We start from the raw sequence: 230,686 nt of genomic DNA on the forward strand, positions 1-230,686 counted from the left end.
TAACGCAATGCATCGCTTGGAACTAATAATACATCCTGAGCACGACCTAATATGATATGAACTTGAGCAGTCATATAAGTACGAAGCAAATTATCCTTATTATCAACATGCACAATTCCGTTATAATATATGGCAGATGATGATAAAAAATTAGAATCCATCATCATGCCAGGATTAATACTCACATCGGAACGTATCGATTCAGGTGCTGGATCAATCCTCTCTAACGTTCCTTCATAACGACGCCGTGGATTACCTAGAACTGTCAAATAAAGAGGTTGTCCAGCGCGAACTTTAAGAATATCTGCTTCTGAAATTTGTGCTGTAACTGTCATTTTTGAAAGATCTCCTAAAATAACAATCGTTGGCACCGACTGAACCGCATTCACATTCTGCCCTTCTTCCACAACCGTTGCTAAAACGGTTCCTGCTAAAGGAGCAGTGATGCGAGTGTACCCCAAATTAACCTCTGCGCTGTCTACATCAATTCGTGCTTGCGCAATCTGCTCTTGAAGCTGGGCAATTTGTGCTTCACGTATTTTTACTTGTGCTACAGCATCATCAAGATTAGCTCGTGAAATTGCACGTACCTCTATCATTTTTTTTTGACGTTCTAAATTTTTCTGCGCAAGCGCAAGGTAAGCCTTTTGCTCTGCCAAATTTGCATGATAGTAAGATAATGCGGCTTTTCTCCTTTTTAGATCATTTTCCTGATCTGTTGGATCAATTTCTGCCAAAAGATCCCCTTCCTTAACGACACTTCCAGGAAATACACGCATTGACACTACGCGCCCTGTCGCACGAGCTCCTACAGCAACTAATCGATAAGGACGGACAATACCATAAGCTAAAACACTTTCCTCAATATCACCGCGCTTCACTACCGCAGTCATATAATTCGGCATTGGTGACCAAAAAATAAGAGAACGCAGCCATAAAACAAAAATGACAAAAAATGTTCCAACTAAAAATAGAGCAAGTTTTTTACGTTTCATAATGAAATTTTTGACTACACCTTTTCCCATTGCCCCACCTTTATCTATGAACGGGTAACACCATCAACTACTTCTGGACGTGAAACATCAACCTCACCATTCCAACCACCACCTAACGCTTTCATGAGCGCAATATACTGCGTAATCATCGAAATACGACCATCACTCAGCGCCATCTGCGAAGAATAGTAGGATTGATTGGCATTTAATAACTCAAAAGAACTTATATTTCCATTTTTAAAAAGCTGCTGTGAAAGTTTCAATGAATGCAAATGAGATGCATGTGCTTCAACCAGTTTTTCTAAATGTTGGCGCTCTTTAATCAATCTCACAAGTGCATTTTCTACATCTTCTAAAGCTTCTAACACAGCAGATCGATAGACAATGAAAGCTTGATCACGCTGAGCACGAGCCACCTCAACAGACGCTATGATTTGACCTCCATTAAAAAATGGAAAACGAATACTAGGTCCCAAAGACCATCCAATTGTTGAATCTTTCCACAGTTGACCAATTCCTGTTGCTGCCGTTGAAATATTACCAGTCAAAGTAAGAGAAGGGTAGCGATCTGCCTCGCGCTGACCAATCCGCGCTGTTGCCTGTGCGTACTGACGCTCTGCCCGACGTAAATCTGGACGTGTTAATAAAATATCGGCTGGAATTCCAGCTGGGATAGGCCATTGTGGTTGTGGAATCTTTGCCGTCTTAGCATCTTTTTGTAAAAAATCCCGTAGAGCCATAGGTACTTGACCAGTTATAACAGAAAGACGATGAATGCTCACTGCCAAATTAGCTTCTATCTGCGATATATCCGCTTCTGTATTCATCATCTGCGCTTTCGCATTTGAGACATCAAGATCTGAAGCATCCCCAACCGCTAATTTAGCCTGCATCAACTCAAATGTTTTACGCTGTGATAAACCAATTTGTTGCGCAATAAGTAATTTTTGCTGCCAACCACGAACTTGAACATAATTTGTTGCCACATCCCCCAATAATGTCACCATTGTGGCACGCATATCTTCAATTGCTGCCTCAAAACCATAGTGCGCTGCTTCAACTGCACGCTTGTGCCCACCAAAAAAATCAATCTCCCAACTCGCATCAAAACCACTACGATATTGGGTAAAAGACGTATCCGCTTGCCCAGAACTTTGGATCCCTGAAACAGAGCTTGATAAGCTTGGAGAAAGAGAGCCTACAGTTTGCCCTAAAATGGCGCGGGCTTCACGAATTCGTGCTTTTGCAATGGCAACATTATTATTTCCAGAAATAGCGTAATTTATTAACGTATTTAAAGCGGAATCATTTAAGCTTTGCCACCATCTTGCAAGCTTTACTGGATGTCCTGATATATGTGAAGACTGTTGTCCCCAAACAGATGGAACATCAAAATATGTTTTACGATAATCAGGACCAACCAAACACCCAGACAGCACAAAAAAACATAAAAAATAACCATAAAACAAACTTTTTGAAGCGATACGTTCTAAATTTTTTATTTTCATCTACTTTCTCGTATATCTTCAAAATTAACCTATTATTAATGTCCACTTACCAAGCTCTTATTCCAAACTCAGTATGAAAAATCAAATACAGTTTTCATAAAAACGTAGATTAATAACAGCCTGTCCCCTGTACAGTACAAAAAACTGAAGGTCCGCAGCAAGAAAAACCAAATTTGGACAAAACCAAACATGATTAAATTGCCAATGTCAGCTAGAATCAATCATTAAATACTCAAACCTACCAAGTTCTTATTTCAAACATGGCAGAAAAAATCAAATATAGTTTGTATTTCCATAATAAAAAATCAAATTATTAATTTTAATAGAAATTAACCTGTTAAAATTTTATTTCTTAAACTCTTATCTCAAATTTCAAACCTAAAATGAAAAATCAAATACCGTTTGTACGGGAACATGATCTGAAGGACAATTCCACCCCCGTGCAGCACGAAAAATTGAAAGATCTGCAACGAAAGGTGCCAAATCTGCAGAAGACCAAACATGATCGAGCCGCCGACCACGATTAGTCAATTCCCAATCGCGCGCACGATAACTCCACCAAGTATAAAGCTTAACGGGAGGCGGATAGCGCATGCGCATCAAATCAACCCATCCGCCCTGACGGCATAAAACTTGCAAGCGCTCAGTCTCAATCGGTGTATGGCTCACAACACTCAATAACTGTTTATGAGACCAAACATCGTCTTCCAAAGGAGCAATATTTAAATCGCCAACCAAAATAGAAGATAAACCATCTCCTTGGTTTGCCCGAACAGAAGACATTTCTTCCAAAAAATCAAGCTTATGACGAAATTTTTCATTCACATCAGCATCAGGAATATCACCTCCAGCGGGAACATAAAAATTATGAATCCGTATGCCTTTGCCATAAAATTCAATAATTGCGGAAATGTAACGGCAATCCTCTTTTTGACAAAAAAAACGCTTTTCAACACTTTTAAGAGGAAATCGTGAAACAATTGCCACACCATTATAAGATTTTTGCCCGCTTAGTGCGATATATTTGTAGCCAGCTGCTTCAAAAGCCTCATATGGGAATAAAACATCTGGACATTTTGTCTCTTGTAGGCACAGAACATCTGCAGGGAATATATTCAAATACTGCAAAACTTGAGAGATCCGCAAGCGAATAGAATTAATATTCCAGACAGCAATCCGAAAAAGCATCTGTTTCATTTCTGAGAACGCGAGGCTAAACTATTCTTGTAGGGAAGTTTAAACATTCCATCGGCAAATCTAACCCCAGTCCGTATATCCATAACTTGAACAGTAGTTTCTAAATTCTGCTGATCAACAATTGTCCATTGCCGTAAAGTATAATTCTTAGAATCAAAGATCATTTTTATATGTCCTGAACCAAGGCTTTTATCGCGAAGAACAACTGTTACCGCTCCTGGATCTTCACGAAATGCCAAAAAACTCCCAGATGATAAATCGATTTTATCATCTAATAAAAGCTTCATTGGCGTTTGAAAAAGCCGTGAAAAACTCCAAGTATTCAGAGCACGATTATTAATACCCACGAATTTACCATCCGAAATGATTTGTAAAGGCACTTTTTTATAAGCAAAACGAATTTTCCCTGGACGCTCTAAATAAAACGTTCCCTCCATCATTTTTCCCTTTGGACTAAACTGAATAAAGTTACCTGTCATTGTTTTAACCGCTGCAAAATGATTAGCAACTTTCTGAGCCTGCACGATCTGATTAGATGATTGTGAAAAAGAAGGAAAAGTTAAAAAGACAATAATTCCTAAAAAAACAAATGCCCTCCTCCATAATAAAAAAAACGTTTTCATAAAAAATGCTCCAAAGCAGTACCTATTTACCTTAAATATTAAACAAAAAACGTATAAATATTTCCTTTAAGAGATATTATTTAAGAAATCCATAAGAGAACTTCTTTAAAAGGGATCTTCTCCATCCGGCACCAAAATTTCCCGTTTTCCTGCATGATTAGCGGGACCAATTATGCCCTCTTCTTCCATGCGTTCAATCAACGAAGCAGCACGATTATAACCGATCCCTAAACGACGTTGAATATAGGAGGTAGAAGCCTTGCGATCACGAAGAACGACAGCAACAGCTTTACTGTATGGATCATCTGCTGAAAGAGAATTTGAAGAGATATCAACATTGTTATCTGAGATCTCTTGCGTAATATTTTCTAAATAATCAGGACGATCCTGAGCTTTGAGATGCGCCACAACTTGCTCAACTTCGTCATCAGATACAAATGGCCCATGAACACGCTGAATACGCCCTCCCCCCATCATGAGGAGCATATCCCCCTGCCCTAACAACTGCTCAGCTCCTTGTTCACCAAGAATTGTTCGGCTATCAATTTTTGAACTTACAGAAAAAGAAATACGTGTAGGAAAATTGGCTTTAATCGTCCCCGTAATCACATCCACAGAAGGACGCTGCGTTGCCATGATTACATGGATACCAGCAGCACGCGCCATTTGTGCTAATCGCTGAACTGCTCCTTCAATATCTTTACCAGCAACCATCATTAAATCCGCCATTTCATCTATAATAACAACAATGTAAGGCATAGGATTTAAATCGAGTATTTCTGTTTCGTAAAGAGGCTCACCAGTCTCATGATCAAATCCAACTTGAACTGTTCGTGTCACTGCTTCTCCTTGATTTTTTGCATCCTTAAGACGCATATTAAATCCATCAATATTCCGAACACCAACCTTTGACATTTTGCTGTATCGCTCTTCCATTTCACGAACAGCCCATTTAAGCACAATCACCGCTTTTTTGGGATCCGTTACAACCGGTGTTAACAAATGCGGAATACCATCATAAACCGAAAGTTCAAGCATTTTAGGATCTACCATGATTAAACGACACTGATCAGGTGTCATGTGATAAAGAAGCGACAAAATCATTGTATTAATGGCAACAGACTTCCCAGATCCCGTTGTACCTGCTACCAAAAGATGCGGCATTTTTGCTAAATCTGCAACCACCGTTTCACCACCTATTGTCTTACCTAAAGCCAATCTAAGCTTCGCTTTACTCTCAACAAATTCCCTCGCCTGCAAAATTTCCCGTAAATAGACCATCTCACGCGTTGCATTAGGCAATTCTATCCCAATAACATTTCGTCCTGGAACCACAGCAACACGTGCTGATACTGCACGCATTGAACGCGCGATATCATCTGCAAGACCAATAATACGGGAAGACTTTATACCTGCAGCTGGCTCAAATTCATACAAAGTTACCACTGGTCCAGGGCGCGCATCAAGGATTTTCCCCTTAACCCCAAAATCCAACAAAACATTTTCAAGTTCATGAGAATTTGCCTTCAAGATTGCAGGAGAAAGCTTTGCATCACGCACAGCCGGTGAAGAAGCAGAAAGATAATCCAAATACGGCAAAAGAAAACCATTTTTCGAAGAAGCCATTCGGGATCTTAAAATGCGATTTCTGACAGAAGAAACCGGTGTATTGCTCTGTTTTTCCTCACATTTTATTTTTTCATCAAAGCAAACTGGATCAATCTGATCAAACGATTTTTTTTGTTTCTCAGACTGACATTTGAATGAAAAAAAACGAAAAAATCGTGCTTGTAAAAAATAAAGGAAATGTAAAATTGCCCCGAAAATCGGAACAAAAAAACCGTTCTGTACCTCATTTGTAGGATCCTCTGTATCTTCTAACACATCAAAAACAGGATCTACTCTTTCAAGCTTCTGAACATTCTTTATTTTTTCTTCTCTTTTCTGGCACCGCCACACCACGTTACCGGCAAAAACAGACAGAAAAAAAGCTAAGAGTACAAAAAAAATTCCCAACAATACATTCTGGAAAGAAGAGAGAGAAGAAGGAAAGGTCAGATAAACAGCCTTTAAAATTTTATCACCAAAAACACCGCCAAATCCTATCGGCAATGGCCAATAGGTGAAAGAGGCAAGAGGCGTCATGAGAGCAAACGCAACTAAAAAACAAATCGCCGACATTACCCACAAAAAAAGACGAAAAATTAAATTGTAGATATTTTTTTGCGCCAGCAAAAGAAATGACCAAAATAATGGTGGCAATAAAATACCAATACTTGCTAATCCGAAAAATTGCATAACAAAATCTGAAAAAATTGCACCAGGCTGCCCCATAAAATTTGTAATCTTATTCATGTTTGCATGAGTTAAAGACGGATCTGCAATATTCCAAGTTGCCAAAGAAAAAATACAAAAAATAATAAAGCCTAAAAGACCAAGACCAATAAAAACACCAACTTGACGCAAAAACATCTCAACGAGCCGTGAACCTTGGGAATTTGACTTTTCTAATAAATTATAAGAAGAAGAACTCTGGTGCATCTATTACTTCCAAAAACAAAAACCTTTATACTTTACACTTTAATGGATAAGGGATACTAGCATAATTTTAGCCGCTGTAACCATAGCAATTTCTTTTGATGACAAAAACTGTTCCCTTTAATTTTAATATTGTATAAAAAGTGATATTGAAGGAAAGTATCGATTGTATCCTAAAAGCTGATAACTGTACAAAAGTGGAAAGAAGCATTGTGTATTCTGATCCCAATAAAAATATAAAACCCCACAAGGACATAAAACACTGTGATCTCCTTATTGCCGGCGGTGCAATTGTTGGTTTAACGCTCGCTGTAGCACTTAAACAAGCAGCACCTAATTTGAATATCAATATTGTTGATGCAGCTTCTCAAGAAGATATCATTACCTCGAATGTACGAGCGTTAGCCCTTGCCGCTGCTTCCATCCGTATGTTTAAACAATTACAATGTTGGGAAAATGTAAAAACCCACGCCCAACCCATACATTCAATGATAATCACCGATGCATGCGCAAATGATCCAATAAAACCAACTTTTTTAACCTTTGAAGGAGGTATCACTCCTAACGAACCTTTTGCTGCTATGATTGAACATAAACCACTCATTAGTGCTTTAAGAAAACGAGCAAAAGATCTAGAAATCGCTTTCATTGACAACGTACGTGTTATTGACTTTTATCAACAAGATCAACATACAATTATCACTTTAAGCAATGAAGAAATTTGGCAAACAAAATTGTTAATTGCAGCTGATGGAACACACTCAAAATTACGTGAAAAAGCTGGTCTAAAAAAAATTTCTTATCCTTATAAACAAACAGCAATCATATGCAAAATTGAGCATGAAAAACCCCATTATGGCCAAGCAATACAGCATTTCTTACCTGCTGGGCCTTTCGCTATTCTCCCTCTCAAAGGAAATCAATCAGCTATTGTATGGAATGAACATCATAAAACCGCTCAATATTACCTAAAAGCTGATTCTTTTATTTTTGAAACAGAAATTGAAAAACGTGTTGGTCGCCAGCTTGGAAAGCTATCTTGGAACGGCGAACGTCAAGCATTTCCATTAACTCTATCCTTAACACGTCAGTGCGTCAAACCTCGTTTTGCTCTCGTTGGCGACGCTGCACACACAATCCATCCAATAGCAGGACAAGGTCTTAATTTGGGATTACGCGATAGTGCTGCTTTGGCAGAAGTTATTATCGAAACAATACGATTAGGTCTTGATATCGGATCCCTTATTGCTCTTGAACGCTATCAAAGTTGGAGACGTTTTGAAATTGTGCGAATGACTCTAAGCAATGATTGGCTCAATAAACTCTTTTCTAATGATAACCTTCTTTTGCGAATGCTTCGTGATGTCGGCCTTGGAATTGTCAATAAAACGCCAAAAATGAAAAAATATTTCATTCAGGAAGCTTCTGGACTTACTCCCAATGCTCCAAGACTTTTACGTGGATTCCCACTTTAAACAGAACAATAACCCTTTTTATTTAATTATTTAACCATTTTACAAAATTTTCCTTTTCAAAAAATAGCTCCCTAGAACAACAATTCTTAACTTTTTACTTCTTTCTTAACGCTAAAATTGCATCACTTTTTTACTCTGCCATTTTTCTAACAAAATTTCTCCATAATTTTTTGAAGGTAAGACATTCTGCTCCATAACGTTAGGACTTTAGTGCATCAAATTTTTAAAAATGACATTTCTTTAGCTCTTTTCTACTTCTGCGCTCATTAGCATTTTCAAATTTTAAGAATCCTGCTTCTGTACTAGGTTACTTCTAACTCTTCAAGAGAACAACCACTCTCTAACCATTCCTTAATCCACTTAGGTTTTCGCCCACGCCCGTTCCACAATTCCCATTGATTATTGGGATTCCTATAATGACGCTCCTTATTTACAAGATCAGCTATATCAATCCCATGCGCATGCGCAATCTCAAGAATCTTACGTCTTGCATTCTGCCTCTCTTTTACTTGCCTTTTTTTTAACTCCACATCAATTTGAGTACGCATCTTCTCTAGCTCATCAAGACTCATGCTTTTGAAATCATTCATCTAAATTACTCCCCTAGAAAAAAGAAATGTGTCTTGTCATATTTTAAACACAATTATAGACAATTCTTGCCTATTTATTATCGAAATTATAATTTTAATTAGTATATCACTCTCATGGAGATGTGCTCTGAACTGCGAGGAATTGTTTATGTGTATCTCAGTTGTCACTGCCATATCCTTTTTTAGGTTGATCGTTAAAATTAACGACCAGAGTATGAGATTCCTGTCGTGCTTTTGGGATTCTCATAAACAAGCAAACAAGAATAAGTACAAACCATCAATTTATAAACTATGGCAGTACCTTGTGGAGGGCAAGACTTCTGCACAGATCAATGAAACAATTCATTCTAGCAATAAGAAATTCCTTAGCATAAAACAAATCTCTCCTATATGTTATTCATATCTGAAAATAGTGGAAACAACAAAAAGCTATATTACGCAATTTAACTCAATAAACCAAGAAAAATGGTTATTATCTAGGTGTGTTTCTTCTTTTTACAATTTTTGTCATCACAATGTTGACTTGCGCGTCCTGAACTTTATCTCCCATGTTTGTGCATGTGGAGTTGGATATCTTATAGCCTGCATTAAAAATATTTCCAAAAGTTATGAAAACAACAATAATGATCAATATGTTGAACAAAATTGTCTTATCCTGCAAGTTTCTAACAATGCACCATGGTGCTACGCAAAAAGTTTGTCTCTGATCGACGTTTATGTCAGCAAAATTTTTCATCGTAGGGTGCGCTAATAATGACTATTTCAAACTTTATTACGCTTGCGAATACATGTGCGCCAGAAATTCATCCTACAACACTCTCAGCAATCGTAATGCAGGAGTCACGGGGAAATGTTCATGCAATAGGCATCAACGGAAAGAAAAAGTTATCGCGTCAGCCGTCTACACGCAAAGAAGCAATTGCAATTGCTGAACAACTTAAGCGTAACGGGTATAATTTTGACGTAGGTTTAGGGCAAATAAATGTCAAAAATCTTGCATGGCTTGGTATGTCTTTATCAGATCTTTTTGATCCCTGCAAAAATCTTAAAGCTATGCAAATAGTTCTAACTCACTGTTATGAACGTGCTACCTCGAAATACAGTCCTGAACAAAAAGCGTTACGAGCTGCGCTTAGTTGTTACAATACAGGAAATTTTGAACGTGGTTTTACAAATGCCTACGTACAGAAAGTTGTTTCACATGTTGGAGTAAAAGTTCCTGAACTCATTCCTATGAATGACAATTCTCAAGAATTTGAACAATTATCCACTACAACTCAAGAAAAAATGATTGTAGCAGATCCATCTGCTACTTCCAAAGATAAACCAATAGATGCATTTACAAAAACAGACGCATTTACACATAAGGCAAACAGTATTCGTGATGCTTTTACAACAGAGAATTCTTTTACAGTTAGGAAATATCGAGAGTAATAGCCGCCACGTTTCTGCATCATAATTATAATTTTGATGGAGTATAGTTATGAAAGGTAGATAAAAAAACATTAAGCCTCTAAATTAGTAAGATTGAACAGAATCTATTCTAATTGAGAGTTGAGATAATGAAAATGATCGAGCAAAACAGTATTGATATAGCATTTGATCAAAAAGCAGCACGTGAGATTACAGTCGTGATGCGTTCGGAACGAGAGTGGTATTTTACATTCGTTGCCGATAATCCAGTAACTGGAAAACCAAATAAGTATACACTTCTTACGCAGAGAGGAAAGTTAAGAACTTGGGCTGATCCAAAATACCTTTTTAAATTTCTTCGTAAAAGAGGTGTTGTTCATGGAAATTTTAATCTTAATCAGGACGAAAAAAATGAAATATTTAAAAACTCTTCAATCAAAAGTTAATGATAAGATCGCTATGGCTTCTGTAACTGCTGCTACATTTGTTATGACTCATCCAGCGTATGTTCAAGCCCAAAGTTTAAACAAAGCAACAGCAGCTATGGGTACAATAAAAACAGAAATTACTAAATTTGTTCCTATCGCAGCCACTGTAATACTTTTGTGCTTGGCAATTGGTTACGCAGGACGATTTATTGGGAAAGCTACATTTATACGGTGGGCAGTTGGTATCATCATTGCTGGTTCAGCAACAGAGATTACCACTATATTATTCCCTGGAAATGGTTAAAACAATTATAAACCTTCTTTGCAAATTGTTTTTTAATAAAGATGGAAACCTTTCCGGAATAAAGAAAATATCAATAATGGTATTGCTGATAAAATAAAAGGTGCTGTTTGTGATAACTTTAGTCTTGGCTAGGACAAATGACATGAAATATTTAAAACTTCTTCAATCAAAAATTAAGAATAAGGTAGTCGCCACTGCCACAATTGTCACTGCATTTCTTATAGCTCATCCTGCATGTTCTCAGGAGCGGACTTTAACCAAGGCTAAACAAGCTATGACTGCAATGCAGACAGAAGTTACTAAATTTGTCCCTGTCGTAGCTACTGTAATACTTTTGTGCTTAGCGATTGGCTACGCGGGACGATACATTGGAAAAACTACATTTATACGGTGGGCAGTTGGTATTACCATTGCTGGTTCAGCAGTAGAAATTACTAAGATATTGTATCCTCACTGATTGTTATAGGAGAATAATATGTTTATGGAGAATCTGGTAAAGATGAGGATAATAACATGAAATTGTTTTATATTCTGCAAATGAAAGCAAATAACAAGATGGGTGCAGCTTTTGCAGCAATGATTGTGTTTCTGGTAGCTAAGCCTGCTTATGCCCAAGAAGTGATAAAAAATATAAATGCTTTGATAGGTATACACTATATGCTCAGTACAGTTATTCCTATTATTTCTGCAATTATTTTTCTATTTTTGCTGATAATTTACATATTGCGCCTTATTGCAAAAGATACATTTAAACGTTGGGCGTTAAGTATCATCATTGCTGCTGCTGCATTCTACATTAGCAATGCATTACTTCACCTAAGCTAACAGGATATGTTTATGAAACCACAAAAACATGAAGAATTTCCTCTATTTAAAGGCGCAACTCGCGTTCCAACAATCTGGGGAGTACCGATGGTTCCACTCATAGTCATGGGTATAGGTGTAGCTAGCGTGGCTATGAGTATAAATATCTTTTTGTGGCTTCTTGCGCCGCCGTTGTGGTTTATCATGTCGCAGATTACCAAAAACGACGATAAAGCATTCCGTATCTGGTGGTTGTGGTTCGATACTAAATTCCGTAATCGTAATAAGAGCTTTTGGGGTGCATCAAGTTACAGTCCCTCTAACTATCGTAAAAGGAGATAAGCATGAACGCTGTTGAAAGCAGCAAATTGCTCGCATCAGAAACACCGGTAAGTCTGTTCATACCCTATTCGCACCACGTTACGGACACAATAATCTCCACCAAAAATGCAGAATACTTGTCAATCTGGAAACTCGATGGACGTTCGCATCAAAGTGCTTCAGAAGAGGACGTTTTTCAGTGGACTAAAGAACTGAACAATACTTTACGCGGTATTGCATCGGCTAATTTATCACTATGGACACATATTGTACGCCGTCGTGTGTATGAATATCCCACCTCAACATTTGACACAACGTTTTGTCATAAGCTTAACGAGAAGTACCAGCAAAGTTTTACTGGCTATAATCTCATGGTCAACGATCTGTATTTGACTGTCGTTTTCCAACCAGTACCTGATAAAATAATGTCATTTTTTTCTCAGCATGAGCGCGAAACGCTTGATCAAAAAAGGATGCGGCAAGAGTCGTGTATCAAAGCTTTAAATGACATTAATCGTACCCTGAATCAGTCTTTCAAACATTATGGTGCGGAACTTCTTGGCACCTACGAAAAAGATGGTCATGCATATTCTTCTGCTCTTGAATTTTTAGGAATGCTTGTCAATGGCGAATATCAACCTATGCCTATCTGCCGCGATCGTTTCGCTGATTATATGTCTATTAACAGACCTTTCTTTTCAAAGTGGGGAGCCATCGGGGAACTTCGTACAATAAATAAAACACGTCGATTTGGCATGATGGAAATTAGAGAATACGACTCAACGACCAGACCTGGCCAACTCAACATTCTTCTGGAAAGCGATTTTGAATTCGTGTTAACACAGAGTTTTTCTGTACTTTCACGACATGCTGCCAAAGATTATTTGCAACGACATCAGCGCAACCTTATTGACGCTCGCGATGTAGCAACGAGTCAGATTGAGCAAATTGATGAAGCACTTAATCAGCTTATGAGTGGACATTTTATCATGGGTGAACATCATTGTACGCTAACCATTTATGGCGATACAATCCAGCGAGTTCGCGACTATATGGCAAAAGCAAATGCTGCCCTGCTAGACGTTGCAGTTCTTCCTAAGCCTGTTGATCTCGCTTTAGAGGCTGGTTATTGGGCACAATTACCAGGAAATTGGAAATGGAGACCGCGCCCTGCCCCAATTACCTCACTCAATTTTTTATCATTCTCATCCTTCCATAATTTTATGTCAGGAAAACCAACAGGGAATCCATGGGGACCAGCTGTTACAATTCTTAAAACCACTAGTAAAACGCCGCTTTATTTCAATTTTCATGCTTCCAAACTTGAAGAGGATGCAACAGATAAACGGCTTCTCGGGAATACTGCAATTATCGGACAATCCGGCTCAGGTAAAACCGTACTACTTGGATTTTTGTTAGCACAAGCACAAAAATTTAAGCCTACAACCGTTGTATTTGATAAAGATCGTGGCATGGAAATTGTCGTTCGAGCAATGGGAGGAAAATATTTATCATTTAAAACAGGGAGACCAAGTGGTTTTAATCCGTTTCAGCTCCCACCGACACAAGAAAATCTGATTTTTCTTAAACAATTTGTAAAAAAATTAGCAGAAGCGGGTGGTGAAATTACACATCGTGACGAAGAAGAAATTAATCAAGCCATTAGCGCCGTTATGAGCGATAATATTGACAGATCATTACGTCGCTTATCGTTTCTGGTACAATTCTTACCAAATCCGCGTTCAAGTGATTACGACGCACACCCAACTGTTCACGCTCGTTTAATAAAGTGGTGCGAAGGTGGTGATTACGGGTGGCTATTCGATAATCTCAATGACGCACTTGATTTATCGACGCATCAAATTTACGGTTTTGATATTACTGAATTTCTAGATAATCCAGAGACTCGTACCCCAGTCATGATGTATTTGCTTTATCGCACAGAAGGAATGATTAGTGGACAGCGATTTATGTATATCTTTGACGAGTTTTGGAAATCATTGCAGGATCCATATTTCGAAGACTTGGCAAAAAATAAACAAAAAACTATCCGTAAACAAAATGGTATTTTTGTTTTTGCCACACAAGAACCAAGCGATGCGCTAGAAAGCAATATTGCTAAAACTCTGATTCAGCAATGCGCAACCTATATTTTTCTAGCTAATCCAAAAGCAAATTACGAAGACTATACGGAAGGTTTTAAATTAACAGATGCTGAATTTGAATTAATCAAAGGAATTGGTGAATTTAGTCGTCAATTTCTTATAAAACAGGGGGACCAATCAGCACTTGCAGAATTAAATTTAGGAAAATTCCAAATAACAATTGATGGAAAAGTTGTCGAACGGAATTTTAATGATGAACTGTTGGTGCTATCTGGCACACCCGACAATGCAGAGTTGGCCGAAGCTATTATCGCTGAGGTCGGCGACGATCCAGCAATGTGGTTGCCAGTTTTTTTACAACATGTAAAAGCTGATGATAGGAGAACAGCATGAAAAAGAAAATTATTTCAGTAACAATCGCAGTATTTTTAGGAACACCAAGTCTATCAATGGCTTTTAATTGGGGCGCTGGTGTCGCAGATTTGGGTAGGACAACCCCGAGTTCTAATTGGCTTTTTTGGAAACAGCCCCAAAATAAACAATCAAAACCAAAAGCTGCTAAGCCCTCTTTATCGCAAGATTATGCACAAATCTTGGAGTTGATGAGAAAACAGCTTGAAATGAGTGAAAAACAACTCAAAGAAACAGAAAAAACACATCAATCCATAACAAAAAACAAAGCGGTTAGCACTGCTCGAACAGACCACACCAGTTTTTTCTTAAAAAATCCGCAAGCGATTTATAATAAAGATAGGAATTCTGATGCGTCCAAATTATTCGAAAAAATTTTACAAGAAGAAGAAATTTCTGCTTCCACCAACGATGTACGTGAACATATAGATCGACGCAGCAGACATGCAGCAATTATTGATAAAGCTGTAAGTATGCAAGCTTTTCAAGATACAGAGAATCGCTTTGATCAGATTTCAAAACTGTTAAGCCAAGTTGATCAAACGCAAGATCTTAAAAGTATTGCTGAACTACAAGCTCGGATTAAAGCAACTCTGGCTATGATCCAAAACGAAACGGCAAAATTACAAATGGTTACACATTTACGCAGCGCGGAACAGGAGCTTATCAGCCAACAAAAACAAAGACGTAATATGAGAATACTAAACCACAAAAATAAGGAAATGCCAGCTATACGATCAATCCGGTAAAATATTAATGAAAATCATTGCTCATAGCATTTATCTTCTCCACTCAGAAATAAAAAGACGGCGCCTAACATTCAGCGCCGTCCTGGTCGCTAAATCTGAAATACAGAAAATTAAGCTACTTAAAACAATCTGAATAAGAGATTATTGTAGCAGACTGTATAAGAACAAATGAATGCATAAAATATGAGTAATCATCTGATGAAAATTCATTATAGAGGAATGCTATGAACTTTACAATGTTCACACAGTTGTTCAATAAAATTGAACAGCTAACAGATACATATGTTACAGATATTTCATCAGATGTAATCGCCGCAGCTACACCCATTGTATCAATCGGCATAACTATCACTTTCATCGTTTATGGATGGCTTATTATTCGTGGCGCAGTGGATATGCCTCTCACTGGTTTCATAAACCGATGCCTGCAAGTGAGCATCATTGCCTCAATTGCAATGACCACGGGGCTTTATCAAAAAGATATTGCCTATTTGATAACAACAATGCCTAATGATTTGTTGAGCACATTAGTAAGTAATCAACATAAAAATGTTCAATTGAATACCTTAGTTGATACGGTAGCTGGAAAGGGATTCGCGTGCGCAAGCTTAGCTTTCGAAGAGGCAGCTTTCTTAAATTCCGAAGGGATTCTTTATGGAATATTTGGAATTCTTATCCTACTTGCAACAAGCTTCCTAGCAGCTATTGGTGGTGCATTTATCCTATTAGCAAAAGTTGCAATTGTGCTTCTCGTCGGACTTGGGCCATTCTTCATCGTTGCTTTGCTCTGGCAACCAACTTATCGGTTTTTCGAGCAATGGATAGCCCAACTCATGAGCTATATAATTCTTATCGTGCTTCTTGCTACTGTATTTAGTCTGATGATGAAGATATTTGCAAATTATATGGAAGATCTAATTCAGATTTTTGATGGCAATCAAAATGTAAGTTACGCACTTGGTGGTGCCCTCATCCTGTCTATTATTTCAATTGTGCTTTTACTAAAACTGTCAAGCATTGCGAATGCTTTGGCAAAAGGTGTTACCTTTAGACACTTATGGAAGCTAAATGCCAATCGAAAGTAAATACTTTTGGAGAAAGCCTATGACCAAAGTAAAATAAATAACAGAATAGAAAATACTTTATTGCAACTGAAAAATCTCACGAAAGAAAACAAAATTAAAGACAATTACAGGATATATAATTTCTAATCAAAATTGCAATTATGATAAAAAAATGATAGACTGAGTCTGAAGTAGTATACTAAATGGAATTGATTGTTATTGGCTTGTATATTGGCTACAAAATTAGAACATTTTAATTTGATCAAATATTTGTTAATAAGGTGCTTTCTGCTAAAATTTAACAAAGCGCAATGTAAAAAAACTAAACCAGTAAAAGCCAAATTTATAGGGTAAGATAACTAGTCAGTTTATCGAAATTAACGTAAATTTGGTAATGTAAAATTACTAATCATTTTGTAATATATGAAAGCTAAAAGAGAGGTATCATGAAAAAATTGATTACTACAGTAGCAATGGCTGTGATAAGTGTAGTTCTTGCAAAACCAAGCTTAGCTTCAGAAGTTGAAAGCATCAAAGATATCGATTTTAGTCGTCTTGGTGGTGGTTACGGGACATACAGTGGTGAATATAGAAAACCTGATGATGAGACATATGAAGTACAGCTTGATGCAATTGAAAAACAGCTTGAAGAACTAAAAAAAATACGTGAAGCTATAACAGGTCATCAAACAGCTAATGGCGCTCAAACAGGACAAAAAAGTCTTTTTCTTAAAAATCCGCAATCTATATATGATGCCAATAGACAGAAGGAAATTGCTGATCGTATACCACAAATAGTCAAGCAACTTACAATGAAAGAGAATGAACTTCTTTCTTCTGTAAATAATGCACGCCAATCTATTAGCGCACGCAGTGAATATGCAACAATAATGAACAAAGCCATAAGCTTACAAGCTTTTGAAGAAACAAAGAATCGTTATGACGAGCTTTTAGAGTTGCTGGGAAAAATCAACCAAGTACAAGATCTAAAAGGATTTGCCGAGTTGCAAACACATATTAATGCCAGATTAGCTTTGATACAAAATGAAGCAACGAAACTACAAATGGTTGCGCATCAAAGTAACACCGAGCAAGCTCTTATCAACCGACTAACCTCCAATCGTAATATGCGAATTTTGAGCAAAAATAACCAAAAAATGCCTAATATACGATACGCTCGATAATGTTCTTATGAACTTTACTCATGTTACTGGTTTTGTCTCTTAGAAGAAATAAGAGCCAGTATATAATGTTCAGTGCCGTCCCCAAAATATGAAGGGATGCAAAAATATTTAACGTACCCAAAATCATCTGATGAAAATTCATTATAGAGGAATGCTATGAACTTTACAATGTTCACACAGTTGTTCAATAAAATTGAACAGCTAACAGATACATATGTTACAGATATTTCATCAGATGTAATCGCCGCAGCTACACCCATTGTATCAATCGGCATAACTATCACTTTCATCGTTTATGGATGGCTTATTATTCGTGGCGCAGTGGATATGCCTCTCACTGGTTTCATAAACCGATGCCTGCAAGTGAGCATCATTGCCTCAATTGCAATGACCACGGGGCTTTATCAAAAAGATATTGCCTATTTGATAACAACAATGCCTAATGATTTGTTGAGCACATTAGTAAGTAATCAACATAAAAATGTTCAATTGAATACCTTAGTTGATACGGTAGCTGGAAAGGGATTCGCGTGCGCAAGCTTAGCTTTCGAAGAGGCAGCTTTCTTAAATTCCGAAGGGATTCTTTATGGAATATTTGGAATTCTTATCCTACTTGCAACAAGCTTCCTAGCAGCTATTGGTGGTGCATTTATCCTATTAGCAAAAGTTGCAATTGTGCTTCTCGTCGGACTTGGGCCATTCTTCATCGTTGCTTTGCTCTGGCAACCAACTTATCGGTTTTTCGAGCAATGGATAGCCCAACTCATGAGCTATATAATTCTTATCGTGCTTCTTGCTACTGTATTTAGTCTGATGATGAAGATATTTGCAAATTATATGGAAGATCTAATTCAGATTTTTGATGGCAATCAAAATGTAAGTTACGCACTTGGTGGTGCCCTCATCCTGTCTATTATTTCAATTGTGCTTTTACTAAAACTGTCAAGCATTGCGAATGCTTTGGCAAAAGGTGTTACCTTTAGACACTTATGGAAGCTAAATGCCAATCGAAAGTAAATACTTTTGGAGAAAGCCTATGACCAAAGTAAAATAAATAACAGAATAGAAAATACTTTATTGCAACTGAAAAATCTCACGAAAGAAAACAAAATTAAAGACAATTACAGGATATATAATTTCTAATCAAAATTGCAATTATGATAAAAAAATGATAGACTGAATTGGATAACAGAATAAAGAGGAAGTTAAAGTGAAAACAACGATTGTCACAATTTTGATTACCAGCCTTTTATCAGCTTGCACAATCGCACCAAAACCGAAACAGCCAAGTAATTGGAACAGAGTGCCTATTAATAAAACAATCCCTGTCGAAATTTCGCGAGGAACAGTATGAAAAAAAAAGAAGCAAAACCAGTAAAAGCTCAACAACTTAACAGTTATTACGAAGAAAGCCGTGGTTTAGAACGTGAACTAATTGATGAATTTGTAAAGTCTCGCAAAACAGCATGGCGGGTAGCTGGTGCAGTTGGTATTTTTGGATTATTTGGCATGACGTGTGGAATAGTCGGTTTTTCTCAACCAGCTCCTACTCCTCTTATACTGCGTGTTGACAACACAACTGGAGCTGTTGATGTTATCTCAACGATGCGTGAGCATGAGACTAGCTATGGTGAAGTCGTAGATAGATACTGGCTCAACCAATATGTTCTTAATCGTGAATCCTACGACTACGACACCATACAGTTAAATTATGACACAACCGCACTTTTAAGCTCTCCAACGGTTCAACAAGAATTTTACAAAATTTATGATGGAGAAAACGCTCGCGATCAAGTGCTCTCTAATAAAGCACGTATCACCGTTAAAGTGCGCTCAATTCAACCAAATGGACGTGGTCAAGCAACTGTACGTTTTACAACACAACAGCACAACAATAACGGTACAGATGAACCAAAACAACACCAAATCGCTACGATTGGGTATACTTATGTTGGCGCACCAATGAAGTCATCTGATCGATTGCTTAACCCCCTCGGTTTCCAAGTCACAAGCTACCGTGCTGATTCGGAAATACTTTTAAATAATTGAGGAATTGATTATTATGAAGAAATTTGTGTTTGTTGCCTTACTGTCCTCGCTTTATACGATGCCTGTGCAAGCACTCAAAACCCCTTCCAACTCACAATATGATCATCGCATCCGCTATGTGACCTATAATAAAGATGATGTGGTTCAAATTGAAACCGTTCTTGGTGTAGCAACACATATTATCCTTGAAGAAGGAGAGCAATATGTTACCCATGCTTTTGGTGATTCTGAAGCTTATGCCTTTGCTCATAAAGGTCAGCACATCTTTATTAAACCAAAAGCGGAACTTGCTAACACTAATCTCATCGTAGTTACTGACCAGCGCAGTTACAAATTTCGACTACAATTTCGGGAAGATCGCGCTGGAGCTACTTATGAATTAGCTTTTCAATATCCAAATACAGACTCCCAAAAATTACAGGAACACAACGAACGTGCAGCTATTGAACGTGGATTTTATCGAGGAGTAGAAAAATATAATCTCAGTTATACCATGAGTGGAAACCAAGATATTGCTCCAATAAATGCTTGGGATGATGGACGTATTACCTACTTTAAATTTTCTGCCAATATGGATATGCCATCAATTTATGTAGTAGATACAGCAGGTAATGAAAGCTTAATACCTCGCACTGTCGTAGGCGATTCTAGTAATATTATAGCCGTTCACAAGGTCAATCCAAAGTGGATCATACGGCTTGGAAGGCGTGCTTTGGCTGTCTTCAATGAAAATTATGACCCAAATGGTATACCGAACACGACCAGAACAGTGTCCTCGGTGGTTCATCGTATCAATAAAGGAGAGAAATGATGTTCAGCAGTAAGAAAGGAGATGAAATTAACGCAAGTAAACAACAGAATGATGCTGAGCAAAAACATTTTGAAAGTGCTTATGGTAGCTCTGATCTAGGTTTGGAACGACGACCAACAATTCCGGGCGCACGAGCATTGTTAATAGTCGGACTCATTGCCATAGCAGCAGTGCCAATAGCACTGTCTTGGAGAGCTTTAAAAATGCGCAACACTGTTAATGTTGAAGAAACAAATCAACAACAGGCAGTACAGCAAATTATTCCAAGCTATGTGCCTCGAGTTAAAGAAGAGATTAAAATCACAGAGCAATTAGAACAATCAACAAATACAGAAGAACAATCACAGCCAATCCCGCCTTCTTGGGCTCATCTCCTTCAAACGACAATTCCTTCACAATTGATAAAAGATACAGAAGTATTAGCTCGTAAACGTATGCTGAGCTCAGGTCTTAACAACGGTGTAAGTAATGAAGGATCTGGAGGAAATTTAAAAAATAATACATATGTGGACGATAAAAATAGCGGTGTATTATTTGAAAAATTGCAACCTGTACGATTAGGACAATCACGCGCAGCTCAACTCCGTAATCGTGATCTCCTGATTACACAAGGAACACAAATGGACTGCATACTAGAAACAAAAATTATCACAACACAACCAGGAATGACAACATGTCATTTAACGCGTGATATTTATTCTACAAGTGGACGGGTTGTCTTGTTAGATCGCGGTTCTAAAATTGTTGGTTTCTATCAAAGCGGTTTACAACAGGGGCAAACACGTGTTTTTGTACAGTGGTCACGTGTCGAAACACCCTCTGGTGTTATCATAAATCTTGATTCTCCCGGAACTGGCCCACTCGGAGAAGCTGGTATTGGTGGTTGGGTTGATACGCATTTCTGGGAACGCTTCAGTGGTGCAATTATGATTAGCTTAATCGGTGACTTTGGAGAATGGTTAAGGGATAGAATGGGTCGTAATAGCAAAAATGATAAACAATCTAGAAGCAAACAAGATGCAGAATCGATTGCTTCAGAAGTTCTTCAAAATTCCATCAATATTCCACCAACATTATATAAAAATCAAGGTGAGCGTGTGAATATTTTTGTTGCTCGCGATCTGGATTTCAGCAATGTCTACAGCCTCGTCACACGTTAATAGGGTACATAAAGATCAAGCAGTTGCACAACTTCTGCAGCCACTTGATCGTTTCTTAGAAGATCCTCAAATAACTGAATTATCAATTTGCCGTCCCTGTGAAGTTTGGACAAAAAGTTTTGAAGGATGGAAGGTACATTCTGCACCAGAGTTAACACCCTCTTTTTTGCAGACACTCATCACAGCTATCATCGTTTATAATGGGATGGCACCTAAGAGTATAAATTATGTTCTATTACCTGGAGGACAACGTGGTACGATAATACAAGAGCCGGCAATCGTAGATGGTGCACTATCCTTTATGATTCGTAAGCATTCTCTCATGGTTAAAACGCTAGAGGAACTAAGCAATGAAGGCGCATTCAGTAACTTTACAGATGTGAGCTTTAATAAACCTTCAGAAAAAGAAGCAAATGATCTGTTACTGAAACAAGATTTTACACGATTAGAGCCATTCGAAGTTCAACTTCTGCAACTCAAACGTGATAGGGAAATTCTTGAGTTTTTAGAAAAATGTGTACTAAGTAAACGCAATATCATTATTGCAGGAAAAACAGGATCAGGAAAAACAACATTTGCACGCTCTTTAATAGAAAAAGTCCCCGTAGAAGAACGTATTATAACGATTGAGGATGTTCACGAACTTTTTTTACCTAATCATCCCAACCATGTGCATATGATTTATGGTGACAGTGCAGACCGTGTTTCAGCTGATGAATGTTTAGACGCGTGTATGCGTCAATCGCCTGACCGTATCTTCCTTGCTGAACTACGTGGAAATGAAGCTTGGGAATACCTTAACTCTCTAAATACAGGTCATCCTGGATCAATTACAACAACGCACGCTAACAGTGCCTTACAAACATTTGAACGATGTGCTACACTCATTAAAAAATCAGAAATTGGCCGCCAACTCGATTTAAACGTAATAAAAACAGTTCTCTACACAACAGTTGATGTGATATTATTCTTTAAAGATAGGAAACTTTCTGAAATCTTTTATGATCCAATTTTTTCTAAAGGAAGAGCAAATTGAGTTAATCTCTTTTTTTCATCAATGTCATAAGATTAACAGCACTCATAATAATCTTTTTCATTCAATTGAGTCTTTTTAAATAACGTATTCGTTTCATCTGTTTTTTGTAAAATCTTTAATATTCTTGTAATCTTATAATATAAATAACACGAAACAGAAAAAACGAATATCCCTGATGATAGAAGACAGAAACTAAGAGATTTAAAAACGACGTTCAACCATAAGTTTTTTAATTTCAGCAATTGCTTTGGCTGGATTCAAGCCTTTTGGACAAGTTTGTGCACAATTCATAATTGTATGACACCGATAAAGTCGGAAAGGATCTTCTAAGTTATCAAGACGCTCACCACACATTTCGTCACGTGAATCGGCAATCCAACGGTAAGCTTGAAGCAAAATAGCTGGTCCCAGATAACGATCACCGTTCCACCAATAACTCGGACATGATGTCTGACAACACGCACATAAAATACACTCGTAAAGACCATCAATTTTTTGGCGGTCAGAATAACTCTGCAGCCATTCTTTTGCAGGCTCAGGAGAAACAGTTTGTAACCAAGGCTCAATCATACGATGCTGAGCATAAAAATGCTTCAAATCAGGAACCAAATCTTTAACAACTGGCATAGAAGGAAGAGGATATACCTTAATTGGATACTTAACATCATCCATACCTTTGGTACAAGCAAGCGTATTAGTTCCATCAATATTCATCGCACATGAACCACAAATGCCCTCGCGACATGATCTGCGTAACGTCAAAGTTGGATCAATATGATTCTTGATAAATAAAAGTCCATCAAGAACCATTGGACCACAAGCTGTACGATCCACATAATAAGTATCAAGATGAGGATTCTCTTCATCATCAGGAGACCAACGATAAACGTGAAATTCTGTAAGCTGCGTAGAACCTTCAGGTCTAGGCCACACCTTCCCAGCTTTAACTTGAGAATTTTTTGGAAGCCTAATTTGTACCATGATTCGTTCTCCCCTTAATAAACACGCTTTTTAGGTGCAATGCGTTTCAAGTTGATACCGCCTTCTTCTTCAGAGGTCAAAGGGTCAATATGAACTGGCCTATATGACAATGTTACCTTACCATTTTTTGATAAATGCGAAATGGTATGACAACGCCAATTTTTATCATCACGCTCTGGATAATCTTCACGCGCATGAGCACCACGACTTTCTAAACGTGCTTCCGCAGAGTAAACGGTCATAATCGCATTCACCATCAAATTCTCAAGCTCTAATGTTTCAACTAAATCAGAATTCCATATCAACGAACGATCTGTTACTCTAATATCAGAAAGCTCACTCCAGATTTTACTCATTCGCTGACAGCCTTGTTGTAAAGAATCTGCTGTCCGAAATACAGCAGCATCTTCCTGCATAGTACGCTGCATCTTTTCGCGCAATACAGCTGTTGGAGTCTCCCCATTCGCAAATCGCAAGCGATCGAAACGCGCCATAATCTCATCAACAGCAACCTCGTTAATGGCCGGAATTTCCGCATCACGATCTATCACTTCGCCTGCTCGAATTGCAGCTGCACGCCCAAACACAACAAGATCAATTAACGAATTTGAACCCAATCGATTGGCACCATGAACAGAAGCACACCCCGCCTCACCTACTGCCATTAAACCTGGTTGAACACGATCAGGAGAGTCAGCTGTCGGATTCAAAACTTCTCCATAATAGTTGGTTGGAATACCACCCATATTATAATGAACTGTAGGAAGAATTGGGATAGGTTCTTTTGTCACATCAACACCCGCAAAAATCCGTGCAGACTCAGAAATACCTGGTAACCGCTCATACAATATCTCAGGATCAATATGGTTAAGAACTAGATTGATATGATCCTTCCTAGGACCAACACCACGCCCTTCACGAATTTCAAGAGTTATACAACGCGAAACCAAATCCCGTGAAGCCAAATCTTTAAAAGAAGGAGCATACCGCTCCATAAAACGCTCTCCTTCTGAATTAACCAAATATCCTCCTTCACCACGCGCTCCTTCTGTTATCAAACATCCAGAACCATAAATACCTGTAGGATGAAATTGAACAAACTCCATATCCTGAAGCGGTAATCCAGCACGCGCAATCATTCCACCACCGTCACCGGTACATGTGTGAGCAGATGTTGCAGAAAAATAAGCACGCCCATATCCACCGGTTGCAAGAACAACCATCTTAGCAGCGAAACGGTGTATTGTACCATCGTCAAGATTCCATGCTACAACACCCGTACACACTCCCTCAGTCATGATCAAATCAAGTGCAAAATATTCAATAAAAAACTGCGCATTATTTTTCAAACTTTGTCCATAAAGCGTATGCAGAATGGCATGTCCAGTACGATCCGCCGCTGCGCAGGTGCGTTGAACTGGAGGACCTTCTCCAAATTCTGTTGTATGCCCTCCAAAAGGTCGTTGATAGATTTTACCTTCTTGTGTACGTGAAAAAGGAACCCCATAATGTTCCAATTCATACACAGCCGCAGGCGCATTACGCACTAAATATTCCATTGCATCAGTATCGCCCAACCAATCAGACCCCTTCACCGTATCATACAAGTGCCATTGCCAATTGTCAGGTCCCATATTTGAAAGTGACGCTGCAATTCCACCCTGTGCGGCAACCGTATGTGATCGAGTTGGAAAAACTTTTGTAATACATGCCGTTTTCAACCCTTGCTCGGCCATACCAAGCGTTGCACGCAAACCAGCACCTCCAGCGCCAACAATAACAACATCAAACCTGTGATCCACATAACGATAAGGAGCATTTACTACTTTAGCGCCCAGAGACGATCCTATACCCACCATATCGTTCATCCCCCAAATGCAATCTTCAAAAGAGCAAAAATGATTGTACCACCTAAAGCAAAACAGAATAAGATATTCAATACTAAAAATAATATCCGCATGCCTTCATGATGAATATAATCTTCAATAACAACCTGCATTCCAAGTTTCATATGATAAAGAACTGAAACTGTTAGCAGTCCCATTAAAACGATAACGGCAGAATGTGAAAGCCGTGCCCGCACGACACTATAGTCCTTTCCAACAAGAGAAAGAATGAGTACAATGAAAAATATCAAAAGCGGCAAATTAATAAAGCCCGTTAAACGCTGTAGCCAAAAGTGTTCTGTTCCTTCATGAGCAGATCCAAACCCGCGCACTTTCCCAAGTTCTGTTCGAAAATCTTTTTTCATAGCTCTCTCTGCCCCCACTTAGATAATTTTATATCCAATAATCCAAATCATAAGAGTTATAATCAGAGAAATAAAAACCGTCACCCAAGCAGTCACTGTTGCCTTTTCTTTTGCTAAAAGGCGAGGTTTTATATCCCAAACGATGTGACGAACACCGCCAACCATATGATGAACCCCAGCAAGTGTGTAAAGAAACAAAATACAAAGCCCAGGCAAAGAGCCATAAATCCTATTAACCATTCTAAATGCTTCAGCTCCACAAGCAACAGAAATTAACCAAATAGCAAAGAAAACCATTCCAAAATAAAGCGCTACACCGGTAATACGATGCGCAATTGACATGGCCATGGTAATCGACCAACTATAAACACTCACATGGGGAGAACGAGGGCGTTCTTTTGTCCTAGTTATCTCTGTCATAAAATAATCCTGACCTAATTCTCATCGCAATTGCACCATGAGCGAAAAGACTCGCACAAAAAAACCAAACATATTGCCATTTTTAATTGCTTGGCATCTCAAGAATCAATACCGCAGGTCGGTTATCTCAAATAACGGATCAAGAGCCGTGCATAAAAAAACCGATCGTTTCTACGAACACAAGCTGTGAAACTCGCTTTATTTAGTACAATTTTATCTTCACGTCAAAGTCTTAACATCATTTATCAAACATAAACGCACATTTTTCTAAACTCATCCAGCCTTACTCTCAAACATCAGAGGATATCACATAATATATTCAATTTTACTTACTTTGAAAAAACAAATTTAGCTTTCTTAACATTGCTAAAATTTTCACATTTCTAATATCCAAACTGCTCTCAATTATAATAAATATTTAATGACACAAAAAAGCGGCACAAAAGCCGCTTTTTTAAACTCCAATTAGTATTGATTCTTATTCAACAGTCTTCCCTTCTGTCTCCACTATGACATCTGACGTATCCACCCCTCCAAAATTTTTTGCATCTTTCTTTCGGTGATCCCTTTTTTCAGTAATACGTGCAGCCTTACCTCTCAAATTACGAAGGTAGTAGAGCTTTGCACGACGAACCTTACCTCTGCGTACAAGCTCAACCCCTTCAATCAAAGGAGAATAAACTGGAAATACACGCTCAACACCTTCACCATAAGAGATCTTACGCACCGTAAAGGTTTCATTCAAACCACCACCTGAACGTGCAATACAAACCCCTTCATAAGCCTGAACACGCGTCCTAGTACCCTCAATCACACGCACCATAACACGAACTGTATCCCCAGCTTGAAATACCGGTAATTTGCGTTTTGCTTCAATTTTTGCACACTCTTCAGATTCAAGCTGCGCGATAATATTCATTTTCTTCATCCTTCATGTTCTTTATCGAACAGTCAGCGCGCTCAACTCTTGCCAAAAAAGCTTTTTCATATACAGAAAAGAAGTTCTTTGGGCTATGCCTTACACAGGAGCGAATACACCATCCCTTAAATTTTGGATCCACAGAAAACCTTTATATTAGGAATAATTCTCTAAGAAATGCGTTATACATTACATCATCTTGCAAAATGAATCAAGTTTTTCGACGATTTTTCTCGTAAAGAGCATATAAATCAGGACGGCGTTTACGGGTTAACAATTCAGACTGCTGTTGACGCCAATCAGCGATAGCTTTGTGGTGACCTGATGTTAACACTGACGGAATACTACGCCCTTCAAAAATAACAGGACGTGTATACTGAGGATACTCTAATAAATTGTTCTCAAAGCTTTCATTCTCTCCAGAAGCCTCATTACCCATAACCCCAGGCAAAAGACGCACAACAGCATCCAGAATAACAAACGCAGCCGTTTCTCCCCCTGAAAGGATATAATCACCAATGGATATCTCTTCCAATTCTCGTGCTTCTATTACCCGCTCATCAACTCCTTCAAAGCGTCCACAAACCAACGTTATTCCCGAACCAAATGCCAAAGAGCGAGCATAAGCCTGGGTAAAAGGCCGACCACGTGGGCTCATCAACAACCTAGGAGAATCATGTGGAAAACTATCAAGAGCAGCAGCCAACACATCTGCCCGCATCACCATACCAGCACCTCCACCAGCTGGCGTATCGTCAACACTGCGATTTCTATCCGAAGCAAAATGCCTAATGTGCACTGTATCTAGAGACCATATCTCTCTCTTTAAAGCTTGCCCAGCCAAAGAATATCCCAAAAGTCCAGGAAAAATTTCAGGATAAAGTGTCAACACTCGTACTTGAAATTTCATTTTTGCATTCCTTCACTTTTGTTTTTTTGATCTCATATTCATTACCCCTTCATCATTTTTCTCATCGCTTAAACCAGCTGCTGAAGGATCAACAACAAGAAAGCCAGAATTAATACAGATCTTTGGTACCGCTGCCTTGCTGAACGGAATAAATACAGTTTTTTGTGTATTTAAACGAACTTCAAGCAAATCACCAGCTCCGAAATTAAAAAAACCGCTAATCTCACCAAGGACTTGACCTACACAATCTTGCACACAAAGACCAATTAAATCTATTTGATAAAACTCATCCTCACCCAGATCATCAGCCAATTGATCACGCATTACATAAAGGTGAATCCCCTTTAATCTCTCAGCAATACTACGCTCTTCAACGCCTTTAAAACGAACAATCGCATTACCTTTTTGCACACGAAATGCTGCAATTTCATAAAAGCGTCCAATGTCATCATAAAGAATGCCGTAGGCCTTTAAACGTTGAGGTTCAGCACTAAATACCTTAACGGAAACTTCCCCTTTTACCCCATGAGCTAGGCCTATAGTAGCAATATGTACTTTATTTTTAAGCTTTTTTCTATTATGTTCTTTGTTGTGTCCCATATAAAATATTATCGCAAAAATGCTATTTTTTTTAAAATGAACCCTTAACTTTATAACTTCAATCTTGTTGCCATCTAAAATCTTCCCACAGAACCTTCTTTGGTAACAATAACAAATTAACAAAAGGAGAAATCTTATGGCGAACATTATGCTCTTTTACAAAGATATAACCCCAATCAACAAAGTTACCCATAAGAACCTAAAGTTTTCTCCTCCAAACGATATGTCTTTTGCCAAAGACACCCATTGGATTCCTTTAGCAAGTAGTGAATACGGCCAAGCAGCATTAGACTATCCAATCTTATTTATGTGCGCAGAAGACGAACAAAAGAAGAAACACTACACGTCCGTTGCTCTTGTAGGGCTTTCCAACGACGAAAATGATTATATCACCTCAAATAAAAGTTGGGAACGAAATACTTATGTTCCTGCTTTTGTACGCCGTTACCCCTTTGTTCTTGCCCAAATTCAAAGTGAAAAAGAACTTTCTGTTTGTTTTGATCCACAATCAGGAATGTTTAATGAGGTCGCAGGAACAGAACTCTTCAATTCAGATGGATCTATTTCACCATTTATGGAAGGATGTATCCATTTTCTTGAGAGCTTTAAAAACGCTATGGAAAAAACTACAGAGTTTATTAATGCTCTCGTAGAAATGGATCTTTTGAGCCAAAAATCAATTAATGTAAAAAATGAAAAAGGTCTTTCGGCACAACTAGAGCATTTTTGGATTATTGATGAAGAAAAATTAAATAAGCTATCCGCACATCAGCTCTCCAAGTTACATAAAAATGGTTTTCTGGGGTGGATTTTTGCACATATTATGTCCATGAATAACCTTTTAAAAATACTTGCTCTAAAAGGAGAAAAGCAGATCACAAATACAAGTCATGAAGAACAAACTCATTATGAAGGACAACCTCAAGAAAAAGATGGTTATTCTGACGAAAATACGTCTCAAGGAAAAGAAACACTTAATTAGGAATGCCTACAAAGAGCATAAATAGAAACGATAAAAACATTTCTCTTATCCCAGCAAGCCATGCTGTTTTAGCTGCAAGAGAAAACTGGCTGGACAGTCTTTCACAAACACGCCGCATGGCGGTATCAACGGTGGAAGCTTATGAGCGGGATACGAGACAGTTTTTATCGTTCCTTTGTCAACATCTCGGGCATCAATCTACCTTTTATGACCTTGCAAATTTGCGCGTAGCTGATTTACGTGCTTATCTGGCTTACCGTCGTACGCGCAGTATAAGTTCCCGTTCCTTAAGTAGAAGTGTGGCTGGTCTGCGCTCTTTTTTCAATTATTTATCCCACGAAGGGATCATCAGTGTCCCCGCAGCTAAACTGATTAGAGCTCCCAAACATCTAAAATCTCTGCCAAAGCCTTTGGCTATAAAATCAGCGCTTCGTATGGTAAAACAAGAAAATCAACAGGAAAATGAATCGTGGATTACTATTCGCAATGTTGCTATTTTGGTGCTCCTTTACGGATGTGGGATGCGCATATCTGAAGCCTTAGCGCTCACACCAGAACAATTTTCAGATCCAAATAAAAAAAGCTTATTCGTTATTGGAAAAGGTAAAAAGACACGCCTTATACCTCTCATTAGAATCGTTCATAAAGCTGTACAGAGTTATCTACAATGCTGTCCATATCCGTTAAAGGACAACAAACCAATGTTTCGAGGCGCCCGAGGTGGCATCCTGCAACCAGCAATTATTCAACGCGTTGTTCGAAACCTACGAGCTAATCTTGGGTTACCAGAAACTACCACCCCCCATACATTGCGACACTCCTTTGCCACCCATCTTTTGTCGCGTGGAGGGGATTTGCGTACTATTCAAGAGCTCCTTGGCCATACCTGTTTATCTACTACACAGATATATACCCAAGTTGACACGGATCGCTTATTAGAAATTTACCAAAAAGCACATCCACGTTCCTAAAAAATTTTAAAAAGACTCAATTTCAAGCGCTAAAGCATGAACACATGTCGCTAATTCTTCCTGTAAAACTTTATAAATCGCCCTATGAGCTTCCACTCGAGTCATACCTGAAAAAAAAGAAGATAAAACCTTTATTCGAAAATGTGTTTCTCCTTTACCATCAAAAGCATGTTCATCATGAGGATGCCCAGCATGAAGATGACTTTCATTAATCACCTCAAGCTTTTTCGGACAAAAAGCATCTTGGAGTTTTATTTGAATCATTGTTTGGACAGCAACAGACATTTCTTGCCACTTCATAAAATGAGCAGTACAATACCATTAAATTTAAGTATGAAAATAAATTTTTCAAAAGTCAATTCTTGTCAAACCGTTCGATTTTGCATAAACCAAGAACTATGGTAATAACATCTAAATTATTTGACTCAATTCGGATTAGCTCCAATAAAGGAAAACAGGCTGAATCGCAAGTACAGAAATGTCAATGGGAAGGCTGTGATAAAGCGGGAACACATAAAGCACCAGCTGGCCGAAATTACGAAGGAAAATATCTGTATTTTTGTATTGACCATGTGCGAGCCTATAACAAAAACTTCAATTACTTCTCGGGTCTGAGCGACAAAGACATAGCAAATTTCCAAAAGGACGCTCTCACTGGACATCGACCAACATGGCCTACGGATTTCAGTAACTGTGCATCGAAAAAAACAGCAACGCATTATGCTAAAATTCGCTCCGGAACAGCTGCTTATCAAAACCGTATGCGTGATCCATTTACTTTATTTACTCAACGCAACTCAACAAAAGCTTTTTCACGAAGATTAAAACCCTTAGAAGCAAAAGCTTTTGATACTTTGGGATTACAAGCAAATGCTTCAGCTGAAGATATTAAAATGAAATATAAGGAACTTGTAAAAAAACACCATCCTGATTCTAATGGTGGTAATCGCTCTTCAGAAGAACGTTTTCGTGACGTTCTACATGCTTATAATTTACTAAAAAAATCTGGTCTGTGCTAAAAAGTTGCATACCGTTTATGCCAATGTCTTTTCACAAAAATTACTCATGTTTTTTAGATATTGCAAGATTGTGTGACTTAAACTGCTATCTTTATACTAAATACTAAAGACTCTTTCATAGAACATTGCATAAGTGCTTTAACTCTTGTATCGTTTTCCAGTAAATGAAACATAAACCGCGTATTTCTTTCCATAAAAAACAATGACAAAAATCGACTTCACAATTAAAAATACGCCGGATATTACACTCTGCGCTCGCGATCTATTTAATATTGATACAAATTTTAAAATACCTGCTTTTAGTACAAAAAGCCCACATGTTCCTGATTTAGATCCTAATTATCTTTTCGATCAGCAAACAACTTTAGCGATTTTAGCAGGATTTGCATTTAATCGCCGTGTGATGGTCTCCGGTTATCACGGAACGGGTAAATCAACACATATCGAACAAATTGCTGCGCGCCTCAATTGGCCTTGTGTTCGAATTAATCTTGACAGTCACGTTAGTCGCATCGATTTAGTTGGAAAAGATGCTATCGTTTTGAAAGATGGACTACAAGTTACTGAGTTTAAAGAAGGTATTTTACCGTGGGCGTATCAAAATAATATTGCTCTTGTCTTTGATGAATATGACGCTGGACGACCTGATGTTATGTTCGTTATCCAACGCATCCTCGAAATTTCTGGGCGACTCAGTTTGCTCGATCAAAGCCGAGTTATCGCTCCTCATCCAGCATTTCGTCTTTTTGCCACTGCAAATACCATTGGTCTTGGTGATACAACAGGACTTTATCATGGTACACAACAAATCAATCAAGCTCAAATGGATCGTTGGTCAATCGTGACAATATTAAACTACTTACCCCATGATAAAGAAGTTGATATTGTTTGCTCAAAATCACAATCTTTTAAGACAACTGAAGAAAAAAAAATGATTTCACAAATGGTGCAAGTCGCCAATATGATACGCCAAGCTTTCATTAATGGAGATCTTTCAACGGTCATGAGTCCACGCACAGTAATTACTTGGGCAGAAAATACCACGATTTTTCAAAATATCGGCTTTGCTTTTCAAGTAACCTTTCTCAATAAATGTGATGAACTTGAGCGTGCCACTGTTGCAGAGTTTTATCAACGTGCCTTTGGACAAGAGCTTTCCGAATCACTCATTCATGGTATTTCACCTTAAGGAATTCATCAATCATGGCCACAAAAGATGGCAAAAATAACCAAAAAAGAAAAAATGATTTCCTTCTCAGCACCTTTAATGCTGAAGCTTTTAAAAGAGCCATTTCTACCTGTGTTCGTGCCATTTCTAGAACCCATAAGATTGAAGTTTTTTTTGGTCATAATAAACCATTACTGCACAAAACACATGCGTATTTACCAGAGCTTCTAAACCCCATAACGAGTAAAAACATTGCTGTTATCCGTGGATTAGGAGATTCTATGGCACTCCACAAAGCATGGCATGATAACCAAACTCACAAGCTATTTGCTCCCATAGAATCAGCAGCACGTACCGTCTTTGATACTCTTGAACAAACACGTGTTGAAGTAATTGGTACTTTGGCCATGGAAGGAATTGCTCAAAATATTGATGCAATGCTCGCTGATAAATATCAAAGAGCTCATTGTCAAAAAATTAATACACAAAGAGAAGCTCCTATCCAAGAAGCAATTGCGCTTTTACTACGCGAAAAAATAACGAATCGCCCCCCGCCAAAAGAAGCAGAATTTATCTTGGAATTATGGCGCCATCCAATTGAACAGAAAATTACCACAGAACTAAACGAACTCGTCCTTCATATTCACAATCAACATGCTTTCGCACGTATCTCTCGTCAAATACTTTTTGCACTAAAAATGACAACAAAGTTGGAAGAAGACAATGAAAATAACAAAAAATTATTAAACAAAAACAAGGTACAAAATCAAAATAAAGAAAAAAACAAAAATAAAGAACAAACACAAAATGAAGAACAAGAAACAAAAGAACAACAAAATGGTATGAAAGAGCAAAAAGAGGGAAAGGCGCAAACTTCTCAATTAAGCAACGATAACAAGATAAAAGGAGAAAATGAAAATTCTCTTTGTCAAAAAAAACGAAGCAAATTCAAACGCCTTCCGATTGTTTACGAGAAAGTAGAAAAATTAACTAATTATAAAATTTTCACCCGTCAATTTGACGAAGTTTTAGAAGCAACAGACTTTTGTTCTGAAAGTGAATTAAATCATTTACGCCATTCCCTTGATAAACAAATTAATCATATCCAAAACATTGTTGGGCGTTTAGCAAACCGTCTACAACGTCGCCTCATGGCACAACAAAATCGTGCGTGGACTTTTGATCTTGAGGAGGGATATCTAGACACAGCACGACTTTCACGACTCATTATTGATCCAACGCAACCCCTTTCTTTCAAAATGGAAAGTAATACTCAATTTCGTGATACCGTTGTTTCATTGCTCATTGATAATTCAGGATCAATGAGAGGACGACCAATTACTATTGCAGCAAGCTGTGCAGATATTTTGGCGCAAACTCTTGAACGTTGTGGAATTAAAGTTGAAATTTTAGGATTTACAACCAAAGCTTGGAAAGGTGGAAAAGCACGCGAAAAGTGGATAAACCAAAACAAACCCAATAATCCTGGACGCCTCAATGATTTGTGCCATATCATCTATAAGAGTGCTGATACCACATGGTATCGTGCGCGACGCAATCTAGGTTTAATGATGCAAGAAGGATTGTTGAAAGAAAATATCGATGGTGAAGCACTTATCTGGGCTCATCAACGTCTTTTATTAAGACGTGAACAACGTCGCATTCTCATGGTCATTTCCGATGGTGCACCTATTGACGATTCAACACTATCTGTTAATCCTAGCAATTATCTTGAAAAACATTTATGCGCCGTCATTCAAGAAATCCAAACAAAGTCACCTATAGAGCTCGTTGCCATTGGAATTGGCCATGACGTTACCCGCTATTACCAACACGCTGTCACAATTATGGATGCAGAAGAATTGGCTAACGCTATTACAGAACAACTAACTATACTTTTTAGCTATACAAAATCCAAATCCAAACGCAGAATTTAGGAACACAAACCCTGAGCGTGAGTACTGAAACACTAAAAATCTGCAAAATTCAAGCTTCAAAACATCCCAATCAGCAAACATACCTCACAAATATACTATCTTCTTGTCTTCTTCGCCTGTATACGAAAGCCTAAGCTACCAAGAATCGTCCCATAAGGAATTAGCATAAGCAAACTCATAACAATCTTTACTGAAAAGTCACCACAAGCAAGTGAAAACCAAATAGGAATTTTAAGATCAAAGAAACTCACACTATCCACGAGCGAACTGTCAGTATAACCCATTATCTGATCGATAAAAGAAAAAGAAATAGAAAAAGCAAGAGCAAAGAATAAAACTGTATCCAAAGCTGAACCAACCAACGCTGCCGCCAAAGGTGCCTTCCACCACGCCCTACGTCGCAATGGAGTAAAAACGATAATATCGAGAAGTTGTCCAAACAAAAAGGCCAAACTGGAAGCAACTGCAAGACGCGGTGTAGCCAGTATCCAAGAAACAAAAAAACCTGCGCAAAATCCAGCATAAACAACACAACGCGCCGCCGCTGGACCATAAAAGCGATTAGTCAAATCATTTATCAAAAAAGCTATTGGATAGGTAAAAGCTCCGTAAGTCAGTAGCTCATTTAAACCAAACCAATAGACGGGACACTGAACCAAGATATTTGAAATGGTCACAGCAAAACACATAGCAAAGCTAGAAAAAACAATATACTTTTTCTTCTGATATACAAACGAAAGGCTGTACACTGAGAACATATCTCCAACCTAGATAACAGAACCAATCAAATAAAACAACCAAGCTAAAGACAACACTCTCTAAGAATAGAAACAAACAACAAAAACTACCATCACAAAAAAATAATATCTATTCAGCTTTTTTTCTGATTATTTGACGCTTCAACAAACGCGCACGTCGTGACAATTCTTGATCATTTGCTTTCATCAAAAAGCCATCGAGACCACCACGATGCTCAACAGAGCGCAAAGCATTTGCAGAAATCCGCAAACGATAACTCTGCTGCAACACTTCTGAAATTAACGTCACATTGCAAAGATTTGGTAAAAAACGACGACGAGTCTTATTATTTGCATGGCTAACATTGTTGCCAAACTGAATCGTTTTCCCTGTCAATTCGCATGCCCGAGACATAAACTTCACCTTTAAACTCTAAAATATAATCCCAATCCCAAAATAGAATGCACACCGTACTCACACAACGCATCTTTTAACGGGCACCACCGAGAAATTCTGCTTCTAATAAGATGTCAGCAGCAAAAGGTCAAGTCTTTTATGAAGCTTTTTATATTCCTTATCGATTAATTAATCTTATCTTTTTCTGTAAAAAGCGTATAGAATGTTTTTTTTAGAGCTCACTATGCTAAACATTCATTATGTCTTGAAAGAGTTTTAACCGTGTGTAACGTGTATAAGATGAAATACCCTAAGGTGCAGACTGTCCTATGACACATACCCAAAATAAACATATTCGTTTCTCAACATTGCTTTTTGGTGCCTTGTGTATTTGTTTTTTTGTTATCTTTAGTGCATTAGGCATATGGCAAATACAGCGACTTAACTGGAAAAAAAGTCTTATTTCAAGTGTCAACCAGCGTATTCATTTGCCTCCAATTAAAGCCCCACCTCAAAGCCAGTGGCCACAATTAACATTCGAAAAAGATGAGTATCGACCTGTCGTTATCGCAGGAAAGTTCCTGACCGATAAAAATATTTTTATTACTGCTGTTACTCAAAACACTACGGGTTATTGGGTGTTGACCCCTCTGCAAACAGATGACAACGCACTAGTCTTTGTAAATCGTGGTTTTATTCCCATGGATGCACAACGTAGTTTCCAACACCAAGATCAGCCACACACAGACAACTCATCCTACAAAAATTCTATCACAAACACCGAGCAAACAATAGTTATAGGCCTATTACGTATGAGCGAAAAAAATGGATTTTTCCCACGCAAAAATGATCCTGATAACAACCTATGGTACACACGCGACCTTCCCGCTATGGCTAAAAAACTCAGACTATCCACGGTCGCTCCTTACTTTATTGACGCTGGAAAGGAAACAGCTCCGCAAAAAGCCTTTCCTATCACTGGTCTAACTGTCATTCATTGGCCAAACAATCACCTTACCTATGCTATTACGTGGTTTACCTTAGCAATCGGCGCTCTAAGCGCACTTTTCTTCGTATTGCGACAAAAAAGCTAAACAACAGAGACGATACCACCATAAAGACGTTGCCTCACATATTAAAAAATAACCCTAATGGCGAAAATGTCTCACGCCTGTAAAAATCATGGCCAAATCATGTGCATCAGCAGCAGCAATAACCTCTTCATCACGCACCGATCCACCTGGTTGAATAATTGCTGTTGCACCAGCTTCAACAGCCACTAATAAACCATCTGTAAAGGGAAAAAAAGCATCCGATGCAACTACCGATCCTTTAGTAAGAGATTCTAAACCTGCTTTTTGCGCACTATCTTCAGCCTTACGTACAGCAATCTTAGCTGAATCGATACGACTCATTTGCCCTGCACCAATCCCAACTGTCGCACAATTTTTTGCATACACAATCGCATTTGATTTTACATGTTTCACTACACGAAAAGCAAATTGCAAATCACGCATTTCATCTTGACTTGGAGAACGCTTTGTTACTACTCGTAAATCAAGATCATCAACAACCACATTATCACGCGACTGCACTAAAATCCCCCCTGTTATCGTCTTTGCAACAAGCCCTTCATAACGTGGATTAGGGACACTACCTGTAACCAGTAACCTGAGATTTTTTTTCTGTGCAATAATCTTTTGTGCAGCCATTGTAGCATCAGGAGCAATAATTACCTCCGTAAAGATTTTTACGATCTCCTTAGCGCATTCTTCATCAAGTGGCTGATTCAAAGCAACGATTCCACCAAATGCTGACACGCTATCACACATAAGAGCTTTTAAATAAGCTTCTTTCAAACTTCGCCCTTCTGCAACACCACAAGGATTAGCATGTTTAACAAGAGCAACGGCAGCAGTTCTCTTGGGATTAAATTCTGCTACAAGTTCAAATGCAGCATCTGTATCATTCATGTTATTGTAAGAAAGTGCCTTACCTTGCAAAAGTTTCGCTGTTGCAACACCAAAATGTTTATCACTATTGCGATAAAATGCCGCCTGTTGATGCGGATTTTCCCCATAGCGCATATCCATATCAATATGACCTGAAAAGCTTCTCCAAGCTGGTGTTTTAATTTTTAAGTCCTTTACGAACCAATCTGCTATCGCTGCATCATAAGCAGCCGTATGCGCATAAGCACGCATTGCCAACTGACGCCGCATCGCAAAGCTTAAACATCCATCGTTCTGCTTTAATTCAGCTAGAACCAAATCATAATCGTGAACCGCTGTTACAACACCAACATAAGCATGATTTTTCGCCGCTGCACGAATCATTGCTGGACCACCAATATCAATATTTTCAAGAATGGTTTGTTTATCAGCCCCAGATTGAGAAATTTCTTCAAAAGGATAAAGATTCACAACCAACAGATCAATTCCATCAATACCATATTTCTCCATAGAAGCGGCATGTTTAGGATCCTGTCTTACCCCCAATAAAGCACCATGAATCAGAGGATGGAGCGTTTTAACACGTCCATCCATTATTTCTGGAAAACATGTAACTTCAGCAACATCTTTCACAGGTAGACCAGCAGCTATTAATACCTTGGATGTTCCTCCTGTCGAAATTAACTCAATACCGCAAGCATGAAGTTCCTGTGCAAAATGAACTAAATTGGTTTTATCAGATACAGAAATAAGAGCACGATGAACACGATGAAAATCGGGTATAGGAAAATTCTTTACAGCAACACCCATAATAGGAATCCCAAAATAAAATAGTTAAAACTCAAGCAAAACAAATTTATGCATCTATAACACATACCCTTATTGAAATGCCAGAAGTGATAGAATTCATTTCTCTGCACTAACAAAGAATAACCCTATTTTTGTGCATATCATTTAAAATGAGGATATTATTGCGGTTTACGACGAATAAAACGCCAACGAACCTTTTCTTTTAATGCAGGACGAAAATATAAAACAATCTGTTGTGTGCGCTGCGGCCCTGTTAACCCAGTAAAATCAACCGAATCTTCAAGATAAATATCAGTATCAAGGGACATAAAATACCATACTTGTCCACTTTCAACAGCTAGGCGTATAGAGTTACCATCATAGCTGGCTTTAACCTGTGGATGAAGATGAAACCGAACAGCAACATTGTGTTGTTCATTTCGCCCTAATTTTTGTTCACTTAACTGCCTTTTATTTGACATAAAAAAGCGGTCAAACCCCTCTATCATTGCCCCACTTTTCGCTAAAACAAGACCACGCTCATAAATGAGATTAAACGGCCGCACATAACCATCATGACTAGCAATAAAGCCTATTTTCTCTGAATCGTCTATACGCCGCACTTTAACATCCGTAGGCCCCTCAAATAAAAAGGAAGAACCATCACTCTTTTTATTACAAAAAATCCCTACCGAACAATTATTAACTGTTGCCGTTGAATGTGCTGCAGTAACACGTCCAAAATTTCTATATTCTTTAGGATTATAAGAATTAACACCCGTATTAATAACAAAGCGGCTTCCCTGTGAAGACATTTCAAAAGACAAACAACCCGAACAAGCATGCTCTGCAGCAAAGAATGGTGGAAATTTCCCTGTGTCTGCAAGCACTGTAGTATGATTAGACTGTAAGCGTTGAAACCCTGAATAACGCGCATAACTGAAAGGACTCCCCATTGTTTCGTCACGTTCTAAAAGTGCCGCTAAGCGTTCAGGTTCAATAGATCCAACTCCATTAAAATGTGCTAATGTTTTATCTTCATGCAAAAAAAACCGTAAAGCTGGCAACATACGCTCAACAGAATCAATTAAAATTCGCGGTGCTGTTTCCTTGCTATGCACAAAAAAATGACGCAAAGATAATAAATCTAATAATAAATTAAACAAAATAGCAGGACTACGTGAAATATGGCCACCATCAATCAAAATTTGACGCGAAAGTTCTTCCACAAGGTAAGCTTGTACCTTCTTCTTCACTGCCGCAGAAACAGGCAAAGCAAGAGACGCAAAAGTTAAAGCCACTGCCGCTTGTAATCGTTTATCATTTCGAGCCATACTACAAATCGTTACTCGCAAATAACGAAATTGAAAACCAAGAGCACGCAAAAAACGTTTTTTAAACCGTTCACTTGCCCCATCCAATAACATTTGCGAATGACAAATCCAAGAAATCAAACGCCGTGCTACAACTGCCCCATTCCAAGAAGACCCTTTTACCGTATTTCCGCTATGATCCAGCCAATCCTCTAAAAGAGAACGCGCGTGCGCTGCCGCTAAACCACTGCCTGCTGCTGTCATATGTCGCAACCAGTGAAAATTATGAAGAGATATCTCCCATTCTGGAGTTGGTGGAGTTAACAAAAAAGGAGAAACAGCACCAGAATGCATGGTATGACCAGCAAAAGCAAAACGACCATGATAAAATTCGTGTGCCATTCCAGGATCAGATAAGTGTATATCAATAGGATACGCTAAAATCTTATGAGGACAAAATCCAGAAAATCGCCAACGAAACAACGGCCCTACCCATAAACGCCGCACAAATTGATTTGCTGCATCTATAAAAACCGATGCCTTTATATGATGGCCTTTTATTGCAACCGACACAATTTTATCTCCGTATATACCTAATCGTGCACAACTTCAGCCATTTTAGTAAATGAACCGTTAATTAAGTTACTTTCCGGAAACGTGCTGCAAAAAAACCATCCATTCCTAAGAACTTTTTTTCCTCATCATTAAAATTTTGATAACAAAAATCAGCAGGTGTTGTGCGCAAAATGCCCCTAACAGAGATTAAATGCGCCATAAATCCCATCTCCTCCTTACGAATAGGATCCAAAACAATATCATTACGAGTTGACAAAATTTTTTCAATAAGATATTCACCCTCTTCTCTTGCTAATGAACAATTAGAAAAAATAATCAGACCATCTTTTTTCACCAAGTTAATTGCTACCAAAAGCAAATCGTATTGCAATGCGGCCAATCTAATGACATCGTCCATCGATTTCGTCCATAAAATATCTGGATGACGACGTATTGTTCCCGTAGAAGAACAAGGAGCATCAAGAAGGATAGCATCAAAAATCCTATCTGGATGCAAATCTTTTGCGTCTCCCTTCCAATAACGAACTGAAAAATTAAGACGGTTCATATTTTCCTTTAAACGTTTTAACCGATTAGAAGAAATATCAATCGCAGTTACATTAGCCCCCTGCAAAGCCAATTGTGCTGTTTTTCCCCCAGGACATGCACAAAGATCAGCAACATACTTACCCCGCAGATCCCCAAACAAGCGAGCAGGCAATGCTGAAGCAAAATCTTGAATCCACCAAGCTCCTTCTGTATATCCTGGCAAATCCAAAATAGAACCATCAAAATTACTCAACCGAATTGAACCATTGGGCAAAACAACACCACCAAGCCGTTCTGCCCATCCAATATTATCAGATTTCACAGTCAAATCTAAGGGAGGCTCAATACCTTGGGTTTCTAAAATCTGTTTGGCTTTTTCAATTCCATATGTTGATACTAAAAGTTGTCCAAACCATGTAGGAACCCCTTCAATGGTAAAACCCTGCTGACGTAATAATTCTGCCTCACGCGCAACATTCCGTAAAAGAGCGTTCACTACACCTGAAAAACGGCACATCCGAGGATCAAGTTTAGCGACACGTACTGCTAAATCAATCGCAGCATAATCAGGAACATCAAGATAAAGAATTTGTGCCACGCTGATATGCAAAAGATGCTGAAGAGAAAATGCCTGTACAGGCAATGGACGTGTCAAAAAGCGCGACAAAGCAGATGTAATTTTCTCACGATGACGCAATGCAGCTCCTAAAATAGCCCGACACAGCAAACGATCTCTGTGTAAAAGCTTTAAATACTGTGGGTGTCCATGTTCATTATCTGTCAGACCAGAAAGAGGTGTAAATTTATCGATCACAGCCCCTAAAAGACGAACACATACCTTCCTAACATCTAATCCTGGAACACTCTCTTCGGACACACGCCCCACTGTCTCGCGTTTCAAAATAACACCCTGATATCTTTATCTTCTTAAGAGCTCTATGATTGAGATTTTTTTGAATTTCCATAATCAAGCCAAGCGGGGCGTTTCTTAATCTCCTGAAAAGCATCCTCTGTATGCAACTCATTCTCTTGACTCCAATCCAGACTCTTTACCACTTCCTCCCCCATTTCGTTTGCTTGCCTATGAAGAGCTGCAATGCGATTTGCTGTTGCGGGATGAGTAGAAAAAAGACTATCAGACCCTTCACCACTTAAAGGATTGATAATAAACATATGCGCTGTTGCTGGATTATGTTCCGCTTCTTCATTGTATATCGCACGCCCACCCGCAATCTTGCCTAATGCCGAAGCCAACCACAAAGGATTACCACATATCTCTGCCCCACGCCGATCAGCCGCATATTCACGTGTCCGGCTAATGGCCATTTGCACCAACATAGCTGCGAAAGGCGCAACAAACAGAGCAATGATGCTCCCGAGCATCCCAACACCATGAGAATGTTCTGAAGAATTGCGCTGCCGACCCGTAAACAAAACAAAATTACCAAGCATTGAAATCGCCCCCGCAATTATTGCAGTCAAAGTCATCGTCAACGTATCACGATGTTCAATGTGTGCTAACTCATGAGCTATAACACCAGAAATTTCTTCCACGCTTAACTGCCTCAATAACCCAGTACTAGCAGCAACTGCTGAGTTTTGAGGATTACGCCCTGTAGCAAAAGCATTTGGCTGCGCACTATCAATAACGTAAACTTTTGGTTGAGGAAGAGACGCTTTTTTAGCCAATTCACGCACAATTCTATAGTAAACTGGGAACGATTGCTGATCAACCTCACGAGCACCATACATACGTAAAACGATTTTATCCGAATTCCAATAGGAAAAAAAGTTTAGCACACATGCCATTAAAAGCGCTACAACCATACCACTCCCACCCCCAACAAGGTAACCAACTGCCATAAAAAGAGCAGTCATAAAGGCCAAAAGCATCGCTGTACGCATTATGTTCATTACTTAAAAAACTCCATGATAAAATACCATCAATACTATATGGTGGGGTTTTATTTCTTCTTCGTCAATGTAACAAAGGTGTAAAATGGACAAAAAAAATGAGAAAATAAACAAACAAAACCCTATTTCTGATAAAAAACGACTCCTTTCTCCAGAAGCACAACGTGCCATAAACGAAGCTGAAGAAAGAAGAAAACATACAATAAACGAAAATAAACCCGTTGAAAAAGGCGGACGAGGCGGCAAAGACCCAGCACGCTATGGAGATTGGGAAATTAAAGGCCGCGCCATTGATTTTTAAGAGCTGCATTCAATTTTCATAAATAAAAATCATAGCTCCCTCTTTGACTAAAGATAAGACATTATCTTCAGTCAAAAATAAATAATAACCGTATTTTGTGTAAAATTTTTAAAGGAAAAACCCATATATCTAAATATATCTGAAAGCAATCATGATTCTTCCGATACTGAAGCAGCAGCCATCCGTTCTTGCGCCTTTTTTCCAGGTTCACCTTTGTGTGGATTATTGCGCACAGGACGCTTTTTCAAACCAGCAGCATCCAAAAAACGTAAAACACGATCTGTTGGCTGAGCACCTTGACCAAGCCAATACTGAATGCGTTCTTCATCAAGTTTCACACGAGGCCTATCTTTAGGCAACATTGGATCCCATGCACCAACACGCTCAAGAAATCGCCCATCACGCGGACTATGCGCATCCGCAATAACGATATGATAGTAAGGACGCTTTTTTGAACCTCCACGGGACAAACGAATTTTTAATGCCATATTTTATCTCCTATTGTCAGCTCTGGCTTTCGTTCAAATTTACTTTTTCTGTTTCTTGCTTTTCAGCAATAACTTCATGACGATGTACAACTTCTTTAATAATAAATTTCAAAAATCTTTCGGCAAAATCTGGGTCAAGATGACTATCTACAGCTAATTGCCGCAAACGCATTACCTGATACTGCTCACGCAAAGGATCTACTATAGGCAAACCACAACGAGCCTTTAAACGCCCAACTGCCTGTGTACAGCGAAAACGCTCCGCTAAAAGATGAACCAAAGCTGCATCAAAATTATCGATCGACATTCGCAACTGCACTAATTCATCTAATGTTTCTTCCTGTATCATACTTCCTTTTTCCTTTATATCCTACTTTTTCTTAGAATGCCGAGTAAGTTTTCCCCTATCTTCAGAAAAATTAGGAAATACGAAACCAGATTTAGGAAGACCAGGTAATCCTCCTTCTAACTCACTATTTTTAGCCTGCTTTTGTAGCGACAATAATTGATCTGGATTAAATTTAGATAAATCTGGCACAATACCAGTATCTCCATCAAAAGCACCCATACCACCAAGCCTTATTTTAGAGCCAAGACCTCCAAACATTTTTCCCATCAAACCACTTTTCCCCCTACCTCCCATGGCTTTCATAACATCAGACATTTGGCGATACATTTTCAAAAGCTTATTAATATCAGCAGCACTCGTACCAGATCCCTTAGCAATTCTCTGTTTACGGCTATGTTTCAAAATCTCAGGATTCATTCTCTCCAGAAGGGTCATTGATGAAATAATAGCCAACTGACGATTAAATAAACGATCATCAAAGCCTGCAGCCATAATCTGATTTTTAGCTTTACTTAAACCAGGAAGCATCCCCATAATGCCCCCGATTCCCCCAAGTTTTTTCATTTTCTGTAATTGCTCTGCAAGATCATTTAAGTCAAATTTTCCAGCCTGCATTTTTTTTGCAAAAGCCACAGCCTTCTCATGATCTATTGCTTCAGCAGCCTTTTCAACCAAAGAAACAATATCACCCATTCCAAGAATACGATCTGCAATACGACTAGGATGAAATTCCTCCAAATCATCTATTTTTTCTCCGATTCCAACGGCTTTAATAGGCTTACCCGTAACAGCACGCATTGAAAGAGCAGCGCCACCACGGCCATCACTATCCATCCGCGTTAAAATAATTCCTGTAATTCCAACACGCTCATCAAAAGAACGCGCTACATGAACAGCATCTTGACCAGTAAGACTATCGGCAACCAACACAGTCTCATAAGGAAGAGAAGAAGCTTTAATTTCAGCTAATTCGAGCATCAAAGCTTCATCAATATGATTACGACCCGCAGTATCCAGAAGGAGAATATCGTAACCGCCAAGTTTTGCCGCTTGTACTGCACGTACTGCAATATCAACGGGAGCCTGCCCCACAACAACAGGCAAACTTGCAAGTTTTGCTTGTTCTCCTAATTGACGCAACTGTTCCTGTGCCGCAGGACGACGTGTATCTAACGATGCCATCAAAACTTTTTTATTTTGTTTATCTGACAAACGCTTTGCAAATTTTGCCGTCGTAGTTGTCTTTCCAGAACCCTGCAAACCAACCATCATAACAACAACTGGTGCAGGAGCATTTAAATCACTTAGAACATCTTCACTTCCAAGTATATTAACCAGTTCGTCATGAACGATTTTAACAACCATTTGGCCAGGTTTAATCGACTTAATGATTGCTGAACCAACAGCTTTTTCACGAACCCTATCTATAAAAGAACGAGCAACTTCAAGTGCAACATCAGCTTCTAACAGAGCACGACGAATCTCACGAAGAGCCGCTACTACATCCTGCTCTGATAAAGCACCACGTCCTGTTAAATTAGAAAGAATAGAACCAAGACGCTCTTGCAAAGACTCAAACATTGCTTACCTCATTGCAATATACATAGACAAACTCAAATGGCATCCAAGAACGCATCGCGTCGTCAGATGTTGACCTCTGGGATCCCTCCAACACCAACAAAAGAGTCCCAGTCAGCGGCTCCAAATTAACCTTTGTTACTGAATGTTTTCTCTTCAAACAACAAAACCCCTGTCTTGTCAAGATTTATCACACAATGCTTTTGGCATGAAAAATAAAGAGCAATCATAATTTTCTATATATTTTGTATTTTATGATTACTCAAATTTCAACGCGCACGAAATTTCCTGTTTCCTGTTCCAAACACCATAATTCACCACTTGAAATATCAAACCAAGCCCCATACAATGCCAAAGAACCTTGATCTTTGCGTGTTTTTATCCACGGAAATGTCTCTAAAATTTTCAGCGAATTGCGAATAGAAAGCCACTCTAACGCAAGCTGCCTCTCTTCCACAGACAACGATCGATCACCAATAACAACTTCTAATGCTGGCATTAAAAGACCTATCCATTGATCAATAAAATCATGAGATGATGAACATTTGCATGTCTCTTTAAGAGCAGCACTAATCCCACCACAGTGAGCGTGCCCCAAAACAACAATATGTTTGACCTCAAGCAACTGCACTGCATACTCAATAGCTGCAGATGTCGCATGATATTGAGTGTCAGGAGAAAAAGGAGGAACTAAATTTGCGACGTTGCGCAACATAAAAATTTCACCTGGTTTAGCATCAAAGATCGTCTCTGGTATTGCACGTGAATCGCAACAAGCAATAATCAAAAATTCAGGTTTTTGCCCTTCAACGGCTAACTGCTGATAACGTTCCATTTTGTGTAAAAAATTATTTTTTATAAAAGATTTGTAACCACCTAAGAGCTTTTCTGGCAAACATGTCATTTTGTATCTACTTTCATTTTACCTAACTTTAAAAACAATTACCTAAAATACGAAAACACTAAAAATATTCTCCCCTCAGTTCGAGACATTTTATAAAAATACCAAATTATTATCTCAAAGATGAACGATATAATCTAATTATCACCAACTAAAATAGCTGCTTCCTACAAAAATAAGGTGCCACATTGCAAAGAATAGTGTAAAAGCTATTTCCAGACTCAAAGAGGAGAACACTAGATAAAAGGGGCAGTTTACTGTGTTAACACAAAAAACGTCAGAAATAAAAAACTATCAAGATAAAATTAAACAAGTCCTCTTTGCTCACACTGATAAAGAAGATATCTCCTGTTATGAAAATAAAGAACTCAAAAGAGCCATATCTGCCGCTATTGCTGCTTTCGATTTACATAAATCGGGGAAAAGTACTATCTGCTTTGAACAAAATTTAACCCGTAACAGCAAACCTATAACCGTCATCACACTGGTAAACGATAATAAACCATTCCTTCTTGATTCTATTTTAAATGTATTCAATCAACATAAAAATCATATTTATCTAATTGCACATCCCGTTCTTGATTGTGATTCTGGACAACGCATCAGTTTAATGCAAATTCATATCGAATCACTAAATGAACATCAAATACAAACACTTAAAGGTGAATTGATCCTAGTTCTTGAACAAGTCAGTGCTGCTGTAAAAGATTGGGAACCTATGCTTTCAGAAGTTAAAAAGCATATCCACTCTTATCAAACAAACCTTCCATCGAACTACAAACAAGAAGGTGAAAAAGCAACAGAATTTCTTAACTGGGCGATGGATAATAATTTTATCTTCCTCGGCATGCGCACCTACAATTTTACTAAAAATCAAGAACCAACAAAGGCTTTTACAGCAAGCGACATTGAACTTGGCATTCTTACCGATGCCTCTATTCGTATTATTGGTGATTCACGCGTAGAAGAACCTCCTCAAGAAATTTTGTCCTTCATGGAAAGCGATAATTTACTTATCGTAACAAAGGCTAATAGCCGATCAAAAATTCATCGTCCTGTTTGGCTTGATTACATTGGTCTCAAAATCTTTGATAAAAAAAGCCATCTCTGCGGAGAGTTGCGCATTGTAGGGCTATTTACGTCCTCGGCTTACACACACTCTATTTTGCAAATCCCTTTCTTAAAAGAAAAGGCTAAAACTATCATTCAACGCCTTGGCTACAATCGCGTCGACCATTCTGGAAAAGAACTGATTAGTGTTTTAGAAACTTATCCAAGAGACGAAATGTTCCGCTCTGACATCGATACGCTTACGGAAAACGCTAAACTTATTCTGCAATTGGGAGAACGCCCACGTTTACGGGTACTTGCCCATGCCGATTCTTTTGGACGCTTTGTCTCTATACTTGTCTATGTACCACGTGACCAATATAGCAGCAATATTCGTGAAAAAATTGGTGAATATTTTGTCAGCCTCTACAAAGGTGATTTTTTTGAATCTTATCCCCTCTTTTTAGAAAGTACACTCATCCGTGTTCACTACAACATTCATCGCAAAGGAAGCGAAAGTGCTCCTGTTATTGAACGCACTACACTTGAACAACACGTCCATTCAATTACTCAAAATTGGGAAAATAGCATTCAAACTATAGCTCTTACCCACAAAGCAACAGATCAACAAATACGTTTAGCTAGCCAATTCCCCAACAGCTATCGCGATTTATTTTCAGCCGAAGACGCCATTAAAGACGCGGAACACATCCTAAATCTTAGCGACAAAAAGCCACTTTTCGTCACTTTTTATCACGCTCATAACAAAGAAAAACAAACAATTTCTCTCAGGCTCTTCCACCGCAATAAAGCACTTGCCCTCTCTAAACGCGTACCGCTTCTAGAAAACATGGGCTTTCGGGTCATTGCTGAACAAACCCTTGAATTACCAGATGGCAATGAGCGCTCAGTGTACCTTCACGATATGCAGTTGAAAAGTTCTTTCCAACTCGATATTGATTTTGATAAAAATGGTCAAAAATATGCTGAAACATTTGAAGCTATTTGGGCTCAAAACGCTGATAATGATCCCTTTAATGCATTAACCCAAACTGCCCAACTTGATTGGCGTGAAATTGTAATTTTACGCCATTATGGACGCTATCTTCAACAAGCTGGAGTTCCCTATTCACAAAAACGCATTGCCCAAACGCTAAACACCTATCCGGATATTACCCAAAACCTTTACGCTTTATTCTACTTGAAGTTTCATAAAAGCAATGCAGAAAAAAATCAGAAGAAAAACGAACGAATCATTCAACAACGCATTGAAGAAAAGTTGCAAAAGGTACCAGGCTTAGACGATGATCTTATCTTGCGTCGTTATCGTAATCTCATTGATGCAAGTCTTCGAACGAATGCCTTTGCCCCTCTTCAAGATGGCAATCCACGACGCGTCTTAGCGACCAAATTGGATCCACGCAAAATTGAAGGTTTACCTGAACCACGTCCTTATAGAGAAATTTTTGTTTATGGCCCAGAAGTCGAGGGAGTTCACTTACGCTTTGGCCCTGTTGCTCGCGGCGGAATTCGTTGGTCAGACCGCGCATTAGATTATCGCACCGAAGTGCTCGATTTAGTAAAAGCTCAACAAGTAAAAAATGCAGTGATTGTCCCTGTAGGCGCAAAAGGTGGATTTTATCCTCATAACCTTCCCCAAACGAATGATCGTGCTGAAGTAACAGAAGCTGCACGACAAGCCTACATTGCCTTCATCACAGCTTTACTTTCCATCACAGATAATCTGGTCAATGGCAAAATAAGCGCACCACACAACATCATTTGCTACGATGATTATGATCCTTATTTTGTTGTCGCTGCAGATAAAGGAACCGCAACCTTTTCTGATACAGCTAACGCTATCAGCCAAGCGAATAACTTTTGGCTTGATGATGCTTTTGCTTCTGGAGGATCAGCAGGATACGATCATAAATCTATTGGAATTACTGCTAAAGGTGCTTGGGAAGCCGTTAAAAGACATTTTCGAGAATGCTTCAATCATGATATCCAAGCAACTCCCTTTACCTGTGTCGGCGTTGGCGATATGTCTGGTGATGTTTTTGGTAATGGAATGTTACTTTCCACACAAACAAGGCTCATTGCTGCCTTTGACCATCGGGATATTTTTATCGATCCGAATCCGAATATGACTGAAAGCTACGCAGAACGTATGCGTCTCTTTCAACTTCCCCGATCAAGCTGGCAAGATTATGATCGAACAAAATTATCAAAAGGTGGTGGTATATTCTCACGGACAACCAAAATCATTACCCTCTCATCTGAAGCTGCACAAGCTATTGGATTCGAAAAACAAATAGGAACACCCTTCGAAATTATTTCTGCCATCCTAAAGGCGCCCGTTGATCTTTTGTGGTTTGGCGGCATTGGAACATATGTTCGCGCAACAACAGAAACCGATACCCAAGTAGGTGATCGTGCCAATGATGCACTACGAATTACCGGTGGCCAAGTACGTGCTAAAGTTATTGGTGAAGGAGCAAATTTAGGCCTTACACAGCGCGGTCGTATTGAATATATCTTGAATGGTGGACGATGCAACACCGATGCCATTGATAATTCTGCAGGAGTCAATTGTTCTGATGTTGAAGTTAATATCAAGATTGTTCTTGATTCGGCACTACGTACAAAAACACTGACCCGAAAAGCTCGCGATGAACTTTTGAAAAAAATGACCCCACAAGTTGAACAATTGGTGCTGCGCAACAATTATTTACAACCTCTTGCTCTTTCTCTAGCTGAAAGCCGCAGTGTCATTGATTTGCCTTATCAAATACGTTTTATGCAAAATCTAGAACAGAAAAAAATTCTAGATCGTAAAGTTGAAATTCTCCCTGATGAAACAATTTTGCGTCAAAGAACAGCCCAAGGTCAAGGGCTTACACGTCCAGAACTCGCTGTTATTTTGTCTTATGCTAAATTAACTTTGCAAGAAGAAATTGCACATAGCTCTATTGTTGATGACAGCTATTTCAACACAACCTTGTTGAATTACTTCCCAACTCAAATTCAAAAAAACTTTGAGAAAGAAATTATTAATCACCAATTGCGTCGTAATATTATTGCAACCCTTATTGCTAACGATATTATTAATCGTGGAGGGCCTACTTTTGTTAGTCATCTAAAAGGTGCAACAGAACAAAAAACTGAAGATATTATTCGCGTATTCATTATACTCCGCGATAGTTTTGAAATTTCACAATTATCTGAACAAATTGATGATCTTGATAATAAAATACCTGGTCTTGTTCAAAATAAATTTTACGCAGCCATCACCTCTATGCTCTTCGAAACAACAAATTGGGGTCTGCGTAATATGGATCTCTCTATTCCACTGGAAGATCTTGTAAAAACAATCAAGCAAGCCCGTACAATTATTGAAAAGCATCTTATGCATCCTAACGGCAAAAATGCACATCAAAAAATTCAATGGAAAATAGAACAATATATTGAAAAAGGAGCGCCTAAAACTCTAGCAAAACGACTAGCTCTTTTAGAAGCTTCACCGATAATTTGTGATATCTCTTTAATTGCAAAGCAAAGCGACAGTGATCTCATCAAAACTGCAAAAATCTATTTTTCACTTGCTCAAATCATTCGTATTAACCGCATTAATGAAGCAAGCAGAACAATTCCCGTACTTGATTATTATGATAATATGGCTTTAAACCAAGCCAAAGAAAACATTTCAGCAAGCTTACGACAAATCGTTATAAAAATTCTGAAAAATTATGGAGAAAAAGAAAATCCATTCGCAGTTTGGAGCAAAGAAAAAGAAGATCACATTCACAACACAATAAACAAAATTAATCCTCTCATTGAAAATGATCTCAATATTTCTCGCTTTACCTTTGCAGCAAATATGATTGCTCAACTAAAAAATACATCCTTTTAGTATAAGGACGATGCAAAATTTCTAAATTTCTGAAGCAGTACTTTTAGTATTTTCGATACCTTGAAAAACAGAAAATATCAGGTATTGAACGTTGAATAATTTTTAGCGTAAAAAAACACTTCCGTTTGGCCTTATTGGTTCTAATAAGCAAAACTTTCTCATTCTCGAATACAAACAATAAGCTTGACAAGCCTCAAAATATTATCAGCAACTAGTTATCTGTGAGAAATTACACACACACACCTCTATATCATTTTAGTAATTGTAATAAAAAAAATCAAAAAATATGTTTGAATGAATCCACTCAAAAAGGAAAATTACTTTTTGCAATTTTCCAAAAAAATTTTTGACTGACAATGAATGATTTTTCACACTCTAGAAAAAAACAGTAATATAAATAACATAGCTTAAATTAATCCATAAGATACTTTAATTTTATGAATAAATCCCCTAAAATAGAGCATATTCCTTCTGCTTTTCTCAAGCTTCCAATATTACATCAACTTTTTGTTTACACTCGTAATAACAACTTCACACTGTATAGCGTTTAAAATTTTTGGAATCTTGTACATATTTTACCACAGTGAACTCAACAACTAAGCTAGTAATCACTTCTTAAAATTATAAAAACCCACCTTTTCTGAGATAATACCCATCGCAGATACATTTTAATATTTATGGAAACACAACAGGTGCACTAAAAATCTGTCGCAATGCATTTTCGAACCACTGACTCAAATCCTGATCGTACATTAAACGTCCTTGCAAATGCGCAAAAGCAGGTTGTGCACCTTTTTCAGTCAATTTTTGTGCTGATCGTGCCACCAAACGTCGCATCATGGCACGTGTAAATTCAGCATGAAATTGCAAACCCCATGCATTTTTCCCATAACGGAAAGCTTGTGTTGGATATGTGTTCCCAGTTGCCAAAAGTACAGCCTCTTTAGGCAAATCATAAATACCTTCGTCATGAAAATGATAAACCATTTCCGGCCAACTCATAAGCTCTCGTCCCTGTGGAGTAGCTTCCAATGGATACCAACCAACTTCAACAGTTCCATCGCTTCTTGTACCAACGCGACCTCCTAAATTTCGCGCCAACATTTGTGCTCCAAGACAAATACCCAAAAAGGGTTTATTCTCTTTCAATGACAAGGAAATCCAATCAATCTCCTCATTAATATATGCATCCTCATCATTCACACTCATAGGCCCCCCCAAAATGACAACACCAGCATAATGTTTTAATGTATGAGGAAGTTTTTGCCCAAAAATAGGACGATAGATATCAAGAACAAAACCACTTTGTTGTAAAAATTTTCCTAAACGACCTGTATATGTAGATTGGCGATGGATAACGACCGCAATTCTTGATTTACTATTTTCATGTTTTTTACCAAGACATTTTTTTTTCAAAAACATTTTTTAACCAATCACTTTCACAACAAAGTAAAATTAAACCCTTAAACAACCTAGATATACAAAGGTTGCTACAATACCCCTAAAACAATTGAACTTTTTTATTCAAAGAAGATGTATCCTCTTCTTCAGTTTTAATTCCTGGGTCATCAACATTCAAATGTATTTGGTTTAAAGACTCTGGATTTTGTTTGTTCGGATAAGTATTATGCAAAATATGGTCTTTTGTAGGTAGGAGCTCTCCAAGAGGCTTATCTTCAATAAAAGAACTTTTATTCTTTACAACGTCCTCTTCATTCTTTTTGTTTAACGCAATCTCGTTTGCCTCTAAAGTCAGTGGAATCCTATCAGGAGGCGCTCTCCATTCAAAACATCCTAAACGTCCACTTATTGGAGAAACAACAAACCAAGAAGAAAAAATTGTACCATCACACATCCACACCGGATCTCGTTCAGCATGAAATGCCAAAGAAAGCCATTTACGTACCATTACCTGATTGTTACCCTGAGCCTCTTCAATATCAGCCAACAGCAAATAAACACTTTCCCGTGAATGATATTGAAGCGCTTTTCGTGCCTGTTCTCTTGCTAACTTTATTTCGCCTGCATCTAAAGCAGCTTTTGCAATTAAAAATGCTGACTCAAATGTATTTTTATTGCAGGAAGCAAGTGTTTTTGCTCTTTTTAATCTCCCAACAGCTCCCTCTTCTCTCTGAAGATAAAGCGCTGCTAAATCAGGGTGAGGCTCTTTCTTCCAAGCCGCAATAATAATTTTATCAGCTTTACGCACTTCGTTTAATTTATAAAGGATATCAGCCATAATCACCGTTATTGGTACAAAATCAGATGCTAACCTATGCGCTTTCAAAATAACCGAGCGTGCTTCTGAAGGATGCGTTTCAAACAAATCAAGAGCTTTACCACTCAATAACAAAGCCTTTGTATGATTGCGCTCCGGAGTTAAGCGAACAGAACGTGGTAAAACTCTTTGCGCCTTTTCAAAAATATCAAGGGCTTTATCCCAATTTCTTTCAGCACTTAACCGATCAAGAACAGCTTGATTAGCCCATAACAGCGCTGGTGACAAAGACAACGCTTCTTCTGCATATTGCTGAGCAGCCTCATAAGCTTTTGTATTCATAGCTTCACAAAATAAACCATAAAGCCCAGCCAATTTTGTCGGTGCTTCTCTTCTCATCTCCTCGTAAAGACTAATGGCTCGTGCAGAATTATTTTGTAAAGACAATGTTTGCGCTTGTAAAAATTTTACCAATGGCTCATGAGAATTTGAAAGATATTTTACAGCACGTGCCTCCATTTTTTGCGCTAAAATATTATCACCAGCAAAAACTGCAAGAATCCCCTGTGAAAGAGCTTCATAACCTCGCTTTTTGTGACGTTTATAAAAATAATTAGATAAAATACTGGGTACAGAAAAAGTAACAGAAAAAAGCCACCACAAAAATACCAGCATTCCAAAAAAGAAAATGAGTGCACTTAAAACGGTCAATAATGAAAAAGAAAACCGTAAATGCAAAAATGTTATGACAAAAATGCCATTATGATTGGCAATCCACCCAAAAACTAGACTGAAAATACATAAAACAAAAGCATAAATAACAACACGTATCATTTCGATCCTATTTATATTTTTGTCAACTTATAAAGACCCTTGCTGTGCAGACATCAACAACTGCTGAAGAAGGAGATGAACGGCAACATATGTCTCCAGCTTGTGAATAAAATCTACTGAAACATCTTTTGCACTTTCAGGTAAATATTTCCATTCAGCTAAAGCTTTTTCATAATCACCCATCTGAATAGCGACCTCCATTCGAGCAGCAATTGCCTCCAAAGTCATACCTTCAACATTTCCAACTGGTCGTGAAACCACCAAGCTTTTTATCCATGCAAAAATTTGTTCAAAAAAACCAGCGTCTGATGCCACAATATTTTTAGTACCCACGATCGCATCAGCAATGCTAGAAAAATCAGCAGAAAATTTAGCTGGATTTGGAAGACCGACAGCAGCTGTCTTTTGCAGCAAATCTAGCCCATCAATGGAAGGCAATAATTGCTGTAATATTTTTAATTCGTTTATATAAGATCCACCACGTTCTATAGCATTTTTCAATGAACTAACCGCAATAAATACTGAAACATTATTATTATTCTGTTTCTCATGACTTGTAGCCGAAATTTCTTCCTGCATACTCTCTAACTTCTGCTTTAATGCGACAAGATCATTTGCGTTTCTCTGACCAATAAACAAAGCTGTCTCTACATCTCTTGGTATTCTAACTAAAGATTGTACAGATTCTTCAAGGCTACTCACTTTATCCTCTAAAGACGCAAAAAATTTTCCTTCTCTTTCTTGTAATATCTTATCACCTTGAATAAATTCGTCTTTTTTGTGTGATGAAAAAGAAGAAATATCTGCTTTCAATGCATTCATTTCTTGCATCATATTCTCTAATTTTCTCATTGTTTCTTCTGAATTAATTCTTGCAGTCTCAGAAATATGCAAAGCTTTTTCCTCTCCTACATGACTACCTAACAAAGAAAAAGGGAAAAAATCAACTCGTTGCATTGCTATGCAAAGACTTACCGCAATAATACCACCAATAATTCCTGAGATTGGCAAAAAGAACCAATTCATACAATTCTCACATTTACTTTTCTTCTTCGCAGCACCAAATGCTTCTAAATCTTGTCTTTCTTTCCCTAAATCATGATTTAAAGCCTTGTGTTCAATCACGGGCTTCTTACGATGAACACCAGTGTAATTCTGTTTAACATCTCGTTTTGAAAAATTTGCCATTTCTGTCATTTTTTTTGCACCTCTCTTTGACGGTAAAACAACAAAATGAAAAAAGCTTTAAAAATTAACTACTTTTATAAAAAACAGTTATTTGATATTTTTCTAATCAAAATCATTTATTTAAAAAAGAACTCAATATATTATCCCAACTATAGACATCTTTATAAATTGAAAATAGATTAAAATTTATACTAAAAAACACATTTTATTTTTCATATATGCAGCCAATTTTAATAGAAATTCTTTGCATCTTTTCCTGTTCATGATACCCACACATACGAAGAATCTTTCAACATAAGGTCTTATCTAAAATGCGCCTGTTGGGAATAGAAACAAGCTGTGATGAAACAGCCACCGCTATCATCGAATATAACGAGGAAAGAAACAGTGAAATTCTTTCCAATATTGTGTGGAGCCAAATAGATAATCATGCACCTTACGGTGGTGTTGTACCTGAAATTGCTGCTCGTGCCCACGTTGAAATTCTTGATTATTTGATACTCAAAGCACTGACAGAAGCTAATACAAAATTAGAAGATATTGATGCCATTGCAGTTACGAGCGGTCCTGGTTTGATAGGAGGACTTTTAGTAGGAGTTATGAGCGCAAAAGCGTTATCTCTCGCCATTAAAAAACCCTTTATCGCTGTAAACCATTTAGAGGGGCATGCTTTAACAGCTATACTCACACATAATATCGATTTTCCCTATTTACTACTGTTGGTTTCAGGTGGTCATACACAAACAATTCTTGTACACGAAATAGGCAATTACCAGCGTTTAGGAACTACCATTGATGATGCATTGGGAGAAGCTTTTGATAAAACTGCAAAACTCCTAGGTCTCCCTTATCCTGGCGGCCCAGAAATTGAAAAAGCAGCTTTACTAGGCAATAAAAACCGCATTCCCCTCCCACGACCTTTAAAAGGTGAAAAACGATTAGATTTTTCTTTTTCAGGCCTTAAAACTGCTGTTCGACAAGCCGCTATAGCCATAGCTCCTCTCACAGAACAGGACGTTGCTGATATTGCTGCAAGCTTTCAAGAAGCAGTTACCGATACAGTGCACGATCGTGTTCATTTAGCTTTACAATATTTTTCCCACCAATATCCTCTCTCTCATTTTAAAGGACGTCGCCCTCCTGCTTTGGTTGTAGCAGGAGGAGTAGCTGCCAACCAAGCTATTCGCCTTACGTTACAAAATCTTGCTGATCAATACAATTTTGAATTTATAGCACCTCCCCTTTCCTTATGTACTGATAATGCCGCAATGATTGCATTTGCTGGTGCAAAACGGCTTGCACGAGGCGAAACAAGCCCTCTTGATATTGCCCCTCGCTCCCGCTGGCCTTTAGATGAAAAAGCAACTCCTTTAATAGGAATGGGACGACGTGGAACAAAAGCATAAAATATGAAAAAGAAAGCTAACTCAACAATGAGCATTCGTTACATCATTTGAAATTCAAAATCATTCTTTGTAATGCCATATAAATACCTATAAACAGATACTCATAGTTTATAAAATACGGCAAAGTTATAAAAAGGAGGTCGTATGGCTTATTGGCTTTTTAAATCTGAACCCCATAAATGGTCATGGAAGATGCAAAAAAAAAAAGGTGCCGATGGTGAACAATGGGATGGTGTGCGCAATTATCAAGCACGTAACAATATGCGCGCTATGAAATGTGGAGATAAAGGATTTTTTTATCACTCAAATCAAGGATTAGAAATCGTAGGTATTGTGGAGGTATGTGCCGAAGCTCATCCCGATTCTACAACCTCTGATCCACGTTGGGAATGTGTAGATATAAGAGCTATCTGCGATATGCCAATCCCTGTTTCACTAAAACAAATTAAAGCAAATCCAAAACTGGAAAATATGGCACTGGTTAAAACTAGTCGTCTATCAGTGCAACCTGTCACAAAATATGAATGGAAAGAAATCTGTTCCATGGGAAATCTTGAGATGAAAATGTTCTTAATGTAAATTTGCTGTTCCCCAAAAACATATTATTAATTTTTTTTCTGAACGAAATGAGTATGGGACAAAAAAGAGCTTTCCCATACCCGTGACGACAACGCAGGAACAAAAACGCGCCCAGACTGTCGACGCTGCACTAATAAACCTTGATAAACACATTTTTGAGCCTGACACATCAAAAGACCGCCAAAATAAGGTAAAATATGACGCACAAAAGGTTCATAAAAAAACGAGACAAGCCGAGAAATATAACCAGAAGAAGGCGTATAATGTACAACTTCCTGCACAGGTTTAGAAATAAAATTTGTTTTTTCAAGTAAATGAGTAATTTGCTGTCGGCTATAAGGCTCCCCATATCCGAAAGGTGTACAATCGTTACGCGCCCAAAAGCTGGAACGATTTGGAACAACAACAATTAAGCGACCATTTGGAACTAAAATACGCCATATTTCACTTAACGTTTCAAATGAATTTTCTGTATATTCAAGGACATGTACTAATAAAGCACAATCAATTGAAGCATCTGGAAGCGGTAAATCTTCTTCAAAAACAAGCGCCGTAGAAACCTTATCAGCACGAGGCCAAGGCGAAGCACCTTGACCAGCAGGCATAAAAGCAAAACACTGGCGAGAACGTGAACGCAAAAAAGAAAGATAAGGAACCGCATAACCAAGACCCATAACTCGCTTGTCGGTAAGATCTGGCCAACACAAATCTAATTCATCACACAAAGTCTTCCGCACACGCATACCAAGTGCAGAAGCATAGAAATCTCTAAGTGTGACTATATCCAATTCAACATACCATATAGAAATAAATTCCAGACATCATATACCCAACTTATATGGAATTCTGACTTTTCTCCACAATGATTGACAAAAACACTTTTACAACTATTCCACAAATAATTGTGATTATATTTTTATCTTTTAAAGCCCATACCCAACGGAAACTTTCAATATACTTTTATTAATATCAACTAAAAAATTACACGACTAATTATAATTCAATAATCTCTCAAGATAGTTTTTCTCTTCTTCCAAAATCTGCTCTCTACCAAGGCGTTCGCGAATCTCTTTCAAAATTTGCCGTGCACGCATTTGATCATTTTCTCGTAGTATCTCTGCACCTTCTTGTTCTGAATCAGTTTTTGAAAAAAATGGGGGGAACGATGGATCTTCAGAATTAAAAACAGAATTTTTATTACCTCTTTGTTTTTTAAGTATCTCACGCATTTCTTCTAAAATATGATGAGCCCCTTGTCTTAACGCCTCTAAAACACCTTGCTGATTTTGTATAGAAAGTCCACTATTTCCACTATCAAGAGCAATTTCTGCAGAGTTCATTTTCTTTTCTGCTTTTTTCAATGCATCATTCTGTTTATAACCATGCTCAGATAATTCTTGTTTCAACAACGATAACTCAGATCGTAATTCAGACTGACGTTTTTTTATAGATCTCCTTTGCTTTTTATCTACATTTTTTCCGTACTGCTGCTCCATTTCTAACTGATGTGTCTCATTAAGAATCTCCTGCTGACGACGTATTAAATCACTAAGCTGATCAAGCTCTTTTTTCATCTGCGCAGTTTGGTCATTTCCTGTATTTTCACTCTGATAATTCTTTTTAACCTGCAAATGATCAAGCATCTGTTCAACTTCAGCTAATAATCGTTCGGCAGCAAAAGATGATCCTGCCTTGGCCATTTCTTCAATTAAATTCAGCTTCTTTTGTAATACATCATCAGAAAGATTAAAATTGCTAAGATTTCTGTTATCTTGCGCATTTTCAGCCAAAGCATGAATATAATCGTCCATCGCTTTGCGTAAATCTGTCATAAGACGTTCAATTTCAGCAGCTGGAGCACCATAGCGAAGTGCATCACGTAAGGCAGTTTGAGCTTGTTTTAAATTTTTCCGAACAGATTCGGGCACGCTGTTCTCAATACCTAAAGTAATTTGCCATAAATAGTCAACAACATCACGCAATTGATCATTTGTTTTTGCCATAGAAAGTCTTGTCCATGCACTTTGTAATGCAAGAACATATGCAGCATTTTGAAGCCCATCTTCCGGACGAACAAGTAAAGCAGAGAGCATATCAAGAACACGATCTTGTAGAGAAGGACTAAGCGCCAACAAACGACGTAATTCATTCACTGCACCAGCCACAGGATTTGAAAAAATACGCTGTGGCAATACCATGACAAAAGTCTCACTGCGACCCTGCTGCCCAGCACCATCTTCTGCCACCAAAGTAATTTTCACTTTTGAACCAGCCCATGGATGGCTTGATACATCTTGTACCATCCGCATTTTACCTTTTCCACCACGCGCCAAAAGAAGTTCTATTTTAGGTGCCTGATAAAGAGAAGTCGTATTTTTATACTCATCAAGTAGAAGCTCTACTTCAACAAAGGCTTTTGTAACTCCATAATCATCATCCATCTCATACTGCATCTCTAATGCACCAGTAAAAATACGCCCTGGTTTTTCTAACCAACGAATTGTCGGAGACTTATCTTTAATCATCTGCAAATGCCAATGCTGTTGCTTCTGACGTGATGATACAAACAAATCCATTGAACGTTCCAAACATGTTTCAAAATGAATAATCGAATCATTCAAATACGTTTTTTCATCTTTTTTCAAAAATGAAATTTTGCTCGCATCACCTGAAGATACCGCCTTTACTGTAACACCAGATCCATTAATAACACGCACAACCACGTTGCTTCCTTCAGGAACAGCAAATTGTGTTGTATCAGCTTGTGTAAAATAAATTGGTGCAACCCCAGTATAGGCAGGTGGTGTTACCCAAGCATCAATATGCATTGATGCTTCATCAATAACAGGACGAAGATCAAAAGCATCTGCCAAACGTCCCCCTAAAGAACCAAAAGAAAAACTAAAAGAACACACACAAAGTAATATAAATAAAGACCTGAAAGCCATAGGATCATATGAAGCGCTATTAGGATAAATTAATCCAATTTGCAAATTGCACAATTTTTTTGCCATCCTGAGCTGATGCTCCCGCCAAATAATTGCACTCAAATTGTCATCATCCTCACGACATAAACAATCTGTTTGAGCACATAAAGGCTGATTTTCTAGTCCATTTTCCCGTTCGATATGACGGTCAATATCCTTAATCGTTGGAAAACGAAAACCAGAAAGAAAAAATAAACTCCCAACAGCAAAAAAAAGCATCAAAACAAGCAATAACAGATGCAACCAATAATTCAGACTGTTAAAAATACCAAACCAACTGAGCGAACAAAAAAGACTTAAAACCATAAAAAATGGCAATAATCTTGGCCATAACTTTTCAAAAAATAAGACACACCAAGACAAAACACGCACGTACAAAAGCTTCATTACTGCAAAACTTTTGCTGTTTTCATTTTTCATAGATGAACATTTGTCTTTTTTCATAACGATGAGCAAGAATCATAAAACATATATGAAATAATTTTCAGAAAAAAATTCATTGCAACAAACTTTAGTAAACATATGAATAGCAACTTAGCAATTCTCAATCCACTCTGGAATACAATCTAAACCCATCAATTGCGTATAATCAGAACGTGGACGAATAACCGCATAACGCAAATTATGAACTAAAACCTCTGGCACTAAAAGCCTACTATTGTAAGTACTTGCCATTACTGCACCATAAGCACCCGCCTCTGTAATTGCCAAAAGATCACCCGTTGCTAACATTGGCAAAAAACGATTTAACCCCAAATAATCACCGGTTTCACAAACAGGGCCAACAACATCCGCCCCAACCAATACCGCACCTTTCACAACTTCTTCCACAGGTACAATATTTTGGTACGCATCATAAAGCGTTGGCCGAATAAAATCATTCATTGCTGCATCAACAATAACAAAATTCCGTTCCTTCCCCTCTTTAAAGTACACGACAGATGTTACCAGCACACCAGCTTCACCAACAATACTGCGTCCAGGCTCCACAATAACATTAACTCCTAGAGGCTTAATATATTTTTTTACCAATGCCGCATAATCAAAAACTGATGGAATACTGTGCTTCTCATGACGATAAGGAATACCAAGTCCTCCCCCAATATCAACATGAGTAATCTCATAACCATCACCTCGCAATTGATTCACAAAATTTGCAACAACAAGAAATGCTTCTTTAAATGAATTTAAGTCGCAAATCTGACTACCAATATGCATATCCACACCACAAATACGAATTCCAGGCAATCTAGATGCTTTTTTGTACACATGCCACGCAGATGATAGTGGAATACCAAATTTATTTTCAAATTTTCCTGTCGTTATCTTCTTGTGAGTTTTTGCATCAATATTAGGGTTAATCCGCAAAGAAACACATGCTATTTTAGAAAGTGCAACTGCACGAGCAGACAATTGCTCAAGCTCCTGCTCCGATTCAACATTAAAACAACGAATATCATGCGCAAGAAAAAAGTCCATCTCTGCAACCGTTTTCCCAACACCAGAATAAACAATACGATGAGCAGGAATCCCAGCAGCAAGTGCACGCCGTAATTCACCTTCTGAAACCACATCTGCCCCTGCTCCATTATTTGCTAAAATCTTCAAAATTGCTTGATTAGAATTAGCCTTAACTGCATAAGCAATCAAACTTGGCATATCCCTAAATGCATTTTGATAATCTTTAAAACGTGCAATGAGTGAGCCAGCTGAGTAACAATAAAAAGGCGTACCAACATCTCGAGCAAGTTCCACGAGTGAAAGACCTTCAGCATAGAGAATACCTTTGTTATAAGAAAAAAAACACATAAAAGCCTCTATCGTATTAACCAATCAAGAATGAATGGCTTCTCTATTCTACTTTTGGAAACACGCCCTCTCTGAGAAATATCAACCACTGTTGTAGAAGGAAATTCCAATGCTCCTTTACGCCCACACCCAACGATAATAATTCCTCCTAAAAGGACAATTTTTAAATTTTTAAGAATGAACTTCATATGTCCTTTTCCTTCCAATTGATATCTCTTTTTATTTATTCATTTTAAACCAAATCACTAAAACGGTTACAAAACATTTTTTCAACATGAAATTCTGTAAAATATCTTCTAAAGACTGCGTTGTCAGAATTTTGTGAAGAAGCGAACACCCCATAAAAAAATCTTGACGAAAAATCACAAATAATTTCTACATGATCTGATTGTAAAACGGTCTTTTTTTGCGCTAACATGATGTATAGGGGAAAAACTTCAATATCTTGTCTATAAAGTTCTTTATTAAAATCAATCGAAACATTTATTTCTTTCACAATTACAGCAAAATCCACACATGAACCGTCTTTCTCACCTTTGATTCTTTAATTTTTCATCATCCATACATAAAAACATTCATGAAAAGGACAAACTTATGATTCTTAAAATTTTTACAAGACGAGAAAATAATAACAAAAAAATACAATTCTGCATCTCTTCTCTCATCATTGCCCTAATTTTATGTACAATGGACAATAATCGTAATAGAAAAGAAGCTTTCTTTTTCGATTTCATATCGCAAGCAAAAGCGCAAGAGACAAATATTAACGAAATAAGATCAAAAAAAATAACAGCGATTCAAAAAGCAGCAAAAGGCTTTTTTACCTACCTCAGATTCACCGACACACCTTATAATATGAATCATCTTTCTTTCAAAGATGCTCAAGATAAAGATCTTAAAATCGGTGATTTCAATGGTAGACCAGTTCTTGTCAATTTATGGGCCATTTGGTGTGCACCATGCCGTGCAGAAATGCCAGAATTGGCACAATTAAAACGCGAAATGGGAGGAGATGCTTTTGATGTCATCGCCATTAACACCGATGGAACGGATTCTCATGAAAAAATTCAACAATTTTTGCACAAGGCTCATGCAAGTAACTTGGTATACTACAACAATAAAACAATGGATATTTTCAGGGAAATGAAAAAACAAAGAATAGCTGCAGGACTGCCAATCACACTCTTAATTGACAAAAATGGTGATCTTATCGCTTTCCTTAATGGTGCTGCTCCATGGGCTAACGAAGATGCCAAAGCTCTCATAAAAGCTTTCATAGAGGAAACATCAGCAAATTAATCCTACCATTAAATTTAATGGTAAATAGAATTATTTCTTTTTTACATTCTCTTTAACAACTGCATGACGTCCAAAATCGGGAGCATCTATTTCCTGTCCAGCGGCAATAATACTGTGTCGTATTGCTCGCATGCGTGTAAAAAAATTAAGCAATTCTTCCCCATTTTTTTGTTGGATTGCTCGCTCTAAAAATGCCAAACCTTTATTAAAACGACTCAACATTTCTAAAATAGCATCCTTATTGTGCAAACAGATATCGCGCCACATAACGGGATCAGAAGATGCCAAACGAGTAAAATCACGAAAACCTGAAGCCGAATAAGCAATTACTTCTGAATTTGTTACCTTTTCTAAATCACTTGCTGTACCAACAATGTTGTACGCAATCAAATGTGGTAAATGAGAAACAACCGCCAAAACAAGATCATGATGTTTTGGATCCATTATCTCAACACACGCACCACAAGCTTCCCAAAAAGATGTTAATTTTGCCACAGCAGAAGCATCGTTCTCAGCAAAAGGAGTTAAAATACACCAGCGATTCATAAATAAATCAGGAAATCCGGCATCAGGCCCAGAATATTCAGTTCCCGCAATTGGATGACCCGGAATAAAATGTATTGATTTTGGCAATAAAGGTGTCATTTCTGCAATCATCAATTCCTTTGTAGAACCAACATCGCTCACGATTGCTCCAGGTTTTAAATGATTACAAATATTTTTCGCTACCTCTGCACTAGATCCAACAGGAACAGCAATGATAATTAAATCGGCTCCTTCAACAGCCTTTGCATTATCGGTTGTATAAAAATTACCAAGCTCCAATTCACGAGCTCTTTTTAGAGTTTCTTTACTGCGAGAAGAAATGTTAATATAGCTTGCAAGATTTTCCTTTTTAATAACCCTCGCTAAAGAAGAGCCGATTAACCCGATTCCAATCAATGCTATTTTCTCAAAATGAATACGAGACATTTCTTTACCTTTAAAATTTCTTAAAATAACAACAAAATACAGTTAGCACTTAGTACTAATAATCGAAAATAATGCCAAACGTCTTGAAAATTACAACCGACAATACAACACGCACCGGCTAATAACCATCTATGCAAGCCACTAATAGACTGTATCGATCTAAAAAATATATCAATGAAACCAATAATAAAAAGCGTAGCATCCAGCCCAAAAACTGTCAATCTTATTGCAAATAAGCACTTAATATTTTAAGAAGCCATTTGACGCTGTGCAACAATCGTCAACCCCAACAAAACTTGACGAATAATGGATTTACCCAAAAAAGGATTTTTACGACTCTCCAAAACAGCATCTTGAATTTGTTCCATCGCGTGAGAAATCTGCTCCAGTCCCCAATACTTTAAGGAAAGTTCAACTGTCTTTTTTCTCTGAAAAAAAATTGGTGGATGTATCTGAGAAACCACAGTAAAAATGCTCTTTCCTTCAACGTCTATTTTATAACGCAAAAGTTGCAATTGCTGAAACTGCCTTTGTGCCATATTCAAAATGAAAAAAAGTGCACCTTGCGTAGCTACATACCGCTCGAAACACATTTCAAACCCAGCCACATCTCCCAACAAAACAGCATCAATGACTTCATCTTGAGAAAGCACACTAACATTGCTAACAACAGCTTTCACATCTTCAAGATTAATGTTCGTTTTTTCCAAAGCATAAAGGCAAAGCTTCTCTAATTCACTACGTGAAACAAGATGATCTCCTCCTAAATTATGAAGTAACCACTTGCGTGCATCTAAGGCAATGGTCATACCCAAATGACCCAAAACCTCATCAATTAACAAATCTAAAGAACGGATATCATCTGCAAAACAGGGCAAAGCCATCGCCGTCGATGCCTTCTCAATAACATCGCGCAATCCTGTCCCTTTTTTAAGATCTCCCGCTTCGATTAAAACAAAACTTGTTTCTGGTAACTGCTTTATTAAAATTTTAAGAGCTACAATGAAGTTTTTTTGATTAGCACCATTAGAAATCCATATCAAACGATCACCACCCAAAAGCGATAAAGCACATGCCTCATCCATCAACCGCGTAGGATCTTTATCAATTTCAGATGCGTCTAAACGAACCGTTGAAAAAGGGTCCTCTGCTTCTATCTTCGTAAGTTTAATAAAACGCCGCACACGCTCACAAACGAGACCACGATCAGGACCGTAAATAAGAACAACAGGAAAAGAACGAGAAAGACACGTTAAAAAATTATCAACTTCATACGCTTTCTTATAAGCCAAAATATCAATCCATTAAAAGTGCATCATCATCAAGAACTTTACCACGAACTTTCTGAAACATACCCACTAGATCACTCACATTCAACCCTTTACGCTCATCTTCACACACATCTAAAATTATCTTCCCTCCGTGCAACATCAATGTACGATCTCCATGATCAAGAGCTTGACGCATAGAATGTGTAACCATAATAGTTGTTAATCTTTGCTCTTCAACAATTTTTTCAGTTAACTGCATCACAAAATCAGCCATTCCTGGATCCAACGCTGATGTATGCTCATCAAGCAATAAAACATCTGCGTGTGCCAAGGTTGCCATAATAAGACAAACTGCCTGGCGTTGCCCACCCGATAAACTACGCATAGGATTATGAATACACTTTTCAAGACCAAGACCTAATAGAGCAATCTTATCTCGAAAAAATTGCTTCTTCTCATGATTTAAAGCTGAACGCAAACTACGGCATCTCCCACGCAAAGCTGCAAGAGCTAAATTTTCTTCAATTGTTAAAGAACCACAACTTCCCACCAACGAATCTTGAAAAACACAAGCAATCTTTCCAGCTCTCTTATTTACAGATTGCCGAGAAACATCTTGTCCATTGATTATTACTTTTCCTTCTGTCGGGAAAAGTGCCCCAGATAAAACACTAAGCAAAGTTGACTTACCAGCACCATTTGAACCAATAATCGTAACAAAACTGCCACGACTAATTTTTAGATTAATATCAACTAAAGCCTGTTTTTCTAAAGGCGTTTGCGGTTTAAATGTAACTCCAACATGAGAAAGATCAATCATTTCTACGCCCTCTAAAATAACGTGGCATAATGAGAGTCGCTGCAACCAAAAAAGCTGTAATTAACTGCAAATCCGTTGATGCATCAATACCAACCCCATGTACTTCGAACGCCAACTGCACAACAACACGGTAAAGAACAGATCCTACAATACAGCTAATAATAGTCCCTAAAATGCTACATGTACGAAATAAAGCTTCACCAATAATAACAGCAGCTAAACCAAAAACAATTGTACCAATTCCACCCGTAATATCAGTAGCAATCGCGGTTTGAATATAAAGGGAACCTCCAAGCGCAACAAATGCATTTGAAAGACCAATGCCAAAATAAACCAGTCTTGACGGATGAATTCCTTGTGCTGTAGCCATGGACGGATTAGCTCCTATTGCCCGCATAGCAAGACCTATTTCACTTTCTAAAAACCGCCAAATTAAAAATCCCACAACCAATAATACAGAGCCAATAAAAAGAGGACGTACAAACACATCAGACAAACCAAATAAATTATAAAAAGGTGTAAGAGCTGTATCAGAAAATGCTAAGTTAATACTGGATCCTCCAAGAATTCCCATAATTCGAAGATTAACAGTATAAAGAGCTGACATTGTTAAAATTGAAGCCAAAAGATTTAGAATACCGAAATGCAAATTCAGAAAAGCTGTTAACAAACCAGCCGCCATGCCCGCAAAAAAAGCACACACCATTGCCACCCAAGCATTAAACCCAAAAAGAATTAAAACACCGCAAACACATGATCCAAGAAGAAACGAACCATCAACTGTCAAATCAGGAAAATCTAAAATGCGGAATGAAAGATAAACCCCTATAGAAACAAACGCATAGATAAGACCCAGTTCTACAGCACCAAAAAACGCAAATACACTCATTCAGAGCTCACCCCCCATAAAATCTAAGTTATCCCATACATAGAATCCTATTGAATAACCTTTATTGCATGTTCAATAACTACCTGAGGAATAACAAGGCCAGCTTTTTTAGCTGCTTTCATATCTACTTGTATCTTATCATTAGTTGCCTGCACAACATCAATATCGCCAGGCTTTTCACCCTTCAGAATACGCAAAACTAATTTTCCAGCATCAATTCCAACATCATAAAAATTCACACCTTGCGCCATAAAAGCTCCTCGCCCAATACTGCTAAAATCAACTGTAAATAAAGGAATTCCTGTTTCCTGCACAACTTTTATTGCTCCCTCTAAAACAGAAAGAACCGTATTGTCAGCTGGAACAAAAATCATATCTACCTTACCAATTAAAGCTCGCGCTGCTGCTTGAACATCAGAAGGCTTAGGAGCTGATGAAGGAATAATCGTAATCCCAACTTTATGTGCCTCATATTTTAGCGACTGAAGCATTGAAACTGAATTAGCTTCAGAAGCATTATAGAGATAGCCAAGTTTTTTTAAATCTGGCTTTACTTCTTGCAAAAGTTTAAGATTTCCTGCAATATTTATACTGTCAGAAGTTCCCGTAACATTACCACCTGGCTTAGTAAGTGAAGATACTAATCTTGCCCCTATGGGATCAGAAATTGCAGCAAAAACAATAGGTATTGTCTTCGTTACAGCATATACAGTCTGTGCTGAAGGCGTACCAATCGCAATTATCACATCCGGTTTATCACCAACAAACTTACGAGCAACCTGCATTGCCGTAGAAATATTCCCTTGTGCAGGTAAAAAGATGATTTCACAGTTCTCACCATCTTTATAACCATTTTCCATAAGAACGTCCATAACCCCTTTGCGAACAGCGTTAGCAGCAGGATGCAACATAATCTGAGTAATAGCAATCTTAACTCGATCGGCTGCCGATGCAAAACCACCCACTGCAAAAGCAGCCATAACGGTCGCACACAACATTATCCTCTTTAGCACTTTCATCCCCCTCATCACATATCTGCTAAAAGGCAGTAATTCTATTAGAAAGCACTTTTAAAATCAACTGTTATTTCTACCTTAATTTAGTCTAAAAAAATAAATCACACTGAAATATTATTTTTTTGTTGCAATTCTGAAAAGCCTAGGTCATACAAGCAACGTTTGGATCTTGAAGCAAACACATCTCAAACGTGTGAGCGGGTGTAGCTCAGGGGTAGAGCACAACCTTGCCAAGGTTGGGGTCGTGGGTTCGAATCCCATCGCCCGCTCCATTTGGTACCTTACCAATCTGCTTTAGCAATAAATTTGCTCCCGTATATGAGAGTATCTCTTACTCTGAGATGTGGTGTTGCTTCTAGATGGTTGTGGTTTCTTATTTATACCATAGTTCGCAAAAATGGTGGACTGGACCACGCCCCTTTCCCACTTGCAAAGCGCTTGAAGCTACTAAAGAATTGTTCAGATATTTTTTTGCTCTTTTTACCGCATAAACCAAAGAATTTGTTGGCAAAAGCGCTGCTATTGCTGCTGCAATAGTGCAACCTGTACCATGATCATTATCTGTCATAAACCGAGGTGATTCAAGAGCCAAGACCCCCTTGGAATCACAATAAAGATCTGGACTTAGATTGTCATAGTCATCTCTATTTGTGCAAGCAAAAGTTCTCAAATGCCCACCTTTCAACAAAATGGCTTCACAACCAAGTTCTAAAAGCTGTGGACTATATTGGTACATAGCATCTAATGACCATTGCACCTTATATCCTAACAACATAGCTGCCTCAAATAAATTCGGTGTTATCAGAGTTGACATTGGAACAAGAACATCACGAATAACCTCAATCGTATCCGGATTTAAAAGAACATCACCACTTTTCGCAACCATAACTGGATCAAAAACAATAAAACGAGCTTTATGATAAGCTAAACGCTCTGCAATAATCTGAGCAATTTTAGCATTGGCTACCATACCAATCTTAACTGCATCAACCTGCACATCATCAAAAACAGAATCAATTTGGTCAGCAACAAAAGATGCATCCAAAGCATGAAAAGCACGCACACCTTGTGTATTTTGTGCAACCACAGCTGTGACCACGCTCATACCATACGTCTTCATTGCTGAAAAAACTTTCAAATCGGCTTGCATTCCAGCCCCACCAGAAGGATCAGTACCAGCAATAGATAAAATACGTGGAATAAAAAAATCGTCTCTATTAACCTGCGGTACCACTATTTTAAATCCTTGTACTTTAAAATATTTGAAAAAATGTAAATTAAAGTATGCTTTTTATGCAAATTGCATTATATACGAGCTTTCTTTTGCAGATACGAAACGGAAAATACAGTGCTTATCCTTCGTTCTCTTTTTTTTACACTCATGTTCTACACAACAACATTTATACAAATGATTCTTTACGCACCTTTTTATTTTTTAATGCCACGCAAAAAAGCATGGATCATACCTAAAACGTGGGCACGTATCACATTATTCTTACAAAAATACATTGCTGGTACAAATTACGAAATTGAAGGAATAGAAAACTTACCAAATGGAGCCTACATCATCGCTCCAAAACACCAATCTGCATGGGAAACATTTAGCCTCATACCCTACTTTGATGATCCTGTTCTTATTTTAAAACGTGAATTAACGTGGATTCCTCTTTTTGGATGGTATATGGCAAAAACACAAATTATCCCTATCAATCGAACAACCCCAATTAAAGCTCTCAAAACTATAATACAAGAAGCAAAACAAAAAGCAAAACAAGGACGTCAAATTATAATCTTTCCTGAAGGAACACGCAAACAACCTGGTCAAAAACCAGATTATAAACCAGGAATTATCGCGCTCTATAATGAATTACAACTTCCCGTTGTTCCAATTGCTCACAACGCTGGTTTATATTGGCCACGTAATAATTTTCGTCGCTACCCAGGAACAATTCGTGTTCGTATTTTACCTCCCATAGAAGTTGGCTTAAACAAACGCGATTTTCTAGACACACTTATACAAAAAACAGAAAAAGCCTGCGATGAATTACTCATGTTAGCAACAAAAGATCCTGTTCCTCCCCCTATACCCCCCTCTGCAATAAAAAGATTGCAAAAACTTGAACATCATTGAGAACGCACAAATCTATAATTAACTATTCATGTCATATGGATTCAAAACCATTACACCCTATATTTAATTGTTCCAAAATCATTAAAACGCAATTGGATCCACTTAATGCGGCAACCATTTTGTATCTTGTTTTTTTCTTTCATACTGAGTTTTACAAACACCATTACTCTCTCTCATCCCTTTATTTCTGTTGACGTTGCAACTGGACACATCTTAGAGCACAATCAAGCTTTTGAGCGTTGGTATCCCGCCTCATTAACAAAATTAATGACTGCCTATGTTATTTTTCGCGCCATGAATACAGGAAAAATTTCCTCTAACAAACACATCACTATTAGCAAATATGCAGCAAAAGCTCCTACCTACAATTCAGGTTACAAAGCTGGTTCCGTTCTCACACTTGATACAGCACTAAGCATTACTCTTGTTAAATCTACCAACGATTTAGCTATTGCAATGAGTGAAGCTATCGCAGGTTCACAAGAGGCTTTTGTACAACAAATGAATGCTGAAGCTCAACGCTTGGGCATGTTTGGAACCCATTTTGCTAATGCAAGTGGATTACCTCATCCCAATAATTATACCACAGCCCGTGATATTGCACTTTTAGCAATACAAATTCGTCGAGAATTTCCCCAGTATGCCCATTATTTTTCTATTCCAGCCATTGATTTCGGCAATAATCGAAAAATCCAACCTAACTCAAACAATCTCATTGGCCGTTTTGATGGAATAGACGGTATGAAAACAGGATTTATCTGCGCCTCTGGTTTCAATCTTGTTGCCTCAGCAACCCGCAATAACCGCACAATCATTGCTGTTATTTTAGGATCAAAAAACATAAGCGAAAGAGAAGAGAAAGCCGCACAACTTCTTGATACAGGCTTCTCATATCAAGGATTGCCACAATTAACCTTGGCAACACTAAAACCTTATGGTAGCAAAATGACACAAGCTACTGATATGAAAGAACAAACATGCACTTCTGAAGCAGTCAAAGTACAAGCGCAACTTTATGATAATCAGGGGAATATTATATTTACTTCACCTTTGATTTCTGCTTCACCTTCTCTCGCTCCCCCTTTATCAGTGCGACTCATCAGTACACCAAAAACACGTAAAAGAAAAAAAGTCACAAAAAAACTCCATGTCCCACACAAAAAACAAGCAAAAAGTCTGTTAAAGACAAAAATATTGATCAATGACAAATGTAAAATTGAAATAGTATCTTAGATACAGTTAGTATGATTATGTTTGCGGTAGCAATTGTTCATATTTTTCACAAAATACAATGGACTACATCAATATGCCACTTCAAAAACCTATTCAAGAACTGCTAAGAATACAAAATTCTGAGAGCAATTGCATAATGCACCTTAGAATAGTGTAGCAGCTTCATAATGAAATTAAATCCACGGTGTTGTAGAAGCTGACATTTTACTGATACCATTATTGAAAACATAGCGTTTCCTATAAACATAAACGCTTGGAGGCCTGCGATTTACTTCAAAAAAATCATAGCCTTCCTTCAACATCATCCAAAATTTATAATGTGGATTTGCACGGTGACGCGCCATATTAGCAGCAGTCATACGGAATGGAAAAGACTGTAGTTGAAACGCTCTTTGTCCACCCCTAAAAGCATCTCGTGCAAAAGCATAAATCTGTGCCATATTTTTATCACTCATAGAATAGCAACCTGCTGAAAAGCAAGAACCATGCACCATAAGATAACTTCCTGTACGACCATGCACCTTATCATAAAGATTAGGAAAACCTATATTAAAAGAAAGATAATATCTTGAATAGGGGTTCATTTGGCGTGCACTAACGGCATAAAAACCTTCTGGTGTCTGAAAATCTCCCTCCCTATACTTAGGACCAAGCTCACCCGACCATTTACAAATATCATAGCGAGCCATAAGAACAAAAATTCCTTCGCGGTTCTGTTTCCAAATTTCAGCCACATTTTCTTTTTTAAAAAATCGCATCATAATAGGCGCATACTGATCGATATTATAAAAAGCCATTCTATTTTGAATTTCTCTTGGCAACGGTTGTTCAACCTTAGCTCGAACGGAATCCGGTAACCGTTCCCTGCACCCAACCAATAATACAATTGCAAACCACATACACACTACAAGAATTCTTTTTAATACCATTAAACACAACTCCAATTCGTCACCTCATGAAAAAAATTATGCCAGAGACCGACCAATTTGAAGATATTTTTCCCAACGTTCCTGTTTAACAACTTCACCATCTTTCCCAGCCATAGATCTTAAAGCATTCATGATAACATTGCCGGCTTCATCAATTACAATCTCTTTACCTCTATGTGCTCCTCCCAAAGGTTCCGGAATAATGCCATCAATAATCTTTAACCGATATAAATCTTGAGCAGTAATACGCATATTCATCGCAGCATCCTTCGCACGAGTTGGATCACGCCATAAAATGGAAGCTGCTCCTTCTGGTGAAATCACAGAATAAATTGCATGTTCCAACATATAAACCTTATTAGCAGCGGCAATTGCTATCGCTCCTCCTGAGCCACCTTCTCCAATAACAACAGAAACTACTGGAACCTTTAATCGTAAGGTTGCTGCCGTTGACTGAGCAATAGCTTCAGCCTGTCCACGCTCTTCAGCACTCACACCAGGATAAGCACCCGCTGTATCCACGAAAGTTAGTAATGGCAAACCAAAACGGTCAGCCATTTCCATGATACGCACAGCTTTTCTGTACCCTTCTGGACGCGCAGAACCAAAATTATATCGTAAACGCGTTTGCGTATCATGCCCTTTTTCCTGACCTATATACGCAATTGCTTCACCTTTAAATCGAGCAAATCCAGCCTGAATGGCTTCATCCTCCGCAAATTTACGATCACCCGCCAAAGGAGTAACATCACTCAATAATCGCGCAGCATAATCCATAAAGTGAGGTCGATCAGGATGACGAGCCACCTGCGTTTTTTGCCATGGTGATAATTTTTTGTAAATATCACGCAATGCCGTCTGAGAACGCATTTCAAGACGCGCAATTTCATCACTCATATCGAGACTATCTTCTTCCTCAGAAATTTTCTTTAATTCAAGAATTTGCCCATCAAGATCAGCAACTGGTTTTTCAAAATCAAGATAATTATACATTGCACCCAACTTATTCAATATAACTTGTAAATTTATAATTTTCTTTTAGAGCACTTTTTCTAGAGTCTCTTTGTTCTTTACCCATCTTCATGCCCATCAACAAGTGGATGATGTTCATTTACCAAACGATAAAGCCCTTCTTCTAAGACATGCGTATAAATCTGAGTAGTCGAAATATCAGAATGACCCAATAAATGTTGAACTGCGCGCAAATCAGCACCATTCTGTAAAAGATGGCTGGCAAAAGCATGACGCAACACATGAGGAGAAAAATTATTGCTTTTTATTCCCGCCCTTTTTGCAAGATTTTTCAATTCTCGTGCAACCAGCTGGCGAGCAATATGCCCTGCCTTTGAGTGAGCAGGAAAAAGATAAAAACTCGCTGCATTTTTTCCTTGGTCACGTACAATTAACCACTGTGAGAGAACTTGCCACGCCTTTTTTGATAAGAGTACCATTCGCTCTTTTTTTCCTTTACCACGAACCAAAATGCAATACTCCTTCCCTCTAACAGCCTGCACTGGAAGACTTACCAACTCACTAATGCGTAACCCTGTTGCATAAAGCATTTCAACTAAAGTCTGAAGACGCAATGCACGAAGATAATTCTTATCTTGACCTTTTGCTTTATTTACTTCAAACTGAGCAAAATCAAGCAATTTTACCATCGCATTTTCGCTTATGATTTTCGGCAAAGGACGCCCTTGGCGAGGTGCACTGATATCGCTTGAAGGATCATCTCCTCTTAGTCCTTCTGCGTAAAGGAATTGATAAAACTGTCGCAAAGTTGATAAACGGCGTGCTTGCGAAGACGCCGCAAAACCGCCAATATGCATAAGTGACAAAAGGCCAATTAAGTCCTCTTTTTGCGCTGAAAAAAGCAAAACAGAACGGGAAGACAATTTGTTTTGTGCCCACTGCAAATCGCGTTTATAAGCTGAAATCGTATGAGACGAAGCACCTCGTTCTGCACTCATCATTTCAAGAAAACGATCTATAGCAATATCATCTTTCATTGATTTACTTTCAGAGAAGAGTTCAATAAATCTAAAGGAACATCGACATACATATCTGTTATTGTAGGTTCAACCCAAATTACAAGAGACGCCATTATACTGAAAAGAACAGCAACAAAAATAAAAAGAATCATCAAAAATCTGGTTAATGTTGGCATAAGAAAGTAAACGCTTCCCCCCTAAGTACTCTATCTCTTAATTATGGCATATAAAGATTAACAGGAATTAACTTCACAGCATATGAATACCGAAATAAAATTATGAAAAACAATCAGCCTAAATATATTCCAATAATACAAACAAAGAAACAGCTTTTATCATCTCTTGATAAACGAGCACTTGTATTGATCGGCCTCATGGGGGCTGGTAAATCAACAATCGGGGAACGCATCGCTACCATTCTAAATTTGCCTTTTTATGATTCTGATCAAGAAATTGAAAAAAAGACACAAATGACAATCACTGAATTTTTTAAAATTCATGGTGAAACAGAATTCCGTTCTCTTGAACAGAATACTGTTCTAACCATCATAAAAAAAAGCCCTCTTGTTCTGGCGACAGGTGGAGGTACCTACATAAATGACACAACCCGTAAAATAATTCATGAAAATAGTATATCCGTATGGCTTAAATCAGATATCGATACCCTCATGAAACGAGTTTCTCGATATTCGACACGACCATTACTTCAAACAGAAAATCCTAAAGAAATCATGCAAAAACTCGTAGAACAGCGCTATCCTATCTATGCAAAAGCGCATATAACAATTAACAATTATGAAGAAAACTACCACACTGTAGCAAAAGATGTCATACGATCTATACAAACCTACTTGAATACAGAAATCAACAATGAGAAAAATAAACATGCAAGCCAAAATCGTCACCGTTAAACTAAATAAGCATTGTTATGACATCATCATTGGCTCAAATTTAATTGAGCAAGTTGCTTCACAAATTCAACGTTCTCTCAACAAAGATGATCTTCATCAAAGACGTTTGGCCATTATTACGGATACAAATGTTGCTTCTCTTCATCTTGATAAATTGCAAACAGAATTAATAAAAAATAAAATGAATGTTGTTCCAATCATTGTGAAAGCAGGGGAACAATCAAAATCATTTTCAACTTTACAAACTGTCATTGATAAAATTCTTGCTGCACGTTTAGAAAGAGGAGACGGCATTATTGCTTTTGGTGGCGGCGTCGTTGGAGACCTAGGAGGATTTGCTGCAAGCATCACACGACGAGGGATGAATTTCGTTCAGATTCCAACAACGCTTCTCGCACAAATTGATTCTTCTGTTGGTGGAAAAACTGGAATCAACAGCAAACATGGCAAAAATCTCATTGGTTCCTTTTATCAACCTCAATGCGTTATTGCTGACACTCGTATTCTTGATACACTTCCATTACGAGAATTTCGCGCTGGTTACGCAGAAATTGTCAAATATGGTCTCATTAACCAACCTTATTTCTTTGAATGGCTTGAAAGAAATGGAAAAAAAATTTTTTCCAATGGATCAATACGAACAGATGCAATTGTTCGTTCGTGCCAATTTAAAGCTGATATTGTATCACGTGATGAATATGAAACAGGAGAGCGTGCATTGTTAAACCTTGGACATACCTTTGGACATATGCTTGAAACAGCAACCAACTACGACTCAACCCGCTTAATTCATGGTGAAAGCGTAGCAATTGGTATGGTTTTAGCCCATCAATTTTCTGCTCAATTAAATTTAATAAGCCCTATGCTCACACAAAGAATTGAAGCACATCTGAAGGATATAGGGCTACCTACACGTTTAGAGGATATTCCAGGGGAATTGCCCAATGCCGAAATGCTAATGACTTTTATTGTTCAAGATAAAAAAGTCGTGCAAAACAATTTAACCTTCATTCTAACCCGCGGGCTTGGTCAATCATTTATTGCAAAAAATGTTTCACCAGACACAATTTTGACGTTTCTAAAACAAAAATTAGCGAAAATTCGTTAATTCATATTGAATATAATTGATTCGTTTTTATACTTCCTTTAAATGGGTGTGTGATTTTGTCTGCGTAGCTCAGTAGGATAGAGCACAGGATTCCTGAAAATTGGGCGCTTTAAGGAGAAATCCTAAAAGTGGATCTGCTCAAATTCGGGGAAAGCTTCATAGGAAACTATATGCCAATCCCGAGCCAAGCCTCTAAAAAACGGAAGGAAGGTGTAGAGACTGAACGGGCAGCGCCTAAAAAGCAAAAGCTTCAAGGTGAAGAGACAGTCCAGACCACGAACAGTACAGAAACTGGCGATGAAAATCGAAGTGGTATGAATCCTGGGGTCGCAGGTTCAAATCCTGCCGTAGACACCATCACATTAGTCAAATTATCTGCATAATTAAGGAAGCATTATGAAAAAAACTTTACCAATTTTAGGATTTTTAGCCGCTTCAAGTTTATCGCTCTTTGGCTTAACCAATGCCTTAGCAGGCTCTTTAGTCATTGAAGTTCGAGATAATCCAGAACCAATAACTCAAACCGTTGCCTATCAATGCGACACTAAAGTGGGTAAAGAACGCGTTGAAGCAATTTACCTAAAGGCTGATGGTGTTTCATTGGTTGATTTCAAATGGAAAGGTGATCGCATCATTGCTTCTAATGTAATCACTCACATGGGAACAAAATACGTAGGAGCACAATATATCTGGTTGAAAAATAGCAACGACGTCACACTTTATGACCTTGTACATGATCCAGAAGAAAAAGACCCTACTCTCTGTAAAGAAGAATCAACACTGTTGTTTTAAATAATAAAGGAAATATTATGAAGAAAACTTCGCTTATTTTACGATTTTTAACCGCTCTAAGTATCTCACTATTCATCTCAGCAAATGCTTTTGCTGGTTCTTTGGTTATTGAGGTGCCAGATGATGCAAACCCAACAACCGAGACAGTTTCTTACCTATGCGATACTGGAACAGGTAAAGAACATATCAAAGCAACATATCTTAATGCTGGAAACATCTCACTAGTTGATTTCACATGGAAAGGCAACCGCGTTGTCGGTTCTAATGTAATTTCTGCTTCAGGAGTAAAATATATGGGAGCCCAATATATTTGGTGGAACAGTAAAAATGAAGTGACATTTTACGATCTCATTAGTGATCCAGAAGAGAAAAAACCAATTCTTTGTGTTGAAGAAAAAAGCACAAAATAAAATGTCACTTTAGCTCATTAAAACCATATTGGCTTTAACTTTGTGTTATTTCTTCTAATTCAAACAATCTTTCTTCTGTTTGATGTGATAAAAGAGCCAGCGGTTTTTCTGACTTATCTTCTGCATTGTATCGATAAACTGCTGCCTGTGACAGCAACATAGAGGCTACTGGCGCTGTCACAAGCAAGAAAAGCATCAACAATATTTCATGAAATATAAAACGATTATCCACAAACATTGAATAAAGAAATGAAGCAATGAGAATGCTTCCAGCTCCCCAACCTGTGCTTACTGAAAGCATATGAATTCGTTCATAAAAATTAGAAAAACGCACCAACCCTACTGTTCCAATCAAAGTAAGACTAGAACCTAACATTAAAAAAACAGTAATTATAATGGCAACTGTAAGCGATATATCTTCTTTCATTCAATTATTTCTCCACGCATTAAAAATTTTGCCAAAGCAACACTTGACACAGAACCTAAAAGACCAATAATGAGAGCGGCCACGAAATAAATGGTCGTTCCAGAACAAATATCAAATGTAAGAAACAAGAGAATAGTAATTATATAAAGGGCATCCAAACCTATAATCCTATCTTGTGCCCGTGGGCCACGAACCAACCGAAACAATGCTAAAACCATCGCTAAACTTAAAAAACTTTGTGAGAAAAAAAGTCCCCAATAAAGAATCTCCATACTCATTGAAAAATCTCCAAAAGTAATTTTTCGTACCGTTGTTTAATCAACCGTTCGTAATCACGTCCGTTTGCTAAATTTAATACATGAATTAAAAGCTCACCATTTTTCTTGTTGTAAGCAACCCAAGCAGTTCCAGGAGTAATTGACAGAATACATGCAAGAAGAGCCAGAGCAGTATTATTTTCAAGCAAAAGAGGCACTCTGATAAAACCAGACTGTTGTTTTCGAGACCTTTTTTTCAAAACAAACCAAGCAACTGAAATATTTGAAATTACAGAATCTACAAACACTCGAAAAATAAGATGAAAAACTGCATTCCAATTTTTAATGACAGTCTTTTCTAATTCGAGCAACTGGAGCACCAAACCACCAAACAAAGCAATCATACTTCCCAAAATAAATTGACCTAAACTAAAATCATTCAGAATTAACCACATCAAAACAATAACACTGCTTAAAAAAGGGTAAGGACAAAAATAACTCATCGATTTATCTCCATATTTTCAAGAGAAAAATCCATTGAAACACTCTCAATATAATTTTTAGGCTCATATAAAATCTTTACAGTTTCAGACATATAATGAGAAACAGGATTAGCAAAAACTGTCATAAGGAAACACAAAGCCAAAAGAACAGCAATAGGTACAAATTCAATCACCTGCACACGCGGAGCCATATCTTCAAGAGAAATCCAAAAAGTCCGTATACCTGCTCGTATCATTGCAACAAAAACCGCAAAACTAGATACAGTTACAAAGGTCAAAAAAAGGTAATCACGTAAAACTGGTGCGGAAGCAGAAAAAGTTTCTTTACTGTGATTCAAAATTGCCATGAACATAATGAATTTAGCAATAAAACCGGAAAAAGGAGGCATTCCAATAATTAAAATAGCACATACACCAAAACAAGCTCCAAGAATTGCCAAAGTTACTGACGAATAAGTATAAATTTCATCTTTTTCATCCTCTTCATCATCACTACACACCTCTATTGTTCCAGATAAGACATTAGCAGCAACACCCTGATAACGCTCTATCAACTCCACAAGCAGAAAAAAAGCGCCAAGTGCTAAAGTTGAAGAAACAGCATAAAAGAGCGCTCCTGCTGTCAATGTTTCATTACAAATTCCTATTGCTGCTAATAATGTTCCAGAAGATATGAGAACATTGTACGCGGTTAACCGAGATAAAATTTGGCTAGCCAATACCCCAATAAAACCAAAAGTCATAGTAGAAAGACCACCGTAAAACAAAACTATGTGGCCAAAATAGCTAAAATAACCGCTTTCAGGACCAAACCATACCAACGTCAAACGCAAAATAATATAGATACCAACCTTGCTTAAAATAACAAAAGACGCCCCTACAGGTGCCACTACCGCACTATAAGTCGGTGTTAACCAAAAATTAAGCGGCCACATACCAACTTTAAGTAAAAAAGCGATTCCTAAAAATGCAACACCTACTTCAAATAAAACTATATCCGTAGAAGCTATATGTTTCATTTTTATAGCCAAATCAGCTATATTAAGAGTGCCAACAACCCCATAAATAAGCGCAACACCAATTAAAAAAAGTAATGAAGCAACAAGATTAATCACCACATAATGTAACCCTGCGCGCACACGCAATTGACCAGAACCATGCAAAACAAGCCCGTAAGAAGCCGTTAACATAACCTCAAAAAACACGAATAAATTGAATAAATCTCCCGTCAAAAAAGCACCATTGATCCCAACCATAAAAAATTGCATCAACGATTGGAAATGAGCACCAACTTTAGACCAATGAGCCTTTGAAAAAATCAGTGCGACCGTTATTAACAAACTGGAAAGCAAAAGCATCACGGCACTTAAGCGATCAAGAACCAAAAAAATTCCAAAGGGATAAGACCAATTACCAAGCCTATAAACATCAGAAGCTGGAGAAACTTCAAAAGTACGCATAACCAATAAAACAGAAACAACAACCAATAGCCCAGAAGAGAAAAGACCTATTGATGATTTAAGGTTAGAACGACGCTCATCGTAGAAAAGAAGAAGAGCTCCGGTACTTAGCGGTAAAATGATAGGTAAAATAAGGAGATGGTGCACCCAATATGCCATTCACTGTACCTCATGTCCATCCACATGATCAGAACCTGTTAAACCGCGGGAAACTAAAAGTATAACCAAAAATAAAGCTGTCGTTGCAAAACCAATCACAATCGCTGTCAAGACCAAAGCCTGCGGAAGAGGATCAACATAATGAGCTGAATTAATAATGGCAGAAGGATCAACAATCGGCGCAGCATTACTGCGAGGTCTGCTCATTGAAAACATGAAAAGGTTGACACCATAAGAAATCAAAGACAAACCAAGAATAACCTGAAAAGTACGTGGACGCAAAAGGAGCCAAATTCCCGATCCAACAAGAATACCTATACTTAAAGAAAGAACAACTTCCATCAATTTTCCCTCTCTTGTACGTTGGGTTGTTTACAGATCCTGTAACTACGAATTGATTGATGTGCAAGTGCAATCAAAATGAGAACAGTAGCTCCCAAAACCAACGAAAACACACCAAAATCAAACAAAAAAGAAGATAATATAGGTATGTCTCCAATCAGAGGAAAATCCACATATCGAGAAAATGATGTTAAAAAAGGATACCCTAAAACCCAAGAACTCACACCTGTTGCGACCGATAACAGAAAACCAAAACCCATCCAACGCAAAGGCAAAACTCTTAGATGATTTTCTACCCAACGAATATCACGTGCAAGATATTGCAGAATAAACCCTATAGCTAAAGTAACGCCACCAGCAAATCCACCTCCTGGAAAATTGTGTCCCCGCACAAACAAATAAACAGCAAATGCAATAATAACTGGAAATAGCCAACACATAATGACAGCAGGAACGGCCAAACAATCCAACATTGTACCTGCTACATTTCGATTATCCTGTTCTATGCAAAAATCTACCCGCATACGCTGCCGAATAGGTGCATCAACACTTTCAGGAGCAGGACGAAACCGTCGTAAAATGGCAAAAACTGTCAATGAGACAATACCTAAAACAACAATTTCACCTATCGTATCAAAACTACGAAAATCAACCAACAGAACATTCACAACATTGCGACCACCAGCGTCAAAAAAAGAATGTGTCAGAAAAAAATCAGCAATTGTCGTATCTTGAGGACGCGTCATCACTGCAAAAGATAACCATGCAATACCCGCACCTCCTACAAATGCTATAATAAAATCACGAATACGACGTAAACGCACTAAAAAACTCGTAGAAATTGGAGTAGAATTATGCAAACGTTTAGGTAACCACCGCAAACCAAGCAACAATAGAACTGTTGTCACAATTTCAACAACCAATTGCGTTATTGCCAAATCAGGTGCAGAAAGCCATAAAAAAGTTGCACAAGTCATCAAACCAGCCCCTCCCAACAACATTAATGATGCAAGACGGTGAAATTTCGCTTTCCAAGCAACTAAAAGCGCACATAATCCACCCACCATCCAAAGAGCAAGAAAAGGAATATCAAGTGGGAAAAGTGGCAATGAACCAACTGAAATGAAACCGTCACACAAAAGTAAAATACCAATAAATAAAAAACAAACCCAAAAAATCCAGCATAATTGCATTTGTAAACGACGTGTTGATAAAAAAGATTCTACAGCACACGCCCATTTCCCAAAAATAGTTGCAAGAATTTTCTCGAAAATATGCAATCCTCTTAAATTATGAAAGAGAAGAAAACTATCATTGAAAGATAAAAAATAATCACGTCCTATAAAATAGAGCAATACACCACCTAACAAGGCAATTAAGCTCATAATCAATGGAGTATTCAATCCATGCCAAACGGCCAAATTATAAGGAGGCGTTGTTGATCCTAAAACAGATACAACTGCATTATCCAAAATAGGACCTATTGTTAAATTTGGGAAAATACCAACAGCTAAACAAATAAACACTAAAAGTTCCATTGGAAGACGCATAAAATGTGGTGGTTCATGCGGTATTTTTGGTAAATTTATAGGCTTTGATCCCCAAAAGACACCATGAATAAAACGTACAGAATAAGTCACGCTAAACAAACTAGCCAACGTTGCTACGTAAGGTGCAACCCAATCCAACCATGATTCGAGATGCGTTTCAACGGCTTCAGAAAAAAACATTTCTTTTGATAAAAAACCATTTAACAAAGGAACACCAGCCATTGCCGCACTAGCTACCAAAGCCAAAGTAGCTGTAATAGGCATTGAAAGAAAAAGTCCTGTCAACTTGCGCATATCACGTGTTCCTGTTTCATGGTTAATAATGCCAGCTGCCATGAATAAAGAAGCTTTGAAAGTAGCATGATTAGCCATATGAAAAATCGCAGCAACACAAGCAAGTGGACTTCCAAAACTCAAAAGCGTGGTAATCAAGCCAAGGTGACTTATTGTTGAATAAGCAAGAAGTCCCTTCAAATCCTGCTGAAACATAGAAAAATAGGCGCCAATAAGCAACGTTGAAAGACCTGAAAATCCAACCAATAAAAACCAAGATTCTGTTCCAGATAAAACAGGCCACAAGCGAACAAATAAGAACAAACCCGCTTTCACCATCGTCGCTGAATGCAAATAAGCCGATACAGGCGTTGGAGCATCCATTGCATTGGGTAGCCAAAAATGAAATGGAAACTGTGCACTTTTTGTTAATCCTCCCAATAAAATACAAATAAGGATAGGACAATAAAGGAAACTTGATCGAATCAAATCCCCAGACTGCAATACCTTATCTAGATCAAAACTACCAACTACACAGCCAATTAATAAGACCCCAATTAATAAAGCAAAACCACCAAAACCTGTAACTATTAAAGCTACACGTGCGCCTTCACGAGCACCTGCATTATGATACCAATGACCTATCAACAAAAAAGAAAAAATACTGGTTAATTCCCAAAAAATAACTAAAAAGATAAGATTGCCTGATAAAACAAGACCAGTCATTGATCCCATAAAAGCAAGAAAAAAGGAAAAAAAACGTGATAAAGAATCTGCTGAATCCATGTAATAATGTGCATAAACAACAACAAGCAACCCAATTCCCGTAATTAAAAGGCAAAAAAGCCAAGACAAACCATCTATACAAAGAACCAAGTTAACTCCCCATTCTGGAAGCCAAACCATATCCAAACGTACTGTACAATTTCCACTAACTTCTGGATAAAGTATTATTGTAAAAAGAAAACCGACAAGTGCGATAATACCAGAAAACCATGCGCCATTCTTTTTATCAGTTGAACAAAAAAAACCAATGATAATGCTACCACAAAAGGGAAGCAAAACCAGCAATATCAACATTGCTTCCCGTATTGTCATTCCATAAACTCCAAACTTCTTTGAACATCCTGCTAATGACAGAGTAAAAATAAAAAGCGAAAAATCATATTTCTACTTCTTATCTATACTCTTACAATAACAAGATTTAAATAAAATTTAAAATACCAAGAATTATTATCAAACAAATGCTTTATAAGAAAAAAACACATCTCAAAAATAAAATATACTTAAGGCTCTTTCAATTTTAGCATTTTTAGCTCTTTAAAAAAGCGGGAGAAGCACTGTTTGCGTGGCCCATTAAAAGGCTGATAACTGTTATCTTTTCGGTTATAAGAACGATAACGAGCAACACAAGAATCGATATGTTGCTTGAACATCCACGGTTTCTTTTCTTCTAAAGAAAAAATCAGAAGTCTCTTATCTGGAGAAGATATTTTTTTTAACAACCCATGTCTTTCTTTCAAATGTTCAGCTGAAACAAATGCTGTTTCAGGATACCACCAACTATCATCATATTTGCGATAACCACGCCGATAATGACGATAACCTTTGAAACCATTAAGTTCCCTACGCCCTGTAACAACCAAAAAACTTTGATCATCTTGCAGGGAGGATGAGTAAATTAAATTTTCCACCTCAGTATTATTTTTTGAAACCGAATCGACACCATTGGTTATTATCATAAAAAAACTTCCAACAGATGCTATAAATAAAGCATAATACAAATTTTTATTTACAACCATAACACGTACTTCACAATAATTTGACTAAAACAAAATTACAGATTTTTTTATTGTTAAGAGTAAACAGATTATCTTTCGTGATTCTTTTTCCTTGAGACATTCTGCTACTACATGTACTAAACGTTGATGTGAACAATAGGATCCTTCAGCAGAAAACGGATAAATAATGATTAGGACTCCCTACTATCTTATAGATAAATCAAAGCTTATAAAAAATATGAAAATTATTTCTGATTTACGAGAAATGTCAGGAGCAAAAATTTTATTAGCCTTAAAATGTTTTGCAACATGGAGTCTCTTTGATTTTATGTCCCAATACATGGATGGAACGACATCGTCATCTCTTTATGAATTACGTTTGGGAAAGGAAAAATTCAAGAAAGAAACGCACGCTTACTCCGTTGCTTGGGCAGATGACGAAGTTGATGAAGCTTGTAGCTATGCAGATAAAATTATTTTTAATTCAATACAACAGCTGCAACGTTTTTCTAATATCACAAAAAATCTCCAGCGAGGTTTAAGACTAAATCCAATGATCAGTGCATCAAATTTTGACCTTGCAGACCCTTCACGTCCTTTTAGTCGTTTAGGAGAAACTGACAAAAGTGCAATTAAAGAAGTTCTACCTCTCATAAACGGCCTAATGATTCACAATAATTGTGAAAATGCTGATTTTTATCTTTTTAACCAAATGCTCAACTGTATTGAAGAAAAATTTTCAGAACTTTTCGATGCAGTTGATTGGATTAGTCTTGGTGGGGGAATTCATTTTACTGCTAAAAATTATCCTATAGTAGCTTTTGCAAAACGTTTGAAGCGTTTTTCTCAAACACACGGTGTCACCGTCTTTCTAGAACCAGGTGAAGCTGCAATCACCAAAAGTACTACGCTAGAAGTAAGTGTTCTTGATACGTTGTACAATAAAAAAAGCCTTGCCATTGTTGACAGCTCAATAGAAGCTCATATGCTTGATCTTTTAGTTTATCAAGAAACAGCTAAATTGGAACCTAATAAAGGTTCTCATGAAATTATGATTTGTGGAAAATCCTGTCTTGCTGGTGATATTTTTGGAACATTTCAGTTCCAAGAGCCGCTTCAAGTAGGAGACAGATTATCTTTTCAAGACGCTGCAGGTTATACAATGGTCAAGAAAAACTGGTTTAACGGCATTGCAATGCCTGCCATTGTTATAAAAGAATGTGATGGAAGCTTCATAATTCAGCGTCAATTTAGTTATCATGATTATAAAAATAACCTTTCATAACCCACTACCATACAACAAAACCATTAAGTGACAATACTAAAAGGAGATAACTCTAGAATGAAGAAAAATATTCTCATTATTGGTGCTGGAGGTGTTGCACAAGTCGTCGCGCATAAATGCGCACAAAATAATGATATCCTAGGTGAAATTCACATCGCATCACGAACACAAAAAAAATGTGACGCAATAATCTCATCCATTAAAGCCAAAAATTCAATGAAGGTGGAAAACATTCTCGAAAGCCACGTAATTAATGCAATGAATATTACAGAAATGGTGCAATTAATCCAAAAAACAAAATGTGAAATTGTCATAAATGTTGGCTCCTCCTTTCTTAATATGTCCATTCTTTCAGCCTGTATTGAGACCAAATGTGCTTATGTTGATACTGCGATTCACGAAGATCCTTTAAAAATCTGTGAAACACCTCCTTGGTACGGAAATTATGAATGGCCCAGACGCCAAGAATGCGAAAAGGCCGGTATAACTGCTATTTTGGGAGCAGGCTTCGATCCTGGTGTTGTCAATGCTTACGCAGCATTAGCGCATGATAGTTATTTCGATACAATAACTGATATTGATATTATTGATATTAATGCCGGCAATCACGGACGCTGGTTTGCTACTAATTTTGATCCAGAAATTAATTTTCGAGAATTTACTGGACAGGTGTGGTCATGGCAAAATAAAAAATGGACTTCCAATAAAATGTTTGAAATCAGTCATGAATGGGATCTACCCGTTGTTGGAAAACAAAAGGCCTATATGACAGGACATGATGAAATTCATTCATTATCCAAAAATCTTGATGTTCAAAATGTTCGATTTTGGATGGGATTTAGTGAGCGTTACATCACTGTTTTCACTGTTTTGAAAAACCTTGGACTCTTATCTGAGCAACCTATTAAAACAGCAGAAGGACAAGAAGTTATCCCCTTAAAAGTTGTAAAGGCCGTCTTACCCAACCCAGCCTCATTAGCACCAGATTATACAGGAAAAACCTGTATCGGTGATCTCATTAAAGGTAAAAAAGATGGTAAACAACGAGAAGTTTTCATTTATAATATAACCGACCATAAAGAAGCTTTTAATGAAACTGGCGCTCAAGGTATCTCATACACAGCTGGTGTACCAGCAGCAGCAGCAGCCATCCTCATTGCTAACGGTGAATGGGACGTTAAAACTATGGTCAATGTAGAAGAATTGCCACCACATCCTTTTCTAAAGTCTCTTGACCACATGGGACTTTCAACATGCATAAAAGAACAGAAAAAAGATAACAAGTTACAGTTTTAAATTTATTTTTGTATACTAATAAAGGAATGTCCGTTCCAAGTACGATTCTTCGAAAATAATCCATCAAACCATAAAAAAGCTTCCTCACGGAATATAAGGAAGCTTTTTCTTTTAACAAATTCAACAAGTCTTATTCAAATGTGAAGCGGTTTAGCAAACGTTGCCAAAGCTGCTTCTCGTACTGCTTCTGATAAAGTCGGATGTGCATGACAACAGCGCCCGAGATCTTCTGATGAACCACCAAATTCCATCAAAACTGCAATTTCATGAATCATTTCACCCGCACCAAATCCAAGAATATGGCCACCCAAAACCCGATCTGTCTTTTTATCAGCAATGATTTTAACAAATCCATCACCTTTCTGCATCGCACGTGCACGACCATTCGCCATGAAAGGAAATTTTCCAACATTATAATCAATTCCAGCAGCTATAAGTTCTTCTTCTGTCTTACCTACACTAGCAACTTCCGGCTGCGTATAAACAACACTAGGAATAACATCAAAATTAACATGACCCCTTTGACCCACCAAAATTTCAGCAACAGCAACACCTTCTTCCTCAGCTTTATGTGCTAACATTGGCCCCCTAACAACGTCACCAATAGCGTAAATACTTGGAATACTCGTCTGCCAATGCGCATCAATTGCAATAAATCCACGCTCATCCAACTGAACACCAGCTTCTACCAAACCAAGACCCTCCGTATATGGAGAACGCCCAGTAGCAATTAATACAGCATCAGCCTCTAATGTTTCACACGAACCATCCTTGATAATCTCAAAAGTTACTTGAGCGGTTGAACCAGACCGAGCTACATCTTTTACTTTCGCACCAGTTTTGTATTCAATCCCTTGCTTTTCCATTAATTTCTGAAATTGCCGTGAAATTTCACCATCCATTGATCCTAAAACTTTGTTAAGATACTCAATAATTGTCACTTTAGCACCAAGACGTCTCCAAACGGAACCAAGCTCTGAACCAATAACACCTGCACCAACAATAATCATACGTGCTGGTACTTTTTCAAAAGAAAGCGCTCCTGTAGAAGATACAACAACTTTTTCATCAATTGTCACATCTAATCCTGGAATACCCGAACTATCTGACCCCGTAGCAATAATAATATTTTTTGTTGTGATTATTTTCTGACTACCATCTTTGGCAGTAACTTCGACCGTACCTGCACCCAAAATTTTAGCTGTGCCTAAAAAAGTATCAACCTTATTTTTTTTCATCAAAAAAGAAATACCACTCGTATTCGCTGTTACAACAGCCCTTTTGTGCGCCATCATTTGCTCAAGGTTAAGCTTAGACTTTGAAATAGAAATGCCAAGTGTTTCGAAACCATGCTGCGTTTCGGAAAATAATTCAGAAGCATGCAACAATGCTTTAGAAGGGATGCAGCCAATATTGAGACATGTACCACCCAATGTTGCACGCTTCTCAACGATCGCTGCCTTAAGTCCTAATTGCGCAGCCTTTATTGCCGCCACATAACCACCTGGACCCGCCCCGATCACAACCACATCATAAGACATTTATTTTTCCTTTCATCCCCAAAACTGTACTTTTACAAATCAAGAACAAGGCGTTCCGGATCTTCTAAACTTTCCTTAACCCGTACAAGAAAAGTCACAGCTTCTTGCCCATCTACAATACGATGATCATAAGAAAGCGCTAAATACATCATGGGACAGATTACAACTTGACCCCCTACAACCATTGCTCGTTCTTTAATCGCATGCATTCCTAAAATACCAGACTGCGGTGCATTCAAAATCGGCGTTGACATTAGTGATCCGTAAACACCTCCATTGGTAATGGTAAAAGTTCCCCCTTGCATATCAGAAACTGATAACTTCCCATCACGAGCGAGACGTCCTAAGCGACCAATTTCCTTTTCAATCTCTGCAAGTGACATCTGATCTGCACCACGAACTACTGGAACAACAAGCCCCTTGTCAGTTCCAACAGCAATCCCAGCATTGACATAATTTTTATAAATGATGTCTGTTCCATCAATTTCTGCATTAACTGCAGGAAGTTCTTTTAATGCATGACAAACAGCCTTAGTGAAAAATCCCATAAAACCGAGTTTAACACCGTGCTTATTTTCAAAAATATCCTTATAACGCTTACGTAGATCCATAACTGCTGACATATCAACTTCATTAAATGTAGTTAACATTGCCGCAGTGTTCTGTGCATCTTTAAGGCGACGAGCAATTGTTTGACGCAACTTTGTCATGCGAACCCGCTCTTCGCGCATTTCATAAACAGGAGCAACTTGTGAAACAGATTCAGCAACAGCCGGCCCTTTTGGTTCTTTAGATAACGAACCAAGAACATCCCCCTTAAGGATTTGTCCACGTTTTCCAGAACCAGAGATATCACCTTTTGCTATATTATTTTCAGCCATTAACTTTGCCGCTGAAGGTGCAGGAGGCATTGTGCTGCCCTCTGGAGACTGTGTTAACTCAGACACAGATATTTTAGCAGCCACGATAGACTCATTAGATTTAGCTGATTGAGAAACACCAATAGCTCCAGCCGTAATTAATCCTAAGACAGCATTTACCTCAACTGTATCGCCTTCCTTTGCGATAACCTCAGATAACTTTCCTGTAACTGGAGAAGGAACTTCAATTGTTACCTTATCAGTTTCTAATTCAACCAAGGGTTCATCCATAACGACAGCTTCGCCAAGATTTTTAAACCACTTGCCAACTGTTGCTTCAGTAACCGATTCGCCCAAAGTAGGAACACGAATTTCAGTAGTCATAATATTTTTTCCATACATCAGAGTAGCAATAAACTAAGAACCTAACGCATCTTCGAGAAATGCGGCAAGTTGTTCAAGATGTGTAACCATCAGACCAGTTGCTGGTGATGCACTCGCAGGTCGTCCAGCATAACGTGCCCGAGAATACTGTGCATTAATATGGGTTAAAACCCATTCCAAATAGGGCTCAATAAACGACCAAGCTCCCATATTCTTGGGCTCTTCTTGGCACCAAATAACTTCGGCTTGTAAGAAACGCGACAATACATTTACTAAAACTTTCGCGGGGAAAGGATAAAGCTGTTCAACACGCAGCAGATAAATATCATCAATTCCCCTTCTTTCACGTTCTTCATAAAGATCGTAATAAACTTTTCCCGTACAAAGTATAATCCGACGAATCTTACTATCTTTCTGCAATTTGATAGCAGAACTTTTGATACATTCCGCATCATCAAGCAACAAACGGTGAAAACTAGTCCCTAACTCCATTTCACTTAACAAAGAGACAGCTCTCTTATGACGCAAAAGTGATTTCGGTGTCATTAAAACCAGTGGCTTACGGAAATCACGTTTAATTTGCCGACGCAAAATATGAAAATAATTCGCAGGAGTTGTACAATTAGCAACTTGCATATTATCTTCTGCACACAATTGTAAATAACGCTCTAAACGCGCTGAAGAATGTTCTGGCCCTTGTCCTTCAAAACCGTGAGGCAACAAGCACACAAGACCAGACATACGAAGCCATTTACGCTCTGCAGATGAAATAAACTGATCAAAAATAACCTGTGCACCATTAGAAAAGTCACCAAATTGTGCTTCCCAAAGTGTTAAACCATTCGGTTCAGCAAACGAATATCCATATTCAAAACCAAGAACAGCTTCCTCAGAAAGCATAGAATTTACTACCTCGTAAATTGCCTGTCCCTTTCGCAAATTATTCAAAGGGATGTAACGCGATTCATTTTCTTGATCATAAAGAACCGAATGACGTTGTGAAAAAGTTCCACGCTCAACGTCTTCACCAGAAAGACGAACAGGCGCCCCCTCCAAACAAAGAGATCCAAAAGCCAAAGCTTCGGCCGTTGCCCAATCAACACCTTCACCAGTTTCAAAAATCTTAGCACGATTTCCCAAAAAACGTTGAATGGTTTTATGAACATGAAAACCTGTTGGAATTTCAACAATTTTCTTACCAATTTCCTTCAAAGTTTCTAGCTTAACACCTGTCACTCCACGGTGCTGCTCATCAACACTGCTGGAAGCTTTAAGACCTGTCCAACTTCCATCAAGCCAATCAGCTTTACTTGGTTTATAAGAAGCACTTTCCTCAAACTCAATTTCAAGCTTACTACGCCACAGATTTTTTTGCTCCTCAATATCTCCTGAAGTAACCACTCCTTCTGTTATCAACTGATCACCATAAATTTGGAGTGTTGTTTTGTGATTGCGAATTGCCTTATACATAAGCGGTTGCGTGAAAGATGGTTCGTCACCTTCATTGTGTCCATAACGACGGTAACAAAACATATCGATTACAACCGGCTTATGAAAAACCTGACGAAATTCAGCCGCTATCTTTGCAACAAAAACAACAGCTTCAGGATCATCACCATTCACATGAAAAATTGGTGCATCAATCATTTTTGCTACGTCTGATGGATAAGGTGAAGAACGTGAAAAACGTGGATCCGTTGTAAATCCAATCTGATTATTTATAATCACATGAATAGAACCAGCAACGCGATAACCTTTCAAACCAGAAAGACCAAAAGTTTCTTGAATAACACCCTGCCCCGCAAAAGCAGCATCACCATGAATGAGAAGAGGCAAAACTTTCGCGCGTTCACTTAACGGAATAATGTCAGTGCGTGTAGGCCCCACAAGCTGATCCTGTTTAGCACGCGCTTTTCCGATAACAACCGGATCAACAATTTCAAGATGAGATGGATTAGGCAAGAGAGACAAGTGAACTTTTTTACCATTAAATTCGAGATCAGACGAAGTTCCTAGATGATACTTTACATCTCCAGATCCTTCAACATCATCAGGTTTATAAGATCCTCCTTTGAATTCATGAAAAATAGCTCTATGTGGCTTAGACAGAACCTGTGAAAGAACATTCAGACGGCCACGATGAGCCATTCCTAAGACGACCTCCTGCACACCTAAAGCGCTACCACACTTGATGATCTGCTCAAGAGCAGGAATAAGCGCCTCACCACCGTCAAGGCCAAAACGTTTCGTTCCCTTATACTTTGTATCTAAAAACTGCTCAAATCCCTCTGCTTCAACAAGCTTACCGAGAATGGCTTTCTTATCTTCATTTGTAAAAGCAATTCGTTTATCTGGCCCTTCGATACGACCTTGAAGCCATGCTTTTTGAGTTGGATCAGAAATATGCATATATTCCATACCAATTGTTGAACAATAAGTACGATTTAAAATCTCAAGCATTTGCGGAATAGTTGCATATTCCAATCCCAAAACATTATCAATGAAAATTGGACGATTATAATCAGCAGGTGTAAAACCATAAGCCTCTGGTGATAATTCTTTATAATCTTCTAATTTTTCCGCCAATTCAAGGGGATCAAGTCGTGCATGAAGATGCCCACGTGCTCGAAAAGCACGAATCATCATTAGAGCATGAACGGAATCGCGTGTAGCTTGAATAACATCTTGTTCGCTAGAATTTTTTCCACTTTGTTTAGCGCCAGTAACTGCTTTTTCTTTTAACTTATTACCAAAATGCTTTTCAAGAGCAGACCAATTCCCATCGATAGCAGAAACCAATTCTCCATTTGCCTTTAATGGCCAATGATCACGTTGCCACGTTGCTCCCTTAGCATTTTTTAGAACATCTTCTTTACTATCTTGAAGGGTTTCAAAAAAAGCACGCCATTGCGAATCCACACCAGCTGGATCTTTTTCATATTCTGCATAAAGTTGGTCTATATAATCCGCATTTCCACCATACAGAAACGACGTTTGCGCAAAGAGACTATTTATTTCGTCCTGCCTTTCCATATACCTTCTCCGGAACACCCGTTCCGTCTCCTTATCTATTTTCAAATCTTCAAATGCCTGTAAAACAAATAAAAATTAGAAAATTTAAAAAAGTTTTTACTTCTTTATGTTCAAATACTTCACCTGAATTGGAATTTATTCCCATTCAGGTGAAACTTTCTCTCACCTCTTCAAAACCGACATAAGAGTTTTTCCTATTTGCGACGGTGAGGGAGAGACGCAAATCCCTGCCGACTCCATTGCAGCAATCTTATCTTCTGCTCCACCTCTACCGCCAGAAATAACAGCTCCAGCATGACCCATCGTACGACCTGGAGGAGCTGTACGACCAGCAATAAAACCAACAACTGGCTTTTTGCGACCTTTTTTTGCTTCATCCATAATAAATTGAGCCGCTTCTTCTTCAGCAGAACCACCAATTTCACCAATCATTACAATAGATTCTGTCTCACCATCAGCCAAAAACATTTCTAACACATCAATAAATTCTGCGCCCTTAACAGGATCACCACCAATACCAACAGCCGTTGTTTGTCCAAGACCTTCTTGGCTCGTTTGAAACACTGCCTCATAAGTTAAAGTGCCTGACCGCGAAACAACACCAACAGATCCTTTTCTAAAAATAGAGCCAGGCATAATACCAATCTTGCACTCATTAGGAGTAAGAATACCTGGGCAGTTAGGGCCAATTAAACGTGAATTTGCCTTTTTTAATTTATCCTTAACCCTAATCATATCCATAACTGGTATGCCTTCTGTAATGCAAACAATCAAGCCAATTTCAGCATCAATAGCTTCGATGATAGCTTCTGCTGCTCCAGCAGGAGGAACATAAATAACGGAAGCATCAGCTCCTGTTTTTTCCTTACCTTCTGCAACACTAGCAAAAATAGGGAGAGTTTCACCCTTTGCCCCTACCCATATTTCGCCTCCTTTTTTAGGGTTAATACCACCAACCATCTTTGTATTATGATAAGCTAAAGCCTGTTCTGTATGGAAAGTTCCTGTTTTCCCAGTAAGCCCCTGAACCAGAACTTTCGTATCCTGATTAATGAGAATAGACATGGCTTAAGCTCCCTTCACAGCTGAAATGATCTTCTGAGCAGCATCATCTAAATCACTAGCAGAAATAACATTCAAACCACTCTCACTGATAATTTTTTTACCTTGCTCAACATTAGTACCTTCAAGACGAACAATTAAAGGAACCTTTAAACCAACTTCTCTAACAGCAGCAACAACACCCTCAGCAATAACGTCACAACGCATAATACCACCAAAAATATTAATCAAAATACCCTTCACATTTGGGTCGGCAGTAATAATCTTAAAAGCAGCAGTAACCTTTTCCTTTGATGCACCACCACCGACATCAAGAAAATTTGCAGGCTCGGCTCCATAAAGTTTAATAATATCCATTGTTGCCATAGCAAGACCTGCACCATTTACCATGCAACCAATTGTACCCTCGAGAGCAACATAAGCTAGGTCATGCTTCGAAGCTTCAATCTCTTTTGGATCTTCTTCTGAAAAATCACGTAATTCCAAAACATCTGAATGACGAAATAAGGCATTATTATCAAAAGAAACCTTTGCATCAAGAACGCGCAAACGACCATTTTTCATAACAATAAGCGGATTTATTTCAAGAAGACTCATATCCTTTTCGCAAAATGCTTTGTAAAGAATTGGAAAAAGTTTTTCACCATCTTTCCGTGCATCACCATGCAGCTCTAATGCATCGCAAAGATTTGTACAATCAGCAGAAGTAACTCCTTGAGCGAAATCAACGGGTAAAGTTAATATTTTTTCTGGCGTTTTTTCAGCAACATCTTCAATATCCATACCCCCCTCCACGGAAACAACAAAAGCAACCTGACCAACCGTACGATCAACCAAAAGAGAAAGATAAAGTTCCCGTTCAATATCAGCACCATCCTCAATATAAAGACGGTTGACCTGCCTCCCTTCTGAACCCGTTTGCTTAGTCACCAAAGTTTTTCCGAGCATTTCTTTCACATTTGCAACAACTTCTTCAACTGACTTTGCAAGCCGAACACCACCCTTTGCATCAGAACCAAGTTCTTTAAATGTTCCTTTGCCGCGACCCCCAGCATGAATCTGACTTTTAACTACATAGAGCGGTCCAGGCAACTTTTTTGCCCATTGTTCAGCTTGCTCTACAGAATAAATAGCAACACCATTCGCAATTGGTGCTCCATATTCATGAAGCAGACGCTTGGCCTGATATTCATGGATATTCATTTATTTTTCCTTTTCTTTTATGGATCATTTAACTGATCATCAAATTTTCGTAACACTTCAAGGACTCTGTTTTAAGAAACAGAATTCTTGCTCTATAATTATTTGAGACTAGGCGCAATGGCGACACAAGCTTCACAAAGCTTACGTACCGCACTTACTGATTGTTCAAAAGCAATCTTTTCCTCTTCATCAAGATTGATTTCAACTACCCTCTCAACACCACCCGCACCAAGAACAACGGGAACACCGACATACACACTATTAACCCCATATTCACCTGAAAGACAGGCGGCAACAGGAACAATACGTTTAGTATCCTTTAAATAAGCTTCAGCCATAGAAATAGCAGAAGAAGCTGGCGCATAAAAAGCAGAACCTGTTTTCAATAAACCAACAATTTCCGCACCACCATCACGAGTACGTTGAATGATTTGATTGATTTTTTCCTGCGTTGTCCAACCCATCTTGACAAGATCAGGCAAAGAAATACCACCAACCGTTGAATAACGTACTAAAGGCACCATTGTATCACCGTGCCCACCTAAAACAAAAGCTGTGATATCTTTAACAGAAATTTTAAATTCCTCAGCTAGAAAATAGCGAAAACGTGCCGAATCAAGAACACCAGCCATACCAACAACTTTTTGCGTTGGAAGACCTGAAAATTTTTGCAACGCCCACACCATCGCATCAAGAGGATTCGTAATACAAATAACAAATGCTAGAGGCGCATACTTTTTAATCCCAGCCCCAACCTGCTCCATAACTTTTAAATTAATTCCTAAGAGATCATCGCGACTCATACCAGGTTTTCGAGCTATTCCCGCCGTTACAATAACAACATCAGCACCTTCTATTGCTTCATAAGCATTAGTTCCTATTAAATTAATATCAAAACCATCAACCGGTGAAGATTCAGCAATATCAAGAGCCTTACCCTGTGGTACCCCTTCCACAATATCAAACAAGACAACATCACCAAGTTGCTTAAGCCCTATCATATGGGCCAAAGTTCCACCAATCATACCTGAACCAATGAGAGCTATTTTTTTGCGTGCCATTTTATTTATTCCTAACGTAAGGCAACCCTAGCGAACAATAATAAACGCCAGCATACTGACTTCCCTAACCTTAGCCCTATCTAATAACGCTACCAAAAGGAAGAAAGCATGAAATACATCATGATGTACCGATAAAATGAATTTTAGAAAAATACAACAGAATTATTACACCGTATTTGAATTCACAAAGAGATATTAATTTTTACGGCTTATGTGAGCATAAAATAACATCATTTTTTCTTCTTTAAAAGAAATCGCTCTGACCAAATATTTAAATAATCTTGGCTTTGCATCTCAAAAAGACGAGATTCTGTTCTTTTAAATTCAAATGTTTCCGTTGTTTTTGCATATCCCTTATACAAATTCTCAAGTTTTGCCGCTGCCGACATAAACAATCTCATATGACGCTCATAGAGGACATCAATAAACAAAATAAACCGTTTCACCTCATTGCGACATGTATCATCCATAACTGGTACATTATCAACAAAAATTGTGTGATAACGCTCCCCTAATGCTAAATACTCACTTGCAGATAAGGGCTTTACACATAAATCTTGATAATCAAAGCGCGCACAACCCATTCCAGATCGTGGAACACGTATAAAACGCCCTTTTACGGAGATTTCATCGGACACTTCCTTCTGCCCCTGCAATACTCGTTTCCAAGCCTGATCCATGCGTTCATTTGCCTCAATTCCTAACGGAGTCATGTACACATATTGCAAATTCAATTTTTCAAGGCGATAATCCGTATTTGTATCAAGATTTATAACCTGAACATGTTTTTCCAAAACCTGTATAAAAGGCAAAAAAAGCTCTCGGTTTAAACCATTATGATAAAGATCTCTAGGAGCAACATTTGATGTAGCAACAAAAAAAGTACCTTTATCAAATAAAGCAGACACAAGACGTCCTAACACCATCGCATCCGCAATGTCCGTCACACTAAATTCATCAAAACAAAGCACTTGTGCTTCCCGCGAAAGATCTTCTGCAACCGCTAAAATGGGACTAGTTTGTTCATACTTTGATGTTTTTCGATAAATATCAACGCGCTCGTGTATATTAGCCATAAAGTCATTAAAATGGGCACGCCTTTTGCGATCTTGTGGCAAACAAGAAAAAAACAAGTCCATAAGCATTGTTTTTCCACGCCCAACCCCGCCATAAATATATAACCCCTGAGAAAAATTACTCGCGCTATCATTTCTTGAAGAATAAACGTAAGCATGCTTTATTCTCTTTAAAAAATTCAACAATTTCCAAGATCGATAAACAGGTTTTTCTGCGATATTATGCAATAAAGAATCAAAATGCTTAGCTAAAGCAAATTGAGCTGGATCAAAACTGATTTCTCCTTTAGATACTAGATTTTCATAACATGTTGAAACCAAAACCATCTAAAAAACCTTTTTAAACTTCTCTAAATATTTTTTTACAGGTTTGAGCATATACCCCTCTTTTGTAGATAGCTAAAAATGATTTAACGACTCAAAATAACTGTATAACCATCAAGTGTACGCCCTTCAAAATGGTCTGTATTATAGGAATAAAGGGCAACAACAATACGTCCTGAGTTATCATAAAAATATAATTTTTTTTCTTTAACAGACCACGACTTTACCAGAGAAACAATACCTGAGCAATGTAAGGGACTGGCACGATACCCTTGGCCAAATTTTGTCTGTGGTGTTGCAATTCGGCAAGTTTTACCACCCATAGACAAATTCCAAACTCCTGAAATACTGGCGGGAAATAAATTGATAGCTCGATTTGGTAATTCAAAATTAGCCATTTGTTCATCGCGATAAGAATCACTTCTTCCATACGCTGAATCCCCATCTCTTTCAGATTCTAAGGAATAAGACCCTAACAAATCCTGTGTATTTTCAGATATTGACATTTGCTGAACAGGATAAATAATTTCTGATACATTGCCTTGATTATTACTTTTAAACCGCGATACTGAACAACCATTTAAAACTATTCCAACTGATATTAAAAAGAAAAACGAAGTTTTTGAAAATGTCATATCTGTACTCTTTCCAACAAAGATAAATAGGCTAACTCAAAGAAAACGTGAGTAAACATTTATATACGTCATTTTAAAAGGATAAATTAATAAATTAAAAAAACAGAATTTAAATATCCAATTTAGACATAGTAATAAGTTTTTATAATTAATTTTATATTCACTAAACACTAGAAATTTATGAAATTCTCGGTCATATACTCTTTTTCAGAAACTATTTAAAATAGAGAAATTTAATGAAAATACCATTCAGCAAAATGAACGGTCTTGGAAATAAAATTATTGTTGCTGATATGCGTAAGAGCAAGCATTCAATAACTCAACAAGCAATACTCTCTTTAGCAGCAAATACAGAAATGCATTTTGATCAAATTATGGCTATTCATCTACCTACCAAAAGCGAAGCTGACTTCAGCATCAAAATATGGAATGTTGATGGTTCAATGGCAAAAGCTTGTGGTAATGGAACTCGTTGTGTAATAGCATGGCTTGCAGACCACGACTATGGTGAAAATTTTCGATTGGAAACGCCTTCTGGAATTATTGAAGGCAGACGTCAAATAAATGGTTTAATCTCTGTTAACATGGGATCTCCTTGTTTTAACTCAAAATACATGCCTGTTTCACGTGAAATAGCAGATACCAACCACGTAGGAATTACCGCCGGTTCTCTAAAAGATGCCAGCCTTTTATCTATTGGCAATCTCCATGCTATTTTTTTTATTGACGGTAATATTCAATCTATCCCATTAGAAAAATACGGACCAAAACTTGAATGTTCCCCACTCTTCCCAGAGAGGTGTAATATTTCCATTGCTTCCGTAACATCACGAAAAAGCCTAAGTTTACGAACGTGGGAGAGAGGTGTTGGATTAACAAAAGCATGTGGCAGTGCTGCTTGTGCTGGTGCAGTAGCAGCCTACAGACGAGGTTTAACAGAACGCCAAATCAACGTAAATTTGTTAGGTGGAACACTTAACATATTTTATAAAGAAGATAATCATGTTGTTATGACAGGTCAAATTCAATATGAGTTTAGTGGTTTTTTAAATCCTTTAACAGGATGCTATAAAAAGGATCACTTTTGATGGCGATAGAAATCGTAACTTTTGGTTGTCGGCTCAACAGCTATGAGTCGGAAATAATACGCAAAGAAAGTGCTTCTTCTGGACTGGATCAACTCAAAAATGATTCCATCATTTTTAATACCTGTGCTGTTACTGCTGAAGCTGTTAGACAAGCAAAACAAGCTATTAGGAAAGCAAAACGTAAAAACCCTCACGCCCGCATTATCGTAACAGGATGTGCCGCACAAGTAGAAGCAAAAAGTTTTGCTATCATGGATGAAGTAGATCTTGTTTTAGGGAATGAAGAAAAACTCCATTCTCATTCTTACCGACAATTTCCTGATTTTGGAATTAACCATGATGAAAAATTACGCATTAATAACATAATGGAAGTAAAAAAAATTGCTCCACATATGGTTAGTGCTATGGAAGAACGTACACGCGCCTTTGTACAAGTACAAAATGGATGCGACCATCGTTGCACATTCTGCATTATTCCTTATAGCCGTGGACCATCGCGTTCAGTACCCATAGGAGCTGTTATTGAACAAATAAAACGATTAACAGGGAATGGGATTCAAGAAATTGTTCTGACGGGTGTTGACCTTACAAGCTATGGTCACGATCTCCCCGGAAAAGCTACCTTAGGAAAATTAACATCTGCCATTTTACATTACATTCCTGATTTACCTCGATTGCGTCTTTCATCTATCGATTCTATCGAAGCAGACCAAGAACTTATAAATCTTTTAATCCATGAAAAAAGAATAATGCCACATTTACATTTATCCCTACAGGCAGGAGATAATATGATTCTAAAAAGAATGAAACGGCGACATCTGCGCGAACACGCAATTCAATTTTGCCAAAATTTACGTGCCAAACGTCCTACAATGGTTTATGGTGCTGACTTAATTGCTGGTTTTCCTACTGAAACGGACGAAATGTTTCAAAATAGTCTAACTTTAATTAAGGACTGTAATTTAACACATCTTCATGTTTTTCCTTTCAGTCCAAGGGAAAAAACACCAGCCTCACGTATGCCACAAATTAACCGTAAGATAGTCAAAATGCGCGCAGAAAAATTACGAAAAGCAGGTAAGGAAGCTTATCAAAGACATCTTACTCATCTACAAAACAGTCAGCAGACAATTCTTGTTGAAAGAGATGGTATTGGACGAACAGAAGATTATACCCTTGCAAAAATTGAAGGTGCTAAAGCTGGAGCAATTGTTAAAGCCATTGTTGTTGGCCATGATGGTAATAAATTGATTGCTACTTTACCTTGATTTTAAGCAACTTAAGCGGAAAAATCCTTATGACAAAATCCCTTATAAAAAAAATTTTTTCTTTTAATAAGTCTAAAAAGAAGGAACTTCAGCAAGTTCTATCTCAAGATGAAGCTGATACAATCAAAAAAAATCAGATAAAAAAACAAAATACAACATCTATAAATTATAGTGAAAAAGATATTCTCTCTGAACCAGATATTAAAAAAACTAAAGTTATTATTACAAATACAGTTTATGAAAAAGAAATTGCAGATCCTTTTGTTCTATCACCCATTCAGAAAGAAGAAACCGCGTGGTTTAAACGCTTTAAAAAAGGATTAGCTCTTTCTTCACTACGTTTAAGTGAATCCATTAGTGATATCTTTATCAAAAAAAAACTTGATGAAGATACCTTACAAGAGCTAGAGGATATACTTATTCAGGCTGACCTTGGTGTAGAAACTACCACGAGTATTATAGATTGTTTGTCTTCCAAATATTATAATAAAAATTTATCTCCAGACGATGTTCAAACAATAGTTTCTGATGAGATAAAAAAAGTGCTAGATCCTGTCGCTATTCCATTAGAACTCGATCTAAATCATAAACCTCATGTTATTTTACTGGTTGGTGTGAATGGGACTGGAAAAACGACAACTATTGGAAAACTTGCAGCCAAATTAACTTCTAAAAAACTAAAAGTTATGCTTGCTGCCGGCGATACATTTCGTACTGCAGCTATCGAACAATTACATATTTGGGGTGAACGTACAGAATCCACCGTTATTTCAACTAAACTAGGTGCAGATTCTGCTAGCTTAGCCTTCGATGCTTATAAAAAAGCTAAAAAAGAAAACTATGATATACTAATTATTGATACAGCAGGACGCTTACAAAACAAAACTGAACTCATGGATGAATTAGCGAAAATTGTCCGCGTTTTGAAGAAGCACTCTCCCAAAGCACCACATACAATACTTCAGACACTTGACGCAACTACAGGACAAAATGCATTAAATCAAGTAGATATTTTTCGCAATATTGCCAATGTTAATGGTTTAGTTATGACAAAACTTGATGGTACAGCCCGAGGAGGAATTCTTGTCTCTATTGCTGCAAAATATAAATTACCCGTTCATTTTATCGGTATAGGAGAGAATATTGAGGATCTTCAACCCTTTTCTTCTTCTGATTTTGCCGAAACTATTGCAGGAAAACATTCATGAAAAAACACTTACACAAACTTCATTTATTAAATGAAAAAAAAACCAAAAATACAAATTATAATAGTGAAATTGCTCATTCACCTATATTAAAATTTTTACTAGAAATTGGGCCACTCATTGTATTTTTTCTTGCTAATTATAAAGGAGAATGGCTAATAAATAACATTTTTATTTTTAAAAATTTTAGCAAACCTATTTTTCCCGCAACAGCCCTTTTTATGATCGCTATTGTTGTTGCTTTAGGTTTATCTTGGTTTTTTTTGCGAAAAATCCCCGTAATGCCTCTTATTTCAGGAATATTTGTTATTGTTTTTGGTTTTTTAACTCTTTGGCTTCACAATGATACCTTTATTAAAATGAAACCAACAATTATTAATATCTTATTTGCTTTTATTCTCTTTGGAGGTATGGCCTTTAAAAAACCACTTTTGCGCTACGCTCTTGATTCTACTTTTAAAATTGATGATTTAGGATGGAAAAAACTTACATATCGTTGGGCATTTTTTTTCATTTTTCTTGCTATATTAAATGAATTAGTTTGGCGCAATTTTAGTGATAATTTTTGGACAAATTTTAAAGTATTTGGTGTTATGCCCATAACAATTTTGTTCATTTTTACACAAATCCCAACTATTATTAGACATTCAAAAGATACCTTAAAATAATAAAAACAAATTTTATGAAAAAAGAAAACGTACAAATTAATTTCTGTGAACTATTTTTCAAATTTATAATTATAAATTTTCTATGGAGAGTATGCATGTTGATTGAACAGTTTATCTGTCGAGAAGATAATTTTGGTGTACTCATTCACGACGAAAAAAGTGGTTATACAGCTGCAATTGATGCACCTGAAAGTAAAGCAATTCACAATGCTTTAAAACGCCATGACTGGACACTTGAAACTATTTTTGTAACTCATCACCATAACGACCATGTGGAAGCACTTATGGAGTTAAAAAAAATTTACAATACCGTAATTATCGGACCAGAAGCAGAGAAAAAAAAAATTCCCTACCTTGACAAAACACTTCAACCAGATGAAAGCCTCTTCTTTGGTACCCATCCACTTATAGCTCTTTCAACACCTGGTCATACACTTGGCGCGCTATCATACTATTTTACCCAAGAAAAATTACTTTTTGCAGGAGATACAATTTTCTCACTGGGATGCGGACGCCTTTTTGAAGGAACACCAAAATTAATGTTGAATTCTTTAAAAAAAATTCGTCAACTTCCTGATGAAACACTCCTTTACTGTGGACATGAATATACTAAAAATAATGCTCTTTTTGCATTAACTATTGATCCACATAACAAAAAACTTCATAAAAGGGCAGAAGATGTTTTTTTGTTACGAGCAAAAAACGCTATGACTTTACCTGTAACTTTGGGACAAGAAAAAGCTACAAATCCATTTCTTCGTTGGGATGACATTATGTTACGAAAAAATCTTAAAATGGAACAAAATACGGATGAAGAAATTTTTGCTGAAATTAGAAAAAGAAAAGATATTTTTTGAACTTAGATAATATCATACAAATTAAGCACATTTTTTTACAATACATGTTTAAATAATATTTTCTATCTAAATTTTGTAATAAGAATACATCAAATAATTAAAATTAAACAAATACCATACTATAAAGTGCATATTACTTAACAATTAATCAATTTTGTAAACGTCGACAAATATCATCTAGTTGCTCTAATGAAGAATAATGTATTTTCAAATCTCCCCCTTTTTTACCGTGTCTAATAATTACTTTCATACCAATTACATCTGAAAGTAATTTTTCCAAAGATTTTGTTTTTGTATCCTTTTCATAAAAAGATTGCTTTTTAACTTTTTGATTTGCTTTTTCATAAGCAAGTATTTCTGTTTGACGCACAGAAAGTCCTTCACGAATGATTTTTTCAGCCAAATCTTGTGGATTATCGACAGTAATAAGGCATCGCGCATGACCAGCAGAAATCTTACCATCTGTCACGAATTGCTGAACTTTTAACGGAAGTTTTAATAAACGAAGCGTATTAGCAACATGACTTCGACTTTTTCCAATAATCTGTGCCAAATCTGCCTGAGTATATCCATATTCATTAAGCAAAGTTTCATACCCCATTCCTTCTTCAATAGGATTAAGATCAAATCGCTGAACATTTTCAATAATTGCCAGTTCTAAAGCTGTCTTATCATCAACATCACGAACAATAACTGGTAATTTACTTAAATTTGCTCGTTGTGCAGCTCTCCATCTCCGTTCTCCAGCTATTAATTCAAATTTATTAGGATAATTATGTGATGATCTTACAATAACAGGCTGAACAACACCATGCTGACGAATTGATTGCGCTAAATTATCAATTTCAGAATCTGCAAAATGACGCCGTGGATTATGTGGATTACCTATAATGGATTCGATAGGTACAAACTGCTCAGAAATAGGATGAACTGTTTTAGATTCTGCTAATTTATTAGAATTTGATAAATACGCAGGATTATTGTTTAAACCTATATCCCCAATCAATGCTGCTAATCCACGTCCAAGTCTTTTTTTTGATTGATCATCATTCATACTTTTGCTCTTTTTATTTTTTTAAACAAAAATTGTTTTTTTATATTTCAAGCAGCGGCTCGCGCCTGTTTTTCGCGTTGAATAACCTCTGATGCTAAACGCAAATAAGCTTGGCTTCCAGCACATTTAAGATCATAAAGCAATACTGGTTTACCAAAAGAAGGAGCTTCAGATACACGTACATTCCTTGGAATGATAGTGCGATAAACCTTATCTCCCATAAAAGATCGTACATCTTCAACAACTTGATTTGAAAGATTATTACGCCCATCATACATAGTGAGAACAATACCCTGAATCTCTAAAGATGGATTAAGAATAGATCTTACTTGTTTTACAGTTTCAAGCAATTGGCTCAAACCTTCAAGTGCCAAAAATTCACATTGCATAGGTACCAAAACAGAATCTGCAGCACCCATAGCATTGAGTGTTAAAAGATTAAGTGAGGGAGGACAATCAATTAGAATATAGCTAAATTTTTTTTCCATACTAGGATCATCACAAAGAGCTTTACGTAATCGCTTTATACGATCTTGTGATGAAGCAATTTCCATTTCAACACCCAAAAGATCGAGTGTAGAAGGTACGATATGTAAATTAGGCATAGCCGTTTTTAAAGCAGCTTCTGTAACTGAAGTACCCGATATAAGAACATCATAAGATGATAAAGGACGATTATTGCGATCAATTCCTAATCCTGTACTTGCATTACCTTGTGGATCAACATCCATGATAAGAACATTTTCACCAATTGCTGCCAAAGCTGTTGCAAGATTAATTGCCGTTGTTGTTTTTCCTACCCCACCTTTTTGGTTTGCAATAGCGATAATTCGTGTTTCGCTCATTTTGCTCTACCCTCTACACGATGAACATGAGAAATTTCTAAAATAACAGAATTTTCATCGATTTTACTCTTATGTTTTAGCAGATCGAAACGCCAATTGGCAGAGGCATTTGTTATTTCTGTTAAATAATCCCTACCTTTTTGCAAAAGAGCTATTGTTTTTTGTGTTAATAAGGGAAAAATAAGCTGTAGAAGGACATCTAAAGAAGCTAATCCTCGCGCTGTTATAACATCAGGTACATTTATTTTTTTATATACATCTTCAATTCTACAGTGATAAACTGTAGCTGGAAGATTAAGTTCGGCGATGACTGATCGCAAGAAAGCTATTTTTTTTCCATTGCTTTCTACTAGGTTAATATGCCCACTTTTTTCTTTCAAAAAAACAGCAATGACGATTGCAGGAAATCCTCCTCCTGATCCAAAATCACACCAATGTAAAAAATTACTACGTAAAGGATAAATTTGTGCTGAATCTAAAATATGACGTGTCCATAAAATTGGTATGGTTGAAGAAGAAATTAAATTTATACGTTTATTCCACTTAATTACTAAGGACTCAAAATACAACAAACTTTCCATAGTTTCACGTGAAACAGAAGGGACTATATTTAATAACGATTTATATTTTTGTTCTATAGAATCATCCATTTATTTTATTAATCCTTATTACGCCGTTGACGTTGAATATAAGTAATAATAAGCGATAGTGCTGCTGGCGTCATACCATCAATTTTCTGTGCATCAGCGATTGAACGAGGAGATATTTTCTGAATTTTTGTCTTTAACTCATTTGAAAGACCAGAAATGTTCTGAATATCAAGAGAAGAAGGAATTTCTAAATTCTCATCTCTTTGAAGAGAAGCTATATCATGTTTTTGTTTTTCCAAATAGACTGCATATTGTGCCTCAATTTCCAAAGATTCAACAGTTCTAGAATCAATAGATTTTAATTGTGGCCAAAAATGCGAAAGACGATCTATACTAACATCAGGATAAGAAAGAAGATCATAAGCTGAACGTCTAACCCCATCATGATTTAAATGTAATCCATAAGAAGATGCTTCATTAGGAGTTAAAAAAAGTTCCTTGCACATTGATCTTGCTCGATTAAGACGTTGTTGTTTTTTTTCATAACAATCTAAACGCATTTTACTAACAATACCAATTTTTTTTGCCAAAGGTGTTAAACGGAAATCAGCATTATCAGATCGCAAGGACAAGCGAAATTCAGCACGTGATGTGAACATTCTATACGGTTCAGAGACTCCGCGTAAAATTAAATCATCTATCATAACACCAATATAAGCCATAGAACGACTTATAACAACTTTATCTAATTTACCCACTTTACGTGCGGCATTCAGCCCAGCTAAAAGACCCTGTGCTGCAGCTTCCTCATATCCCGTTGTACCATTAATTTGACCGGCTAAAAATAATCCCGATAAAGAACGTACCTCCAAAGTTTTATTGAGTTGCTGTGGATCTACAAAATCATATTCAATAGCATAGCCAAATTGTAAAATTTTGACATTTTCCAATCCCTCAATTGTTTTTAATAAAGAAGTTTGAGCATCTTCTGGAAGAGAAGTGGAAAGACCATTTGGATATACGACGTCATCATTTAATCCTTCTGGTTCTAAAAAAATTTGATGACCATCACGCTCTCCAAACTTAACAATTTTATCTTCAACTGAAGGACAATAACGTGGACCTAATCCTTCAATATTGCCAGAATATAAAGCGGATCTATGAATATTATCACGAATAACCTTATGTGTCTGAGAATTTGTACGTGTTATTGCACATTCAATTTGAGGTTGTTTAATTTTTTCTGTTAAAAAAGAAAACGGGACAGGATCTTCATCAGCTTTTTGTTTTTGAAGTATGTCCCAATTGATTGTTTTTTTACTAAGTCGAGCAGGAGTCCCTGTTTTTAATCTACCAAGATTAATTCCATATTTTTTCAAGCATTCCGCAAGATATACGCTTGATTTATCCCCCATACGTCCAGCAGACCATGTTTTATCACCAATGTGAATAAAACCATTTAAAAATGTACCTGTTGTTAAAACAACAGCACCAGAAAAAATTATTCCTATTTTTTTTAAAATAACTCCTGAAACACAATTATTTTTAATAACCAAATCAACAGCCTCATCTTCTATAAGGGTAAGACAATTTTGTTCTTTCAAAAAAAGTTGAATTGCTTCTTTATATAAAAGCCTATCAGCTTGCGTACGTGGCCCCCTTACTGCAGGTCCTTTACGTCTATTAAGAAGTCTAAATTGAATTCCAGCAGCATCAGCAGCTCTCCCCATAAGACCATCTAAAGCATCTATTTCACGAACTAAATGTCCTTTTCCAAGTCCACCAATAGCAGGATTACAAGACATTGTTCCAAGTGATGATATATTATGTGTAATAAGTGCTGTTTTAGCTCCAGTACGTGCCGAAGCTGAAGCTGCTTCACAACCAGCATGACCACCACCAATAACTACAACATCATATAATTTCATTTTATTTATTCCATACAGAAGGCATCAGAATTCCAAATAAAAGAATACACAAAACATGTAATATTTTGAACATATCTATAAAATAACAAATGTTTCACGTGAATCGCTATTTACCAATACAAAATTCTGAAAAAATAACGTCAAGTAAATCTTCAACATCTATGTCTCCTGTAATTTTTCCAAGAAAATTACTAGCACAACGAAGATGTTCTGCACGTAAACTTAAATCAACAAAATTGTAATTTATAGAAAATTCAATTTCTTTAACAGCTTCTTTTAATAATTGAAGTTGTCTTTTACGTGCTGGAATAAGATTTCCAATTTTTGAAATTCTATCTAAACAAAATTTTTCCAGTTCTTTAACAAGACAGTCAAAATTTAAACCAGTTAACGCAGAAAATTGTATAAAAAAATCATCACCTTTTATTTCGCTAAGATCAAGCTTATTTCCAACATGCCATATTTCAGCAGACGTCTTTGGTAAATAAACTTTTTTTGGATTTTTCATATCATAAACTAAAATAACAAGATCAGCATCAACAACATGCTGTTTTGCAATCTCTATTCCAATTTTCTCTACTTTATTCTCCGTCTTTCTAAAACCAGCAGTATCTGTTAAAAAAATTGGTAAACCACAAAGTACAACCTTAATTTCTAAAGCGTCACGAGTCGTACCTTCTTCCTCCGTAACAATAGAAACAGATCTTCCAGCTAGACGATTTATAATGCTTGATTTTCCAGAATTCGGAGCTCCTGCAATGACAATTTTTAGTCCATCTCGCAAAATTCCAGCACGTTCTCCTTCAGAAATATGATTTCTAATAGAACAGCATAGCTCCTCGACATCTTTCCATATTTTATCAGACACCAAATTTGGGATATCATCCTCATCAGAAAAATCAAGTTCTGCTTCAATAAAAGCTCGTGCTCTTATAAGTTTTTGACGCCAATCACGATAAAGTTCTGTTAAACGACCGCTCATCCCCATCACAGCTAAGCGACGCTGACTTTCTGTTTCAGATTCTATTAAATCAGCAAGACCTTCTGCTTGAACAAGATCTATTTTTCCCTCAATAAATGCACGACGTGAAAACTCACCTGCTTCTGCAATACGACATCCATCAAATGTAGACAGCTCATCAAGAAAGCGGCTAACAACAGCCTTTCCTCCATGTAAATGAAACTCTGCACAATCTTCTCCTGTAAAACTGTGTGGAGCAGGAAAAAAAACAGTTAAAGCAGAATCCAAAAAACTACCATCACGCGCAGTAAGATTTCCATAATGCATAAAACGCGCTTTAGGCAAACAACCACAAAGCGTATTAACAACATGTGTAACCTGAGGACCAGAAAGACGAACAACCGCAACCCCAGAGGGTAATAACCCACTTGAAACAGCAAAAATTGTAGTCACAGAATTAATCCCAGTGGCTTAAATTTTATGTATTCATTGAATCAAAGAATTCACTATTATTTTTCGTTTGTTTCAATTTATCAATCAAAAATTCAATCGCATCTATTATATTCATAGGAGCTAAAATACGGCGAAGAACAAAAATTTTATGTAAATCTTGCCGTGCTACTAAAAGCTCTTCCTTACGTGTTCCAGATTTCAAAATATCCATAGCTGGGAAAATACGCTTGTCTGCAACTTTTCTATCAAGAACAATTTCTGAATTACCTGTTCCTTTGAATTCTTCGAAAATAACCTCATCCATGCGACTTCCTGTATCAATTAAAGCCGTTGCAATGATAGTTAAAGATCCACCTTCTTCAATATTGCGTGCTGCACCAAAAAAACGCTTTGGACGCTGTAAAGCATTTGCATCCACACCACCCGTTAGAACTTTACCTGATGAAGGAACAACTGTATTATACGCACGCCCAAGACGAGTAATAGAATCGAGAAGAATAACAACATCACGTCCATATTCAACCAAACGTTTAGCTTTTTCAATAACCATTTCTGCTACTTGTACGTGACGTATAGCTGGCTCATCAAAAGTAGAAGAAACTACCTCTCCTTTTACAGATCGCTGCATGTCAGTAACTTCTTCTGGTCGTTCATCAATTAAAAGGACAATAAGATAACATTCAGGATGATTAGTTGTTATAGAATGAGCAATATTCTGAAGTAAAACCGTTTTTCCCGTTCTAGGTGGTGCTACAATTAATCCCCTCTGTCCTTTTCCTAACGGAGATATCAAGTCAATTACTCGCGACGACATATCCTTATCCATAGGATTTTGTATTTCCATTTGAAAACGCTCATTTGAATAGAGAGGTGTAAGATTATCAAAATGGATCTTGTAGCGGATTTTTTCAGGATCTTCGAAATTTATAGTGTTAATTTTAAGAAGAGCAAAATAACGCTCTCCTTCTTTTGGACTGCGTATAGGACCCTCAACTGTATCTCCTGTTTTTAAAGAAAAAGATTGGATTTGCATAGGAGAAAGATAAATATCATCCGGACCTGGAAGATAATTAGCATCAGCAGAACGCAAAAAACCAAATCCATCTTGTAAGACTTCAACAACTCCTTCTCCTATAATCTCTACATCCTGTGACGCAAGTTTTTTTAAAATAGCAAACATCAACTCTTGTTTGCGCATCAAAGAAGCATTCTCAACTTCTAACGTTTCAGCAAAAGAAACAAGCTCAACTGGATTTTTACTTTTAAGTTCTTGTAGTTTCATTTCTTGCATGAAATACGCTCTTTTATAGGTAGGGATTTTTTTTAATTAATGGAAAAATTAAGAATGAAACACTCTTGAGAAGAAACTATTGTATACTTAACTTTTTCAAACTGCAAGCACCATTCATATGGTTTATTATTCATAAATAATACAAAAAAATTTAAAAAAAACTATTTATAAATAAAAATATCATATTCAATAATTAGTGTAGCTTAAATTGGATTTAAAATAAGTTTTATATTCCAAATTTATATTTTTAAAAAAACATATTAATTTTTATTATAAAGATATGTATTATTCTTATTAGAGTCTGTGTTTAATGTGGATTACCATTTATACCTATGTCATCCTCAGGTTTATCCACAAAAGAAAAATATAAAAAATAAAGCATAAATATCTCTTTAAGAGAATTATTCCCATTCACAAAAGAGAAATGAGCTTATTTATTATAGTTTAAATAATTGTTTATAAAAACAAGAAATTTTTACCAAATTTTAGTTTTATAAAAGGAAACGATGGTGTATGCACATTTGTTAACAAGGAGTTAATTTTTTTGTGACAAAAGAAAAAAAATTCTTTCATTTGCACATGCTTTCTGATGCTACAGGAGAAACTTTAATATCTGTTGGAAGAGCTGTGGCATCACAATATACTATGAATCAGGCTATAGAGCATGTTTATCCAATGATTCGTAATAAAAAACAGCTACAAAAAGCTCTTGATAAAATCCAAAAAAATCCAGGAATTGTCCTTTATACAATCGTTGATAACGAAATAAAAACACTTCTTAGAAAACAATGTGAAAGGATGAGAGTTTCTTGCATTGATATACTATATCCTGTTTTAGATGCTTTTCAGTCATACCTTGGTACGCCAACAAATTTACGAGCCAGTGCACAGCATGATCTTAATGCAGATTACTTTCGTCGTATTGAAGCATTAGATTTTACAATAGAACATGATGATGGGCAATTTACTAATCGTTTATCAGATGCAGATGTGATCCTTGTGGGAATTTCTAGAACTTCTAAAACTCCAACAAGTATTTATTTAGCAAATCGTGGAATAAAAACTGCTAATATTCCTCTAATTCCAGAAATAAATTTGCCAGAGGCTCTTTTTGAAGCAAAAAATGCTCTAATAATTGGTTTGATAGCTTCTGTCGAAAGAATTTCGCATGTTAGACAAAACAGAGATTTTGGAAATGATTTAGCTACAGAGAGCTATACTAATCGTCTTAGTATAGCTGAAGAATTAGTTTATGCAAAACGTATTTTTGAGCGTTTTTGCTGGCCTGTTATTGATGTTACAAGGCGCTCTATTGAGGAAACAGCTGCAGAGATAGTTTCACTTTTGTCACGGTTTCGTGAAAGAAAATAAGGTAAATTTTTTATGGTAACAAACATGTTAATATTAGCATCCCTTAGTTCTTATCGTGCACAATTATTAAAAAAAGCAGGATTAAAATTTTCTATTGAAGGATCTTCCTTAAATGAAAGAGAAGTAGAAAAAACAGTAAAAATAAGAGATCCTAAAGAACTTAGCTGTTTTCTTGCAAGGTCAAAAGCGAAAAATGTTTCTGATCGTTTTCATAATTCTTTTGTAATTGGCTGTGATCAAGTATTTGATTTAGAAGGTAAAATTTTTCATAAAGTCACAAATAAAAAGGAAGCATGTGAACGTTTATATGCTTTATCAGGCAAAAGTCATTTTCTTCATAGTGCTGTTGCTTTATTTCATAATGGTAAAGAAATTTGGGTTGAATCTTTTAGTGCCCATATGCATGTACGTTCTCTTTCATCAAAATTTATTGATAATTATTTGGCTCATATAGATAGAGATGTTTTAAGCAGTGCGGGAGTATATCAAATTGAAGGAGAAGGAATTCGTCTTTTCGAAAAAATTGATGGAGATTTTTTTACTATAGTCGGTTTACCTTTACTACCTTTATTAACTAAACTGCGTCAGTTAGGAATCATTAATGACTAATTCAACAAAAGAATATAGGAAGATGATCTGTCGACGTGCTTTTGTTGTCGGATATCCTATTAAACATTCAAAATCTCCAGAAATTCATAACTTTTGGCTTAAGCACTATAATATACAAGGTGAATATATAGCACAAGAAATAACATCTGAAAAATTTAATGATTTCTTCATATCTATACAAAAAAAAGGATTTTGCGGGGGAAATGTTACTTTGCCTTATAAGCAAGAAGCTTTTCGTTTAGCCACTTATAAAGATGAGGTATCAACAAAAATTGGTTCTGTTAATACGCTATGGTATGAAGGAAATAAACTTTGTGCTACGAATAGTGATGCTTATGGTTTTATGGCCAATCTTGATGATTATTATCCAAATTGGGCTGGAGGAATAGCTCTTGTTTTTGGCGCAGGAGGAGCGGCTCGTGCTGTTCTGTATGCCTTAAAAAAACGTAAATTTGAACGTATTTTCTTATTTAATCGTACGAGACAACGTGCAAATGAGTTGGCTGAACATTTCGGAAAACCTGTTGAAGTTTATGATTGGTATGATGCCAATAATATACTTTTCCAAGCTGATTTGATTGTTAATACAACCTCCATAGGTATGGAAAATTTCCACGATAAAAAAAAAATCTCTTTTTTAAATTTTAATAAAACAAAAGAAACAGCATTGGTGACAGATGTTGTCTATACTCCATTAATAACTCCTTTTTTACAACAAGCAAAAGCACATAATCTAAGAATAGTTGACGGATTTGGTATGCTTTTACATCAAGCAGTTACTGGTTTTGAAAGATGGTTTGGAATAAGACCAAGCGTAACGAAGGATTTAAGAACAGAAGTTTTAAAAGATATGGGTGAAAATAAAAAATGAAAATTATAGGTCTTACCGGTTCAATTGCTATGGGAAAATCAACAGTTGCCGATTTTTTTAAGGAAGCAGGCATTTCCGTTTTTAGTGCTGATGAAATTATACATCAGCTTTATGATAGCGAGCCAACTTTATCTTTCATATCACGAATTTTTCCTGATGCTATTGAAAATGGTAAAGTTAATCGCTTGAAATTATCTGAAATTTTTATCAATGATAGTAAAAAATTACAAACATTTGAAAAAATGATTCATCCTTTAGTAGAGAATAAAGAAAGAGAATTTATATGTGAGGCGCATAAACAGAAAAAAAAGTTGGTTGTCCTTGATATTCCACTCCTTTTTGAAACGAATAGTGAAAATCGTGTGGATAGTATAGTTGTTGTATCTGCTTCATTTAAAATACAAAAAGAGCGTGCAATGATTCGTCAAAATATGAGCGAAAAAAAGTTTGAATTTATTAATTCTAGACAAATACCTGATGAAAAAAAACGAAAACTTGCCGATTTTATCATTGATACAGGGAAGAATTTGGAAAGTACACGTCAACAAGTTTTCTGCGTAATAGAAAGTTTGCTAAAGAATTAAAATGATGCGTGAAATTATTTTTGATACAGAGACAACAGGATTAGATAAAGAAAAGGATCGTATAATAGAAATAGGTTGCGTAGAGATGGTTAATCGCTATCTCACAGGACGTCGATTCCATGTTTATCTGAACCCACAAGGGGTTATAATTTCTGACGAAGCCATAGCAATCCATGGATTAACTAATGAACGTTTAAAAAATGAAAAAAGTTTCAATGATATTGTTAGCGATTTTTTGGAATTTATTGATGGTGCAACAATGATTGCACACAATGCGAGTTTTGATATTGGTTTTATTAATGCAGAACTAGGACGAGTGAATCAACCACTGATAAGTGTTGATAATATTCTTGATACATTGGCTATGGCTCGACGTAAATTTCCTATGGGACCTAATTCCCTTGATGCTTTGTGCAAACGTTTTGGAATCGATAACAGCCATCGTGTTCTTCATGGGGCTTTACTTGATGCAGAGATTCTTGCTGATGTTTATATCGAGTTAATTGGTGGAAAACAGGGCGTATTCATTTTTGATGACAATGAAAATATTAACACAAATGCTAAAAACGACAAAAGTATCCTTTACTCAGTCAGTGTGCGTCCGCAAGCTTTATCCCCAAGGTTGAGTGCAAAAGAAATAGATTTGCACGCTGATTTTATTAAAAAAATGGGTGAAAAAGCTCTATGGAATCATTTCAAGATTCAATAAAGGTATTATTCTCTTATTTTAAACTGTTTGTAAAAAAAAAACGGCCGTTGTGGGGAGGGGAACACCACAACGACCATGTCGCTACACTGTACCTCAGCTATCATAGGAGGAGCAAAATGAAAGCTATTATATCCTGTAACAGCAAATAAAAGCTCTAGGTACTGAATATAAACCGCAACGACATTGTGCTCTTGTAAAAACAAAAAATGGCTTTTTAGAGGCAATTAAATAAGTTTTTAAATTAAGAGTAACAAATATATAAAAGTAAGTTGTTTTTGACTAAAATGGAGAAATGAAGTTGTCATGAAAGCAAAAGATCATCTTTTTTTGATTGATGGATCAGGTTATATTTTTCGTGCTTATTATGCTTTACCACCTTTAAAACGTAAAAGAGATGGACTTCCAGTAGGAGCTGTAGCTGGTTTTTGCAATATGCTATGGAAATTACTTTGTGATGCTCGCAATACAGCTTCTGGTGTAGTTCCAACACATTTTGCTGTTATTTTTGATTATTCATCCGATACATTTCGTAAGCAAATTTATCCTCAATATAAATCCAATAGATTAGAACCTCCTGAAGATCTTATTCCTCAATTTTACTTGATACGCCAAGCAACAAAAGCTTTTAATTTACCTTGTATTGAAAAAGAAGGATTTGAAGCAGATGATTTAATTGCAACCTATGCAGAATTAGCAACAAAGATTGGTGCAAAGACAACAATTATTTCTTCCGATAAGGATTTGATGCAATTAGTGAATACGAATGTATCTTTATATGATGGAATGAAGGATCAGCACATAGGTGTTTCCGAAGTTATAGAGAAATGGGGTGTAGTGCCTGAAAAAATGGTTGATCTGCAAGCTTTGACTGGAGATACGACAGATAATGTTCCAGGTATTCCAGGAATTGGTCCTAAAATTGCAGCCAAATTATTGAATCAGTTTGGATCGCTTGATTTTTTGTTACAACATGTAGAAGAAGTTAAACAGACAAAACGACGCGAAAATATTAAAGCTTATATTGAGCAGGCAAAAATTTCTCGCGAATTAGTCCGTCTTAAAAAAGATGTTCCTGTAGATAATGATTTAGATGATTTTATTTTAGAGCCACAAGATGGACCACGCTTAATAGCTTTTCTTAAAGCTATGGAGTTTACAAGTCTAACGCGTCGTGTAGCAGAGAAAACAAATTGTGATGCAGAAGCGATTGATGAGATTGATGTAAATGTTGAATTGGTAGATCCTTCATCTCAATTTTATATTAAAAAAAGAGAAATAAATAAAAATGATTCAGTATATATTCATGATTTTTCTGAAAATTCCCCACAAATTTTTGCACAAAAACGTATAAGTGAAGCTTTGATACAAAAAATAACAAAAGATTCTTATATGACTATTCTTGATGAAGAAATTTTAAGAAAGTGGTTATCAGATGCGCAAGAACAAGGATTTTTTGCTTTTGATACTGAAACTACTTCACTTAATCCTATGAAGGCAGAACTTGTTGGTTTTTCGCTAGCATTACAGCCAGAAAAAGCAGCATATATACCGCTTGAACACATTGAATATGGAAACGATTTTTTGGACGGAAGACGTATTGTAAAACAAATTGAAAAGAAAAAGGCTTTAACACTTTTAAAACAGATATTAGAAAATCAAGCAATATTAAAAATTGGACAAAATATAAAATATGATATGTTAGTCATGAGACAGTATGGAATTGATATCTGCTCTTTTGATGACACAATGCTTTTATCATATGCTTTGGATGCTGGATCTCTGAGCCACAGTATGGATGCTTTATCTGAACGGTGGCTTAAGCATAAACCTATTTCTTATAAAGATTTGAAGCATAAAGGAAAAAAAATTTCTTCTTTTGCTCAAGTAGACTTGCGACAAGCAACCCTCTATGCTGCAGAGGACGCTGATATAACGCTACGTTTATGGAGAGTTTTAAAACCACAACTTGTTGCTAAGGGAATGGTAAGAATTTATGAACGTCTTGATAAACCACTTGTAAAAGTTATTACAAGAATGGAAGAACGCGGGGTTCTTGTTGATCGTAAAATTTTACTACATCTTTCAGAAGAATTAACACAATCTTCTTTTATTCTCGAAGAGGAAATTTATAGGTTAGCTGGCGAAAAATTTAATATTTCTTCGCCAAAACAGTTGGGTGATATTCTTTTTGGAAAAATGGGACTATCTAAAGGGATTAAGACCAAAAGTGGACAATGGTCAACTTCTGCACAAATCCTGGAAGAGTTAGCTTCTGAGGGTCATATTTTACCACGTAAAATTATTGATTGGCGCCAACTGGTGAAGCTAAAATCTACCTATGCAGATTCTTTACCCTCCTATATTTTGCAAAAAACAGGACGTGTCCACACAAATTATTCTCTAGCAATAACATCAACGGGAAGATTGTCATCATCAGAACCTAATTTGCAAAATATTCCAGTGCGAACTATTGAAGGACGCAAAATACGAACAGCTTTTATTGCTCAAAAAGGACATGTACTATTATCAGCTGATTATAGCCAAATTGAATTGCGTGTCCTTGCTCATATTGCTGATATTACATCATTAAAAAAAGCTTTTGAACAAGGTCAAGACATTCATGCTATCACTGCATCACAAATGTTTGGTGTTGCAATAGGAAATATGAATTCAGATATACGACGACGCGCAAAAGCTATTAATTTTGGTATCATTTATGGTATATCTGCTTTCGGGTTGGCTAATCAATTGGGTATTTCTCGGCAAGAAGCTAGCAATTACATCCAACTTTATTTTGAGAGATTTCCAGGAATTAAGGATTATATGGAAAAAACTAAAATATTTGCACGAAAAAATGGTTATGTAGAAACAATTTTTGGACGTCGTATTCATTATCCAGAAATAAAATCATCTAATTTACAAGTGCGTTCTTTTAATGAAAGAGCAGCTATTAATGCACCGATACAGGGATCAGCAGCAGATATTATTCGTCGTGCTATGATTCATATGGAAAATGCTTTGGAAAAAAAGAAATTATCAGCAAAAATGTTATTACAAGTACATGATGAACTAATTTTTGAGGTGCCAAAAGACGAGAGTAAAAAAACGATAGATATCGTTAAAGTAGTTATGGAAAATGCTACAATGCCAGTTTTATCTTTATCTGTACCCCTTGAAGTAAAAATAACAGAAGTTAGAAATTGGGGTGAAGTACATTAATTTTTAAGAATGGTTGTTGCATAAGCGAGATTAAGATAAGCCTTTATAGGCAAATGATCTGATGCGATGCGTGCAAGTGGTGAGTTATGATTTTCAATGCTTGTTACAAGTTGGTGGGGAAAAGCAAAAATTCTATCAAGAGCTAAAAAGGGAAAGCGAGAAGGAAAACTTGCTACAGTTCCAATTTTGCCATCAAAATAGGGAGAAAAATTATTTAAAGATGAGCCTTTTCCTGTTCTCCATTCATTAAAGTCTCCAATGAGCAATGTGGGCATAAGAGGGCGTTTTTGTATAAGAGTAAGAAGCGTTTTTGTTTGTTTGTTGCGGGAATGGCGAAATAAGCTAAAATGGGCAGCAATAATACGAATGGAGCCAGATTCCATTTCCAATTCCACAATTACAGCACCGCGAGGTTCGATTCCAGGAAGGGTTATTTGTAGAGTATCACGTATACATCCTCGTCGCAAAAAAATAGCATTTCCGTGCCAACCGTGGCCATTAGGTGACATGGTATCTAGTGGTACTGGAACAAGTCCTGTTTCTTTTTTTAACATTTGGAGATCAATCAATCCAATACGCTCACCAAAACGTTTATCTGCTTCTTGGATGGCAAGAATATCAACTTTCAGTTCGGAAATAACATGCACGATACGATTAGGATTAAAAACTTTGTCAATGCCTATGCATTTGTGAACATTATAAGAAGCAGCCGCTAGATCATAATTATTATTTATATTTATTCCATGGGGTTGATGATTAAAATGTCTACTAACTGCATTTGAAAAAAGATCATGGAAATTCTTTTTAATAAGTTGAGTAAACCAGAATTTTTTTTCATTAGATCTATTTGTCATTTTACGAAAATAGTAGTGCAAAAATGAAAAAGATAAATGCCTGTACTAAAAAAAAGAACCTCGTTTTTACAAAAAAACAAGGTTCTTCAAATATACAATGATTGTTACAATCAATCACGCTTTGATCCAAGAAACTGTATCAAAAAAACAAATAGGTTAATAAAATCAAGATAGAGACTCAATGCACCCATAATAATTTTACGACCCTGAGCATCACTTGTATCTCCTTCATAATACATTAATTTGATGGTTTGTGTATCGTAGGCCGTTAGGCCAGCAAAAACAAAGACACCAATTACTGAAATAGCAAATTGCAAAGCACTTGATCCAAGAAAAATATTAACAATCATGGAAAGCATTAAGCCAATCAAGCCCATAAAAAAGAATGATCTCATTGCTGTAAGATCACGCTTTGTCGTATAACCATAAAGAGAAAGAGCACCAAAAGATGCAGCGGTAATAACAAATGTCTGTACAATACTCTCTGTTGTATAACGCAAAATGATCGAAGATAGCGAGAATCCTACGAGAGCAGCATAACCCAAAAATAGGTTGCGAGCTGCGCTTGTACTCAGCGTATTAATTTTAAAGCTGAGAAACAACACTGCTATAAGTGGTGCAAACATTACAATGTAAGCGAATGGCGATGTATAAAACGTTACTCCAAATGAAGTTAAATAAAGATTACTGCCGATTTTAGCAGCTGCTTGGTTCATATCCGTTGTCGTTGCCAATGATGCAATTGCATACGCGGCAGCAGCTGTAATAAGCAAGCCAACAGCCATTATATTGTAGACGCCCAGCATATAACTGCGCAATCCTTGATCAATTGATGCATCGGCATGAGAAACAGACGCCGAACGTAAATTTTTTAAATCAGACATAATAAAAAGTCCTCTAGCATATGTTTCATTGGGCATGGGGCTAAAAAGGATTTGTATCCTAACAACAGCAGTTCTGTATAAGCTCCTACTTAGCAAATACAAAAAACCCCAAACGCTACTGGAAGAATTCCAGCGTACCTCTCCTTATTATGGAGATTTATTTTAAAATTACAAGAGACTTTTATTGATGTGAAGGCTTATAAATTTGTAATAAAAAATTTCATTTTAATAAGAATATTTAGGTCCTTTCTTGCCATATTTTGTACAAAATAAAAGTTTATAAGGAGAAATTTTTCTAAAAAAGAAAAATTATGAATGAAATTAAGAAAAAGATTGATGAATAAACACCGTAGATACAATAATTGTTTTCACTAAAAAATTGCTCATTAATAGGTATTAAAAAATAGAAAATATTATTTACCAAATTAACAAACTTCAAAGCGAACATATAAGTGTTTGTGCATCCGATAATTTAGTCAATATGGTAAAATTATAAATACTTATTTAGAGGTATAGTTAGAATGGTATTTTCCTTTGATCCATATATGCGACTCTTCAATAAGTATGGCTATGACACCGATCGTTATAAAGGTATCCGCAAGGTTAAAAATAGCAAAATAAAATACATCATCAATGTGGAAGAGTATATAATCGATTACGTAGTGAAAATGAATTCGGTCAATAAGATTGCCAATTGCTCCGCCAATGATGAGAGTAAGACCGAATCGTGAAAGAGGCCTATTGTATTCCGTATATTTCAGCAGCCATAAAAGAAAAATAATAATGCCTAATGTGGTGGCAATGAGTCCCCAATGAGGAACGAAGGAAAAAAATGAAAAAGCAATACCAGAATTGCGTACATGGTAAAGAGAAAGAAAGGGAAGAACAGGAATAGCCGTTCCTATGATTAGATTGTGTATAATCCAGTACTTTACAGCCTGATCCAATCCTATTGTAATAATCAAACCAAGAAGAAAAAAAAATAAAGATTTGCATGTCATATTTTGACCTCGCGTGGTTCAAGTGTTAAATAAGGACGACGTATCTCGTAGAGCATGATAGCTGTTGCTACCGCTAAATTAAGTGAATCAGCACGTCCACTTTGTGGAATTCGCGCCAGCTGATCGCAACGATTCGCAAGAATTTCTGGTAGGCCCTGTTTTTCATTTCCCATTAAAAGTATGATAGGACCATTTTTGAAGTCAATGGTGCGATAATCGGTAGATCCCTTTAGATGTGTGCCAACGATCATGCCTTTAAAATCTGCAGACCAATTTAAAAAAGAACTTTCATTAAAACGATAAAGAGGTATCGAAAAAATAGACCCCATTGTTGCACGTACTGTTTCAGATGAAAAGGGGTCGGTTGTTTCACCTATTAAAATGATTCCTTTAGCTCCTACTGCGTCTGCAGTACGTATAATTGTTCCAAGATTGCCCGGATCACGTACCCGATCAAGTGCTACATAAACATCTTCTATTTCTATTTGTTTTTTTATTGTTTCATGTGAATGCCACTGTTGTTTGAAAATGCCAATAACTGTTTGTGAATTATCACGCCGAGCTATAGATTCCATAATCTTTTGTGAAGTCTTAATAACAAAGCCACCACTGGCTACAGTGCGTGCAGCGGTATTTTCGATTGCAGGATGATTAATTTCATTTTTGGAAAAAATAAGTGTTTGTATTTTCCATCCTAGATTTAAAGCATCAATCACCAATTTAAGTCCTTCTGCCATGAAGAGACATTTTTTATTACGGTTTTTCTTTTGGTTGAGTGCTTTAATGTCTTTTATGATAGGATTGCTAAGAGAGCTAATTTCTTTTACTTTACCGACTTTTTGTATAGACATATTTAGAAAATCCAGCGGCTAAAAAGGGAAGTAGAAAGAGCGCGTCCGGCAGTTTCTTCACGCAAAATAAGTTCTCCTGATTCAACTGTGCCACCAATATTTACGAATTCATCACACATCAAAGTATGAAAAGTGTAGAAGGAAGCACGAATAGAGTAGGCTGTAAGTATGACACTAACAGGCCTATCAGATAAGAGATTACGACAGTGCGAGATCATTGCTGGTAGGTGATCAAATAATTGCCAAACTTCGCCATGTGGCCCACGTCCATATGCAGGAGGATCGAGGATGATCATATCATAAGTTTTTTTGCGACGCAGCTCTCGTTCAACAAATTTTACAGCATCATCACAAATCCAACGAATAGAGCGATCTGATAATCCTGCTTTATCTTGATTAGCTTTTGCCCAAGAAATAGCTTTTTTAGAAGCATCAACATGAGTAACATTTGCACCTGCACGTGCACCAATTAAGGAAGCAATGCCCGTATAACCAAACAGATTTAACAATTTTATAGGACGTGCAGCTTTGATAATTTGTTCTTCCATTGAGCGCCAATGAGCATCTTGCTCAGGGAAAACACCAACGTGGCGAAAAGAGGTGAAGCGGCCTAGAAAAGATAGTCCATTCCAAGAAAGAGGCCATGTTTCACCAAGTTGTTTTTTGGGAAAATACCAACGACCAATGCCTTCTTCATCTCGATTACCTGTAAAAATTGCATCAATATTTATCCAGTGTTTTTGTGATAAAGACGGCTTCCACAGTGCTTGGCTCTCTGGACGAATAATTCGATATGTACCATAACGCTCCAATTTTTGTCCATTACCAGAGTCAATTAAAGCATAATCTTCACTAGCACTTGTTTCCAAAATGAGAGGCAATTTTTCTTGCAGATACATATTTTCGCGGTAAGATTGAAGACGTTAAAAGAACATGATTTTATATCATGATAAAAAATATTTTTTAAAATGTATACTAGAGGGATATGGAATTTTCATTATAATACAAAAATCTAAATCTTGTTAAAGAATTAAAGAAAATGTGAAAAAAGAAAAACAACTATTTGTATGCTTTTTAAAACAAAAAAGGGAAAAGTTACACTAAAGCGTCATTCTTTAACATCAGCGGTCGATGTTTTTAGTTTCTCAAGTTTAGCTTTACTCTCTCTAAGAGCCTTCTTGCATTTACGATGTGAAAACCAATTAATTATACTACTTAACAGAACACCAAGACCAAAAAAAACAAAAAGCCATATAAAAAAAGGAGCTTGATAGGTAAACTGTTCAGATTTTACCTGAAAAGGGTCAAGCGTTAGCGTAACTGCTTGGCGATTAGCTACAATAAGAGCGATCAAGAGAACTATAGGAGGAACTAAAATAATTGCCAAAAGGATGCGTTTTATTGTCATAAGCTTGCTCATTGGTTAAGTCTATCGCGTAAATCTTTACCAGTTTTAAAAAAAGGAATCCATTTTTCTTCAACTGCAACGGTTTCACCAGTTCGAGGGTTGCGTCCGTTACGAGCTGATCGACTTTTTACAGAAAAGGCTCCGAAGCCTCGTAGTTCAACTCGATTGCCACCGGCAAGTGCTGCTGATATTTCTTCAAAAATAGCATTCACAATATTTTCTACATCGCGTTGAGAAAGATGCGGGTTATGACGGGCAATAATTTGCACAAGCTCTGATTTAACCAAAATAACCTCTCTGTTCATAAAAAAGATTTTCTACAATTGTGAACTTCACATATGCACATTACATATATAAGCGAGTGAAAGCAAAATAAAATCAAGAAAAAACAATTTATAATAAGCAAAATTTGAGAAGATGTCGTATATAAACTATATAAAATAAAAAAAATCTAAGTGTTGGAGATATTAAGGTAGTAAGGCTATGCATAATTATTGTGAAGTTTCTTCAACACAACGATCTCTTAACGATGTTTTTAAAAAAGCACGTCATCACTCTCGTTGCATTAGCGTATTGAAATTTTTTTTACCTTTTTCAGCATTGGTCATAGTGATGATTTTTTGCTGGTTTACACTCTTTGCTGTTCCTACGGTTTTTGATCCCGTAATTTTAAGCAATGAAAATGAAGAAGATGCAATGATAAAATTGGCTGTACTCAATCCGAAATTAGAAGGTTATAATAATTTTCATGAACCCTACTTGCTTAAAGCTGAAAAAATATTCCAAGATAGTTCCAAGTCTGGGATTATTGAGATGCAAAACGTTACAGCAGAAGCATCTGTAGGTAAACAAGAACGAGTTTTCCTAGATGCTCAAGTAGCTCTGTACGATAATGTCAAGGGTCATCTGCTGCTAGACAAACCATTTACCATCACGACAAATAATGGAGCTGTTGCGCAATTCCTTGCGGCAGACATAAACCTACTTGAAAGCCAATTGAGTACAAGCAAACACGTCAATATCCAACACGCAGGCTTGCATCTTACAGCGAATGCTCTGCGAATTCAAGAAAAAAGACAAATCATGTGTTTTCATGGTGATGTACATTTAGTGATTAACAAGCAATAAAATGTATCAATAAGTATTTTATTTATACTATAGAGAAAAGTGTGCATACGTGAAAATAAAGGAATTGAGAGCGCTAAAATGGAACCAAGGGCATCATACATAAAATGGGTAAGTATGTATTTGGTTTTGGTAATTGGAATTTTATTGGCAGGGATAGTCTCTGGGCATTCTGAGATATCCAATTTCGGAATTAATCTATTTGATGGCAAAGATTCCATGGAGTTTTATGCAGATTCTTTAGAAGTACGAGATAGAGAAGGAATAGCACTTTTTAATGGCAATGTTTCAGTAATTCAGGGTAAGCACCTTTTACGGACATCAAAATTGGTTGTTCATTATGATAAGGTGCACAAAGTTGTTGACAAGAGTCAAAAGAATATGAAGACAAAGTCATCTGTTGGATTTGGGTTAGTAAATATTCAGAGAATGGAAGCTTTAGGAAGTGTCTATATAAAAATAGCTACTAAAGTGGCTACAGGGGATAAGGGCATTTTTGATGAAAAGTCTGGCACAATGACTTTGACAGGTAGCAATGTTGTATTAATCGATGGTGATAATGTAGTGACGGGATGCAAATTAGTAACAAACTTAAAGACTAGGAAAACTTTTCTAGAAGGTTGTGAAGCATCTAAGAAAAAAAACAGCGTTTCTGTTGTTTTTAAACTAAACAAAAAGAATGGCTATTGAGATTGCATGTTTGGAATCAATAAAAGAAAACAGATAGTTAAACCTGATACAGTAAATAGAACATTCAAAAGTACTTTAGCTGCCAATCACTTAATTAAAGCATACCGAGGAAGACAGGTCATTAGTGGTGTTTCTTTTGGTGTTTGCACCGGGGAGGCTGTTGGTATTTTAGGACCCAATGGTGCTGGTAAAACGACTTGTTTCTATATGGTGATAGGTTTAGTTAAATCTGATGGAGGGGAAATTAAACTTGATGGATTTGATATTACTCATTTACCAATGTATCGGCGTGCTCGTCTAGGGATTGGTTATCTTCCACAAGAGGCATCTATTTTTCGTGGTCTTTCAGTGGAAAACAACATTAAAGCCGTTTTGGAGGTAATTGAAAGAGATCGTGTTAAGAGGCACGAAGAGTTAGAATCGCTTTTGCATGAATTTAAAATTGATCATTTACGCAAAATGCCAGCTATTTCTCTGTCTGGGGGTGAGCGTCGTAGACTTGAAATTGCACGGGCTTTAGCTTCTCGCCCAAATTTTATGTTACTTGATGAACCATTTGCAGGAATTGATCCTATAGCCATTTTTGATATTCAGCAGCTTATTCGTCATTTAACTCAACGCGGTATCGGTGTTTTGATAACAGATCATAATGTGCGTGAGACATTAGGTCTTGTGGATCGTGCTTATATAATCCATGAAGGACAGGTATTAATTCACGGTTGTCCTAACGATATTATTAACAATGCCGATGTGCGCAGAGTTTATTTGGGTAACAGGTTTTCTCTCTGAATTTTATACATTACTGCTTGTTTGGGAGATAAAATACCATTTATCATTAAATCCGATAATGTGAGAGGGAGTTGTTTGTCACTTGTTATGGCTTAAAAAGCGAGCATATATTCGATTATGAAGGAGGGTATATATACTAAAAGGTTTGTTGTGGTTAGGTATTTTGGCGCGTAAAAGGAAAACTAAAGTATGGATTTGAGTGAGTTAATTACACCGGAAGCAATTATTCCATCTCTTAAGGCGAATTCGAAGAAACAAGTTTTACAAATTTTATCTGAAAAAGCATCAGAATTAACGGGTATTGATGAGAATGTAGTGTTTGATACTGTTTTGCAACGTGAAAAATTAGGATCAACGGGCTTGGGTGGCGGCATTGCGATTCCTCATGGAAAGTTAGTGGATATTAATGGAATTATTGGCATATTTGCTCATCTTGAAAATCCAATTAATTTTGATGCTCTTGATGATGAACTGATAGATCTCGTTTTTCTGCTGTTGGCACCTGAAAATGCTGGTGCGGATCACTTAAAAGCTTTGTCACAAATCGCACGTGTCTTACGCCATTCTGATGTTGTACAAAAATTGCGCGACACTCATGATACTGGTGAGTTATATGATTTACTTATTAAAAACCAAATGTAGTTGTAGTTTAAGAGTGAGTACTATATGTGGATATTTTTGTGTAGGATTTATGTTGCGTTAAGGAGTCATGTAATGATTATATTTGGTAATTTTGTAAAATGATTTTGAGCTTTGGTGTGTTTTTTGGAGGACATATTTTTAGAATTTTGCAACAAACTATTTGTCAACAGGGCATTGCTCAGTTCTTAGCAAGCTGATATTCTGCTTGTGTTTTCTCCTATAATCATTCAAAGAAATGGGTTCTTTTACAAAGAACAAAATCGACAAAATGGGATCAAGATGTTGTTTTAAAAAAAATGTGATTATTGAATAAAAAATTCATGTTTTAGTAATAACTAAAAGGTCACAATTGATATAGAGAGATTTGTTTTGATTAAGATGATGGTGCTTCGCTTATCAAAAGATTAGAATAATTGCACTAAGCATAGCTGAAATATAGGCTTTGCGAGAGGAAGAAGTCTTGTTGGAGAGTGAAAGAAGTGAGCGAAATGAAGATGTTTGAAAGGTTTTTTATTACCATGTCTGTTGTGATTCTGGTTAGCACCGGGACAGCATGTGCGCAAACACCAAGTCGTTTAGATCAGTTTGAGGCTTGGGGGGCTTATTCTTATAAATCGCCAGAGGATACAATTTGTTATGTGTTATCAGCACCTTTAGAGTCGCTTCCAATGACAGTTAGACACGGTGATAATTTCTTTTTGGTTACTAAACGTTCTCATTCACCTGTTTCATTTGAGCCACAATTTATGGCTGGTTATATGCTTAAAGAAGGTTCAAAGGTTACTGTAACAATTGGGGATAAGAATTTTGATTTTTTCACAAAAGATTCGTCAGCTTGGTTAGAGTCATCATCGGCAGAAAAGCAGCTTGTTTCTGCTATGCGTTCTGGAATAAGTATGACGGTGAAAGCTACTTCAAAACGAGGAACAAATACCACCTATACTTATTCTTTAAGGGGGGTTACTGCTGCATTAAATGCAACACAAAAATGTCGTTAAGACGTCCTTTGTTTATAAAATAGCGATATAAGTTTAAAGGCAATGGCTGTTTCGTGTGATCTCAAACCAAAGGGTGTGTGTTCAATGCCGAGATCGATTGGTATTGTAGTAGAGAATGGGTTTAAGCTGCCTTTAGTTGGTTTGTTGCATGATGAAATGGTGGAGGCTTTAAAGGCAATTGGTATCCCAGATTTCCAGACGCGTATGCGTGTTCGCCAACTTTGGCATTGGCTTTATGTGCGTGGTGTTTCGGATTTTGATGAAATGCTGAATATTTCTAAATCAACGCGGAAGATACTTAAAAATCATTTTTCTATTGCTCGTCCAGAAATTATTGCAGAACAAATATCAAAGGATGGCACCCGTAAATGGCTCTTACGTTTTCCAGCACGTGGTGCAGGAAGGCCCGTTGAAGTTGAAACGGTCTATATTCCTGAGGAAGAGCGTGGCACTTTATGCCTTTCGTCTCAGGTGGGGTGTACATTAACTTGTTCTTTTTGCCACACAGGAACGCAGAAGCTTGTTCGCAATTTGACGTCAGAAGAAATCTTGATGCAACTGTTAGTTGCTCGTGATTGTTTGGGTGATTTCCCCGATAAGCATATTCTCGGTAGTGCAATGGTTCCGCTTAAAGGGCAAAAAATTACTAATATTGTTATGATGGGAATGGGAGAGCCACTTTATAATTTTGAAGAGGTCAAAAAAGCCTTATTAATAGCTTCTGATGGAGATGGACTTTCTTTGTCAAAACGTAAAATTACCCTTTCAACTAGTGGAGTAGTTCCTGGAATTATACGAACGGGAGAGGAAATTGGTGTTATGTTAGCGATCTCACTTCATGCGGTGTGTGATACACTACGAGATATGCTTGTTCCAATAAATAAAAAATATCCGCTTGCTGTGCTAATGGATGCTTGCCGTAATTATCCTGGTCTTTCTAATGCTAAGAGGATTACGTTTGAGTATGTTATGTTAAGAGGTGTGAATGATAGTATAGATGATGCTAAAAAACTGGTTAAGTTGCTTAAAGGAATTCCTGCTAAAATAAATTTGATACCTTTTAATTCGTGGCCAGGTAGTAATTATCAGTGTTCTGATTGGGAACAGATTGAGCGGTTTGCTGATGTAGTTAATCGGGCAGGCTATGCTTCTCCTATTCGGATACCTCGTGGACGCGACATTCTAGCAGCGTGTGGACAGCTCAAATCTCTCTCAGAGCGTTTACGTAAATCTGAACGTTTGCAGTTTGAAAATGCTATTGAAAATGTATAAGTTTAGTTTTTATTAATGAAGATGCGCAAAGCGAAACTAGTAAAAATGCATGCGATGAGCCAATCAAGAAAGCGAAGATAGGAAGGATTTTTTTGCAATCCTTTAGAGAGTTTATTAGCCATAAAAACTATAAGGATATTGATAGGAAGAGAAATAGGTATATGAAAAAGACCTAAAATGAGTAGTTTTGGCGTAACCATTGGATCATTTGCGTGAACAAATTGTGGCAAGAAAATCATATTAAAAAGAACGGCCTTAGGATTTAATAGATTAATTCCAACAGCGGTGAGATAATTGCGTTTAAGACTTTTATATTGGAGAGATGTTTCTTGAGGAGAAAATTTCGAATGCTTATACAATGCTTGAAAAGCAAGCCATAACAGGTAGAAGGCGCCAACAATTTTAAGAAGAGAAAAGGTGTGCGGTGAAGCAACAATAAGCGCTGATAGGCCAAAAGCTACAGCGATAACCTGAATGACAAGACCCGTTGCACTCCCCAAAGCGCACATAATCCCAGCTTTTTTGCTTTGTCTGATGGTGCATCCTACAGACAACATAATATCAGGTCCTGGAGTAAGTGCAAGAACAAGAGATGCTAAGGAAAATTGTATAATGATAGACCATTCTGGAAAAAATGACATGTAAATCTTCTCTATCTTTTAAAAGCAGTGTTCACTATTTTTTCTCCACACAAATATTTTTGCGATTTTTTTATTTCTTAATGCTGCTTCGTGAAAATTTGCTTTCTTTGCTTTTTATTTCTTAATGCAGAAGAAAGCAAATCATATAGAATTTTAAGATGAAAAAATGGAAAAATATTAAAAAATCATTTTATTTCATTCAGTAGATTTTATTAATTTCGCGTGTGTGTACTAAAATTCTGTGGAAAAACAGGTGATATAAGATACTTTTTTCTAGTTAATGCAATTTTGCTATTTCATTTGTTAAAAGGAGAGGGGGGTACGCAAGTGAATCACTAATAAGTTAAAATAGCATTGATAGGTCGGATTTTATAGAAAATTTTTTTATTTAAGCAAATCGACACCCCCTTATAATTAGTACAGACGCTCGTTATCCAAAAGGCACAATTGGTCTTATCAAACTAAATATTTTATTCCTGTGTACATTCGCTGATGTAAGATTTAAATATTTGGCTTTGTGCAAAAATCCTCTTTTTTGATGATGAAGTATTTAGAAAAAGAGTATATCTGAACATTTGTAATCAAAATGAGCGCACTATACCATGTTTCACTGATGAAATAAAATAAGAGGGATTACAATGGAAAAATTAAAATGAATTATGAACTATAACGAGAGCGTTATTACGACAAGATTTTATAGCTTTCATCTTACTGTTATTGACGAATAAGTTTAATCACCATACACCATGCTATTAGAAAATTTAACTTTAGGATAGAGATAATGATGCGTGATCAATGCGACGTCCTCAGCCATCCGCTTGAATTAAGAGATGCTGCTGCTCAGTCAAAAGCTTGGCCATTTGAAGAAGCGCGCAAGATTATAAGACGGTATGAAAAAATCGGTTATCCAGAAAATGTTTTGTTTGAGACAGGTTATGGGCCCTCTGGTTTGCCACATATTGGTACTTTTGGGGAGGTTGCTCGTACTGCTATGGTACGCCATGCATTCCATATTTTGACAGATAATAAAGTTAAAACCAAGCTTCTTTGTTTTTCTGATGATATGGATGGTTTGCGCAAAATTCCTGATAATGTTCCTGATCCCCAAAAAATGGAAAATTATCTTGGTCAACCACTTAGTTGCATACCAGATCCTTTTGGGGATATTTATCCTTCTTTTGGAGCTGCAAATAATGCACGTTTACGCGTGTTTCTTGATCGTTTTGGTTTTGATTATGAATTTGCAAGCTCTACTGATTACTACAGTTCTGGCCGTTTTGATGAAACACTTTTAAGAATACTTGCATGCTATGACAAGGTTATGGAAATTATTCTGCCAACGTTGGGTGAGGAACGACGAGCTACCTATTCTCTTTTTTTACCTATTTCTCCTTTTTCTGGAAAAGTGCTTCAGGTACCAATGATTTCCCGTAATACTGAAAAAGGTACAGTTGCATATATTGAACCTGAAACAGGAGAAATTATTGAGACAGAAATTACAGGTGGAAAAGTTAAGTGTCAGTGGAAGGTAGATTGGGCAATGCGCTGGAAGGCATTGGGAGTTGATTATGAAATGGCGGGAAAAGATCTTATCGATTCTACAAACCTTTCTTCTAAAATTTGTAAAGTCCTTGGTGGAAATCCACCAGAAGGGTTTAATTATGAGCTTTTTTTGGATGATAAAGGACAAAAAATTTCGAAGTCTAAAGGAAATGGATTGACCATTGAAGAATGGTTAACTTATGCTCCGACGGAAAGTTTGGGACTTTACATGTTTTTAAAGCCAAAAACAGCAAAACGGCTTTATTTTGATGTTATTCCGAAAGTTGTTGATGAGTATTATGCACATCTTTCAGCTTATGGCCGTCAGGAATGGCAAGATCGAATTAACAATCCCGTGTGGCATATTCATAATGGTTGTCCACCGCAGGTTTCTTTACCTGTGTCTTTTGCTATGTTATTAAATTTGGTAAGTGCTTCAAATGCCGAAAATAAAGAAGTACTTTGGGGGTTCATTTCTCGTTATTCTGAAGGAGCGAATGCGCAAACATATCCAGAGCTTGATCGGTTGGTAGAGTTTGCTATTAAATATTTTAATGTTTTTGTTAAACCAAACAAAAAATTTCGCGTTCCAGATGAAAGTGAACGCTTAACGTTAGCTAATATCGATGCAAAATTATCCAGTTTTCCTAAGACTGCTGATGGAAATACTCTCCAAAATGCACTTCTTGATGTTGCGCGTTTGATGGAATGCTACCAAGATCATAGTAAAAAAAGTCCTGATGGGGGACCAGGTGTTTCGAATATTTTTTTTCAAATGTTATATGAGGTTCTTTTAGGGCAAGAACGAGGACCTCGACTGGGATCATTTATCGCGCTTTATGGGATTGATGAAATGCGTGTATTAATTGCGGATGCACTTGCGCGGTCTGCGGAGGCATAATGGAAAAGAGAGTGCAAGAAGTAAAACGGCGTCGTACATTTGCCATTATTGCTCATCCTGATGCAGGAAAAACAACACTAACAGAAAAGTTGTTGTTGTTTGGAGGGGCTATTCAGCTTGCTGGTGAGGTAAAGGCGAAGAAGGATCGTATTCAAACTCGTTCTGATTGGATGAATATTGAACGTGATCGCGGTATTTCTGTTGTAACATCTGTAATGACGTTTGAATATAAAGACCATATTTTAAATTTGTTGGATACTCCGGGTCACGAAGATTTTGCAGATGATACGTATCGCACTCTTACGGCTGTAGATAGTGCTATTATGGTTTTGGATGGTGCGCGCGGAATTGAGCCGAGAACACTCAAACTGTTTGAGGTATGCCGAATGCGTGATATTCCTATTGTTACTTTTGTTAATAAAATGGATCGTGAGGCACGTGATCCTTTAGAAATTTTGGATGAAATTGAAGAAAAACTCGCTCTTGATACCGTACCAATAACTTGGCCCATTGGTTTGGGTAAAGACTTCATGGGTACTTTCAATCTTCGTCACAATTATTTTCGTAAAAAAGATGATGAAAAAGTTCCACAAAAAGTTTTAGGATTTAGTGAGGTTGCACAATTGCTTCCAGAAAGTCAACGTACCTTCTTTACAGAAGGAGTTGAACTTGCCCGTAGTGTTTGCAAAAATTTTGATTTACAAGCTTTTTATGCAGGGCATATGACACCAGTTTATTTTGGTTCGGCTCTACGAAATTTTGGTGTTCGTGACTTAATAGATGCGTTAGTTGATTTTTGTCCAAGTCCTCGTGATCAAGTTGCGGATAAACGAGATATCATAGCAACTGAACCAAAAATGACAGGATTTGTTTTTAAGATTCAGGCTAATATGGATCCTAATCATCGTGATAGAATTGCATTTTTGCGGATATGTTCAGGTAAGCTTGATCGTAGCATGAAAACAAAGTTGGTACGAACTGGAAAGACAATAACATTATCTGCACCGCAATTTTTCTTTGCACGTTCACGTCAAATTGCTGATCATGCTTATGCTGGTGATATTGTTGGAATTCCTAATCATGGCACTTTACGTATTGGTGATACGCTTACTGAAGGTGAAGATATTCTCTTTAAGGGTGTTCCAAATTTTGCACCAGAAATTTTGCGTCGTGTTTGTTTAGACGATCCAATGAAAGCAAAAAAGCTCAAAGAAGCTTTGCAGCAAATGGCTGAGGAAGGTGTCGTGCAATTATTTATTCCAGATGATGGGTCATCTTCTCTTATTGGAGTTATTGGGATCCTGCAAATAGATGTTTTAATGGAGCGGCTTAAGATAGAATATTCTTTACCGGTGAGTTTTGAACAGGCACGCTTTAATGTATGCCGCTGGGTTTTTGCAGAAGATAAAGGTGAGCTACAAAAATTTATAGCCAGTTATCGATCCGCAATTGCTTATGATTTGGATGGTGATCCAGTTTTTTTAGCAGAAAATAATTTTTCTCTGAATTATGAAATGGAACGAGCTCAGAAAATAAAATTTGCTGCATTTAAGGATTATCAAGTTCGTTATGGATAATCAGTCTTCCATTATTATTTATAAAAAATTATAACAAGAGGGGTTATTAGAAATTCCCCCCTCTGTATCTGTAAAGACTATCACGAACATATTTAATGAAGATTGTCTTTAATCCATTCAGAAAGACGTCCTTTGGAGGATGCTCCAACGATGTTAGAGACAACATTTCCGTTTTTGAACATTAGCAGGGTGGGTATTGATCGGATTCCATATTGTGTAGCCAAATCTGGATTTTCATCAATATTTATTTTAGCAATTTTAATTTGGTTTTTCATTTCTAATGCAATTTCATCAAGGATTGGTGCTATCATTTTACAAGGACCACACCATTCTGCCCAAAAATCAACCACAACGGGGATGGATGAGGAAAGAACCTCATTTTCAAAATTGCTGCTATCGCTTTTTATACATGCCATTGGTCTATCCTTTATATTAAATCTTATACATTTAGTTGGTAGCAATTTATCTTTAAGTTATTATTACAAGTATAAATTATAAGATGCTTTTTAGAAGAGAATTTTTTAACTTATAAGGAGGTTTCATAAAGAAGTGCATCAAGTTTTTCAGGGTCCAGTTTAAAAATTTTTGTTTCTTTGCTATATACAAGAACTCCTTGGATATCTTTGTCAGGATAAATGGTTTGCAGCAATTTTCTGTAAAGAGCCATTTGTAGCAAATAGTGAGGTGCTATTGAAGTTTCATCTTCGGGTGGGATTCCTGTTTTAAAATCAGAAAAAATAACATTATTTTTTGTGATGCATAGACGGTCAATTTGACCAGAGATTGTATGCTCTTTTCCATGAATTTTTATGTTTCCCATCAATGACACTTCAGCGCGTGAAAGACCAGAAAAAAGAGGTTTGAGATGTGTATCATTTAAGATTTTCCAAATATGATGAAGTGCATCCTCTCTTTTATTTTCACACCAGTGAGGGGCCTTTACATTAAGATAGTGCTTGGCGTAATCTTGGCGTTTTGATGGAGTACAATTGGGTAAATATTGCAGTAATTGGTGAACAATATTACCATATTCAATGTAAAAGGCTTTATTAGTGTTTGGTTTTCCTAAAACAGGTGAAGTGCTGAGCTGTTTGGGATTTAAGGAAAATTCCTCTTCATATTCAATGGAAAGACTGGCAATAGAAGGTTTTATTGGTTTAGGTAAGATCGGTTCTTTTGGTGCTTTATTGTAGAAAAAATTTGGTAAAGGTGGAAGCGTTTGATTCTTGTCGTTTGTGTATGATGTTTCTTGATTTATTTGGATAGAAGAAGAGGGTGTGATGCAATAGCGCCAAGCTTCAATATCTTTTGCTGGTCCTTTTATGGGAATTGCATGTGGTTCGAGTGCTTTTTTTATCAGTTGCAACCACGTATTAGGAGGAATTTTGGCGTTGCTATATCCACAAACAAACAATCGATCTTCAGCACGTGTCATTCCCACATAAAGGAGACGTTTGTATTCTTCCTCCGCGCGTTCTTTTAAATGCGAAAGTGCTTTTTCAGAAGTTTTTGTTTTGAATTCTTTTTGGGGGCACCAAATAAACCCCTGTTTATCATGTAATTGTGTATTACCTAAGGGAACTTTAAGTAAGTGAGGTATCTTCTGAGAAGGGAAAATTGCACTACCTGGATCAATTAGAAAAATAACAGAAGATTCTAGTCCTTTAGCGGCATGAACAGTCATAATCCGAACTTCATCATGATTTTGATCAAATTCACGTTTAATTTCTGGTTCACTTGTGCTTAATGTTTCTAAAAAAGCTTGTAATCCTGGTAATCCAGTTTTTTGAATATCAATTGTGTAATCCATGAAAACATCGAGTATGTCATTTGCTTCAGACCCTAAGTGAGCCAGAATTTTTTGTCGTCCCTTGTCATTATTGAGAATGTGGCTATAAAATTCAAAAACTGGTATTTTATCCACTAAAGCGCGATAATTGCTTAAATATTCAAATGCGGTTTTGAAAGATGTATGCGATTGCGTGTGCATACAGAGACTTTGCCAAAGAGATCCTGTACGATGAGCTGCAAGTTGGTAAAGTTCATCTTCTGTAATCTCAAAAAGTGGACTCTTCAAAACACAAGCGAGAGAAAGATCGTCTTGTGGTTGCAAAACAAAACGCGCAAGCGCTATTAAATCGCGCACACTAATGTGGTTTGTTAATTGTAAGCGATCAGAGCCAGCTACAGGAATATTACGTAATTTAAGTGCACGGGAAAGTGCAGAAACAAATTGACCACGACTACGAACTAAGATCATAATATCACTTGCACGCAATAAACGTCTTTTTGCGGGAAGCACCTCTCCTTTCTGTAGCCAGTTTGCGATAGTTTCAGCGATTTTTTCCGCTAATCGTATTGCAGGTGTGTTGAAATGATCAACAGTTAAAAGCCAATCATCAGGTAGTTTGTTTTTTTCTTTAGAAATAGCATTCCATAAAATAACATCACCAGGGCTATGAGCACGAATAGCTTCATGAACGGTTTTTGTATTTTCTGCCGAGAGACCCTTGTAATTTTCTGGTGTTTCAAAGACAAGATCAACGCTTTTTAAAATGTCAGCTGTAGAACGAAAGGAATAGTTTAGTTGTACTTTTTCAAATTTTTGTTTTATTTGCTGCGTTTTTTTTTGAATTATTCGTCCATTTTCAGCAAAATTTTCTGGCACAGCTCCTTGAAAAGAATAAATGGATTGCTTTTCATCTCCAACAGCAAACAGAGTACGTATATTTGTGCGTTGGCTGTGACCAGTAAAGAATTCTTCAGCTAAAAGTTGAATAATTTTCCATTGATCGGGATTTGTATCTTGTGCTTCGTCAAGAAGAATATGATCAATACCATTATCAAGCTTATATTGTACCCATTGGCTTGCGCCTCTACGTTCTAACAGGTGAAGTGTACGTTCAATGAGATCATCAAAGTCCAATAAACCATTGCTTTTTTTTAAATTTGCGTAAATTTTAAGATAAATATCACAGATTTGAAAGGCTGCAACATTGAGTGTAAAAATTTTCATACATTGGTATTTATCTAAAAGGGCGGAAAGCTGATTTTGTTTATCTTCAATTTCTTTCTCAACAATAGGCCAAGTTGCATCTGATTTGTTAGAAGATAAGCGAGAAAATTTACGTGGCTTTTCTTCTCGTGTAAAATAAATATTTGAAGTAATATTGATAATACTTTTTGCATCAGGGGCAACATCTAATCGAGAAAATTGCGTGATTATGTCTTTGGCACTTTTATTGCTGGAGGTTTGATAATGTTTGAGAGCGAGGGGAGTCAAAACAGCCGTTTCTTTAATTTTTTTCAATAGAAATTGTTCTGTTTCATGAGGCTCTAAGTTAAAAAGCGCTCGCAGTTTAGTTTCTCCATTTTCACACATAATGAGAGATAAAAAATGAGACAATTTATGTTGATTCTGGATTGCTTCTTGTAGCAAATTATTAAAACAACTTTCGCTGACGCTTTTAATCAGCCGTTTTAACGCGAGTTGTACATCGTTGTTTATTAAAAGTTTGCGGCGGGCTTCTTGTAATAATTTTTTTCTATTAATATCATCAATCAATTCGAAATGCCCAGCTATATTGGCTTCTAGCATAAATTGATGCAATAAAGATTCACAAAATGCGTGAATAGTTTGAATTTTTAATCCCCCAGGTGTTTCAAGAGCACGGGCAAAAAGTTGACGTGCAGAAATTAATTTTTGCGCATTTATAGGTTTATTTTCAAGACGCGATAAAATCACTTTGAGCTCTTCATCATTATATTCATTCCAACTAGAAAGTGTGCGAAAAATTCTCGATTGCATAACAGCCGCAGCAGCTTTTGTGTAAGTAAGGCATAAAATACGCGCTGGCGGAGTACCATTTAAAAGCAAACGGATAACACGTTCACTTAAAACATGTGTTTTTCCAGATCCCGCATTTGCAGAAACCCAAACGTTTTTTTCTGGATGCGTTGCTGTTGTTTGCGCATCAAGAGCGGCTTCAGGAATAGAAAAAAAAGTCATGATTAATTTTCCTCGTGATATCCATTTGACCACTCCCATAATCGTGCCAGATGGTCATAATCTCTTTCATATGTTTTTTCAGAGGGGATTGCGTATGAGAGATAGCCTTGTTCTGGATTTTGGTAATGTTCTATCAATGCAATAAGTTTTTTCCATGCTGTTTCACCAAGATTGATTGCGTTTTTTTGATTTTTATCTTTTTTGTTTGAAAAAATTGATTGAGGTTTGATTTGGCCTTTCTTGTTGAGAGGAATATAAAGTAGATCAGAAGGAATCAGGTTTTTAAAATCTGTAAAGGCTCCTTGCATTAACAAAGCTGCTTCAAGTGCTAATTGTGGAGAAAGAAGACTACAAACTCGTTCTGATGAGGGAGGTGAACTGGTTTTAAAATCGATGATCTCAACGGTTTTGTCGGGCAAAACATCAATACGATCGGCGCGTCCAGAAAGAGTGACACCTGTTTTTCCTATGGGTATTTTTTGGGATACAACTTCAGCATGTCGTTGTCGTGGTCCAAGATTTTGTTCCCATTGGATAAAAAATGGAGCAAAATCTTCAAAAATAGTCCACCAAATTGCTTCAATATCAGGAGGAAGATTTAGTTTATTAAGTTCTTTACGTCCTATATGCAGAAGGATATCTAGTGCATTTGCAATATTGTGATTGCTTATTTGTGAGCAAAAAGCAGCAAGAATAGCATGATAAAGCGTTCCACGCTCAGTTGCGCGAGGGGTGTGTACAAGTGCCTTAAGCGGTTTAAGCCGCAAGATTTTTTTTGCATAAATGGCATAGGGATCATATCGTAGTGTTTCGATTTCAGTAACCGAAAAATGACGTGGACGTGCCTCAAGAGGTGGGACAGGGCAAGGGCGTTCTGTACAGGACGTTATGTTTGTACTGTCAAGCATTTTGGCCCAATGGAGAAATATTTCACCCCGTGCACGAATTTGTTCCCAAATTTTTTTTCCTATTACTGTTTCTAGGCGTTGTAACCAGCGCGAGGGAATGGAAGGAACATGTTCGACTCGTTTAGCACGGCTCATTACGATTTTATCCATTCCCATAGCCCATTGAAAATCATGAGCAAAAAGACCAATACGCTTCTCTGGTGGATCAAGGGTGAGCAGCATTTTCATCGGTCGTGATAAAAAAGCATCATTACGGGTTGTTATAGGCCATGATCCTTCATTAAGGCCGCCGATGATCATGGTATCAACAGTTTGCAAACGTGATTCTAAAGCACCCCAAATAAATAAACGTGGATGTCCCCCAGGAGAAGGAGTCACAGAGTGCATCGAAATGAGAGCTGAAAACATAGCTGGCCATTCACAAGGGTGAAATATTAATCCTGATTGATCATTTACCAATTCACGTAAAAAAGTTGCTAGGGCTTTTCCTGCTTCATTTTCATAAAGATTAACAAGAGAATTATTTTCATCACGTCCAAAATTTTCAAAAACCTCGACAGTTGCTGTTGCAACTTCGTTGACAGTGCATTCATTTTTTTGTTTTACGAGAGATATGAAAGGTTCAATAGCTTTAACTAAACTATGACAAAGCAGACGTGCTTCTTCTATTTTTTGTGTATCAAGAGTACAGTTTTGAGAAGTATTATGGGGGTGTGTTTCTATCCATTTTTCAAAAAATTTGTCACATTCACAAATATTAATTTGGCTGGCGTTGCCGCGAAGAACAAATAATTCAAAATTTTCCACTATTTCACGCAAGTAGAGACGGTTTTGTTTTAATGTTGTAAGTGGATGCTTAAGAAGGGAAAGAAAAGCAATGGGATCACCGGGATGAAACACATTTTCTAAAAGAAGCCGTAACAGAGTTGATGGTAATGTTTGTGCAAGTGGTGTTCCACCTGAGTCGTTTGCTTCAATCCCAAATCTCTGTAATTCTGCTACGACTCGACGTGCTAAATTACGGTCATTTGTAATAAGAGCGGCAGTTTTTTTAGGTTCTTCGATAGCATTGCGTAATGCAACAGCGATGGCAAGAGCTTCTTCTCGCTCATTTATGGCTTCAATGAGCGACCAATCTGCACAAAGATTTTCATAATCATCACGTACAATTTTTGCCCACATATCTGTTGTAGATACTGGCCTAAACGCTTCTGATAAGAGAGCTATACGTCTTTTTTTTATTGCGTTCTGTTGGCCAATTTCGCGAACATGAATACGAGGACACTTAATGATGGATAAAAGTTTTTTTAAATGATATTGAGGGTGGCTAAAGACATTATCTGCATGATTAAAAAAATCAGAAGTCCTTTTGTTTTCGTTGATAGTGCTTAAAGCATCCCATTGTGCTTCATCCATATGAAGATCAAGACCTGGAAGTACAACAGCTCCTTTGGGAAGATTGGAAATGACTTTCAAGAGCTGTGCTACTGCGGGAATAGAGCCTGTTGCACCAGCAGCAATAATAGGTTTATTAGGATTCGTGCGGAGTAGAGTTTCCGCGTGCATTTTGAGTATCGTATTGCGCCATGAAGCTGGACTACTTCGTTGTTTTTCGTGTAAAATTTGCGGCCAGCTTTGGGTAACGATAGTAAGAAAATTAAGCGTTATTTGCCACCATTCCGCAACCATATCAGGTGCAATTTCTTTAAGCTTTGACCAATCTGCACCTTCTGTTTCAATTTCATCCATCAACTGTGCTAAATCTTGAGCAAACCAAATTGCATCTGCAGTGTGAGCAGGAACAAGAACGTCTTCTATACCAAACATAGCACGCAGATGGGTGGGTAAATTTTCATGCCAAAGACGAATGAAACGGGCTAAAAGAAGGAGTCGTTCATTTTCCCCAATGGGAGGGTTTATGAATTTTGTGTGGTTTTCAATGAAAAGGAGACTATCTTCGTTCAAATCTCCCAAGGGGCAAATAGTTGGCAGGAAGGTTGATTGTTTGTTGCTTCTTTCAACAAAAGCTATACGCAAAGCGCGAGCAGCACGACGTGTTGGAACGTAAATTAGAGTGTCAGCAAGAGCGGTTTGGATATCCCCGTTTGGTGCGAAGTCATCAATCACCCTACCTGATAGTAGTGCATCGACAAAATTCTGTAAAAAAGGAGTGCCCAGAGAAATAGAAAAAACACGTGGATTATGGGTCATGCGATCTCATTTAGGATGCGTAAAAATATTCCATCTCAATTGGTTATTTTAACAATTCTCATTGAGAAAAAGCTTTTACACAGAAGGATTGTCTTACTGATGTTTGGCAGCAGTTTAGCAGATAGTACCCTTCAATTCTAATTAAATATTTGAAAAAAGAATCGAAGCAGATTACATGCTTCTTTCGAAATTATTATCAATGTGCACTGAACTACTTAGTCAAAAAACAACAGTGAATAGAATCACACTTATTTGACATCAAAAATATTCAAATGACGTAATGACAATTGCAGACGTTCAATAGAGGTGTGTTCTGATTTTATGGTTATGGAACGTCCAAAATTTTCGTATTCTAAAGCGATAGCAAAGGTGATGGATCCCAAAAGATCTACACATTTTTCTGGCCATTCAATTAATAAAATTCTTTGCTCACGGAATTCATTAATTCCTAATTCATTGATTTCTTCTGCTGTAGAAAGTCGATAAAGATCAGCATGAATGATTTCAAATTGTGGGAGTTGATAGTTTTGAATTAGGGTAAAAGTAGGGCTTGGAACGTCCATAGTATTATCTTTTGCAAGCGTTTGTATGAGTGTTCGTGCAATGGTTGATTTTCCTGTTCCAAGATCTCCTTGAAGTGTTATAAGATCTCCGGGTTTTAAAGCAAGTGCAAAATTTTGTGCAAAAATCTTTGTTGCTTCTTCATTTTCAAGAAAAAAACTAAAATTCATTAACATTTCCGTTAAGTGGATGAAAGAACAATTTTATAAAAATAAAAGACAAGATTAGAAAATTTTATTTCCTTTTGGAACTGGAAAAAAGCATTTAACTGTTGTTCCTTGTTTTGTTCCAGTAAAAATTTCAACATGTCCACCGTGGAGCTCAACGAAGCTTTTGACAAGAGAAAGACCAAGACCTGCTCCTGCACGTCCACCATGATGTGCATGAGAAGAAAAGCGCTTAAAAATTCGATCAAGAATGTCTTTTGGAATATCAGATCCTTCATTGTGAACACTAAAGATAATATAATTGTTTTGCTTATCGGCACAAAATTCAATTGTACTTGCTTCTGTCGCAAAATTAATAGCGTTGCTTAGGATATTAATAAAGATTTGATGTAAACGTGTCGCGTCAGCAAAAATAAAATTCAAAGAGGGTGAAATTTGATGTAAAAGTGTGATATTGCGCCCGTTAAGACGTTCTTCAACACGTGTTATTGCTTGTGTCATAGCGTCAACGATGTTAACCGGTTTTATGTCTAATTCCATGATACCTGCATCAAGGGTTGCGAGGTCAAGGATATCATCCACAATGCTTAAAAGAGTTCCTGATTCTGAATGAATATGCTCAAGATATTCACGCTGATGTTTATTAACAGATCCAAAAATTTGATCTCGTAAGATATCAGAAAATCCAATAATATTTGTGAGCGGTGTGCGCAATTCATAGGAAACATGTTGTACAAATTCATTGCGCAGACGATCAGCGCTTTCTAATGCTTCATTCTTTTCTTGAAGAGCTCGTGCAACATGGACAGTATCAGTAACATTAACAAAGGTTAGCATTGTTTGTCCATTAGGCAATGGGACGACAGTGTAGTCAATAATTGTTCCGTTTTTTAGATCCATGCGACCTGAATGTGTTTCGCGTTTTTCAGCAAAACCAGTGATAAATTGGGTAAAACGATCCCATTCTTTTCCGATAGTCAAAGATGAACAATGGGTTTGTAATTGTGTAATATGGGTACCTTCTACCTGTAAATTATAAGGTAAAGACCACAATTTTGATAGGGCTGGATTTGATAAACGAAGGCATCCATCTGTACCGAAAACAACCACTCCTTCGGAAAGTTTATCAAGCGTTTCACCCTGTATTTTTATTAATGTGTTATATCGTCTTTCAAGATCAATTTTTTCTGTAAGATTTTCGTATAGCCAAGTAACACCTCCCTGTGGATGAAAACTAGAAAGAACACGCACAGTGCGTCCATCTGGAAGATTCCAAATTTGTTGATTCGATTCTATTTGTTTATAGGACTTTAGAAGTTCTTCTTTCCACGCACGCCAGTCAGGATGGTCACAAATGAGTCCTTCTTCACGCAAACGTTCGAGAAGTAATGCATGGCTTGGTTTACTTTCTAAGAAAGAACTCTCCAGTGGCCATAAAATTTTAAAAGCTTGGTTACAGAATTTCAGTTTTTGGTTATTATCAAAAATTGCTACAGCTGTTGAGATTTGGTCAAGCGTTTCACACTGGTTTTCAAGAACTTGTTTCATTTCATTGGCAAGATTTTCATATGCACTGTCATTACGAGCGAACGCTGCCATTCCTTCTTCTGTTGTAATACGTGTAAGGTAAAAGTTATGGCGTTCTCCATTAACGACTGTATAAACATGTTCTTGAAAGATTGTTTCTATCTCATCTGTTTTTCGTTGCGTTGTTTCATTAAAAAGATCTATTTTCTCATTGCTTCCTTCTTGAAAACCTGTCATTTCTCTAAAGGCACGATTTGTAAAATAAATTTTTCCTTTGCAATCTCGTATCCACACTGGTTCTTGAATATGATCGAGAAGGTTGCGTTGCATTCTTAGTTCTATAAGGACTTTAGCGATGTCTTTTTGCAAACGAGCATTTTCACTCTGTTGTGCTGAAATATCTTGAAAACGTGCAATGGCCGCTGTTCCTGCAATTACTCCTGTAACTTGTAACAATATATTATTTGTTGTGGTGATAGAGAGTTCAAAAGGGTGACACTTATAGCGCAATTGATTTAATGCGTAATCAAGTTCTCGTAAGGCATTCTTTTCAATCCAGAGATCAAAGTTTTGAAGATTTTGTTTACCAATTCCAATTTTTTGCAGCGTAGGAATATTGCCAATCACAGACGGTGAGGCTGTTGGATTTTCCCAAATGAGAAGGTATTGGTTAGTTTCTTCAAAAAGCCATTCATAATATTTTAGTTTTTCAGAAAAATTTGCCTGAATTATTTTCAAAAGTTTCCATGAAGATTTTTTTGTACTTGTAATAATTACCACGCACGTAACAAGTGAGGCACAAGAAATTCCTCCAAAAAGCACCCAAACAAGCCATGATCTATCTGAAAAGCTCAAATATGTTTCTGATGATATAGCAACAGCGTACTCTGGAGAAAAAAGAAAAAGAAAGCAAAAAATATCAACGAAGATTAGGATTATTTTGAGAGTTTTTTCTTTGGGGTTACAGTCACCAAAGCTGAACACAGTGCGTTTTCCTTTTTTCTCTTAACCTAAGGAAAGGTTTTAGTAACGATAATGATTTGGTTTATAAGGTCCTTGTGGTGTAACTCCAATATAAGCAGCCTGTTCTTCCGATAAAACACTTAACTTTATTCCTAACCGATCAAGGTGGAGTCGTGCAACTTTTTCGTCAAGATATTTGGGTAAGACGGTTACTTTATTTTCGTAGTTTTTTGCATTAGTGAAGAGTTCAATTTGTGCTAAAACCTGATTAGTAAATGAAGCTGACATGACAAAAGAAGGATGACCGGTTGCGTTACCAAGATTTAACAAACGTCCTTCAGATAATAAAATTATGCGTTTCCCATCTGGAAAGGTAATCATATCGACTTGTGGTTTAATATTTGTCCATGGCAAATTTCTAAGCGCTGAAACTTGTATTTCATTATCAAAGTGCCCTATGTTGCCAAGAATGCACATGTCCTTAACTTGTCGTATATGATCTAAGCGTACAACGTCTTTATTACCAGTAGTTGTTATGATTATATCAGCACCAGAGGCTGCTTCATCCAAATTAACGACTTCATAGCCGTCCATGGCTGCTTGAAGAGCACATATTGGATCAATTTCTGTCACTTGGACTCGTGCACCAGCACCTGAAAGAGATGCTGCTGAACCTTTGCCTACATCACCATAACCGCAAACAATTGCTGTTTTTCCAGCTATCATTACATCTGTTCCTCGTCTGATACCATCGACCAGTGATTCTCTACATCCATATTTATTATCAAATTTTGATTTAGTAACGCTATCATTGACATTAATGGCGGGAAAGGGTAAAATCCCTTCCCTTTGTAGCTGATAAAGACGGTTTACACCTGTTGTTGTTTCTTCACTTACACCCTTTATTGCTGCGCGTTGGCGCGTAAAAAATCCTGGTGTTGCATTTATACGCTTTTGAATCTGTTTGAAAAAAAAATCTTCTTCTTTTGTTGTTGGGTTGGATAGAATCTCCCTATTTGTTTCTGCACGGCACCCTGTCAAAATATAATTCGTTGCATCAGCTCCGTCGTCTAATATAAGATTTGAAGGATTGCCATCAGGCCATTGAAAAATTGCATCTATATAAGTCCAATATTCTTCAAGTGTTTCACCTTTGATTGCGAAGACAGCGGTGCCCGTGGCTGCGATAGCTGCTGCTGCATGGTCTTGCGTGGAAAAAATATTACTAGAACTCCATCGCACATTGGCACCGATCGCTTTCAGCGTTTCAATTAAAACAGCTGTCTGGATTGTCATATGCAGTGAGCCAGAAATGCGTGCCCCGTGTAGGGGTTGACTTGAAGAAAATTCCTTACGACAAGCCATTAAACCAGGCATTTCTGTTTCAGCAATATCAAGCTCTTTGCGACCATAGGCAGCAAGTGTGATATCTTTTACAGCGTAATCTTTAGCTGCCATTTTTTCTTCCTTTGAGATAATTTTTGCGAGACGGTATGAGAAATTGAAAAAAAATGCAAGCGAATGGAATGATTTGTTTATATTTAAATATTTTCAGTTTTCACAAGATAGGAAAACAAATATCGGCATTTAATATTTTGGGCTGTTATATTATCACAGGATATAAAATGTATTTGCAAAAAGATACAGAGCATAAACGAAACATGCTATTACTAAATAATATTTTCTAAAAGAGATATTTACATAGGATTTTTAAATATAAAAATTATTTCTTTGAATTTAATTTAGTTACAAAGAAAATACTCATTAGGTTAATAAGTTTTTGGAAAATTGTCCCCGTGGGCGAAACCGCCATAGGTAATTTGGCAAGATAGCGGTCATAGCTCTCGGGGTAATTCCTACTCCTTCTAGAGTATATCCATTTTCTATAGCTTCTTTAGATACAATGTTATCTGTTCGCAAAAAGCGTATTTGACTGGGTGTTACCAATGTTGGCAAAAGGGGAAATTTACCGATAATTTCCAAAAGACCTCCGATTAAAAGCCCAACAAAAAAAGGCATAGGAAGGATTATTTTTCTGCGGCGAATGATATTGAATATATTTTCAAGAGCATTCTGCAATGTAAGGATTTGAGGGCCTCCAATATCATATTTTTTTCCAAAAACAACACGATTTTCTAAAGCACGCACTACAAATTCTGCAATATCACAAACATATACGGGCTGTAATTTATTTTTCCCTCCACCAAAAAGAGGTATAATTGGTAAAAAACGCGACAAATTTGCGAAAGTGTTAAAGAAACAATCTTCCGGTCCAAAGATAACAGATGAACGCATAATAATTGCCTGAGGATATTTTTCGTAAATAATTTGTTCACTCATAAATTTTACACGTGCATAGAAAAACGAAGCATCTTTATTGGCTATGAGTTCTGACATATATATGAGGGGAATACTAGCTTCAGCTGTTAATTCTGAGACATTTTGTGCACCAGCAATTTGCGTATCTTGAAAGTCAGATTTATTTGCTTGCGACAAGCCACTGGGAAGAAATACAGCACCATCTGCTCCAAGCAATGCACGCGCAACAGAAGCACGATGCTTAACATCAGTTGCAAGCATTTGCGTTTGTCCAACTTCTCCTATTTGTAGCATATAATAAGCTTTTTGTGGATGACGAACAGCAACACGAACACGATAACCCCGCTTGGTTAGTGCTTCGACAATATGCCGTCCTACAAAACCAGAGCCACCGAAAACAGTAATAAGCTTAGGATGTTGATAAAGCGTGCAATCAAGCTGCATGATCAAAAGATCTACCTGTTAAATTCTCATGGAAATCTGGATTCTAGCATGGCGGTGTTTTATTGTCACGTAAAATATCACCGGCAAGATAGAGGGAACCGCTAATAAGGAGAATTGTTCCTTCATGCTCTAAGTTTATTTTATGCAAAATATCGTATAGATTCTTATATGGTTCAGCGGAAAGACCTACTTTTTTAGCAGATTGAGCTAAAATTTTTGGACAAATACTCGTGCTATTATCAGTTAGTGGAATCGTGTATACTTTATCCACAAGGTTTGCTAAAGGACTGAAATAACCGACAGAATCTTTTGTGTTCAGCATGCCAACAATCATGACAACAGAACGGTTGAATTTTTTCTTCCATTGGGCAAGTTCTTCCGCAATAGCTCTTCCCGCAGCAGGGTTATGTCCACCATCTAGCCATAAATCAATACTAGGAGATAGTTGGTCAACCAAATATCCATGAGTAAGATGCTGCATTCGTGCTGGCCAATAAATGTTCTGCAGAGCATGACTTATTTCTTTTTCTGAAGGATGAAATCCTGCTTTATAAATTGCTTCAATGGATGCGCCAGCATTGAAAATTTGGTGAGATCCGATAAGGTTTGGCAGTGGAAGATCCATTAAACATTGGTTATTTTGAAATACCATACGCCCATGTTCAGTATAGCTTTGATAATCTTGACCGAATAGAGAATAAGATGTTTTATTTTTATCAGCGAGAACAGTTAAAATGGAACGAGCTTCATTGTGCTCTTGTTTTCCTATGACTACTGGAACTTTTGGTTTTATAATGCCGCCTTTTTGAAAAGCAATTTGCGAAATTGTCTTTCCAAGAAATCTCTCGTGATCGTAATCGATGGGCATAATGAGAGATACAGCCGGATTTTTAACTACATTCGTAGCGTCAAAACGTCCTCCTAGTCCAACTTCTAAAATTACTACATCTGCTGGTTGTGTGCTAAACAGCATGAATGCTGCTGCTGTAATAATTTCAAAAACAGTGATCGGTTCTTGATGATTTACTTTTATGATTTGTTGAATTGTTTCAAAAAATTGTCTTTCTGTGACAAATTGGCCATTTCCTGTTTGGCCTAATCGACAGCGTTCATTCCAGTTAACTAAATGGGGTGAGCTATATACATGGACACGGTAACCTGCACTCTCCAAAATAGCACGACAGATGGCTGAGGAAGATCCTTTACCATTTGTTCCTGCGATATGAATGATGGGTGCAAGTCGTAAATGCGGATTACCAAGCTTTTTTAAAATGCGAAAAATACGCTCTAAAGAAAGATTAAATTTTTTTGGATAGATTTTTAGTAAATCACTTATCATTCTTTGCACTTGATCCGTATCTTTTTTCATAGATTAAGCTGCTTCTGTTTCAGAAATCGGTGCTTCAGAATTTGTTGATGGTACGTTGGAAGAATTAACAGATGCAGGATATTTCATCATTAAACGTAAAAGTTGTGCGATAGTGGCTTTCATTTCTAAGCGTGATACAACCATATCAATCATTCCATGTTCTAGAAGATATTCACTACTTTGAAAACCTTCCGGTAGAGTTTCACGTATAGTTTGTTGAATCACTCTTGGTCCTGCAAAACCAATCATAGCTCCGGGTTCAGCAATGTGTATATCACCAAGCATGGCATAGGATGCTGTAACGCCACCAGTAGTTGGATTTGTGAGAACTACAATATATGGGAGTTTTGCTTCTTTTATCATTTCAATTGCTACAGTTGTGCGGGGCATTTGCATTAATGATAGTGTTCCTTCTTGCATGCGTGCTCCACCAGATGCAGCAAAAAGAACCAAAGGACATTTGTCAGCAATCGCAGTATGAAAAGCTTTGATGATTGCTTCTCCTGAAGCCATGCCGAGTGATCCACCCATAAAAGCGAAGTCTTGAACGGTTGCAACAATTGGCAACCCTTCAATTGTACCTTTTGCACTTAGAATATTGTCGTCGACACCGAGTTTGGAGCGATAATCCTTTAATCGATCAATGTAACGTTTTTCATCTCGAAATTTTAAAGGATCTGTTGCAACTTTTGGATTTTCAATAGGTGTATAAACTCCATCATCAAAAAAATGCATAAGACGACTTTTAGCACTGATTCGCATATGATAACCAGATGTCGGGACTACATACTGATTAGCTTCTAGATCTTTATGAAATACCATTTCACCACTGATAGGATCTTTGATCCACAGATTATCTGGAATTTCACGGCGTCCCAGTATTGAGTTGATTTTGGGACGAACATAATTTGTAATCCAGTTCATCTTTATAGCCTCTCTGTTAAATATTATACAATTTTGTATTATCTGAAGGAGTATAGAGCAAAGTGATCAAGTTCATTTTATAGGACAAATAAAACCTTTGTTTGAAATTTTATCAATGTGTGTGCAAATCTAACCCCATTATCTTTTTTTAATGTCACAGTGACAACTTAAATAAGAATGTTCCTTATAGCAAATTTATTAGTAATTTGAGTAATTTACACTATCTATTTTTTTGCTTTGATATCAAATTTTACTCCTTGCGCTGATTTACAAATTTTCTGTTTACTTTCAATCAAAATCAGCATTAGTAAACTACTAATGCTGGTAATGATAATATGAAGCAAAAAACTTTGTAACTGTGAACCTAAACAAGGTTATAACAGTTCATAGGTTATGGCTGTCACAGCATTAGAGTAAGATTTTTAAGGATTTTTTCTGATAACATAAGAAACATAGAGATATTTTTAAGGAATCAAAACTTTTATAATGCACTTTCAAGCTGTCTAAACATTCTTATTTCTTTTGCCCATTCTTAATGAGTGTGAGTAGAAGAGCAAAAAAATGACACGACGATATTTGCTAAATTTTGGGCTACTTGTTGCTTACTCATATTCGGCCACTGCTCTACATTTTCTTTACTAACGAGATAAACTTGATTTGTGTCAGAACCCATGATGCTTGTGCCATCAGCATGAAGAGAAATATCATTTGCAAGAATAAAATTTGCTCCTTTTTCAAAACATTTTTTTTGTGCATTAGTAATTATATCACACGTTTCAGCAGCAAAACCAATTACAAGTGGAGGACGATTTAAAGCATGTCCGATTGTTGATAAAATATCGGTATTTTCAACCATTTGTAAATATGGTGGTGCCTTTTTAGCGCTTTTTTTTATTTTGTGTAAAGACCGTGTCTTGCTACGCCAATCACAAACAGCAGCAACAAAAATAGCTCCATCGGCTGGAAGTGCTTTTTGAACAGCTTGTAACATTTGCTCAGCTGTTTCAACATGTATTGTTTCTGTCTCTTGCGGATCAGCAAGATTAACTGGTCCACAAATAAGTGTCACTTTAGCACCTAAATGTGCGAGGGCTACCGCGATGGCATGACCTTGTTTTCCTGAAGATCGATTAGCGAGATAACGCACTGGATCAATTGGTTCGTATGTTGGGCCAGATGTAACAATGAAGTGGCGGCCAGAAAGAGGTTTTTTTTGCACACTTAAAAGAGTTTCTACTGAGGATACAATGGTTAGTGGCTCGCTCATGCGTCCACAGCCAATCTCATTGTGTTCAGCCATTTTACCAATTTCTGGACCTACTATATGAATTCCATATGAGCGCAATTGCGTGATGTTACGAACTGTTGCTGGATGCGTCCACATAGCTGGATTCATGGAAGGTGCAATCAAGATTGGACAACGTGCTGCTAAAAGTACGCAATCAGCTAAATCATCTCCTACTCCAGTTGCTATTTTTGCAATCCGATTGGCTGTAGCTGGTGCTAAAATAATCAAGTCAGCATTATGTGCTAGTCGGATATGATCAATATCATGTGTTTTTTCGCGTGCAAATAAATCTCTGTATACAGTACTACCGTTTAGAGCTTCAGCTGCTAAAGGAGTGATGAATTTTTGAGCTGATTTCGTCATAATAATATTTAAATGTGCTCCACGTTCTTTTAAACGGCGGATAAGATCAAGAGATTTATAGGCTGCAATGCTACCACCAATGATAAGAAGGAGAGATTTTGATTGCAATGATTGCATCTCAATTGCACTTACTTGAGATGGTGGTATAGATAATGCGATAGGATTTCCTAGAAGACGACGAGCCTCTTCTTCCATAGAAGTGTTATTTTGTGCCGCACGTAAGCGCAAAGCTTCCTTAGTTTCAGGTAAAAGATTTCGAATAGTGATACTAGCCATGAAGCATATCCCAAAAATAGAATGATTGCAATGAATTCACAATCATTGTTTTTAACACATTGAACAAATTAAAAAAGATGAAAAAGTAAAAAAGTTAAACAAATACAACAAAAAGCGATTATGAGTAAACTATAACGACCATAAATGTTAGAACGATTTTGTTCTATGGCAATTTGTTTTATGGTGGCAGGAGAAAGGTTAAATCCTGTTTTTACTATTTGATTTATATCTTCTTCTATACGTTGAAAATTCTGTACTAATTGTGGAGTTTTACGCACTAGAGAAAAAAATGCTCGAGCTCCTTCAGCAAGGTCATTTGTGATTCCTACAGGACCTAAATTTTTGCTAATCCATTCTTTAACAACTGGTTCAGAGGCCTTCCACATATTAAAATCAGGATCTAATGTACGAGCGACACCTTCTACAACAACCATAGTTTTTTGCAGCAATAAAAGTTCAGGTCGCGTTTGCATATCGAATAATTCTGTGACTTCAAACAAAAGAGTAAGCAATTTAGCCATAGAAATGCTTTGTGCTGATTGGCCGTGAATTGGCTCACCGATAGCTCGGTTAGCTTGGGCAAAGCTCTCAATATTATGATGTGGTGGTACATATCCTGCTTCAAAATGAGCGCGTGCTACTCGATGATAATCTCGGGTAATAAAGCCGTAAATGATTTCAGCAAGGAAGTATTTTTCTTTTTTTCCAAGTCGTCCAGTAATTCCTAAGTCGACTGCAACAATACATCCTTTGGAATCTACAAACAAATTACCAGGATGCATGTCGGCATGGAAAAAACCATCTCGTAGTGCATGACGAAGAAAGGATTGAACAAGCGTTGTTGCTAGCATTTGTAAATCGAAATGAGCTTCTTTAAGCGCAGAAATTTCGGATATTCTTATCCCATCAATCCATTCCATTGTTAAAACATTGCGTCCTGTTCTCTCCCAATCAATTTTTGGTACCCTAAAACCTTCATCGTGTTTAGTATTTTCAGCCATTTCTGATATTGCTGCTGCCTCTAGCCGCAAATCCATTTCAATATGTGTAGTTTGTGCTAAGGTATCAACAACACAAACAGGACGGAGGCGTCGAGTAGCAGGGATATAACGTTCTTGCAAATGAGCGATGAGATAAAAACCTCTAAGATCTTTAGAAAAACGCTTTCTGATATTAGGACGTATGACCTTGACAGCGCATTTTTTTTTATGACCTTCCTCATTATAGTATTCAGCTTGGTGAACTTGAGCAATGGAAGCACCAGCAATGGGGGGATAAAAGTTTACGAATAAATCACTGATAGATCGGCCAAGTGAGTTTTCAATTTGAGCAATGGCGTCGTCGTGAGAAAATGTTTGAACACGATCTTGTAGTTGCGCTAAATCTTCTGCAATATCGCGTCCGACAATATCTGGCCTAGTGGCAAGAAATTGACCAAGTTTTATGTAAGAAGGGCCTAGTTTATTGATTGCATGCGAAATATTTTCAAATCGTTTCTGTTTTTTCGTTTTACGTCGCGCTAATATACGTGCTACGCGATGGCACACTGCTAGAAACCCTTGAAGATCATCACTTGGGAGAGCGCTAAAAACACCTTCCCGCGTTAGAACCCATCCTGCGCGTATTAATTGAAAATAAGTGGAAATTTGCACCATTTTTAAATTTTCCAGCCTGAATGTATCGCTGCTATTGCACCTGTAATATTGCGATATGATACTCTCGAAAACCCCGCATTACTTATCATTTTAGCAAAATCATCTTGCTTGGGAAACTTTCGAATAGATTCAACTAAGTAACGATAAGAGTCTGCATCATTTGCAATGAGTTGACCAAGTTTTGGGATGGTATGAAAAGACCAAAGATCATAAATTTTATTCAGTATGGGTGTTTCAACATTTGAAAACTCTAAACATAGAAAACGTCCACCAATTTTTAGAATACGGAAAGCTTCCATGAGAGCTTTATCAATATGTGGTACATTGCGGATTCCAAAAGCAATAGTATAGGCATTAAAGCTTTGATCAGGAAAAGGCAAATCCTCAGCATTAGCTTCCACAAAGTCAAGCAACGAGGCAAGACCATTTTTTTGTGCGCGATTTTTGCCAATTTTAAGCATTGAGCTATTAATATCAAGTACTGTCACATGTGCTTGTTTTTGCGAAGCGTTAAGAATACGAAAGGCAATATCACCAGTTCCACCAGCAACATCAAGTACTTTCCAATTGGAAGTAGCTGGTGGAGAAAGCCACGAAACCATAGAATTTTTCCATACACGGTGTAGTCCAAGCGATAAAATATCATTCATTCGATCATAATTTTTCGCGACAGAATGAAATACGCCATCAACCATAGATTGTTTTTGTGTTTCGTTAACTCTCCTAAAGCCAAAAGTATGTTCCATACCACCTTTGACTCCTACGCGTTTTGTTTCAGCTGTCATATTCGTGACCTTCTTTGATTTTTTCTTTATCGTAAATGAAGTATAGAAAAAATATTCAAATACGAAAAATAATGCACAAAACTGCGTTTTTATACAGCTAGAAATAAAAAAATACCTTCAGATATCCAGATTAGCAACGCTTAAAGCATTATCTTGAATAAAGGTTCGTCGTGGTTCGACATCATCACCCATTAAGCGGGAAAAGAGGGAATCCGCATCAGTTGCATCATTAATTTTAACTTGTAAAAGTGCACGAGCATCTGGATTAAGGGTTGTTTCCCAAAGCTGTTCAGCATTCATTTCTCCAAGTCCTTTATAACGTTGTAAAACAATGCCTTTTTTACCATTTTTAAAAATGCTTTCTAATAAGCCAATGGGGCCAAAAATACGCTCTGATTTATCTTTGTGATGCAAGATAGGAGGGGGATTATATATTTCTTTGAAATTTTTGGAGATGCGATCAATTTTACGTGCATCAACTGAATTTATGAGTCCTGCATCAAAAGTAATAGCATCCTTAACCCCACGTAAAATGCGCTCAAAGTACAAACTCCCATCTGATGTGTATTGACCGCTCCATCCCTGTTCCATATCATCGGCAATCAAATCAAGGCGACGTGCTACATCATAAGCTATTTTTTGAGCATTTTCTGGTGTTTCAAAGGACTCAATATTAAAGGCTCCAACAATTGCAGCCTGTTCAGCAATACTTTGATTATACCGAGTATGAAGACCATTGAGAAGCTGGCGTAATACACGTGCGTCTTCGACAAGTTGTTTCAAATCAGCACCAGCGCGAACCTCCCCTGTTGATAATTCCAAGGTTATTTCTTGTAGACCAGCATCAATTAAAAATTCTTCGAATGCAGTTTCATTCTTAATATACTGAGAAGATTTACCGCGTGTTACTTTGTAAAGGGGAGGTTGAGCAATATAGAGATGTCCCCGCTCGATCAATTCAGGCATTTGCCTAAAAAAGAAAGTAAGAAGCAAGGTACGAATATGCGCACCATCAACATCAGCGTCCGTCATAATGATGATTTTATGATAACGCAATTTATCTAGTGAAAATTCATCTTTGCCGATCGATGTTCCAAGAGCAGTTATGAGTGTTCCAATCATATCAGATGAAAGCATCCTATCAAAACGTGCCCGTTCAACATTGAGAATCTTACCGCGCAAAGGTAAAATTGCTTGGTTTTGTCGTGATCGTCCACTTTTTGCAGATCCGCCGGCTGAATCCCCTTCAACGATAAAAATTTCAGATTTTGCTGGATCGCGTTCCTGACAATCAGAGAGTTTTCCCGGTAAAGATGTAATATCAAGAGCTCCTTTTCGTCGCGTGAGTTCACGTGCTTTTCTCGCTGCTTCGCGAGCTGCAGCAGCTTCTACAACTTTACTTGTGATAATTTTTGCTTCACTAGGATGCTCTTCTAGCCATATAGAGAGACCATCATGTACCAAATTTTCAACGACAGGACGCACTTCAGAGGAGACCAACTTATCTTTTGTTTGCGAAGAAAATTTAGGATCTGGAACTTTAACTGAGAGAATAGCGGTTAATCCTTCACGACAGTCATCGCCAGTAAGATTAACCTTTTCCTTTTTTATAATACCAGATGATTCGGCATAGCCATTGATTTGCCGTGTTAAAGCACTACGAAAGCCCACCAAATGACTTCCACCATCACGTTGAGGTATATTATTAGTAAAACACAATACCTTTTCATGATAGGAGTCATTCCACCACAATGCGACATCGACACTCATTCCATCTTTTTCACTTGTGATATAGATAGGATCATCAAGTAGCGCTTTTTTTGATTGATCGATATATTTTACAAATTCAATTAATCCACCATCATAGTGTAGTTCAATGGATCGCACGTCGGCGTGACGTTCATCAACAAGAATGATATGCACGCCGGAATTCAAAAAAGCTAACTCCCGTAAACGACATTCCAAAGTTTCAAAATTAAATTCAACGATAGTAAAAATTTCAGGATTTGGAAAAAATCTTATTTCTGTTCCGCTTTCTGTATCACAATTATCAACAATTTTTAGCGGATAATCGGCAACTCCGTGATTAAACGACATTTCATGAACTTTACCATTGCGTTTGATTCGCAACTGCAACCAAACAGATAATGCGTTAACAACAGAAACACCAACCCCGTGTAATCCCCCTGAAACTTTATAAGAATTTTGATCAAATTTCCCACCAGCATGCAATTGCGTCATAATAACTTCCGCTGCTGAAACTCCTTCTGTTGGGTGAATATCGGTTGGAATTCCGCGTCCATTATCACGAACAGAGCAAGAGCCATCAGCATGGAGCGTGACGTTTATAAGAGTAGCATGACCGGCTAAAGCTTCATCAATAGCATTATCTACTACTTCATAGACCATATGATGCAAGCCCGAACCATCATCGGTATCACCGATGTACATACCAGGACGTTTGCGTACAGCATCGAGACCTTTTAGAACTTTTATGGAAGCAGCATCATAGTCACCACCACACACTGGTGAGGTTGTTTCATCACTCATAAATTAATCCATTTTTACATTCAATTGGCGATATTTCATTGGTTTTTTTTGAGCTTAGAGTTCTGACCAGTTATTTATGAAATAAGCATACTAAACATTTACCGTATATCATATTTATATTCAACTGTTGTCAGTAGATATACAAATATAATGATTTTCAACACTCAAACGATATTCTGTTGTTGCAGTGCATTTTCATATGAAAAAAAGTGCTTATTTATTTACGCATTTGTTTAGATCAGTGTATGCTTAAATTTCAAACGATATAATATATTGGAATACAAAAAATGTTAACTTTAAAATAGTTATTAAGAGGATGCTTTACATTTTAATCTGTAAAAATACCGGATATTTTAGCTTCGAAAATGGGGGAAATTTTTTAAAATGGATAAATTGAAAGGCATGTTAAAGGTTCTTGTTAAAGTTTCATTGATAATGTGGGGATTCATTTTTTTATATTCTACAAAGGCTATTTCAGTAGGGATATTGCCTTCATTTTTAAATTCACATGAACATTTGGTACAACCTGATATAAGAGGTATAACCCGTTTGCGTTTTGTAACAACTTTTGATTTTCCACCTTTTAATTTTCTTGGCAGAGAGGGACACCTTTCTGGATACAATATAGATCTGTTGCGTTCTATTTGTTCAAAATTAAATCTAGAGAAATTTTGTGAGGTGGAAGTTGTTCCCTGGGAAGAACTGGTAGATCATGTCAAGAATGGCAATGCAGAAGCAATAATTGCTGGTTTAAAAGAAACAACAGAAACACATCAAGATCTTGTGTTTACTCGGACTTATTTGCGTTTTCCTGCTCGATTTGTTGCTTCTCGGTTTGTAAATTTCAATGAGCCGATAGGATCTAAGCTTATTCATTTAAATAGTGGATTTTTGCTTAATAGTGCTCACGAAAGGTTATTTCATAGCTATTTTCCTGAAGCTAAATGGAAGGGATTTAAAAATAGGGAAGAGCTTTATAAAGCATTGCGAGATAAGAAAGTTGATCTTATTTTTGATGATGGATTTTCCTTATCTTTGTGGTTGAATGATTCAACATCTTTCGATTGCTGCCATTTTGTTGGAGGTGTGTATTTGGCTCCACAGTTGTTGGGGGAAGGTATGAGAATTGCTGTTGCAAAAAGAGATGTAAAATTGGTTAATGTATTGAATTATGCTCTGAAATCTTTAGAAGATGACGGCAAGCTTGCAGAGCTTTATCTGCGTTATTTTCCAGTAAGTTTTTACTGAGGAATGTTTTCTTTAGGCAGCAGACATTAGTCTTTCATTTCCTAATCGATAAGAAATAGCTTCCGCGAGATGGTGGCGTGAAAGATAGTTTGCTTCTTCAAGGTCGGCAATGGTGCGCGCGACTTTGAGAATGCGATGGTACGCGCGAGCAGAAAGATGCATTTTTTCACTCACATCTCGTAAAAGTTTATCTGCATTTTTATCGGGAATAGCAATTTGTTCAATGATTTTTGCAGGGCAGTCGCCGTTCGTACGAATATGGTCAAGACCCAATGCAGCAAAACGTTCTGTTTGAATGGTACGGCATTGTATGACGCGTTTTGCAACATCACAGCTTTTTTCTGAATGTTCTTGTTGCATAAGATCTGTTGCTGTTAAAGCGGGAACATCAATCCGTAAATCAATTCTATCAAGAAAAGGACCAGAAATTCTGGATTGATAATCAATTTGACAACGTAATCCCTTAGCACAAACATAATTTTTCTCGCCTGCCATTCCGCATCTACAAGGATTCATTGCAGCAATGAGCTGAATGCGTGCGGGATAACTGATGTGATGGTTAGCACGAGCGATGACACATTCTCCATTTTCTAATGGTTGACGAAGAGAATCAAGGACTCGAGGAGAAAATTCAGGCAATTCATCAAGAAATAAAACACCGTTATGTGCAAGTGAAACTTCTCCCGGGCGTCCTTTGGAACCACCACCTATCATTGCAGCCATGGAAGCAGAATGATGTGGAGCACGAAAGGGGCATTGGAGAGAAATCGTATTATGTATTGTTTCTCCTGTGATAGAAGCAATTAAGGAAACATCTAAAAGTTCGCGGCTATCAAGAGGTGGTAAAATTGATGGCAAGCGTTGAGCTAACATAGATTTTCCTGCACCAGGAGGGCCTACAAATAAAAGATTATGTCGTCCAGCTGCGCAAACTTCCAATGCACGTTTAGCGGTTTTTTGTCCTTTAATTTCGGAAAGATCTGGAAGCTCAGTTCGTATTGCATATTGTCGTGGTTGTGGACGTTTTTGAATTTGTGTTCCTCTAAAGTGATTAACTATAGTGAGAAGAGTTTCAGGTGCGAGAATATTCATTTCTGCATTTGCCCACGCTGCTTCAGGACCACATTGATGAGGGCAAATAAGCCCTTTATCAAGCAGTACGGCTGTCATTGCAGCTGGTAAAACACCACTGACGGCTGCAATATATCCATCCAGTGACAATTCACCTAAAATGACATAATCTTGTGCTATTTCTTGAGGAAGTAGTCCCATAGCAAGCATTAAGCTTACAGCAATTGGCAAATCATAATGTGATCCTTCTTTAGGCAAGTCAGCTGGTGCAAGATTAATAGTGACCCGTTTATTAGGCATAGAAAGTCCACAAGCGTGAAGAGCAGCTTGTACGCGCTCACGGCTTTCTGCGACAGCTTTATCTGCCAATCCAACAATAGCCATTCCTATTTTTCCGGAGGAAATCATAGCTTGTACATCGACGGGTATTGCTTCCAGACCTCGAAAGGCAACAGTTGTGACACGTGCTATCATCAGTTTGTCCCCCCCCTTTATACTAAGAAACAACCATATCTGCACATAAAAATCAAGAAGTGTCTGCATAGCTTTTTGCATAGGAAGATCTATATACATGTGCAGGATTTTGTGGCGACTTTAGGTAGCCTTTCGCATAAATTTAACTATGACAGTGTGCTTCTGCATAAAACGTTTATGATAAATTAAATGAATATGCTAAAGGGAAAAAGCGGGAACGTTTATTTTGAAAAAAATCAAGATTTCATGAATACAAATGGGAAAAGTATAGCATTATGTATCTTAGAAAAGAATATTGTTTGATATGACCAAATATGTGAAATATTGGGAATAAGTATATTTACTTTTCTCGTTCGATGTTAATTAATGGAAGAAGTGATGTAAAGCGTACTAAAGGTACCTGATTTGATGATCTGTCGGGCAGAAATTTTGTTAAAATCAAAAGTTATGCGTAGTGTATTTATAGGTCTATGTTTGATTTTTCTCTTTCCACAGACTTTAGCAGCATTTGAACTTTTCGGTATCCCTATTTTTGGCAAAAAGAAAATAAATTCTTTTCCATCTAGCACCAGCAATATAGAAAAATTTTATAAAGTTGAAGTTGTTTCACCACAGGGTGCATCATCAAAAGGCATTAAAATAGTTAAGTCTGTGTCTTCTCTTGTTGCCGATCAAAAAAAAGCATCACCTAGTTCTTCTGGTTTACTGGCTAAAGCTCGTTCAGATTATAGAGCAATTCTTTCCGCTCTTTATGCTGAAGGACATTATGGCAGTGTCATTAGTATCAAGATTAATGGTTTAGAGGTCGCTGATCTAAGTCCTGTGACGCAATTACCAACTCAATCTAAGATCGTTATTACGATTGATTCTGGTCCCCCATACATTTTTAGCAATGCGCAGATAAACAAAGTTGCTCCAATTGCGAAAGATAAAACGAACAGAATGCCTTCAATTGAGGACCTTGGCTATAGGGTTGGAGCTGTTGCCAAATCTGAAACTATTCTTAAAGCAGAAAGATGGGCGATTGAAGGGTGGCGTCAGCAGGGTTACGCAAAAGCAAAAATTGTTAATAATGATGTAATTGCTGATCACGCTGCACATCGCGTTGATGCGCGAATTATAGTTGATTCTGGGAAAGAAGCTCACTACGGTCCCTTAAGTGTGCGTAATGTGAGTAAAAGACCACGAGTAGATTCAACTTATATCGCGTGGATGACAGGATTACATATAGGTCAGAAGTACGATTCTAGTTCATTAGCTAAGGTTAGTGAACGACTTTCGCGTCTTGATGTGTTTCGTGCTGTAAATATACGTGAAGCTGATGCAATTAATCCTGATGGTAGTTTGCCACTTACGCTTGTTCTAGAAGAGCGCAAGCCACGACGTTTTGGTGCTGGTGGTGGTTATTCAACACTAGATGGTGCAGGTTTTGAGGCTTATTGGATGCACAACAATCTTTTTGGCCATGCAGAACGGCTAAAAATAGAAACAAAAGTAAGCGGTATTCGTAGCCACAAGGATCAACCATATAATTTTAAAAATTTTGATTACCTTTTTGGGAGCATGTTTATAAAGCCTGGTATGTTAACCCCTGATACAGATTTTAGAGCGGAGTTGAAAGTACAGCAAGATGTCTTAGACAATTACACAACAAAGGCTATCAAAGGGAAATGGGGCGTTACACACGCTTTTAATAATGATTTATCAGGGCGTATTGCTTTAGAAATTTCGAATAGTTATTCGCATGATATACATTTTGGAAGTCGTAATTTTATGACAATTGGATTTCCGAGTGGTTTAGTTTATGACAGCCGCAACAATAGGCTCGATGCAACAAAAGGTGTGTATGGCGAAGCTATTTTTGAGCCTTTTTATGAATTACACTTTAGCAATTTTGTAACAAAAATGACCATAGAGGGTCGTTCTTATTGGATACTGGATAATATGGATCGTTTTATTTTTGCGATGCGAGCAAAGCTGGGTACAATTATTGGGAGTGACACAGCTCAAGTTCCTTCGGATACGCTCTTTTTTGCTGGTGGTGGCGGGTCTGTTCGTGGTTACGCTTATCGAAATATTGGTGTTAAAAAAGAAAATAATGCTGTTATTGGTGGTCGTGCACTTGCAGAGGGGTCAGCAGAATTGCGTTTTTCTCTAAATGATAAGGTAGGGATTATTGGTTTTGTTGATGGTGGTCTTGTGGGGGAAAAAGCGTATGTTGACTTTTCACAAAAAGTTAAATGGGGAGCTGGTATTGGAGGCCGTTATATGACAGGACTTGGTTCCTTACGGATTGATTTTGCTTTTCCTCTTAATAGAGAGAAAGGCGATCCCCGCATTGGTTTTTATGTGGGTATAGGACAAGCATTCTAATGAAAAAAATAGTGTATTTGTTGATTTTTTTATGTGGTTTTTCTTTTCTTTTGGTGAGTGCTTTTGTGTTTGCACAGAGAGTAAATTTACTTTCTAGTGAAACAGATTCAGGTGAAGATTCGTGGATTGTTTCCTTTATTGAACGCAGACTTTCAACACCAAACCGTCAAATTCGTTTTCATAATATGCAGGGAGCTCTGTCTTCTCAAACATCAATTGATGCTATCACGGTCAGTGATGATAAAGGTGTTTGGCTTAAAATTATTAATGCTAAAATAGATTGGAATCGCTTAGCTTTGCTGAGGGGGCGTGTAGAGATTAATCATCTTGCAGTAGAACAAGTTACGTTTTTACGAAAACCGAAGGACTTTTCCTTTGCATCTTCCATTGAAAAAAAGGAATTTTCTTTACCTAAATTGCCTATTGCCATTTCTATAAATACACTTATAGCTGAGCATGTAGCATTTGAACGGGATCTTTTTGGTTTTTCTTCTGACCTTTTCTTAAAAGGACATTTAACTTTAGTTGATGGTGATTATGATGCTGATATAACTGCTTATCGTCTGGATGCTTTAGGTTCTTTTTCTATTCTGACCAAGATATTCAATGGCGATCGTACAGCAAAAATTGATATTTCTGTTAACGAACCACAAAATGGCATTATAGCCAGTATCCTTAACATTGAAGAGCGCCCTGCATTAAATTTTTCTATCAGAGGTGATGGTACTTTTGATGATTTGGTTGCTAAACTCTATTTAGAGGCTGATCACCATCGTGTTTTAGATGGCAATGTTACGCTTGCAAGTATTTCAGAAGGATATAGTTTTTCTACCAAGATGGCGGGTACACTCAGTTCTTTGGTGTCTTCTCAATATCGTAATCTTTTCGAGTCTGATGTAACATTGGAAGCAGAGGCGAGGATGACAAGAGAAGGTGTTACGCATCTTGATCATATGGCTATTCAAGGTGAAGCCATAAATATTGTTACCAATGCTGAAATAACAGCGGATGGATTTTTACGGCGGCTTTTTTTTGATGGCAAGATCGCTTTCTCTAAAAAAGAGAAGTCTGTTCATTCATCAGTATTAGAAGCGCCAGTGCATACTAATAATTTTGCTTTAACCATTGATTATGGCCGAGAAGGACAACAATTTTGGAAAGGACAGTTTGTTGTACATCATTTCAGCAATAAGAATGTTTATATTCATGATGCGGTTTTTGATTTGGGAGGAGTAAGTGAAAATCTTGATAATGTAGCTTCTCGTCATGTTGGGATTCAAGTAAGCGGAATGCTTAAGGGAATTGTAAAATCCAAAAATGCATTTGTTAAAGGTTTAGATCAAACGATTCACGTGCACCTAGACACAGATATTTTTTCTAAGAAACCAGTTTTGATCCATAATTTTAGTGTAACGGCACCAGATTTTTCTGCGTGGTTAAAAGGAAAAGTAGATCATTTTATTTTTAAAGGTGATCTTGGTTTAGAAGCAAAAACATTAACTCCTTTGGGTTTGTTGAGTGAACGTCCTCTTTCTGGTAGCGCAGATTTGAGAGCTAGGGGAGCCATTGGTTTAATTGGCGGCATTTTCGATCTTGATCTATCAGGGGGTGCAAATGATGTAAAGACAGGTATTGAATTTTTTGATCGTTTATTTAGAGGAAATCTTACTCTTTCAGGTGGAATTGCTCAGAGCTCGGCAGGTTTAGTTTTGCGTCGTTTGAATTTGAAAAATCAGTTTGCAAACGTAAGGGCAGATGGATATTTTTCGAATGAGAATGCTAAGATGGTTTTATCTGCTCAAATATCTGATCTTACCATACTAGATCCAAGGCTGAGTGGTTCTCTTACAGTTCAAGGTGCGGCTAAAGGGCGTGATAATCTTATAGAAGTTAATACACGTATTCGTGTTGATGAAGCATTTTTTGTTGGGAAAAAGCTTCAGGAAACAACACTGGCTATTAACACACTTGTTGATAATACCTCTCCGGTTACGTCTCATTTAACAGGTTCTGTAGAAGGTAAAGGGATTTTTGCTAAGAAACCACTGTACTTGTCGGCTTCTTTTGAGGGTTCTGATCGGGTTCGACAGCTTCGTAACATCGATATAAGAGGAGGGAGCGCGAGAATAGTTGGTGATCTTTCTCAAATATCTGCAGGTTTTGTGAAAGGATTTCTGCATGTTGATGCCGAGGATATTTCAGATATTTCTGCATTATTTTTGCAGGAAGGGAGTGGAAAAATAAAAGGAGATTTTATTTTTGATGAACAAAATGGCAGACAAAAAGCCAATTTGAAAGCAAGTATTGATCATTTGAATTTTGCCAAGAATAAAATTAAAAAATTTTCGGTAGAAGCTGATATATTTGATCTTTTTGGCAAAATGCAATTTGAAGGTTTTATTAATGCAGAACATGTTCAAACGCCTTTCATGCTGATTAATCGTTTAAATGTTCGTGCCAATCGCGAAAATGAGCAAACAACTTTTGCTATTAAGGCGACGCTTCTCAATAACATAAATGCACAGTTTTCTGGTCGTATGATAGCAGTAGGGCTTCCGGCAGGCATTAGACGAAAAGTGTGGATTGAAACCATGGATGTGCAACAGCCAAATTTTCATGTGATGTTGCCTAAACCAGCTGAAGTTATTTTTGATAAAGATGGGATTATGTTAAGCGAATTCGGGGTTTCTGTTAATGGGGGTAATATCGTACTTTCGGGTAATTTTTACGATACCTTTAATATGCATCTTACAATGAATTCCTTCCCTGTGACTTTGGCTAATTTGTGGAAACCTGATCTTGGTGTTGCTGGTACTTTAACAGGAAAGATTATAGTTCATGGTGATTTAAAAAATCCAAAAATTGCTTATGATATAAAGGGTGAGGATATAACATCTGTTACTCTACAAGAAAAAAAAATAGCACCTTTTATATTTTCTGCTATTGGCAAAACAGTAAATCATGCTCTTACTGTGAATGCAGATTTAATGGGAGAAAGATTGCAAGCACAGGCGCAAGGAACTGTATCTTTGGGAAAAAAGGTACTTGATCTGCATGTTAATGTAAAAAAATTGCCTGCGTATTTGGCTAATAGCTTTATCGAGAAGCAAGCTCTTGATGGAACGATAACTGGTAAAATTGATATAAGTGGAACCTTTGAGGATCCTTCCGTTCATTTTGATTTTTCTAGTCAGAATCTAACTGTTACAACGTATAAAGAGCTTGCACCGGTAAGTATAAATACTCGTGGTTCTTATGAAGAATTGACACTTCACATTGAGCATTTTACAGCAATTGGATATAAAGGATTAGATCTCTCTATAAGTGGTCCTATTTCTTTCAAAGATTCGAGTATTGGGTTAAATGTTAAGGGAGTGATACCGTTCGCTTTTTTTGATCCGTTTTTAGCCGAGCGCGGCGCATATGCAACAGGGATAGCAAAAATTGATGCTTCTCTAGGTGGTGCACTTTCTCAGCCACAAATGGTTGGAAGTTTTTCTTTGATAAATGGCAATTTTTTTGATTCAAAGACAAATTTAAATCTTCGCAATATAAAGATTGAAGGAAAATTAGATGGTAATCATATTGTTATAAAGCAGGCTTCTGCCTCTTCTTCTAGTGGAGGATCCATTTTTGCTTCTGGACATATCACGAATGATTTACATGCGGATCTGGTAATTGGTCTTGATAACGCAAACTATAATGATGGCTCTATAATTTTTGCCACTTTGTCTGGAAAGATAACAGTAACAGGTTATTTCCTTGGTAACTTTGTTATCGGTGGTGACGTAACCGTTGAAAAAGCTGAAATTTTTGTTCCGGATCACTTTAAAAATGCAAAATTTCTTGATATTAAAAATAAAAATTTAACAAAACCAATTAAAAAAACACTCGAACGTGCTGATGTAAAAGGCGTGAGCTATAGCAGCGGTCTTTCTCAAAGATCTCCATCTATTGTACAGCTAAATATAAAAATTAATGCGCGCAATCAGTTTTTTGTGCGTGGACGAGGGTTAGATACTGAGTTAGGGGGACGCGTTAATCTAACAGGTTCATTGCACGATGTGCATCCAGTTGGTGAGTTTCAAATGATACGTGGACGTTTTGATATTCTTTCACAGCGTCTTGAATTTGATCAGGGGAAGGCAAGTTTTAGTGGGAATCTTAATCCTACTGTTTACTTTGTGACTAACAATGATATTGGCGATATTCGCATCACCGTGACTGTGAGTGGAGCTATTGATAATCTTGATGTTAATTTTTCTTCACAACCTAATTTACCGCAGGATGAAATTTTAGCACGTTTGATTTTTAATCGTTCTCTTAGCGAATTATCACCATTCCAGATTGCGCAGCTTGCAGCAGCAGCTGCAAATCTTGCGGGTGCTACTAATACATCTTTGTTAAATACTTTGCGGACTAAGATTGGTCTTGATGATCTTGATGTTGTTATTGATAAAAATGGTAACACAGGATTACGCATTGGACGCTATATACACAATAATGTTTACTTAGGTTTCGAAGCAGGATCAGATGGTACAACGAAGGGAACAGTTAATTTAGACGTTTCTCGTAATTTTAAAGCTAAAAGCACCATAGGAAACGAAAATAATTTTAGTATTGGTTTATTTTACGAAAAAGACTATTAAAAATTAAGTTTTTTGCTTAAAATTCCTATTTTTTGAATTGGATATTGTGAACTATTGTAAAAGCTACTTTTCTTTATGAAAAAGGTTTTCTGAGAGCTTTATTTAACGATTTACGCCCTTGTATGTAGGTTTAAAGAACTTATCGCTTTATCGAAATCAAGACTCCCTTGTAGAGGAAGTACTTCCTAAGTAATAAAAATATCCCCGATATTTATCATCGCTGGCGAAAAATCTTTTTACACTCACCATCAAAGATACTTTATCTTTCTGATAAAGAATAATTTTTTGAAAATAAGCTCAACGTATAACGAAAATTAGAAAAAATACTCAAAAGATCATACGCAATAAATTAAGATCAAATCTACACATTATTCAAAGAAGATAATTTAATTGTCTTAACGAATTTTATTTTGGTGCTATTATCATCATTACTTGACGACCTTCAAATTTCGGTTCAGATTCAATCTTTGCAATACTGCTTGTGTCCTCTTTTACGCGTTGAAGAAGTTTCAACCCAAGATCTTGGTGCGCCATTTCACGACCACGAAAACGCAAAGTAATCTTCACTTTATCGCCATTATCAATAAAGCGATGAACGGCCCTGAGCTTGACTCCATAATCATGGACGTCAACATTTGGACGCATCTTAATTTCTTTTATTTCGATGACCTTCTGTTTTTTTCGTGTTTCAGCCGCTTTTTTTTGAGTCTGATATTTTAGTTTACCCAAATCAACGATTTTACAAACTGGTGGTTCTGCATTTGGTACAATTTCAACCAAATCGAGGCCAACATCCGCTGCCATAGCAAGCGCTTCTTGTGTTGTAACAATTCCCTGATTCTGTCCTTCATCATTTATAAGTTGAACACAGGGAACTCGAATATCCTGATTTGAACGTGGCCCATCTTTCTGGATAGGTGTTATTTTAAACGGTCTGCGAATGGTTTATGCTCCTTATTTTTGTTCATCTACACCATATCTAATATACAATTATGCATGGAAAAACAACTATAATTCGTGTCTTTTCATTATTTGATTTATGCTTTTTGAGTTTAATTTGGAGAACAAAAATCCTCCCTTATAATAAGTAAAAATATTTTATGAAGGAAAATAATCATGGATCAGAATATTCCTTGTCAATTTTTTTCATTTGAAGGTATTACTCTTGCGGTGCGTTACCGCAAAGGTAGTAGCTTCCCTGGCTTAGTATGGCTCTCTGGTTATCGATCCAATATGTTGGGCAGTAAGGCCACAATGGTTGATTTTTTTGCAAAAAAAAATGGTTTGTCCTGTTTACGCTTTGATTATTCTGGTCATGGAGAGTCAGAAGGTAATTTTTTTCAAGGGACAATTTCACGTTGGCTAAATGAAAGTTTAGCTATTTTTGAAGCTTATTGTGGAGGGCCGCAAATTCTAATTGGTTCTTCTATGGGTGGATGGATTTCTTTGAGACTTGCTACGATACTAAAGAGGAAAAACAGGATGCTTGCTGGTATGGTGTTGATTGCGCCTGCTCCAGATTTTACTCAGATATTGGTGGAACAAACATTAGATCCCGCAGAGTGGAAAGCTTTGGAAGAAAAAGGGTATGTTGAACGGTCTGTAGGTGATGATGTGGAGCCAATGTTCTTTACAAAAAAATTGATTGAGGATGGGAGGGATAACAGTGTTATGCAAGGATGTATTGATGTTGGATGTCCTGTTCATATTTTGCAAGGGATGGAAGATGAAGTGGTTCCTTATCAGCACACATTGGCTTTACTGAATCACTTGCCTTTACATGATGTAGCATTGACCCTCGTTCGTGATGCAGATCACAGGTTTTCACGTCCGCAGGATTTAGATTGTTTAGAAACAACATTGAAGTCACTAATTGATCGCATTAATGCAGAGTAATAATTAAATTCACCAGTGATGAGGATATGATATATGACCGTTTATGAACACCCTTTTGTGTTCTCTGATCGCGTTGTTCCTATACAAGTTCAAGAACGTAAGAATGCACGTCGTTTTACGTTACGTATTGATGTAAGAAGCAAAAAAATTATTTTAACAATGCCTCCAGCAGTAAGTCTCTGTTTGGCTCATAATTTTGTTGAAAAGCATAAATCTTGGATTGAAGCACATTTTTCCCATATACAAATTCCATACAAAAATTCCCTTCTCAAAGAAGGTGCGACAGTCCCTTTATTGGGTGTTGCACATATAATAAAACATAAAAAAGGACGTGGAATAGCTGAAATTATTGCAGGTAATATGAAACAAAAGCCTCAAATTATTGTATATGGTCAACTAGAACATTTACCAAGGCGTGTCGCTGATGTTTTTAAAAAGCAGGCTACACTCATTATAACGCCTCTGGTAGCATATTATGCGGATAAAGTAGGGCGTAAGGTGAAGTCAATTTGCTACAAAGATACCAAAAGTCGTTGGGGATCTTGTTCATCAGATGGGCGGCTTTCTTTTTCTTGGCGCCTTATCATGGCTCCAAAAGGGATTGTTGAATACGTTGTTGCACATGAGGTTGCTCATCTTATAGAAATGAACCATGGACCAAGATTTTGGGATCTTTGCGAAAATTTGTGTTTTGAAAGCAAAACTTACCGTTTTTGGTTAAAGAAAAACGGTTATGCATTGCATGCAGTTGATTTTCACTCATCTATATCGGAAACAGGAAAAATTTGAATAAAAACAGTATTTGATGGAACTTTTTGCTTAGTATTCTGTTGTGTGTGTGCTTCTCTACATAGTGAAGAAGTCATTGAAGCCTCAGCATAATCATATCCCCCTACTTTGTTTGCTGAGTGTCTTCGATGTTTTTTCTTTATCTTTTTTGTGATTCCTCTTAAATAATCGTTGGTAATTATTAGTTTAAGTTGGAAGTGCGCTCATGCCTGTCCTTACAAATCCTGTTCAGCTCTTACAGATGCTTATTCGTTGTCCTTCTGTTACTCCTCATGAAGCAGGTGTTTTATCAGTTCTGGAGAGTTTTTTAAAAAAGATGGGATTGAGTGTTTATCGTCCTATTTTTAAGGATAAAAACACAGAGGATGTCGAAAATCTTTATGCAAAGATTGGGAAAGAAGGTCCACATCTCATGTTTGCAGGTCATACTGATGTTGTTACGCCAGGTGATCTAGAAGATTGGTCGTATCCTCCTTTCGAGGGAGTAATCGATCAAGGAAAATTGTATGGGCGAGGCGCTGTTGACATGAAGGGTGGAATCGCTTGTTTCGTTGCGGCATTAGCACGGGTTCTTGAGAAACAATCTATCAAGGGAACAGTGAGCTTTTTAATCACGGGTGATGAAGAAGGCCCTGCTATTAATGGTACGGTAAAGCTTCTAAAATGGGCAGAGCAAAAAGGTGAGAAATGGACTGCAGCTCTTGTGGGAGAACCAACGAGTGTAAAATGCGTTGGCGATGCAATTAAAATTGGTCGGCGAGGGTCACTTTCTGGTATCATTACAGTTAAAGGATGCCAAGGTCATGTTGCTTTTCCTGAGCGGGCTGCCAATCCATTGCCCTTAGCAGGAAAGATTATCCAAGCGTTGACACAAACGGTTTTGGATCGAGGGACAAATAATTTTCAGCCAAGTAATTTAGAACTTACAACTATTGACACGGGGAATACATCTGTGAATGTTATCCCAGCGCAGACAACAATCCGTTTTAATATACGCTACAACGATCTATGGACAAAGGATACCCTTGTTTCAGAAATTGAAAAACATCTTTCCTTGGTACAAGCAGAAAGTAATAGCACTCAATTGCCTTGTTATCAGCTCGAATGGATACAAAGTTTGGGGGATGTTTTTATAACAAAAAATGATAGACTCATTAAAATTTTATCAAATGCTATTAAAAGTATCACAGGAAATGTACCGGAATGTTCAACTTCAGGAGGAACTTCGGATGCTCGGTTTATTAAGGATTACTGTCCGGTTATTGAGTTTGGTTTATCAGGACAAACCATGCATATGGTAGATGAGTATGTGGCTCTTGATGCGATGGAAAGTCTGACATCAATTTATGAGCGGTTCATTGTTGATTTTTTTGCGTAGAAAAGCGCTGGATTTTAATGAAATTACAGGTTCAGGTATGAAGATTTTAGTTTGCCAATTGGCTGATAATATGATCCAGCAGGATACGTCCTGTTGTTGTGGCTTTTAGGCGCCTATTTCCTACCATTTCTACTAGTTTCTGTTGTTGCAAATTTATCAATTTTTCTATTGGTAGGCCATTAGGGTTTAATATTTCATAACGCATAAGATCCAAACCTTCTGAAAGGCGTAGACCCATGAGCAGCATTTCGTTTGCTTGTTGTGCTTCGGTTAATGTTTCTACCTCAATACAACCATGTCCTGTAGTTTCCACCAATTGAAGCCAACGTTCAGGGTGTTTTTCATTGATTGTTACATGACGTTCGTGTTTCTTGGATTGATATGAAGATTCTTTTGAAAACGTAAAAGAATTATTAGATGAATTCTTAATGAAGCGTCCATGTGCTCCTGGACCAAATCCTGCATATTCATGATAACGCCAATAAAGAAGATTATGAGCTGATTCTGCACCATGAACTGCGTGATTTGAGATTTCATAAGCTGGAAGGTTATGCATAATAGTTATTTCTTGGGTAAGATAGTATAGATCTGCAGCCAATTCCGATGTAGGGAGAATGAGTCTTCCTGCGGCATGAAGTCGTTCAAAGGCAGTGCCTTCTTCAATGGTAAGCTGGTAAAGAGAAAGATGATCTGCTGCTAAATCAATAGCTTGTAAAAGTTCACACTTCCATTGTTCGAGTGTTTGCTCTGGTCGAGCGTAAATTAAATCAAAAGATAAGCGCGGAAAAATTTTCCGCGCTAAAGCAATGGCATAAAGTGCTTGTTCCACATTATGAAGACGGCCAAGTTTTCGTAATGCTTTATCGTTAAGAGCCTGTACGCCCAAAGATAACCGATTAATTCCCGCTACACGGTATCCATAAAAACGTTCTGCTTCTACGCTTGACGGATTTGCCTCCAGTGTAATTTCCGCTTTGTCATCAATTGTCCATGTTTTTGCGAGTGCTTGTAACAACGCATCAACGGTTTGTGGTGTCATTAGGGAAGGTGTACCACCACCGATAAAAATACTTGTAACATGACGTTGGCCTATTTCATGGTATTGTGTTTCTATTTCACGTTTAAAAGCGGTGACAAAACGTTGCTGGTCAACCCCATTTACGCGAACATGTGAATTAAAGTCGCAATAAGGACATTTGGCAGCACAAAAGGGCCAATGAATATAAATACCAAAAGGCTTGTTCATCAGAGGGTCAAAAGATTTTCTGCTAAAAGCTTGAAAGCTCGCGCACGATGTGAGAGGGGTGTTTTATCATTGAGTTTCCAGTTATGCTTCTGCTTTGTTGACATTTCGCCAAAAGTTTTTTCGTATCCGTTTGGTAAAAAAATTGGATCAAAACCAAATCCTTTATCTCCGCGTGGAGGCCAAATAAGTGTTCCCTCGACATGACCGTGAAAATAATCTGCATAGCCATCAGGCCATGCAATGCAAATAACAGATATAAACCTGCTTTTTCGTTGATTTTTTTCGCGAGCTCCGATTTTTTGGAGTTCATCTTCTATTTTTTGCATAGCTTTCAAAAAGTTTCGAGTACCATCGGATTGTAAAGCCCAATCGGCTGTGTAAACACCCGGCGCATTGCCTAGTGCATCCACTTCTAAGCCAGAATCATCAGACAAAGCAGGTGTCCCCGTGTTTTTTGCAGCTGCAAAGGCTTTAATATAGGCATTTTCTTCAAATGTTGTTCCTGTTTCTTTTGGTTCAAGTAAACCCAGTTCTTTTGCTGATTTTGTCGCTAAACCGAAAGGAGTAATTAATGCTGTGATTTCATGCAATTTGTTGGTATTATGCGTGGCGATGATGAGCTCTTTAGTGACTATACTTCTCATACACATTTTCTCCATAATGTGAAAGGGGATGTTTACTGTGTGTGCCTAAAATATTTCCGATATCACATAATATGGATCTTGTTAGATTTTACAAGATTTAGCCATACTGCACGTTAATTGACATTTCATTCAAGGAGATTTTTGCGTTTAGCATTTAATTGTAATAGCAATGTCAGAAAGATGCACCAGAGTACTTTTTTTTTGACGATAGTATTTTTTGTGCTAAATATTGCGATACTTTTTGACACTGCTTTAGATTGTTTGACCAAACCTTTGCAAGATTTATATAAGAAGAAAGTGTTTTTGAAGTAGTGAAATAATTTCTATGAAGCACAAATTTATTGATGATGAACTAAAGTGTCTTGATGAGCGTTCGCGCGATATTTTTCGCCATATCGTTGAGGCCTATCTTAATGATGGTGAGCCTGTGGGTTCACGGAATCTTTCACGGCTTTTACAACAAACATTGTCGCCTGCAACGATTCGCAATGTTATGAGTGATCTTGAGCACCTTGGTTTGATTTATGCACCTCATATATCCGCAGGTCGGATGCCGACGCAATCAGGGTTACGATTTTTTGTTGATGCATTTATGGAAGTGGGGGATTTGCCAGCCAAGGAGCGTGAAAGCATTGAAACTCACGTAAAAGAGGCTGGTCATGCGCAATCAGTAGAAAAATTTCTTATTCAAGCGAGCCAAGTTCTTTCAGATCTTTCACGTGGAGCAGGATTGGTTTTGGCAACAAAACATGAAGGAATATTGAAACATATTGAATTCGTGCGTCTTGACAGGGAACATGCTCTTGCAGTTTTAGTGACTCAACAAGGTGAAGTTGAAAATCGTATTGTTCATTTACCGGAAGGTATTACTCACGCACAATTAACGGAGGCAACGAATTTTCTTAATGCTCATATTCAAGGGCTTACATTGAGCGAAGCTAAAGAAGAAATTGCGCGTTTATGCTCAGAGACGCGAGCTGCTCTTGATCATTTGTCTCATCATCTCGTTGAAACTGGGTTAGCCCTTTGGGGAGGAGAAGATGCGGATAATAAAATACATCTCATTGTTCGTGGTAGAAGTAATTTGCTTGAAGATGTAAAGGCAGAAGAAGATTTAGAGCGTTTGCGGCATTTATTTGATGATTTGGAGACGCGTGAAAGTATGGCGCAATTACTTGATTTGGCAGATGCAGGTTCAGGGGTTCGTATTTTTATTGGCTCGGAAAATAAGCTATTCTCACTTTCTGGTTCTTCTTTGGTGGTAGCACCTTATTGTGATTCACAGCAAAGAATTATCGGTGCTTTAGGAGTTATTGGTCCTACACGCCTTAACTATGCAAGAATTGTACCTATGGTGGATTATACAGCTCAACTTGTGTCGCAGTTATTGCGCTAATTGTTGTAAAAAGAAAATTTTTATTATCAGGATATCCGTTGTTAAGATGTGCAAATACCCCTTGATTTTTTTCTATAAAATTTCGATATCGATAATAACAAATCTTATGAAGGAATGGAGTTTTTATGTCTGATGAAAAAAACAAATTTGCTGACGCTTCATTTGAAAATTGCGATTCAAAAAATCCAGATCGCGATGCATCTAAACAGGCTACCGATGAATTTTTAGAAGTGCGTGAAGCGGAGTCTTGTACAGAAATTGGAGAAGAAAATGTATTTATGGATCCTTTAGTTGTTTTACAGGATGAAAATAAAGAATTAAAAGATCAACTTTTACGTCTTGCTGCAGATATGGAAAACCTTCGGCGTCGTACTGCGCGTGATGTGGCTGATGCGAGAGCTTATTCAATTGCTAATTTTGCGCGCGATATGTTATCCGTCTCTGATAACTTGAATCGTGCATTGGACGCTATTCCAGAAGGTGCGAGGGAGAGTGATGCTGGTTTAAAAGCTTTAGCTGAGGGTGTTGAAATGACTGAACGTGCGATGATAGCAGCATTAGAACGTCACGGTGTGAAAAAAATTTATCCAGAAGGAAAAAAATTTGATCCTCATTTTCACCAAGCAATGTTTGAGATTCCAAATTCAGACGTTCCAGAGAACACTGTTCAGCAAGTTGTTCAGGCTGGTTATATCATAGGAGAACGTGTTCTCCGTCCTGCGATAGTTGGTGTTTCAAAAGGTGGAACAAAAGAAACATCCATTGAAGCTGACACAGAGTAAATTCGCCAAAAACAGCTTTATATCACAGCATGAAACTATGGTATTTTTTAGTTTCATGCTTTTAAAAAATTGAGACGGAAGAAATCTTTAAGGTTGTTCTAACACCTACTTTATTTTTGAAGTTCCCAACTTCCCTGTACGACATAAAGATCCTTACCTGTGGAATCTGGAGATGAAAATAGGACAAAATGGTCAATTTCAAAAGGAGGGAATGAAAAACTGCCCCGAGAAGACAAATAAAAAGAAAGATCCTCGGGCGTAACGTCAAGCAATCGTCCCATGGTGATGTGTGGAGAAAATTGCCTTGCATCGACAGTTAGTCCTAAATTCTTCCCGACATGCTGCATCTGTTCATGTAAAAGGTCAAGAGTTTTACATGGCTTAATACGGATAACAACAGAATGAGGAGGAATATCTTCAGAATCAAAAATTTTGAAACCATTTGTCTGCAATACAAAATTAGGAAGTTTTATTGTATCAAAGGTACGAATAAGTTCATTTTTTATGCAATTATCAACTTCACCAAAAAAAGACAGAGTTATGTGAAAATTTTTCGGATTAATCCATCTGGCTTTTGGCAGACCGTTTTGCAGTGAGATAATTTCTTCTGTTGTTTTTTGAGGAATTTGGAGAGCACTAAATAGGCGCGGCATGATACCTCCTTATCATTGATTAGGACATTCCCAGAGGTGCACCATATTCATTTTACTGCTTTACTAAGGGAAAAACAACAACACAACAAAGCACTATAAACAAAAAATGGCTAAGAAATGGCTGACCATAATTTAAAACGAAATTATCACTTAATAAAGATAATTGTAGTTTAAAAATTTGCTGTGTTTTCACGCATGCAATTGTAAAAATGTATAAAATCTTTACATGCTTCACTGTAAACAGCTACGAGTTCAACAAGAGTAAAGGATATATTTCTCATTTCTTTATTTCATAAAGGTGAATGATAATATTTTGTATTTTATAATCATGTTTTTTTCTTTTGGTTGGAGAAATTTTGAGCGAAAGGAAGTGTAATAATAAAGCGCGCGCCAGTTTTGCTATTTTTAATTGTAGAATCAGCAACATTTTCAGCTGTAATTATTCCATTGTGAGCTTCAATGATTTGTCTGCTAATAGAAAGACCAAGCCCTGAATTTTGTCCAAATGCATCTTCATTTGGTCGATCTGTATAGAATCGTTCAAAGATGCGTTCAATGTTTTCTGAACGAATACCAGGGCCATTGTCTTCAATAATGAGAGTGAGGGTTGATGGATTGCTTTTCATAGTTATGTAAATTTGACCATTATCCTTAGGAGCAAATGAGCGGGCATTTTCAATAAGATTGGAAATTACTTGACCCAAACGGAGTTCATGACCTAACACAAGATAGTCTTTTCCATTAGGACGCGGCCTAATATTCAGGCTGATATTAACGGTTTTTGTGTTACGGTATACTTCACGAACAGCATGGACAAGACTTTCCAAAAGTATTTTCATATCAACAATTTGAGCCGTTTCACGAGCAAATTCTGCATCTAATCGTGAAGCATCAGAAATATCAGTAATTAAACGGTCAAGACGGCGCACATCGTGCTGAATAATTTTAAATAATTGTGTTTGTGCTTCTTCATTCTTAGTTAGTGGGAGAGTTTCAACAGCACTACGCAACGAAGTTAGGGGATTTTTTAATTCATGGCTTACATCAGCTGCAAAGCGCTCGATGGCTTCAATACGCATGTAAAGGGCATTTGTCATATCACGAATAGAGGTTGAAAGATGTCCAATTTCATCTTCACGCATTGAAAAATCAGGAATTTCTACGCGCTTGTTGTTGCCGTGGCGCACGCGGTCAGCGGAGGCAGACAATTTGCTTAGTGGATGGGCAATCGTGTGAGCTAAAAATAAAGAAAGTACCAAAAGCACAGTACCAACAACTGCAAAGACTTTAAAAATAACAAGTCTCTCTCCCTTCACGATATTATCAATGTCTGAACCCGTTGTTGAAAGAAGAAGAGCGCCAACTACTGCACGATAACGTTGAACAGGAACCGCAACAGAAACTATTAATTGACCTTGTCTATTGCGTCGTCTAGCTGTAGCTGGGAATCCATTTAACGCCCTGTAAACTTCTGAATGAGCAATGCCACTGCTTTTTGCTTGCTCTCTATCAATAGTAAGACCGCTTCCGTAGAGTACGTTTGAGAACCAGGAATAGAGACGTTTCCATAAGCTTTGTTCAATTTTAATGGGAGGCAAATCATAGCTGAAAACTTCTCCGCTAGAATACAGAACACGGGAATCAAGAAGCAAGGTTGCATCACGATCATAGATGCGTGCTCTCGTTGTTTTTGGTGTAATAAGGCGACGTAATAGTGGGGCAACTTGTTCAGGATTAATGGGAAAATCCCAAGAATCTGTTGATTGAGGTGCAGGTGTAATACTTTCTCCAGTTTGCAGCTCCAAAAGTTTTTGGGGATCAATGAGAATAGAATTTGTATCCACTGTTGCAGAGGCTGCAATGGCTCCAGCGATAATTTTCCCTTGGATACACAGACTTTCAATTTTTGCTTCGATCAAACCATCACGAAATTGATTAAGGTATAAAATTCCCGTAACCAAAACACCGAGGGCGGCAAGATTTAAGATAACAATGCGGCGTGTAAGGCTAGAGAAAAATAACTGTCTAAATAAACGTCGCGCTCGAATATGCAAACTAACAAGCACAGAAAACCATGACGAAGTAATGGTATTTGGTGCTTTTTTTCGTAGATCCTCCAGTTGGGTATTTTCCGTCATAGATTTGATTGCTGTTCAAATTTTTTCGACAAATAATTTTACACCTCATGAAAACGATAGCCTACACCGTAGAGTGTTTCAATCATTGCAAAATCGTCATCCACTTGTTTAAACTTTTTACGCAGACGCTTAATGTGACTATCAATGGTACGATCATCTACGTAGACCTGATCGCTATAAGCAGCATCCATCAAAGCATCACGACTTTTCACTACGCCTGGCCGTTGCGCTAAAGTTTGAAGAATCAAAAATTCTGTGACGGTTAAGATAACAGGTTTGTCTTTCCATGTACAGGTGTGGCGTTCTTGATCTATTACGAGATCTCCACGCTTAAGAGAAGAAGCCGGTGAAGTTCCTGCTGCGAGTGGTTGGTTCCGAGCATTTGAACGACGCAGAATAGCTTTTACCCTCTCAATTAGGAGACGTTGAGAGAAAGGTTTTGTAATAAAATCGTCAGCTCCCATTTTGAGGCCGAATAATTCATCAATTTCATCATCCTTAGAGGTGAGAAAAATAACTGGAATATCTGATTTTTGACGCAATCGACGCAAAAGCTCCATACCATCCATTCGGGGCATTTTAATATCAAAAATAGCTAAATGCGGGGGATGTAACGTTAAGCCTTTTAATGCAGATGCTCCATCTGTGTAGCTTTCTACCCGATATCCTTCTGTTTCGAGAGCAAAGGATAGGGATGTCAAAATATTGCGGTCATCATCAACAAGTACAATCGTTTGGGTGATTGTTGGATTATCCTTCATGGCTTCTTAGACCTTTCTATTGCCGTGGCAGCAAATCGCCTACGCTATTTATATGGGAGTTCACATTTTTTTTGCAAAACAAATATGATACAAATTGTAGCTGAGTAAAAACCCTTTCGTCTTCATAATAAAAGCTATTTTGTTTTTGCAATTCTATAATTAATGCTTTTGTGTGCATTAAGATCCCTTCGATTAGAACAAAATTTTATTGAGACATTTTTACAACGGTTATTGTTGGTTATGTCTAGGATATGAAAAGATTTATTTTTGATCATTGATAATTTTAAAGACTCGCTTATTCATTTTAAGAGCAAAAAATAATATGGCAATATATCGCACAGAATGTATTTATTATGCATAAGATAAGATCATAATAGTAGTTTATTTTTATCAAAATTATTAGAGAAGAGCTTGATATTGAACAAGTTTTGAATCGAATAAAGAAAATTTTAAAGATTCATTTTAATAATTTTCAATTTCTGCACATATATTAAGGTGATGAAAATAGTAGGATCATTTTGATACACTGGTGCTCAAGACGAAAGAATATTTAAGAGAATGATTTTTGAAAAATTATTGGAGAGGTTTATAATTAAAGAGAAGAATGAAAAATGATAAAAGCGTATTCATTTTCGAAGCTATAAATAGCATCGTAAAATTTACCAATATTGACCTAACATAAAGATAATTTTACGGTATTGTCTACAAACCAAAACAAAAAGCGCAAGGATCTAGCTCACACTTCTCTTGCGTCAAGCTTGAATAATGATAAAGGGGTTTTATTGAGAAGGAATTAACTTAGAAGGTGGCGCTGTCTTGGCAGCATTTACATAGAAGCCAACATCAATTGTTCCAGCCTTTTCGAATGTTAATTTTGCGTTTATTGTATCACCTGCTTTAAACGGTTGTGAAAGTCCCATAAACATAATGTGATCACCACCTGGCTTAAGTGTAATTTCACCATTCCCTGGAATTTCGATGCCGTTTTGCATTTTTTCCATTTGCATAATGTTGTTAACAACTGTCATGGAATGGATCTCTGCTGCTTGTACCCCGTCCACCGAAACGGCAACTAAGCGATCTGGAGTATTTCCGTGATTAATAATATAAAGATAACCACTTCCAACCTTTATACCGTTGGGTGTCGCGCGCGTCCAAGGATGAATGATTTCTATGCCTCCAAGTTGATACTGATGAGCGGTTGCAGGCAGAGTTATGAAAACAAAAATAAGAGCTCGAACACTGTTTGAGATAATTTTTTTAAACGGATCTTGCTTGTAAGAAAGATTTTTGTACATAAAATCTTTTATTTTTTGAGCGATAAATGTCATCATTTATTCCTCCTCCTTGAATTAGATTCAATAGAATCCTCTTCATTATTCTTAACAGAGTTTTTATTTAAAATAAAATAGAGAATTGCTAGATTACATTTCTGAGTGTGGAGCCAGAGATAGATTGTATATTTGTTCTTGGAAAGTGAGGTCAGCTCTGAAATAACGACGCACCTAAGTATTTTGAAAGTTAAAAAACGCAATTCTATTATATCTGCATATTCAGTTTATGCACAAGTGTAATGTTTATTTTTAAAGAAAAATTTTATTTTCGAAATGTTTCTCTCATTATTCTCTTGTAGGGATCAGAGCCTATTCTTATATACCAAACAACGAAGCTTAATTGTGATTCTCAGTTTATTGTTTGTGTAATTGAAATTACGGGCTTTGAGTGTGATAAGGAGCTGTCTTAGAAAGATGCTTTATGAAGATTGAGGCAGCTTGCTGAATGGAGATTATAATATGGCAAAGGTAATTGGTATTGATTTAGGGACGACTAACTCGTGTGTCGCTGTTATGGATGGCAAAAATGCCAAGGTCATCGAAAATTCAGAAGGAGCGAGGACAACGCCTTCTGTTATTGCCTTTACTGATGGGGGTGAGCGGCTTGTTGGGCAACCTGCTAAAAGACAGGCAGTTACGAATCCTGAAGGGACGGTTTTTGCAGTCAAACGTTTGATTGGGCGTCGATTTGATGATCCCATGGTTGAAAAAGATAAAGCGCTTGTTCCTTACAAAATTGTTAAAGGTGATAATGGTGATGCGTGGGTTGAAGAAGGTGGTAAAAAATATTCTCCATCACAAATTTCAGCTATGATTTTACAGAAAATGAAAGAAACTGCCGAGTCTTATCTCGGTGAAAAGGTTGAGCAGGCAGTTATTACTGTTCCCGCTTATTTTAATGATGCGCAACGTCAGGCTACTAAAGATGCTGGTAAAATTGCTGGTCTTGAGGTTTTGCGAATCATCAATGAACCAACAGCAGCTGCTTTAGCCTATGGTTTGGATAAAAAAGGAGGAAAAACCATTGCTGTTTATGATTTAGGCGGTGGTACATTCGATATTTCTGTTCTTGAAATTGGGGATGGGGTTTTTGAAGTTAAGTCGACAAATGGTGATACCTTTTTAGGTGGTGAAGACTTTGATATGCGCTTAGTCAGTTATTTTGCTGATGAATTTAAGAAAGAGCAAGGAATTGATCTAAAAAATGATAAGCTTGCTTTGCAACGCTTGAAAGAAGCTGCAGAAAAAGCAAAGATTGAACTTTCTTCTTCACAGCAAACGGAAATCAATTTGCCATTTATAACAGCAGATCAGTCTGGGCCGAAACACTTAACGATGAAATTGACTCGGGCGAAATTTGAATCTTTAGTTGATGATTTGGTTCAGCGTACCATCGATCCTTGTAAGGCTGCGCTAAAAGATGCAGGGTTAAGTGCAGGTGAGATTGATGAAGTTGTTTTAGTCGGCGGTATGACTCGGATGCCAAAGATTCAAGAGGTAGTTCAGAGTTTCTTTGGCAAAGATCCACATAAAGGTGTTAATCCTGATGAAGTAGTGGCAATGGGAGCTGCCATTCAGGGAGGGGTATTGCAAGGTGATGTAAAAGATGTCTTGCTCCTAGATGTAACACCTTTATCTTTAGGAATCGAAACTTTGGGTGGAGTTTTCACACGTCTTATTGAACGCAATACTACTATTCCAACTAAAAAATCACAAGTTTTTTCAACGGCTGATGATAATCAAAATGCTGTGACTATTCGTGTTTTCCAAGGTGAACGCGAAATGGCTAATGACAATAAATTACTTGCTCAATTTGATCTTGTTGGCATTCCACCAGCGCCGCGAGGTGTGCCTCAAATTGAGGTTACTTTTGATATTGATGCGAATGGTATTGTAAATGTTTCAGCTAAAGATAAAGGAACTGGTAAAGAGCATCAAATTCGTATTCAAGCATCGGGTGGTTTGAGCGACGCTGACATTGAAAAGATGGTTCAGGATGCAGAAAAGCATGCGGCTGAGGATAAAAAGCGCCGTGAAGGTGTTGAGGCTAGAAATCAAGCAGAATCTCTTGTTCATTCAACTGAAAAATCGTTAGCTGAATATGGTGATAAGGTATCAGCTGAAGATAAGAAACAGATTGAAATTGCAATATCTGATTTGAAGTCTGCACTTGAGGGTACTGATACAGACGAATTAACGACAAAGATGCAAAAGTTAGCAGAAGTCAGCATGAAACTTGGGCAGGCCATGTATGAAGCTCAAACAGCAACGGCCAACACTGAAGCTGAGACAAAAGATGATGATGTTGTTGATGCTGATTTTGAAGAAGTGAGTGACAGGAAAAAATAGTGTGAAAATGTATTAATTAGTTGGTAAACCCAGCCTTTATGATTGAGGCTGGGGTTTGTCATTTGGGAGCAATTATAGCGATATTGCTAAGAGTGTGAATTGCAAATAAATGTTATCCTGAAATGGATAACAAAGATTTATCAGGAATACATGATGAAGATGGATTATTATGAAATTCTTGGCGTGTCCCGTGGATGTGACGATAAGAAGCTAAAGTCTGCTTTTCGTAAATTGGCGATGCAATATCACCCTGATCGTAATGCAGGGGATAAAGAAGCAGAGCGGAAATTTAAAGAAATTGGTGAAGCATATGAAGTTTTAAAAGATCCTCAAAAGCGTGCTGCTTACGATCGCTTTGGACACGCAGCTTTTGAAAATAATGGTCGAGAGGGAGCAAATCCATTTAGTGGGTTTGCTGCTGGCAGTGGGTTCTCCGATATTTTTGAAGATTTTTTCGGTGAATTTATGGGAGGTGGGCACAGAAAGCGTAGCGATGGCCGTGAACGTGGTGCAGATCTGAGCCACAATATGGAAATATCTTTGGAAGAGGCGTTTTTGGGAAAAACCGCGGAAATCAATATTCCAAGTTCTGTTATTTGTGATCTTTGTGAGGGATCTGGTGCGAAAAAGGGATCAAAACCACAAATTTGTGGAACTTGTCGTGGGTCTGGTCGTGTACGGGCTGCACAAGGCTTCTTTTCTATTGAGCGAACATGTCCTGCATGTCATGGACGTGGTGAAACAATTATGGATCCGTGTACCAAGTGTCGTGGAGCAAGACGGGTTGAAAAAAATCGTTCACTAAGCGTAAATATTCCGGCTGGTATTGAGGACGGTATGCGTGTTCGTCTTTCTGGAGAGGGAGATGCTGGAATTTGTGGTGGCCCAAATGGCGATCTTTATATTTTTCTTTCCATTAAGCCACACGAATTTTTTCAAAGAGATGGTGCAGATCTTCACTGCCGTGTTCCTATTTCAATGATTACAGCTACTTTGGGAGGCGAATTTGAGGTTTCCGATCTTGATGGTATCAAAGCACGTGTTAAAGTTCCAGAAGGTACACAAAATGGTCGTCAGTTTCGCCTTAAGGGAAAAGGAATGCCCATGTTGCGCCAACAAGCAAGGGGTGATCTATATATTCATATAACGATTGAAACGCCACAGAAGTTGACAAAAGAACAACGAGAATTGCTACAAAAATTCGAAGAACTTTCGAATCACGAAAATTCACCGCAGTCACACGGGTTTTTTTCACGTATGAAAGAGTTTTTTGAGAATATTTCTGGTCAGCGTTAATGAATAAACGCAAGCAAGGTATATTTAACAGATTATTTTATGCAATTTCTACTTCATTTAAGTTATTGAAGTAGAAATGGTTGGTATTTTTGCTTAAGAACTAGGGTATTTGTTTCCAATTAGATTTTTAATTTTACGGTTCATAAGGAATTGTAGTGCTTCAGATGTCTATGTTAATAGTAAGATAGGTAATTTCATTTTGAAAAGTTTTTGAGTTTTGCTGCTAAATTCTATGTATAAAGTCATAAAACAATAATATTATGTATTCTTATTGTACTTAACATATTTTAATTATTAATATTTTTGAGAAAATCATACTGTTTTATATCACGATTTTGTTGTCCATAATTTTAAAAAATTTGATTATTTTCAATAAAATGAGCAGAGTAAACTTGTTTTATCTTTGCCTAAATTTCATTAAAAGATGATGATAAATGATAAGGAGGTTCTTTTGATGGATGATATTGGGAAGGCTTCTGCGGATGTTTTTGAAAAACAAGCTGCATTTTTATCCTCTGCTTTACCTTATATGCAAAAATATGAAAACGAGACAGTCGTTGTAAAATATGGCGGTCATGCCATGGGTGATCCTAATTTAGGTCGGGCATTTGCGCGTGATATTGCTTTATTGAAACAATCGGGCATTAATCCTGTTGTTGTTCATGGTGGAGGGCCTCAAATTGCTGAAATTTTAATGAAAATGGGGATCGAGTCACGGTTTGAAAATGGTTTACGCGTTACAGATGAACGAATTGTCGAAGTCGTTGAAATGGTTTTGGCAGGATCTATAAATAAAGAAATTGTTGCACTCATCAATGCTGAAGGTGAATGGGCAATAGGATTATGTGGCAAGGATGGCAACATGGTTTTTGCTAAAAAGGCTTACAAAACTGTTGTTGATCCTGATTCACATATTGAACGTGTTTTAGATTTAGGATTTGTAGGCGAACCTGTTGAGATTGATCGAACACTATTAGATCTTTTAGCATGTTCTGAAATGATTCCAGTTCTCGCTCCTGTTGCTCCAGGTCGTGATGGTAAAACCTATAATATCAATGCTGATGTTTTTGCTGGAGCTATTGCGGGTGCTCTAAAAGCAAAACGCCTTTTATTTTTAACTAATGTGCCAGGGGTGTTGAATAAAGAAGGTAAAGTTGCGAAAGAATTAACGATTGCTGAAGCTGAAATCCTTATCAAAAATGGAACAATTTCAGAGGGTATGATTCCAAAGGTAGAAACGTGTATTGATGCTCTTCGAAATGGTGTAGAAGGTGTGGTTATCTTGAATGGTAAAACACCCCATTCTGTTTTGCTTGAATTGTTCACTGAACATGGGGCTGGAACGCTAATCGTTTCCTGAAATGTACAAAAAGTTGAGGGATGAAGCTTTTATGGCTGGGATAAAAAAATTTAAGTGCTCCCCGCTCAGCCGACAAGAGTTGGCATTATTTTCTGCGACAATACTTTGGGGGATTACGTTTTTAGTTATCCATATTGCAATGTGTTATAGTGGCCCTTTCTTTTTTGTAGGGTTTCGTTTTATTGTTGCATCGTTGATATGTGGGACAATTTTTTGGCGCTCTTTGAAGGGGTTAACCTTTTATGAAATTTTTGCTGGCATGACCATTGGTGCTGGAATGTTTCTTGGCTATGCATTGCAGGCGTGGGGGCTTCAGACTATTATTAGTAGTCAGTCTGCTTTTATTACAGCGCTTTATGTGCCAATTGTTCCAATATTACAATGGATTATTTTTAAAAAACCACCTCATTTAACTAGTTGGTGCGGGATTATTTTTGCTTTTATTGGGCTTATTTTAATTTCAGGACATGGAGTGCAGGGCATTTATTTTTCAAAAGGTGAAATTCTCACTTTGTTGGGTGCTTTAGCGATTGCTGTGGAAATTATTCTTATTGGGCTTTTTGCAAAAAAGGTTAATAGTTATCGTGTTACGGTTGTACAGTTATTTTTTGCAGGTCTTTTCTCATTTGGTTGTATGCCTTTGGTAGGGGAAAGCATACCTGCATTTTCATGGATTTGGCTGAATATTGGTGTAGGGTTGGCATTGATGAGTGCAGTAATTCAATTGGCAATGAATTGGGCACAAAAATCTATTTCACCTACTCGTGCGACGCTTATTTATGCGGGTGAGCCTGTATGGGCTGGCATTGTTGGTCGTTTAGCTGGTGAGCATTTATCTTCTTTGGCTTTATTGGGTGGAGGGCTTATCTTGATTGGAATTATAGTGTCTGAATTACAACCTTCACAATGGCGTAAGAAAGATAAAGCAATTTAAAAAAATTGTTAATTTATTTTTAAAGAGGTTTTTTAAAAGTACATAATTGGTCTTTGCGTTTTGTGCTATTCTTTGCTAAATCGCCCTGTATGACTATAGATCGCAATTATATACGTAATTTTTCCATTGTAGCTCATATTGATCATGGGAAGTCGACTTTGGCTGACCGTTTAATTCAGATAACTGGTGGTCTTGAAAAACGAGAGATGAAAGAACAAGTTCTGGATTCTATGGATATTGAGCGTGAGCGTGGAATTACCATTAAAGCGCAAACAGTGCGTTTATGTTACAAAGCAAAAAACGGCAAAACTTATATATTGAATCTTATTGATACGCCTGGTCATGTTGATTTTGCTTACGAAGTGTCGCGTTCATTAGCAGCTTGTGAGGGATCTCTACTAGTTGTAGATGCCAGTCAAGGGGTAGAAGCACAAACATTGGCAAATGTTTATCAAGCCATTGATAATTTTCATGAGTTGGTTGTTGTTCTCAACAAGGTTGATCTTCCAGCAGCAGAGCCTGAGCGAGTTAAAGAGCAAATTGAAGATGTGATAGGGATTGATGCGTCTCAAGCGGTGGAAATATCGGCAAAAACTGGTTTGGGGATCTCTGATGTTTTAGAGGCAATTGTTATGCAATTGCCTCCTCCTCATGATGGCGATATTACGAAACCTTTAAAGGCATTGCTTGTTGATAGTTGGTATGATGCTTATCTTGGTGTTATTGTTCTGGTGCGGGTAATTGATGGCATATTAAAAAAAGGCCAAGTTATTAGGATGATGGGTACAGGGGCGAAATATCTAGTTGAAAGAGTTGGGGTATTTACTCCCAAAATGGTTCAGGTAGATGAATTAGGGCCAGGGGAAATTGGTTTTATAACAGCCTCTATAAAGGAAGTTGCTGATACACGGGTTGGTGATACCATTACTGAAGAGCGCCGCTCTTGTGGAGAGGCATTATCTGGTTTTAAATCTGCTCAACCGGTTGTTTTTTGCGGTCTTTTTCCGGTTGATGCAGCCGATTTTGAAGATTTACGTACATCCATGGGAAAATTGCGTTTAAATGATGCAAGTTTTTCTTTTGAAATGGAAACATCAGCTGCTTTAGGGTTCGGTTTTCGTTGTGGATTTTTAGGGCTTCTTCATCTTGAAATAATTCAAGAGAGATTGGAACGTGAATTTAATTTAGATCTAATAGCAACAGTTCCTTCCGTCGTTTATCGAATGAATATGAATGACGGTTCTGTTAAAGAATTGCATAACCCAGCAGATATGCCTGATCTTGTTAAAATTTCTTCTGTTGAAGAACCATGGATTCGAGCAACAATTATGACACCTGATGCTTATCTTGGATCTATTTTAGAACTTTGCCAAGAACGGCGTGGTATACAGGCTGGTTTGTCCTATGTTGGGACGCGTGCTATGGTGATTTATGATTTGCCCTTGAATGAAGTAGTTTTCGACTTTTATGACCGTTTAAAATCAATTTCTAAAGGGTATGCTTCCTTCGATTATCAGATGACTGAATATTCTGAGGGTGATTTGGTTAAAATGTCTATTTTGGTGAATGGTGAGGTTATAGATGCATTGTCTATGCTTGTGCATCGTAGCATTGCAGAAAGACGTGGACGTGCTATGTGTGAAAAATTAAAAGATCTCATTCCTCAACATATGTTTCAGATCCCAATACAAGCAGCAATTGGTGGTAAGATTATTGCTCGCGAAACAATTCGTGCTTTGCGAAAAGATGTCACAGCAAAATGCTATGGAGGTGATGTTACACGTAAGCGTAAACTCTTAGAAAAGCAAAAAGAAGGAAAAAAACGAATGCGCCAATTTGGAAAGGTAGAAATTCCACAATCAGCCTTTATTCAAGCCCTTAAGATGGACAAATAGTGGAAAAATGCTTTCTTACCATTTTTAAACATTTTAATTTCCATATAAGATGGTTAAAAAGTTTGTTTAGTTGCGCAATAAATCATTAATGGATGTTTTTTCCCTTGTTTTTTTATCAACGCGTTTAACAATGACAGCGCAATAGAGATTTGGTCCTTGTTCACCATTTGGTAGTGATTTTCCAGGGAGTGAACCAGATACAACGACAGAATAAGCAGGTACTTCACCAGTAAAAATTTCGCCTGTTGTACGATCAATGATTTTTGTTGATTTTCCAATAAAAACTCCCATGCCTAAAACAGATCCCTTCCGAATAATACAACCTTCAACGATTTCAGAACGTGCTCCTATAAAACAATTATCTTCAATGATTGTTGGATTTGCTTGCAATGGTTCTAAAACGCCGCCAATCCCAACACCACCAGAAAGATGAACATGTTTGCCAATTTGCGCACAAGAGCCAACAGTCGCCCATGTATCAACCATTGTTCCTTCATCGATGAAGGCACCAAGGTTTACAAAGGAAGGCATCAATACAACATTGGGTGCAATATGGGCAGAATGGCGCACAATCGCTCCAGGAATTGAACGAAAATCAGCTTTTTTAAAATCAGCTTCCTGCCAGTCGGAAAATTTTAAAGATATTTTATCCCACCAATATGTTTTGTTAGCTCCACCAGAAATTATCTGCATAGAGCTAAGCCGAAATGAAAGAAGAATAGCCTTTTTTAACCACTGATTTACATGCCATTGGCCATTTTCTTTACGTTCAGCAACACGAATATCACCTTTATCTAAAAGATTTAATGCGTATTCAACACTGTCACGAATCTCTCCCTTTGTTGCAGTGTCAATAGAATCACGATTTTCGAATGCTTTTTCAACAATCATTTCAAGTTGTATGAGATTAGTCATGGCTAGAGTTCCGTTAAAAAAGTTGAAAATTTTAAAATTTATTTCTATTACCTATGCGAAGAAATATACTCAGTCAATAAGATCATTAGGGGAACGAGACCAGTACATGAGAAAGGTTGTAGGCAGAAATGAAGAAAGAAAAAAAGAGTTTGCACTCATTTCCCCGTACAGAAAAATCCATACAACAGGTACACAAAACCGCTGATACAGTACAGATGTGTTCTCCCACTTATCGTTTAGCTTACGCGGATCAAGACTTTCTGATGCGTCCAGAATTACGTTCACAGCGTATTGGTTTTGAGTTTTTAAAACCAGAAATAGCACTTAAAGAATGTGATATTAAATCAACAGTTGTTTTATTTGGTAGTGCTCGTATCCCTGAATCAAGTCAATCTGCGTGGGCAGTAAAAAATGAAACACAAAGGAAAAATTTACATGCTATGTCGCATTATTATGATGAAGCGAGAGAATTTGCACGTTTGTGTTCGTGCTATTCTGCTACTACTGAGTATCGTGAATTTGTCGTTGTTACTGGAGGAGGGCCTGGGATAATGGAAGCTGGAAATCGTGGTGCTTATGATGTTAGCGCACCAACGATCGGCTTGAATGTCGTTTTACCTCATGAGCAATCCCCTAACTCTTATATAACTCCGCACTTGTGTTTTAATTTTCATTATTTGGGGATGCGTAAAATGCACTTTTTAATGCGTGCTAAGGCATTAGCTATTTTTCCTGGAGGGTTTGGTACGTTAGATGAGTTATTTGAGGCATTAACTTTAATACAAACAGAGCGAATGAAAAGAATTCCAATTTTAATGTTTGGTAAGGAATTTTGGAATAGGTTTGTCGACTTTGAATATTTATCTAAACAAGGTATGATTTCTCCTTCTGATCTTACTTTAATTACATTTGTTGGTACAGCGGCGGAAGCTTTTGAAGAAATTCGTTCATTTTATAATCTTACTTGACGGTTTTGAGAGAGATTCTTCTAAAGAGGTGATTGATAATCGACTTTTATCAAATATAGTCCTGATGGGGGTGCAACCATACCACAGTGTTTACGGTCTTTAGCATGGAGAGCTATTTCAAGATCTTGAGCTGTCCAACGTCCAGCACCAACTTTCACGAGGCTGCCAACGAAGGAGCGAATTTGATTATGAAGGAAGGAACGAGCTTCTGCATAAAGAAGAATTTCTTCTCCTTTTCTTTGGACGTCTAAGCGTTCAAGGGTACGTATAGGGCTTTTAGCTTGGCAGTGAATTGATCGAAAAGTGGTAAAATCATGCTGTCCTACGAGTTTTTGAGCTGCGTAATGCATGGCATCGGTATCAAGTGGTTTTGGTATCCACCACACGCGTCTAGCATCTAAAGCTGGTGGTGAACGGCGATTGAGAATTTTAAAAAGGTAGTAACGTCTTATTGCACAAAAGCGTGCATGGAAATTTTCCGGAACGTTTTGTGCATTCAAGATTGAAATATCTTCATTTTGCTGTTTCAAATAAGAATTGATTGCATCACGTATTGTACAAGCATTCCAGTTTTTTTCAAAATCAACATGGACAACTTGTCCTGTAGCGTGCACACCTGCATCAGTTCGGCCAGCTGTTGTTACGGTTAGTTGTTGTCCACTAAAGCAAAAGATAGCTTGTTCAAGAGCTTCCTGAATGGTTCGGCAATTTTCTTGACGTTGCCAGCCAGAATAATTTGAACCATCATATTCAAGTGTGAGTTTAAAACGAGGCATGTCAAAAAACAGCAGAAATATTAGATCCACGCAAAAATGTCGAACTATCAAGAATTTTGCCGCCAGATCTTTGGAGATGTGTTATTTCAATACGCCCTTGCCCACAATGAATGATCAAATTATCTGGCTCTATTTGACCAATTTTAAAGGAGAGTCCTTCTACCAATCGACTTCCAAGAATTTTTACTCTTTGTCGTGTTCCACCCACAGTCATTTCACACCAACATCCTGGAAAAGGAGAAAGAGCACAGATATGCCTATGAATAAATTCTGCTGATTTTGTCCAATCAATCTTCGTCTCTTCCTTTTTTATTTTTGAGGCATAAGTAATGCCTTCTTGTGATTGTGGAATTAAATTGAGTTGACCTATTTCAAGAGCCGATAAAGCTGTTACGATGAGTTCTGCTCCCATATGTGAAAGTTTATCGGAGAGTTCAAGGAATGTAGTATTTTGAGTGATGGGTGTAGAACGGGATAAAGCAATCGGTCCTGTATCGAGTCCTTCATCCATTTTTATGATCATTACACCTGTTTTTTGGTCACCAGCCATAATTGCTCTCTGAATAGGTGCAGCACCACGCCAGCGTGGTAATAATGAAGCATGAATATTAAAACAACCAAAACGTGGCGTTTCAAGAACAGCTTTCGGTAAGAGCAATCCATAGGATACAACGATAGCGGCATCAACGGAAAGTTCTGCAAAGTTGTTTTGTTCATTCGCCGTTTTAAGAGTTTGAGGAGTAAAAACAGGAATCGACATTTTTTTCGCTGCATTATGAACAGGCGAAGGAACCATCTTAAGACCACGGCGTCCAGCTGGGCGAGGAGGTTGACTATATACTGCTACAATATCATGTCCGGCATCTAACAAAGAATATAAAATGGGCACAGAAAAATCAGATGTTCCCATAAAACTTAACCGCAATGTCATTACAAAATTTTTTCCAGTGTGTTTTTTTCTTTTGCAAGTTTTTTAAATTTTCGTATCACCATATCACGCTTAGTTTTCGAAATATGATCAATAAAAAGGCGTCCATTTAAATGGTCAATTTCATGCTGCAAACAAGTAGCCAAAAGATTATCCGCTTCAATTTCTTTTTGCTCTCCTTCATAGTTTCTATAACGAATACGAAGACACTTAGGACGTTCAACTTGTGCGTAATATCCAGGAATAGAAAGACAACCCTCATTATAAAGACCAGGTTCATCTGAAATCCATAAAATTTCCGGATTTATAACAACAAGTGGATTTCTAGGGCTATTTTCCTCAGGGATATCAATAACTAACATACGTATTGGTATACCAACCTGAATGGCTGCTAGACCAATTCCCCGAGCATCATACATAGTATCAAACATATCGTCAGCAAATTTTTTGATCGCCGAATCGATTAGTTCGATTGGCTTAGATACTTCTCGTAAAATTGGATCAGGCAAAGTAACTAAAGGCTTAATTGACATAAGCGTAGATTAATAAATGGTTTGTCATTGGTCAATATTGAATAGCGTATTCTTGCGCTTTTTTACAAGAAGGCCATTATATTACTTCTCATGTTTGATTCGCTTTTTTCTTTTATGTTTTTGAGTAATCGTTTTTCTGAACTGATTATCCTCTTTTTACTTATCTGTTTTGCACTTTTTATGCTGATTTATTTTAATCGAAAAAAGGCAATTTTGGAAAGTAAAGTAGCTGAACGTGCTCGTGAATCACAAATGCAAATGGAAACATTGTTGAAAACACAAGTTGAAATGCATGGCCGTATGCAGGCGATAGTTGAAATTTTTGGTCAAAGACAGGCTGAGTTGAATCAGTCTATTCGTGAACAACTTAATGCAATGACAACAAATTTAGGTCAAACGCTTCAAGTACAAACAAAATATACTTATGAAAATTTAACTCGTTTACAAGAACGGTTAGCAGTAATCGATGTGGCGCAAAATAATATTCAGTCACTCGCAGGACAAGTTGTGCAGCTTCAGGCCATTTTGAGTAATAAGCAGACGCGTGGTACGTTTGGTCAAGGGCGAATGGAAGCAATTATCTCTGATGCTTTACCTGCTAATTCTTATGTTTTTCAGGCGACTCTCTCAAATGGAAAGAGACCAGATTGTCTTATTCATATGCCCAATAAAGCACCATCTCTTGTTGTTGATGCTAAATTTCCTCTAGAATCTTGGAATGAGATACGTAAGGCGTCGTCACCGCAAGAACGACAAGAAGCAGAACGTCAATTCCGCGTAGATATGGAAGTTCATATTCGCGATATTGCACAAAAATACTTGATTCCAAAAGAAACCCATGACACTGCTTTTCTTTTTGTACCGTCAGAATCTATTTTTGCAACAATTTATGAAGATTTTGAACCATTGGTACAAAAAGCCAATAGAGCGCATGTTATTATTGTATCACCGTCCTTATTAATGTTATCTGTTCAAGTTGTTCAGACTATTATGAAGGATGCGCGAATGCGTGAACAAGCGCATCTTATTCAGTCAGAAGTGGTAAAACTGATGGAGGATTTTGGACGAATGGATACACGCATCCGTGCTTTGCAGAGGCATTTTTGCAAAGTTGGTGAGGATGTTGAAGCAATCTTAACATCATCTTCTAAAATTATAAAAAGAGCTAATAGAATTGAATCTTTTGATCTGGATAGAGATGACTTTGCATCAGAGAAAATGACACCTCCTGTTCAGTCAAAGGCATTGCATCTGGCCGATGAGGAATAATGCAGGATTTTCAGTATGAGAGGTTTAGGAATCATTTATTGGTAATGATTTTTTAGTAAAATTAGTAAAAATTGTAATTAGCTTAAATTTGTTAGAAAAAATATTAAACTATAGTAAAAACAATATCTTAAATAGATTTAGCTCATTTATTTCTTAGTGGAAGGAATAGAAAATATGCAACACCTTTTGTTTTTAGGAGCATTGGTGTTTTTGCTAGGAGGGTGTGCAACAACTGCTCCCGTACACACAAATAATGCTTGTGCCATTTTAGCTCAAAAAGATGGTTTTTTTGATAATTGGCGAAAAGCATCTAAAAGTGCAGAAATACGTTACGGAATTCCTATGCCTATCATTCTTGCAACTATTAGTATGGAATCAAATTTTCGGCATAATGCTCGTCCCTCTCGCACAAAATTACTTGGTTTTATTCCGTGGAAGCGCCGGTCAACAGCGTATGGGTATTCTCAAGCGCTTGATGGTACATGGGCAATGTATCTCCAGTCTACAGGCAGGTCTTTTGCGCGTCGCACTAATTTTGCTGATGCAGCTGATTTTGTTGCTTGGTATCATCGTATAAGTGTTCAACGAAATGGTGTTCGATTTGATGATGCATACGGCCTTTATTTAAATTATCATATGGGTCATGGTGCTTATGCTCGCAGTCAGGGATATACGACGCCGGCGATTGCACAGGCAGCGCAGCGTATGGCCAAAATATCAAGAGATTATGAACAGCAATTAAAGGCATGTGGGAGGCGTTAAGAAGAGCGGTAGAAATACCTGATTCAGGATCGGGTTAATTTCATATTGTATGCGACAGAAAAACTTCCTCCAATTCAAATGGGCAAGCACGATTTTTGTGTGCGCAGCAATAAAATTAACATAGGCAGAAGGAATCTCCTGTAACGCATTTTTGAACAAAATCCACTCCCGAAGAGAGGATATAGAGTTAACGAGAATCAAAAAATCAACATACCTCTCCTCAACAAGCATTCATAGAGTAATATTAGCTAAAAAATCCTTCATACAAAATGTTAAAATACTAAAGAGAAAGAGTAGGAACTACTTGATTTGTATTAACGATTCAGTTCCCCTTTGTAGGGAGGTTTAGTGTAAAGTTACAATTTTTAGCTCATGTTCATTGGCTCCTGTAAGGGCAATAGAGCGCTCATCAGATAAAATAATTGGGTATCCCGTTTCTCCAAAAAGAGCCCATATTGTAATGCCTGGAGTCATTGGTGGAAGATCCGGAAAGTTTTTCGCAAGATCATCCGTGCAAACCTTTTTTAGATAGGCAACTTGCCCTGCATCAGAGTCAGCTGCATCTCGCAGTGGTGGGTTTTGTTTATACTCTCCCATTTTACTATTCCTTTATGTCTTTTTCATTATTCATCATTGTTGACCGTTATTGGAATTTGCTGCACTCTTTTTTTTGATCTTTGTTGATATAGGTTAATTGATAATAAACCATTTTTCAACTTGGCATTTGTGACATGCATTCCATCGGCAAGAATAAAAGTACGTTGAAATTGGCGTGCGGCTATTCCGCGGTATAAATACTGATGGTTTTGGTCGCTTGTTCTCTTACCATGAATGGTTAGTTGATTGTCACTTAGAAAGATGCTTAGATTATCGATTTTAAATCCGGCAACAGCTAAGGTTATGCGCATATGGTTTGCATCGTCATTTTTGTGTAAACGTTCGATATTATAGCCTGGATAGGCATCGTCGGTTTTGCCAATTTTTTGCAGTGTGTTTTCTACAGTTTCAAATCCTAAAAGAAGAGGATTGGAGAAAGGCGTCACATATGTCATTGTGATATCCTCTTTAAAGCGGCTATTTGACCAAACCCTAAATTAAGGTGTTCGCTATACCTTCATATGGCGAGTATAAGCAGTAACTTCAAGAGAGTAGATGAGAGAGTTCAGTGGTTCAAAAAACAATAAAATTGTTAAAGGCACAAAAAGCTGCAAAAAGTTTATACAGGGAAGATGAAATTGCAGAAATGTTTCGCCGTTTTTCTGTTCAGCGCCCTATTCCAAAAAGTGATCTTATCTATACTAATATTTTTACTCTTTTAGTTGCGGTTATTCTTTCAGCTCAATCTACAGATGCTAGCGTTAATAAAGTTACAAAAGAATTATTTTTACTTGCAGATCAACCAGAAAAAATGATTGAACTAGGAGAGGAAGAGATTGCGCGCCATATTCGTAAAATTGGTCTTTGGCGTGCAAAAGCGCGTAATATTTATGCACTTTGTAGCGTTTTAATTGAACAGTATGATGGTCAAGTGCCGGATGATCGTGAAGCGCTTATGGCACTTCCTGGCGTAGGGCGTAAAACCGCTAATGTTATTTTGAATGTTGCTTTTGGTAAGTCTACTATGGCGGTGGATACGCATATTTTTCGCCTTGGAAACCGCCTTGGCTTAGCTCCTGGAAAAACACCAGAAATTGTTGAAAAAAAATTACTAAGGATTATACCAATTCGTTATCTTAATTATGCTCATCATTGGCTTATTTTGCATGGGCGTTATATTTGCCAAGCGCGTAAAGTACAATGTACGCAATGCATAATTGCTGATTTGTGCAAAGCAACAATAAAAACAAATTCAATTCCAGCTCCTTTGATTGAAATTCAAGGTAATGGTCCTCCAATTTTTTTTTAATACGGTCTTGCAATTTTGTGTATACTGGCTTATTGAGGTGCTGTTGGAATAGTCCGGCAGGGCATGCCGTGGCTGTTTGAATGCTTAGTTTAAGCTCTGGTCAGCTTGATTGTATTTAATAGATATGTGGAGTAGCAAAATGCCCAAAATGAAGACCAAATCGTCTGCTAAAAAGAGATTCAAGATAACTGCGTCAGGTAAAGTAAAGGCGACTGCTGCAGGAAAGCGTCATGGCATGATTAAGCGTTCGAATAAATTTATTCGTGATGCGCGTGGTACGATGGTTTTGGCTGAGCAAGATACTAGGAAAGTTATTCAGTATTATTTGCCAAACAGCTTTTAGGTTTTGCGTTTTGATTTTTCGGAGATAGTCATATGGCTCGTGTAAAAAGAGGCGTTATAGCTCACGCCAAGCATAAAAAAATTCTTAAGCAGGCTGAAGGTTTTTATGGTCGTCGTAAAAATACTATTCGTGCGGCCAAAGCAGCAGTTGATCGCTCAAAACAGTATAATTATCGTGATCGCAAAAATAGGAAGCGTACCTTCCGTTCTTTGTGGATTCAACGTATTAATGCAGCTGTTCGCGCAGAAGGTTTAACTTATGGGCGTTTTATTGATGGATTATCGAAAGCTGGCATTGAGGTTGATCGTAAAGTTCTTTCGGACATAGCAGTTTACGAGTCAGCAGCGTTTTCTGCTTTGGTTGTTTCTGCAAAGAAGGCTTTAGAGTATTTAAAAGACACAACACCTAATGCTTTTGAGGGTGCTGTTAAGTAAGTTAGTCGTGTTCTTTTAAGGCTTTTAATACATTTGGGATCCCGTGCTGTTTTATTGCTAGTGCGGGTTTTTTGTTCAAAAACAGGCAAAAATATGAGCGAAATTGAGCTTTTAGAACAAGAAATTTGTTTAGCTTTAGAAGCTGCTAGTGATGAACAGGCACTTGAAGCGGTGCGTGTTGCAGCTTTAGGGAAAAAGGGTAGTATTTCTGAAAAATTAAAAGCGTTAGGAAAGATGAATGCCGAAGAACGCCATACAGCTGGCTCGGCTCTCAATGGGTTAAAAAGCCGCATTTTAGAGTTATGGGCGCAAAAACGTGATTTTTTAAAGCGTCAGACAATGGATGAGCGTCTTTCAAGAGAAATGGTTGATGTGACTTTGCCTGTGCGTTCTTCACCTGTAGGACGTGGACGTATTCATCCTATCTCGCAGGTGATTGAGGAAATTATAGCTATTTATGCGAATATGGGGTTTTCTCTTGCAGAGGGGCCAGATATTGAAACAGATTATTATAATTTTACGGCACTAAATTTTCCTGAAAGTCACCCGGCTCGTGAGATGCATGATACCTTTTTTTTCGATGTTGGCGAAACAGGAGAGAGAAAATTATTACGTACCCATACATCGCCCGTACAAATTCGTATTATGGAAAAGCAACAAACACCGATACGGATTATTATTCCTGGAAAAGCTTATCGTATGGATTCTGATGCTACTCATTCACCTATGTTTCATCAAGTGGAAGGTCTCGTTATTGATAAAGTTTCTACTATTGCTCATATGATGTGGCTTCATGAGACTTTTTGTAAGGCTTTTTTTGAAGTTCCTTCTTTGAAAATGCGTTTTCGTCCGTCTTTTTTCCCTTTTACTGAGCCATCTATGGAAGTTGATATTCAATGTGATCGTTCTGGTTCAGAAGTAAAGTTTGGGGAAGGGGCTGATTGGTTAGAAATTTTAGGGTGCGGGATGGTACATCCTAATGTGCTGAAAAATGTTGGTTTAAATCCTGATGAGTATCAGGGTTTTGCGTGGGGAATGGGCATTGATCGTCTTGCGATGTTAAAATACGGTATGTCTGATTTACGTGCCTTTTTTGATGCTGATCTGCGTTGGTTGGATCATTATGGCTTTCGTTATTTTGATCTATCTTCTTTTTTTTCTGGTTCGAGAAGTACGTGATCTTATCACAGTTTTATGTCAGGTTTAAGAATGAAATTCACATTATCTTGGTTGAAAGATCACTTAGAAACAGAAGCATCTTTGGATGAAATTTGCGATAAATTAACGGCGATTGGTCTTGAGGTTGATCGTGTTGATGATCGTTCTTCTTTAAAGGGTTTTGTGATTGCAAAAGTGTTAACGGCGATTAAGCATCCCAATGCGGATAAATTACAGATTTTATCGGTGGACGTTGGATCTAGCACAGCGATACAAGTTGTTTGTGGAGCTCCAAATGCGCGTGTTGGGCTTGTTGGTGTTCTGGCATTGCCGAGCACTTATATACCTGGATTGGATATGACATTGTCTGTTGGTAAAATCCGTGGTGTTGAAAGTTTTGGTATGATGTGTTCGCAATCAGAGCTTAATTTGTCAAATAAGCATGATGGAATTATTGAATTGCCGTATGATGCACCTGTTGGGGTAGAGTTTGCAGTTTATGCGGGTTTGGATGATCCGATAATTGATGTTAATTTGACACCCAACCGTTCTGATTGTGCGGGTGTTCGCGGGGTTGCGCATGATTTAGCTGCTTCTGGAATTGGGCGATTAAAAGAATTGTCATTGCTGCAGTTTGCCGTTTCTTTTGAACCAACAATTCAAGTATCTTTAAATTTTCCGCAAAACGAATCCTTATGCAAAGGGTTTTCTTGGCGTGAAATTAGAAATATAAAAAATAGTGTGTCACCGCAATGGATGCGGCAGCGTTTGAGCGCAATTGGTTTGAAGCCAATTAATACGTTGGTTGATATCACTAATTACCTAAGTTTTGATCTTTGTCGTCCGCTTCATGTTTTTGATGCAGATAAAATTAAGGGGGATCTGGTTATACGTAGTGGTTATGAGGGTGAGTGTTTTCGGGCTCTCAATGGAAAAATCTATAATTTGAGTGTTAAAGATTGTGTCATTGCAGATGAAGAGGGAGTTATTTCAATTGCCGGTATCATGGGTGGTGAAAGAACTTGCTGTGATGAAACGACGCGTCGTGTTGTTATTGAGTCAGCGCTTTGGGATTCAAAAGGGGTTGCAAAAACAGGTCGTGCATTAGGAATTACCAGCGATGCACGTTATCGGTTTGAGCGAGGTGTTGATCCAGATTTTATGGAAACGGGTCTTGATATTGCAACGGAATTGGTTTTGCGTCTTTGTGGTGGTGAAGCATCTAAGATGAAGGTTGTTGGCTATAAGCCATTAAAAATTAAATATATTTCCTTACCTTTTTCTGAGATTAAAAGGCTGACTCGTTTGGAAATAGGGCGTGAGCGAGTCATGTCTATTTTGACGCAGCTTGGATTTCAAATTGAGAATAAAGAAAAAGAAGATCTAATTATGGTCAGGGTACCAACGTGGCGTCCTGATATTAATGATAAAGCTGATTTAGTAGAAGAGGTTATGAGGATTTATGGGCTTGATAAGATTGTGCCCATTCCATTAGAAAATTTTGCAAATAGAAAAGGTCAAGTTTTAACATGTTTGCAGATTCGTTCTCGCATTGCTCGTTTAGCTTTGGTTCTTCGTGGTATGAGAGAGGCTATGACGTGGTCTTTTATTTCTGATAATCAAGCGGTTGCTTTCGGGGGCAGTCGAGCACAACTTAAATTGGTTAATCCTATAGCGGCTGATATGTCAGTAATGCGTCCTTCTCTTCTTCCTGGTTTGCTTATGGCAGCACAGCGAAATGCTGATCGTGGTTTGTTGGATTTTTCTTTGTTTGAGGTCTCTAACGTTTATGAAGGTGATACTCCTGATAAACAAAAACATGTTGTTGGTGGTATTCGCCGTGGTACAGAACGATTTGAAGGAGTTGGGCGCTTTTGGGGTGGTAATACGATAACGGTTAATGTTTTTGATGCCAAAGCAGATGCTTTGGCTGTTTTAGAAGCATGCAGCATAGATCTTAGCAAAGTACAAATTGAAGTTGGAGCGCCAAATTGGTATCATCCTGGTCGTTCAGGGATCATAAAGTTTGGATCAGAGATAATACTTGGTTTTTTTGGAGATTTTCATCCTGCTGCATTAGAAAGATTAGGTGTTAGTGGTTCTTTATGTGGTTTTGAAATTTTTCTTGATAAAATTCCAGAATCAAAGAAAAAAGCTACTAAAAGACGTTCCTCTTTGAAATTATCACCATTTCAAATGGTACGGCGTGATTTTGCATTTGTGGTTGATAAAACTGTTGCGTCTTCTCTTATTGTTCGTGCTGCGAGTTGTGCGGATAAAAGGCTGATACATTCAGTACAAATTTTTGATGTTTTTGAAGATTCGATGCTTGGAAAAAACAAAAAATCTGTTGCAATTGAAGTTTCTATTCAGCCTACTGAACGTACTTTAACTGATGAAGATCTAGAAGATCTTGCTTTAAAGATAAAAGAAAACGTCATAAAAATGACGGGTGCGTCTTTGCGCAGTTAAGCTATTTTTTTTCATAAAGTTATCCTAGAAGCAGAATTATTTCTGAGTATTCCCCTGTTTTGTTTAGATATATTTTTTTAATTAATCTTTATATTAAGAATATGATTTTTAAATATTAGTTATTTTTTAGTAAAAAATATTTTTTAATATTTTTTTTTAGAAAAATTTTCCATTGCAAAGATAAATGATAGCTGCTATCTACAAAAGACAATGAAAATTATTAGCAACAATGGAGAGAGCTAATGAAAAAAATACTTCTTAGTGCAGTTCTTGCGAGTACTGTTCTTTTACCGAGCTTGGCTTCGGCTCAATATGTTGGGCCGCAGCAAAAAGGATTGATCGGGGGAATTTTAAATCCTCTTAATCTTCTTCGTCCTATTTTTGGTGGTTTGCGTCCTCCTGTACATCCTCCTGTACATCCTCCTGTACATCCTCCTGTACATCCTCCTGTACATCCTCCTGTACATCCTCCTGTACATCCTCCTGTACATCCTCCACAGCAAGTTGTACGTCCTCTACAGCGTCCTGTGCAGATTGATATGAACCCGTACGGTCCTCCACAGGGCAACCCATATGGTCCTGTACAGGTTGATCCATATTGTCCTCCTCCTCCGCCACAACAAGGTTTTCGTCCTCCACAACAGGGTTTCCGTCCTCCACAACAGGGTAATCCATATGATCCTCAACAAGGACAGGGAACAAATTTCCTCGGAACAGATTTTTTCGGAACAAGTTCTTTTTCTACACAGGAAACACAGGGAACATATGTGAATAATGGTTTAGCATGTTATTCTTCTACCTGTAACATTTACTTTTGATGGATGTAGCCTTTCTGGCACTAGAATTTTGAATGAGGGTTAAAAAATATCATGACTTTTGTTGTCATTGCTGATATAATATAAAGTGGAGCAGGTTTTTTATTGACATTAAATCAATCTCTGAACTTATATGCTGAGTTTACGATGTCGTTCTACAGCATGTTGTTTTGTTATGTGTGTGTAGGAGGAGAGTTTTAGCCGTTGTTGATAAATTCAGTAAATTCAGTAAATTCAGTAAAGTCAATGAACATAAGGATGTTTTTTGCTATTGTTTTTGGGGGTTTTGTCTTTTTAACCCCCAGTTTGGTTATTTGCGCCAGCAAATTTAAGGCTGTTACAACTTTCACTATTATTGCTGATATGGCGCGGAATGTTGCAGGTGATGTTGCTGACGTTGAATCGATTACAAAGCCAGGTGCTGAGATCCACGGATATCAACCAACTCCCCATGATCTTATGCGTGCACAAGGGGCAAATCTTATACTATGGAATGGGTTAGAGTTAGAAGTTTGGTTTGAAAAATTTTTCCAAAATATCAAGGATGTTCCGAGTGTTGTTGTTTCTGAAGGTGTTGTTCCAATAAAAATTGGTGAGGGACCTTTTAGTGGAAAGCCGAATCCTCATGCTTGGATGTCACCAATTTCAGCTTTGGTTTACATTGACAATATTCGTGATGCTTTTATGAAATATGATCCTAAAAATTCTGCTACTTATAAAGAAAATGCTGAAGTTTATAAGCAGAAGATTCGGGCGACAATTGATCCTATTATAGCTGAATTGGGGGTATTGCCAGAAGATAGGCGTTGGCTTGCAACAAGTGAGGGAGCATTTAGTTATTTGGCACGTGATTTCAATTTGAAGGAGTTGTATCTTTGGCCAATTAACGCTGATCAGCAGGGAACGCCACAGCAAGTTAAGCGTGTTATTGATATGATACGAAAATACCATGTTCGAGCTATTTTTTCTGAAAGCACCATTTCCCCAGCGCCTGCAAAGCAAGTTGCGAAAGAGACAGGAGCCAGATACGGTGGTGTTCTTTATGTTGATTCATTAAGTGAAAAAAATGGTGAGGTACCGACTTATATTGATTTATTGCGGGTTACGAGTACACGCATTGCGAATGCTTTATCAGATGAGGCACGGGATTAATGGTAGGAACTGGAATATTTGTCCAAGAGGTATCGGTAACATATCGTAATGGCTACACAGCTTTGTATGATGTGAATTTTGAAATTCCAACGAGTTCGGTTGCAGCGTTGATTGGTGTTAATGGATCGGGTAAATCAACTCTGTTTAAGGCTATCATGGGATTTGTGCGCCCATCAAAAGGAAAAATTAGCGTTTTTGATTTGCCAGTTAAAACTGCTTTAAAGAAAAATCTCATCGCTTATGTTCCTCAAAATGAAGACGTTGATTGGGATTTTCCTGTTCTTGTTGAAGATGTTGTTTTGATGGGACGATATGGTTACATGAATTTCTTTCGCTATGCACGAGCACAAGATTATGAAGCTGTCCGTGTTGCGTTAGAGCGTGTTGGCATGTTGGCGTTCGCTAAACGTCAAATCGGTGAACTTTCTGGTGGTCAAAAAAAACGTGTTTTTCTTGCTCGTGCTCTTGCGCAGCAAGCAAATGCTATTTTATTAGATGAGCCATTTACGGGTGTTGATGTGACAACAGAAGATAAAATAATTGCTTTGTTGCAGGATTTACGTAAAGAGGGTGCTGTGATATTGGTTTCTACCCATAATTTGGGGTCTGTTCGTGAATTTTGCGATCATACGATCTTAATAAAGAAAACGATTTTGGCATCTGGATCAACAGAAACAGTTTTTACAAAAAAAATCTTGAGCAAACTTTTGGTGGGACTTTACATCACCATATTTTCGATTTTCAGGAAACCTTAAAAGATGATATATTTATGAAGGGACAGCCGTTACCTGTTCTTAAAGATACTCAAAGAGTAGGGCATGCCGTATGATTTCTTGGTTGCTTGAACCGTTAAGCTATCAATATATGATTAATGCCATGTGGGTTTCTGGGTTAGTTGGGTGTGTTTGCGCGTTTCTTTCTGCTTTTCTAATGTTAAAAGGCTGGTCTTTGATTGGTGATGCGCTTTCTCACGCAATTGTCCCTGGGGTAGCAGGAGCTTATCTCCTAGGATTGCCTTTTTCTCTTGGAGCTTTTTTTTCTGGTGGCCTCGCCGCTGCTGCAATGCTTTTTTTTAACAATCGAACAAAATTAAAAGAGGATGCAATTATTGGACTGATTTTTTCTTCCTTTTTTGCTTTTGGACTGTTTCTTAAATCGTTGAAACCAATGGCTGTTAATATTGATACGATTGTTTTAGGAAATATTTTAGCAGTTAGTTCGTCAGATATTTTACAGTTGGCTTTCATTAGTTTTTTTTCTTTATTTATACTAATTTTAAAATGGAAAGATTTATTGGTTTCTTTATTTGATGAAGCACATGCACGTGCTATTGGATTAAATATAAAGTTTTTAAAAATTCTCTTTTTTACATTACTCGCTGCTTGTACTGTTGCTGCTATGCAAACAGTTGGAGCTTTTTTGGTTATATGTCTTGTTGTGACTCCAGGAGCGACAGCCTATCTTTTGAGTGATCGCTTTATAAACATTTTAGTTATAGCAGTTATAATTGGGACATTCACAAGTATATTTGGTGTTTATGTAAGCTATTTTCTGAATGCGCAAACTGGTGGTGTTGTTGTGCTTTTTCAAGCATTTTTTTTCGCTTTAGCATTCGTTTTTGCTCCTAAACATGGTTTTCTTGCTGCGCGCTTACGCATAAGATCAGCAAAAAGTGTCAGATCAGCAAAAAGTGTCGCGCCATGATCGATCAATTACTACTTCCCTTTCAATTTTCTTTTATGCTGAAAGGTATGGCTATTGTTGTTATTCTTTCTGTCCCAATGGCAATGCTTTCTTGTTTCCTTATTTTGAAAGGGTGGGCTCTTTTAGGAGATGCAATTTCTCATGCAGTTTTTCCTGGGGTTGTGCTTGGTTATATGGTAACACCATGGGTTATAAAATTGTTGGCTTTTTTACCCTTTTCTTTGCTCCAGTATGTACGTCCAGATAATATCACGATGACCTTGATTGCTTGCGGTGCTTTCGTTGCAGGTATGATTTGTGCAATCGTAACGGGTTTTTTAGGAAGTAACAGTCGTGTAAAGCAGGATACGGTAATGGGTGTTGTTTTTTCATCCATGTTTGGTTTTGGGCTTGTCTTGGCAACAGCTATTTACAGCAGCTTAGATTTGAATCATATTTTATTTGGAAATCTTTTAGGTGTTAATTGGCTTGATATTATACAAACGGCAATAATTGCTGCTGTTATTGCTTTTATTTTAGTTGCAAAATGGCGTGATTTTATGCTGTATATTTTTGATTCTGTTCAAGGACGTGCAATAGGATTGCGGATATCAGTACTCCATTATATTCTTTTGACGATGATTTCTCTCACTATTGTTGCAGCCTTAAAAGCTATTGGAATCGTTTTAGTGATTTCTTTGTTAATTGCTCCAGGAGCAATTGCTTATCTTATAACTAAGCGGTTTTCTTTTATGTTAGTGATTTCTGTACTTGTTGCGGCTTTTTCTGGTTTTTTAGGAATTTACCTAAGTTTGTTTATTGGTTCTGATTCTGCTTCTACGATTGTGTTAATTTTAACGCTTATCTTTATTGCTATTTTTATATCTATTTTCTTTTGTAAGAGAACGCTTAAAGATACCTTATTTCAATAAATTTATGCATATTAGATATGCATTTTTATGTATTGTTTCTGATATTTATTTTAACTAGACAGCAGAGTGCTAGGTTATTTTTCCTCCTAATATCTAGCAGGTGGGTGCAGTGTTTTCTTCCCCCCCTCTAGTTCTGCATTCACAATCGAGAGGCTGCATTGATTTATTCTGCAGCCTTTTTGTTTGTGAATTTCTAAAAAAATTATCCCAATTGCTTGAAAACTATGAAATGGTCATCATATTGCGTAAGCTATGAGCCGTTTTATTGATTTAAAAGAAATTGTTGTTGAAATGTATCCACCAATAAAAATAAGGCTGTGTTGGAGAATGTGTATATCGAGTTTTTAAAAAGCAAGGAAATACATGTTTGTTTCTTGTAAGGGACAATGATATTAGAGAATGAAAAAAAAATTTAGAACATCTCATCTTTTGCGTATTTGCTATTCTATAGTGGGATGGGCAATGATTTTGTTGGGTGTTATTGGTGTAGCACTGCCTATTATGCCGACTATGCCTTTTTTATTAGTTGCTTCATGGTGTTTTGCCCATTCATCGCCACGTTTTCACAGTTGGTTGAAAAATCACCGTATTTTGGGACAACCTATTAAACAGTGGGAAGAAAAAAAAGCTATTTCGCTGTTTGTTAAAATTCTTGCAGTGATTAGTATGGCTTGTGGCTTTTTATCATTTTTTATGATATTTGATCCTGTCTTATGGCTTGCTTTATTGGTTGCTGTTGTCTTACTGTCAATTGCTATTTATATTGTAACGCGCCCATCTTCATAGTGGCAGAAATAAAATATTTTGTTCTCCAGCTATTTTTTATTATAATTTTGTTAGCTCTATGAATAAAGCACTTTTGCTTTCAAAGTTTGAGACATTATTATGTTGATAATCGTATAAGTTTTCAGCTATTTGTCTCAACTTTGTATAAGTAAGTGAAGCGGTTATTACGTTTGCTTGTTTTCATTTTTAAAAAAATTTATATAACGCTGTACTTCTCGTGGGTCACCGGTAATTTTTTCAGGATTATCTGAAAGTTTTACAGTGGGTCGGCTATTAGCGTGGGTGACTTTACAAACAAGAGAAATGACATCAAAGTTTGCATTTTTTTGAGGTGCACAACCTATAAAATCGTTGGTAAGATTTGTTCCCCATCCAAAACTCATGCGTACTTTACCGCAAAAATGGTGGTAAGTTTTCTCGATCGTATTGACATCAAGTGCATCAGAAAAAATTAGTAATTTTTTTTGTGGGTTTTGTCCTTTTTCTTTCCACCATTTGATAATACGTTCACCGCCCTCAATGGGCGGAGCGCTGTCAGGTCTGAAACCTGTCCAATCAGATACCCAATTGGGTGCATTACGTAAAAATGCTTCTGTACCGAAAGTATCAGGCAAAACAATTAAAAGATTTCCACTATAGTAACGGTTCCAATCTTGTAGGACTTTGTATGGTGCTTTTTGCAATTCGTTATTATTATCGGCTAGGGCAGCAATAACCATGGGTAATTCATGTGCATTTGTACCAACAGCTTCTAGATCTGCGTCCATGGCGAGAAGGATATTGGAAGTCCCCATAAAAGAATCACCAATTCCTTCTTTTAATGCTTCAACACACCAACGTTGCCACAAAAAGGAGTGGCGACGTCTTGTACCAAAATCAGATATTTTAATATCAGGTAACTTTTTGAGACGTTTAATTTTATTCCACACTTTTGCTTTAGCATGAGCATACAGGACATCGAGAGCAAAACGTCCCATATTTTTCATGGCAGCACGTGAACGTAATTCGCTAATAATGGCAAGGGCGGGGATTTCCCACATGGAACTATGAGCCCATGGTCCATGAAAATTAAGGATATATTGGCCATCTTTGCGGGTTAACTCATATTCAGGGAGCTGAAAATTTTCAAGCCAATGGAGAAAATCTGGTTTGAAAATTTGTTTACGACCGTAAAATGTATTACCAGCAAGCCAAATCATTTCCTTTTTAGTAAAACGCAAACTAAGGGCATGATCGAGTTGTTCACGCAATTCACCTTCATCAATATTGTCGACAAGACGGATTGTTTTGGTACGGTTTATGAGGGAGAAAGTAACGTTTACATTTGGGTAAAGTCCCCAAATCATCTGTACCATGAGAAGCTTGTAAAAATCTGTATCCAACAGTGAACGGATAATTGGATCAAGTTTCCAAGTATGATTATAAACACGTCTAGCAATATCCGTATGATCCATGACCTTTTCTCTTATGAGATGATTAAAACCTAAGATTATGATGCACTGACGTAGTCATCATAGGAAACGAAAAAACTATAACAACTCTGTTATTTTGAGCAATAAAAAAAAAAGCTTTCTATTTCTTCCATTTTTAAGATTTAAAATTTTTATTTATTTTTTTACTTCATTCCTTTGAATTACGGTATATTCTTCAATTTAATACGAAGTATGTTATTAAATCTTGTATTCAACTTTAATGATATAAACAATCAACAAGTAGATTTTGTTCAATTGGTAAGAATGAAGGTAAGTCCACGTTCCAATAAGATTTTACTCATATATTTATATTTAGAAAAATGTCTGTTTATTTCTCTAATTGATAATTCCGTTTATGTGAAAGGCTTAGAGAAATAAAATTGGTATTTTTACTTAACCGATTGTGTAAATTTTTTGCTACTCATATTTAGGAGATAAAACGCCTTTATCAGAAACAACATAATAGGTAATTCGTATGGAGTATCTTGGGATTTGTAAATTAGCACAAAAAGGAATGTTGATTTCAGATAGTTATTAAGAGCACGTTTATAATAAACGTTTTAGGTATTATAATTCTTTTAGCTGATTTTAAAATTAAGAGAGAAATATCATTAAAAAATAAAAAAAGGTTGCTAGTTTTCCTAGCAACCTAAAATTTAATGATTTTTCTAAAACGTCAATCTTGTTCCTGCTTTTTTAGAGCTGCACCTAGAATGTCACCAAGAGAAGCACCTGAATCAGTCGATCCATATTGAGCAACAGCTTCTTTTTCTTCAGCGATTTCTAAAGCTTTGATGGATACAGAAATTTTGCGTGTTTTTTTATCAAATGCAATGATACGGGCATCAACTTTCTGACCAACAGAAAAACGCTCTGGTCGCTGTTCATCACGATCACGTGCCAAATCAGCTCGGCGAATGGTCGTTTCAAGATTGTGGTCAATTAGTTTAACATCAATACCATTATCATTAACCGCAGTGACCTCGCATGTTACGATTGTGCCCTTACGTAATTCACCAGATGCTGCTGCCTCTCCAACTTTATCGTTAAAAAGTTGTTTAATTCCAAGAGAGATACGTTCTTTTTCAGTATCAACATCAAGAACCACAGCTTTAACGATATCACCCCTATTGTAAGTATCGATAACTTGTTCACCAGGACGATTCCAATCGAGATCAGAAAGGTGAACCATACCATCGACGTCGCCTTCAAGACCGATAAAGAGACCAAATTCTGTTTTATTTTTTACTTCTCCTTCAATTTGTGAATTCACGGGAAATTTATTTGCAAAAGCCACCCACGGATTCTCAAATGTTTGTTTTAAACCAAGAGAAATACGTCGCTTAGAAGGATCTATTTCAAGAACAACAACTTCTACTTCTTGTGATGTAGACAAAAGCTTTCCAGGGTGGATATTTTTCTTTGTCCAACTCATTTCGGAAACGTGGATCAATCCTTCGATTCCCGGTTCAATTTCAACAAAACTACCATAGTCAGTAATGTTTGTAACAGCTCCAGTGATTTTTTTACCAACGGGATATTTCGTGCTGATGTTTTCCCAAGGGTCATTTTCAAGTTGTTTCATTCCAAGTGAGATGCGGTGTGTGTCTTGATTAATACGAATAATTTGAACTTTAATAGTTTGACCAATCGTGAGGATTTCAGATGGATGATTAACACGTCGCCACGCCATATCTGTGACGTGTAAGAGGCCATCAATTCCACCAAGATCAACAAAGGCACCATAATCTGTTATATTTTTAACAACACCTTTAACAATTTGGTTTTCTTCAAGATTTTGAACAATTTCTGAACGCTGCTCGGCCCGACTTTCTTCCAGTACAGTACGACGTGAAACGACAATATTGCCACGACGACGATCCATCTTCAAAATTTCAAAAGATTGTGAATTATGCATTAACGGTGAAACATCACGAATGGGACGAATATCAACTTGACTACGAGGTAAGAAAGCAATAGCACCGTCGAGATCAACTGTGAAGCCTCCTTTTACTTGGCTAAAAATGACCCCATCAACACGTACTCCAGCATTAAATTTTTCTTCTAAACGAGTCCAACTTTCTTCGCGTCGTGCTTTTTCACGGGATAAAACAGCTTCACCCATCGCATTTTCAATACGCTCAATGTAAACTTCAACTTCATCACCAATTTGCAAGGAACCATCTCTTCCTTTAGCTCCAAATTCTTTAAGTGGAATACGTCCTTCAACTTTAAGACCAGCGTCAATAATGGCCATATCTTTTTCGATTGCAATAACACAGCCTTTAACAACGGATCCTTCATTAAGATCGTTCGCTTTAAAAGATTCCATTAGAAGGTTTTCAAAATCCGCTGTTGTGGGATTATATTGTGACATAAGAACTCCTGAACATACCTTACATTGTAAAAGGCATAAGCGCTAGGTTAGTGTTGATATAGAGCAATTTCCTACCTTTTTTCTTAACGTACTTTTCTTAACGTACGGGAAGAAAAATTAGCGCTAGGTCAGAAATTACCCCTACGAATTTACTTAAACTACATGAGCTCTTATAACAGGATCAATAAGAGAGCATGCAGCCATAAATGTTGCCTCTATACTCAATTCTGATGTATCAAGCAAGTGGGCGTTTTTAGCTGGTTTTAGAGGACTGTGTTCACGGGTTATGTCGCGACGGTCGCGTTGCTTGAGATTGGCAAGGATTTCATCGTAGTTTGCTTTGCCTTCTTTTTTTAAAATTTCTTGATAGCGACGTTTTGCACGTACTTGATCATCGGCTAAAATGTAAAGCTTGATATTTGCATCAGGGCACACGGTAGTTCCAATATCACGGCCATCAAGTACACTTCCAGGCAGAATTTTTGCAAAGTTGCGTTGTTTTTCTACAAGAATTTCCCGCACATCTGGTATAATTGCTATTTTCGAAGCAGCTTCACCAAGTTCATGGGAAGAAAGAAGCTCTGGATTTAAAGTGTTTAGATCAAGTCTTTCAGCATATACGATAGCACTTTTTTTATTGATAACTAATTTTTGCTTTAAAAGCGCATGGGCAACGCTGCGGTAAGTAAGGCCGGTATCTAAGTGGCGAAGATGATAATGAGCAGCGATTGCTCGTGCTAATGTTCCTTTTCCTGCTGCTGCTGATCCATCAATTGCAATAACGAAAGGTTTTAGCATATCTTACCTCCGAGTTGTTGCATAAAAGGAATAAATTCTGGAAAACTGGTAGCAATCATTCGCTTATCATCAATAGTAACAGGTTTTTCTGATATTAACCCAAAAACAAGAAAGCACATAGCAATTCGATGATCAAGATGTGTTGTGACATGCCCACCACCTAATTTTTTTGATGAAGTTTTTCCGTGAACAACAAGAAAATCTGTACCTTCTTCACAGTCAACGTTATTAATTTTTAAACCTTGAGCAATAGCTGATAGTCTGTCTGATTCTTTAACACGAAGTTCTTCAAGTCCTAACATAACTGTTTTTCCATTAGCAAAGGATGCTGCTACAGCTAAAGCAGGATATTCATCAATCATTGATGTAGCTCGTTCTTTGGGCACAGTTATGCCTTTCAGAGTTGATGATTTAACTCGTAAATCAGCTATATCTTCTCCACCCATTTTGCATTGATTCAAAAATTCAATCTTAGCTCCCATTTCCAACAATGTTTCAATAAGTCCCATTCGAGAGCTATTGATAAGGACATTTTCAATGGTGATATCGGAATCCTCTACAAGAAGAGCTGCGATAAGTGGAAAAGCTGCGGAAGAAGGATCTCCAGGAATATCAATGTTTTGTCCAGTGAGGTGTGGCTGGCCGTTAAGATGAATAAAGCGGGTTCCTTCTGCATCTATTTCTGTTTCAATTTCAGCACCGAATGCTTTCAGCATTCTTTCTGTATGATCTCGAGTAAAAGTTGGTTCAATAACGGTTGTAATTCCAGTGGTATTGAGTCCAGCAAGTAAGATTGCTGATTTAACTTGAGCAGAAGCTACCGGAATACGATAGCAAATAGGAGTAGATGTTTTAGGACCGTAAAGCGTTAAGGGGAGGTGATTATCATGTGTTGCTTCAATTTCAACGCCCATTAAACGAAGTGGGTCGAGAATACGCTTCATTGGTCGCTTGGATAGAGAGGCATCACCAACAAAGGTTGTTTTCATATGATAAGTACCAACCATTCCCATAACCAAGCGAACACCTGTGCCAGAATTACCGAAATTTAAAGGTTGTTGTGCAGTTAAAAGACAACCATTTCCGGTTCCATGAATAATCCAGAGATCATTTTTTTTATGAATACAGGCTCCCATAGCCTGCATAGCAGCAGCTGTATTTAGAACATCATCGCTTTCAAGCAATCCATGAATACATGTTTCACCATTTGCTAGCCCCCCTAATATAAGGGAGCGATGGGAAATTGATTTGTCTCCAGGTATCTTGATTTTACCAGAGAGATTTGTAGATTTATAAGCAGTTGCGGGTGTTATTTTTTGCATAGAAATTTTATTTAATTTTGTCTAAAATCTATTGAATATTTTGTTAAATCAGGCATTTTAACACATGCTTCGAGAGGCGTCATGGGAAAATGCGTGTTGAATAGTGTATTTTCTTTGACAAGAGTATTATCTTTCGATTAAGCACCATAAAATTCGTCTTTAATAATGAAATATAATTAACCGAAGAGGGCATAGTTTATGGCAAAACAAGAACTTGGAACTAAACGTGTTGACCCAGAAACGGGAAAAAAATTTTACGATCTTAATCGCGATCCTATTGTGTCGCCCTATACAGGAATTTCTTATCCTCGTTCTTATTTTGAAGTTGCAGCAGCGGAAGCAAGCAGCGAGGAGGATGTTGATGCCGAAGAGCTTGATACAGCGCTTGAAAAATCTGCCTTTATGCTTCTTGAAGAAGACGTTGATGCTTCCAAAGATGATGATATTCCTGATTTAGGGGATAGCGACGTGGATATTGGTGATGATGATGATGCGTTTTTGTCTCATGATGAGGATGATGAAGATGAGGATGTTACTGGTATTCTTGGAGGTGGTGTTTCCAATGACGATGATGTATAAGAGATCATAAAGTGCAAATTCTTCTTGATCTTCTGTTTTTATCGTTTTAAGAAATTTCTTGAAATCTCCGTCTTTTGAGGGGCTATAGCTCAGCTGGGAGAGCGCTTGCATGGCATGCAAGAGGTCAGCGGTTCGATCCCGCTTAGCTCCACCAAATAGGTTACAATATTTTTTCAAGTAAAACACAAGTATTTTGAAATAACCTGTACTTCAGACAATTAGAGCTATGGTGTTTGCGTAGGTTCTTTTCTTTTTATTTTTTTTAAATTTTAAACTTCTTTTATTTCATAGTAATTAGCCATGTGTTTGTATTATTCAATATTTACGAAATTTTGTTGCAATGAGGGTAAACAAAGTGGAGCAGTAGTTCATAACGATTGTTTATCATTTGTGCTGCAGATGAGTAAAAATGATATAAGGAAAAAGGTTTTATCGAAAATCTTTATTGGATTATAAGTAATGGCTGTTGAGTAAGGATTATATACGGCTTGTAATTTTGTAATTTAATTGTCTTAATAGACGCGTTTTTCTATTTTTATGCTGAAATGTCCATTTTTAGAATTGTGTTGTAACACATTGTAACACAACATAGGAAATGGGAGATTATTCGAGGGGAAAAAATAATGCCTTCTTACCGTTCAAGAGTATCGACGCATGGGCGCAACATGGCTGGAGCTCGTAGTCTTTGGCGTGCAACAGGGATGAAAGATGATGATTTTGGCAAACCAATTGTTGCCATTGCAAATTCTTTCACACAGTTCGTGCCAGGGCACGTGCATTTAAAAGATCTTGGACAACTTGTAGCACAAAACATAGCTATTGAAGGAGGTGTTGCAAAGGAATTCAATACGATTGCTGTAGATGATGGAATTGCTATGGGGCATGATGGAATGCTCTATTCTTTACCTTCGCGTGAGATCATTGCAGATTCCGTTGAATATATGGTTAATGCTCATTGTGCTGATGCTCTTGTATGTATTTCTAATTGTGACAAGATTACACCTGGTATGCTAATGGCTGCTTTACGGTTAAATATTCCAACAATTTTTGTTTCAGGTGGCCCTATGGAAGCAGGCAAAGTCAAATGGAAGGGGCAGGATATTACTGTTGATTTAGTTGATGCAATGGTTGCAGCAGCATCTGAGTGCAATACAGAAGAAGAAGTTTCTGAAATAGAGCGTGCTGCTTGTCCTACATGTGGTTCTTGTTCAGGAATGTTTACAGCTAATTCTATGAATTGTCTTACGGAAGCGTTAGGGCTCTCTTTTCCAGGAAATGGATCAATGTTGGCTACGCATGCAGATCGTCGAATACTTTTTGAAGAAGCCGGACGGCAGATTGTTTCATTGGCTAAACGTTACTATGAAAAAAACGATGAAACAGTTTTGCCGCGTTCTGTTGCCTCGCGTAATGCTTTTAAAAATGCAATGACTGTTGATATTTCTATGGGAGGATCAACTAATACTGTTTTACATCTTTTAGCGGCGGCGCAAGAAGGTGAGGTAGATTTTACTATGAATGATATTGACCGTCTTTCACGTCATGTTCCTGTTTTGTGTAAGGTTGCACCTTCCGTTGCTAATGTACATATGGAAGATGTTCATCGTGCTGGCGGCATTATGGGGCTTTTAGGTGAACTAGATGTAGCTGGACTTATTGATACGTCCGTTTACACGGTTCATGCGAAAACAATGAAGGAAGCCCTTTGTAATTGGGATATAAAGCGGACAAATGAAACAAAGGTTCATGCATTTTATCGTGCAGCACCAAGCGGTATTCCAACACAGACAGCTTTTAACCAATTTTGCCGCTATGATACTCTTGATCTTGATCGTAAAGTAGGTGTAATTCGCGATGTTAAACATGCTTATTCACAAGATGGGGGGTTGGCGGTTCTTTATGGAAATCTTGCAAGGGATGGCTGTATTGTGAAAACAGCAGGGGTTGATCAGTCAATTTTAACTTTTAAAGGTCCAGCAAGGATTTTTGAAAGTCAAGATTCAGCTGTTTCAGCAATTTTGACTGATAAAATTAATTCAGGTGATATTGTCGTAATTCGTTATGAAGGTCCACGTGGTGGTCCTGGAATGCAAGAAATGCTCTATCCAACAAGCTATCTTAAATCGAAAGGGTTAGGAAGTGCTTGTGCGCTCATAACAGATGGACGTTTTTCAGGAGGCACTTCAGGCCTTTCTATCGGACATATTTCACCAGAGGCTGCTGAAGGAGGAGAAATTGCTTTGGTAGAAGAGGGTGATATTATAGAAATTGATATCCCAAATCGTACCATTTGCATGTTGGTCGATGAAATTGAAATTACGCATCGTCGAGAGAGGATGGAAAAAAAGGGAAAAGCGGCTTGGAAACCAGTTGAAGAGCGTAAAAGGAAGGTTTCAAAGGCTCTTAGAGCATATGCAGCTATGACAACTTCTGCTGCAAAAGGTGCGGTGCGCAATGCTTAATTTTAAAAAAAATCAGTGATTTATTTTTGAAATTATAAACGAAGATTTTTCTGTTAATGTAATATGGTATATTTTCCATCATTTACGGACGAAGAAGAGATAACAGTATCGTTGAATAACAGGGGCGAGCTAAGTTTAAGCAAAAAATGATTTCTTTATTTATTTGCTACAGAAGGTTTATTTTTTTCAAGTTGTTTTAGGCGATAAAGTTCTTCTAAGGCATCTTTAGGAGATAGCTCATCTGGGTGGATGTTTTTTAAAGCTTCATGAAGTATGCAGCATTTGTCTGTTTTTCCATTTGCGAATTCTGTTTCTTTAGGGGAAAAGAGTGGTAAGTCATCAATTAGTTTGTGTCCTTTTCTAGCCATTTCGTCCTGTTCTAATTGATGTAGCACATTAGTAGCTCTGGTGATAACCGTTGCAGGAAGTCCAGCGAGTTTTGCTACCTGTACTCCGTAAGATTTATCAGCAGCTCCCTCTGTGATTTCATGAAGAAAAATTACATCACCATCCCAACTTTTAACTTTCATCGTCACATTGTGGAGACGATCAAGCTTTTCAGTAAGTGCTGTCATTTCATGAAAATGTGTGGCAAGAATAGCACGACAGTGGTTAACTTCGTGGAGATATTCAACCGTTGCCCAAGCAATTGAAAGTCCATCAAATGTTGATGTGCCTCTCCCAATTTCATCAAGAATAACAAGAGAATGGCTGCTCGCATGATTCAAAATTGTTGCTGTTTCAACCATTTCCATCATAAAAGTTGAGCGCCCTCGTGCGAGGTCATCAGAAGCACCAACACGGCTAAATAAGCGATCAATAACGCCGATATGTGCTGAAGATGCTGGGACAAATGAGCCCATTTGTGCCATAATAGCAATGAGAGCATTTTGCCTTAAAAAAGTTGATTTTCCTCCCATATTAGGACCTGTTAGCAGCCAGATTGCTGCGTACTGATGGTTTTTTTGCATCGAAAGATCGCAATTATTGGCTATAAATGGTTCTGCTGCTTGTTTTCGTAATGCCTGTTCTACAACAGGATGGCGCCCTGCAGTGATACGAAAGGTAAGTGAATGATCAATCGTAGGACGACAATATCCTTGTTCTTCAGCTAAATGTGCCAATGCAACAGATACATCTAAAATAGCGAGTGCTTCAGCAGCTTTACGAATAAAATCAGCTTGTGTGGTAATTTCATTAACAAGGGTATCAAAGATTTCCAATTCAAGCGTTATGGTATGATTTGCTGCGTGGGCGATACGACTTTCAAGTTCGGCAAGTTCTGTTGTAGTGAAGCGCATAGCATTTGCCATTGTTTGTCTGTGAATAAAGCGCGCTTTTGCTTGTGGAGTATTGGTGAGAGCGGGTGCTTGTAGATTTGTTACTTCAATGAAGTAGCCTAAGATATTGTTATGTTTTATTTTAAGTGTTTTAATATCCGTTTCTTGGGCATATTGTGCTTGAAGTTCGGCAATAACACGACGAGACTCATCACGCAGAGCGCGCGTTTCATCTAGCTCTTTATGATAATGAGGGCGGACGAAACCGCCATCACGTTTTAGGAGTGGTAGGTTATCGGCCAGTGCTTGTTCTAAATGCAAATGTAATGCAGTTGGCAAATGTGAAAAAACCTCTTGTACTTCGCTTATTTCTTGGGGAAGTAATTCATTATTAAGCAGTTGATTAAGTTCATGAATAATTTCAAAGCCACGCTGAATTGTTGCCATATCACGCGGTCCTCCTCGATTAAGAGCTAAACGTGAAACTGCACGTGGCATATCTGGGCCCCCCTTTAAAATGAGTTGTATAGCTTTTGCAAGAGATGTATTGCGCAGAAAAAAATCAATAGAATCTAGTCTCTTATTAATAGCAGAAGGTGTTGTTAGGGGAGAAATTAAGCGATCAATGAGAAGGCGCGAACCACCTCCTGTAACAGTACGGTCAATAGCTTTTAGCAAGCTGCCATCACGCTGTCCTGCTGTGGTTCGAACAAGCTCAAGACTCATCCTTGTTGCAGCGTCAATAAAAAGGGTAGCATTTTCATTTTGGCGTTCAGGGCGCATTAATGGGGGGCGATGAGTGATTTGTGTTTTTTCGATATAGCGAATTGCAGAGACGATGGCAGAGAGTTCAGAATGTGAATAATCAGCAATACCTTCTAGGGTTGAGAGTTTAAAATAACTACAAATGTCGCGTTCAGCGGTGATTATATCAAAAAGATTTGCTGGTTGAGGTGAGATGATACGATTGAGTGTATTAAAAAGCGATTTATGGGATTTATCATGAAAAAATGAGTCAGCTACGATTATTTCTTGCGGATCTATACGCATGATGTCTGTTAAGAGTCTTTCTTGACGACTTTCTGTTACCCTAAATATACCTGTTGAGATGTCAATCCAAGAAAGAGCAAATTCTTCTCCATCATTAGTTTTTATGCGAGTTAGTGCCATAAGATAGTTTGCACGCGTTGGATCAAGAAGTTTTTCTTCTGTTATGGTTCCAGGTGTGACAAGACGAACGACATCACGCCGAACAACAGATTTTGAACCACGTTTTTTAGCTTCTGAAGGATCCTCCATCTGTTCGCAAACCGCAACGCGGTATCCGCAGGCAATTAATTTTTGCAGATAATCATCCGCAGCATGAACGGGAACTCCACACATAGGAATCTCCTGACCTAAATGTTTTCCACGTGTTGTCAGTGTAATTCCTAAAGCTTGGGCAGCTTCAATTGCATCATTAAAGAACAATTCATAAAAGTCACCCATACGGTAAAAGAGAAGAGAATCATTATTCACGGATTTAATTGCTATATATTGTTCCATCATAGGTGTTGGGCGTTCTTGATGCGAATTGGAAGAGGGCGTTGAGCGTGGAATTAAATTATTTCTGTGGTTAATTTTGTTATCCATTTTTATGTGCCTGTTTTCTTCAATAGAAGCTTGAATTCCCTTTTTTGTTTACTTCGATGTTTATCTTCATTATCTCTGAATGGAAATGTATGATAGGGTTTGCCAAAGAAAGCATAGCGATTTCTGGTATGTGAATCAAATTTTAAAATCTGGTAATGATCCGCATTATCAAGCAGAATTTATACTGTTTTTGGAGAAAATTGAGTGAGATGAAAAAAAATCAGCAAGATCAGAAAACGCGTCAAATGATTTACAGTTCCAGTGAGCAAGAAGCGCTTGATTTTCATCGTCGTGGTCGTCCAGGAAAACTTGAAATTATTGCAACAAAGCCGATGACGACACAGCATGATTTAGCTCTTGCTTATTCGCCAGGTGTTGCTGTTCCAGTTAAAGCAATCGCTCAAAATCCAGCATTAGCTTATGATTATACGGCAAAAGGAAATCTTGTAGCTGTTATGTCAAATGGAACTGCTATTTTGGGATTAGGTAATTTGGGAGCATTGGCATCTAAACCAGTAATGGAAGGCAAAGCAGTACTTTTTAAACGCTTTGCAGATATTGATTCAATAGATCTGGAAGTTGATACTGACGATACGGAAAATTTTATCAATGTAGTTCGTCATTTAGAACCATCTTTTGGTGGAATTAATCTCGAAGATATTAAAGCACCTGAGTGTTTTATAATCGAAAGTCGTTTGCGAGAGATAATGAATATTCCTGTTTTTCATGATGATCAACACGGTACAGCAATTGTTGCAGCTGCTGGTATTATTAACGCTTTGCATTTAACTGGACGTGATATGGAGAATACGCGGTTGGTTTGTAACGGTGCTGGTTCTGCGGGAATTGCCTGTATTGAGCTTATTAAGGCAATGGGATTTCGGTCTGAAAATGTCATATTATGTGATACTAAGGGAGTTGTTTATAAAGGTCGTGAAGAAGGGATGAACCAGTGGAAATCTGCTCATGCTATTAGGACGGATAAGCGCACTCTTGCTGAGGTCATGGAAGGTGCGGATATATTTTTAGGAGTTTCTGTCAAAGGCGCGATTACTCCTGAAATGGTAAGTTCCATGGCTCTTAAGCCGATTATTTTTGCTATGGCTAATCCTGATCCAGAAATTACACCAGAGGAGGTTATGCAAGTGCGCGATGATGCTATTGTTGCGACTGGACGTTCGGACTATCCAAATCAGATTAATAATGTTTTATGTTTTCCTTATATGTTTCGTGGGGCACTTGATGTTCGTGCTACGGTCATTAATAAAGAGATGAAAATTTCTGCAGCAATGGCTATTGCAAATTTGGCTCATGAGGAAGTGCCCGATAGTGTTGTAGAAGCTTATCGTGGAAAACAGTTGAAGTTTGGTCCGAATTATATCATCCCCGTTCCTTTTGATCCGCGTTTATTCACTGTTGTTTCAGTTGCGGTAGCAAAAGCAGCGATGGAAAGTGGTGTTGCACAGAAGCATATTGAGGATTTAGAAGCTTATGAATATGATTTAAATGCAAGGCGTGATCCTATTTCTTCTACAATGCGTGGTGTATATGATTATGTTCGACAAGCCCAAAAACAAATTGTTTTTGCAGAAGGTGAAGAAGAGACAATGATGCGGGCAGCTGTTTCCTATGTACATCAAAAATTTGGACAAGCAATCTTGATTGGGTGTGAAGAGAAAATTAAAAAAAATGCTTCTATAGCTGGCATTGATCTTGAGCATGAAGGTATTTTTATTACAAATGCAAGGCTTTCTTGTCGCACTAATTCCTACGTACATTATCTTTATACAAGGATGCAGCGTCGAGGTTGGTTGCTGCATGATTGTCATTGGTGCATCGATAATGACCGAAATTATTTTTCTGCTTGTATGGTAGCATTAGGTGATGCTGACGCAATGGTTACAGGAGTGTCTCGCAATTATGAAACAGCATTAACCGATATATGTCGAGTGATTGATGAAAAGCAAAAAGAAAGATTAATTGGTATTTCAATTGCAATTTGCCGTGGGAGAACTGTATTTATTGCAGATACCGCTATTTATGAAGAGCCTAATGCTAAGGAACTTGCCGATATAGCGGAACAGACAGCCTCTTTTGTTCGCGCATTTGGGTATCAGCCAAGGGTAGCATTTGTAACATTTTCTACTTTTGGTTATATAAAAGGGCAGGTCACACAGCATATTCAGGATGCGATTAACATTTTGCATGAACGCAAAGTTGATTTTGAATTTGATGGAGAAGTGAGTGCTGATGTGGCATTGAATTTGAAATTTATGCAGCAATATCCCTTTATAGGATTGACGGAACCCGCCAACATTTTAGTTATGCCTGGATATCATGCATCTTCCATTTCTAGTAAAATGCTTCAAGATCTTGGTGAAGCAACCATAATTGGTCCTATTTTAACTGGATTGGAAAAATCTGTTCAAATTGTACCATTTAGTGGAAGCGATATGGATGTTGTCAATATCGCAACCTTAGCTGCTTACCATGCAGAAAAAATTTCAAGCAAAAAACCTTGATACTTCAGAGCCTTTTTATAACAAAAAATAAATTCTTAAGATTGTTGTATTGTGCTGTTTTTTTGTCCTTCTGCAATACGCTTCTGGAACAAAGCTGTGAAATCAATCGGATCAATCCACAAGGGTGGAAAACCACCATTTTGAGTAGCATCAGCCACAATTTGTCGAGCGAATGGAAATAAAAGACGAGGACATTCAATAAATACCAGTGGCATAACATGTTCTTGTGGAATATCTTTGATATGAAAAACACCACCGTAAATCAGTTCCACATGAAACAATGTTTCAGTGTTTTCACTTGCTTTGACTGAGAGAGATAGGACTACATCGTAGTTGTTATCACCAATAGGGTTGGCGCTTACATCGATGCTGATATCAATTTGTGGTGCCTTTTCACGTGGGCGTAGTGAGTGAGGGGCATTTGGATTCTCGAATGAGAAATCTTTTAGATACTGAGTCAATACAGCAAAAACGGGTTCTTCACCATTACTATTAATTTCACCTTCGGCCATGCTATAAACCTCTCATCATAATGTATATATTTCTATTATTTTAGATCTAAAGACAAAGCTGGTTATCACGCCTTGCAGAAGGTTGCAAGAAATGCTCTTATTATTTTTATGCGCACTAAAATCTTTTAAAATTGTGATGATCATTATCATCTCTGCGCCATGGAGATTCCTTAACACCATGGATATGATAGTCTTCTGCTTGAAGATCAATTATTTTTTCAGATTTATTTTTAGCTCTTGCTTTATCTTTATTGTAGAAATAATTTTTTTTTCTGAATGATAAAAAGAAATGCCAAATAACGGTGTTAATTGGTTTAATGATGAATAACACTCCTATAATATCACTTACGAATCCAGGAAGGATGAGCAGAATTGCGCCAATAATGACGATAGTGTCTACGCAATTTTTTGAGGTACGCTCTTGAAGAAGATCGTGTTGTACATTTTTTAAAAAATTAATGCCCTGAGTTCGTAATATAGAGCTACCTATTATTGTTGTCAGAACGACTAAACCCAAAGTAATCAAAATTCCGATTTCTTTTCCAATAAGGATAAAACCAGAAATTTCAATTAGGAAAGCGCTGAGAATAATGAAGATAAAAAAGCGAGGATTTATTAGACAAAACTTTATCACATGAAATTTTCCTTCTTAAAGTTTATGGTAAGAAATTACGAGAATCTATCCTTTTAAAACTTAAATTAGAGATTATAAAAATATTTGAACGGTAGATTCCCTATTTTACATGTTTATTGATAAATGATATTGACTGCAATGTTTATTGTAGATTATCTTAGATTTGGAGATTGACGGTGCCCATGGAATTTGACGTCGTGCTGGTCGTAGCTCTTGTTGCTGTGGTTATTATTTTTGTGCAACTCCGTAATGTGTTAGGCAAGAGGATTGGTTTTGAGAAGCCTCCTTTTGATCCTTATTCGGATCGTTCCAAAAGACAGATTGAGGCAGAAACAGCTGATAGCGTTGTTTCGTTCCCTAATAAAGTAAATTCGCAGAAGAGGGATTTTAGTGAAATTGATGCGATTTCACCGGAAGGGAGCGCACTTAATGAGGGTTTGCGGGATATCTGCAAAAGTAATCCTAGTTTTTCTCCTCAATTTTTTATCAATGGGGCTCGAGTCGCTTATGAAATGATCGTAACGGCTTTTGCTAAAGGTGATCGTAATCAACTTGAAAAATTACTTTCTCAAGATGTTTTTGCAAGTTTTTGTGCAGCTATTGAAAAACGCGAAAAAAATGGTGAAATAGTTCACTTCACTTTTGTTGGAATTAACAAAATTGAGTTTGTTTCAGCAACAATACAAGAAAAAGAAGAATTTATAACTGTGCGTATTGTCAGTGAGATGATTTCTGTAACCTACAATAAGCAAGAAGAACTTATAGAGGGTGATCCCGATGATATTGTAGAAATTAGAGATGTTTGGACTTTTGTTCGAAGCAGTTTATCTTCGGATCCAAATTGGAAACTTTTTGCAACAGAAGATGAAAATTAGAACACTCTTTAGGCTGATTTCATAGATTTATTAGAGATTGAAAGTTAGGATGGCTAGGGATGAATGGAGACAAAAAAGGAATCCTGTAGTTTTACGGGATCATCTTCTTTGGGAGATGGTTTGTCGTACTGTGGTGCCACTTCATGATAAGCTGGATACCTTTATCTCAGAAAGTTCCGCAAGCGTTGGAAATAAAAAAAAGAGTGTAACACAGTTTTTTTCTTTTTCTCAAGAAATGCAACAGCAATCAATGATTGCTAAAAACAAAAAAAGTGTATCTGTACAATCAGATAAAATTCATTTTTTTGATCGTGTTGCGCATCATAAAATTGCCAAGGGTCATTATCCAATTGAGGCTCGTCTTGATCTTCATGGTTGTGTACAGACAGAAGCTTATTTTTTCTTGAAGAATTTTTTACGATCATCTCAGCATCGTGGATTACGTTATGTGCTTGTGATAACAGGGAAAGGTCGGTCGCGTGGAAGCGATGGCGTTCTGCGTGAGTTTGTTCCTCGCTGGTTATCAACACCAAATTTTCGTTACTACGTTCATGCATTCGAGAAAGCCTCCCACAGGCATGGTGGTAGTGGTGCGCTTTATATCCGACTGCGCCATTTTATGTTAGAGACAAAGATATAGTACTATCAAAACCATATAGTGTATGTTTTGTACTTTTTGAATCCGTAGTATGCTCTGCAACTTGGGTTTACTTCTTTCGTTAAGAAGGATAAAAAAATTGGTTGAATTACAAAAGGCCAATTTTAATACCAAAAGTACTCTGTTCATGAAAACAATGTATGAGGATGTTGCCGATTTTAGAAAGAGTATGATTGCAGTTATAGAGTAAGAGATTGTTTGGTTTTAATATATAATAAGATGAGTTCTTTTGATGCAGGGAATCTTTATCATATTTCTTTTTCAGAAAGTTCTCCCAGTTTAAATTTATAAATCGTTGAGCAAAATTCACATGTAACTGAAATATGTTCGTTTTCAATCATTTTTGTACGCTCATGAACAGGAAATCCTCCTAATATTTCTTTGATTTTTTCGTATGAACAAGAACATTGATCCACAAGAGAAATAGGATCGAAAACTCTGACACCTTGTTCATGGAAAAGGTAAAATAGCAGTCGTTTACTTCCGACTTTAGGATCTGTTAATTCCGAATTGTCAATAGTTGCAGTAAGTGCTATGGCCTCTTGCCATTTATCTTCAAGTTGAGAATGTATATCATTCTCTTCTTGATTTTTTGGGGAAGTATATTCTTCCTCATTATGGGAGGAACTTGGAGGTAACAGTTGAATCAAGATACCTCCTGCTCTCCAACATTTTTGTAATTTTCCTTGTTGGTTATGGTTAACTAAGATGGTAGATGCCAGACGTATATCAGTGGGAATTTGTTCTGATTTATTAAAGTAAGTGCGGGAAACTTCTTGTAAACTTGATCCGTCTAATTCGACTATTCCCTGATAGCGCTGCGTGTGGGATCCTTGGTCTATGGTAAAGGCTAAAGTTCCTCTTCCAAGGAGTGTTTCTGGAGATGTTTGATTATTTGCTATTGCATTTTTTAGCTTTTCTTCATCAAAACGAGCATAGCCGCGCAATCCTGATGGAGGAAAAAAATCGCAAACTAACATGTTAACTGGCCCATCAGAGTTGGTTTGTAAAATAAATTTTCCTTTAATTTTAAAGGAAGTTCCGAGCAGGGAAGTTAAAACTAAGGCTTCTGCCAGAAGATAAGAAACAGGTTCAGGATACTGATGTTTTGCAAGAATGGAGTTTAAAGTATCGCTAAGCTGCACAGAACGTCCGCGAATATCAAGTGTGTCTACTTGGAAAGGAATAACAGCGTTATCTTCATTATAAGAGAGTTGATGCAAGGAGCTATCTTTTTTGTTTATTTCGCATTTTGTATTCATATTTTTGTTTTCTTATAATTTATTTTAACTGAACATTCTGTTGAGAAAAATGTTTCTTGTAAACACCCAAAAAATTACATTTTAGATATGAAGTTAGTTGTTCTTTTTATCAAATACAAAAAAATTGTTCCGCTAATCGCCATATCAATGATTTTTTATTGTGTGAAGCGAAAAAGGATATTCATTATTTTTGTGATATCTATTTTGTTTTATTCATTTGTGAAAGATAAGAAATTGCTTTTTCAATACGATACAAAGCTTCGCATATTTCTTCTTCAGTGATAATAAGGGGAGGTAATAAGCGTACAGTATTATTGCTAGAACCTATACTCAAGAGACGCTCTTTTTCCAGCGCATTTATGACCTTATCTTGAGGAATTACACACTGAATACCTATCATAAGACCTATTCCTCGAATAGCGCAGATAACGTCAGGATAATCATCAAGAATGGCTAAAAGTCCCTGTTTTAGCTTATAACCAGCATTTTGAACGTGGTCAAGAAATCTCGATTCCAGGACAATATCAAGAATGCTGTTGCTAACAGCCATACCTAGGAGATTTCCCCCAAAGGTTGAACCATGAGTTCCAAAGGTCATACTTTGTGCAGCTTTATCTGTTGCAAGACAGGCTCCGATGGGAAAACCGCCCCCAATACCTTTTGCAAGGGTAAGAATATCAGGTGTGATATCACTCCATTCATAAGCGAAAAGCTTTCCAGTTCGTCCAATGCCAGTTTGTACTTCATCCAAAATAAGCAAGAGATTATTATCATCACAGAGTTTGCGCAAAAGTTTTAAAGTTTCACGAGGGACTGCACGTAATCCTCCTTCTCCTTGAATCGGTTCAATAAGGATAGCTGCAGTATTTTTATTTATAGCACTACGTAGAGCGGTTTCATCACAAAAGGGTATTTGAATAAACCCACCAGATTTAGGGCCAAAACCCTCGAGATATTTCTCTTGTCCTGTGGCGGCAAGTGTTGCAAGTGTACGTCCATGAAATGCACCTTCAAACGTAATAATTTCAACGCGCGTTGGATAACCTGATGTGTAGTGGTAGCGGCGAGCTGTTTTAAAGGCACACTCCAAAGCTTCAGCACCAGAATTACAGAAAAAAATTTTATCAGCAAAACTGTTTTCACAGAGACGTCTTGCAAGTTTTTCTTGTTCAGGTGATTGAAAGAGGTTAGAAACGTGCCAAAGTTTCTCTGCCTGTATTTTAAGGGTATTTATTAATTTTGGATGAGCATATCCTAGAACATTAACAGCAATTCCAGATGTGAAATCGAGATAGCGTTCTCCTTTATCGGAAATAAGCCAGACACCTTCACCTCGTTTAAAATGCAAATTACGCCGAGCAAAACATTCATAAAGTGGCTGTATAGTAGTGGTTTTCACTATTTCTCCCTTTATGCTTTAAGTTCTGCAACACAGCAGAACAAATAAACGGATACGGTGTGAATAGCATCTCATCGCGACAAATTATTACATCGATTGACAAAAAGTCAATTTAGGTTTTGTAAATATATGTTTGTGTAACAAAATTAAAGGTAGATCGATCGATAGATTATTTGATTATGATTGATTCGCAAGTTGGGGAAAACATTCTAAATAGGCTTTTCAAGAGGGAAAGACTCTTGTCATAGAGTCAGTACATATTGTAGTTTTAGGAGGTAAGTGGGATTATGTTTTAGTTTTTAAATTTCGCGGTTTTTTAAGTGATATTTTTTATACTCGGGGAAGAGTATGGAAACTTTTAATTTGGCTTATTAATAGAGATGGAGATATTTGAAGGTGTAAAAGGGGTGCATCTCAATGGGATGATCGAAGTGGAGTACTGATATGGGTTGGACATGTGAACGCGTTGAGCTTCTTAAAAAATTTTGGAGTGAAGGTTTAAGCGCAAGTCAGATTGCAGCTCGATTAGGAGGGGTCAGTAGAAATGCAGTGATTGGTAAAGTGCATCGATTGAAGCTGCCAGGACGTGGTAAGACAGCACAAGTTGTATCACGTACGCAGAAAATACTTGCGGGTGTTAATCCATCGAACTCGCGGATTCGTCGTTCTACATCGATGGTATTGCCAACGAATTCCGCATCTTGCAGTGCTAAGGCGACTGCGTTAAAGGTGGATTTTGTAGACGAAAATATGACAGAGGCTGATATATCAGCAAAATCGGATGTTGTTGTACCTATATCGCGTCATCTTAATCTTTTGCAGTTGAGTGAAAATACGTGTAGATGGCCAGTTGGAGATCCCTTATCATCAGATTTTCATTTTTGTGGTGCTGATGCTGGTGAAAGCAGCCCTTATTGTGCTTTTCATGCTAAGATAGCATTTCAACCGATATCCGAGAAACGTCGGATAAGAGTTTAATTTGACAATATAATCTACACTCAATTTTTAGGTGCATTGTTTGCTTTCCTGCTAGAGGAAATTATTCGTTGGTGTTCCTTTTATTTATCGATTTAAAACTCTACTCGTTGGAAGCTTCTCATTCAGACATTGTCATTTGAGGTTGATATGTGATTGGTTAGTGTTTACTGGTCGCAATTGTGACTTTTTTTATTTTTTGCGGAATTTTTTCCAGTAAACATTCCATGTTAAGGATCCAACATGTTTAGCAATAATGATTGTTGCTGTCCAAAAAAGTTTTTGGTAGTCTACATACTTTCTAGTTAATGTATGTGATATCCTGAAATGTCGAAGACAATCAATTAAAAGGATTATAAAAATTAGCTAGAAAGCGTTGAGTATTCTCTCTGTTATCTTTATAATTGTTCCAACAATATTAAGATGTTTATCTTTTGTAATTGTCACGGAAATAGGATGCTCTTCACGACAAGGTTGGCATAAAGATCCCCCAAAATTAACCAGTGTTATACCTCCTTCAAATTGTTCTGAGTTTAAATGATTTTTACCGGTAAGTAGGGGAAGATTGATTTTAAGAGCAGTTTTTTCAGTTAATACGTTTTGAACAACAAGGATCTTATTTAGATATTTGCTGCTCATAAAATTGTAAAATGACGTAACCAAAAGTAAAAATGACAAAAAGGTGTTGAAAAAGTAATAAATACATATTTTTAATTTTCTGGAGGATAGATTTTATTGTACTTTTTCTTCATTTGTTGCAGCGTTTCCTTTTGGTGTATGCTTTTAAAGAGGGTATATCCGATTAAGGAGAGAAGAATGATTGCAGAAATTGTATAGCTTAAAACAACGATTTGTTCGCGGCAAAGAGCTACGAGAAAAAAATCAATTTGTTTAGATAAATTTTCTGAAAATCTGTTTTGCATACTGTTTGAGTTGGGCATGATTTAAGAGTCTTTATGTCGCGCACAGTGGGTTTCTTTTATCTGAAATACATGAATATGACGGGCATTGATTTCATTTCGCATAGCCATAAGATACAGCAAAATAAACATAAAAATAAAACACAATATCATTGTTACAAGAGGCCATAACATAGCACGCTCGATTGTCGGTCCTCCTGATCGTAAAAGAGATGCCGATTGATGGAGTGTATTCCACCAATTAACGGAAAATTTTATAATGGGAATATTTACGAGACCAACCAGTGTTAAAATTGCTGTAGCGCGTGTAGCTTTTTCCTGATTCTCAAAAGCGTGAGCAAGCATGATAATAGCAAGATAAATAAAAAACAGGATAAAAACCGATGTTAATCGTGCATCCCACACCCACCATGTTCCCCAGGTAGGGCGTCCCCAAAGCGCTCCTGTTATTAAGGTCAAAACCGTAAAGATTATACCAATAGGCGCACCACATTTGAGTGCTATGTCGGCGAGATGATACCTACAAGCTAGACTTCCTAGCGCGGCGGTGCTCATTATCATATAACAGAAAGTAGATAACCAAGCGAATGGTACATGAATGTACATAATCTTGACGGTAACTCCTTGTTGATAATCATTAGGAGAACAGATAATCAGGACGAATCCTAAAATAAGGAGGCACAGTATTATACAAGTTAACCAAGGCAAAATAGCGCTGCTTATTGTCATAAAACGGGTTAAGCTTGCAGGAAGCGATCCTGCTTTATATGCGTTATATGTTCCATCCATGAACTTATAATAGGCAGATTTTTATGAGGCGGCAATCATCTTTTACTATTCAGATAAATATCTAAGTGTTACAGCTGTGACAAAGGACCCAAACAGACTCAAAAGTAATGAAATAGCGATAAGAAGAGCTAATGCAGCGAGAAAAGAAATATTTGGATTTGTTGGTGCTAAAGCGGTTGAAACACCAAAAATCATAATTGGAATGACCCACGGTAAGATGATAATGAAAATAATAAGAGTGTTGTGTTGCAATGATGTTGCCAGTGCAGCTCCAATAGCTCCAATAAAAATAAGAGCTGGTGTTCCAAATAGGAGGGTGAGCATCGTTGTGAAAGTTATTGTTGAATCTAAATGAAGCATGATTGCCAAAATAGGGGCAGAAAAAATAAGCGGAAACATGGTTCCTACCCAATGGGCAAGGCATTTTGTAAAAACAATCAATGTCAGGCTTTGTCTTTGCCCAGAGAGGATGAATTGATCAAGATTTCCATCATCACGATCGGTTTGAAACAGTTTATTTAGATTTAGGAGACCTGCAAGAAGGGCTCCAAACCACAGCATTCCTGGTCCTATTTGTGCGAGGATTTTAGGATCTGGACCAATAGCGAAAGGAGTTATCGCAATAATAGCGATAAAAAACAAAAGTCCTGTTAACGAAGAAGATTGTGGCTTCAAAGTTAATTTGAGATCACGCCAAAATAGTGCTTGCATTTTATTCTTTCATAGGAGGTAAAAAGTTTTCTAACGCAATTTTATGATTTTCTGGAATACTGAAGGGATTGTGAGTTGTTGCAATAATTATCCCATCTTGACTCAGGTGACGTTGAAAGAGACCTTCAAGGATAGTATTGGCATGGCTGTCAAGTCCAGATGTTGGTTCATCTAAAATCCAAATAGGACGGTAGGATAGCAAAAGGCGGGCAATAGCTACGCGCCTTTTTTGTCCAGTTGATAGAACATTGAAAGGTAAGTGCCCAATATCGGAAAGACCTATATCGGCAAGAGCTTTGTGTGGAGGGTATAGACGCTGTTTATAAAATTTTGACCAAAATTGCAGATTATCAATGACTGATAGAGGAGATTTCATGGCATATTGTGTACTTAAATAGTGGCATGCAGTTGCTACAGGGTATTTTTTCCCGTGATCTTCAAGTGTTACATAGCCTTCAGAAGCTTCAAGAAGACCAACGATGATTCTCAGTAATGTAGATTTTCCAATGCCATTTGATCCTGTGATTGTCATAAGTTGTTTAGGGAATAAACAAAAAGAAAGACCTTGAAATAGAATTTTTTTGTTTCTGTAAATTGCTAAATCTTTTCCAGACAACACCATGTGATTACCTATTTTATCATTATTCTTGTAATCTTTACTGCATTATAAGGTAAAAAACACGCTTTTTGTGCAATTTTGTCTAGAATAGTTCTAGGAATAGTTTTATAAGTCATCTGTTGCATCAGTAGCTGATGTAGAACGGTTTTTGGCGTCGATTCTCGAATTTGCCAATGATTAAAGACAGAAGGAAGATGAATAGTAGGGGTGGTTGCGTCTGCGCTTAGGCTGCATTTTTTGTAGCTTATGTGTTCATTTCTGGAAATTGAGTTATTTGTAGTATGAGGGTAGACGATCATGTCTCAAATTGATAGTTTTAATTGTCGCAGAACTTTAGATGTTTGTGGAAAGAAATACATTTATTATAGTTTGATTGAAGCGGAGAGGAATGGACTTGATGGTATTTCTCGTTTGCCGTTTTCAATGAAAGTTATTCTCGAAAATTTGCTACGGTTTGAAGATGGTCGAACAGTCAAAAAAGAAGACATTTTAAATGTTGCCAAGTGGTTAGATAACAAAGGCAGAGCTGGAGCAGAAATTGCTTATCGTCCCGCACGCGTTCTTATGCAGGATTTCACAGGTGTTCCTGCAGTTGTTGATCTTGCCGCAATGCGTGATGCTATGCTCGAGCTTGGAGGCGATGCTAAAAAAATTAATCCCCTCATTCCTGTTGATTTGGTCATTGATCATTCAATCATCGTTGATAATTTTGGTAATCCTATGGCTTTTAAGAAAAATGTTGAACTTGAATACGAACGTAATGGTGAACGTTATCGTTTTCTTAAATGGGGACAGCAAGCATTTCAAAATTTTCGTGTTGTTCCACCGGGCACTGGAATTTGCCATCAAGTTAATTTGGAGTATTTAGCACAGTGTGTTTGGATAAAAAATGAGAGGAGGAATCAAATTGCTTATCCTGATACGTGTGTGGGAACTGATTCTCATACAACCATGGTGAATGGTTTGGGTGTTTTGGGATGGGGTGTTGGTGGTATTGAAGCAGAAGCAGCAATGTTAGGACAACCTGTTTCTATGTTGCTTCCTGAAGTTATTGGTTTTCGTTTAGTAGGTAAGCTTAAAGAGGGTGTAACTGCTACCGATTTGGTACTGATGGTGACACAAATTTTACGACAGAAAGGTGTTGTCGGAAAATTTGTTGAGTTTTTTGGTTCTGGTTTGGAGCATATGACACTTGCTGATCGAGCAACAATTGCGAATATGTCGCCTGAATATGGTGCAACGTGTGGCTTTTTTCCAATTGATAAGGAGACAGTACGCTATCTGAATATGACGGGGCGCGATGAAAATAGGATTATGTTAGTGGAAGCTTATTCTAAGGTGCAGGGGATGTGGCATGATAAAATGACAGTCGATCCTATTTTTAGTGATATAATTGAGTTAGATATGGGAAATGTTGTGCCTTCTATGGCTGGCCCTAAGCGTCCAGAAGGGCGTATTGCATTAGAAGGTGTTGGGAAGGATTTTGAGGCAGCATTGTCAAATGATTATAAGAAACTCGTTGGGCAAAATAATCGCTATAAAGTTGAGAATGAGGAATATGATCTCGGTCATGGAGACGTGGTGATTGCTGCGATTACTTCCTGTACAAATACATCAAATCCAAGTGTTCTCGTTGCGGCAGGGCTTTTGGCACGCAATGCTGTAGCGAAAGGACTCAAAAGCAAACCGTGGGTCAAGACTTCCCTTGCACCTGGATCGCAAGTGGTTGAAGCTTATCTTCTCAATTCAGGACTCCAAAGGGATTTAGATGCACTGGGATTCAATTTAGTAGGTTTTGGGTGTACGACTTGTATTGGAAATTCTGGTCCTCTGTCGCCAACTATTTCTAAAACAATCAATGAGAATGGTTTAATTGCTGCTGCAGTTCTTTCAGGAAATCGTAATTTTGAAGGGCGTGTATCTCCTGATGTGCAGGCAAATTATTTGGCTTCTCCGCCGCTAGTTGTTGCGCACGCTTTGGCTGGAACAGTGCGCAAAGATTTAACCAAGGATCCCCTTGGAGAAGGTTCAGATGGTCAACCAGTTTATTTGAAAGATATTTGGCCAACTTCTAAAGAAATACAAGATTTTATAGAAAAAAATGTTACGCGTAAAATTTTTGCTGAAAAATACAAGGATGTATTTAAGGGGGATGAAAATTGGCAAAAAGTTTTGGCTCCCTCTGGTGTTACTTATTCCTGGGATGAGCAATCGACATATGTGCGCAATCCGCCTTATTTTAACGGCATGAGTAAGATTCCAGATGTGCTATCAGATATTAAAGATGCGCGTATTTTATGTTTGTTTGGTG

At 37.3% G+C, this 230,686-nt stretch carries 198 protein-coding genes, 2 tRNA genes and 1 pseudogene (2 of these 201 cut by a window edge); 92 read left to right on the plus strand and 109 right to left on the minus strand.

Annotated features, from left to right (window positions below; genetic code table 11):
• From V4P54_RS05075 to V4P54_RS05095, 5 genes are all read right to left on the minus strand, one after another.
• On the minus strand, positions 1-1,025 hold the 5' portion of the coding sequence (locus V4P54_RS05075; protein WP_455476944.1) for an efflux RND transporter periplasmic adaptor subunit. Its footprint begins 199 nt before the window's first position; only the first 1,025 of its 1,224 coding nucleotides appear in the window; the start codon lies at positions 1,023-1,025; its stop codon lies beyond the left edge, outside the window.
• A 14-nt stretch (positions 1,026-1,039) separates the two neighbouring features.
• Complete coding sequence (locus V4P54_RS05080) at positions 1,040-2,503, minus strand: efflux transporter outer membrane subunit (RefSeq protein ID WP_455476945.1); 1,464 nt, start codon at positions 2,501-2,503, stop codon at positions 1,040-1,042.
• 378 nt (positions 2,504-2,881) lie between these two features.
• Positions 2,882-3,691 (minus strand): exodeoxyribonuclease III, encoded by an 810-nt coding sequence (locus V4P54_RS05085; RefSeq protein WP_455476946.1) that lies wholly within the window; start codon positions 3,689-3,691, stop codon positions 2,882-2,884.
• A gap of 5 nt (positions 3,692-3,696) precedes the next feature.
• Positions 3,697-4,323 (minus strand): LolA family protein, encoded by a 627-nt coding sequence (locus V4P54_RS05090; protein ID WP_455476947.1) that lies wholly within the window; start codon positions 4,321-4,323, stop codon positions 3,697-3,699.
• A 105-nt stretch (positions 4,324-4,428) separates the two neighbouring features.
• Positions 4,429-6,864 (minus strand): DNA translocase FtsK 4TM domain-containing protein, encoded by a 2,436-nt coding sequence (locus tag V4P54_RS05095; RefSeq protein WP_455476948.1) that lies wholly within the window; start codon positions 6,862-6,864, stop codon positions 4,429-4,431.
• Between the two features lie 209 nt (positions 6,865-7,073).
• Here V4P54_RS05095 and V4P54_RS05100 point away from each other — a divergent pair, with 209 nt between their 5' ends.
• Entirely contained in the window at positions 7,074-8,336 is a 1,263-nt protein-coding gene (locus V4P54_RS05100) for a ubiquinone biosynthesis hydroxylase (RefSeq protein ID WP_455477695.1), read from the plus strand.
• Between the two features lie 302 nt (positions 8,337-8,638).
• Here the strand turns inward: V4P54_RS05100 and V4P54_RS05105 are convergent, their stop codons facing one another.
• On the minus strand, positions 8,639-8,926 hold the full coding sequence (locus V4P54_RS05105; protein ID WP_455476949.1) for an H-NS histone family protein: 288 nt from the start codon (positions 8,924-8,926) through the stop codon (positions 8,639-8,641).
• Positions 8,927-9,679: 753 nt separating this feature from the next.
• Between V4P54_RS05105 and V4P54_RS05110 the strand changes: the two genes are divergently transcribed.
• From V4P54_RS05110 to virB11, 16 genes are all read left to right on the plus strand, one after another.
• Positions 9,680-10,360, plus strand: coding sequence for a lytic transglycosylase domain-containing protein (locus V4P54_RS05110; protein WP_455476950.1), 681 nt, complete (start codon positions 9,680-9,682; stop codon positions 10,358-10,360).
• 128 nt (positions 10,361-10,488) lie between these two features.
• Positions 10,489-10,785 (plus strand): KorA family transcriptional regulator, encoded by a 297-nt coding sequence (korA, locus tag V4P54_RS05115; RefSeq protein ID WP_455476951.1) that lies wholly within the window; start codon positions 10,489-10,491, stop codon positions 10,783-10,785.
• Complete coding sequence (gene trwL, locus V4P54_RS05120) at positions 10,751-11,071, plus strand: VirB2 family type IV secretion system major pilin TrwL (RefSeq protein WP_455476952.1); 321 nt, start codon at positions 10,751-10,753, stop codon at positions 11,069-11,071. Before korA ends, trwL (V4P54_RS05120) begins: the two co-directional genes overlap by 35 nt.
• 109 nt (positions 11,072-11,180) lie before the next feature.
• A complete protein-coding gene (gene trwL, locus V4P54_RS05125) occupies positions 11,181-11,528 on the plus strand; it encodes a VirB2 family type IV secretion system major pilin TrwL (protein WP_455476953.1) in 348 nt (115 codons plus the stop codon).
• 56 nt (positions 11,529-11,584) lie between these two features.
• The gene (locus V4P54_RS05130) at positions 11,585-11,896 is read left to right on the plus strand and encodes a conjugal transfer protein (protein ID WP_455476954.1); all 312 of its coding nucleotides are present in this window, start codon (positions 11,585-11,587) and stop codon (positions 11,894-11,896) included.
• Between the two features lie 12 nt (positions 11,897-11,908).
• A complete protein-coding gene (locus V4P54_RS05135; protein WP_455476955.1) occupies positions 11,909-12,217 on the plus strand; it encodes a type IV secretion system protein VirB3 in 309 nt (102 codons plus the stop codon).
• 2 nt (positions 12,218-12,219) lie between these two features.
• Positions 12,220-14,694: a VirB4 family type IV secretion/conjugal transfer ATPase gene (locus V4P54_RS05140; RefSeq protein ID WP_455476956.1), complete on the plus strand. Its 2,475-nt coding sequence runs from the start codon at positions 12,220-12,222 to the stop codon at positions 14,692-14,694.
• The gene (locus V4P54_RS05145; RefSeq protein WP_455476957.1) at positions 14,691-15,461 is read left to right on the plus strand and encodes a type IV secretion system protein; all 771 of its coding nucleotides are present in this window, start codon (positions 14,691-14,693) and stop codon (positions 15,459-15,461) included. Before V4P54_RS05140 ends, V4P54_RS05145 begins: the two co-directional genes overlap by 4 nt.
• A 224-nt stretch (positions 15,462-15,685) precedes the next feature.
• The gene (locus V4P54_RS05150) at positions 15,686-16,546 is read left to right on the plus strand and encodes a type IV secretion system protein (RefSeq protein ID WP_455476958.1); all 861 of its coding nucleotides are present in this window, start codon (positions 15,686-15,688) and stop codon (positions 16,544-16,546) included.
• A 425-nt stretch (positions 16,547-16,971) separates the two neighbouring features.
• Positions 16,972-17,709 (plus strand): type IV secretion system protein, encoded by a 738-nt coding sequence (locus tag V4P54_RS05155; RefSeq protein ID WP_455476959.1) that lies wholly within the window; start codon positions 16,972-16,974, stop codon positions 17,707-17,709.
• Between the two features lie 156 nt (positions 17,710-17,865).
• Positions 17,866-18,726: a type IV secretion system protein gene (locus V4P54_RS05160; RefSeq protein ID WP_455476958.1), complete on the plus strand. Its 861-nt coding sequence runs from the start codon at positions 17,866-17,868 to the stop codon at positions 18,724-18,726.
• 193 nt (positions 18,727-18,919) lie between these two features.
• Positions 18,920-19,063 (plus strand): TrwH protein, encoded by a 144-nt coding sequence (locus V4P54_RS05165; protein WP_455476960.1) that lies wholly within the window; start codon positions 18,920-18,922, stop codon positions 19,061-19,063.
• Complete coding sequence (locus V4P54_RS05170; protein WP_455476961.1) at positions 19,060-19,758, plus strand: virB8 family protein; 699 nt, start codon at positions 19,060-19,062, stop codon at positions 19,756-19,758. Before V4P54_RS05165 ends, V4P54_RS05170 begins: the two co-directional genes overlap by 4 nt.
• Before the next feature lie 13 nt (positions 19,759-19,771).
• A complete protein-coding gene (virB9, locus tag V4P54_RS05175; protein WP_455476962.1) occupies positions 19,772-20,569 on the plus strand; it encodes a P-type conjugative transfer protein VirB9 in 798 nt (265 codons plus the stop codon).
• Entirely contained in the window at positions 20,569-21,729 is a 1,161-nt protein-coding gene (gene virB10, locus V4P54_RS05180) for a type IV secretion system protein VirB10 (protein WP_455477696.1), read from the plus strand. The genes virB9 and virB10 overlap by 1 nt, the downstream gene beginning before the upstream one ends.
• On the plus strand, positions 21,704-22,765 hold the full coding sequence (gene virB11 / locus V4P54_RS05185; RefSeq protein ID WP_455476963.1) for a P-type DNA transfer ATPase VirB11: 1,062 nt from the start codon (positions 21,704-21,706) through the stop codon (positions 22,763-22,765). The genes virB10 and virB11 overlap by 26 nt, the downstream gene beginning before the upstream one ends.
• 201 nt (positions 22,766-22,966) lie before the next feature.
• Here virB11 and V4P54_RS05190 read toward each other — a convergent pair whose 3' ends face one another.
• From V4P54_RS05190 to rimM, 7 genes are all read right to left on the minus strand, one after another.
• On the minus strand, positions 22,967-23,746 hold the full coding sequence (locus tag V4P54_RS05190; RefSeq protein WP_455476964.1) for a succinate dehydrogenase iron-sulfur subunit: 780 nt from the start codon (positions 23,744-23,746) through the stop codon (positions 22,967-22,969).
• Positions 23,747-23,760: 14 nt separating this feature from the next.
• A complete protein-coding gene (gene sdhA / locus V4P54_RS05195; protein WP_455476965.1) occupies positions 23,761-25,605 on the minus strand; it encodes a succinate dehydrogenase flavoprotein subunit in 1,845 nt (614 codons plus the stop codon).
• Between the two features lie 5 nt (positions 25,606-25,610).
• A complete protein-coding gene (sdhD, locus tag V4P54_RS05200) occupies positions 25,611-25,997 on the minus strand; it encodes a succinate dehydrogenase, hydrophobic membrane anchor protein (RefSeq protein WP_455476966.1) in 387 nt (128 codons plus the stop codon).
• Positions 25,998-26,015: 18 nt separating this feature from the next.
• Entirely contained in the window at positions 26,016-26,417 is a 402-nt protein-coding gene (sdhC, locus tag V4P54_RS05205; RefSeq protein ID WP_455476967.1) for a succinate dehydrogenase, cytochrome b556 subunit, read from the minus strand.
• A 478-nt stretch (positions 26,418-26,895) separates the two neighbouring features.
• The gene (rplS, locus tag V4P54_RS05210; protein ID WP_455476968.1) at positions 26,896-27,336 is read right to left on the minus strand and encodes a 50S ribosomal protein L19; all 441 of its coding nucleotides are present in this window, start codon (positions 27,334-27,336) and stop codon (positions 26,896-26,898) included.
• A gap of 211 nt (positions 27,337-27,547) precedes the next feature.
• Positions 27,548-28,246 (minus strand): tRNA (guanosine(37)-N1)-methyltransferase TrmD, encoded by a 699-nt coding sequence (gene trmD / locus V4P54_RS05215; protein ID WP_455476969.1) that lies wholly within the window; start codon positions 28,244-28,246, stop codon positions 27,548-27,550.
• A gap of 12 nt (positions 28,247-28,258) precedes the next feature.
• Positions 28,259-28,846 (minus strand): ribosome maturation factor RimM, encoded by a 588-nt coding sequence (rimM, locus tag V4P54_RS05220; protein ID WP_455476970.1) that lies wholly within the window; start codon positions 28,844-28,846, stop codon positions 28,259-28,261.
• Positions 28,847-28,982: 136 nt separating this feature from the next.
• Between rimM and V4P54_RS05225 the strand changes: the two genes are divergently transcribed.
• Both V4P54_RS05225 and V4P54_RS05230 read left to right on the plus strand, forming a co-directional pair.
• Positions 28,983-29,828 (plus strand): SapC family protein, encoded by an 846-nt coding sequence (locus tag V4P54_RS05225; RefSeq protein ID WP_455476971.1) that lies wholly within the window; start codon positions 28,983-28,985, stop codon positions 29,826-29,828.
• A 2-nt stretch (positions 29,829-29,830) separates the two neighbouring features.
• On the plus strand, positions 29,831-30,799 hold the full coding sequence (locus tag V4P54_RS05230; protein ID WP_455476972.1) for a tyrosine recombinase XerC: 969 nt from the start codon (positions 29,831-29,833) through the stop codon (positions 30,797-30,799).
• Positions 30,800-30,805: 6 nt separating this feature from the next.
• Here V4P54_RS05230 and V4P54_RS05235 read toward each other — a convergent pair whose 3' ends face one another.
• The gene (locus V4P54_RS05235; RefSeq protein WP_455476973.1) at positions 30,806-31,084 is read right to left on the minus strand and encodes a BolA family protein; all 279 of its coding nucleotides are present in this window, start codon (positions 31,082-31,084) and stop codon (positions 30,806-30,808) included.
• Between the two features lie 113 nt (positions 31,085-31,197).
• Between V4P54_RS05235 and V4P54_RS05240 the strand changes: the two genes are divergently transcribed.
• The 3 genes from V4P54_RS05240 to cobT all read left to right on the plus strand — a co-directional run bounded on the left by V4P54_RS05240 (position 31,198) and on the right by cobT (position 34,923).
• Positions 31,198-31,818: a J domain-containing protein gene (locus V4P54_RS05240; RefSeq protein ID WP_455476974.1), complete on the plus strand. Its 621-nt coding sequence runs from the start codon at positions 31,198-31,200 to the stop codon at positions 31,816-31,818.
• A gap of 202 nt (positions 31,819-32,020) precedes the next feature.
• A complete protein-coding gene (gene cobS / locus V4P54_RS05245; protein WP_455476975.1) occupies positions 32,021-33,007 on the plus strand; it encodes a cobaltochelatase subunit CobS in 987 nt (328 codons plus the stop codon).
• A 14-nt stretch (positions 33,008-33,021) separates the two neighbouring features.
• Positions 33,022-34,923: a cobaltochelatase subunit CobT gene (gene cobT, locus V4P54_RS05250; RefSeq protein ID WP_455476976.1), complete on the plus strand. Its 1,902-nt coding sequence runs from the start codon at positions 33,022-33,024 to the stop codon at positions 34,921-34,923.
• 95 nt (positions 34,924-35,018) lie between these two features.
• On the opposite strand, the gene V4P54_RS05255 is transcribed toward cobT, so the two are convergent.
• Both V4P54_RS05255 and rpmB read right to left on the minus strand, forming a co-directional pair.
• Positions 35,019-35,681 carry a VUT family protein gene (locus V4P54_RS05255; RefSeq protein WP_455476977.1) on the minus strand — a complete coding sequence of 221 codons (663 nt, stop codon included), beginning with the start codon at positions 35,679-35,681 and terminating at the stop codon, positions 35,019-35,021.
• A gap of 109 nt (positions 35,682-35,790) precedes the next feature.
• Positions 35,791-36,075: a 50S ribosomal protein L28 gene (gene rpmB / locus V4P54_RS05260; RefSeq protein ID WP_455476978.1), complete on the minus strand. Its 285-nt coding sequence runs from the start codon at positions 36,073-36,075 to the stop codon at positions 35,791-35,793.
• A gap of 311 nt (positions 36,076-36,386) precedes the next feature.
• Between rpmB and V4P54_RS05265 the strand changes: the two genes are divergently transcribed.
• Positions 36,387-37,151, plus strand: coding sequence for an SURF1 family protein (locus V4P54_RS05265; protein ID WP_455476979.1), 765 nt, complete (start codon positions 36,387-36,389; stop codon positions 37,149-37,151).
• A 54-nt stretch (positions 37,152-37,205) separates the two neighbouring features.
• On the opposite strand, the gene purH is transcribed toward V4P54_RS05265, so the two are convergent.
• The 4 genes from purH to htpX form a co-directional block, all read right to left on the minus strand.
• Complete coding sequence (gene purH / locus V4P54_RS05270) at positions 37,206-38,819, minus strand: bifunctional phosphoribosylaminoimidazolecarboxamide formyltransferase/IMP cyclohydrolase (RefSeq protein WP_455476980.1); 1,614 nt, start codon at positions 38,817-38,819, stop codon at positions 37,206-37,208.
• A gap of 158 nt (positions 38,820-38,977) precedes the next feature.
• Entirely contained in the window at positions 38,978-40,684 is a 1,707-nt protein-coding gene (locus V4P54_RS05275; RefSeq protein ID WP_455476981.1) for a heparinase II/III family protein, read from the minus strand.
• Positions 40,685-40,748: 64 nt separating this feature from the next.
• Entirely contained in the window at positions 40,749-42,116 is a 1,368-nt protein-coding gene (locus V4P54_RS05280) for an RsmB/NOP family class I SAM-dependent RNA methyltransferase (RefSeq protein WP_455476982.1), read from the minus strand.
• A gap of 35 nt (positions 42,117-42,151) precedes the next feature.
• Complete coding sequence (gene htpX, locus V4P54_RS05285; RefSeq protein ID WP_455476983.1) at positions 42,152-43,129, minus strand: zinc metalloprotease HtpX; 978 nt, start codon at positions 43,127-43,129, stop codon at positions 42,152-42,154.
• A gap of 85 nt (positions 43,130-43,214) precedes the next feature.
• Between htpX and V4P54_RS05290 the strand changes: the two genes are divergently transcribed.
• Positions 43,215-43,430, plus strand: a complete 216-nt coding sequence (locus tag V4P54_RS05290; protein WP_455476984.1) for a DUF1674 domain-containing protein — start codon at positions 43,215-43,217, stop codon at positions 43,428-43,430.
• 149 nt (positions 43,431-43,579) lie between these two features.
• On the opposite strand, the gene rpsP is transcribed toward V4P54_RS05290, so the two are convergent.
• The 4 genes from rpsP to V4P54_RS05310 all read right to left on the minus strand — a co-directional run bounded on the left by rpsP (position 43,580) and on the right by V4P54_RS05310 (position 46,749).
• Complete coding sequence (rpsP, locus tag V4P54_RS05295; protein ID WP_455476985.1) at positions 43,580-43,918, minus strand: 30S ribosomal protein S16; 339 nt, start codon at positions 43,916-43,918, stop codon at positions 43,580-43,582.
• Between the two features lie 16 nt (positions 43,919-43,934).
• Positions 43,935-44,267: a chorismate mutase gene (locus tag V4P54_RS05300; RefSeq protein WP_455476986.1), complete on the minus strand. Its 333-nt coding sequence runs from the start codon at positions 44,265-44,267 to the stop codon at positions 43,935-43,937.
• 21 nt (positions 44,268-44,288) lie between these two features.
• A complete protein-coding gene (gene ffh, locus V4P54_RS05305; RefSeq protein WP_455476987.1) occupies positions 44,289-45,848 on the minus strand; it encodes a signal recognition particle protein in 1,560 nt (519 codons plus the stop codon).
• Between the two features lie 259 nt (positions 45,849-46,107).
• Positions 46,108-46,749 (minus strand): carbonic anhydrase, encoded by a 642-nt coding sequence (locus V4P54_RS05310; protein ID WP_455476988.1) that lies wholly within the window; start codon positions 46,747-46,749, stop codon positions 46,108-46,110.
• 256 nt (positions 46,750-47,005) lie between these two features.
• Between V4P54_RS05310 and V4P54_RS05315 the strand changes: the two genes are divergently transcribed.
• Entirely contained in the window at positions 47,006-51,709 is a 4,704-nt protein-coding gene (locus V4P54_RS05315) for an NAD-glutamate dehydrogenase (protein WP_455476989.1), read from the plus strand.
• A 675-nt stretch (positions 51,710-52,384) separates the two neighbouring features.
• Here V4P54_RS05315 and V4P54_RS05320 read toward each other — a convergent pair.
• From V4P54_RS05320 to V4P54_RS05330, 3 genes are all read right to left on the minus strand, one after another.
• Positions 52,385-53,131 (minus strand): glutamine amidotransferase, encoded by a 747-nt coding sequence (locus V4P54_RS05320; RefSeq protein WP_455476990.1) that lies wholly within the window; start codon positions 53,129-53,131, stop codon positions 52,385-52,387.
• Between the two features lie 79 nt (positions 53,132-53,210).
• Positions 53,211-54,761, minus strand: coding sequence for a heme biosynthesis HemY N-terminal domain-containing protein (locus V4P54_RS05325; protein ID WP_455476991.1), 1,551 nt, complete (start codon positions 54,759-54,761; stop codon positions 53,211-53,213).
• A 27-nt stretch (positions 54,762-54,788) separates the two neighbouring features.
• Positions 54,789-55,949: a COG4223 family protein gene (locus tag V4P54_RS05330; RefSeq protein ID WP_455477697.1), complete on the minus strand. Its 1,161-nt coding sequence runs from the start codon at positions 55,947-55,949 to the stop codon at positions 54,789-54,791.
• 311 nt (positions 55,950-56,260) lie between these two features.
• On the opposite strand from V4P54_RS05330, the gene tsaD reads away from it, so the two are divergent.
• Positions 56,261-57,355, plus strand: coding sequence for a tRNA (adenosine(37)-N6)-threonylcarbamoyltransferase complex transferase subunit TsaD (gene tsaD / locus V4P54_RS05335; RefSeq protein ID WP_455476992.1), 1,095 nt, complete (start codon positions 56,261-56,263; stop codon positions 57,353-57,355).
• Between the two features lie 144 nt (positions 57,356-57,499).
• A complete protein-coding gene (locus tag V4P54_RS05340) occupies positions 57,500-57,934 on the plus strand; it encodes an EVE domain-containing protein (protein ID WP_455476993.1) in 435 nt (144 codons plus the stop codon).
• Positions 57,935-57,960: 26 nt separating this feature from the next.
• On the opposite strand, the gene V4P54_RS05345 is transcribed toward V4P54_RS05340, so the two are convergent.
• The 4 genes from V4P54_RS05345 to V4P54_RS05360 all read right to left on the minus strand — a co-directional run bounded on the left by V4P54_RS05345 (position 57,961) and on the right by V4P54_RS05360 (position 62,918).
• On the minus strand, positions 57,961-58,722 hold the full coding sequence (locus tag V4P54_RS05345; RefSeq protein ID WP_455476994.1) for a class I SAM-dependent methyltransferase: 762 nt from the start codon (positions 58,720-58,722) through the stop codon (positions 57,961-57,963).
• Positions 58,723-58,923: 201 nt separating this feature from the next.
• Complete coding sequence (locus V4P54_RS05350) at positions 58,924-61,341, minus strand: TIGR02302 family protein (RefSeq protein ID WP_455476995.1); 2,418 nt, start codon at positions 61,339-61,341, stop codon at positions 58,924-58,926.
• Positions 61,342-61,455: 114 nt separating this feature from the next.
• Complete coding sequence (gene lysA / locus V4P54_RS05355) at positions 61,456-62,730, minus strand: diaminopimelate decarboxylase (protein WP_455476996.1); 1,275 nt, start codon at positions 62,728-62,730, stop codon at positions 61,456-61,458.
• An 8-nt stretch (positions 62,731-62,738) separates the two neighbouring features.
• Positions 62,739-62,918, minus strand: coding sequence for a hypothetical protein (locus V4P54_RS05360; RefSeq protein ID WP_455476997.1), 180 nt, complete (start codon positions 62,916-62,918; stop codon positions 62,739-62,741).
• 406 nt (positions 62,919-63,324) lie between these two features.
• Here V4P54_RS05360 and V4P54_RS05365 point away from each other — a divergent pair, with 406 nt between their 5' ends.
• A complete protein-coding gene (locus V4P54_RS05365; protein ID WP_455476998.1) occupies positions 63,325-64,029 on the plus strand; it encodes a TlpA family protein disulfide reductase in 705 nt (234 codons plus the stop codon).
• A gap of 30 nt (positions 64,030-64,059) precedes the next feature.
• On the opposite strand, the gene V4P54_RS05370 is transcribed toward V4P54_RS05365, so the two are convergent.
• The 5 genes from V4P54_RS05370 to V4P54_RS05390 form a co-directional block, all read right to left on the minus strand.
• Positions 64,060-65,001 (minus strand): prephenate/arogenate dehydrogenase family protein, encoded by a 942-nt coding sequence (locus V4P54_RS05370; RefSeq protein ID WP_455476999.1) that lies wholly within the window; start codon positions 64,999-65,001, stop codon positions 64,060-64,062.
• Between the two features lie 248 nt (positions 65,002-65,249).
• On the minus strand, positions 65,250-66,293 hold the full coding sequence (holA, locus tag V4P54_RS05375) for a DNA polymerase III subunit delta (protein WP_455477000.1): 1,044 nt from the start codon (positions 66,291-66,293) through the stop codon (positions 65,250-65,252).
• 4 nt (positions 66,294-66,297) lie between these two features.
• Positions 66,298-67,092: an ABC transporter ATP-binding protein gene (locus V4P54_RS05380; protein ID WP_455477001.1), complete on the minus strand. Its 795-nt coding sequence runs from the start codon at positions 67,090-67,092 to the stop codon at positions 66,298-66,300.
• Positions 67,085-67,981, minus strand: coding sequence for an ABC transporter permease (locus V4P54_RS05385; RefSeq protein WP_455477002.1), 897 nt, complete (start codon positions 67,979-67,981; stop codon positions 67,085-67,087). Before V4P54_RS05385 ends, V4P54_RS05380 begins: the two co-directional genes overlap by 8 nt.
• Before the next feature lie 47 nt (positions 67,982-68,028).
• On the minus strand, positions 68,029-68,994 hold the full coding sequence (locus tag V4P54_RS05390; protein ID WP_455477003.1) for an ABC transporter substrate-binding protein: 966 nt from the start codon (positions 68,992-68,994) through the stop codon (positions 68,029-68,031).
• Between the two features lie 200 nt (positions 68,995-69,194).
• On the opposite strand from V4P54_RS05390, the gene V4P54_RS05395 reads away from it, so the two are divergent.
• Positions 69,195-69,269, plus strand: a tRNA-Gly gene (locus V4P54_RS05395).
• A 101-nt stretch (positions 69,270-69,370) separates the two neighbouring features.
• Here the strand turns inward: V4P54_RS05395 and thiD are convergent.
• Complete coding sequence (gene thiD / locus V4P54_RS05400; protein WP_455477004.1) at positions 69,371-70,231, minus strand: bifunctional hydroxymethylpyrimidine kinase/phosphomethylpyrimidine kinase; 861 nt, start codon at positions 70,229-70,231, stop codon at positions 69,371-69,373.
• Between the two features lie 114 nt (positions 70,232-70,345).
• Between thiD and V4P54_RS05405 the strand changes: the two genes are divergently transcribed.
• Together V4P54_RS05405 and V4P54_RS05410 are read left to right on the plus strand one after the other, a co-directional pair.
• Positions 70,346-71,128, plus strand: a complete 783-nt coding sequence (locus V4P54_RS05405; RefSeq protein ID WP_455477005.1) for a lysophospholipid acyltransferase family protein — start codon at positions 70,346-70,348, stop codon at positions 71,126-71,128.
• Between the two features lie 105 nt (positions 71,129-71,233).
• The gene (locus tag V4P54_RS05410; RefSeq protein ID WP_455477006.1) at positions 71,234-72,361 is read left to right on the plus strand and encodes a D-alanyl-D-alanine carboxypeptidase family protein; all 1,128 of its coding nucleotides are present in this window, start codon (positions 71,234-71,236) and stop codon (positions 72,359-72,361) included.
• Between the two features lie 173 nt (positions 72,362-72,534).
• Here V4P54_RS05410 and V4P54_RS05415 read toward each other — a convergent pair whose 3' ends face one another.
• The 3 genes from V4P54_RS05415 to V4P54_RS05425 all read right to left on the minus strand — a co-directional run bounded on the left by V4P54_RS05415 (position 72,535) and on the right by V4P54_RS05425 (position 75,299).
• Positions 72,535-73,290 (minus strand): L,D-transpeptidase family protein, encoded by a 756-nt coding sequence (locus V4P54_RS05415; protein WP_455477007.1) that lies wholly within the window; start codon positions 73,288-73,290, stop codon positions 72,535-72,537.
• 36 nt (positions 73,291-73,326) lie between these two features.
• Positions 73,327-74,283, minus strand: coding sequence for an acetyl-CoA carboxylase carboxyltransferase subunit alpha (locus tag V4P54_RS05420; protein WP_455477008.1), 957 nt, complete (start codon positions 74,281-74,283; stop codon positions 73,327-73,329).
• A gap of 77 nt (positions 74,284-74,360) precedes the next feature.
• A complete protein-coding gene (locus tag V4P54_RS05425; RefSeq protein ID WP_455477009.1) occupies positions 74,361-75,299 on the minus strand; it encodes a site-specific tyrosine recombinase XerD in 939 nt (312 codons plus the stop codon).
• A 260-nt stretch (positions 75,300-75,559) separates the two neighbouring features.
• Here V4P54_RS05425 and V4P54_RS05430 point away from each other — a divergent pair, with 260 nt between their 5' ends.
• From V4P54_RS05430 to V4P54_RS05450, 5 genes are all read left to right on the plus strand, one after another.
• On the plus strand, positions 75,560-76,192 hold the full coding sequence (locus tag V4P54_RS05430; RefSeq protein ID WP_455477010.1) for a shikimate kinase: 633 nt from the start codon (positions 75,560-75,562) through the stop codon (positions 76,190-76,192).
• Positions 76,167-77,300: a 3-dehydroquinate synthase gene (aroB, locus tag V4P54_RS05435; RefSeq protein WP_455477698.1), complete on the plus strand. Its 1,134-nt coding sequence runs from the start codon at positions 76,167-76,169 to the stop codon at positions 77,298-77,300. The genes V4P54_RS05430 and aroB overlap by 26 nt, the downstream gene beginning before the upstream one ends.
• A gap of 170 nt (positions 77,301-77,470) precedes the next feature.
• Positions 77,471-77,683, plus strand: a complete 213-nt coding sequence (locus tag V4P54_RS05440; RefSeq protein WP_455477011.1) for a hypothetical protein — start codon at positions 77,471-77,473, stop codon at positions 77,681-77,683.
• Positions 77,684-77,696: 13 nt separating this feature from the next.
• Complete coding sequence (locus tag V4P54_RS05445; protein ID WP_455477012.1) at positions 77,697-78,092, plus strand: MliC family protein; 396 nt, start codon at positions 77,697-77,699, stop codon at positions 78,090-78,092.
• Between the two features lie 17 nt (positions 78,093-78,109).
• A complete protein-coding gene (locus V4P54_RS05450) occupies positions 78,110-78,502 on the plus strand; it encodes an MliC family protein (protein ID WP_455477013.1) in 393 nt (130 codons plus the stop codon).
• Positions 78,503-78,536: 34 nt separating this feature from the next.
• Here V4P54_RS05450 and mnhG read toward each other — a convergent pair whose 3' ends face one another.
• The 7 genes from mnhG to V4P54_RS05485 all read right to left on the minus strand — a co-directional run bounded on the left by mnhG (position 78,537) and on the right by V4P54_RS05485 (position 85,215).
• Positions 78,537-78,929, minus strand: a complete 393-nt coding sequence (gene mnhG / locus V4P54_RS05455) for a monovalent cation/H(+) antiporter subunit G (protein WP_455477014.1) — start codon at positions 78,927-78,929, stop codon at positions 78,537-78,539.
• Complete coding sequence (locus V4P54_RS05460) at positions 78,926-79,207, minus strand: K+/H+ antiporter subunit F (protein ID WP_455477015.1); 282 nt, start codon at positions 79,205-79,207, stop codon at positions 78,926-78,928. Before V4P54_RS05460 ends, mnhG begins: the two co-directional genes overlap by 4 nt.
• On the minus strand, positions 79,204-79,689 hold the full coding sequence (locus V4P54_RS05465; protein WP_455477016.1) for a Na+/H+ antiporter subunit E: 486 nt from the start codon (positions 79,687-79,689) through the stop codon (positions 79,204-79,206). The genes V4P54_RS05460 and V4P54_RS05465 overlap by 4 nt, the downstream gene beginning before the upstream one ends.
• Positions 79,686-81,308 (minus strand): monovalent cation/H+ antiporter subunit D, encoded by a 1,623-nt coding sequence (locus V4P54_RS05470; protein WP_455477017.1) that lies wholly within the window; start codon positions 81,306-81,308, stop codon positions 79,686-79,688. Before V4P54_RS05470 ends, V4P54_RS05465 begins: the two co-directional genes overlap by 4 nt.
• On the minus strand, positions 81,309-81,650 hold the full coding sequence (locus V4P54_RS05475; RefSeq protein WP_455477018.1) for a Na+/H+ antiporter subunit C: 342 nt from the start codon (positions 81,648-81,650) through the stop codon (positions 81,309-81,311).
• Entirely contained in the window at positions 81,650-84,571 is a 2,922-nt protein-coding gene (locus tag V4P54_RS05480; protein WP_455477019.1) for a monovalent cation/H+ antiporter subunit A, read from the minus strand. Before V4P54_RS05480 ends, V4P54_RS05475 begins: the two co-directional genes overlap by 1 nt.
• Before the next feature lie 188 nt (positions 84,572-84,759).
• Entirely contained in the window at positions 84,760-85,215 is a 456-nt protein-coding gene (locus V4P54_RS05485; protein WP_455477020.1) for a BA14K family protein, read from the minus strand.
• Positions 85,216-85,441: 226 nt separating this feature from the next.
• Between V4P54_RS05485 and V4P54_RS05490 the strand changes: the two genes are divergently transcribed.
• Together V4P54_RS05490 and V4P54_RS05495 are read left to right on the plus strand one after the other, a co-directional pair.
• Positions 85,442-86,539 (plus strand): carboxynorspermidine decarboxylase, encoded by a 1,098-nt coding sequence (locus V4P54_RS05490; RefSeq protein ID WP_455477021.1) that lies wholly within the window; start codon positions 85,442-85,444, stop codon positions 86,537-86,539.
• Positions 86,540-86,596: 57 nt separating this feature from the next.
• Complete coding sequence (locus V4P54_RS05495; RefSeq protein ID WP_455477022.1) at positions 86,597-87,835, plus strand: saccharopine dehydrogenase family protein; 1,239 nt, start codon at positions 86,597-86,599, stop codon at positions 87,833-87,835.
• Between the two features lie 134 nt (positions 87,836-87,969).
• On the opposite strand, the gene lpdA is transcribed toward V4P54_RS05495, so the two are convergent.
• The 8 genes from lpdA to V4P54_RS05535 all read right to left on the minus strand — a co-directional run bounded on the left by lpdA (position 87,970) and on the right by V4P54_RS05535 (position 99,014).
• Positions 87,970-89,376 (minus strand): dihydrolipoyl dehydrogenase, encoded by a 1,407-nt coding sequence (gene lpdA / locus V4P54_RS05500; protein ID WP_455477023.1) that lies wholly within the window; start codon positions 89,374-89,376, stop codon positions 87,970-87,972.
• Positions 89,377-89,408: 32 nt separating this feature from the next.
• On the minus strand, positions 89,409-90,620 hold the full coding sequence (gene odhB / locus V4P54_RS05505; RefSeq protein WP_455477024.1) for a 2-oxoglutarate dehydrogenase complex dihydrolipoyllysine-residue succinyltransferase: 1,212 nt from the start codon (positions 90,618-90,620) through the stop codon (positions 89,409-89,411).
• A gap of 33 nt (positions 90,621-90,653) precedes the next feature.
• Positions 90,654-93,653 (minus strand): 2-oxoglutarate dehydrogenase E1 component, encoded by a 3,000-nt coding sequence (locus tag V4P54_RS05510; RefSeq protein ID WP_455477025.1) that lies wholly within the window; start codon positions 93,651-93,653, stop codon positions 90,654-90,656.
• 162 nt (positions 93,654-93,815) lie between these two features.
• Entirely contained in the window at positions 93,816-94,718 is a 903-nt protein-coding gene (gene sucD, locus V4P54_RS05515; protein ID WP_455477026.1) for a succinate--CoA ligase subunit alpha, read from the minus strand.
• 3 nt (positions 94,719-94,721) lie between these two features.
• A complete protein-coding gene (gene sucC, locus V4P54_RS05520) occupies positions 94,722-95,918 on the minus strand; it encodes an ADP-forming succinate--CoA ligase subunit beta (protein ID WP_455477027.1) in 1,197 nt (398 codons plus the stop codon).
• 98 nt (positions 95,919-96,016) lie between these two features.
• A complete protein-coding gene (mdh, locus tag V4P54_RS05525; protein WP_455477028.1) occupies positions 96,017-96,979 on the minus strand; it encodes a malate dehydrogenase in 963 nt (320 codons plus the stop codon).
• Between the two features lie 230 nt (positions 96,980-97,209).
• On the minus strand, positions 97,210-98,382 hold the full coding sequence (gene zapE, locus V4P54_RS05530; protein WP_455477029.1) for a cell division protein ZapE: 1,173 nt from the start codon (positions 98,380-98,382) through the stop codon (positions 97,210-97,212).
• Between the two features lie 83 nt (positions 98,383-98,465).
• Positions 98,466-99,014 carry an AprI/Inh family metalloprotease inhibitor gene (locus V4P54_RS05535; protein ID WP_455477030.1) on the minus strand — a complete coding sequence of 183 codons (549 nt, stop codon included), beginning with the start codon at positions 99,012-99,014 and terminating at the stop codon, positions 98,466-98,468.
• A 236-nt stretch (positions 99,015-99,250) separates the two neighbouring features.
• Between V4P54_RS05535 and dapF the strand changes: the two genes are divergently transcribed.
• The 5 genes from dapF to gloB all read left to right on the plus strand — a co-directional run bounded on the left by dapF (position 99,251) and on the right by gloB (position 104,100).
• Complete coding sequence (dapF, locus tag V4P54_RS05540) at positions 99,251-100,102, plus strand: diaminopimelate epimerase (RefSeq protein ID WP_455477031.1); 852 nt, start codon at positions 99,251-99,253, stop codon at positions 100,100-100,102.
• The gene (gene mtaB / locus V4P54_RS05545; protein WP_455477032.1) at positions 100,102-101,370 is read left to right on the plus strand and encodes a tRNA (N(6)-L-threonylcarbamoyladenosine(37)-C(2))-methylthiotransferase MtaB; all 1,269 of its coding nucleotides are present in this window, start codon (positions 100,102-100,104) and stop codon (positions 101,368-101,370) included. The genes dapF and mtaB overlap by 1 nt, the downstream gene beginning before the upstream one ends.
• 29 nt (positions 101,371-101,399) lie before the next feature.
• A complete protein-coding gene (gene ftsY / locus V4P54_RS05550; protein WP_455477033.1) occupies positions 101,400-102,578 on the plus strand; it encodes a signal recognition particle-docking protein FtsY in 1,179 nt (392 codons plus the stop codon).
• A complete protein-coding gene (locus tag V4P54_RS05555) occupies positions 102,575-103,243 on the plus strand; it encodes a septation protein A (protein ID WP_455477034.1) in 669 nt (222 codons plus the stop codon). The genes ftsY and V4P54_RS05555 overlap by 4 nt, the downstream gene beginning before the upstream one ends.
• A gap of 95 nt (positions 103,244-103,338) precedes the next feature.
• A complete protein-coding gene (gene gloB / locus V4P54_RS05560) occupies positions 103,339-104,100 on the plus strand; it encodes a hydroxyacylglutathione hydrolase (protein WP_455477035.1) in 762 nt (253 codons plus the stop codon).
• A 148-nt stretch (positions 104,101-104,248) separates the two neighbouring features.
• On the opposite strand, the gene V4P54_RS05565 is transcribed toward gloB, so the two are convergent.
• From V4P54_RS05565 to rho, 6 genes are all read right to left on the minus strand, one after another.
• Positions 104,249-105,154 carry a ParB/RepB/Spo0J family partition protein gene (locus V4P54_RS05565; protein WP_455477036.1) on the minus strand — a complete coding sequence of 302 codons (906 nt, stop codon included), beginning with the start codon at positions 105,152-105,154 and terminating at the stop codon, positions 104,249-104,251.
• A 47-nt stretch (positions 105,155-105,201) separates the two neighbouring features.
• Complete coding sequence (locus V4P54_RS05570; protein ID WP_455477037.1) at positions 105,202-105,999, minus strand: ParA family protein; 798 nt, start codon at positions 105,997-105,999, stop codon at positions 105,202-105,204.
• Positions 105,996-106,649, minus strand: a complete 654-nt coding sequence (gene rsmG / locus V4P54_RS05575; protein WP_455477038.1) for a 16S rRNA (guanine(527)-N(7))-methyltransferase RsmG — start codon at positions 106,647-106,649, stop codon at positions 105,996-105,998. Before rsmG ends, V4P54_RS05570 begins: the two co-directional genes overlap by 4 nt.
• An 8-nt stretch (positions 106,650-106,657) precedes the next feature.
• Positions 106,658-108,517, minus strand: coding sequence for a tRNA uridine-5-carboxymethylaminomethyl(34) synthesis enzyme MnmG (mnmG, locus tag V4P54_RS05580; RefSeq protein ID WP_455477039.1), 1,860 nt, complete (start codon positions 108,515-108,517; stop codon positions 106,658-106,660).
• 106 nt (positions 108,518-108,623) lie between these two features.
• Complete coding sequence (gene mnmE, locus V4P54_RS05585) at positions 108,624-109,931, minus strand: tRNA uridine-5-carboxymethylaminomethyl(34) synthesis GTPase MnmE (protein ID WP_455477040.1); 1,308 nt, start codon at positions 109,929-109,931, stop codon at positions 108,624-108,626.
• Positions 109,932-109,956: 25 nt separating this feature from the next.
• On the minus strand, positions 109,957-111,222 hold the full coding sequence (gene rho / locus V4P54_RS05590; protein ID WP_455477041.1) for a transcription termination factor Rho: 1,266 nt from the start codon (positions 111,220-111,222) through the stop codon (positions 109,957-109,959).
• 546 nt (positions 111,223-111,768) lie between these two features.
• Here rho and V4P54_RS05595 point away from each other — a divergent pair.
• From V4P54_RS05595 to polA, 6 genes are all read left to right on the plus strand, one after another.
• Entirely contained in the window at positions 111,769-112,593 is an 825-nt protein-coding gene (locus V4P54_RS05595; protein WP_455477042.1) for a pyruvate, water dikinase regulatory protein, read from the plus strand.
• Between the two features lie 12 nt (positions 112,594-112,605).
• Positions 112,606-113,202, plus strand: a complete 597-nt coding sequence (locus V4P54_RS05600) for a Maf family nucleotide pyrophosphatase (RefSeq protein WP_455477043.1) — start codon at positions 112,606-112,608, stop codon at positions 113,200-113,202.
• Positions 113,195-114,073, plus strand: a complete 879-nt coding sequence (locus tag V4P54_RS05605) for a shikimate dehydrogenase (RefSeq protein WP_455477044.1) — start codon at positions 113,195-113,197, stop codon at positions 114,071-114,073. The genes V4P54_RS05600 and V4P54_RS05605 overlap by 8 nt, the downstream gene beginning before the upstream one ends.
• Positions 114,070-114,657, plus strand: coding sequence for a dephospho-CoA kinase (gene coaE / locus V4P54_RS05610; protein WP_455477045.1), 588 nt, complete (start codon positions 114,070-114,072; stop codon positions 114,655-114,657). The genes V4P54_RS05605 and coaE overlap by 4 nt, the downstream gene beginning before the upstream one ends.
• Positions 114,658-114,661: 4 nt before the next feature.
• Positions 114,662-115,366 carry a DNA polymerase III subunit epsilon gene (dnaQ, locus tag V4P54_RS05615; RefSeq protein ID WP_455477699.1) on the plus strand — a complete coding sequence of 235 codons (705 nt, stop codon included), beginning with the start codon at positions 114,662-114,664 and terminating at the stop codon, positions 115,364-115,366.
• Positions 115,367-115,669: 303 nt separating this feature from the next.
• Positions 115,670-118,585 (plus strand): DNA polymerase I, encoded by a 2,916-nt coding sequence (gene polA, locus V4P54_RS05620; protein ID WP_455477046.1) that lies wholly within the window; start codon positions 115,670-115,672, stop codon positions 118,583-118,585.
• Here polA and V4P54_RS05625 read toward each other — a convergent pair.
• The 7 genes from V4P54_RS05625 to ihfB form a co-directional block, all read right to left on the minus strand.
• Positions 118,582-119,439: an endonuclease/exonuclease/phosphatase family protein gene (locus tag V4P54_RS05625; RefSeq protein WP_455477047.1), complete on the minus strand. Its 858-nt coding sequence runs from the start codon at positions 119,437-119,439 to the stop codon at positions 118,582-118,584. The genes polA and V4P54_RS05625 overlap by 4 nt on opposite strands.
• 110 nt (positions 119,440-119,549) lie before the next feature.
• Entirely contained in the window at positions 119,550-120,323 is a 774-nt protein-coding gene (locus V4P54_RS05630; protein ID WP_455477048.1) for a Bax inhibitor-1/YccA family protein, read from the minus strand.
• 500 nt (positions 120,324-120,823) lie between these two features.
• Complete coding sequence (lspA, locus tag V4P54_RS05635) at positions 120,824-121,324, minus strand: signal peptidase II (protein WP_455477049.1); 501 nt, start codon at positions 121,322-121,324, stop codon at positions 120,824-120,826.
• Positions 121,321-122,175, minus strand: a complete 855-nt coding sequence (locus V4P54_RS05640; protein ID WP_455477050.1) for a TrmH family RNA methyltransferase — start codon at positions 122,173-122,175, stop codon at positions 121,321-121,323. The genes lspA and V4P54_RS05640 overlap by 4 nt, the downstream gene beginning before the upstream one ends.
• Positions 122,176-122,177: 2 nt before the next feature.
• Positions 122,178-123,074 (minus strand): class I SAM-dependent methyltransferase, encoded by an 897-nt coding sequence (locus V4P54_RS05645; protein WP_455477051.1) that lies wholly within the window; start codon positions 123,072-123,074, stop codon positions 122,178-122,180.
• A gap of 209 nt (positions 123,075-123,283) precedes the next feature.
• The gene (locus tag V4P54_RS05650) at positions 123,284-123,583 is read right to left on the minus strand and encodes a LapA family protein (RefSeq protein ID WP_455477052.1); all 300 of its coding nucleotides are present in this window, start codon (positions 123,581-123,583) and stop codon (positions 123,284-123,286) included.
• A gap of 8 nt (positions 123,584-123,591) precedes the next feature.
• Positions 123,592-123,870, minus strand: a complete 279-nt coding sequence (gene ihfB, locus V4P54_RS05655) for an integration host factor subunit beta (protein ID WP_455477700.1) — start codon at positions 123,868-123,870, stop codon at positions 123,592-123,594.
• A gap of 196 nt (positions 123,871-124,066) precedes the next feature.
• Here ihfB and lptC point away from each other — a divergent pair, with 196 nt between their 5' ends.
• From lptC to rlmN, 6 genes are all read left to right on the plus strand, one after another.
• Positions 124,067-124,711, plus strand: coding sequence for an LPS export ABC transporter periplasmic protein LptC (gene lptC / locus V4P54_RS05660; RefSeq protein WP_455477053.1), 645 nt, complete (start codon positions 124,067-124,069; stop codon positions 124,709-124,711).
• A gap of 78 nt (positions 124,712-124,789) precedes the next feature.
• A complete protein-coding gene (locus V4P54_RS05665) occupies positions 124,790-125,398 on the plus strand; it encodes an LptA/OstA family protein (protein ID WP_455477054.1) in 609 nt (202 codons plus the stop codon).
• Between the two features lie 6 nt (positions 125,399-125,404).
• Positions 125,405-126,187 (plus strand): LPS export ABC transporter ATP-binding protein, encoded by a 783-nt coding sequence (gene lptB, locus V4P54_RS05670; protein ID WP_455477055.1) that lies wholly within the window; start codon positions 125,405-125,407, stop codon positions 126,185-126,187.
• 189 nt (positions 126,188-126,376) lie between these two features.
• Positions 126,377-126,829: a PTS IIA-like nitrogen regulatory protein PtsN gene (ptsN, locus tag V4P54_RS05675; RefSeq protein ID WP_455477056.1), complete on the plus strand. Its 453-nt coding sequence runs from the start codon at positions 126,377-126,379 to the stop codon at positions 126,827-126,829.
• Positions 126,830-127,323: 494 nt separating this feature from the next.
• Positions 127,324-127,827, plus strand: coding sequence for an invasion associated locus B family protein (locus tag V4P54_RS05680; RefSeq protein ID WP_455477701.1), 504 nt, complete (start codon positions 127,324-127,326; stop codon positions 127,825-127,827).
• A gap of 42 nt (positions 127,828-127,869) precedes the next feature.
• The gene (gene rlmN / locus V4P54_RS05685; protein ID WP_455477057.1) at positions 127,870-129,099 is read left to right on the plus strand and encodes a 23S rRNA (adenine(2503)-C(2))-methyltransferase RlmN; all 1,230 of its coding nucleotides are present in this window, start codon (positions 127,870-127,872) and stop codon (positions 129,097-129,099) included.
• A gap of 2 nt (positions 129,100-129,101) precedes the next feature.
• On the opposite strand, the gene V4P54_RS05690 is transcribed toward rlmN, so the two are convergent.
• A complete protein-coding gene (locus tag V4P54_RS05690) occupies positions 129,102-129,740 on the minus strand; it encodes a LysE family translocator (RefSeq protein ID WP_455477058.1) in 639 nt (212 codons plus the stop codon).
• 781 nt (positions 129,741-130,521) lie between these two features.
• On the opposite strand from V4P54_RS05690, the gene V4P54_RS05695 reads away from it, so the two are divergent.
• Together V4P54_RS05695 and V4P54_RS05700 are read left to right on the plus strand one after the other, a co-directional pair.
• On the plus strand, positions 130,522-132,183 hold the full coding sequence (locus V4P54_RS05695) for a lysine--tRNA ligase (protein ID WP_455477059.1): 1,662 nt from the start codon (positions 130,522-130,524) through the stop codon (positions 132,181-132,183).
• On the plus strand, positions 132,183-133,760 hold the full coding sequence (locus V4P54_RS05700; protein WP_455477060.1) for a peptide chain release factor 3: 1,578 nt from the start codon (positions 132,183-132,185) through the stop codon (positions 133,758-133,760). The genes V4P54_RS05695 and V4P54_RS05700 overlap by 1 nt, the downstream gene beginning before the upstream one ends.
• 92 nt (positions 133,761-133,852) lie before the next feature.
• On the opposite strand, the gene trxA is transcribed toward V4P54_RS05700, so the two are convergent.
• The 13 genes from trxA to gyrB all read right to left on the minus strand — a co-directional run bounded on the left by trxA (position 133,853) and on the right by gyrB (position 156,079).
• A complete protein-coding gene (gene trxA, locus V4P54_RS05705; protein WP_455477061.1) occupies positions 133,853-134,176 on the minus strand; it encodes a thioredoxin in 324 nt (107 codons plus the stop codon).
• A 110-nt stretch (positions 134,177-134,286) separates the two neighbouring features.
• On the minus strand, positions 134,287-137,769 hold the full coding sequence (gene addA / locus V4P54_RS05710; protein ID WP_455477062.1) for a double-strand break repair helicase AddA: 3,483 nt from the start codon (positions 137,767-137,769) through the stop codon (positions 134,287-134,289).
• Between the two features lie 2 nt (positions 137,770-137,771).
• Entirely contained in the window at positions 137,772-140,888 is a 3,117-nt protein-coding gene (gene addB, locus V4P54_RS05715) for a double-strand break repair protein AddB (protein ID WP_455477063.1), read from the minus strand.
• Between the two features lie 248 nt (positions 140,889-141,136).
• Positions 141,137-141,619: a tRNA (adenosine(37)-N6)-threonylcarbamoyltransferase complex ATPase subunit type 1 TsaE gene (gene tsaE / locus V4P54_RS05720; protein ID WP_455477064.1), complete on the minus strand. Its 483-nt coding sequence runs from the start codon at positions 141,617-141,619 to the stop codon at positions 141,137-141,139.
• A 54-nt stretch (positions 141,620-141,673) separates the two neighbouring features.
• A complete protein-coding gene (locus V4P54_RS05725; RefSeq protein WP_455477065.1) occupies positions 141,674-144,127 on the minus strand; it encodes an ATP-binding protein in 2,454 nt (817 codons plus the stop codon).
• 39 nt (positions 144,128-144,166) lie between these two features.
• Positions 144,167-145,564 carry an adenosylhomocysteinase gene (ahcY, locus tag V4P54_RS05730; protein WP_455477066.1) on the minus strand — a complete coding sequence of 466 codons (1,398 nt, stop codon included), beginning with the start codon at positions 145,562-145,564 and terminating at the stop codon, positions 144,167-144,169.
• 306 nt (positions 145,565-145,870) lie between these two features.
• Complete coding sequence (locus V4P54_RS05735) at positions 145,871-146,869, minus strand: complex I NDUFA9 subunit family protein (RefSeq protein ID WP_455477067.1); 999 nt, start codon at positions 146,867-146,869, stop codon at positions 145,871-145,873.
• A gap of 43 nt (positions 146,870-146,912) precedes the next feature.
• Positions 146,913-148,238, minus strand: a complete 1,326-nt coding sequence (locus tag V4P54_RS05740; protein ID WP_455477068.1) for a bifunctional folylpolyglutamate synthase/dihydrofolate synthase — start codon at positions 148,236-148,238, stop codon at positions 146,913-146,915.
• A gap of 3 nt (positions 148,239-148,241) precedes the next feature.
• Positions 148,242-149,162: an acetyl-CoA carboxylase, carboxyltransferase subunit beta gene (gene accD, locus V4P54_RS05745; RefSeq protein ID WP_455477069.1), complete on the minus strand. Its 921-nt coding sequence runs from the start codon at positions 149,160-149,162 to the stop codon at positions 148,242-148,244.
• 532 nt (positions 149,163-149,694) lie between these two features.
• Positions 149,695-151,089 (minus strand): bifunctional phosphopantothenoylcysteine decarboxylase/phosphopantothenate--cysteine ligase CoaBC, encoded by a 1,395-nt coding sequence (gene coaBC / locus V4P54_RS05750; RefSeq protein WP_455477070.1) that lies wholly within the window; start codon positions 151,087-151,089, stop codon positions 149,695-149,697.
• Between the two features lie 68 nt (positions 151,090-151,157).
• On the minus strand, positions 151,158-152,744 hold the full coding sequence (ubiB, locus tag V4P54_RS05755; protein ID WP_455477071.1) for a 2-polyprenylphenol 6-hydroxylase: 1,587 nt from the start codon (positions 152,742-152,744) through the stop codon (positions 151,158-151,160).
• Between the two features lie 2 nt (positions 152,745-152,746).
• Positions 152,747-153,529 (minus strand): bifunctional demethylmenaquinone methyltransferase/2-methoxy-6-polyprenyl-1,4-benzoquinol methylase UbiE, encoded by a 783-nt coding sequence (ubiE, locus tag V4P54_RS05760; RefSeq protein ID WP_455477072.1) that lies wholly within the window; start codon positions 153,527-153,529, stop codon positions 152,747-152,749.
• 117 nt (positions 153,530-153,646) lie between these two features.
• Positions 153,647-156,079 carry a DNA topoisomerase (ATP-hydrolyzing) subunit B gene (gyrB, locus tag V4P54_RS05765; RefSeq protein WP_455477073.1) on the minus strand — a complete coding sequence of 811 codons (2,433 nt, stop codon included), beginning with the start codon at positions 156,077-156,079 and terminating at the stop codon, positions 153,647-153,649.
• A 435-nt stretch (positions 156,080-156,514) separates the two neighbouring features.
• Here gyrB and V4P54_RS05770 point away from each other — a divergent pair, with 435 nt between their 5' ends.
• On the plus strand, positions 156,515-157,327 hold the full coding sequence (locus V4P54_RS05770) for a transporter substrate-binding domain-containing protein (RefSeq protein WP_455477702.1): 813 nt from the start codon (positions 156,515-156,517) through the stop codon (positions 157,325-157,327).
• A 12-nt stretch (positions 157,328-157,339) separates the two neighbouring features.
• Here the strand turns inward: V4P54_RS05770 and V4P54_RS05775 are convergent, their stop codons facing one another.
• Positions 157,340-158,872: a YifB family Mg chelatase-like AAA ATPase gene (locus V4P54_RS05775; protein WP_455477074.1), complete on the minus strand. Its 1,533-nt coding sequence runs from the start codon at positions 158,870-158,872 to the stop codon at positions 157,340-157,342.
• A 408-nt stretch (positions 158,873-159,280) separates the two neighbouring features.
• On the opposite strand from V4P54_RS05775, the gene V4P54_RS05780 reads away from it, so the two are divergent.
• The gene (locus tag V4P54_RS05780; RefSeq protein ID WP_455477075.1) at positions 159,281-161,245 is read left to right on the plus strand and encodes an autotransporter assembly complex protein TamA; all 1,965 of its coding nucleotides are present in this window, start codon (positions 159,281-159,283) and stop codon (positions 161,243-161,245) included.
• Complete coding sequence (locus V4P54_RS05785; RefSeq protein ID WP_455477076.1) at positions 161,245-165,894, plus strand: translocation/assembly module TamB domain-containing protein; 4,650 nt, start codon at positions 161,245-161,247, stop codon at positions 165,892-165,894. Before V4P54_RS05780 ends, V4P54_RS05785 begins: the two co-directional genes overlap by 1 nt.
• Before the next feature lie 405 nt (positions 165,895-166,299).
• On the opposite strand, the gene infC is transcribed toward V4P54_RS05785, so the two are convergent.
• On the minus strand, positions 166,300-166,818 hold the full coding sequence (gene infC / locus V4P54_RS05790) for a translation initiation factor IF-3 (RefSeq protein WP_455477703.1): 519 nt from the start codon (positions 166,816-166,818) through the stop codon (positions 166,300-166,302).
• A 192-nt stretch (positions 166,819-167,010) separates the two neighbouring features.
• On the opposite strand from infC, the gene V4P54_RS05795 reads away from it, so the two are divergent.
• The 3 genes from V4P54_RS05795 to dapE all read left to right on the plus strand — a co-directional run bounded on the left by V4P54_RS05795 (position 167,011) and on the right by dapE (position 169,957).
• A complete protein-coding gene (locus tag V4P54_RS05795) occupies positions 167,011-167,790 on the plus strand; it encodes an alpha/beta hydrolase (protein ID WP_455477077.1) in 780 nt (259 codons plus the stop codon).
• A 33-nt stretch (positions 167,791-167,823) separates the two neighbouring features.
• Positions 167,824-168,579, plus strand: a complete 756-nt coding sequence (locus V4P54_RS05800) for a M48 family metallopeptidase (protein WP_455477078.1) — start codon at positions 167,824-167,826, stop codon at positions 168,577-168,579.
• Positions 168,580-168,784: 205 nt separating this feature from the next.
• Positions 168,785-169,957 carry a succinyl-diaminopimelate desuccinylase gene (gene dapE / locus V4P54_RS05805; RefSeq protein ID WP_455477079.1) on the plus strand — a complete coding sequence of 391 codons (1,173 nt, stop codon included), beginning with the start codon at positions 168,785-168,787 and terminating at the stop codon, positions 169,955-169,957.
• A gap of 46 nt (positions 169,958-170,003) precedes the next feature.
• Here the strand turns inward: dapE and hemW are convergent, their stop codons facing one another.
• Complete coding sequence (gene hemW, locus V4P54_RS05810) at positions 170,004-171,203, minus strand: radical SAM family heme chaperone HemW (RefSeq protein WP_455477080.1); 1,200 nt, start codon at positions 171,201-171,203, stop codon at positions 170,004-170,006.
• Positions 171,203-171,847, minus strand: coding sequence for an RdgB/HAM1 family non-canonical purine NTP pyrophosphatase (gene rdgB / locus V4P54_RS05815; RefSeq protein WP_455477081.1), 645 nt, complete (start codon positions 171,845-171,847; stop codon positions 171,203-171,205). Before rdgB ends, hemW begins: the two co-directional genes overlap by 1 nt.
• Positions 171,848-172,172: 325 nt before the next feature.
• On the opposite strand from rdgB, the gene hrcA reads away from it, so the two are divergent.
• Positions 172,173-173,243, plus strand: coding sequence for a heat-inducible transcriptional repressor HrcA (gene hrcA / locus V4P54_RS05820; protein ID WP_455477082.1), 1,071 nt, complete (start codon positions 172,173-172,175; stop codon positions 173,241-173,243).
• A gap of 125 nt (positions 173,244-173,368) precedes the next feature.
• Positions 173,369-174,025: a nucleotide exchange factor GrpE gene (gene grpE / locus V4P54_RS05825; RefSeq protein ID WP_455477083.1), complete on the plus strand. Its 657-nt coding sequence runs from the start codon at positions 173,369-173,371 to the stop codon at positions 174,023-174,025.
• A 110-nt stretch (positions 174,026-174,135) separates the two neighbouring features.
• On the opposite strand, the gene thpR is transcribed toward grpE, so the two are convergent.
• From thpR to V4P54_RS05845, 4 genes are all read right to left on the minus strand, one after another.
• Complete coding sequence (thpR, locus tag V4P54_RS05830; RefSeq protein WP_455477084.1) at positions 174,136-174,678, minus strand: RNA 2',3'-cyclic phosphodiesterase; 543 nt, start codon at positions 174,676-174,678, stop codon at positions 174,136-174,138.
• 326 nt (positions 174,679-175,004) lie between these two features.
• Positions 175,005-176,816: a stimulus-sensing domain-containing protein gene (locus V4P54_RS05835; RefSeq protein WP_455477085.1), complete on the minus strand. Its 1,812-nt coding sequence runs from the start codon at positions 176,814-176,816 to the stop codon at positions 175,005-175,007.
• A 38-nt stretch (positions 176,817-176,854) separates the two neighbouring features.
• On the minus strand, positions 176,855-177,577 hold the full coding sequence (locus V4P54_RS05840) for a response regulator transcription factor (RefSeq protein ID WP_455477086.1): 723 nt from the start codon (positions 177,575-177,577) through the stop codon (positions 176,855-176,857).
• Positions 177,578-178,356: 779 nt separating this feature from the next.
• Entirely contained in the window at positions 178,357-178,911 is a 555-nt protein-coding gene (locus tag V4P54_RS05845) for a copper chaperone PCu(A)C (RefSeq protein WP_455477087.1), read from the minus strand.
• A gap of 459 nt (positions 178,912-179,370) precedes the next feature.
• Here V4P54_RS05845 and dnaK point away from each other — a divergent pair, with 459 nt between their 5' ends.
• From dnaK to lepA, 5 genes are all read left to right on the plus strand, one after another.
• Positions 179,371-181,260 carry a molecular chaperone DnaK gene (gene dnaK, locus V4P54_RS05850; RefSeq protein ID WP_455477088.1) on the plus strand — a complete coding sequence of 630 codons (1,890 nt, stop codon included), beginning with the start codon at positions 179,371-179,373 and terminating at the stop codon, positions 181,258-181,260.
• Between the two features lie 153 nt (positions 181,261-181,413).
• The gene (gene dnaJ / locus V4P54_RS05855) at positions 181,414-182,556 is read left to right on the plus strand and encodes a molecular chaperone DnaJ (protein ID WP_455477089.1); all 1,143 of its coding nucleotides are present in this window, start codon (positions 181,414-181,416) and stop codon (positions 182,554-182,556) included.
• A 454-nt stretch (positions 182,557-183,010) separates the two neighbouring features.
• Positions 183,011-183,916, plus strand: coding sequence for an acetylglutamate kinase (argB, locus tag V4P54_RS05860; protein WP_455477704.1), 906 nt, complete (start codon positions 183,011-183,013; stop codon positions 183,914-183,916).
• Between the two features lie 31 nt (positions 183,917-183,947).
• The gene (locus V4P54_RS05865; RefSeq protein ID WP_455477090.1) at positions 183,948-184,850 is read left to right on the plus strand and encodes a DMT family transporter; all 903 of its coding nucleotides are present in this window, start codon (positions 183,948-183,950) and stop codon (positions 184,848-184,850) included.
• An 89-nt stretch (positions 184,851-184,939) separates the two neighbouring features.
• A complete protein-coding gene (lepA, locus tag V4P54_RS05870) occupies positions 184,940-186,745 on the plus strand; it encodes a translation elongation factor 4 (protein ID WP_455477091.1) in 1,806 nt (601 codons plus the stop codon).
• 66 nt (positions 186,746-186,811) lie between these two features.
• Here the strand turns inward: lepA and dapD are convergent, their stop codons facing one another.
• On the minus strand, positions 186,812-187,660 hold the full coding sequence (dapD, locus tag V4P54_RS05875; RefSeq protein WP_455477092.1) for a 2,3,4,5-tetrahydropyridine-2,6-dicarboxylate N-succinyltransferase: 849 nt from the start codon (positions 187,658-187,660) through the stop codon (positions 186,812-186,814).
• A 128-nt stretch (positions 187,661-187,788) separates the two neighbouring features.
• Between dapD and V4P54_RS05880 the strand changes: the two genes are divergently transcribed.
• Complete coding sequence (locus V4P54_RS05880; protein ID WP_455477093.1) at positions 187,789-188,628, plus strand: LOG family protein; 840 nt, start codon at positions 187,789-187,791, stop codon at positions 188,626-188,628.
• A 20-nt stretch (positions 188,629-188,648) separates the two neighbouring features.
• Here V4P54_RS05880 and truA read toward each other — a convergent pair whose 3' ends face one another.
• Genes truA through def form a run of 3 tightly spaced genes read right to left on the minus strand, consistent with a single transcriptional unit; the run spans position 188,649 to position 190,865 of the window.
• Positions 188,649-189,404, minus strand: a complete 756-nt coding sequence (gene truA, locus V4P54_RS05885; protein WP_455477094.1) for a tRNA pseudouridine(38-40) synthase TruA — start codon at positions 189,402-189,404, stop codon at positions 188,649-188,651.
• A 1-nt stretch (position 189,405) separates the two neighbouring features.
• Positions 189,406-190,335 carry a methionyl-tRNA formyltransferase gene (gene fmt / locus V4P54_RS05890; RefSeq protein WP_455477095.1) on the minus strand — a complete coding sequence of 310 codons (930 nt, stop codon included), beginning with the start codon at positions 190,333-190,335 and terminating at the stop codon, positions 189,406-189,408.
• Positions 190,335-190,865, minus strand: coding sequence for a peptide deformylase (def, locus tag V4P54_RS05895; RefSeq protein ID WP_455477096.1), 531 nt, complete (start codon positions 190,863-190,865; stop codon positions 190,335-190,337). Before def ends, fmt begins: the two co-directional genes overlap by 1 nt.
• 90 nt (positions 190,866-190,955) lie before the next feature.
• Between def and V4P54_RS05900 the strand changes: the two genes are divergently transcribed.
• Together V4P54_RS05900 and V4P54_RS05905 are read left to right on the plus strand one after the other, a co-directional pair.
• Positions 190,956-192,134, plus strand: a complete 1,179-nt coding sequence (locus tag V4P54_RS05900; RefSeq protein ID WP_455477097.1) for a DNA recombination protein RmuC — start codon at positions 190,956-190,958, stop codon at positions 192,132-192,134.
• A gap of 174 nt (positions 192,135-192,308) precedes the next feature.
• Positions 192,309-192,896, plus strand: coding sequence for a transglycosylase SLT domain-containing protein (locus tag V4P54_RS05905; protein WP_455477098.1), 588 nt, complete (start codon positions 192,309-192,311; stop codon positions 192,894-192,896).
• A 345-nt stretch (positions 192,897-193,241) separates the two neighbouring features.
• Here V4P54_RS05905 and V4P54_RS05910 read toward each other — a convergent pair whose 3' ends face one another.
• Both V4P54_RS05910 and V4P54_RS05915 read right to left on the minus strand, forming a co-directional pair.
• Entirely contained in the window at positions 193,242-193,493 is a 252-nt protein-coding gene (locus tag V4P54_RS05910; RefSeq protein ID WP_455477099.1) for a BQ00720 family protein, read from the minus strand.
• A 26-nt stretch (positions 193,494-193,519) separates the two neighbouring features.
• On the minus strand, positions 193,520-193,948 hold the full coding sequence (locus V4P54_RS05915; protein ID WP_455477100.1) for an Hsp20 family protein: 429 nt from the start codon (positions 193,946-193,948) through the stop codon (positions 193,520-193,522).
• 113 nt (positions 193,949-194,061) lie between these two features.
• Between V4P54_RS05915 and nth the strand changes: the two genes are divergently transcribed.
• From nth to V4P54_RS05970, 11 genes and pseudogenes are all read left to right on the plus strand, one after another.
• Complete coding sequence (gene nth, locus V4P54_RS05920) at positions 194,062-194,802, plus strand: endonuclease III (RefSeq protein ID WP_455477101.1); 741 nt, start codon at positions 194,062-194,064, stop codon at positions 194,800-194,802.
• A gap of 139 nt (positions 194,803-194,941) precedes the next feature.
• A complete protein-coding gene (gene rpmI, locus V4P54_RS05925) occupies positions 194,942-195,145 on the plus strand; it encodes a 50S ribosomal protein L35 (RefSeq protein WP_455477102.1) in 204 nt (67 codons plus the stop codon).
• Between the two features lie 32 nt (positions 195,146-195,177).
• A complete protein-coding gene (gene rplT, locus V4P54_RS05930) occupies positions 195,178-195,579 on the plus strand; it encodes a 50S ribosomal protein L20 (RefSeq protein ID WP_455477103.1) in 402 nt (133 codons plus the stop codon).
• A gap of 93 nt (positions 195,580-195,672) precedes the next feature.
• Positions 195,673-196,758 (plus strand): phenylalanine--tRNA ligase subunit alpha, encoded by a 1,086-nt coding sequence (pheS, locus tag V4P54_RS05935; RefSeq protein WP_455477104.1) that lies wholly within the window; start codon positions 195,673-195,675, stop codon positions 196,756-196,758.
• Between the two features lie 30 nt (positions 196,759-196,788).
• Positions 196,789-199,209 carry a phenylalanine--tRNA ligase subunit beta gene (gene pheT / locus V4P54_RS05940; protein ID WP_455477105.1) on the plus strand — a complete coding sequence of 807 codons (2,421 nt, stop codon included), beginning with the start codon at positions 196,789-196,791 and terminating at the stop codon, positions 199,207-199,209.
• A 242-nt stretch (positions 199,210-199,451) separates the two neighbouring features.
• The gene (locus V4P54_RS05945; RefSeq protein ID WP_455477106.1) at positions 199,452-200,027 is read left to right on the plus strand and encodes a hypothetical protein; all 576 of its coding nucleotides are present in this window, start codon (positions 199,452-199,454) and stop codon (positions 200,025-200,027) included.
• Positions 200,028-200,270: 243 nt separating this feature from the next.
• Positions 200,271-201,176, plus strand: a complete 906-nt coding sequence (locus V4P54_RS05950; RefSeq protein ID WP_455477705.1) for a metal ABC transporter substrate-binding protein — start codon at positions 200,271-200,273, stop codon at positions 201,174-201,176.
• Positions 201,176-202,005: pseudogene (locus tag V4P54_RS05955) on the plus strand (manganese/iron ABC transporter ATP-binding protein). Before V4P54_RS05950 ends, V4P54_RS05955 begins: the two are co-directional and overlap by 1 nt.
• Positions 202,002-202,880, plus strand: coding sequence for a metal ABC transporter permease (locus V4P54_RS05960; protein ID WP_455477107.1), 879 nt, complete (start codon positions 202,002-202,004; stop codon positions 202,878-202,880). The pseudogene V4P54_RS05955 and the gene V4P54_RS05960 overlap by 4 nt, the downstream one beginning before the upstream one ends.
• Positions 202,877-203,791, plus strand: coding sequence for a metal ABC transporter permease (locus V4P54_RS05965; RefSeq protein WP_455477108.1), 915 nt, complete (start codon positions 202,877-202,879; stop codon positions 203,789-203,791). Before V4P54_RS05960 ends, V4P54_RS05965 begins: the two co-directional genes overlap by 4 nt.
• Positions 203,792-204,190: 399 nt before the next feature.
• The gene (locus V4P54_RS05970; protein WP_455477109.1) at positions 204,191-204,577 is read left to right on the plus strand and encodes a YbaN family protein; all 387 of its coding nucleotides are present in this window, start codon (positions 204,191-204,193) and stop codon (positions 204,575-204,577) included.
• A 164-nt stretch (positions 204,578-204,741) separates the two neighbouring features.
• On the opposite strand, the gene pncB is transcribed toward V4P54_RS05970, so the two are convergent.
• The 4 genes from pncB to aroA all read right to left on the minus strand — a co-directional run bounded on the left by pncB (position 204,742) and on the right by aroA (position 210,546).
• Positions 204,742-206,031 (minus strand): nicotinate phosphoribosyltransferase, encoded by a 1,290-nt coding sequence (pncB, locus tag V4P54_RS05975; RefSeq protein ID WP_455477110.1) that lies wholly within the window; start codon positions 206,029-206,031, stop codon positions 204,742-204,744.
• Positions 206,032-206,725: 694 nt separating this feature from the next.
• Positions 206,726-208,426, minus strand: coding sequence for a 30S ribosomal protein S1 (gene rpsA, locus V4P54_RS05980; RefSeq protein ID WP_455477111.1), 1,701 nt, complete (start codon positions 208,424-208,426; stop codon positions 206,726-206,728).
• A gap of 153 nt (positions 208,427-208,579) precedes the next feature.
• Complete coding sequence (cmk, locus tag V4P54_RS05985; RefSeq protein ID WP_455477112.1) at positions 208,580-209,224, minus strand: (d)CMP kinase; 645 nt, start codon at positions 209,222-209,224, stop codon at positions 208,580-208,582.
• Positions 209,218-210,546, minus strand: coding sequence for a 3-phosphoshikimate 1-carboxyvinyltransferase (gene aroA / locus V4P54_RS05990; protein WP_455477113.1), 1,329 nt, complete (start codon positions 210,544-210,546; stop codon positions 209,218-209,220). Before aroA ends, cmk begins: the two co-directional genes overlap by 7 nt.
• A 198-nt stretch (positions 210,547-210,744) precedes the next feature.
• Here aroA and V4P54_RS05995 point away from each other — a divergent pair, with 198 nt between their 5' ends.
• The 3 genes from V4P54_RS05995 to ilvD all read left to right on the plus strand — a co-directional run bounded on the left by V4P54_RS05995 (position 210,745) and on the right by ilvD (position 213,587).
• Positions 210,745-211,125, plus strand: a complete 381-nt coding sequence (locus tag V4P54_RS05995) for a TIGR02300 family protein (RefSeq protein ID WP_455477114.1) — start codon at positions 210,745-210,747, stop codon at positions 211,123-211,125.
• A gap of 78 nt (positions 211,126-211,203) precedes the next feature.
• Positions 211,204-211,279, plus strand: a tRNA-Ala gene (locus tag V4P54_RS06000).
• Between the two features lie 469 nt (positions 211,280-211,748).
• The gene (ilvD, locus tag V4P54_RS06005; RefSeq protein ID WP_455477115.1) at positions 211,749-213,587 is read left to right on the plus strand and encodes a dihydroxy-acid dehydratase; all 1,839 of its coding nucleotides are present in this window, start codon (positions 211,749-211,751) and stop codon (positions 213,585-213,587) included.
• Positions 213,588-213,742: 155 nt separating this feature from the next.
• On the opposite strand, the gene mutS is transcribed toward ilvD, so the two are convergent.
• Positions 213,743-216,499, minus strand: a complete 2,757-nt coding sequence (gene mutS / locus V4P54_RS06010) for a DNA mismatch repair protein MutS (RefSeq protein WP_455477116.1) — start codon at positions 216,497-216,499, stop codon at positions 213,743-213,745.
• 209 nt (positions 216,500-216,708) lie between these two features.
• On the opposite strand from mutS, the gene V4P54_RS06015 reads away from it, so the two are divergent.
• Entirely contained in the window at positions 216,709-219,021 is a 2,313-nt protein-coding gene (locus tag V4P54_RS06015; RefSeq protein WP_455477117.1) for an NADP-dependent malic enzyme, read from the plus strand.
• 35 nt (positions 219,022-219,056) lie between these two features.
• Here V4P54_RS06015 and secB read toward each other — a convergent pair whose 3' ends face one another.
• Together secB and V4P54_RS06025 are read right to left on the minus strand one after the other, a co-directional pair.
• Positions 219,057-219,533, minus strand: a complete 477-nt coding sequence (gene secB / locus V4P54_RS06020; protein ID WP_455477118.1) for a protein-export chaperone SecB — start codon at positions 219,531-219,533, stop codon at positions 219,057-219,059.
• A 115-nt stretch (positions 219,534-219,648) separates the two neighbouring features.
• Positions 219,649-220,167, minus strand: a complete 519-nt coding sequence (locus V4P54_RS06025; RefSeq protein ID WP_455477119.1) for an FxsA family protein — start codon at positions 220,165-220,167, stop codon at positions 219,649-219,651.
• A 182-nt stretch (positions 220,168-220,349) separates the two neighbouring features.
• On the opposite strand from V4P54_RS06025, the gene V4P54_RS06030 reads away from it, so the two are divergent.
• Both V4P54_RS06030 and V4P54_RS06035 read left to right on the plus strand, forming a co-directional pair.
• The gene (locus V4P54_RS06030) at positions 220,350-221,042 is read left to right on the plus strand and encodes a Tim44/TimA family putative adaptor protein (protein WP_455477706.1); all 693 of its coding nucleotides are present in this window, start codon (positions 220,350-220,352) and stop codon (positions 221,040-221,042) included.
• A 49-nt stretch (positions 221,043-221,091) separates the two neighbouring features.
• Positions 221,092-221,682: a Smr/MutS family protein gene (locus V4P54_RS06035; RefSeq protein WP_455477120.1), complete on the plus strand. Its 591-nt coding sequence runs from the start codon at positions 221,092-221,094 to the stop codon at positions 221,680-221,682.
• 266 nt (positions 221,683-221,948) lie between these two features.
• On the opposite strand, the gene V4P54_RS06040 is transcribed toward V4P54_RS06035, so the two are convergent.
• Together V4P54_RS06040 and V4P54_RS06045 are read right to left on the minus strand one after the other, a co-directional pair.
• On the minus strand, positions 221,949-222,962 hold the full coding sequence (locus tag V4P54_RS06040; protein WP_455477121.1) for an Hsp33 family molecular chaperone: 1,014 nt from the start codon (positions 222,960-222,962) through the stop codon (positions 221,949-221,951).
• 199 nt (positions 222,963-223,161) lie between these two features.
• Positions 223,162-224,361, minus strand: coding sequence for an acetylornithine transaminase (locus V4P54_RS06045; RefSeq protein ID WP_455477122.1), 1,200 nt, complete (start codon positions 224,359-224,361; stop codon positions 223,162-223,164).
• A 444-nt stretch (positions 224,362-224,805) separates the two neighbouring features.
• Between V4P54_RS06045 and V4P54_RS06050 the strand changes: the two genes are divergently transcribed.
• Positions 224,806-225,339, plus strand: coding sequence for a GcrA family cell cycle regulator (locus V4P54_RS06050; protein WP_455477123.1), 534 nt, complete (start codon positions 224,806-224,808; stop codon positions 225,337-225,339).
• A gap of 363 nt (positions 225,340-225,702) precedes the next feature.
• Here the strand turns inward: V4P54_RS06050 and V4P54_RS06055 are convergent, their stop codons facing one another.
• The 4 genes from V4P54_RS06055 to ccmA all read right to left on the minus strand — a co-directional run bounded on the left by V4P54_RS06055 (position 225,703) and on the right by ccmA (position 228,378).
• Entirely contained in the window at positions 225,703-225,975 is a 273-nt protein-coding gene (locus V4P54_RS06055) for a hypothetical protein (RefSeq protein WP_455477124.1), read from the minus strand.
• 305 nt (positions 225,976-226,280) lie between these two features.
• The gene (locus V4P54_RS06060) at positions 226,281-227,045 is read right to left on the minus strand and encodes a heme ABC transporter permease (protein WP_455477125.1); all 765 of its coding nucleotides are present in this window, start codon (positions 227,043-227,045) and stop codon (positions 226,281-226,283) included.
• A gap of 45 nt (positions 227,046-227,090) precedes the next feature.
• Positions 227,091-227,756, minus strand: a complete 666-nt coding sequence (gene ccmB, locus V4P54_RS06065; protein WP_455477126.1) for a heme exporter protein CcmB — start codon at positions 227,754-227,756, stop codon at positions 227,091-227,093.
• A gap of 1 nt (position 227,757) precedes the next feature.
• Entirely contained in the window at positions 227,758-228,378 is a 621-nt protein-coding gene (ccmA, locus tag V4P54_RS06070) for a heme ABC exporter ATP-binding protein CcmA (RefSeq protein WP_455477127.1), read from the minus strand.
• A 294-nt stretch (positions 228,379-228,672) separates the two neighbouring features.
• Here ccmA and acnA point away from each other — a divergent pair, with 294 nt between their 5' ends.
• Positions 228,673-230,686 carry the 5' portion of an aconitate hydratase AcnA gene (gene acnA / locus V4P54_RS06075; protein WP_455477128.1) on the plus strand. It continues 674 nt past the right edge of the window, so the window shows 2,014 of its 2,688 coding nt (coding positions 1-2,014); the start codon lies at positions 228,673-228,675; its stop codon lies beyond the right edge, outside the window.

The sequence above is a fragment of the Bartonella sp. B41 genome (assembly GCF_053795765.1).

Excerpts from the sequence above, each read along its gene's own strand:
- V4P54_RS05080 (WP_455476945.1), bottom strand. The coding sequence starts at position 2,503 with ATGAAAATAAAAAATTTAGAACGTATCGCTTCAAAAAGTTTGTTTTAT.
- V4P54_RS05085 (WP_455476946.1), bottom strand. The coding sequence starts at position 3,691 with ATGCTTTTTCGGATTGCTGTCTGGAATATTAATTCTATTCGCTTGCGG.
- V4P54_RS05090 (WP_455476947.1), bottom strand. The coding sequence starts at position 4,323 with ATGAAAACGTTTTTTTTATTATGGAGGAGGGCATTTGTTTTTTTAGGA.
- V4P54_RS05095 (WP_455476948.1), bottom strand. The coding sequence starts at position 6,864 with ATGCACCAGAGTTCTTCTTCTTATAATTTATTAGAAAAGTCAAATTCC.
- V4P54_RS05105 (WP_455476949.1), bottom strand. The coding sequence starts at position 8,926 with ATGAATGATTTCAAAAGCATGAGTCTTGATGAGCTAGAGAAGATGCGT.
- V4P54_RS05110 (WP_455476950.1), top strand. The coding sequence starts at position 9,680 with ATGACTATTTCAAACTTTATTACGCTTGCGAATACATGTGCGCCAGAA.
- korA (WP_455476951.1), top strand. The coding sequence starts at position 10,489 with ATGAAAATGATCGAGCAAAACAGTATTGATATAGCATTTGATCAAAAA.
- trwL (WP_455476952.1), top strand. The coding sequence starts at position 10,751 with ATGAAATATTTAAAAACTCTTCAATCAAAAGTTAATGATAAGATCGCT.
- V4P54_RS05130 (WP_455476954.1), top strand. The coding sequence starts at position 11,585 with ATGAAATTGTTTTATATTCTGCAAATGAAAGCAAATAACAAGATGGGT.
- V4P54_RS05135 (WP_455476955.1), top strand. The coding sequence starts at position 11,909 with ATGAAACCACAAAAACATGAAGAATTTCCTCTATTTAAAGGCGCAACT.
- V4P54_RS05140 (WP_455476956.1), top strand. The coding sequence starts at position 12,220 with ATGAACGCTGTTGAAAGCAGCAAATTGCTCGCATCAGAAACACCGGTA.
- V4P54_RS05145 (WP_455476957.1), top strand. The coding sequence starts at position 14,691 with ATGAAAAAGAAAATTATTTCAGTAACAATCGCAGTATTTTTAGGAACA.
- V4P54_RS05150 (WP_455476958.1), top strand. The coding sequence starts at position 15,686 with ATGAACTTTACAATGTTCACACAGTTGTTCAATAAAATTGAACAGCTA.
- V4P54_RS05155 (WP_455476959.1), top strand. The coding sequence starts at position 16,972 with ATGAAAAAATTGATTACTACAGTAGCAATGGCTGTGATAAGTGTAGTT.
- V4P54_RS05160 (WP_455476958.1), top strand. The coding sequence starts at position 17,866 with ATGAACTTTACAATGTTCACACAGTTGTTCAATAAAATTGAACAGCTA.
- V4P54_RS05170 (WP_455476961.1), top strand. The coding sequence starts at position 19,060 with ATGAAAAAAAAAGAAGCAAAACCAGTAAAAGCTCAACAACTTAACAGT.
- virB9 (WP_455476962.1), top strand. The coding sequence starts at position 19,772 with ATGAAGAAATTTGTGTTTGTTGCCTTACTGTCCTCGCTTTATACGATG.
- virB10 (WP_455477696.1), top strand. The coding sequence starts at position 20,569 with ATGTTCAGCAGTAAGAAAGGAGATGAAATTAACGCAAGTAAACAACAG.
- virB11 (WP_455476963.1), top strand. The coding sequence starts at position 21,704 with ATGTCTACAGCCTCGTCACACGTTAATAGGGTACATAAAGATCAAGCA.
- V4P54_RS05190 (WP_455476964.1), bottom strand. The coding sequence starts at position 23,746 with ATGGTACAAATTAGGCTTCCAAAAAATTCTCAAGTTAAAGCTGGGAAG.
- sdhA (WP_455476965.1), bottom strand. The coding sequence starts at position 25,605 with ATGGTGGGTATAGGATCGTCTCTGGGCGCTAAAGTAGTAAATGCTCCT.
- sdhD (WP_455476966.1), bottom strand. The coding sequence starts at position 25,997 with ATGAAAAAAGATTTTCGAACAGAACTTGGGAAAGTGCGCGGGTTTGGA.
- sdhC (WP_455476967.1), bottom strand. The coding sequence starts at position 26,417 with ATGACAGAGATAACTAGGACAAAAGAACGCCCTCGTTCTCCCCATGTG.
- rplS (WP_455476968.1), bottom strand. The coding sequence starts at position 27,336 with ATGAATATTATCGCGCAGCTTGAATCTGAAGAGTGTGCAAAAATTGAA.
- trmD (WP_455476969.1), bottom strand. The coding sequence starts at position 28,246 with ATGAAATTTCAAGTACGAGTGTTGACACTTTATCCTGAAATTTTTCCT.
- rimM (WP_455476970.1), bottom strand. The coding sequence starts at position 28,846 with ATGGGACACAACAAAGAACATAATAGAAAAAAGCTTAAAAATAAAGTA.
- V4P54_RS05225 (WP_455476971.1), top strand. The coding sequence starts at position 28,983 with ATGGCGAACATTATGCTCTTTTACAAAGATATAACCCCAATCAACAAA.
- V4P54_RS05230 (WP_455476972.1), top strand. The coding sequence starts at position 29,831 with ATGCCTACAAAGAGCATAAATAGAAACGATAAAAACATTTCTCTTATC.
- V4P54_RS05235 (WP_455476973.1), bottom strand. The coding sequence starts at position 31,084 with ATGTCTGTTGCTGTCCAAACAATGATTCAAATAAAACTCCAAGATGCT.
- V4P54_RS05240 (WP_455476974.1), top strand. The coding sequence starts at position 31,198 with ATGGTAATAACATCTAAATTATTTGACTCAATTCGGATTAGCTCCAAT.
- cobS (WP_455476975.1), top strand. The coding sequence starts at position 32,021 with ATGACAAAAATCGACTTCACAATTAAAAATACGCCGGATATTACACTC.
- cobT (WP_455476976.1), top strand. The coding sequence starts at position 33,022 with ATGGCCACAAAAGATGGCAAAAATAACCAAAAAAGAAAAAATGATTTC.
- V4P54_RS05255 (WP_455476977.1), bottom strand. The coding sequence starts at position 35,681 with ATGTTCTCAGTGTACAGCCTTTCGTTTGTATATCAGAAGAAAAAGTAT.
- rpmB (WP_455476978.1), bottom strand. The coding sequence starts at position 36,075 with ATGTCTCGGGCATGCGAATTGACAGGGAAAACGATTCAGTTTGGCAAC.
- V4P54_RS05265 (WP_455476979.1), top strand. The coding sequence starts at position 36,387 with ATGACACATACCCAAAATAAACATATTCGTTTCTCAACATTGCTTTTT.
- purH (WP_455476980.1), bottom strand. The coding sequence starts at position 38,819 with ATGGGTGTTGCTGTAAAGAATTTTCCTATACCCGATTTTCATCGTGTT.
- htpX (WP_455476983.1), bottom strand. The coding sequence starts at position 43,129 with ATGAACATAATGCGTACAGCGATGCTTTTGGCCTTTATGACTGCTCTT.
- V4P54_RS05290 (WP_455476984.1), top strand. The coding sequence starts at position 43,215 with ATGGACAAAAAAAATGAGAAAATAAACAAACAAAACCCTATTTCTGAT.
- rpsP (WP_455476985.1), bottom strand. The coding sequence starts at position 43,918 with ATGGCATTAAAAATTCGTTTGTCCCGTGGAGGTTCAAAAAAGCGTCCT.
- V4P54_RS05300 (WP_455476986.1), bottom strand. The coding sequence starts at position 44,267 with ATGATACAGGAAGAAACATTAGATGAATTAGTGCAGTTGCGAATGTCG.
- ffh (WP_455476987.1), bottom strand. The coding sequence starts at position 45,848 with ATGTTTGAGTCTTTGCAAGAGCGTCTTGGTTCTATTCTTTCTAATTTA.
- V4P54_RS05310 (WP_455476988.1), bottom strand. The coding sequence starts at position 46,749 with ATGACATGTTTGCCAGAAAAGCTCTTAGGTGGTTACAAATCTTTTATA.
- V4P54_RS05320 (WP_455476990.1), bottom strand. The coding sequence starts at position 53,131 with ATGTTTTTGAAAAAAAAATGTCTTGGTAAAAAACATGAAAATAGTAAA.
- V4P54_RS05325 (WP_455476991.1), bottom strand. The coding sequence starts at position 54,761 with ATGATACGTGTTGTTATTTATGCTTTTGTTTTATGTATTTTCAGTCTA.
- V4P54_RS05330 (WP_455477697.1), bottom strand. The coding sequence starts at position 55,949 with ATGGCAAATTTTTCAAAACGAGATGTTAAACAGAATTACACTGGTGTT.
- tsaD (WP_455476992.1), top strand. The coding sequence starts at position 56,261 with ATGCGCCTGTTGGGAATAGAAACAAGCTGTGATGAAACAGCCACCGCT.
- V4P54_RS05340 (WP_455476993.1), top strand. The coding sequence starts at position 57,500 with ATGGCTTATTGGCTTTTTAAATCTGAACCCCATAAATGGTCATGGAAG.
- V4P54_RS05350 (WP_455476995.1), bottom strand. The coding sequence starts at position 61,341 with ATGAAAAATGAAAACAGCAAAAGTTTTGCAGTAATGAAGCTTTTGTAC.
- lysA (WP_455476996.1), bottom strand. The coding sequence starts at position 62,730 with ATGTGTTTTTTTTCTTATAACAAAGGTATTCTCTATGCTGAAGGTCTT.
- V4P54_RS05360 (WP_455476997.1), bottom strand. The coding sequence starts at position 62,918 with ATGAAGTTCATTCTTAAAAATTTAAAAATTGTCCTTTTAGGAGGAATT.
- V4P54_RS05365 (WP_455476998.1), top strand. The coding sequence starts at position 63,325 with ATGATTCTTAAAATTTTTACAAGACGAGAAAATAATAACAAAAAAATA.
- V4P54_RS05370 (WP_455476999.1), bottom strand. The coding sequence starts at position 65,001 with ATGTCTCGTATTCATTTTGAGAAAATAGCATTGATTGGAATCGGGTTA.
- V4P54_RS05380 (WP_455477001.1), bottom strand. The coding sequence starts at position 67,092 with ATGATTGATCTTTCTCATGTTGGAGTTACATTTAAACCGCAAACGCCT.
- V4P54_RS05385 (WP_455477002.1), bottom strand. The coding sequence starts at position 67,981 with ATGAGTGTATTTGCGTTTTTTGGTGCTGTAGAACTGGGTCTTATCTAT.
- V4P54_RS05410 (WP_455477006.1), top strand. The coding sequence starts at position 71,234 with ATGCGGCAACCATTTTGTATCTTGTTTTTTTCTTTCATACTGAGTTTT.
- V4P54_RS05415 (WP_455477007.1), bottom strand. The coding sequence starts at position 73,290 with ATGGTATTAAAAAGAATTCTTGTAGTGTGTATGTGGTTTGCAATTGTA.
- V4P54_RS05420 (WP_455477008.1), bottom strand. The coding sequence starts at position 74,283 with ATGTATAATTATCTTGATTTTGAAAAACCAGTTGCTGATCTTGATGGG.
- V4P54_RS05425 (WP_455477009.1), bottom strand. The coding sequence starts at position 75,299 with ATGAAAGATGATATTGCTATAGATCGTTTTCTTGAAATGATGAGTGCA.
- V4P54_RS05430 (WP_455477010.1), top strand. The coding sequence starts at position 75,560 with ATGAAAAACAATCAGCCTAAATATATTCCAATAATACAAACAAAGAAA.
- aroB (WP_455477698.1), top strand. The coding sequence starts at position 76,167 with ATGCAAGCCAAAATCGTCACCGTTAAACTAAATAAGCATTGTTATGAC.
- V4P54_RS05440 (WP_455477011.1), top strand. The coding sequence starts at position 77,471 with ATGCCAATCCCGAGCCAAGCCTCTAAAAAACGGAAGGAAGGTGTAGAG.
- V4P54_RS05445 (WP_455477012.1), top strand. The coding sequence starts at position 77,697 with ATGAAAAAAACTTTACCAATTTTAGGATTTTTAGCCGCTTCAAGTTTA.
- V4P54_RS05450 (WP_455477013.1), top strand. The coding sequence starts at position 78,110 with ATGAAGAAAACTTCGCTTATTTTACGATTTTTAACCGCTCTAAGTATC.
- mnhG (WP_455477014.1), bottom strand. The coding sequence starts at position 78,929 with ATGAAAGAAGATATATCGCTTACAGTTGCCATTATAATTACTGTTTTT.
- V4P54_RS05460 (WP_455477015.1), bottom strand. The coding sequence starts at position 79,207 with ATGAGTATGGAGATTCTTTATTGGGGACTTTTTTTCTCACAAAGTTTT.
- V4P54_RS05465 (WP_455477016.1), bottom strand. The coding sequence starts at position 79,689 with ATGAGTTATTTTTGTCCTTACCCTTTTTTAAGCAGTGTTATTGTTTTG.
- V4P54_RS05470 (WP_455477017.1), bottom strand. The coding sequence starts at position 81,308 with ATGGCATATTGGGTGCACCATCTCCTTATTTTACCTATCATTTTACCG.
- V4P54_RS05475 (WP_455477018.1), bottom strand. The coding sequence starts at position 81,650 with ATGGAAGTTGTTCTTTCTTTAAGTATAGGTATTCTTGTTGGATCGGGA.
- V4P54_RS05480 (WP_455477019.1), bottom strand. The coding sequence starts at position 84,571 with ATGACAATACGGGAAGCAATGTTGATATTGCTGGTTTTGCTTCCCTTT.
- V4P54_RS05485 (WP_455477020.1), bottom strand. The coding sequence starts at position 85,215 with ATGATAATAACCAATGGTGTCGATTCGGTTTCAAAAAATAATACTGAG.
- V4P54_RS05490 (WP_455477021.1), top strand. The coding sequence starts at position 85,442 with ATGATTAGGACTCCCTACTATCTTATAGATAAATCAAAGCTTATAAAA.
- V4P54_RS05495 (WP_455477022.1), top strand. The coding sequence starts at position 86,597 with ATGAAGAAAAATATTCTCATTATTGGTGCTGGAGGTGTTGCACAAGTC.
- lpdA (WP_455477023.1), bottom strand. The coding sequence starts at position 89,376 with ATGTCTTATGATGTGGTTGTGATCGGGGCGGGTCCAGGTGGTTATGTG.
- odhB (WP_455477024.1), bottom strand. The coding sequence starts at position 90,620 with ATGACTACTGAAATTCGTGTTCCTACTTTGGGCGAATCGGTTACTGAA.
- V4P54_RS05510 (WP_455477025.1), bottom strand. The coding sequence starts at position 93,653 with ATGGAAAGGCAGGACGAAATAAATAGTCTCTTTGCGCAAACGTCGTTT.
- sucD (WP_455477026.1), bottom strand. The coding sequence starts at position 94,718 with ATGTCTATTCTCATTAATCAGGATACGAAAGTTCTGGTTCAGGGGCTT.
- sucC (WP_455477027.1), bottom strand. The coding sequence starts at position 95,918 with ATGAATATCCATGAATATCAGGCCAAGCGTCTGCTTCATGAATATGGA.
- mdh (WP_455477028.1), bottom strand. The coding sequence starts at position 96,979 with ATGGCACGCAAAAAAATAGCTCTCATTGGTTCAGGTATGATTGGTGGA.
- zapE (WP_455477029.1), bottom strand. The coding sequence starts at position 98,382 with ATGGTTTTGGTTTCAACATGTTATGAAAATCTAGTATCTAAAGGAGAA.
- V4P54_RS05535 (WP_455477030.1), bottom strand. The coding sequence starts at position 99,014 with ATGACATTTTCAAAAACTTCGTTTTTCTTTTTAATATCAGTTGGAATA.
- dapF (WP_455477031.1), top strand. The coding sequence starts at position 99,251 with ATGAAAATACCATTCAGCAAAATGAACGGTCTTGGAAATAAAATTATT.
- mtaB (WP_455477032.1), top strand. The coding sequence starts at position 100,102 with ATGGCGATAGAAATCGTAACTTTTGGTTGTCGGCTCAACAGCTATGAG.
- ftsY (WP_455477033.1), top strand. The coding sequence starts at position 101,400 with ATGACAAAATCCCTTATAAAAAAAATTTTTTCTTTTAATAAGTCTAAA.
- V4P54_RS05555 (WP_455477034.1), top strand. The coding sequence starts at position 102,575 with ATGAAAAAACACTTACACAAACTTCATTTATTAAATGAAAAAAAAACC.
- gloB (WP_455477035.1), top strand. The coding sequence starts at position 103,339 with ATGTTGATTGAACAGTTTATCTGTCGAGAAGATAATTTTGGTGTACTC.
- V4P54_RS05565 (WP_455477036.1), bottom strand. The coding sequence starts at position 105,154 with ATGAATGATGATCAATCAAAAAAAAGACTTGGACGTGGATTAGCAGCA.
- V4P54_RS05570 (WP_455477037.1), bottom strand. The coding sequence starts at position 105,999 with ATGAGCGAAACACGAATTATCGCTATTGCAAACCAAAAAGGTGGGGTA.
- rsmG (WP_455477038.1), bottom strand. The coding sequence starts at position 106,649 with ATGGATGATTCTATAGAACAAAAATATAAATCGTTATTAAATATAGTC.
- mnmG (WP_455477039.1), bottom strand. The coding sequence starts at position 108,517 with ATGAAATTATATGATGTTGTAGTTATTGGTGGTGGTCATGCTGGTTGT.
- rho (WP_455477041.1), bottom strand. The coding sequence starts at position 111,222 with ATGCAAGAAATGAAACTACAAGAACTTAAAAGTAAAAATCCAGTTGAG.
- V4P54_RS05600 (WP_455477043.1), top strand. The coding sequence starts at position 112,606 with ATGGTAACAAACATGTTAATATTAGCATCCCTTAGTTCTTATCGTGCA.
- V4P54_RS05605 (WP_455477044.1), top strand. The coding sequence starts at position 113,195 with ATGACTAATTCAACAAAAGAATATAGGAAGATGATCTGTCGACGTGCT.
- coaE (WP_455477045.1), top strand. The coding sequence starts at position 114,070 with ATGAAAATTATAGGTCTTACCGGTTCAATTGCTATGGGAAAATCAACA.
- dnaQ (WP_455477699.1), top strand. The coding sequence starts at position 114,662 with ATGCGTGAAATTATTTTTGATACAGAGACAACAGGATTAGATAAAGAA.
- polA (WP_455477046.1), top strand. The coding sequence starts at position 115,670 with ATGAAAGCAAAAGATCATCTTTTTTTGATTGATGGATCAGGTTATATT.
- V4P54_RS05625 (WP_455477047.1), bottom strand. The coding sequence starts at position 119,439 with ATGACAAATAGATCTAATGAAAAAAAATTCTGGTTTACTCAACTTATT.
- V4P54_RS05630 (WP_455477048.1), bottom strand. The coding sequence starts at position 120,323 with ATGTCTGATTTAAAAAATTTACGTTCGGCGTCTGTTTCTCATGCCGAT.
- lspA (WP_455477049.1), bottom strand. The coding sequence starts at position 121,324 with ATGACATGCAAATCTTTATTTTTTTTTCTTCTTGGTTTGATTATTACA.
- V4P54_RS05640 (WP_455477050.1), bottom strand. The coding sequence starts at position 122,175 with ATGTCTATACAAAAAGTCGGTAAAGTAAAAGAAATTAGCTCTCTTAGC.
- V4P54_RS05645 (WP_455477051.1), bottom strand. The coding sequence starts at position 123,074 with ATGTATCTGCAAGAAAAATTGCCTCTCATTTTGGAAACAAGTGCTAGT.
- V4P54_RS05650 (WP_455477052.1), bottom strand. The coding sequence starts at position 123,583 with ATGACAATAAAACGCATCCTTTTGGCAATTATTTTAGTTCCTCCTATA.
- lptC (WP_455477053.1), top strand. The coding sequence starts at position 124,067 with ATGCATAATTATTGTGAAGTTTCTTCAACACAACGATCTCTTAACGAT.
- V4P54_RS05665 (WP_455477054.1), top strand. The coding sequence starts at position 124,790 with ATGGAACCAAGGGCATCATACATAAAATGGGTAAGTATGTATTTGGTT.
- lptB (WP_455477055.1), top strand. The coding sequence starts at position 125,405 with ATGTTTGGAATCAATAAAAGAAAACAGATAGTTAAACCTGATACAGTA.
- ptsN (WP_455477056.1), top strand. The coding sequence starts at position 126,377 with ATGGATTTGAGTGAGTTAATTACACCGGAAGCAATTATTCCATCTCTT.
- V4P54_RS05680 (WP_455477701.1), top strand. The coding sequence starts at position 127,324 with ATGTTTGAAAGGTTTTTTATTACCATGTCTGTTGTGATTCTGGTTAGC.
- rlmN (WP_455477057.1), top strand. The coding sequence starts at position 127,870 with ATGGCTGTTTCGTGTGATCTCAAACCAAAGGGTGTGTGTTCAATGCCG.
- V4P54_RS05690 (WP_455477058.1), bottom strand. The coding sequence starts at position 129,740 with ATGTCATTTTTTCCAGAATGGTCTATCATTATACAATTTTCCTTAGCA.
- V4P54_RS05695 (WP_455477059.1), top strand. The coding sequence starts at position 130,522 with ATGATGCGTGATCAATGCGACGTCCTCAGCCATCCGCTTGAATTAAGA.
- V4P54_RS05700 (WP_455477060.1), top strand. The coding sequence starts at position 132,183 with ATGGAAAAGAGAGTGCAAGAAGTAAAACGGCGTCGTACATTTGCCATT.
- trxA (WP_455477061.1), bottom strand. The coding sequence starts at position 134,176 with ATGGCATGTATAAAAAGCGATAGCAGCAATTTTGAAAATGAGGTTCTT.
- addA (WP_455477062.1), bottom strand. The coding sequence starts at position 137,769 with ATGACTTTTTTTTCTATTCCTGAAGCCGCTCTTGATGCGCAAACAACA.
- addB (WP_455477063.1), bottom strand. The coding sequence starts at position 140,888 with ATGACCCATAATCCACGTGTTTTTTCTATTTCTCTGGGCACTCCTTTT.
- tsaE (WP_455477064.1), bottom strand. The coding sequence starts at position 141,619 with ATGAATTTTAGTTTTTTTCTTGAAAATGAAGAAGCAACAAAGATTTTT.
- ahcY (WP_455477066.1), bottom strand. The coding sequence starts at position 145,564 with ATGGCAGCTAAAGATTACGCTGTAAAAGATATCACACTTGCTGCCTAT.
- V4P54_RS05735 (WP_455477067.1), bottom strand. The coding sequence starts at position 146,869 with ATGCAGCTTGATTGCACGCTTTATCAACATCCTAAGCTTATTACTGTT.
- V4P54_RS05740 (WP_455477068.1), bottom strand. The coding sequence starts at position 148,238 with ATGAAAAAAGATACGGATCAAGTGCAAAGAATGATAAGTGATTTACTA.
- accD (WP_455477069.1), bottom strand. The coding sequence starts at position 149,162 with ATGAACTGGATTACAAATTATGTTCGTCCCAAAATCAACTCAATACTG.
- coaBC (WP_455477070.1), bottom strand. The coding sequence starts at position 151,089 with ATGGCTAGTATCACTATTCGAAATCTTTTACCTGAAACTAAGGAAGCT.
- ubiB (WP_455477071.1), bottom strand. The coding sequence starts at position 152,744 with ATGGTGCAAATTTCCACTTATTTTCAATTAATACGCGCAGGATGGGTT.
- ubiE (WP_455477072.1), bottom strand. The coding sequence starts at position 153,529 with ATGACAGCTGAAACAAAACGCGTAGGAGTCAAAGGTGGTATGGAACAT.
- gyrB (WP_455477073.1), bottom strand. The coding sequence starts at position 156,079 with ATGAGTGATGAAACAACCTCACCAGTGTGTGGTGGTGACTATGATGCT.
- V4P54_RS05770 (WP_455477702.1), top strand. The coding sequence starts at position 156,515 with ATGTGGGGATTCATTTTTTTATATTCTACAAAGGCTATTTCAGTAGGG.
- V4P54_RS05775 (WP_455477074.1), bottom strand. The coding sequence starts at position 158,872 with ATGATAGCACGTGTCACAACTGTTGCCTTTCGAGGTCTGGAAGCAATA.
- V4P54_RS05780 (WP_455477075.1), top strand. The coding sequence starts at position 159,281 with ATGATCTGTCGGGCAGAAATTTTGTTAAAATCAAAAGTTATGCGTAGT.
- V4P54_RS05785 (WP_455477076.1), top strand. The coding sequence starts at position 161,245 with ATGAAAAAAATAGTGTATTTGTTGATTTTTTTATGTGGTTTTTCTTTT.
- V4P54_RS05795 (WP_455477077.1), top strand. The coding sequence starts at position 167,011 with ATGGATCAGAATATTCCTTGTCAATTTTTTTCATTTGAAGGTATTACT.
- V4P54_RS05800 (WP_455477078.1), top strand. The coding sequence starts at position 167,824 with ATGACCGTTTATGAACACCCTTTTGTGTTCTCTGATCGCGTTGTTCCT.
- dapE (WP_455477079.1), top strand. The coding sequence starts at position 168,785 with ATGCCTGTCCTTACAAATCCTGTTCAGCTCTTACAGATGCTTATTCGT.
- hemW (WP_455477080.1), bottom strand. The coding sequence starts at position 171,203 with ATGAACAAGCCTTTTGGTATTTATATTCATTGGCCCTTTTGTGCTGCC.
- rdgB (WP_455477081.1), bottom strand. The coding sequence starts at position 171,847 with ATGAGAAGTATAGTCACTAAAGAGCTCATCATCGCCACGCATAATACC.
- hrcA (WP_455477082.1), top strand. The coding sequence starts at position 172,173 with ATGAAGCACAAATTTATTGATGATGAACTAAAGTGTCTTGATGAGCGT.
- grpE (WP_455477083.1), top strand. The coding sequence starts at position 173,369 with ATGTCTGATGAAAAAAACAAATTTGCTGACGCTTCATTTGAAAATTGC.
- thpR (WP_455477084.1), bottom strand. The coding sequence starts at position 174,678 with ATGCCGCGCCTATTTAGTGCTCTCCAAATTCCTCAAAAAACAACAGAA.
- V4P54_RS05835 (WP_455477085.1), bottom strand. The coding sequence starts at position 176,816 with ATGACGGAAAATACCCAACTGGAGGATCTACGAAAAAAAGCACCAAAT.
- V4P54_RS05840 (WP_455477086.1), bottom strand. The coding sequence starts at position 177,577 with ATGAAGGATAATCCAACAATCACCCAAACGATTGTACTTGTTGATGAT.
- V4P54_RS05845 (WP_455477087.1), bottom strand. The coding sequence starts at position 178,911 with ATGATGACATTTATCGCTCAAAAAATAAAAGATTTTATGTACAAAAAT.
- dnaK (WP_455477088.1), top strand. The coding sequence starts at position 179,371 with ATGGCAAAGGTAATTGGTATTGATTTAGGGACGACTAACTCGTGTGTC.
- dnaJ (WP_455477089.1), top strand. The coding sequence starts at position 181,414 with ATGAAGATGGATTATTATGAAATTCTTGGCGTGTCCCGTGGATGTGAC.
- argB (WP_455477704.1), top strand. The coding sequence starts at position 183,011 with ATGGATGATATTGGGAAGGCTTCTGCGGATGTTTTTGAAAAACAAGCT.
- V4P54_RS05865 (WP_455477090.1), top strand. The coding sequence starts at position 183,948 with ATGGCTGGGATAAAAAAATTTAAGTGCTCCCCGCTCAGCCGACAAGAG.
- lepA (WP_455477091.1), top strand. The coding sequence starts at position 184,940 with ATGACTATAGATCGCAATTATATACGTAATTTTTCCATTGTAGCTCAT.
- dapD (WP_455477092.1), bottom strand. The coding sequence starts at position 187,660 with ATGACTAATCTCATACAACTTGAAATGATTGTTGAAAAAGCATTCGAA.
- V4P54_RS05880 (WP_455477093.1), top strand. The coding sequence starts at position 187,789 with ATGAAGAAAGAAAAAAAGAGTTTGCACTCATTTCCCCGTACAGAAAAA.
- truA (WP_455477094.1), bottom strand. The coding sequence starts at position 189,404 with ATGCCTCGTTTTAAACTCACACTTGAATATGATGGTTCAAATTATTCT.
- fmt (WP_455477095.1), bottom strand. The coding sequence starts at position 190,335 with ATGACATTGCGGTTAAGTTTTATGGGAACATCTGATTTTTCTGTGCCC.
- def (WP_455477096.1), bottom strand. The coding sequence starts at position 190,865 with ATGTCAATTAAGCCTTTAGTTACTTTGCCTGATCCAATTTTACGAGAA.
- V4P54_RS05900 (WP_455477097.1), top strand. The coding sequence starts at position 190,956 with ATGTTTGATTCGCTTTTTTCTTTTATGTTTTTGAGTAATCGTTTTTCT.
- V4P54_RS05905 (WP_455477098.1), top strand. The coding sequence starts at position 192,309 with ATGCAACACCTTTTGTTTTTAGGAGCATTGGTGTTTTTGCTAGGAGGG.
- V4P54_RS05910 (WP_455477099.1), bottom strand. The coding sequence starts at position 193,493 with ATGGGAGAGTATAAACAAAACCCACCACTGCGAGATGCAGCTGACTCT.
- V4P54_RS05915 (WP_455477100.1), bottom strand. The coding sequence starts at position 193,948 with ATGACATATGTGACGCCTTTCTCCAATCCTCTTCTTTTAGGATTTGAA.
- rpmI (WP_455477102.1), top strand. The coding sequence starts at position 194,942 with ATGCCCAAAATGAAGACCAAATCGTCTGCTAAAAAGAGATTCAAGATA.
- rplT (WP_455477103.1), top strand. The coding sequence starts at position 195,178 with ATGGCTCGTGTAAAAAGAGGCGTTATAGCTCACGCCAAGCATAAAAAA.
- pheS (WP_455477104.1), top strand. The coding sequence starts at position 195,673 with ATGAGCGAAATTGAGCTTTTAGAACAAGAAATTTGTTTAGCTTTAGAA.
- pheT (WP_455477105.1), top strand. The coding sequence starts at position 196,789 with ATGAAATTCACATTATCTTGGTTGAAAGATCACTTAGAAACAGAAGCA.
- V4P54_RS05945 (WP_455477106.1), top strand. The coding sequence starts at position 199,452 with ATGAAAAAAATACTTCTTAGTGCAGTTCTTGCGAGTACTGTTCTTTTA.
- V4P54_RS05950 (WP_455477705.1), top strand. The coding sequence starts at position 200,271 with ATGAACATAAGGATGTTTTTTGCTATTGTTTTTGGGGGTTTTGTCTTT.
- V4P54_RS05960 (WP_455477107.1), top strand. The coding sequence starts at position 202,002 with ATGATTTCTTGGTTGCTTGAACCGTTAAGCTATCAATATATGATTAAT.
- V4P54_RS05965 (WP_455477108.1), top strand. The coding sequence starts at position 202,877 with ATGATCGATCAATTACTACTTCCCTTTCAATTTTCTTTTATGCTGAAA.
- V4P54_RS05970 (WP_455477109.1), top strand. The coding sequence starts at position 204,191 with ATGAAAAAAAAATTTAGAACATCTCATCTTTTGCGTATTTGCTATTCT.
- pncB (WP_455477110.1), bottom strand. The coding sequence starts at position 206,031 with ATGGATCATACGGATATTGCTAGACGTGTTTATAATCATACTTGGAAA.
- rpsA (WP_455477111.1), bottom strand. The coding sequence starts at position 208,426 with ATGTCACAATATAATCCCACAACAGCGGATTTTGAAAACCTTCTAATG.
- cmk (WP_455477112.1), bottom strand. The coding sequence starts at position 209,224 with ATGCTAAAACCTTTCGTTATTGCAATTGATGGATCAGCAGCAGCAGGA.
- aroA (WP_455477113.1), bottom strand. The coding sequence starts at position 210,546 with ATGCAAAAAATAACACCCGCAACTGCTTATAAATCTACAAATCTCTCT.
- V4P54_RS05995 (WP_455477114.1), top strand. The coding sequence starts at position 210,745 with ATGGCAAAACAAGAACTTGGAACTAAACGTGTTGACCCAGAAACGGGA.
- ilvD (WP_455477115.1), top strand. The coding sequence starts at position 211,749 with ATGCCTTCTTACCGTTCAAGAGTATCGACGCATGGGCGCAACATGGCT.
- mutS (WP_455477116.1), bottom strand. The coding sequence starts at position 216,499 with ATGGATAACAAAATTAACCACAGAAATAATTTAATTCCACGCTCAACG.
- V4P54_RS06015 (WP_455477117.1), top strand. The coding sequence starts at position 216,709 with ATGAAAAAAAATCAGCAAGATCAGAAAACGCGTCAAATGATTTACAGT.
- secB (WP_455477118.1), bottom strand. The coding sequence starts at position 219,533 with ATGGCCGAAGGTGAAATTAATAGTAATGGTGAAGAACCCGTTTTTGCT.
- V4P54_RS06030 (WP_455477706.1), top strand. The coding sequence starts at position 220,350 with ATGGAATTTGACGTCGTGCTGGTCGTAGCTCTTGTTGCTGTGGTTATT.
- V4P54_RS06035 (WP_455477120.1), top strand. The coding sequence starts at position 221,092 with ATGGCTAGGGATGAATGGAGACAAAAAAGGAATCCTGTAGTTTTACGG.
- V4P54_RS06040 (WP_455477121.1), bottom strand. The coding sequence starts at position 222,962 with ATGAATACAAAATGCGAAATAAACAAAAAAGATAGCTCCTTGCATCAA.
- V4P54_RS06050 (WP_455477123.1), top strand. The coding sequence starts at position 224,806 with ATGGGTTGGACATGTGAACGCGTTGAGCTTCTTAAAAAATTTTGGAGT.
- V4P54_RS06055 (WP_455477124.1), bottom strand. The coding sequence starts at position 225,975 with ATGAGCAGCAAATATCTAAATAAGATCCTTGTTGTTCAAAACGTATTA.
- V4P54_RS06060 (WP_455477125.1), bottom strand. The coding sequence starts at position 227,045 with ATGGATGGAACATATAACGCATATAAAGCAGGATCGCTTCCTGCAAGC.
- ccmB (WP_455477126.1), bottom strand. The coding sequence starts at position 227,756 with ATGCAAGCACTATTTTGGCGTGATCTCAAATTAACTTTGAAGCCACAA.
- ccmA (WP_455477127.1), bottom strand. The coding sequence starts at position 228,378 with ATGGTGTTGTCTGGAAAAGATTTAGCAATTTACAGAAACAAAAAAATT.